The organism is Streptomyces sp. NPDC041191 (genome assembly GCF_055591945.1).
This window is the reverse complement of the sequence record NZ_JBVIZC010000004.1, coordinates 226996-450364: the sequence shown is the minus strand read 5'-3', so window position 1 is coordinate 450364 and position 223369 is coordinate 226996. Positions and strand designations below refer to the sequence as shown.

200 protein-coding genes and 2 pseudogenes (2 of these 202 running past the window's edge) are annotated in these 223369 nt (G+C 74.6%); 96 read left to right on the top strand and 106 right to left on the bottom strand.

The genetic code is table 11. From position 1 onward, the window contains the following. A protein-coding gene (locus tag ACZ6AQ_RS10795) for a glycosyltransferase (RefSeq protein ID WP_468759109.1) crosses the window boundary here: on the top strand, positions 1–390 show its end. The gene continues 654 nt to the left of window position 1, outside the view; only the last 390 of its 1044 coding nucleotides appear in the window; its start codon lies off the left edge, out of view; the stop codon is at positions 388–390. Further along, a complete protein-coding gene (locus ACZ6AQ_RS10790) occupies positions 375–1205 on the top strand; it encodes a glycosyltransferase family 2 protein (protein ID WP_468759107.1) in 831 nt (276 codons plus the stop codon). The genes ACZ6AQ_RS10795 and ACZ6AQ_RS10790 overlap by 16 nt, the downstream gene beginning before the upstream one ends. 58 nt (positions 1206–1263) lie before the next feature. Here the strand turns inward: ACZ6AQ_RS10790 and ACZ6AQ_RS10785 are convergent, their stop codons facing one another. After that, positions 1264–1455, bottom strand: coding sequence for a hypothetical protein (locus ACZ6AQ_RS10785; protein ID WP_468759105.1), 192 nt, complete (start codon positions 1453–1455; stop codon positions 1264–1266). Positions 1456–1739: 284 nt separating this feature from the next. Here ACZ6AQ_RS10785 and ACZ6AQ_RS10780 point away from each other — a divergent pair, with 284 nt between their 5' ends. Together ACZ6AQ_RS10780 and ACZ6AQ_RS10775 are read left to right on the top strand one after the other, a co-directional pair. Then, positions 1740–3329: an oleate hydratase gene (locus tag ACZ6AQ_RS10780; RefSeq protein WP_468759103.1), complete on the top strand. Its 1590-nt coding sequence runs from the start codon at positions 1740–1742 to the stop codon at positions 3327–3329. Positions 3330–3342: 13 nt separating this feature from the next. Beyond that, a complete protein-coding gene (locus tag ACZ6AQ_RS10775) occupies positions 3343–5412 on the top strand; it encodes a SpoIIE family protein phosphatase (RefSeq protein ID WP_468759101.1) in 2070 nt (689 codons plus the stop codon). Positions 5413–5497: 85 nt separating this feature from the next. Here ACZ6AQ_RS10775 and ACZ6AQ_RS10770 read toward each other — a convergent pair whose 3' ends face one another. Beyond that, positions 5498–6307, bottom strand: a complete 810-nt coding sequence (locus ACZ6AQ_RS10770; RefSeq protein WP_468759099.1) for a TIGR04222 domain-containing membrane protein — start codon at positions 6305–6307, stop codon at positions 5498–5500. Positions 6308–6430: 123 nt separating this feature from the next. Next, the gene (locus ACZ6AQ_RS10765) at positions 6431–8161 is read right to left on the bottom strand and encodes a thiamine pyrophosphate-dependent enzyme (protein ID WP_468759098.1); all 1731 of its coding nucleotides are present in this window, start codon (positions 8159–8161) and stop codon (positions 6431–6433) included. A gap of 258 nt (positions 8162–8419) precedes the next feature. On the opposite strand from ACZ6AQ_RS10765, the gene ACZ6AQ_RS10760 reads away from it, so the two are divergent. Then, a complete protein-coding gene (locus tag ACZ6AQ_RS10760; RefSeq protein WP_468759096.1) occupies positions 8420–8770 on the top strand; it encodes a hypothetical protein in 351 nt (116 codons plus the stop codon). 167 nt (positions 8771–8937) lie between these two features. Continuing rightward, positions 8938–9099: a DUF5670 family protein gene (locus ACZ6AQ_RS10755; RefSeq protein ID WP_388690000.1), complete on the top strand. Its 162-nt coding sequence runs from the start codon at positions 8938–8940 to the stop codon at positions 9097–9099. Positions 9100–9250: 151 nt separating this feature from the next. Here the strand turns inward: ACZ6AQ_RS10755 and ACZ6AQ_RS10750 are convergent, their stop codons facing one another. Next, the gene (locus tag ACZ6AQ_RS10750; RefSeq protein WP_468759094.1) at positions 9251–9478 is read right to left on the bottom strand and encodes a DUF5133 domain-containing protein; all 228 of its coding nucleotides are present in this window, start codon (positions 9476–9478) and stop codon (positions 9251–9253) included. Between the two features lie 325 nt (positions 9479–9803). Here ACZ6AQ_RS10750 and ACZ6AQ_RS10745 point away from each other — a divergent pair, with 325 nt between their 5' ends. The 4 genes from ACZ6AQ_RS10745 (at position 9804) to ACZ6AQ_RS10730 (ending at position 18166) form a co-directional block, all read left to right on the top strand. Next, the gene (locus ACZ6AQ_RS10745) at positions 9804–13826 is read left to right on the top strand and encodes a HAMP domain-containing protein (RefSeq protein ID WP_468759093.1); all 4023 of its coding nucleotides are present in this window, start codon (positions 9804–9806) and stop codon (positions 13824–13826) included. A gap of 111 nt (positions 13827–13937) precedes the next feature. After that, a complete protein-coding gene (locus ACZ6AQ_RS10740) occupies positions 13938–16457 on the top strand; it encodes a GAF domain-containing SpoIIE family protein phosphatase (RefSeq protein ID WP_468759092.1) in 2520 nt (839 codons plus the stop codon). 56 nt (positions 16458–16513) lie between these two features. Then, positions 16514–16882 (top strand): STAS domain-containing protein, encoded by a 369-nt coding sequence (locus tag ACZ6AQ_RS10735; RefSeq protein ID WP_468759090.1) that lies wholly within the window; start codon positions 16514–16516, stop codon positions 16880–16882. Positions 16883–16966: 84 nt separating this feature from the next. Beyond that, positions 16967–18166 carry a PP2C family protein-serine/threonine phosphatase gene (locus ACZ6AQ_RS10730; protein ID WP_468759089.1) on the top strand — a complete coding sequence of 400 codons (1200 nt, stop codon included), beginning with the start codon at positions 16967–16969 and terminating at the stop codon, positions 18164–18166. A gap of 179 nt (positions 18167–18345) precedes the next feature. Here the strand turns inward: ACZ6AQ_RS10730 and ACZ6AQ_RS10725 are convergent, their stop codons facing one another. Then, on the bottom strand, positions 18346–18861 hold the full coding sequence (locus ACZ6AQ_RS10725; protein WP_468759088.1) for a MarR family winged helix-turn-helix transcriptional regulator: 516 nt from the start codon (positions 18859–18861) through the stop codon (positions 18346–18348). A gap of 748 nt (positions 18862–19609) precedes the next feature. Here ACZ6AQ_RS10725 and ACZ6AQ_RS10720 point away from each other — a divergent pair. After that, the gene (locus tag ACZ6AQ_RS10720) at positions 19610–20053 is read left to right on the top strand and encodes an ATP-binding protein (protein ID WP_388689858.1); all 444 of its coding nucleotides are present in this window, start codon (positions 19610–19612) and stop codon (positions 20051–20053) included. A gap of 129 nt (positions 20054–20182) precedes the next feature. Next, the gene (locus ACZ6AQ_RS10715; RefSeq protein WP_468759086.1) at positions 20183–21046 is read left to right on the top strand and encodes an RNA polymerase sigma factor SigF; all 864 of its coding nucleotides are present in this window, start codon (positions 20183–20185) and stop codon (positions 21044–21046) included. An 83-nt stretch (positions 21047–21129) separates the two neighbouring features. Here the strand turns inward: ACZ6AQ_RS10715 and ACZ6AQ_RS10710 are convergent, their stop codons facing one another. From ACZ6AQ_RS10710 to ACZ6AQ_RS10690, 5 genes are all read right to left on the bottom strand, one after another. Next, on the bottom strand, positions 21130–23031 hold the full coding sequence (locus ACZ6AQ_RS10710) for a CAP domain-containing protein (protein WP_468759084.1): 1902 nt from the start codon (positions 23029–23031) through the stop codon (positions 21130–21132). 228 nt (positions 23032–23259) lie between these two features. Next, positions 23260–23532 carry a GlsB/YeaQ/YmgE family stress response membrane protein gene (locus ACZ6AQ_RS10705; RefSeq protein WP_468759083.1) on the bottom strand — a complete coding sequence of 91 codons (273 nt, stop codon included), beginning with the start codon at positions 23530–23532 and terminating at the stop codon, positions 23260–23262. A 159-nt stretch (positions 23533–23691) separates the two neighbouring features. Continuing rightward, complete coding sequence (locus ACZ6AQ_RS10700) at positions 23692–25209, bottom strand: MFS transporter (RefSeq protein WP_468759081.1); 1518 nt, start codon at positions 25207–25209, stop codon at positions 23692–23694. Between the two features lie 161 nt (positions 25210–25370). Continuing rightward, a complete protein-coding gene (locus ACZ6AQ_RS10695) occupies positions 25371–26033 on the bottom strand; it encodes a 4'-phosphopantetheinyl transferase family protein (RefSeq protein ID WP_468759079.1) in 663 nt (220 codons plus the stop codon). 78 nt (positions 26034–26111) lie between these two features. After that, on the bottom strand, positions 26112–26588 hold the full coding sequence (locus ACZ6AQ_RS10690; protein WP_468759077.1) for a DUF6194 family protein: 477 nt from the start codon (positions 26586–26588) through the stop codon (positions 26112–26114). Between the two features lie 97 nt (positions 26589–26685). Between ACZ6AQ_RS10690 and ACZ6AQ_RS10685 the strand changes: the two genes are divergently transcribed. Both ACZ6AQ_RS10685 and ACZ6AQ_RS10680 read left to right on the top strand, forming a co-directional pair. Next, positions 26686–27378 carry a MerR family transcriptional regulator gene (locus ACZ6AQ_RS10685; RefSeq protein WP_468759075.1) on the top strand — a complete coding sequence of 231 codons (693 nt, stop codon included), beginning with the start codon at positions 26686–26688 and terminating at the stop codon, positions 27376–27378. Positions 27379–27604: 226 nt separating this feature from the next. Beyond that, positions 27605–29014, top strand: a complete 1410-nt coding sequence (locus ACZ6AQ_RS10680; RefSeq protein WP_468759073.1) for an amidase — start codon at positions 27605–27607, stop codon at positions 29012–29014. A gap of 72 nt (positions 29015–29086) precedes the next feature. Here ACZ6AQ_RS10680 and ACZ6AQ_RS10675 read toward each other — a convergent pair whose 3' ends face one another. Further along, a complete protein-coding gene (locus ACZ6AQ_RS10675; protein WP_468759072.1) occupies positions 29087–29857 on the bottom strand; it encodes a uracil-DNA glycosylase in 771 nt (256 codons plus the stop codon). Positions 29858–30006: 149 nt separating this feature from the next. On the opposite strand from ACZ6AQ_RS10675, the gene ACZ6AQ_RS10670 reads away from it, so the two are divergent. The 6 genes from ACZ6AQ_RS10670 (at position 30007) to ACZ6AQ_RS10645 (ending at position 37300) form a co-directional block, all read left to right on the top strand. Then, positions 30007–30867, top strand: coding sequence for an ABC transporter ATP-binding protein (locus ACZ6AQ_RS10670; protein WP_468759071.1), 861 nt, complete (start codon positions 30007–30009; stop codon positions 30865–30867). After that, positions 30864–31841: an iron-siderophore ABC transporter substrate-binding protein gene (locus ACZ6AQ_RS10665; RefSeq protein WP_468759069.1), complete on the top strand. Its 978-nt coding sequence runs from the start codon at positions 30864–30866 to the stop codon at positions 31839–31841. Before ACZ6AQ_RS10670 ends, ACZ6AQ_RS10665 begins: the two co-directional genes overlap by 4 nt. Positions 31842–31845: 4 nt before the next feature. Further along, complete coding sequence (locus ACZ6AQ_RS10660) at positions 31846–33912, top strand: iron ABC transporter permease (protein ID WP_468759067.1); 2067 nt, start codon at positions 31846–31848, stop codon at positions 33910–33912. A gap of 248 nt (positions 33913–34160) precedes the next feature. Then, positions 34161–36461: a SpoIIE family protein phosphatase gene (locus ACZ6AQ_RS10655; RefSeq protein ID WP_468759065.1), complete on the top strand. Its 2301-nt coding sequence runs from the start codon at positions 34161–34163 to the stop codon at positions 36459–36461. Positions 36462–36530: 69 nt separating this feature from the next. Then, positions 36531–37028 carry a DUF2975 domain-containing protein gene (locus tag ACZ6AQ_RS10650; RefSeq protein ID WP_468759064.1) on the top strand — a complete coding sequence of 166 codons (498 nt, stop codon included), beginning with the start codon at positions 36531–36533 and terminating at the stop codon, positions 37026–37028. Continuing rightward, complete coding sequence (locus ACZ6AQ_RS10645) at positions 37028–37300, top strand: helix-turn-helix domain-containing protein (RefSeq protein ID WP_468759063.1); 273 nt, start codon at positions 37028–37030, stop codon at positions 37298–37300. Before ACZ6AQ_RS10650 ends, ACZ6AQ_RS10645 begins: the two co-directional genes overlap by 1 nt. Before the next feature lie 76 nt (positions 37301–37376). On the opposite strand, the gene ACZ6AQ_RS10640 is transcribed toward ACZ6AQ_RS10645, so the two are convergent. The 5 genes from ACZ6AQ_RS10640 to rox all read right to left on the bottom strand — a co-directional run bounded on the left by ACZ6AQ_RS10640 (position 37377) and on the right by rox (position 41514). Continuing rightward, entirely contained in the window at positions 37377–38396 is a 1020-nt protein-coding gene (locus ACZ6AQ_RS10640; protein WP_468759061.1) for an iron-containing redox enzyme family protein, read from the bottom strand. Beyond that, positions 38393–38578, bottom strand: a complete 186-nt coding sequence (locus ACZ6AQ_RS10635) for a CDGSH iron-sulfur domain-containing protein (protein WP_468759270.1) — start codon at positions 38576–38578, stop codon at positions 38393–38395. Before ACZ6AQ_RS10635 ends, ACZ6AQ_RS10640 begins: the two co-directional genes overlap by 4 nt. Before the next feature lie 230 nt (positions 38579–38808). Then, entirely contained in the window at positions 38809–39453 is a 645-nt protein-coding gene (locus ACZ6AQ_RS10630) for a HemK2/MTQ2 family protein methyltransferase (protein ID WP_468759268.1), read from the bottom strand. A 193-nt stretch (positions 39454–39646) separates the two neighbouring features. After that, the gene (locus tag ACZ6AQ_RS10625; protein ID WP_468759059.1) at positions 39647–39895 is read right to left on the bottom strand and encodes a DUF6479 family protein; all 249 of its coding nucleotides are present in this window, start codon (positions 39893–39895) and stop codon (positions 39647–39649) included. A 182-nt stretch (positions 39896–40077) separates the two neighbouring features. Continuing rightward, positions 40078–41514, bottom strand: a complete 1437-nt coding sequence (gene rox, locus ACZ6AQ_RS10620) for a rifampin monooxygenase (protein WP_468759057.1) — start codon at positions 41512–41514, stop codon at positions 40078–40080. Between the two features lie 445 nt (positions 41515–41959). Here rox and ACZ6AQ_RS10615 point away from each other — a divergent pair, with 445 nt between their 5' ends. Beyond that, complete coding sequence (locus tag ACZ6AQ_RS10615) at positions 41960–42532, top strand: dihydrofolate reductase family protein (protein WP_468759055.1); 573 nt, start codon at positions 41960–41962, stop codon at positions 42530–42532. A gap of 128 nt (positions 42533–42660) precedes the next feature. On the opposite strand, the gene ACZ6AQ_RS10610 is transcribed toward ACZ6AQ_RS10615, so the two are convergent. Next, positions 42661–45801, bottom strand: coding sequence for an AfsR/SARP family transcriptional regulator (locus ACZ6AQ_RS10610; protein ID WP_468759053.1), 3141 nt, complete (start codon positions 45799–45801; stop codon positions 42661–42663). A gap of 232 nt (positions 45802–46033) precedes the next feature. Here ACZ6AQ_RS10610 and ACZ6AQ_RS10605 point away from each other — a divergent pair, with 232 nt between their 5' ends. Beyond that, positions 46034–47575, top strand: a complete 1542-nt coding sequence (locus tag ACZ6AQ_RS10605) for an outer membrane protein assembly factor BamB family protein (protein ID WP_468759051.1) — start codon at positions 46034–46036, stop codon at positions 47573–47575. 58 nt (positions 47576–47633) lie between these two features. On the opposite strand, the gene ACZ6AQ_RS10600 is transcribed toward ACZ6AQ_RS10605, so the two are convergent. The 5 genes from ACZ6AQ_RS10600 to ACZ6AQ_RS10580 form a co-directional block, all read right to left on the bottom strand. Beyond that, complete coding sequence (locus tag ACZ6AQ_RS10600; RefSeq protein WP_468759266.1) at positions 47634–48539, bottom strand: NADPH-dependent F420 reductase; 906 nt, start codon at positions 48537–48539, stop codon at positions 47634–47636. Between the two features lie 12 nt (positions 48540–48551). Continuing rightward, the gene (locus ACZ6AQ_RS10595) at positions 48552–49982 is read right to left on the bottom strand and encodes a DEAD/DEAH box helicase (protein ID WP_468759049.1); all 1431 of its coding nucleotides are present in this window, start codon (positions 49980–49982) and stop codon (positions 48552–48554) included. A gap of 255 nt (positions 49983–50237) precedes the next feature. After that, positions 50238–50441, bottom strand: coding sequence for a cold-shock protein (locus tag ACZ6AQ_RS10590; RefSeq protein WP_033201600.1), 204 nt, complete (start codon positions 50439–50441; stop codon positions 50238–50240). 366 nt (positions 50442–50807) lie between these two features. After that, positions 50808–52262: a glyceraldehyde-3-phosphate dehydrogenase gene (locus tag ACZ6AQ_RS10585; protein WP_468759047.1), complete on the bottom strand. Its 1455-nt coding sequence runs from the start codon at positions 52260–52262 to the stop codon at positions 50808–50810. A 123-nt stretch (positions 52263–52385) separates the two neighbouring features. Next, the gene (locus ACZ6AQ_RS10580; RefSeq protein WP_468759045.1) at positions 52386–54191 is read right to left on the bottom strand and encodes a VanW family protein; all 1806 of its coding nucleotides are present in this window, start codon (positions 54189–54191) and stop codon (positions 52386–52388) included. A gap of 288 nt (positions 54192–54479) precedes the next feature. Here ACZ6AQ_RS10580 and ACZ6AQ_RS10575 point away from each other — a divergent pair, with 288 nt between their 5' ends. The 5 genes from ACZ6AQ_RS10575 to ACZ6AQ_RS10555 all read left to right on the top strand — a co-directional run bounded on the left by ACZ6AQ_RS10575 (position 54480) and on the right by ACZ6AQ_RS10555 (position 61170). Continuing rightward, positions 54480–55514: a LacI family DNA-binding transcriptional regulator gene (locus ACZ6AQ_RS10575; protein ID WP_468759043.1), complete on the top strand. Its 1035-nt coding sequence runs from the start codon at positions 54480–54482 to the stop codon at positions 55512–55514. A 157-nt stretch (positions 55515–55671) separates the two neighbouring features. After that, positions 55672–56742: a phosphatase PAP2 family protein gene (locus ACZ6AQ_RS10570; protein WP_468759041.1), complete on the top strand. Its 1071-nt coding sequence runs from the start codon at positions 55672–55674 to the stop codon at positions 56740–56742. 44 nt (positions 56743–56786) lie between these two features. Further along, on the top strand, positions 56787–59009 hold the full coding sequence (locus ACZ6AQ_RS10565) for an NADP-dependent isocitrate dehydrogenase (RefSeq protein WP_468759039.1): 2223 nt from the start codon (positions 56787–56789) through the stop codon (positions 59007–59009). Positions 59010–59104: 95 nt separating this feature from the next. Beyond that, positions 59105–59395: a hypothetical protein gene (locus ACZ6AQ_RS10560; RefSeq protein WP_468759037.1), complete on the top strand. Its 291-nt coding sequence runs from the start codon at positions 59105–59107 to the stop codon at positions 59393–59395. Between the two features lie 164 nt (positions 59396–59559). Next, complete coding sequence (locus tag ACZ6AQ_RS10555; protein ID WP_468759035.1) at positions 59560–61170, top strand: sigma-70 family RNA polymerase sigma factor; 1611 nt, start codon at positions 59560–59562, stop codon at positions 61168–61170. A gap of 3 nt (positions 61171–61173) precedes the next feature. On the opposite strand, the gene ACZ6AQ_RS10550 is transcribed toward ACZ6AQ_RS10555, so the two are convergent. From ACZ6AQ_RS10550 to ACZ6AQ_RS10535, 4 genes are all read right to left on the bottom strand, one after another. Further along, positions 61174–61833, bottom strand: coding sequence for a CAP domain-containing protein (locus tag ACZ6AQ_RS10550; protein WP_468759034.1), 660 nt, complete (start codon positions 61831–61833; stop codon positions 61174–61176). Between the two features lie 285 nt (positions 61834–62118). Further along, positions 62119–62991, bottom strand: coding sequence for a universal stress protein (locus ACZ6AQ_RS10545; protein WP_468759032.1), 873 nt, complete (start codon positions 62989–62991; stop codon positions 62119–62121). 212 nt (positions 62992–63203) lie between these two features. After that, a complete protein-coding gene (locus ACZ6AQ_RS10540) occupies positions 63204–64553 on the bottom strand; it encodes an acyl-CoA dehydrogenase family protein (protein WP_468759030.1) in 1350 nt (449 codons plus the stop codon). Positions 64554–64799: 246 nt separating this feature from the next. After that, positions 64800–65255 (bottom strand): RrF2 family transcriptional regulator, encoded by a 456-nt coding sequence (locus tag ACZ6AQ_RS10535; RefSeq protein ID WP_388689759.1) that lies wholly within the window; start codon positions 65253–65255, stop codon positions 64800–64802. Between the two features lie 207 nt (positions 65256–65462). Between ACZ6AQ_RS10535 and ACZ6AQ_RS10530 the strand changes: the two genes are divergently transcribed. Both ACZ6AQ_RS10530 and ACZ6AQ_RS10525 read left to right on the top strand, forming a co-directional pair. Continuing rightward, complete coding sequence (locus ACZ6AQ_RS10530; protein WP_388689757.1) at positions 65463–65708, top strand: DUF5133 domain-containing protein; 246 nt, start codon at positions 65463–65465, stop codon at positions 65706–65708. A 268-nt stretch (positions 65709–65976) separates the two neighbouring features. Continuing rightward, positions 65977–68364 carry an ATP-binding cassette domain-containing protein gene (locus ACZ6AQ_RS10525; RefSeq protein ID WP_468759028.1) on the top strand — a complete coding sequence of 796 codons (2388 nt, stop codon included), beginning with the start codon at positions 65977–65979 and terminating at the stop codon, positions 68362–68364. Between the two features lie 56 nt (positions 68365–68420). Here the strand turns inward: ACZ6AQ_RS10525 and ACZ6AQ_RS10520 are convergent, their stop codons facing one another. Both ACZ6AQ_RS10520 and ACZ6AQ_RS10515 read right to left on the bottom strand, forming a co-directional pair. Further along, complete coding sequence (locus tag ACZ6AQ_RS10520) at positions 68421–69047, bottom strand: DUF6058 family natural product biosynthesis protein (RefSeq protein ID WP_468759026.1); 627 nt, start codon at positions 69045–69047, stop codon at positions 68421–68423. A gap of 153 nt (positions 69048–69200) precedes the next feature. Further along, complete coding sequence (locus tag ACZ6AQ_RS10515; protein ID WP_468759024.1) at positions 69201–70547, bottom strand: D-alanyl-D-alanine carboxypeptidase family protein; 1347 nt, start codon at positions 70545–70547, stop codon at positions 69201–69203. A 420-nt stretch (positions 70548–70967) separates the two neighbouring features. Between ACZ6AQ_RS10515 and ACZ6AQ_RS10510 the strand changes: the two genes are divergently transcribed. Continuing rightward, positions 70968–72182, top strand: a complete 1215-nt coding sequence (locus tag ACZ6AQ_RS10510) for a cytochrome P450 family protein (RefSeq protein WP_468759264.1) — start codon at positions 70968–70970, stop codon at positions 72180–72182. Positions 72183–72335: 153 nt separating this feature from the next. Here ACZ6AQ_RS10510 and ACZ6AQ_RS10505 read toward each other — a convergent pair whose 3' ends face one another. The 5 genes from ACZ6AQ_RS10505 to ACZ6AQ_RS10485 all read right to left on the bottom strand — a co-directional run bounded on the left by ACZ6AQ_RS10505 (position 72336) and on the right by ACZ6AQ_RS10485 (position 77349). Further along, entirely contained in the window at positions 72336–72584 is a 249-nt protein-coding gene (locus tag ACZ6AQ_RS10505; protein ID WP_388689749.1) for a hypothetical protein, read from the bottom strand. A gap of 41 nt (positions 72585–72625) precedes the next feature. Next, a complete protein-coding gene (locus ACZ6AQ_RS10500) occupies positions 72626–73123 on the bottom strand; it encodes an NUDIX hydrolase (RefSeq protein WP_468759023.1) in 498 nt (165 codons plus the stop codon). 106 nt (positions 73124–73229) lie between these two features. Beyond that, entirely contained in the window at positions 73230–74435 is a 1206-nt protein-coding gene (locus ACZ6AQ_RS10495) for an FAD-dependent oxidoreductase (RefSeq protein ID WP_468759021.1), read from the bottom strand. Further along, a complete protein-coding gene (locus ACZ6AQ_RS10490) occupies positions 74432–75892 on the bottom strand; it encodes an FAD-dependent oxidoreductase (protein ID WP_468759019.1) in 1461 nt (486 codons plus the stop codon). The genes ACZ6AQ_RS10495 and ACZ6AQ_RS10490 overlap by 4 nt, the downstream gene beginning before the upstream one ends. After that, the gene (locus ACZ6AQ_RS10485) at positions 75889–77349 is read right to left on the bottom strand and encodes an FGGY family carbohydrate kinase (RefSeq protein WP_468759017.1); all 1461 of its coding nucleotides are present in this window, start codon (positions 77347–77349) and stop codon (positions 75889–75891) included. Before ACZ6AQ_RS10485 ends, ACZ6AQ_RS10490 begins: the two co-directional genes overlap by 4 nt. Before the next feature lie 304 nt (positions 77350–77653). Here ACZ6AQ_RS10485 and ACZ6AQ_RS10480 point away from each other — a divergent pair, with 304 nt between their 5' ends. From ACZ6AQ_RS10480 to ACZ6AQ_RS10470, 3 genes are all read left to right on the top strand, one after another. Further along, a complete protein-coding gene (locus tag ACZ6AQ_RS10480) occupies positions 77654–78628 on the top strand; it encodes a hypothetical protein (protein ID WP_468759015.1) in 975 nt (324 codons plus the stop codon). Between the two features lie 69 nt (positions 78629–78697). After that, positions 78698–80230, top strand: a complete 1533-nt coding sequence (locus ACZ6AQ_RS10475; RefSeq protein ID WP_468759013.1) for an amino acid permease — start codon at positions 78698–78700, stop codon at positions 80228–80230. Positions 80231–80381: 151 nt separating this feature from the next. Continuing rightward, positions 80382–80927 (top strand): EF-hand domain-containing protein, encoded by a 546-nt coding sequence (locus ACZ6AQ_RS10470; protein ID WP_388689736.1) that lies wholly within the window; start codon positions 80382–80384, stop codon positions 80925–80927. Positions 80928–81071: 144 nt separating this feature from the next. Here ACZ6AQ_RS10470 and ACZ6AQ_RS10465 read toward each other — a convergent pair whose 3' ends face one another. Next, a complete protein-coding gene (locus ACZ6AQ_RS10465; RefSeq protein ID WP_468759011.1) occupies positions 81072–81908 on the bottom strand; it encodes an inositol monophosphatase family protein in 837 nt (278 codons plus the stop codon). A 333-nt stretch (positions 81909–82241) separates the two neighbouring features. Here ACZ6AQ_RS10465 and ACZ6AQ_RS10460 point away from each other — a divergent pair, with 333 nt between their 5' ends. Then, positions 82242–83573, top strand: a complete 1332-nt coding sequence (locus ACZ6AQ_RS10460; protein ID WP_468759009.1) for a DUF2252 domain-containing protein — start codon at positions 82242–82244, stop codon at positions 83571–83573. 53 nt (positions 83574–83626) lie between these two features. Here ACZ6AQ_RS10460 and ACZ6AQ_RS10455 read toward each other — a convergent pair whose 3' ends face one another. From ACZ6AQ_RS10455 to ACZ6AQ_RS10445, 3 genes are all read right to left on the bottom strand, one after another. Then, positions 83627–85018, bottom strand: a complete 1392-nt coding sequence (locus ACZ6AQ_RS10455) for an NAD(P)/FAD-dependent oxidoreductase (protein ID WP_468759007.1) — start codon at positions 85016–85018, stop codon at positions 83627–83629. Positions 85019–85140: 122 nt separating this feature from the next. Next, positions 85141–85680, bottom strand: a complete 540-nt coding sequence (locus ACZ6AQ_RS10450) for a PadR family transcriptional regulator (protein WP_388689729.1) — start codon at positions 85678–85680, stop codon at positions 85141–85143. A 41-nt stretch (positions 85681–85721) separates the two neighbouring features. Next, the gene (locus ACZ6AQ_RS10445; protein ID WP_468759005.1) at positions 85722–87737 is read right to left on the bottom strand and encodes an NADPH-dependent 2,4-dienoyl-CoA reductase; all 2016 of its coding nucleotides are present in this window, start codon (positions 87735–87737) and stop codon (positions 85722–85724) included. Positions 87738–88063: 326 nt separating this feature from the next. Here ACZ6AQ_RS10445 and ACZ6AQ_RS10440 point away from each other — a divergent pair, with 326 nt between their 5' ends. Together ACZ6AQ_RS10440 and ACZ6AQ_RS10435 are read left to right on the top strand one after the other, a co-directional pair. Further along, positions 88064–88291: a DUF5133 domain-containing protein gene (locus ACZ6AQ_RS10440; protein ID WP_468759004.1), complete on the top strand. Its 228-nt coding sequence runs from the start codon at positions 88064–88066 to the stop codon at positions 88289–88291. Between the two features lie 460 nt (positions 88292–88751). Beyond that, positions 88752–89744, top strand: a complete 993-nt coding sequence (locus tag ACZ6AQ_RS10435; RefSeq protein ID WP_468759002.1) for an ABC-2 transporter permease — start codon at positions 88752–88754, stop codon at positions 89742–89744. Between the two features lie 138 nt (positions 89745–89882). Here ACZ6AQ_RS10435 and ACZ6AQ_RS10430 read toward each other — a convergent pair whose 3' ends face one another. After that, positions 89883–90611, bottom strand: coding sequence for a hypothetical protein (locus tag ACZ6AQ_RS10430; protein ID WP_468759000.1), 729 nt, complete (start codon positions 90609–90611; stop codon positions 89883–89885). A gap of 16 nt (positions 90612–90627) precedes the next feature. Next, the gene (locus tag ACZ6AQ_RS10425) at positions 90628–91185 is read right to left on the bottom strand and encodes a hypothetical protein (RefSeq protein ID WP_468758998.1); all 558 of its coding nucleotides are present in this window, start codon (positions 91183–91185) and stop codon (positions 90628–90630) included. 267 nt (positions 91186–91452) lie between these two features. On the opposite strand from ACZ6AQ_RS10425, the gene ACZ6AQ_RS10420 reads away from it, so the two are divergent. Further along, the gene (locus ACZ6AQ_RS10420) at positions 91453–91899 is read left to right on the top strand and encodes an ATP-binding protein (protein ID WP_468758997.1); all 447 of its coding nucleotides are present in this window, start codon (positions 91453–91455) and stop codon (positions 91897–91899) included. A 62-nt stretch (positions 91900–91961) separates the two neighbouring features. On the opposite strand, the gene ACZ6AQ_RS10415 is transcribed toward ACZ6AQ_RS10420, so the two are convergent. Then, complete coding sequence (locus tag ACZ6AQ_RS10415; protein WP_468758996.1) at positions 91962–92732, bottom strand: response regulator; 771 nt, start codon at positions 92730–92732, stop codon at positions 91962–91964. A gap of 105 nt (positions 92733–92837) precedes the next feature. Here ACZ6AQ_RS10415 and ACZ6AQ_RS10410 point away from each other — a divergent pair, with 105 nt between their 5' ends. Both ACZ6AQ_RS10410 and ACZ6AQ_RS10405 read left to right on the top strand, forming a co-directional pair. Next, positions 92838–94439, top strand: a complete 1602-nt coding sequence (locus ACZ6AQ_RS10410; RefSeq protein ID WP_468758995.1) for a sensor histidine kinase — start codon at positions 92838–92840, stop codon at positions 94437–94439. A gap of 8 nt (positions 94440–94447) precedes the next feature. Beyond that, positions 94448–95641: a PP2C family protein-serine/threonine phosphatase gene (locus ACZ6AQ_RS10405; RefSeq protein ID WP_468758993.1), complete on the top strand. Its 1194-nt coding sequence runs from the start codon at positions 94448–94450 to the stop codon at positions 95639–95641. A 39-nt stretch (positions 95642–95680) separates the two neighbouring features. Here ACZ6AQ_RS10405 and ACZ6AQ_RS10400 read toward each other — a convergent pair whose 3' ends face one another. Beyond that, positions 95681–95947 carry a hypothetical protein gene (locus ACZ6AQ_RS10400; protein ID WP_388689711.1) on the bottom strand — a complete coding sequence of 89 codons (267 nt, stop codon included), beginning with the start codon at positions 95945–95947 and terminating at the stop codon, positions 95681–95683. A gap of 139 nt (positions 95948–96086) precedes the next feature. Here ACZ6AQ_RS10400 and ACZ6AQ_RS10395 point away from each other — a divergent pair, with 139 nt between their 5' ends. Continuing rightward, positions 96087–96434: an STAS domain-containing protein gene (locus ACZ6AQ_RS10395; protein ID WP_468758991.1), complete on the top strand. Its 348-nt coding sequence runs from the start codon at positions 96087–96089 to the stop codon at positions 96432–96434. A gap of 95 nt (positions 96435–96529) precedes the next feature. After that, positions 96530–96979, top strand: a complete 450-nt coding sequence (locus ACZ6AQ_RS10390; protein WP_468758990.1) for an ATP-binding protein — start codon at positions 96530–96532, stop codon at positions 96977–96979. A gap of 33 nt (positions 96980–97012) precedes the next feature. Here ACZ6AQ_RS10390 and ACZ6AQ_RS10385 read toward each other — a convergent pair whose 3' ends face one another. The 9 genes from ACZ6AQ_RS10385 to ACZ6AQ_RS10345 all read right to left on the bottom strand — a co-directional run bounded on the left by ACZ6AQ_RS10385 (position 97013) and on the right by ACZ6AQ_RS10345 (position 106404). Next, complete coding sequence (locus ACZ6AQ_RS10385; protein ID WP_468758989.1) at positions 97013–97402, bottom strand: STAS domain-containing protein; 390 nt, start codon at positions 97400–97402, stop codon at positions 97013–97015. Next, complete coding sequence (locus ACZ6AQ_RS10380; protein WP_468758988.1) at positions 97399–98481, bottom strand: cobalamin B12-binding domain-containing protein; 1083 nt, start codon at positions 98479–98481, stop codon at positions 97399–97401. Before ACZ6AQ_RS10380 ends, ACZ6AQ_RS10385 begins: the two co-directional genes overlap by 4 nt. Next, a complete protein-coding gene (locus ACZ6AQ_RS10375) occupies positions 98478–100139 on the bottom strand; it encodes a PP2C family protein-serine/threonine phosphatase (protein ID WP_468758986.1) in 1662 nt (553 codons plus the stop codon). The genes ACZ6AQ_RS10380 and ACZ6AQ_RS10375 overlap by 4 nt, the downstream gene beginning before the upstream one ends. A 123-nt stretch (positions 100140–100262) precedes the next feature. After that, a complete protein-coding gene (locus tag ACZ6AQ_RS10370; protein WP_468759262.1) occupies positions 100263–101891 on the bottom strand; it encodes a SpoIIE family protein phosphatase in 1629 nt (542 codons plus the stop codon). After that, a complete protein-coding gene (locus ACZ6AQ_RS10365; protein WP_468758984.1) occupies positions 101891–103717 on the bottom strand; it encodes an ATP-binding response regulator in 1827 nt (608 codons plus the stop codon). Before ACZ6AQ_RS10365 ends, ACZ6AQ_RS10370 begins: the two co-directional genes overlap by 1 nt. Beyond that, on the bottom strand, positions 103714–104778 hold the full coding sequence (locus ACZ6AQ_RS10360) for an ATP-binding SpoIIE family protein phosphatase (RefSeq protein ID WP_468758982.1): 1065 nt from the start codon (positions 104776–104778) through the stop codon (positions 103714–103716). Before ACZ6AQ_RS10360 ends, ACZ6AQ_RS10365 begins: the two co-directional genes overlap by 4 nt. Beyond that, a complete protein-coding gene (locus ACZ6AQ_RS10355; RefSeq protein ID WP_388689698.1) occupies positions 104766–105188 on the bottom strand; it encodes an ATP-binding protein in 423 nt (140 codons plus the stop codon). Before ACZ6AQ_RS10355 ends, ACZ6AQ_RS10360 begins: the two co-directional genes overlap by 13 nt. Continuing rightward, a complete protein-coding gene (locus ACZ6AQ_RS10350; protein ID WP_388689696.1) occupies positions 105185–105562 on the bottom strand; it encodes an STAS domain-containing protein in 378 nt (125 codons plus the stop codon). Before ACZ6AQ_RS10350 ends, ACZ6AQ_RS10355 begins: the two co-directional genes overlap by 4 nt. Continuing rightward, positions 105559–106404, bottom strand: coding sequence for an STAS domain-containing protein (locus tag ACZ6AQ_RS10345; protein WP_468758980.1), 846 nt, complete (start codon positions 106402–106404; stop codon positions 105559–105561). Before ACZ6AQ_RS10345 ends, ACZ6AQ_RS10350 begins: the two co-directional genes overlap by 4 nt. Positions 106405–106642: 238 nt before the next feature. Here ACZ6AQ_RS10345 and ACZ6AQ_RS10340 point away from each other — a divergent pair, with 238 nt between their 5' ends. The 9 genes from ACZ6AQ_RS10340 (at position 106643) to dhaL (ending at position 115638) form a co-directional block, all read left to right on the top strand. Next, positions 106643–107560, top strand: coding sequence for an SDR family oxidoreductase (locus ACZ6AQ_RS10340; RefSeq protein ID WP_468758978.1), 918 nt, complete (start codon positions 106643–106645; stop codon positions 107558–107560). Between the two features lie 84 nt (positions 107561–107644). Further along, the gene (locus ACZ6AQ_RS10335; protein ID WP_388689692.1) at positions 107645–108094 is read left to right on the top strand and encodes a hypothetical protein; all 450 of its coding nucleotides are present in this window, start codon (positions 107645–107647) and stop codon (positions 108092–108094) included. A gap of 25 nt (positions 108095–108119) precedes the next feature. Continuing rightward, positions 108120–108602: an MSMEG_6728 family protein gene (locus ACZ6AQ_RS10330; protein ID WP_468758977.1), complete on the top strand. Its 483-nt coding sequence runs from the start codon at positions 108120–108122 to the stop codon at positions 108600–108602. Between the two features lie 149 nt (positions 108603–108751). Beyond that, positions 108752–109933, top strand: coding sequence for a spore photoproduct lyase family protein (locus ACZ6AQ_RS10325; protein WP_468758976.1), 1182 nt, complete (start codon positions 108752–108754; stop codon positions 109931–109933). 178 nt (positions 109934–110111) lie between these two features. Next, on the top strand, positions 110112–110294 hold the full coding sequence (locus ACZ6AQ_RS10320) for an SflA family class IV lanthipeptide (protein WP_468758974.1): 183 nt from the start codon (positions 110112–110114) through the stop codon (positions 110292–110294). 2 nt (positions 110295–110296) lie between these two features. After that, the gene (lanL, locus tag ACZ6AQ_RS10315) at positions 110297–112933 is read left to right on the top strand and encodes a class IV lanthionine synthetase LanL (RefSeq protein ID WP_468758973.1); all 2637 of its coding nucleotides are present in this window, start codon (positions 110297–110299) and stop codon (positions 112931–112933) included. 199 nt (positions 112934–113132) lie between these two features. Continuing rightward, positions 113133–113702 (top strand): hypothetical protein, encoded by a 570-nt coding sequence (locus ACZ6AQ_RS10310; RefSeq protein ID WP_468758972.1) that lies wholly within the window; start codon positions 113133–113135, stop codon positions 113700–113702. A 207-nt stretch (positions 113703–113909) separates the two neighbouring features. Next, the gene (locus tag ACZ6AQ_RS10305; RefSeq protein WP_468758970.1) at positions 113910–114908 is read left to right on the top strand and encodes a dihydroxyacetone kinase subunit DhaK; all 999 of its coding nucleotides are present in this window, start codon (positions 113910–113912) and stop codon (positions 114906–114908) included. Positions 114909–114981: 73 nt separating this feature from the next. Beyond that, on the top strand, positions 114982–115638 hold the full coding sequence (gene dhaL / locus ACZ6AQ_RS10300; protein WP_388689681.1) for a dihydroxyacetone kinase subunit DhaL: 657 nt from the start codon (positions 114982–114984) through the stop codon (positions 115636–115638). A gap of 155 nt (positions 115639–115793) precedes the next feature. Here dhaL and ACZ6AQ_RS10295 read toward each other — a convergent pair whose 3' ends face one another. Then, positions 115794–116570, bottom strand: a complete 777-nt coding sequence (locus tag ACZ6AQ_RS10295; RefSeq protein WP_468758969.1) for an HAD family hydrolase — start codon at positions 116568–116570, stop codon at positions 115794–115796. A 510-nt stretch (positions 116571–117080) separates the two neighbouring features. Here ACZ6AQ_RS10295 and ACZ6AQ_RS10290 point away from each other — a divergent pair. Then, on the top strand, positions 117081–117743 hold the full coding sequence (locus ACZ6AQ_RS10290) for a ScbR family autoregulator-binding transcription factor (protein ID WP_388689677.1): 663 nt from the start codon (positions 117081–117083) through the stop codon (positions 117741–117743). A 232-nt stretch (positions 117744–117975) separates the two neighbouring features. After that, the gene (locus ACZ6AQ_RS10285) at positions 117976–118122 is read left to right on the top strand and encodes a hypothetical protein (protein ID WP_468758967.1); all 147 of its coding nucleotides are present in this window, start codon (positions 117976–117978) and stop codon (positions 118120–118122) included. A gap of 77 nt (positions 118123–118199) precedes the next feature. Here ACZ6AQ_RS10285 and ACZ6AQ_RS10280 read toward each other — a convergent pair whose 3' ends face one another. Further along, the gene (locus ACZ6AQ_RS10280; protein ID WP_468758965.1) at positions 118200–118718 is read right to left on the bottom strand and encodes an ATP-binding protein; all 519 of its coding nucleotides are present in this window, start codon (positions 118716–118718) and stop codon (positions 118200–118202) included. A gap of 152 nt (positions 118719–118870) precedes the next feature. Beyond that, entirely contained in the window at positions 118871–121060 is a 2190-nt protein-coding gene (gene katG, locus ACZ6AQ_RS10275) for a catalase/peroxidase HPI (RefSeq protein WP_468758963.1), read from the bottom strand. Positions 121061–121387: 327 nt separating this feature from the next. Here katG and ACZ6AQ_RS10270 point away from each other — a divergent pair, with 327 nt between their 5' ends. Beyond that, positions 121388–121687 carry a DUF1876 domain-containing protein gene (locus ACZ6AQ_RS10270; protein WP_388689671.1) on the top strand — a complete coding sequence of 100 codons (300 nt, stop codon included), beginning with the start codon at positions 121388–121390 and terminating at the stop codon, positions 121685–121687. A 217-nt stretch (positions 121688–121904) separates the two neighbouring features. On the opposite strand, the gene ACZ6AQ_RS10265 is transcribed toward ACZ6AQ_RS10270, so the two are convergent. The 10 genes from ACZ6AQ_RS10265 to ACZ6AQ_RS10220 all read right to left on the bottom strand — a co-directional run bounded on the left by ACZ6AQ_RS10265 (position 121905) and on the right by ACZ6AQ_RS10220 (position 131987). Continuing rightward, the gene (locus ACZ6AQ_RS10265; RefSeq protein ID WP_468758961.1) at positions 121905–122531 is read right to left on the bottom strand and encodes a CBS domain-containing protein; all 627 of its coding nucleotides are present in this window, start codon (positions 122529–122531) and stop codon (positions 121905–121907) included. Positions 122532–122708: 177 nt separating this feature from the next. Further along, the gene (locus tag ACZ6AQ_RS10260) at positions 122709–124775 is read right to left on the bottom strand and encodes a galactose-binding domain-containing protein (protein WP_468758959.1); all 2067 of its coding nucleotides are present in this window, start codon (positions 124773–124775) and stop codon (positions 122709–122711) included. A gap of 121 nt (positions 124776–124896) precedes the next feature. After that, the gene (locus tag ACZ6AQ_RS10255) at positions 124897–125490 is read right to left on the bottom strand and encodes a TetR/AcrR family transcriptional regulator (RefSeq protein ID WP_388689666.1); all 594 of its coding nucleotides are present in this window, start codon (positions 125488–125490) and stop codon (positions 124897–124899) included. 180 nt (positions 125491–125670) lie between these two features. Continuing rightward, positions 125671–126477: an ABC transporter ATP-binding protein gene (locus tag ACZ6AQ_RS10250; protein ID WP_468758957.1), complete on the bottom strand. Its 807-nt coding sequence runs from the start codon at positions 126475–126477 to the stop codon at positions 125671–125673. After that, entirely contained in the window at positions 126464–127507 is a 1044-nt protein-coding gene (locus ACZ6AQ_RS10245; protein ID WP_468758955.1) for a taurine ABC transporter substrate-binding protein, read from the bottom strand. Before ACZ6AQ_RS10245 ends, ACZ6AQ_RS10250 begins: the two co-directional genes overlap by 14 nt. 78 nt (positions 127508–127585) lie before the next feature. Then, positions 127586–128482, bottom strand: coding sequence for an ABC transporter permease (locus ACZ6AQ_RS10240; protein WP_468758954.1), 897 nt, complete (start codon positions 128480–128482; stop codon positions 127586–127588). Then, entirely contained in the window at positions 128479–129600 is a 1122-nt protein-coding gene (locus ACZ6AQ_RS10235; RefSeq protein ID WP_468758953.1) for an LLM class flavin-dependent oxidoreductase, read from the bottom strand. The genes ACZ6AQ_RS10240 and ACZ6AQ_RS10235 overlap by 4 nt, the downstream gene beginning before the upstream one ends. A gap of 187 nt (positions 129601–129787) precedes the next feature. Further along, the gene (locus ACZ6AQ_RS10230; RefSeq protein WP_468758951.1) at positions 129788–129886 is read right to left on the bottom strand and encodes a putative leader peptide; all 99 of its coding nucleotides are present in this window, start codon (positions 129884–129886) and stop codon (positions 129788–129790) included. A gap of 69 nt (positions 129887–129955) precedes the next feature. Beyond that, the gene (locus tag ACZ6AQ_RS10225; protein WP_468758949.1) at positions 129956–130678 is read right to left on the bottom strand and encodes a GntR family transcriptional regulator; all 723 of its coding nucleotides are present in this window, start codon (positions 130676–130678) and stop codon (positions 129956–129958) included. A 97-nt stretch (positions 130679–130775) separates the two neighbouring features. Further along, positions 130776–131987: a CaiB/BaiF CoA transferase family protein gene (locus ACZ6AQ_RS10220; RefSeq protein ID WP_468758948.1), complete on the bottom strand. Its 1212-nt coding sequence runs from the start codon at positions 131985–131987 to the stop codon at positions 130776–130778. A 137-nt stretch (positions 131988–132124) separates the two neighbouring features. On the opposite strand from ACZ6AQ_RS10220, the gene ACZ6AQ_RS10215 reads away from it, so the two are divergent. Continuing rightward, a complete protein-coding gene (locus tag ACZ6AQ_RS10215; protein WP_468758946.1) occupies positions 132125–133315 on the top strand; it encodes an acyl-CoA dehydrogenase family protein in 1191 nt (396 codons plus the stop codon). A gap of 73 nt (positions 133316–133388) precedes the next feature. On the opposite strand, the gene ACZ6AQ_RS10210 is transcribed toward ACZ6AQ_RS10215, so the two are convergent. Together ACZ6AQ_RS10210 and ACZ6AQ_RS10205 are read right to left on the bottom strand one after the other, a co-directional pair. Beyond that, a complete protein-coding gene (locus tag ACZ6AQ_RS10210; RefSeq protein WP_468758944.1) occupies positions 133389–133892 on the bottom strand; it encodes an FBP domain-containing protein in 504 nt (167 codons plus the stop codon). Between the two features lie 243 nt (positions 133893–134135). Next, positions 134136–135476, bottom strand: a pseudogene (locus ACZ6AQ_RS10205) (DUF6777 domain-containing protein); the annotation flags it as partial. Between the two features lie 202 nt (positions 135477–135678). Here ACZ6AQ_RS10205 and ACZ6AQ_RS10200 point away from each other — a divergent pair. Continuing rightward, the gene (locus ACZ6AQ_RS10200; RefSeq protein ID WP_468758942.1) at positions 135679–137019 is read left to right on the top strand and encodes a streptophobe family protein; all 1341 of its coding nucleotides are present in this window, start codon (positions 135679–135681) and stop codon (positions 137017–137019) included. Positions 137020–137105: 86 nt separating this feature from the next. On the opposite strand, the gene ACZ6AQ_RS10195 is transcribed toward ACZ6AQ_RS10200, so the two are convergent. Genes ACZ6AQ_RS10195 through ACZ6AQ_RS10185 form a run of 3 tightly spaced genes read right to left on the bottom strand, consistent with a single transcriptional unit; the run spans position 137106 to position 141389 of the window. Further along, positions 137106–138098 (bottom strand): serine/threonine-protein kinase, encoded by a 993-nt coding sequence (locus ACZ6AQ_RS10195; RefSeq protein WP_468758940.1) that lies wholly within the window; start codon positions 138096–138098, stop codon positions 137106–137108. Then, a complete protein-coding gene (locus ACZ6AQ_RS10190) occupies positions 138098–138826 on the bottom strand; it encodes a hypothetical protein (RefSeq protein WP_468758938.1) in 729 nt (242 codons plus the stop codon). The genes ACZ6AQ_RS10195 and ACZ6AQ_RS10190 overlap by 1 nt, the downstream gene beginning before the upstream one ends. 4 nt (positions 138827–138830) lie before the next feature. Then, a complete protein-coding gene (locus ACZ6AQ_RS10185; RefSeq protein WP_468758937.1) occupies positions 138831–141389 on the bottom strand; it encodes an FHA domain-containing protein in 2559 nt (852 codons plus the stop codon). Positions 141390–141491: 102 nt separating this feature from the next. Here ACZ6AQ_RS10185 and ACZ6AQ_RS10180 point away from each other — a divergent pair, with 102 nt between their 5' ends. From ACZ6AQ_RS10180 to ACZ6AQ_RS10170, 3 genes are all read left to right on the top strand, one after another. Continuing rightward, a complete protein-coding gene (locus tag ACZ6AQ_RS10180) occupies positions 141492–142166 on the top strand; it encodes a TetR/AcrR family transcriptional regulator (RefSeq protein WP_468758935.1) in 675 nt (224 codons plus the stop codon). A 263-nt stretch (positions 142167–142429) separates the two neighbouring features. Beyond that, the gene (locus ACZ6AQ_RS10175; protein WP_468758933.1) at positions 142430–143098 is read left to right on the top strand and encodes a ThuA domain-containing protein; all 669 of its coding nucleotides are present in this window, start codon (positions 142430–142432) and stop codon (positions 143096–143098) included. A gap of 105 nt (positions 143099–143203) precedes the next feature. Then, positions 143204–144601 carry an NADP-dependent succinic semialdehyde dehydrogenase gene (locus ACZ6AQ_RS10170; RefSeq protein WP_388689649.1) on the top strand — a complete coding sequence of 466 codons (1398 nt, stop codon included), beginning with the start codon at positions 143204–143206 and terminating at the stop codon, positions 144599–144601. A gap of 10 nt (positions 144602–144611) precedes the next feature. Here ACZ6AQ_RS10170 and ACZ6AQ_RS10165 read toward each other — a convergent pair whose 3' ends face one another. Further along, complete coding sequence (locus ACZ6AQ_RS10165; RefSeq protein ID WP_468758931.1) at positions 144612–146696, bottom strand: SpoIIE family protein phosphatase; 2085 nt, start codon at positions 146694–146696, stop codon at positions 144612–144614. Positions 146697–146855: 159 nt separating this feature from the next. Between ACZ6AQ_RS10165 and ACZ6AQ_RS10160 the strand changes: the two genes are divergently transcribed. Further along, a complete protein-coding gene (locus ACZ6AQ_RS10160) occupies positions 146856–147056 on the top strand; it encodes a hypothetical protein (protein ID WP_388689646.1) in 201 nt (66 codons plus the stop codon). 141 nt (positions 147057–147197) lie between these two features. Here ACZ6AQ_RS10160 and ACZ6AQ_RS10155 read toward each other — a convergent pair whose 3' ends face one another. Further along, entirely contained in the window at positions 147198–149582 is a 2385-nt protein-coding gene (locus ACZ6AQ_RS10155; RefSeq protein ID WP_468758930.1) for a phosphoketolase family protein, read from the bottom strand. A 315-nt stretch (positions 149583–149897) separates the two neighbouring features. On the opposite strand from ACZ6AQ_RS10155, the gene ACZ6AQ_RS10150 reads away from it, so the two are divergent. From ACZ6AQ_RS10150 to ACZ6AQ_RS10130, 5 genes are all read left to right on the top strand, one after another. Next, on the top strand, positions 149898–150812 hold the full coding sequence (locus ACZ6AQ_RS10150; RefSeq protein WP_468758929.1) for an oxygenase MpaB family protein: 915 nt from the start codon (positions 149898–149900) through the stop codon (positions 150810–150812). After that, on the top strand, positions 150794–153037 hold the full coding sequence (locus tag ACZ6AQ_RS10145; RefSeq protein ID WP_468758928.1) for a serine/threonine-protein kinase: 2244 nt from the start codon (positions 150794–150796) through the stop codon (positions 153035–153037). Before ACZ6AQ_RS10150 ends, ACZ6AQ_RS10145 begins: the two co-directional genes overlap by 19 nt. 262 nt (positions 153038–153299) lie before the next feature. Then, on the top strand, positions 153300–154334 hold the full coding sequence (gene tdh / locus ACZ6AQ_RS10140) for an L-threonine 3-dehydrogenase (protein ID WP_468759260.1): 1035 nt from the start codon (positions 153300–153302) through the stop codon (positions 154332–154334). A gap of 3 nt (positions 154335–154337) precedes the next feature. Beyond that, positions 154338–155537, top strand: a complete 1200-nt coding sequence (locus tag ACZ6AQ_RS10135; RefSeq protein ID WP_468758926.1) for a glycine C-acetyltransferase — start codon at positions 154338–154340, stop codon at positions 155535–155537. A 58-nt stretch (positions 155538–155595) separates the two neighbouring features. After that, on the top strand, positions 155596–156498 hold the full coding sequence (locus tag ACZ6AQ_RS10130; protein ID WP_388689637.1) for a LysR family transcriptional regulator: 903 nt from the start codon (positions 155596–155598) through the stop codon (positions 156496–156498). A 22-nt stretch (positions 156499–156520) separates the two neighbouring features. On the opposite strand, the gene ACZ6AQ_RS10125 is transcribed toward ACZ6AQ_RS10130, so the two are convergent. Continuing rightward, positions 156521–158347, bottom strand: a complete 1827-nt coding sequence (locus tag ACZ6AQ_RS10125; RefSeq protein ID WP_468758924.1) for a serine hydrolase domain-containing protein — start codon at positions 158345–158347, stop codon at positions 156521–156523. A gap of 102 nt (positions 158348–158449) precedes the next feature. Between ACZ6AQ_RS10125 and ACZ6AQ_RS10120 the strand changes: the two genes are divergently transcribed. Beyond that, a complete protein-coding gene (locus ACZ6AQ_RS10120) occupies positions 158450–159547 on the top strand; it encodes a calcium:cation antiporter (protein ID WP_468758922.1) in 1098 nt (365 codons plus the stop codon). 13 nt (positions 159548–159560) lie between these two features. Here ACZ6AQ_RS10120 and ACZ6AQ_RS10115 read toward each other — a convergent pair whose 3' ends face one another. Continuing rightward, a complete protein-coding gene (locus ACZ6AQ_RS10115) occupies positions 159561–161951 on the bottom strand; it encodes a penicillin acylase family protein (RefSeq protein ID WP_468758920.1) in 2391 nt (796 codons plus the stop codon). A gap of 144 nt (positions 161952–162095) precedes the next feature. Here ACZ6AQ_RS10115 and ACZ6AQ_RS10110 point away from each other — a divergent pair, with 144 nt between their 5' ends. Then, positions 162096–163613 carry a fatty acyl-CoA synthetase gene (locus tag ACZ6AQ_RS10110; RefSeq protein ID WP_468758919.1) on the top strand — a complete coding sequence of 506 codons (1518 nt, stop codon included), beginning with the start codon at positions 162096–162098 and terminating at the stop codon, positions 163611–163613. Here the strand turns inward: ACZ6AQ_RS10110 and ACZ6AQ_RS10105 are convergent, their stop codons facing one another. Genes ACZ6AQ_RS10105 through ACZ6AQ_RS10085 form a run of 5 tightly spaced genes read right to left on the bottom strand, consistent with a single transcriptional unit; the run spans position 163614 to position 166440 of the window. After that, the gene (locus ACZ6AQ_RS10105; RefSeq protein ID WP_468758917.1) at positions 163614–163946 is read right to left on the bottom strand and encodes a hypothetical protein; all 333 of its coding nucleotides are present in this window, start codon (positions 163944–163946) and stop codon (positions 163614–163616) included. Positions 163947–164005: 59 nt separating this feature from the next. After that, entirely contained in the window at positions 164006–164512 is a 507-nt protein-coding gene (locus ACZ6AQ_RS10100; RefSeq protein ID WP_468758915.1) for a GNAT family N-acetyltransferase, read from the bottom strand. Next, complete coding sequence (locus ACZ6AQ_RS10095) at positions 164509–164925, bottom strand: arsenate reductase ArsC (RefSeq protein ID WP_468758913.1); 417 nt, start codon at positions 164923–164925, stop codon at positions 164509–164511. Before ACZ6AQ_RS10095 ends, ACZ6AQ_RS10100 begins: the two co-directional genes overlap by 4 nt. Then, positions 164918–166039 (bottom strand): ACR3 family arsenite efflux transporter, encoded by a 1122-nt coding sequence (gene arsB, locus ACZ6AQ_RS10090; RefSeq protein WP_468758911.1) that lies wholly within the window; start codon positions 166037–166039, stop codon positions 164918–164920. Before arsB ends, ACZ6AQ_RS10095 begins: the two co-directional genes overlap by 8 nt. Continuing rightward, complete coding sequence (locus tag ACZ6AQ_RS10085) at positions 166036–166440, bottom strand: ArsR/SmtB family transcription factor (RefSeq protein ID WP_468758909.1); 405 nt, start codon at positions 166438–166440, stop codon at positions 166036–166038. Before ACZ6AQ_RS10085 ends, arsB begins: the two co-directional genes overlap by 4 nt. Positions 166441–166520: 80 nt before the next feature. Here ACZ6AQ_RS10085 and ACZ6AQ_RS10080 point away from each other — a divergent pair, with 80 nt between their 5' ends. Continuing rightward, complete coding sequence (locus tag ACZ6AQ_RS10080) at positions 166521–166997, top strand: ArsI/CadI family heavy metal resistance metalloenzyme (protein ID WP_468758908.1); 477 nt, start codon at positions 166521–166523, stop codon at positions 166995–166997. 289 nt (positions 166998–167286) lie between these two features. Beyond that, positions 167287–167826, top strand: coding sequence for a nucleoside deaminase (locus ACZ6AQ_RS10075; protein ID WP_468758906.1), 540 nt, complete (start codon positions 167287–167289; stop codon positions 167824–167826). Between the two features lie 135 nt (positions 167827–167961). Here ACZ6AQ_RS10075 and ACZ6AQ_RS10070 read toward each other — a convergent pair whose 3' ends face one another. After that, positions 167962–168417 carry a MarR family winged helix-turn-helix transcriptional regulator gene (locus ACZ6AQ_RS10070; RefSeq protein ID WP_468758904.1) on the bottom strand — a complete coding sequence of 152 codons (456 nt, stop codon included), beginning with the start codon at positions 168415–168417 and terminating at the stop codon, positions 167962–167964. 63 nt (positions 168418–168480) lie between these two features. On the opposite strand from ACZ6AQ_RS10070, the gene ACZ6AQ_RS10065 reads away from it, so the two are divergent. Further along, positions 168481–169314 carry an alpha/beta fold hydrolase gene (locus tag ACZ6AQ_RS10065; RefSeq protein WP_468758902.1) on the top strand — a complete coding sequence of 278 codons (834 nt, stop codon included), beginning with the start codon at positions 168481–168483 and terminating at the stop codon, positions 169312–169314. A gap of 12 nt (positions 169315–169326) precedes the next feature. Here the strand turns inward: ACZ6AQ_RS10065 and paaK are convergent, their stop codons facing one another. Continuing rightward, complete coding sequence (paaK, locus tag ACZ6AQ_RS10060; RefSeq protein WP_468758901.1) at positions 169327–170658, bottom strand: phenylacetate--CoA ligase PaaK; 1332 nt, start codon at positions 170656–170658, stop codon at positions 169327–169329. A gap of 184 nt (positions 170659–170842) precedes the next feature. On the opposite strand from paaK, the gene ACZ6AQ_RS10055 reads away from it, so the two are divergent. Continuing rightward, the gene (locus ACZ6AQ_RS10055) at positions 170843–171619 is read left to right on the top strand and encodes a GNAT family N-acetyltransferase (protein WP_468758900.1); all 777 of its coding nucleotides are present in this window, start codon (positions 170843–170845) and stop codon (positions 171617–171619) included. 111 nt (positions 171620–171730) lie between these two features. Here ACZ6AQ_RS10055 and ACZ6AQ_RS10050 read toward each other — a convergent pair whose 3' ends face one another. Next, positions 171731–172546: a pentapeptide repeat-containing protein gene (locus ACZ6AQ_RS10050; RefSeq protein ID WP_388689615.1), complete on the bottom strand. Its 816-nt coding sequence runs from the start codon at positions 172544–172546 to the stop codon at positions 171731–171733. A 151-nt stretch (positions 172547–172697) separates the two neighbouring features. Beyond that, positions 172698–173159: an SRPBCC family protein gene (locus ACZ6AQ_RS10045; protein ID WP_468758899.1), complete on the bottom strand. Its 462-nt coding sequence runs from the start codon at positions 173157–173159 to the stop codon at positions 172698–172700. 175 nt (positions 173160–173334) lie between these two features. Here ACZ6AQ_RS10045 and ACZ6AQ_RS10040 point away from each other — a divergent pair, with 175 nt between their 5' ends. Both ACZ6AQ_RS10040 and ACZ6AQ_RS10035 read left to right on the top strand, forming a co-directional pair. After that, entirely contained in the window at positions 173335–173835 is a 501-nt protein-coding gene (locus tag ACZ6AQ_RS10040; protein ID WP_156695963.1) for a hypothetical protein, read from the top strand. Between the two features lie 17 nt (positions 173836–173852). Further along, on the top strand, positions 173853–174218 hold the full coding sequence (locus tag ACZ6AQ_RS10035; RefSeq protein ID WP_468758897.1) for an RNA-binding S4 domain-containing protein: 366 nt from the start codon (positions 173853–173855) through the stop codon (positions 174216–174218). A gap of 88 nt (positions 174219–174306) precedes the next feature. On the opposite strand, the gene ACZ6AQ_RS10030 is transcribed toward ACZ6AQ_RS10035, so the two are convergent. The 3 genes from ACZ6AQ_RS10030 to ACZ6AQ_RS10020 form a co-directional block, all read right to left on the bottom strand. Beyond that, positions 174307–176502 (bottom strand): terpene synthase family protein, encoded by a 2196-nt coding sequence (locus ACZ6AQ_RS10030; RefSeq protein ID WP_468758895.1) that lies wholly within the window; start codon positions 176500–176502, stop codon positions 174307–174309. Positions 176503–176661: 159 nt separating this feature from the next. Then, positions 176662–178629, bottom strand: a complete 1968-nt coding sequence (locus tag ACZ6AQ_RS10025; protein ID WP_468758893.1) for an N-acetylmuramoyl-L-alanine amidase — start codon at positions 178627–178629, stop codon at positions 176662–176664. A 307-nt stretch (positions 178630–178936) separates the two neighbouring features. Beyond that, positions 178937–180064, bottom strand: coding sequence for an aminoglycoside phosphotransferase family protein (locus ACZ6AQ_RS10020; RefSeq protein WP_468758891.1), 1128 nt, complete (start codon positions 180062–180064; stop codon positions 178937–178939). Positions 180065–180295: 231 nt separating this feature from the next. On the opposite strand from ACZ6AQ_RS10020, the gene ACZ6AQ_RS10015 reads away from it, so the two are divergent. Beyond that, the gene (locus ACZ6AQ_RS10015; RefSeq protein ID WP_468758890.1) at positions 180296–181789 is read left to right on the top strand and encodes a DNA-binding protein NsdB; all 1494 of its coding nucleotides are present in this window, start codon (positions 180296–180298) and stop codon (positions 181787–181789) included. 105 nt (positions 181790–181894) lie between these two features. On the opposite strand, the gene ACZ6AQ_RS10010 is transcribed toward ACZ6AQ_RS10015, so the two are convergent. Next, the gene (locus ACZ6AQ_RS10010) at positions 181895–183385 is read right to left on the bottom strand and encodes a PP2C family protein-serine/threonine phosphatase (RefSeq protein WP_468758888.1); all 1491 of its coding nucleotides are present in this window, start codon (positions 183383–183385) and stop codon (positions 181895–181897) included. A gap of 488 nt (positions 183386–183873) precedes the next feature. On the opposite strand from ACZ6AQ_RS10010, the gene ACZ6AQ_RS10005 reads away from it, so the two are divergent. Both ACZ6AQ_RS10005 and ACZ6AQ_RS10000 read left to right on the top strand, forming a co-directional pair. Beyond that, the gene (locus ACZ6AQ_RS10005) at positions 183874–184413 is read left to right on the top strand and encodes a GNAT family N-acetyltransferase (protein ID WP_468758886.1); all 540 of its coding nucleotides are present in this window, start codon (positions 183874–183876) and stop codon (positions 184411–184413) included. Between the two features lie 338 nt (positions 184414–184751). Then, positions 184752–185717, top strand: a complete 966-nt coding sequence (locus ACZ6AQ_RS10000) for a carbohydrate kinase family protein (protein WP_468758884.1) — start codon at positions 184752–184754, stop codon at positions 185715–185717. Here ACZ6AQ_RS10000 and ACZ6AQ_RS09995 read toward each other — a convergent pair. After that, a complete protein-coding gene (locus tag ACZ6AQ_RS09995; RefSeq protein ID WP_468758882.1) occupies positions 185708–186076 on the bottom strand; it encodes a hypothetical protein in 369 nt (122 codons plus the stop codon). The two genes, ACZ6AQ_RS10000 and ACZ6AQ_RS09995, sit on opposite strands and share 10 nt — an antisense overlap. Before the next feature lie 180 nt (positions 186077–186256). Here ACZ6AQ_RS09995 and ACZ6AQ_RS09990 point away from each other — a divergent pair, with 180 nt between their 5' ends. Together ACZ6AQ_RS09990 and ACZ6AQ_RS09985 are read left to right on the top strand one after the other, a co-directional pair. Then, positions 186257–187600 carry an MFS transporter gene (locus tag ACZ6AQ_RS09990; protein ID WP_468758880.1) on the top strand — a complete coding sequence of 448 codons (1344 nt, stop codon included), beginning with the start codon at positions 186257–186259 and terminating at the stop codon, positions 187598–187600. Positions 187601–187726: 126 nt separating this feature from the next. Beyond that, a complete protein-coding gene (locus tag ACZ6AQ_RS09985) occupies positions 187727–188428 on the top strand; it encodes an RraA family protein (RefSeq protein WP_468758878.1) in 702 nt (233 codons plus the stop codon). Positions 188429–188447: 19 nt separating this feature from the next. Here ACZ6AQ_RS09985 and ACZ6AQ_RS09980 read toward each other — a convergent pair whose 3' ends face one another. Next, entirely contained in the window at positions 188448–188885 is a 438-nt protein-coding gene (locus ACZ6AQ_RS09980; RefSeq protein WP_468758877.1) for an OsmC family protein, read from the bottom strand. Between the two features lie 180 nt (positions 188886–189065). Between ACZ6AQ_RS09980 and ACZ6AQ_RS09975 the strand changes: the two genes are divergently transcribed. Next, on the top strand, positions 189066–189383 hold the full coding sequence (locus ACZ6AQ_RS09975) for a hypothetical protein (protein ID WP_468758876.1): 318 nt from the start codon (positions 189066–189068) through the stop codon (positions 189381–189383). A gap of 188 nt (positions 189384–189571) precedes the next feature. Here the strand turns inward: ACZ6AQ_RS09975 and ACZ6AQ_RS09970 are convergent, their stop codons facing one another. From ACZ6AQ_RS09970 to ACZ6AQ_RS09955, 4 genes are all read right to left on the bottom strand, one after another. Then, positions 189572–190450 carry a DUF2382 domain-containing protein gene (locus tag ACZ6AQ_RS09970; RefSeq protein WP_468758874.1) on the bottom strand — a complete coding sequence of 293 codons (879 nt, stop codon included), beginning with the start codon at positions 190448–190450 and terminating at the stop codon, positions 189572–189574. Positions 190451–190639: 189 nt separating this feature from the next. Further along, the gene (locus ACZ6AQ_RS09965) at positions 190640–191467 is read right to left on the bottom strand and encodes a hypothetical protein (protein WP_468758873.1); all 828 of its coding nucleotides are present in this window, start codon (positions 191465–191467) and stop codon (positions 190640–190642) included. Further along, positions 191467–192741 carry a VWA domain-containing protein gene (locus tag ACZ6AQ_RS09960; protein ID WP_468758871.1) on the bottom strand — a complete coding sequence of 425 codons (1275 nt, stop codon included), beginning with the start codon at positions 192739–192741 and terminating at the stop codon, positions 191467–191469. The genes ACZ6AQ_RS09965 and ACZ6AQ_RS09960 overlap by 1 nt, the downstream gene beginning before the upstream one ends. Positions 192742–192819: 78 nt before the next feature. After that, the gene (locus tag ACZ6AQ_RS09955) at positions 192820–193083 is read right to left on the bottom strand and encodes a DUF6296 family protein (protein WP_468758869.1); all 264 of its coding nucleotides are present in this window, start codon (positions 193081–193083) and stop codon (positions 192820–192822) included. Positions 193084–193450: 367 nt separating this feature from the next. On the opposite strand from ACZ6AQ_RS09955, the gene ACZ6AQ_RS09950 reads away from it, so the two are divergent. Then, positions 193451–193675 (top strand): DUF6458 family protein, encoded by a 225-nt coding sequence (locus tag ACZ6AQ_RS09950; protein ID WP_388689583.1) that lies wholly within the window; start codon positions 193451–193453, stop codon positions 193673–193675. Between the two features lie 164 nt (positions 193676–193839). Here ACZ6AQ_RS09950 and ACZ6AQ_RS09945 read toward each other — a convergent pair whose 3' ends face one another. Continuing rightward, on the bottom strand, positions 193840–194271 hold the full coding sequence (locus tag ACZ6AQ_RS09945; protein ID WP_388689582.1) for an ATP-binding protein: 432 nt from the start codon (positions 194269–194271) through the stop codon (positions 193840–193842). Between the two features lie 191 nt (positions 194272–194462). Here ACZ6AQ_RS09945 and ACZ6AQ_RS09940 point away from each other — a divergent pair, with 191 nt between their 5' ends. Continuing rightward, a complete protein-coding gene (locus ACZ6AQ_RS09940) occupies positions 194463–195320 on the top strand; it encodes an RNA polymerase sigma factor SigF (protein ID WP_468759259.1) in 858 nt (285 codons plus the stop codon). A 174-nt stretch (positions 195321–195494) separates the two neighbouring features. On the opposite strand, the gene ACZ6AQ_RS09935 is transcribed toward ACZ6AQ_RS09940, so the two are convergent. Further along, complete coding sequence (locus ACZ6AQ_RS09935) at positions 195495–196298, bottom strand: endonuclease I family protein (RefSeq protein ID WP_388689580.1); 804 nt, start codon at positions 196296–196298, stop codon at positions 195495–195497. Between the two features lie 198 nt (positions 196299–196496). Beyond that, entirely contained in the window at positions 196497–196961 is a 465-nt protein-coding gene (locus tag ACZ6AQ_RS09930) for an Lrp/AsnC family transcriptional regulator (protein ID WP_468758868.1), read from the bottom strand. A gap of 183 nt (positions 196962–197144) precedes the next feature. Here ACZ6AQ_RS09930 and ACZ6AQ_RS09925 point away from each other — a divergent pair, with 183 nt between their 5' ends. Continuing rightward, the gene (locus ACZ6AQ_RS09925) at positions 197145–198263 is read left to right on the top strand and encodes an asparaginase (RefSeq protein ID WP_468758867.1); all 1119 of its coding nucleotides are present in this window, start codon (positions 197145–197147) and stop codon (positions 198261–198263) included. Positions 198264–198431: 168 nt separating this feature from the next. Next, positions 198432–198650 (top strand): transposase, encoded by a 219-nt coding sequence (locus ACZ6AQ_RS09920; protein WP_468759258.1) that lies wholly within the window; start codon positions 198432–198434, stop codon positions 198648–198650. A gap of 447 nt (positions 198651–199097) precedes the next feature. Here ACZ6AQ_RS09920 and ACZ6AQ_RS09915 read toward each other — a convergent pair whose 3' ends face one another. After that, the gene (locus ACZ6AQ_RS09915; RefSeq protein WP_468758865.1) at positions 199098–199679 is read right to left on the bottom strand and encodes a hypothetical protein; all 582 of its coding nucleotides are present in this window, start codon (positions 199677–199679) and stop codon (positions 199098–199100) included. Between the two features lie 541 nt (positions 199680–200220). Between ACZ6AQ_RS09915 and ACZ6AQ_RS09910 the strand changes: the two are divergent. After that, positions 200221–200385: pseudogene (locus tag ACZ6AQ_RS09910) on the top strand (helix-turn-helix domain-containing protein); the annotation flags it as partial. A gap of 67 nt (positions 200386–200452) precedes the next feature. On the opposite strand, the gene ACZ6AQ_RS09905 reads toward ACZ6AQ_RS09910, so the two are convergent. After that, complete coding sequence (locus ACZ6AQ_RS09905; RefSeq protein WP_468758863.1) at positions 200453–201034, bottom strand: DUF4303 domain-containing protein; 582 nt, start codon at positions 201032–201034, stop codon at positions 200453–200455. Positions 201035–201220: 186 nt separating this feature from the next. Beyond that, positions 201221–201661 (bottom strand): GNAT family N-acetyltransferase, encoded by a 441-nt coding sequence (locus tag ACZ6AQ_RS09900; protein ID WP_468758861.1) that lies wholly within the window; start codon positions 201659–201661, stop codon positions 201221–201223. Between the two features lie 165 nt (positions 201662–201826). On the opposite strand from ACZ6AQ_RS09900, the gene ACZ6AQ_RS09895 reads away from it, so the two are divergent. Then, the gene (locus ACZ6AQ_RS09895; protein WP_468758859.1) at positions 201827–202600 is read left to right on the top strand and encodes a hypothetical protein; all 774 of its coding nucleotides are present in this window, start codon (positions 201827–201829) and stop codon (positions 202598–202600) included. 151 nt (positions 202601–202751) lie between these two features. Here the strand turns inward: ACZ6AQ_RS09895 and ACZ6AQ_RS09890 are convergent, their stop codons facing one another. The 4 genes from ACZ6AQ_RS09890 to ACZ6AQ_RS09875 all read right to left on the bottom strand — a co-directional run bounded on the left by ACZ6AQ_RS09890 (position 202752) and on the right by ACZ6AQ_RS09875 (position 206774). Continuing rightward, complete coding sequence (locus ACZ6AQ_RS09890; protein WP_468758857.1) at positions 202752–204128, bottom strand: NAD(P)/FAD-dependent oxidoreductase; 1377 nt, start codon at positions 204126–204128, stop codon at positions 202752–202754. Positions 204129–204367: 239 nt separating this feature from the next. Further along, the gene (locus ACZ6AQ_RS09885) at positions 204368–205546 is read right to left on the bottom strand and encodes a YncE family protein (RefSeq protein ID WP_468758855.1); all 1179 of its coding nucleotides are present in this window, start codon (positions 205544–205546) and stop codon (positions 204368–204370) included. Between the two features lie 194 nt (positions 205547–205740). Beyond that, on the bottom strand, positions 205741–206316 hold the full coding sequence (locus ACZ6AQ_RS09880; protein WP_468758854.1) for a dienelactone hydrolase family protein: 576 nt from the start codon (positions 206314–206316) through the stop codon (positions 205741–205743). Positions 206317–206414: 98 nt separating this feature from the next. After that, positions 206415–206774 (bottom strand): hypothetical protein, encoded by a 360-nt coding sequence (locus tag ACZ6AQ_RS09875; protein WP_468758853.1) that lies wholly within the window; start codon positions 206772–206774, stop codon positions 206415–206417. A gap of 192 nt (positions 206775–206966) precedes the next feature. Between ACZ6AQ_RS09875 and ACZ6AQ_RS09870 the strand changes: the two genes are divergently transcribed. The 5 genes from ACZ6AQ_RS09870 (at position 206967) to ACZ6AQ_RS09850 (ending at position 212011) form a co-directional block, all read left to right on the top strand. Further along, positions 206967–208175: an RNA ligase gene (locus ACZ6AQ_RS09870; RefSeq protein WP_468758851.1), complete on the top strand. Its 1209-nt coding sequence runs from the start codon at positions 206967–206969 to the stop codon at positions 208173–208175. Between the two features lie 4 nt (positions 208176–208179). Beyond that, positions 208180–209097: a phosphatase domain-containing protein gene (locus ACZ6AQ_RS09865; RefSeq protein ID WP_468758849.1), complete on the top strand. Its 918-nt coding sequence runs from the start codon at positions 208180–208182 to the stop codon at positions 209095–209097. A gap of 65 nt (positions 209098–209162) precedes the next feature. Continuing rightward, the gene (locus ACZ6AQ_RS09860) at positions 209163–209867 is read left to right on the top strand and encodes a ribonuclease H family protein (protein WP_468758847.1); all 705 of its coding nucleotides are present in this window, start codon (positions 209163–209165) and stop codon (positions 209865–209867) included. Positions 209868–210152: 285 nt separating this feature from the next. Next, positions 210153–210824, top strand: a complete 672-nt coding sequence (locus ACZ6AQ_RS09855) for a GNAT family N-acetyltransferase (RefSeq protein WP_468758845.1) — start codon at positions 210153–210155, stop codon at positions 210822–210824. A 122-nt stretch (positions 210825–210946) separates the two neighbouring features. Then, complete coding sequence (locus tag ACZ6AQ_RS09850) at positions 210947–212011, top strand: enoyl-CoA hydratase/isomerase family protein (RefSeq protein WP_468758844.1); 1065 nt, start codon at positions 210947–210949, stop codon at positions 212009–212011. A 184-nt stretch (positions 212012–212195) separates the two neighbouring features. On the opposite strand, the gene ACZ6AQ_RS09845 is transcribed toward ACZ6AQ_RS09850, so the two are convergent. Continuing rightward, positions 212196–212486, bottom strand: a complete 291-nt coding sequence (locus tag ACZ6AQ_RS09845) for a hypothetical protein (RefSeq protein ID WP_468758843.1) — start codon at positions 212484–212486, stop codon at positions 212196–212198. Positions 212487–212594: 108 nt separating this feature from the next. Between ACZ6AQ_RS09845 and ACZ6AQ_RS09840 the strand changes: the two genes are divergently transcribed. Then, positions 212595–213212: a TetR/AcrR family transcriptional regulator gene (locus ACZ6AQ_RS09840; RefSeq protein WP_468758841.1), complete on the top strand. Its 618-nt coding sequence runs from the start codon at positions 212595–212597 to the stop codon at positions 213210–213212. A gap of 251 nt (positions 213213–213463) precedes the next feature. After that, a complete protein-coding gene (locus ACZ6AQ_RS09835; protein ID WP_468758839.1) occupies positions 213464–213880 on the top strand; it encodes a hypothetical protein in 417 nt (138 codons plus the stop codon). A gap of 55 nt (positions 213881–213935) precedes the next feature. Here ACZ6AQ_RS09835 and ACZ6AQ_RS09830 read toward each other — a convergent pair whose 3' ends face one another. Beyond that, on the bottom strand, positions 213936–214652 hold the full coding sequence (locus ACZ6AQ_RS09830) for a lysophospholipid acyltransferase family protein (RefSeq protein WP_468758838.1): 717 nt from the start codon (positions 214650–214652) through the stop codon (positions 213936–213938). Positions 214653–214863: 211 nt separating this feature from the next. On the opposite strand from ACZ6AQ_RS09830, the gene ACZ6AQ_RS09825 reads away from it, so the two are divergent. Further along, on the top strand, positions 214864–215295 hold the full coding sequence (locus ACZ6AQ_RS09825) for a hypothetical protein (RefSeq protein WP_468758836.1): 432 nt from the start codon (positions 214864–214866) through the stop codon (positions 215293–215295). A 142-nt stretch (positions 215296–215437) separates the two neighbouring features. Further along, complete coding sequence (secD, locus tag ACZ6AQ_RS09820; protein WP_468758834.1) at positions 215438–217723, top strand: protein translocase subunit SecD; 2286 nt, start codon at positions 215438–215440, stop codon at positions 217721–217723. 100 nt (positions 217724–217823) lie between these two features. Here secD and mgt read toward each other — a convergent pair whose 3' ends face one another. Beyond that, positions 217824–219017, bottom strand: a complete 1194-nt coding sequence (gene mgt / locus ACZ6AQ_RS09815) for a macrolide-inactivating glycosyltransferase (protein ID WP_468758832.1) — start codon at positions 219015–219017, stop codon at positions 217824–217826. 51 nt (positions 219018–219068) lie between these two features. Beyond that, the gene (locus ACZ6AQ_RS09810) at positions 219069–220253 is read right to left on the bottom strand and encodes an FAD-dependent monooxygenase (RefSeq protein ID WP_468758831.1); all 1185 of its coding nucleotides are present in this window, start codon (positions 220251–220253) and stop codon (positions 219069–219071) included. Positions 220254–220327: 74 nt separating this feature from the next. Here ACZ6AQ_RS09810 and ACZ6AQ_RS09805 point away from each other — a divergent pair, with 74 nt between their 5' ends. Together ACZ6AQ_RS09805 and ACZ6AQ_RS09800 are read left to right on the top strand one after the other, a co-directional pair. After that, on the top strand, positions 220328–220885 hold the full coding sequence (locus tag ACZ6AQ_RS09805; protein ID WP_468758830.1) for a TetR/AcrR family transcriptional regulator: 558 nt from the start codon (positions 220328–220330) through the stop codon (positions 220883–220885). Positions 220886–221034: 149 nt separating this feature from the next. After that, positions 221035–221856 (top strand): NPP1 family protein, encoded by an 822-nt coding sequence (locus ACZ6AQ_RS09800; protein WP_388689540.1) that lies wholly within the window; start codon positions 221035–221037, stop codon positions 221854–221856. Between the two features lie 78 nt (positions 221857–221934). Here the strand turns inward: ACZ6AQ_RS09800 and ACZ6AQ_RS09795 are convergent, their stop codons facing one another. Then, positions 221935–222738 carry a class I SAM-dependent methyltransferase gene (locus tag ACZ6AQ_RS09795; protein WP_468758829.1) on the bottom strand — a complete coding sequence of 268 codons (804 nt, stop codon included), beginning with the start codon at positions 222736–222738 and terminating at the stop codon, positions 221935–221937. Between the two features lie 196 nt (positions 222739–222934). Here ACZ6AQ_RS09795 and ACZ6AQ_RS09790 point away from each other — a divergent pair, with 196 nt between their 5' ends. Beyond that, on the top strand, positions 222935–223369 hold the start of the coding sequence (locus ACZ6AQ_RS09790; RefSeq protein ID WP_468758828.1) for an alpha-hydroxy-acid oxidizing protein. 816 nt of this gene lie beyond the right edge of the window; only the first 435 of its 1251 coding nucleotides appear in the window; its start codon is at positions 222935–222937; its stop codon lies beyond the right edge, outside the window.

Genomic DNA, 223369 nt, shown 5'->3' with positions numbered 1-223369 from the left:
TTCCTGGGCGGTCCGGACGGCGGCCGGTGGACCGACGACCCCTGGCCCCTGCTGTGCCGGGCCGACGTGGTCGTCACCCACGCCGGGCAGAACGCCGTCGCCGAGTGCGCCGCCGCCCGCACGCCCGCCGTCGTCGTCCCCCAGGACCGGCCCCACGACGAACAGCGGGCGACCGCCCGTGCCCTGCGGGCGGCCGGACTGGCGACCGTGTGCCCCGACTGGCCCCGGCCCGGGGAGTGGGAGGGGCTCCTCGCCCGGACGGCGGAGCTGCCCGGCGACCGCTGGTCCGCCTGGGCGCCCGGGGACGGCGCCCGGCGCGCGGCCCGGCTGCTCGACGAACTGTCCGGGGCGGTGCCGGGGGAACGGCGGGTGCCGTGCGCGTCGCGGTGATCACCCTGGTCGTCGGCCGGCACCGGCACCTCCGCCTGCAACAGGACGGACTGGCGGCCGGAACGCGGCGGCCGGACCTCTACCTGGTCGTCTCCATGGGTGACGGGGAGGCCGGGAGGGCGGTCGCGGGCAGACGGCCCGCCGCCGAGACGATCGGCGTCGTCCCGGGCGCCGGTGGACGCCTCCCCCTGGCCGCCGCCCGCAACGCCGGTGCCGCCCGCGCGCTGGCGGCCGGGGCCGACCTGCTGGTCTTCCTCGACGTGGACTGCGTACCCGGCGAGAACCTGCTGGCGCGCTACGCCGGGGCGGCCGCGGACGGCGCCCTGCTGTGCGGCACGGTCGCCCACCTGCCGCCCCCGCCGCCCGGGGGCTACCGCCTCGGCGACCTCCCCGCACTCGCGCCGCCCCACCCCGCGCGGCCGGTCCCGGAGGACACCGAGGTGCTGCGCGGCGGCGACCACCGGCTCTTCTGGTCCCTCTCGTTCGCGCTCACCGCCGCCACCTGGCGCACCGTCGGGGGCTTCTGCGAGGACTACACCGGGTACGGCGGCGAGGACACCGACTTCGCCCGCACCGCGGCCGCGCGCGGCGTCGGCCTGTGGTGGGTCGGCGGCGCCCCCGCGTACCACCAGTACCACCCCGTGAGCCGCCCGCCCGTCGAGCACCTGGACGACATCCTGCGCAACGGCGCGGTCTTCAGGGAACGCTGGGGGACGTGGCCGATGGAGGGCTGGCTGCGCGACTTCGCCGCCCTGGGTCTCGTCGTCCACGAGCCCCGCACCGACACCTGGCGGAAGGCGCCGGCCGCCGGGTAGGGCCCTTCCCGGCCCCGCGCGCGGGGCCGGTCCCGGACCCCGCGCGCGGGCGGCCGCCTCAGACGGGGTGGTCGGGCCGCTGCTCGGGAGGCGTGCCGCCGCCCTTCCCCCCGCCCTTGTTCCCCCGGTCGGTCCCGTGGGGGCGGCCGTCGTTCCCGGTGGGTTCGGCCGCCTTGCGGGCCCGGCTGTCCTGCGGGGTGCCCGCCCCCTTGTCGCCGCGTCGCAGCTCGGGCTGTTGCGGATTCGACATCGGTACCGCTCCTTCCTGCGGATGCGCGCCGAAACGCCGGTCGTACGGACGACCAACCGCGAGGGACCGGGAGAAACATCCCCGCTGTCCCGTTTCGTACCTGCTTCTTTCGTCCTCGCGCACCGTCCCCCGCCGGTCCCGCCGTCCGGGGGTCCCCGCCCACCGTACGGCGGCGGCCCCGGCCCCCCGGATCGCGCGGGGCGGGGATGTGGGGGAGGCTCGTGGGGCAGAGCGCCCGGACCCGCGCGCTCCCGCCCGTTCCACGACGTACCGGAGGTCAGCCCGTGCCGGCGACGAAGCATTCCAGGGTCCATCTGGTCGGCGGCGGCCTCGCCTCCCTCGCCGCGGCCGTCCTCCTCGTACGGGACGCGGGGCTCCCGGGGGAGAACGTGCGCGTCCTGGAGCAGCTGCCGGCCGCCGGTGGACCCCCGCCCGGCGTACCCGCCCCGGCGCGCGCGGGCGGGTACGCCACCCGGGGCGGCCGGATGCTCGACGAGGCGCACTGCGTCTGCCTGTGGAGCCTCCTGGAGACGATCCCGTCCCCGGACGACCCGGCGGTCTCGGTGCGCCGGGCCCTGCTCGCCCCCGCCGGACCTCCCGCCCGCGCCAGGATCCGGGTCGTCGACGGCGACCGCACGGTCGCCGACGCCCCGGAGTCCGGCCTGGACGCCCGCGACCGGGTCGACATGGCCCGTCTGCTCGCCCTGCCCGAACGGCTGATCGGGTCCCGGCGCATCGAGGACCTCTTCCGGCCGCACTTCTTCACCACCCCTTTCTGGTGCGTGTGGCGCGCGACCTTCGCGTTCCAGACCTGGCACTCGGCCGTCGAGCTCAAGCGGCACCTCCTCGCCTTCGCCCACCGGCTCGGCGGCCTCCACACCCTGCCCGGAATCCGGCACGGCGGGCACGACCCGTACGACTCCGTCGTCCGCCCGATCCGCCGGTGGCTCGCCGAGCGGGGAGTGCGGACCGAATGCGGGACCACCGTCACCGACGCCGACTTCTCGGGCCCCGCCGCCCGCCGCCTCTCCCGCCTGCACGTGCGGCGGGACGGGGCCGGGACGGGCACGATCGAACTGGGCGAGGACGACTACGCGTTCCTCACCCTCGGCTCGGCGACCGCCGACACCACCTACGGCGACGACACCACCGTGCCCGAACTCGTCCGCGACAGGCGGGACGGCTCCTGGCGGCTGTGGGAGTCGATCGCCGGGAACGCCCCCGACTTCGGCCGTCCCCACGCCTTCTGCGGCAGCGTCGACGAGACCTGGCGGGGGTTCTTCACCCTCACCACGACCTGCCGCGCGCTCCTCGACCACATCCAGAAGCACACCGGCGACATCCCCGACGAGGGAGCCCTGGTGACCTGGAAGGACTCCCGCTGGCTGCTCTCGCTCGAAGTGCCCGCCCGGCCCCGCCTCCACGTTCCGGGAGAGGACGCGTACACCCTGTGGGGGTACGCCCTCGCCGGGGACGTCCCCGGCGACCACGTGCCGAAGAGGATGGAGGACTGCACCGGCGCCGAGGTCCTGGACGAGCTCCTCGGCCACCTCGGCCTCGACGACATCGCCGACGAGGTCCGGTCCACCACCGGGATCACCACCGTCCGGATGCCCTACGCCGGTGCCCCCTTCCAGCGCCGCGCCGCCCCGGACCGTCCCCGCGTCGTCCCGGACGGAGCCCGGAACTTCGCCTTCCTCGGCCGGTTCGTCGAACTCCCCGAGGGGGTCGTCTCCACCGCCGAGTACGCGGTCCGCTCCGCCATGACGGCCGTCCACCACCACTTCGGCCTCGACAGGGAGATCCCGCCGGTGTACCACGGCCTCTCCGACGCCGAGGCCGCCCGGTCCGCCCTGAGCACCGTCTTCGCCTGACGGGGGGAGAAGCATGAACACGGACACCGGCGACTCCCCGGAGTCCCCCGCGTGGGAACCCTGGGACGAGGCGGTCCTCGACGCCGTCTTCACCCAGTCCGACATCGGCCTCCACGTCCTCGACACCGATCTGTGCGTCGTCCGCGTGAACACGGTCGCCGTCGACCTCCACGGCGTCCCCGCCGAACGGATCGTCGGCCTGCCGGTGACGGAGGCGTACGCCCCCCTCGGCGTGGGCGTCGACGAGGAGCCGCTGCGGGAGATCCTCGCCACGGGCCGCCCGGTGACCGACCGCCTCGTCACGGGACGGCCGCCCGCCGACCCGCGCAGCGAGTACGTCTTCTCCGTCTCCGCGCACCGCCTCCAGGACGCCGCGGGACACGTGCTGGGACTGGTCCTCACCAGCACCGACGTCACCGAGCGGGAACAGGCGCAGGCCCGCCTCCGGCTGCTGCACGAAGCGCGCGAACGGATCGGCTCCAGCCTCGACGTGGAGCGCACGGCCCGGGAACTGGTCGACGTCACCGTGCCGGGATTCGCCGACACGGTGGTGGTCGCCCTCACCGACGCCGTACTGAGGGGCAGGGAGCCCGGCCTCCGTTCCCAGGACCCGTCCCCCCTGCTGCGCTGCGCCGCGACCGGCGGGACGGACGGCGGCCCCCGCATCCCGACGGCCGGCTCCTACCTGCTCCCCGGCGTCTTCGGCAGGGAACTGCCCACGGAACCCCGGCTCCTCCCGCCGGAACGGGAGGACGGGACCGGCGGCACGCGGCTCGTGGCACCGCTGACGGTACGCGGCCAGGTCTTCGGAGCCGTGGTCTTCCAGCGCGCGGACGGCAACGAACCGTACGGGGACGAGGACCTCGACCTGGCCGAGAGCATCGCGACCCGCACGGCGACCTGTCTGGAGAACGCCCTGCGGTTCACCCGCGAGCACACCGTCATGACGGCGCTCCAGAGCTGGCCGCTGCGCCAGGAGGAGGCCACCCAGAGAGCCGTCGACGCCGCCGAGCGCAACCAGCCGGACGGCAGCGGGGCCGGCGCCTGGTACGACGTCATTCCCCTGCCGGGGGCCCGCGTCGCGCTCGTCGTCGGCCAGGTCGAGAACGCCGGGCTCAGCGCCGTCGCCACCATGAGCCGGCTGCGGACGGCCGTCCACAGCCTCACCACCCTCGACCTCGACCCCCACGAACTGCTCGCCCGCCTCCACGCCACGACCCTCCGCCTCGCCGCCGAGCCGGGCGGCCCGCCCGGCGAGGACGGAGCGACGGCGAGCTGCACGATCGCCGTGCACGACCCGACCGACGGGCAGCTCGACGTCGCGCGCGCCGGCACCTCGCTGTTCGCCGTCGTCCACCCGGACGGCTCGATCGACACGCGGCCGGTCGGGGACGGCCCGCTGCTGGGCGCCGGGGGACCCCCCTTCGCCTGCGCCTCGACGGTCCTCCCCGAGGGCAGCACCCTCTGCATGGCGTCCGGCGAGGGCGACGTGCGGACGGAGGACCTGGTGAACGCCCTCGCGCACCCGAAGCGCTCCCCGGCGGCCATGGCGGACGACGTGGCCCGGCTCCTCGCCCCCGACCGCGTCCTGCTGCTCGCCCGCACCCGGTACCTGCCGCCGGACGAACTGGCCGAGTGGCCCGTCCCCTTCGACTTCTCCGCCGTCGGCATCGCGCGGGCCCACGTCGAGGAACAGCTCCGGGAGTGGAACCATCCCGTCGAGCCGTTCACGGCGACGCTCCTCGTCAGCGAACTCGTCACCAACGCCATCCGCTACGGGGCCGAACCGGTCACCCTGCGGCTCATCAGGGACTCCACCGCGCTGGTCTGCGAGGTGAGCGACTCCGGCCAGGCCGCACCCCACCTGCGCCACGCCAAGGCGGTCGACGAGAGCGGCCGGGGACTGCTGATCTGCGCCGCCCTCGCGGAGAACTGGGGCGTGCGCCACACCGAGAACGGCAAGACGGTGTGGGCCGAGATCGAGGCGGACGAGACGGACGGGACGGCCGGGGCCGCCGGAACGGACGAGGGGGACGGGGCGGCCGGAACGGACGGGGCGGACGAGGCGGCCGGGACGGACTGAGACCGAGGAGCTGCGGGGAACCGGCCCGGACACGGTGCCTCCCGGGCGTCGCGGCCCGGGCGGGACTTTCCGGACACGGCGCCTCCTAGAGACCCGCCCCTCCCAGCCCCGGCGGGTCGTCGGACACGTGGTCCGAGGGCGCCGGGCGCCACAGCGCGCGGCGGAGGTCCTGCGGCATGGCGTCCGCGGCCGTGCCGTGGGCGGCCACCTCGTACAGGACCCGGTCGGTGGCGGAGGCCGCGGGCGGTGGAGGCCCCGCCGGGCGGCGGACCCCTCCGACGGGCCCTCCCGAGGGGGAGTGGGCACGGTGGACGAGCACCAGGGAGATCACCGCGGGGACCAGGGACAGGGACGTCCAGGCCGCGGCGGTGCCCTGGCGGGGATCGCCCAGCCACCCCAGGGCGATCATGCCCAGGGGGAAGGCCAGGAGGTCCGTCAGCACCGCGACCCCTCCCCAGCCCTCCCGCAGGGCCGTGAGACGGGGGTGCGGGATCAGCCCCTCCTCACCCAGCGAGGCGCCGACCCGGCGCACGGCCCGGCTCCCCTCGACGCGCTGCTCCGTCGCCGTCCCCCGCCGGCCGCGCCCCGGCCGGCACAGGGCCTGCGCCGCCGCCTCCACGGGATGGGCCGGAAGGTCACGGCCGGCCGCGTCCGCGCGGACGATCCGGTTCCCCACGACGGTGACCAGGCCCGCCAGACGCAGCGCCGTCAGCGCGGTCCTGGCCACCTGCCGGGGCCCGCCGACGAGGTACGCGTACGCGTAGGGGTCCGGAGCGCCCTCCTCCCGCGCGGTCCGGGGCGGGCGGTAGGTCCGGAGCCTGTGGTGGGACACCCAGAACCCGAACGACGCCACGCCCACCGCCACCCACATGCCCCCGCCCAGCCACCACCACATGAGCCCCCCTCACGACCCGGAACTCCCCGCCGTCCGGGGCCCATTGTCCGCAGGGAGGGAGCGCGTGCACAGGGCGCGCGGCGTGCCGGCGCCCCCGGGGCCGGCCCGTGGAGCGGCTTCCGGTCACCCGCCCGCGCCCGGCAGGTTCTCCTTGATCTTGGCGATGGCGAAGCCCCACCCCTGGGAGACGGTCGGCTTGCCCGGGACGGCGACCTCCTGGGGGTTGGTCAGCACGTCGAGGAGGACGGGCCCGGGGGTCTCGAAGGCCCGGCGCACGGCTTCGTCCAGGTCCCCGGGGTCGGTGACGCGGATCCCGGTCAGACCCAGGGCCTCGGCGACGGCGGCGAAGTCCGGGTTGTCGAGGACGGTGCCGAACTCCGGCAGACCGGCCTGCTCCTGCTCCAGCTTGACCATCCCGAGGCGCCGGTTGTCGAAGACGACGAGCTTGACCGGGAGCCGTTCGGACCGGAGCGTCATCAGGTCGCCGAGGAGCATGCTCAGTCCGCCGTCGCCGCAGAACGCCACGACCTGGCGGTCACGGTCCCACAGCTGGGCGCCGAGGGCCTGCGGCATGGCGTTGGCCATGGAACCCAGGTTGTACGAGCCGAGCAGGCGGCGGTCGCCCCGCATGCGGACGAAGCGCGACAGCCAGACGGTGGCCATGCCGGTGTCGGAGGTGAAGACCGCGTCCTCGGCCGCGTGCCGGTCCACGGCCCTGGCGAGCGCCTCGGGCCGGACGTCGTGGTCCCGGTTGTCGAAGACCGCCCGCACCCGTCCCACGAGCTTCTTGTCGTGGCCCGGGTCCGCGAGACCGGCCTGCTCCTCCTCCCACCGCAGGAACCGCTCACGGGCGCCGTCCAGGTGCGAGCGGTCCCCGATCGGGGCGAGCAGCGGCAGCAGGGCCCGCAGCGTGGCGCCGACGTCCCCGGCGAGGCCCACGTCCACCGGGACGCGCCGCCCCAGGTGCTCCTCCCGCAGGTCGATCTGGACCACGCGCCGGCCCTCCGGGTACCAGTCGCGGTACGGGAAGTCGGTGCCGAGCATGAGCAGGGTGTCGCACGCGTCCATGGCGTGGGCCGCGGCCGGGTTGCCGATCAGGCCGGTCTGGCCCACCTCGTAGGGGTTGTCCTCCTCGAACCCCTCCTTCGCCTTGAGGGTGAGCACCATCGGCGCCGCGAGGTGGTCGGCCAGGCGCAGCACCTCCTCGCGGGCGTCCCGGGCACCGTGCCCCACGAGCAGGGTGACCCGGGAGGCGTCGCGGAGGGCCTCGGCGGCCTCGGCCAGGGCCGGGTCGTCGGGGCGGGTCACGGCGGGGCGGGGGAGGGCGAACCGCGGCGGGCGGTCGTCCCCGACCTCCTGGTCGCCGAGGTCCCCGGGCACGGTGAGCACCGCCACCCCGCCCCGGGTCACCGCCGCCCGGACCGCCGACTCCAGGAGCCTCGGCATCTGGACGGGGGAGGTGACGGTGGCCCGGTACACGGCCACGTCCCGGAACAGCAGGTCGTTGTCCACCTCCTGGAAGTAGTCGCCGCCGACCTCGGACAGCGGGACCTGGCCGCAGATCGCGAGGACCGGGGCGCCGCTCTTGGCCGCGTCGTACAGCCCGTTGAGGAGGTGGACCGAGCCCGGCCCCACCGTGCCCATGCAGACACCGAGGCGGCCCGAGAGCTGGGCCTGCGCCCCGGCGGCGAAGGCGGCGGCCTCCTCGTGCCGGCAGCTCACCCAGTCGATGCCGTCCGTGGTGCGGATGGCGTCGGTGAGGGGGTTGAGGGCGTCGCCGACCACGCCGAAGACGTGGCCGACGCCGAGGTCCGCGAGGGCGTCGACGATCACCCGGGCGACGGTGCGTGTCACAGGAGGTCCTTTCACGAGGACACGGGCCGCACGTCGCGCGGAGCCCGTGGATCTCAGGGAGGGGCGGGCGGTGGAACGGTCGGGACCGGCCGCGTCCCGATCCCCCGCTTCCCGCCTGCCCAGGAGAACGGCGGTGATGCGGGAGCGGCGACCGGGAGGCGGCCGGTTCCGGCCACCTCCCGGCCCCGGGACGTCACCCGCGGCATTCTTCGTACCGGCTCGGGGTTTGTTCCGGCGAGGTCCGGCTAGACGGTGGGCATGAACGCATCGGAGAAGAACGACGACAGCCGCCGGCCCGCCCGGTCCGGTTCACGGACCGCGCCCGGAGGCGCCCGGCTCCGCCTCGTCGCCGATCACGATGCGGACGCGGCGGCCCCCGGAAGCCCGGACGGGCCGCCCGCGTCCCCCGCCGCGAGGAGCCGTACGGCCGTCCACACCGTGCGGGACGCGGGGGGACGGCTGTGGACCGCCGCGCGCGGCCAGGCGGCCGCCGTCGGCGGCACCGCCGTGGGCGCCGCGGCCGCGATCACCGGTGCGTACGCCCTGGGCCGCCGGTCCGTCCTGCGCTCCCGGGGCCCCCTCACCCGCCTCACCGGCGGCCGCGTCTGACGCGGAGGTTACGGGAACGGAAGCGGCGCCGTACGAACGGAGTCGTGCCCCTTCCCGGAGCCGCCCCCAGCGGGTCCGTCCTTTCTCTTTTCTTTTCCATCATTTCTTTTCGATACGCGTAAAATACCCGTTATCGCGGGTGCGTGAATGACCGGAGGTCGATGACCATGGTTCCCCTTCTCCTTGTTCTTCTGCTCGCGCTGATCCTCTTCGGTGCCGGTTTCGCGGTGAAGGCCCTCTGGTGGATCGCGGTGATCGTGTTCGTCCTGTGGCTGGTGGGCTTCGTGGCCCGCCCGAAGGGCGGATCGGGTCGCTGGTACCGCTGGTGACACGTCCCCACCGGCACGACCGTGCCCGCCACCGGAAACGGTGGCGGGCACGGTCGCGTGTTCCCCCGGCGCCGGCGCCCGGTACGGCCCCGTGAACGGCCGAACCCGGCCCCGCCCGGGGAGGGCGTGCCGGGTTCGAGGCGTCCGGGGTTCAGGCCGTCAGCACCGAGTCGTCCTCGGGGCGCGCGCCGGGCAGACGGTGGCGGGCGGCGACCAGCGCCGTGTCCACGTCGCGCGTGCCGGTGGAGACGCACAGCGTGTACGCGATGTCGTCCATGCGCTGCCGCACCTCGGCGCCTCCGTTCTCCGCGTGCAGCACCTTCAGCGTCTCGTACTGCTCGATCAGGTTGCTCAGCACCGCGGGATGGGCCATCAACACAGTGGGTCTCCCCTCACAGACAGGGCGCCGACCGCCCGGCTCGACCGGCCGCGTACCCCCGTTCCCGGGTTGCATGCGGTCCGCGTGGGCAGGAAGGGTGCGTGCCCCCTCGGGGGCGCGGCGCCGGGGAGCCCCGCGACGGTCCGATCCGGCCGTGGGATTCCCTACCACTCTCCTCGGGAGGATCACCGGGGGAGTAGGGTCGGCTTTATTGTCGTACGGCAACGGTCCAGGCCGGGTCCGTACGGGAGGGGCAGTGGTCCGACCGGGGCCGCGGCTGTGCTCAGGCCCGAGACGGCGCCTGGCGAGCGAACGAGGATGAGGCATGTCTGAGACGATCGAAGGCTCCTCGGCCGTACGGCGGCCGGGGCCGGCCGCCGTGGGGGAGGCCGAACTGCGCCAGCTCCTGGCCGGTCTCACCGCCGTGCGCGACGGAGACTTCGGCACCCGTCTGCCCGGCGAGGCGGGCGGGCTGATGGGCGAGATCTCCAGCGTTTTCAACGGCATGGTCGACCAGCTGTCCCTCTTCACCTCCGAGGTGACGCGCGTCGCACGGGAGGTCGGCACCGAGGGAACCCTGGGCGGCCAGGCCAAGGTCCCCGGTGTCTCCGGCACCTGGGCGGACCTCACCGACTCGGTGAACGCCATGGCCGGCAACCTCACCACCCAGGTCCGCGACATCGCCCAGGTCGCCACCGCCGTCGCCAAGGGCGACCTCTCCCAGAAGATCGACGTGGACGCCCGCGGCGAGATCCTGGAACTCAAGAACACCATCAACACGATGGTCGACCAGCTCTCCTCCTTCGCCGACGAGGTCACCCGCGTCGCCCGCGAGGTCGGCACCGAGGGCATCCTCGGCGGCCAGGCGGACGTGAAGGGCGTCTCCGGCACCTGGCGGGACCTCACCGACTCCGTCAACTCCATGGCCGGCAACCTCACCGCGCAGGTGCGCTCCATCGCGCACGTCGCCACCGGGGTGGCCAAGGGCGACCTCTCCCAGAAGGTCGACGTGGACGCCCGCGGCGAGATCCGGGAGCTGAAGAACACCATCAACACGATGGTCGACCAGCTCTCCGCGTTCGCCGACGAGGTCACCCGCGTCGCCCGCGAGGTCGGCACCGAGGGCAACCTCGGCGGCCAGGCCACCGTGCGCGGCGCCTCCGGCACCTGGAAGGACCTCACCGACAACGTCAACGTGATGGCGTCCAACCTCACCGGACAGGTGCGCTCCATCGCCCAGGTCGCCACCGCCGTCGCCCGGGGCGACCTCTCCCGCCGGATCACCGTCGAGGCGAAGGGCGAGGTCGCCGCGCTCGCCGACACCATCAACACCATGGTGGACACCCTGTCGGCCTTCGCCGACGAGGTGACGCGCGTCGCCCGCGAGGTCGGCACCGAGGGCCGTCTCGGCGGCCAGGCCCGGGTGCCGAACGTGGCCGGCACCTGGAAGGACCTCACCGACAACGTCAACTCGATGGCGAACAACCTGACCGGGCAGGTCCGCAACATCGCCCAGGTCACCACCGCCGTCGCCAACGGCGACCTGTCGAAGAAGATCGACGTCGACGCCCAGGGCGAGATCCTGGAACTGAAGACCACCATCAACACGATGGTCGACCAGCTCTCCTCGTTCGCCGCCGAGGTGACGCGCGTCGCCCGCGAGGTCGGCAGCGAGGGCCGTCTCGGCGGCCAGGCCGAGGTCGAGGGCGTCTCCGGCACCTGGAAGCGCCTCACCGAGAACGTCAACGAACTCGCCGGGAACCTCACCCGTCAGGTCCGCGCCATCGCCGAGGTCGCGAGCGCCGTCGCCGAGGGCGACCTCACCCGCTCGATCACCGTCGACGCCTCGGGCGAGGTGGCCGAACTCAAGGACAACATCAACGCGATGGTCGGCTCGCTCCGCGAGACCACCCGGGCCAACCAGGAACAGGACTGGCTCAAGTCCAGCCTCGCCCGGATCTCCGAGCTGATGCAGGGCCACCGCGACCTCGCCGTCGTCGCCGAACTCGTCATGGACGAGCTGACCCCGCTCGTCTCCGCCCAGTACGGCGCCTTCTACCTGGCGGAGGACGGCACGCGGGGCGTCGAGCTCAAGCTCGTCGGCTCCTACGGGCGTCCCGCCGACAGCCCCGGCCGCGACCGGTTCGGACTGGGCGAGTCCCTCGTCGGCCAGGCCGCCCGCAGCCGCCGCACCATCGCCGCCGACAACCTGCCCGGCGACTACGTGTACATCTCCTCCGGGCTCGGACAGACCGCCGGGGGCAGCCTGATCGTGCTGCCGATCGTGGTCGAGGACCAGGTCCTGGGCGTCATCGAACTGGTCTCCCTCACCCCCTTCACCTCCGTGCACCGGGACTTCCTGGAGCAGCTCATGGAGACGGTCGGCGTCAACGTCAGCACGATCGTCGCCAACGCCCGCACCGACGAACTCCTGGAGGAGTCCCAGCGGCTGGCCGACGAGCTGCGCGCCCGCTCCGAGGAGCTCCAGGTGCAGCAGGAGGAGCTCCAGCGCTCCAACGCCGAACTGGAGGAGAAGGCGGCCCTGCTCGTCTCGCAGAACCGCGACATCGAGGCCAAGAACCTCCAGATCGAGCAGGCCCGGCAGGAACTGGAGGACCGCGCCCAGCAGCTCTCGCTGGCCTCCAAGTACAAGTCCGAGTTCCTGGCCAACATGAGCCACGAACTGCGCACCCCCCTCAACAGCCTGCTGATCCTCGCCCAGCTCCTCGCCCAGAACCCCACCCGCAACCTGACGGCCAAGCAGGTCGAGTACGCCGGCATCATCCACTCGGCGGGATCCGACCTGCTCCAGCTGATCAACGACATCCTCGACCTGTCCAAGGTCGAGGCCGGGAAGATGGACCTCAACCCGGAACGGGTGGCGCTGCGCCGCCTCCTCGACTACGTCGAGGCCACGTTCCGGCCGCTCACCTCCCAGAAGAGCCTCGCCTTCACCGTCTCCACCGCCGCCGGCGTGCCCATGGACCTGGTCACCGACGACTCCCGGCTGCGGCAGGTGCTGCGCAACCTGCTCTCCAACGCCGTCAAGTTCACCGAGCGCGGCAGCGTCGAGCTGTCCATCGAACCCGCCTCGGACGACGAACTGCCCGCCACGGTCCACCGCGGCGGCCCCGTCGTCGCCTTCCGGGTCAAGGACACCGGCATCGGCATCGCCTCCCAGCACCTGGAGGCCATCTTCGGCGCCTTCCAGCAGGCGGACGGGACGACCAACCGCAAGTACGGCGGCACCGGCCTCGGCCTGTCCATCAGCCGGGAGATCGCCTATCTGCTCGGCGGCGCCCTCACGGTCGCCAGCGAACCCGGCGAGGGCAGCACCTTCACGCTCTACCTGCCCGTCGCCCGCGCCGACTTCAAGGAACAGTCCACCCACGTCCACACCTCCCGGGCCGAGGAGGAGCCGGAGACCGCGGAGCTCTCCGGCGACGCCCCCACCGCCCGCCCCGCCCTGCCCGCCGCTCCGGCGGCCCGGCAGACCAGGCGCCTCCTCGTGATCGAGGAGCGGCCCCGCGGCCTGCTCTCGCTCGTCGCCGAGAACGCCCTCGCCGAGCTGACCGACGGCCGCGACCGCGCGGACCGGGACGACATCGAGCTGGTCACGGCCGTGGGCCCCCAGGAGGCCGCGACCGCCCTCGCCACCCAGCCGTTCCACTGCGTCGTGCTCGAGGTCGACATGGCCCACGGCGAGGCCCTGGGCTTCCTGGACGCCATGGACGGGGACGAGGCCCTGCGCAACGTCCCGGTCCTCGCCCACAACAACCGCAGGCTCACCGCCGAACACGAGCGGGCCCTCCAGACGCGCGCCCGCCTGCGTCCGCTGGAACTGCTCTCCAGCCTCGACGAGCTGCGCGAGCGGATCGCCCTGCACCTCTCCGCCGACCAGCCGGGCGACGTCGTGCCCCTGGTGCGCGGCGAGCACCGGCCGCCGGCGCCCCAGACCATCGACACCGACCTCCAGGGACGCACGGTGCTCGTGGTCGACGACGACGCCCGCAACCTCTACGCCCTGAGCGGCATCCTGGAGCTGCACGGCATCAAGGTCCTGCACGCCGAGAACGGCCGGAAGGGGATCGAGGCGCTCACCGCGCACCCCGACATCGACCTGGTCCTGATGGACGTCATGATGCCCGAGATGGACGGCTACACCGCCACCGCCAGGATCAGGGAGATGCCCGCCCACGCGGGACTGCCCGTGATCGCGGTCACGGCCAAGGCCATGCCGGGGGACCGCGAGAAGAGCATCGCCTCGGGCGCCAGCGACTACGTCACCAAGCCGGTCGACGCCGACGACCTCATCGCCTGCATCCGCCGGTGGCTGAACGACGGATAGCCGTATCCTGCCCGTCGGCCCGCCCCTCCCCGCCGGGCCCCGTCCCCCTTCCCCGCCCGTCTTCCCGTCCGCCCCGCGGCCCCCGGCCGCCGTCTCCCAGGAGTCCGCGACATGAGCGCTGCCCCCCACCACGGCGGGGACCCCGCCGTCGGTCCCCGCGGGGACGGCGCTCCGCGTCCGGCCGGGACCACGCGGGACCCGGAGCCCGACCGCCCGGACCCCGCCGCGTCCCCCGCCCTCCCGGACGGGGAGCACCCCCCGGCGGAGCGCCACTCCGCCGTCGGACGGCTGGCCGCCACGGTGGAGCGGCTGCGCGAAGAGGTCCGCGCCGCGCACGCCGCGGCCGAGGGGCGCGCCCTGATCGAACTCGCCAAGGGCGTCATCGTCGAACGCCTCGGCTGCGGCCCGGCGCAGGCGGCCCGGCAACTCGCCGCCCTGGCCGACCGGGCGGGTCTCTCGCAGCTGGAGCTGGCGACGGACATCATCAACCAGGCCGCCCGCGACCGGGTCGCCGAGGTCACCGACGACTTCGTCCGCCGCGCCGTGGACGCGGCGGACGGACCGGGCGCGGAGACCGGGCCGGACGCGGAGGCCGGCGCCTCGGTCGCCGTGCGCCTGCGCACGGCCGAGAGCGCCGCGCTCAACGCGGGGGACAGCCAGGCCGTCGCGGAGTCCCTGCTCGAACACGCCCTCGCCCCCCTGGGGGCCACCGCCGTCGCCATCTGGACCACCGGCCCCGACGCCTCCCTGACCCTCTGCGGCCACGCCGGCTTCGGCGCCGACGAACCCGCCCGCTGGCGCTACGTACCGCCGGGGGTGACGACCGTGGCCCGGCAGGCGCTCACCGGCCGCCGCACCGTCTGGTTCCCCTCGCTCGAAGCCGCCGGACCCCCCTCGATCGGCCACACCCGCCACCCCGCGGGCGGCCGGGTGGCGGTGCCCGCGGGCACCGGCGGCCGCATCCACGGCGTCCTGGAGATCTGCTGGCCCCGGCCGCTGGGCCCCCAGCCCCGGGCCGTGGAGCGCCAGGTCGAGGCCCTGGCCGAACTGTGCGCCCACACGCTCGAAACCCTCCCCGTCCAGCCGGTACGGGTGCGGACCCTCCCGCCCGAGCCCGCCGGGATGTCGGAACTGCTGGAGATCGCCGACGGGCTCTACGACCCCGCCCTGGTCCTGACCCCGCACCTGGACGAGGAGGGCGGCCTGCGGGACTTCCGCATCCGCCACGCCAACGAACACTTCCAGGACCCGGCGGGCCGCCCCCGGAGCGCCGTCGACGGAGCCCTGCTCCTGGAGGCGTACCCCACGACGGCCGGCGACAACGAACTCTTCGAGCGGATCGAGCGCGTCTACGCCACCGGCGAGCCCTTCCGCGCCCGGCGGACCCGGCTGACCGCCCTCGTGGACCAGGTGCCGCTCGCGTCCGCCGCCGACATCAGCATCAGCCGGCACGGCGACAGCGTGCTGCTCATCTGGCGCATCGAGGACGAGACCGCCCGGCTCGCCAGCCTGCTGCAGCACGCCCAGCGCCTCGGCCGCATCGGAGGCTTCGAGGAGGACGTGCCGACCGGGGAGATCACCTGGAACGGGCAGCTCTTCGACCTCTTCGGGCGGGACATCACCGAGGGGCCCGTACCCCTGCGCGACCTCGCCTCCCACGCCCACCCCGACGACGCGGACGCCATCGGCCGCTTCCTCCAGGCCGTGCTGCACCAGCGGCGGGCGAACTCGACGGCCTTCCGCATGCTGCGCGGGGACGGGGTGACCCGGCACATCCGGGTGGTCGCCGAACCCTCCCTCGATCCCGTCGGACGGCTCCTCGCCGTACGGGGGGCCTACCAGGACATCTCCGCCCAGCACTGGACGGAGGTCGCGCTGGCGGCCACCCGCGACCAACTCGCCATGACCGAGCAGGAGTCGGCGGAACGCAACCGCCTCGCCCTCCAGCTGCAGCACGCCATCATGCCGCCGACCACGGCCCCGCTCGACGCGCCGGGGCTCGACGTCGCCGTGCGCTACCGGCCCGCCGAGACGGAGTCCCTGGTCGGCGGCGACTGGTACGACGCCGTCGTGCTGCCGTCCAAGAAGATCCTGCTGTGCGTCGGGGACATCGCCGGCCACGGCATCGAGGCCGCCACCGGCATGGTGGTCCTGCGCAACGCCCTGCGCGGCCTCGCCGTGACCGGGGCGGGCCCGGCCCAGCTCCTGTCCTGGCTCAACGACGTGGCGCACCACCTCACCGCGCAGGTCACGGCCACCGCCGTCTGCGGCGTCTTCGACCCCGAGACCCGCACCCTGCGCTGGGCCAGGGCGGGGCACCTGCCGCCGGTGCTCGTACGGGGCGCCGAGGCCAACACGCTGCCGCTGCTCCAGGGGCTGCTGCTCGGAGCCCTCGCCGAGGCCGAGTACGAGGAGGCGGAGATCCAGCTGGAGCCGGAGGACACCGTCCTGATGTACACCGACGGCCTCGTCGAACGCCGCGACACCTCCGTGCACGACTCCCTGACGCAACTGCTGGTCACGGCCCAGGCGCCGGCCGACAGCCTCGAACGGCGGCTCGACGTCCTGCTGACGCACAGCAAGTCCGACACCGACGACGACACGTGCCTGATCGGCGTGCGGGTCTCCTGACCACACGTCCGCCCGTCCGCACGAACCTTCCCCATCATCCGTGGAAAACAGGGAGCATGCCCGTGAGAGAAGTGAACCTGGACGTCGAGGCGGAGGTCCGCGACGCCGGCACGGCGGTCCTGTCCGTGGGGGGCGAGCTCGACATCGAGACGGCCGGCCTCCTCCGGGGACACCTGGACGACCAGCTCCGGCAGGGCCGCCGCCACCTCGTTCTGAACCTCTCCTCCCTGGACTTCATGGACTCGTCCGGCCTGAACGTCCTCATCGGCGCGGGACGGGACGCCAGGGCCGCCGGGGGCGACCTCCATCTCGCCGCCCCGACCTCGGCCGTACGGCGCATCCTGGAGATCACCGGCCTGACGATGACGACGCCCCTGCACGCCGGCGTGGCGGAGGCGCTCGTCGCGGCGGGCCGCGCGGGCTAGACCGGGAGAGGGCACGGTCCGGCGGCGGACGGGGCCGCACGGGGAAAAGGGGAAGAAGGACGGGAAAGGGAGAGAAGGGGAGACGTGGACGGGATCACCGGCGTCGAGCAGGCGCTGCGGCAGGCCGCTCCGCACCTGCTGGTCGACGTCGTGGCGGACCTGCTGCGGGAGCGCCACGGCGCCCTGCGGGTGGAGCTCCGGCTGGCCGACTACGCGCTGCGGTCGCTCCAGCTCGTCGAACGCGTCCCCGGTTCCGCCCCGCCGGTCCCGGTCCACGGCAGCCCGCAGGGGCGTGCCTTCGGAGCCCAGGAGCCGTACGTCACCGAGGAGGGCGACGGCCTCTCCGCGCACCTTCCGGTCACCGTCCGGGGAGAGCGGACGGGTGTCCTCACCGTGACGGTGCCGGCGGTCGGCGACCTGGTGCCCCTGCTCGCCGACCTGCGGCACGTCTGCGAGGCGCTCGGCCACGAGATCCTGGTGGCCGAACGGGACACCGACCTCTACGACGCGGCGCGGCGGGCCACCCGGCTGACGCTGGCGGCCGAGATGCAGTGGCAGCTCCTCCCGGGACGCTCCTGCGCCCGCCGGGAGTTCGCCCTCGGCGCGCACCTGGAACCCGCCTACGCGACCTTCGGGGACAACTACGACTGGTCGGCCTCCGCCGACCACCTGACCCTGTCCGTCACCAACGGGATGGGGGAGGGGGTCGAGGCCGCCCTCCTCACCAACCTCGCCCTCAACGCCCTCCGCAACGCCCGCCGCGCCGGACTCGGCCTCGCGGACCAGGCGGCCCTGGCGGACCAGGCGGTCTACGCGCGGTACGGCGGCGCCGCCTTCGTCTCCGTCCTCCTGCTGCGCTTCGACCTCGCCACCGGGGAGGCGGAGGTCGTGGACGCCGGCTCCCCGCGTCTGTGGCGCCTGCGGGAGCGTTCCGTCGAGCCCGTCCCGTTCGAGGCGCAGCTTCCCCTGGGGATGTTCGAGGACTCCGTCTACGTCCCGCAGCGTTTCGCGGTGCGCCCGGGGGACAGACTGCTGTTCGGCAGCGACGGCGTGTACGACGCCGCCTCCCCCGGCGGGGAGAGCTACGGCGAGCGGGCACTGTCCCGCGCGCTCCTCGCCACGATGCTGCTGCCCCCCACCCAGGTCCCGGGCGCGATCCTGCGCGAACTCGCCACGCACCACGGTGACAGCCCGCTGGAGGACGACGCGCTCGTCGTCTGCCTCGACTGGTACGGACGGCGGGGACGGCCGGACCCCGACTTCCCGGAGACCGGCGACTTCTGAGGCGTACTCACCGGTACGCCCGGACAACAGTTGCTTCGAGGCAACTGTATTCTGGGGAAGTGACACCCGGCTCGCACCCGGGGCGGACACGTCGTGGGGGAGCGGGGGCGGCGAATGGAATACGGGGCAAGCGAGACACACGAGGCGCGTGGACGGGCGCGGCGCGCGGTGCGCGGGGGTCAGGCGGACCGGACGCCCTTGAGCGACGGGCTTCCGCGTGACGGGGAGGCCGGGGGTCTCTCCTGCTCCAGCGCCTCGTGGAACCCCGCGAGCCCGCGCAGCAGCGCCCTGCGGCTCGCCGGCGTCATGGCGGAGATGACGGAGAACAGGGCTTCCTCCCGCTGGGCCCGGAGGTCCCGCAGGTACGTCTTGCCCCGCGGCGTCAGGTGGAGTTCGAGCTGTCGGCGGCTCACGGGACTGGGCAGCCGCTGCACGAACCCCAGCGCCTCCAGCCGGTCGCACATACGGCTCACCGAGGGCGGCGCGGAGCCGAGCAGTTCACCCAGCGCGCGGAGGTTGATCCCCTCCTCGCGGTCGAGGCTGTACAGCACGCGGAGCTGAGACGCCGACACCGGTGTCGACGACACCATGTCCCGTCCGCGCTCCCACAGCACTTCGAGGAGCTCGATCAGCTCCCGGGCGGCCTGCGTCGTCTCCTGCGGCTCCCGTCGGGACGGGGCGGGGTTGGTGTCCATGGCTACCGACACTCCTCAGGCGTCCGGGGCCGAGGGCGTCGGCCTCGCGACGCACCGGTCATCTCCACATCTCTCCAGAAGGCGGTACGGATTCGGTGGGTCGAGGCGTGACGGCGGAACGCGCTCCGCGCGGGGTGTCGCCACACCGCCTTCCGGACTCCCTCCGTATCACTTCGGCACAGCGCTCTCCGTCGATCTCCTGCCCGTCGGCCACGGACTCACGTCGCTCTGTGTCCCACCGGGCCTCCACGGACTCCGGCGGGGGTGCGGCGCGTGGCCGTGGGCCCGGGGCCCGGGGGATCGCGCTTCCTCCACCCCGCAACCATATCTTTTCGGTGGTGACGGGCCCACGGTGACCGCACACCTTCCTGTGACGGTTCGAGGCGAACGATGTGGTGTCCTTGTGATCGTCCTCTTGTCCGACCGGGCCGCCTCCCGGTCGGCCGGGAGGCGTGCCGCCCGCTTCCCGCACGCTCCGGGGCGACGGCCGGGCGCCGCGAGGGACCTCCCGCCGGACCACCGGACGGCGCCCCCGTACCCCGGCCCGGACCGGCGCGGACCGCACCCCGCCGACGAGGACGCGGCCCCGGGGGAGGACCATGGACGCACGGGCCCCCCTCTCCGCCGGCAAGGATTACGGTCTTGTCCGCATTTCCGGCCCCGCGCGGTGTGGAAACCGCAGAGAGGGGAAGGGGCGCAGGATGAGGTACGAAGCGCGGCACGGAGCCGTGTGAGGGGAGGCAGGCCGATGACGGAGACGATCGCCGCGGAGCGCGCGACACGGGAGCCCGTGCTGTCCGCGAGTGTCGACTACGACGGCGTGGACGCCGACGGCGGCATGGTCGCGTCCGCCCGCGACTTCACCGTCGACTTCCTCACCGCCTCCCCGTCCCCGGAGCACGGGCCGGTGACCCGCGAGCGGATCGACCTCGCGCGCCTGGTGGTCAGCGAGCTGGTGACCAACGCCGTACGGCACGCCCCCGGTCCCTGCCGGCTCCTGCTCGACCTCTTCGAGGACGCCCTGGAGATCTCGGTGTTCGACCGCCTCGAGACCTCTCCCGTTCCGAGGGGGCACGACCCGGGCCGCATCGGCCAGCACGGGGTGGAGATCGTCGTCGCCGTCTGCGAGAGCGTGAGCGTGGAGCCGCACCCCACGGGAAAGCGGGTCAGGGCCCGCCTCTCCCTCCGCTGAACGCGCGCGGGAGAGGGTCCGGCGCCCGCGGAAAAAATTTCTGAGATCAATGCGCATGCTCCGTGGGACCCGGGGTATGCGGGCCGTCCGGGGGAATACGGGTTGTCTACGATAGAGGGGGTCGTCGGAATGCCGATCACGACGCTGGCGGACACGAAGACCGGTACCGAAAAGACTGTGGGGGGCCTTCCCGTACTCGAAGCCCCTCAGAAGGTGGCGCCGAAGGACGCGCGGGAACTGTCGAAGGTGTTCTTCGACCGGCTGGCGGTACTGGAGGAGGGAACTCCCGAGTACCAGTACGCGCGCAACACGCTGATCGAGATGAACATGTCGCTCGTGCGCTACGCGGCCGGCCGCTTCCGCGCCCGGGGCGACGACATGGAGGACATCGTCCAGGTCGGCACCATAGGTCTGATCAAGGCCATCGACCGGTTCGACATCTCCCGCGAGGTGGAGTTCACCACCTTCGCCGTCCCGTGCATCGTGGGCGAGATCAAGAGGTTCTTCCGTGACACCTCCTGGGCCGTCCACGTGCCGCGCCGGCTGCAGGAGGCGCGCGTGGAGCTGGCCAAGGCGACGGAGGAGCTGAGCTCCCGCCTCGGACGCTCGCCCAGCGTGGCGGAGCTGTCCGCCCTGATGAACCTCTCCGAGGAAGAGGTCATCGAGGCGCGGATCGCCTCCAACGGATACAACTCCACCTCGCTCGACGCCACGATCGGCGGCGAGGGCGAGGAGGGCGGCGCCATGCTGTCCGACCTCATGGGCGAGGAGGACCCGGCGCTCGAACTCTTCGAGGACTTCCACTCCCTGGCCCCCCTCCTGGGTGAACTCGGCGAGCGCGACCGGCTGCTGATCCACCTGCGGTTCGTCGAGGAGCTGACCCAGTCGGAGATCGGCAAGAGGCTGGGCATCTCGCAGATGCAGGTGTCGCGACTGCTCTCGCGCAACCTGGCGCGGCTCCGCAAGGGCATGCTCGACCCGATGGACGTGTGACCCTTCTTCTTTCCTTCCCGCCCCCGGGCCGAACGGCCTCACCGATCCCCTTCCGGTGAGGCCGTTTTCCCGTGCCCCCGCGCTCAGCGCGCGCCGAAGGTCTGGGTCCAGTACCGGCCCTCGGTGTGCAGGCCGACGCCCATCTCCGTGAAGGAGCAGTTCAGGATGTTCGCGCGGTGGCCGGGGCTGTCCATCCACGCCTCCATCACCTCTTCGGCCGTCCGCTGCCCCTTCGCGATGTTCTCGCCGTAGGTGGTCCATCCGTACCCGACGGCCGTGAAGCGCTCGCCCGGTCCGGCGCCCTCGGGATTGGTGTGGTCGAAGAAGTCGCGCGCGGCCATGTCGTCGGAATGACCCCGGGCGGCCAGGGCCAGAAGGGAGTTGCCGGTCACGGGGCCGCAGCCCGCCTTGGCACGCTCCGCGTTCACCAGGTCGATCACCTGCTGTTCGGTCGAGGCGGAGCCGGGGTCCTTCTTCGGGGTCGCGGTCGTGCGCGCGGGGGCGGGGGAGGACGTGGCCGTGGGACGGGCCGTGACCTTCGGGACGGGCGCCCGCGTGGCCGCGCGGTCGGACCGGGGCGGTGCGGGCGTCGAGGTGCGCGGGGCGGCCGTCGTCGGGGTGGCCGAGGGGCCGGGGGAAACGGGCGAGGCGCTCGCGCGCGGGCCGGACGGCCCGAACGTTCCCGGAGGCGGTGTGGTGGTCGCCGCCAGGGCCGTGGCCGGCTGCGGAGGGGAGAGCGGGAGGTCTCCGGCCGTCGCGGCGCGCAGGGCGCCGGGGTCCGCCACGTCCCGGCGACCGGAACCGTCGCTCAGCGCGAAGGCCCCTCCGGTGACGGCGACCACCGCCATCCCCGCGGCCACCGCGTGCCGGCGCACAAGCCGCTGTTGCTTGCGGCGCCGCGCGCTCCGGGCGCTCCGGGCGCCCCGGACACCTCGGTCCCCCGGGACGAGGGACGGACCCGCCCCCGGCGACTCCACCGGCTCGTACCCGGAGAGGGGCGCGTCCTGCTCGTGCCCGGGGAGCGGTCCTGCCTGTCCATGCCCGGAGAACGATTCCTCCTGTCCGTAACCGGAGAACGTTTCCGCCGGCTCGTACCCGGGGAACGTTCCCGTCCGCTCGTGTCCGGGGGAGGCCCCCATCGGTTCGTAGCCGTGTGTGCCGTGTGTGCCGTGCGTGCCGTGCGGGCCCGCCGCGGCGACGGGGGCGGGGCCCGCTCCCTCGCGGACGGCCGTGAGCAGAGGCTCCGCCGGGGGGACCAGGAGCAGCCCCGCGAGCAGCGCCTCCACCGGGTGGAGGCCGTCGGCCAGCGGGAGGCAGCGGAGGCACCCGTGGACGTGCCGGGCTATGCGCCTGCGCCAGGACGCGGACGGCCGCCCGTCCCATCCGCCGAGCTCGTACCACAGGGCGGGGCACGGCGGGTTCTCCCGGAGGGCCCGCACGACGACCCGGGCCGCGTCCAGCCGCTTCCTCATGCGCCGGATGTGCGCCGCGGTGTCCTCCGGGGAGAGCCGGAGGGCCGAATCCACTTCGTGGCGGGCCAGGTCGCCCGTGCATTCCAGCCACCACAGGGAGAGCGGGAGGCCGTGTTCCGGTTCCAGCCAGCGGGTCGCCTCCGCGGTCTCCCGTTCCTGGCCGGACAGGTTCAGCCGGGCGACGGCCAGGTCCACGAAGTCGGCGTCCGGCCGGCCCGGGGAGCGGTCGGCGAGGGGCCCGGCGTGCCACCGCCCCTGACGGTCGCGGACGACGTCCGCCGCGACGGCCACGAGCCAGGACCGGAAACCGTCCGGAGCGCGCAGTCCGCCGAGCCCTTCTCGCGCCCGCAGCATGGTCTCCCGCACGGCGCCGCCGGCGTCCCGGTGCTCGTTCGTCGCCCGGCCCACGAGGTTGTGGACCAGGGGCAGGTAGTGGGTGAGGAGCCGGTCCTGCGCCCGTGGATCCCCGTCCCGCGCCGCCCTCACCAGCTCCGTGCCGTGCCGTACGTCCATGCTCGCCTCACCCTGCCTGTTCCAGCCGTTCCCGGCGCCAACACATGGGAGAGCGCCGGAGGGCGGGCCGACAACGGAAATCCGCCGGGTTTCCGGAACGGGTCCGGGCGGGTTTCCGGGACGCCGGGCGGGCGGCCCCCGGACACGCGTCGGCCCCGCTCCCGGTTCTCGCCGGGTGCGGGGCCGTGCGGGGCCGGTACGGGGCCGGGTGACCGGGGCGTCACGCCATTACGCGCGACGCGAGCGGCCACCGGTGAAGAGACGGTAGAGCAGCAGCAGGATGACCGAGCCGATGATGGCGGCTATCCAGGTGGACAGCTCGAAGAAGCCGTCGACGGAGTCGACCCCGAAGATGACCTTGCCGAGCCATCCGCCGAGGAGACCGCCCGCGATGCCCAGCAGCGTGGTGATGACGATGCCCCCCGGGTCGCGGCCCGGCGTCAGGGCCTTGGCGATGAGGCCGGCCAGCAGTCCGATGATGATCCAGGCGATGATTCCCATGGTCCCGTCTCCTCGGGGTGCGTCGTTCGGTTCCTTATCCCGCGTTTACGCGAAATCGGCCGCTTCAAACGTCGCCGGCCGCGGTCCCGGGCGGATTCCGTGCGCGACGGTCCGGCCGCGCGGCCGGGAAACCCCGGTCACGCGGCCGGAAGGGCCCGGTCAGGCGGTCGGGGTGGACTTCTGCGGGCTCTCCGCCCCCGAGGCCGCCCCCGCCGTCGACAGGGGCTCCGCGATGTCCTCCAGGGAGCGGCGTTCGGCGTTGACCGCCAGGAAGGCGGCGACGAGACCGGCGGCACACATCAGGCCGGCGCCGATCTGGAAGGCGAGGACCGTGTCTCCGACGACGCCCGACTCGGTGAGGTCCGCGAAGATCAGGGGTCCGCTGATGCCGCCCGCCGCCGTGCCGAGGGCGTAGAAGAAGGCGATGGCCATCGCACGGGTCTCCATGGGGAAGATCTCGGAGACGGTCAGATAGGCGCTGGACGCGCCCGCCGACGCGAAGAACAGCACCACGCACCAGCACGCCGTCATCGTCGTGGCCGTCAGCGAACCGCGGTCGAAGAGCCACGCGGTGCCGAACAGGAGGATACCGGAGAGCAGGTACGTCGAGGAGATCATGATCCGGCGGCCCACCGTGTCGAAGAGCTTGCCGAGCAGCAGCGGACCCAGGAAGTTGCCCGCGGCGATCACCGCGAAGTAGTAGCCGGTGTGGCCCGTGGGCACGTCGAAGAACGTGATCAGGATGGCGCCGAAGCCGAACGTGATGGCGTTGTAGAGGAACGCCTGGCCGATGAAGAGCGAGAGCCCGAGGACCGCCCGGCGCGGGTAGGAGCGGAACACCGTCCTGGCGATCAGGCCGAAGCCGATGCTCTTGCGCTGGTGGATGGTGATCTCGCGGTCCGGCGGGGGCAGCCGGACCCCCTTCTCCTGCTCGATCTCCTTCTCGACGGAGCCGACGAGCCGGTCGGCATCGTCGCCGTAGCCGTGGATGAACTGCCACCGCGGACTCTCCGGGACGTGCCGGCGTACGAGCAGGACGACCAGGCCCAGGACGACACCGAGGGCGAAGCTGAGCCGCCAGCCGAGGTCCTTCGGGAAGATGTCGGTGTCCAGCATCACCACGGACAGCAGGGAACCGCCGACCGCGCCCAGCCAGTAGCTTCCGTTGATGATGAGGTCGACCCGGCCGCGGTAGTGCGACGGGATCAGCTCGTCGATGGCGGAGTTGACGGCCGCGTACTCGCCGCCGATGCCGAAACCGGTGAGGAACCGGAAGAGGAAGAACCACCAGGACTCGAACGACAGCGCCGTCAGCGCGGTCGCGGACAGGTAGACGAGCAGCGTCACCATGAACAGGCGCTTGCGGCCGTAGCGGTCGGTCAGCCAGCCGAAGAACAGCGCTCCGGAACAGGCGCCCGCCACGTACAGGGCCGCGGCGATGCCGGTGATCTGCCCCGAGGTGATGTCCAGGCCGCTGCCGTCCTCGGCGATGCGTCCCGCGACGTTGCCGACGATCGTGACCTCGAGGCCGTCCAGGATCCAGACGGTGCCGAGGCCGATCACGATCATCCAGTGCCATCGGGACCACGGGAGGCGGTCGAGACGGGCCGGTACGGCGGTGGTGATCGTCGGTTCCCCGGGGCCCGGAACAGAGGCCCGTGACATTTCAGATGCCATGTCTCACTCTCCGTCGTGCGCCCCCCGGACATCCCCCTCCGCCGAGTTCCCACGACCGGGGAATCCATGCGGGCGGTTGACGGAACGTCGTCGGGCGACGACCCGGGGTGAAGGGGGTCCGGCGCCGGGACGCCCTGCGGGCGGCGGGGCTCCGGCGGGCGTCAGGCGGTCCCGGGCCGGGTGAGCAGGGCGAGGGCGGCGGCATGGCCCTCGAACGGAGGCAGATCGACGAGCCGGATGCCGGGGACCGGGGCGGGCCGGGCGGCCGTGCCCACGTACGGTTCGGCGGCCCCCAGCGCCAGGCCCGTGCCCGTGGCCTTCAGCGCGGCCTCCTTGCGGGACCAGCAGCGCGCCAGCGCGGCCGGGCGCGCGGCGGCCGGCAGGGCGTCCAGCTCCGCCCGCTCGCGCGGGTGGAGGACGCTCGCCACGTCCCGCACCGCGGCGCCCGCCGGAACGGCCTCGACGTCCACGCCGACCGGCACCGGGGCGATCGCCACCAGGGCGCGGTCCCCGGAGTGGGAGAGCGAGAAGTGCACGTCGTGGCCCCGGAGGTACGGCTTGCCGTGCGGCCCGCCGCAGCCGGCGCACGCCCGCCGGAGGAAGACGAGCCGTTCGGGCGGCTCGCCCACGTGGCGGCCGAGGGCGAGACGGAGCAGCACATGGGCGACCCGGTGCCGGTCCGCGTCCACCGGGGACCGGAAACGGGCGGCCCGGTCGCGTTCGTCGTCGTCGAGCACGGACGCGAGCGCGCGCGCCGGGGCCGCGACCTCCGACACGCCGGCCGTCACCACTCCCGGATGACCCGGGACTTCTTCGTACCGCACGACCGGTCAGACTACCCGGCCGGCGGGCAGGCGGGCGGGCGCGGCAGCGGTGCGGAGCCGCCCCGGGCCGGGAAACCCTCAGGGTGCCGCCGAACCGGCGCGCCGCTCGTGGCGCGAGCGCGCGAGACGGTGGGCCACGCGCAACAGCTCACGGGTCGCCTCCCCGGTGCGCTCGCCCGGGTTCACCACCGCGAGCCAGCCGGCGGTGCCGTGGACGGGGTGTGCGAACACGGTGTCGGCGGCCCCGTGGTCGACCCCGGCGGGAGCCGGTTCGCGGGGCGCGCGACCGGTCCACCGGACGAACTCCTCCCTCCCGGCGGCGATGTTCACGCGGAAGACGCCCGGCCGGTCCAGGCGCGAGGTCCCGTCGCCGGGGTAGTCCTTGGTCACGACGGTCGCGAACGGCTGGGTCGTCGCCGGAACCGAGCCGTCGGGCGCGTAGAAGAAGAATGCGTCGCCCCAGCTGATCTCCGGCGTGCCGTCGCCGGGGGCGGGCCTGAGGGTCAGGACGCCGTCGAGGCCGCCCACGAAGTCGATAATCTCGTCGATGGTCATGTGCTCCAGCGTGGCATTCACGTGCTTGTGGAGACTTCGGGGCCGAAGCGGCCGAAGGCAGGGGGGTGCGGGGGTGAAAGGTCTCCATTCCGGCGGTATGCGCACCGCCGACATCGCGCGACGCGTCGGGTACTCCGTCCAGCAGGTCCGGAACCTGGAACGCGACGGCGTGCTTCCGCCCACGACGCGCACGGACGCGGGACACCGGATCTACGGGGAGGCCCATCTGCGGGCCGCGCGGGCCTACCGGGCCCTCGCCGCGGGCGTGGGACCGGTGGAGGCCAAGAAGATCGTCCGGGCCTTCCACCGGTCGCCCGTCCCGCAGGCGCTCGCCCTCCTCGACGCGGCGCACGCCCGGCTCGACGCGGAGCGGGGGGAGCTGGCACGGGCGCGGGAGGCCGCCCGCGCGATCTCCGGGGAGCCGATCGAGGACGTGCGCGCGTCGGACTCGATGGGCGTCTCCGAACTCGCCGCCGCCCTCGGTGTGCGCCCCTCGACCCTTCGGCACTGGGACGCGGAGGCCCTCGTCGTCCCGGACCGCGACCCCGTGCGCGGAACGCGGCGCTACACCCCGGCGCAGGTGCGGGACGCCCGGATCGTCCATCAGCTGCGCCTGGCCGGCTACCGCGTCGCGCCGCTCCGGGCCCTCATGCCGGAGTTGCGCCGCGCCCGCCGGTCGGAGGAGGTCGTCGCGGCACTGACCGCCAGGGAGGCCGGTGTCACCGCCCGGTCCCGGGCCCTTCTGGAGGGGGCGGCGGCGCTCTGCGCCGTGCTCTCCGCGCGGGGATGAACGGTCCGGGGCCGCCCGTGGGCGCCCCGCGCGGCCCCGGAGGGCCCGGACGGTGCGGCGTCCGTACCGCCCGGCGCCCGCCGTCCGCGCGGCCCGTCGGTCTCGGTACGAGCTCTGCGGAGGAGCGACGGAAGAGAGACCTCATCCCTTCCGGCCCTCGCCTGTTACCCGCGGGTACGCGATGATGGCGGCCAAGCGACCACACGGCACGGGGACTGGGGCAGCGGTGACGACTTTCGAGGAACGGACCACGGTGCACGCCTTCCGGGACGACGCCCTGGGGGACCACGACGCGGTGGGCCTCGCGGCGGCGATCCGGCGGGGCGAGGTGAGCGCCGCCGAGGCGGCCCGGGACGCGGCCGAACGGGTGCGGACCGTCGAGGAGCGGCTCCACGCGGTCCAGGTGTACGCCGAACCCCCGGTCCCCGGGCCGGGAACGGGCCTCTTCGCCGGAGTGCCGTCCTTCGTCAAGGACAACACCGACTACCGGGGGCTGCCCACCGGCCACGGCAGCGCGGCCTTCACCCCCCGGCCCGCCCGCCGGCACGCGGCCTTCACCCGGCAGTTCCTCAGCAGCGGCGTCACCGTCCTCGGCAAGACCAGGCTGCCCGAGTTCGGCTTCAGCCCCTCCACGGAGTACGAGGGCGCCGAGCCCGTCCGCAACCCCTGGGACACCGGCCGCTCGGCGGGCGGTTCGTCGGGCGGCAGCGCGGCGCTCGTGGCCGCCGGGGCGGTGCCGATCGCCCACGCCAACGACGGCGGCGGTTCCATCCGCATCCCCGCCGCCTGCTGCGGACTCGTCGGGCTGAAGCCGAGCCGCGGCCGGGTCGTGCCGAGCGCCCAGAGCCGCCAACTCCCGCTCGACATCGTCTCCGACGGCATCGTCAGCCGCTCCGTGCGGGACTCCGCCGCCTTCCTCGCCGCCGCCGAGACGCACTGGCGCAACCCGGAACTGCCGCCCCTGGGACTGGTGGAGGGCCCCTCGGACCGCCGGCTGCGCGTCGGTTTCCTCCTGGACTCGCCGACCGGTGTCCCCTCCGACGGCGCGACCCGGGCCGCCGTCGCGGAGACCGCGGCGCGGCTCGAACGGCTCGGCCACGCCGTGGAACCGGTGGAGATCCCCGTGGACCCGCGTTTCACCGACGACTTCCTCACCTACTGGGGGTTCCTGTCGTTCCTCCTCGGCGCCACGGGCCGCACCCTCGGAGCCGACTTCGACCGGCGCCGCATGGACGCCCTCAGCCAGGGGCTGCGCGCCACCTACCTGGAGAACTGGCGCCGGACCCCGGGCGTCCTGCGGAGGCTGAGGCGTACGCGGGAGGCGTACGCGGCGGCGTTCCGCGGCCTCGATCTCGTGCTCTCCCCCGTGCTCGCCCACACCACGCCCCGGATCGGCCACCTCGGGCCGGACGTTCCGTACCCGGCGCTGATCGAGCGGATCCTCGCGTACGTCGCGTTCACGCCGATCGACAACGTCGTCGGTACCCCGTCGATCTCGCTGCCCCTCGGCGCGACGGAGGACGGGCTGCCCGTGGGCGTCATGTTCGCCGGGCGGCCGGGGAGCGAACGGACACTCCTGGAGGTCGCGTTCGCCCTGGAGGCGGACCGTCCCTTCCGGCGCGTCCAGGACGTCTGACCCCGTCGGCGGGGGGCACGGCCGTCCGTACGGTACCGGCGGGTGCCGTGTCCCCCCTCCGCGCGGCGCCGGTCAGCCGGGCGCGGGCGGGTCGACCGGAAGGCCGGCCGTGTGCGCCGCCTCGGCCAGCACCTCGCGCAGCATGCCCCGGGTGAGCCGGCCGGTGAAGACGTTGCGCTGGCTGACGTGGTAGCAGCCGAACACCGTGAGCGCGCTGCCCGTTCCGCCCTCCGGTGCCAGGACCGTCCGCGCGCCGTGCCCGAACTTCGGGCGCGGCACGGGCGCGATCCAGCCGGCCCGGGTGAGGGCCGGCAGCGCGGCCTGCCAGCCGAAGCCGCCCAGCACGACGACGGACCGCAGCGTCGGGCGCAGCAGTCGCGCCTCCCGGGCCAGCCACGGGCGGCAGGTGTCGCGCTCGGCGGGCGTGGGGCTGTTGCCGGGCGGCGCGCAGTGCACGGGCGCCGTGACCCTGACCCCGTACAGTTCGAGGCCGTCCTCCGGGCCCGTGACCGTCTCCCGCGAGGCCAGGCCGAGTTCGTACAGCGTCGCGTACAGCAGGTCGCCGGCCCGGTCGCCGGTGAACATCCGGCCGGTCCGGTTCCCGCCGTGCGCGGCGGGGGCGAGGCCGGTGATCAGCATCCCGGCGTCCGGCGGGCCGTACCCGGGCACCGGCCGCCCCCAGTACTCCTGCTCCCGGAACGCGGCCCGCTTCACCCGGGCGGTCTCCTCCCGCCACGCCACGAGGCGCGGGCAGGCCCGGCACCGTACGAGGCGCGCGTCGAGCCCCGCCACGGTGCGCGTCCCGGGCGCGGTGCGGGCGGGGTAGTCCTCGGCAGTGCACATGATCGATCCGCTCCGTCCGGAAGGCGGTGTCCTTTCCGGAGGCTCCCTACCCGCCGCGGCCGCGATGTCATCGGAACGGCCGATTCCCACCTTGATTGCCGAGGGGAGCCGTGGTTTGACTCATGCTTAGGTTAGGCTAACCTAAGCCCGTGCGAGCCGCTGAAGAGAGAACCGAGGCCGGGGGACCCCGCGGCCATGAACTGTCGGCCACGGGAGTCACCGTGGCGTACGGGGGCACCGACGTCGTCCACGACGCGGCCCTGACGCTGCGGCCCGGCCGGGTCACCGTCCTGGTCGGCCCCAACGGCAGCGGGAAGTCGACGCTCCTGCGCACGGTCTCGCGCCTGCAGCGGCCCCGGACCGCCACGCTCGTCATCGACGGGGACACGGACGGCCTCGCCCTGTCCCCCCGCGCGTTCTCCCGCCGCGTCGCCCTGCTCACCCAGGGACGCCCCACCCCCGGCGGCCTGACCGTACGGGACGTCGTGGAGTTCGGCCGCCACCCCCACCGGGGCCGCTGGGGGAGGACGGACCCGGGAGGCCGGGCCGCCGTGGACCGCGCGCTCGCCCTCACCGGAGTCGCCGAACTCGCCGACCGGGGCGCCGAGCACCTGTCCGGCGGGCAGCTCCAGCGGGTCTGGCTCGCCGGCTGCCTCGCCCAGGAGACCGGCGTCCTGCTCCTGGACGAGCCCACCACCTACCTCGACCTGCGCTACCAGGTCGAACTCCTGGACCTGATCCGCGATCTGGCGGACGACCACGGCATCGCCGTCGGCGCCGTCCTGCACGACCTCGACCAGGCCGCGGCCGTCGCCGACCGGATCGTCCTGCTCCGCGCGGGACGGGTCGTCGCCGACGGCGCCCCGCGGGACGTCCTCACGGGCCCGCGCCTGACCGAGACGTACGGCATCCGCGTCGAAGTCGACACCGACCCCCTGACCGGCCGGCCGCGCACCCGTGCCGTCGGCCGGCACCACACGCGAAACGAAAGGCTCACCGGCCCCTCATGAAGCGCCTCCTCCTCACCGCGACCGCCGCCGCCGCGGTCCTCGCCCTGAGCGCCTGCGGCACCACCGAACCCGCCGCCGAGAAGAAGGCGGACAAGGCGGCCGAGCGCATCACCCTCACCGACTCCAAAGGCGTCGAAGTCGTCCTCGACGGCCCCGCCAAGAAGGTCGTCGGCACCGAGTGGAACGTCGTGGAGAGCCTGGTCTCCCTCGGCGTCGACCCCGTCGGCGTCGCGGACGTCAAGGGCTACGGGACGTGGAACACCGCCGCCCCGCTGAAGAACGACCCCAAGGACATCGGCACCCGCGGCGAGCCGAGCGTGGAGGCCGTCGCCGCCCTCGCACCGGACCTCGTCGTCGCCACCGGTGACCTGCCGCCGGCCGCCGTGCGGCAGTTGCGCAAGGTCGCGCCCGTCCTGGAGCTGAAGGCCGCCGACGCCTCCGACCCGATCGGCCGGATGACCGAGAACCTGAACCTCCTCGCCCGGGCCACCGGCACCACCGAGCGGGCCGGCAAGCTCGTGAAGGACCTCGACGCCACGATCGAGGACGGCCGGAAGAAGCTCGCCGCCGCCGGCCTCGCCGGCGCGAAGTACGCCTTCGCCGACGGCTACCTCGTCTCCCAGCAGGTCTCCTTGCGGCCCTACACCGGCGGCTCCCTCATCGGCGCCGTCAACGAGAGGCTCGGCCTGAGGAACGCCTGGACCGTCGAGGGCGACCCGGCCTACGGCCTCGGCAAGACCGATGTCGAGGGCCTCACCCGGCTCGGCGACGTGCACTTCGCCTACGTCGGCAACGACCAGGACCCGAACAGCAACCCCTTCACCGGCGTCCTCGCCGAGGACAAGGTGTGGACCTCGCTGCCGTTCGTCAAGAAGGGCAACGTCCACCGCCTGCCCGACGGCATCTGGATGTTCGGCGGACCCGCGTCGATGGGCAAGTACGCCGACGCGGTGGTCGGGGAGCTGACGAAGTAACACCATGGCCGTCACCGCCACCACCCCCGCCCCCCGTCCGACGGCGGCCGCGTCCCGGACGGGCGCGGCCGCGGTGACGGCCGCACTGGTCCTCCTCGTCGCGGGCCTCGCCCTCGTCGACCTCACCCAGGGCACGGCCGACGTCGGTGCCGCCGAGGTCGTGAAGGCGCTCACCGGCCGGGCCGACCGGGCCGACGCGTCCGTCGTCATCGCCTCCCGGCTGCCGAGGGCGGTCGCCGGACTGCTCGTCGGCGCCGCCCTCGGCATGGCGGGCTCCGCCCTCCAGGCCGTCAGCCGCAACGTCATCGCCTCGCCGGACACCCTCGCGGTGAACGCGGGCTCCTACCTGGCCCTCGGCCTCACCGCCGTCACCGGCGTCTCGCTCCCGCTCTTCGCCACCTCGGGAGTCGCCTTCGCCGGCGGTCTGCTCGCGGCGGCCGTCGTCCTCGGCCTCTCCGGACTCGGCGCGGGCACCGTCCGGCTCGTCCTCGCCGGCAGCGCCCTCACCCTCGGCGTCACCGCCGTCACCCAGGGACTGCTCCTGCTGTTCCCGAAGGAGACGGAGGGCCTCTACCAGTGGAACCAGGGCGGCATCTCGCAGAGCGGCTTCGACGCCGTCCTGCGGATGGCGCCCGTCGTCCTCGCCGGGCTCGCCGGACTGCTCCTCGTCGCCCGCCGGGTCGACGCCCTCGCCCTCGGCGACGACGCGGCCCGCGGCCTCGGCGTCCCGGTCCGCACCACCCGGATCACCGCCGTCGTCCTCGCCGCCCTCCTCTCGGCGGCGGCGGTCACGCTCGCCGGACCGATCGGCTTCGTCGGCCTGTGCGCCCCCGCGCTCGTCCGCGGCCTGGCCCGCCGGGCCCGGCGGCTCCACCGCTCCCGTACGGGCCTGCCGGTCACGGGCCTCACCGGCGCCGCCCTCGTCCTCGGCTCGGACGTGCTGCTGCGTGCCGTCGTCCCCCCGGACACCGCCGTCGCCGTGCCGACCGGCGTCGTCACCAGCCTCGTCGGTGCCGTCTTCCTGATCGTGATGGCCGCCGGGGCCCGGGACACCGCCGGGGCCGCGCCGCCCGACCGGGTGCGCATCAGGAGCCGGGCCGTCTTCCTCGTCACCACGGGCGTGCTCGTCGCCGCCGTGGCCGGCGTCGCCGTGGCCGGCGTCCTGCTCGGCGACTCCGGGCTGCTCCTGGGCGACGTCGTGAACCGGGCCCTGGGCCGGGCGGGCCGGACCGTCTCCTTCGTGCTCGACACCCGGGTGCCCCGGGTCCTCGCGGCGCTCCTCGCGGGCGCGGCGCTCGCCCTGGCCGGCACGCTCGTCCAGGCCGTGACCCGCAACCCGCTCGCGGAACCCGGCACCCTCGGCGTCTCCGGCGGCGCCGCGCTCGGCGCCGTCCTCCTCGTCACCACCGTGCCGTCGGCGGGCACGTGGGGCGTGGCCGGTGCCGCGTTCGCGGGCGCCGCGCTCAGCTCCGCCCTCGTCTTCGGCCTGGCCGCGCGCGACGGGTTCCAGCAGAACCGGCTCGTCCTCGTCGGGTTCGGCGTCGCCACCGCGACCGCCGCGCTGATCAGCCTGCTCATCGTGCTCACCGACCCGTTCAACGCCACGAAGGCGCTCACCTGGCTGTCGGGTTCCACCTACGGACGGACCCTGCCCGACGCGGTGCCCCTCGCGGTGGTCCTGACGGCGGGTCTGGCCGTCGCCGTCCTGCGGCGCACGGAACTCGACCTGGTCTCGCTCGACGAGGACACCCCCCGGCTCCTCGGGCTCGACCTCGGGCGCGGGCGCCTGGGCTTCCTGGTCCTGGCCGTCCTGCTCAGCGCCACCGCCGTGGCCGCCGCCGGCACGATCGGCTTCGTCGGGCTCGTCGCCCCGCACGCCGCCCGCGCCCTGGCGGGCCGCCGTCACGTGCGCGTAGTGCCGGTGGCGGTCCTCCTCGGTGCGGCGCTCGTCTGCGCCGCGGACCTGGTGGGCCGGACGGTGATCGCGCCGGCCCAGCTCGGCGCCGGCATGATGACGGCCGTCATCGGCACGCCGTACTTCCTCCACCTGCTGGTCCGCGGCCGCCGCTGAGGGACCGCCGGACCGCCGGAGAAGGAAGACCGGACCGCCGGACAAGGAAGAAGGGGGCCGCGGGTCTCCGACCGGGGCCCGCGGCCCCCTTCGGTCCGTCCCGGCTCTTCGGCCCGCTCTCCTTCCTCGTCCCCGGGCCCCTTCCCCGGGGCCCGGTCCGCAACGGCCTTCCGCGAGGACGTCCGGACGGGTCCGCGAGGGGCCGGTCCTGCCGAGCGTCCCGGAACGGCCCGGCGTAGGGTCCGCGTATGGGAGAGCCCGCGGGCACGAACGCCGAGGACGTCTTCAGCGGCGCGGGGCTGGACGCCGTCCTCGTCGACGTGATGCGCGACACCGGGGCCTCGGTCGGCCTTGTGTACCTCCGGGCGCCGGGGGAGCGGATGCTGCGCCTGGTGCTGGGCTCGGGCATCGCCCGGGGGATCGCGGCCCCGTGGGTCCGGGTGGCGCTCGACGCGCCGTCCCCGGTGGCCGACGCCGTGCGGGACCGGGAGATCGTGTGGCTGGCGGGACCGCAGGAGATCGCCCGCCGCTATCCGCGCCTGGGGATCATGCTGCCGTACGACTTCCTGCTGGCCGCCGCCCCGATCGCCGACGACGCCGAGGTACGGGGCGGGATCGTCCTGCTATGGCCGGTCTGGCACCCGCCCCAGCTCGACGAGCAGGAGCGCGAGACGCTCGACGCCTGCGGGCGCCGGGCCGCCCGCCTGCTGCGCCGGGCGGCCGAACGGGGGCCGGTGCCCTACCCCTCGGAGCCGCGCCTCGTACACGCGGAACGGCCCGTCGAGGTCGATCCCGTCGTGGCCCGGTCCGCCTTCCGCTTCGCCGAACGGCTGCCCGTCGGATGCTGTGCCCTGGACCTCGACGGACGCCTCACCTTCGTCAACTCCGCCGCCGCCGAACTGGTCGGCGCCGACGCGGCGGCGCTGCTCGGCAGGCGTCCCTGGGAGGTGCTGCCCTGGCTGAACGACCCCGTCTTCGAGGACCGCTACCGCGCGGCGGCGGTCACCCGGCGGCCGATGGCGTTCACCGTCGCCCGGCGGCCGTCGACGTGCCTCCTGTTCGAGCTGTACCCGGACATCACCGGAATCAGCGTCCACGTCACCCGGGTGACGGGTGACGCCGGGACGGGCGACGGCAGGCCGGAAGAGGGCGGCGAGGGGGAGAGCGGTGCGGGAGGAGACGGGAGAGTCGCGCCCGGAGCGTGCGCGGCGGACTCCCCGGCCCTTCCGGACTCCCCGGTCCTTCCGGTTCTCCCGGTCCCCCCGGACTCCCCGGACCGGGGGCCCGGGAGGGCGGGGGAGCCCGGCGTGCCCGTCCCGCACCCCGGGCGCGCCGAGCCCGTCGGCGCCACGGCGGTGTACCACCTCATGCACGTGGCGGCGACCCTGGCGGAGGCGGCCGGCGTCCACGACGTCGTGGACCTCGCCGCCGACCAGATCGTGCCCGCCTTCGGCCCGCAGGGCCTGGCCGTGATGAGCGTGGACGAAGGGCGGCTGCGCATCATCGGCCACCGCGGCTACAGCCAGGAGTTCGTGGACCGCTTCGACGGCACCCCCCTGACGGCGCCGGTCGCCGACGCCCAGGTCATCGCCACCGGCGTGCCCCTCTTCTTCCCCACGTCCGAGGACCTGTACCGCGCCCATCCGCACGCCCCGCGCTACGAGGGCCGTGCCGCCTGGGCGTTCCTGCCGCTGATCGCCTCCGGCCGCCCGGTGGGCTCCCTGATCCTCTCGTACGGCCGGCCGCGCCCTTTCCCGGGTTCCGAGCGGGCGCTGCTGACCTCCCTGGCGGGGCTGATCGCCCAGGCGCTCGCGCGGGCCCGCCTCTACGACGCCCAGCACTCCCTCGCGCGCGGTCTCCAGACCGGCCTCCTCCCGCACGGTCTGACCGCGTTCCCGGGGATCGCGGCCACCGCCCGTTATCTGCCGGCCGGACACGGCATGGACATCGGGGGCGACTTCTACGACCTCATCCGTGCCGCCCCCGACACCGTGATCGCCGTCATCGGCGACGTCCAGGGCCACGACACCAACGCCGCCGTCCTCATGGGCCAGGTGCGCACCGCCGTCCACGCGCACGCGACGGCCGGCGCCTCCCCGGGCGACATCCTGGCCCGCACGAACAAGCTCCTGAACGACCTGCAACCGGACCGCTTCACCAGTTGCCTGATCGTCGCGCTCGACCTCGCCCGCCACCGGCTCCGGCTCGCCACGGCGGGCCACCCGCCGCCGCTCCTGCGCGCGCCGGACGGCCCGACCCGGCTCCTGGAGGTCCCGCCGGGTCTCCTCCTCGGGATCGCGCCGGACGTCGAGTACCCCACCGCGGAGGTGTCCTGGGAGCCGGGCGCCGTCCTCGCCCTGCACACCGACGGACTCGTGGAGGTGCCGGGCGCCGACATCGGCGTCGCCACGGCGGAGCTGGCCGACCGGCTCGCGCGGTCCCGGCCCGACGACCTGGAGGCCCTCGCGGACGGCCTGATCCGGCACGTGAAGGACCCCGCGCGCCGCACCGACGATGTCGCCCTTCTGCTCGTCCGCCGCGACCCCTGACAGGGCCCCCCTTGCCGAACCTATCGATTCTCGATAATTTGTTATCGGTAGTCGATCGAAGGGGATGTCATGGGGAGATGGACGGTGCTCGCCCTGCGAGCCGTGCTCGGGGTGCTGCTCGCCGGTTCGGTCTTCGTGGAGGCGGTGATGGTGCCGCTGCTGGCCGCCGATCTGGACGGGCTCAGGCCGGAGTACGCCCACCTCCGCACCTCGGTTCCGGTGCTCCTGGTCCTGGGCGCGCTGACGGCGCAGACCGTGCTGGTCTGCGTGTGGCGGCTCGTCACGATGGTGCGGCGCGGCACGGTGTTCTCGCACGCCGCCTTCCGGTACGTGGACGTCGTCACGGGCGCCTTCGCGTGCGGCGCCGTCCTGGTGTTCGCGTTCGCCGCCCTCCTGGCCCCCGGCGAGGCCGTCGCCCCGGGCGTCGTCCTCCTGATCTGCGGGATGAGCCTCGCGGTCCTGGGGGTGGCCCTGATCGTGCTCGTGCTGCGGACGCTGCTCGCCCAGGCCGTCGAGCGCGAGGCGGAGGCGACGCGCATGCGGGCCGAACTCGCCGAGGTGATCTGATGCCGATCGTCGTGGACATCGACGTGATGCTGGCCCGCCGCAAGATGTCCGCGGGCGAACTCGCGGAACGCGTCGGCATCACCCCGGCCAACCTCGCCGTCCTCAAGAACGGCCGCGCCAAGGCGGTGCGCTTCGCCACGCTCGGCGCCCTCTGCGACGCCCTCGACTGCCAGCCGGGCGACCTGCTGCGCTGGGAGGCGGAGGACCCGGCGGGCCCGTCGCGGACGGCCGACGCGGTGGCGACGGCCGGCCGGAACGGCCGGAACGGCTAGAACACAGCCGGAAGGGTCCGTACGGACGGCCCCCTCTCTTGCCCGAGGAGGGCGCCCGGCGCCGGGAATCCCGCCCTCAGGGCGCCAGGGGCGTCCGGAGCGCGCTCCCGCCGTCCGCCCAGGCGTCCAGCACCCGGGCGCCGAGCCGGTCCTCCAGGAACCCGGTCGCCGCGATGCCGAAGGCGACGTCGGGCGCGAGGTCCGGTTCGTCCTCCAGGAGGCCGCCCACCACCTCCCGGCGCACCAACTGCTCGTGGACCGCGTCGGCCTCCACGTGCTCGTCGTAGTACCGCTCCGCCGCCGGTCCCGCGCCCGTCCGACGCATGGCCGTGACGAGCCGGGCCGCCGCGGGCGGCGAGGTCACCTCGATAGCGGCGAAGTGCCCCACGAGGGCGCCGCGCAGCCGCCGGTGCAGACCGAACAGGGACGACAGGTTGGCGACGGCCAGCGCCTCGGCGCCGACCGCCTCGACGTACCCGCCGTACTCCGGGTCGAGGCCCAGGTCCGCCATGAGGTCCGCGTAGAGCCGCTCGTGCATGTGCTCGGCGCGCCCGCAGCCGAACTCGTCGTACTCGATCGCGACCATCGCCGCCTTGGCGCGGCCGCGCAGCCGGGGGACGACCCACAGGTACGGGTCGGCCTCCCGGAGCTGCGTCACGGAGCGGAGCGCCGCGTACTCGCGCACCTGCCACGGTTCGCCCCGCGAGGCGAGGTGGGCCGAGACGCCGGTGGCCTCGGCGGGCTCCACGAGCAGGGCGCCCAGCTCCTCGTCCACGTCCCGCCGGTCGTGGCAGTCGTGGCGCAGCGCGCTCTCGAAGCGGTGCTCCAGGAGGGCGCGGGTCCGCAGCAGGTGGGGGTCCCATTCGAGGGCGTCCGCGACCCCGGACCAGCCCCGGTGGTGCAGGCCGTAGCAGAGGTGGAGGGCCAGGTGCAGGTCCTCGCCGTACGGGTCGAGGCGCGCGACGTCCGGGCCGTCCGGCAGTCCTCCGGAGTCTCCCCGCAGGCGTCGCCGGACCGCCCGCGACACCTCGCCGCGGGCTTCGGGCATCTCGGGGGCGCCGGTGCCCGGGCGGGCGGTCCGCGGGGCGGTGGTCATGGGTGCCGGCCTTCCGTCGGTTCGTCCGCCGGGCGGGAGCGCCGTTCCCGGCGGCGGTGGCTGGTGTCGCAGAACGGCGCCCGCCGGCTCCGCCGGCACATGCACAGGGCGACCACGGGCCGCTCGCAGTGCCGCACCGTCCCGTCGGGCATGAGGACGTCCACCGGCCCCTCCACGAGCATCGGCCCGTCGTCGAGCGGCCTGAGGAGCGGCGGACCGGTCCGCGGGGAGCCGCCGCCCGTCCGCACGGCCCCGGACCGCGTGTCCGGGAGATCCCGGGAGTCCGGGAAGTCCGGAGAGTCCGGAGGGTCCGGAAGAGGGGACACCACACACCACCTGTCGGGTCTCGGATCGTTCTCGTACGCGGCTGCCCGCACGGTCCCCGTCCATGCGCGGGCGGCGGGCGGGGACGTCACGCGCGGGACGCGCGGATCACCACCAGCTCCTCGGTCCGCGTGCCGGGCGGGACGAGGCCCCGGGCGGCGAACCAGTCCTCGCGGGAGGACATGACCGGGCCGAAGGGCTGGACGCGGCGGTCGGTCACCCGGGCGCGCAGCCCGGCCCGGCGCAGCCCGTCCAGGGTGGCGGTCACCCCGGAGAGGGAGGACTGGACGACGAGCAGGGTCCCGGTGGGGGTCAGCAGCCCCGGCACCCGGGCGCAGACCCGGTCCAGGAGCAGCCGCCCGTCCGTCCCCGCGTCCCACGCGCGCCGGGGCCCGCTCGCGGGGAGCGCCGGGTCCTCGCAGGGCACGTACGGCGGGTTCACCGTGATCAGGTCGAAGCGTTCGCGTGCCACCGGGGCGTCCAGGTCTCCGCGGAACAGCCGCACCCGGCAGCGGTACCGGAGCGCGTTGAGCCGGGCCGTGGCCACGGCGGCCCGCGAGATGTCGACGGCGGTGGCCCGGGTGCCGCGCAGGGCGGAGGCGACGGCGACGGCGCCCGTTCCCGTGCACAGGTCCAGCGACCGGGCGCCGCGCGGGATTCCTTCCCGCGCCAGCCTCGCGAGCAGCAGCGCGGTGTCCCCCTGGGGCGCGTACACCCCGGGGAGCCGGTACATCCGCGGCAGTGCCGCCGGTTCGTCCCGGACGGCGGTGAGGGTGCCCTCGTCCACGGAGGGGGTCACTTGGGTCACGGGGATCACCCTCCTGCCGGGAGCGGGCCGCCGGTGGCCCGCGACCCCCGGCGCACCGGCGCGACCACCGCTCCGCCGCGCGTCGTCGGCGTCGTCGGCGTCCTCACGCTTCCGCTCCTCAACGGCCCCGCCCCTGCTCGGAGGAGTCGGCGGGCGGCTGCCAGGAGTCCCGCCTCGCCTCGGCGGCCGGCGGCTGCGCGACCCGGGAGGGCTGCCTCCGCCGGGCCACCCGCCGGGAACCCCACCAGAACGCGCCGATCAGCAGGGCGGCCACCACGATCCCGACCACGGGGAACAGCATCGAGGAAGACCCCCCGGCGGCCAGCGGAGAGGGCTGCGGGGAGGCGGAAAGAGTCCAGAGGAGCATGATCGCCCTTCCTGTCGGGGACGGGGCCGGCCGGTTCAGAACGGCGGGTACCCCCGCGGGGACGAACCATTCGCCACCGGTACCGCACCCGTCCGCCCGGTACCGCGCCCGCCCGTGCCCGTGCCCGTGCCCGCGACCTCGACCGCCCCGTGCCCGCGACCTCGACCGCCCCGTGCCCGTACTCAGCCGGTGGGGGCCCCGAACCACCGGGCCAACGCCTCGCCGGGTCCGCACCGGCCGTCGCCGACCCACACCACGTGCCCGTCCGGACGGAGCAGCACCGCCGGTACGTCCAGCTCCGCTTCGGCGTCCACGACGTGGTCGACCCGGTCCGCCCAGCCCTCGGCGGAGAACCGTCCCGTCCGGTCCAGGAGCAGCCCCCGGGCCCCGTGCGTCAGCTCGTAGAGGCGGCCCCGCCCCAGCCGTACGTCCCGCATCCGCCGGCCGAGCAGCTCGTGGCCCTCCCCGACGTCGTAACGGACCTCCACGGCCGTGATCATGCCGGTCACGTACCGGTTCACCTCCTCGAAGGCCATCAGCTCCGAGAACAGTCCCCGCAGCGCGGTCGCGCCCGGACCGGTGCCGAGGAGGGTGATCTGCGCGCGCGTGTTGTCCAGGACGGCGGCGCCCACCGGGTGCCGCTCGGTGTGGTAGCTGTCGAGGAGTCCGTCCGGAGCCCGGCCGCCGACCTCAGCGGCCAGCTTCCAGCCGAGGTTGAACGCGTCCTGCACCCCCAGGTTGAGGCCCTGCCCGCCGGTCGGCGGGTGGATGTGCGCCGCGTCGCCGGCCAGCAGCACCCGGCCGGACCGGTAGCGCTCGGCCTGCCGGGTGGCGTCGCCGAAGCGGGAGAGCCAGCGGGGCGCGCGCACGCCGAAGTCGGTGCCCGCGAAGTGCCGCAACCGCTCCCTGAACTCGTCCAGGGTGGGCGGGGCCGTGCGGTCCTCGGCCACCCCGTCGGCGGGCACGACGATGCGGTACAGCCCCTTGTGGCCGTCCACGTCGGGGACGACCCCGAACCTGAGCTGGGTCCTGCGGACCTCCTCGACGGCGGCGGCGATCACCGCCGGGTCCTCGGTCGCCTCCATGTCGCCGAGCAGCGTCTCGACCGTGGCCGGTTCGCCGGGGAAACCGATGCCGGCCAGCCCGCGCACCGTGCTGCGACCGCCGTCGCACCCCACGAGGTAGCGCGAGCGCAGCCGCGTGCCGTCGGCCAGGGCGACGTCCACCCCGTCCTCGTCCTGCGCGAGGCCGACCACCTCGCACCCGCGCCTGACCTCGGCCCCGAGCTCCAGGGCGCGTGCGTTCAGCAGCCGTTCGGTGGCCGGCTGCGAAACGGCCAGGCCGTACGGATGGGCCGTGTCGAGGCTGTCCGGCCAGGGTGCGGTGATGCCGCCGAAGAGGCCGCCCACCCGGAACTTCTCACCGGCGGCGAGGAACCGGTCCAGCAGGCCGCGCTGGTCCATCATTTCGACGCTGCGCGTGTGCAGTCCGCGCCCCCGGGACTCCCGGGTCGGCTCGGCCAGCCGCTCCAGGACGACCACGTCCACACCGCCCAGCCGCAGTTCGGCCGCCAGCATCAGGCCGGTCGGTCCGGCACCGACCACGATCACGTCATGCATGGGTACGCCCGTTCGAGAGGGGTCCGGGCCGGCCGCCCCGCGCACGTCCCCGCCCTTTCGGGGTGGTGGCGCGCACGCGTCGCGGGCCCGCTGTTTCCGCAGGTCCCGGCCTTGAGCGAGCAATTCTGCGGCCTTCCGGGGGCCTTGCCGCAAGCCCCCCGGTGCGCTATACGTTGAAGAGGGCGAGGAGACCACACACTCCTCGCCCTCCGTGTTCCGCCCTCTCCCGTTCCCGGAAGCGCTCCGGCGGCCCCGGCCCCGGACGCGGGCCCCGCTTCCCCGGACGGCCGGAAGCCCGGTGCCGCCGGGAAGAAGGGGGGCGACCGATGAGTTCCTTCGTGATCCCCGGTCATGGATCATGACCGGTACGGCCACCGCGAACGCGGGCGCGGCGCGTGCCGGCCCGACCCGAAGCCCGCCGGACACGAGACACCGAGGACCCCGGATGCGCACCCTGATCAGTACCGCCTTCATCTCGCTCGACGGCGTCGTGGAGGCGCCGGGCGGCGAGCCCGGCTACCGGAACGCCGGATGGACCTTCAAGGACGTCGAGTTCCTCCCCGAGGCGTTCGACCTCAAGGGCCGGGAACAGAAGGAGGCCACGGCGATGCTGATGGGCCGGGTCAGCTACGAGGCGTTCAGCCCCGTGTGGCCGGACATGGCGGACTTCGCCGACTACGCGGCCATGCCGAAGTACGTCGTCTCCACCACCCTCACCGAAGGCGATCTGGTGGAGAACTGGGGCGAGACCACGATCCTGCGCACGCTCGACGAGGTCGCCGCGCTGAAGGCGGCCGAGGGCGGCCCGATCATCGTGCACGGCAGCGCCTCGCTGAACCGGGCCCTGTCCGACGCCGGCCTGATCGACCGCTACCACCTCCTCGTCTTCCCGCTCCTGCTCGGCGCGGGCAAGCGTCTCTTCAGCTCCACGGACAAGGACACCCAGAAACTGAGGCTCGTCGAGCACGAGGCGTACGCCAACGGCCTGCAGAAGCAGGTCTTCGACGTCGTCCGCTGACGGGTCCCCGCGCCCGTCCCCCGGACGCGCAACACGGCGGGGGAACCCGCCCGGCGGACGCCGGTACCACCGTGCGGCCCCCGGGAGGACGATCCCGGGCCCCGGCCGCGCCGCTCCGCCCCCGCCCGTCAGCGGCCCCGCCCGGGGTCCGGTGACAGCGCGTCGGCCAGGCCGTCGCGGGCCATGCCGTACTCCGTCGGGTGGCCGTCTGCGCCGGGCAGGGCGAGGACGGACTCGAACTCCCGCCGCGCCTCGGCGAGTCGGCCCGCCGCCGTGTAGGTGGCGCCGAGCCGGACGCGGACCTGCATCTCCAGCCACGTACTGGTGTGCCGGGTGAGCGCCGACAGCGCCTCGTGGTGGGCGTCGACGGCCGGGCCGAGGCGTCCCAGGGCGTGTTCCGCCGCGGCGAGCCGGGAGAGGGCCGCCGCGCGCAGCGGCGCGTCGTCGGCCTCGCGGGCCAGGTCGGCCGCCCGCCGCAGCAGTTCCACGGCCTCCGCGGTCCGGCCGAGGGCCAGCCGGGTCTCCGCGACGAAGCACAGGGCGCTGCCGATCGTACGGGGCCGGCCGCTCTTCTCGGCGAGCGCGAGGGCGGTCGTGCAGAGGTCGTGGGCCTGCTCGTACCGGCCCCGCTGGTGCTGGATCGCCCCCAGGTTGCAGGTCACGATCCCGGTCAGCCAGTCGTCGCCGAGCCCGGCCGCCCGCTCCACCGCCTCCTCCAGGAGGGCGGTCCCCTCCTCGACGCGGCCCAGCGCCCACTCCGCGACGCCCACTCCGGCGGTGGCCCTGACGCGGTCCCGGGGATCGCCGTGGCCCGAGGCGCGCTCCAGCGCCTCGGCGAACCAGGAACGGGCCTGCCGGAACCGTCCCTGGTGGACGGCGACGAACCCCATGCAGTTGCGCAGCGAGGCGGGCATCCGGCGGTCGGAGGCCCGTTCCGCGCAGGACAGGGCGAGCTCCAGGGCGGCCCGGCACTCCTGGTGGTGCCCCTGGCGCAGCAGGTGGTCGACCAGGGCCTCGGCGATCCAGCAGGCGTGGTCGAACTCCTCCGCCGCGACCGCGTACGCCACCACGTCGACCAGCTCCCCGCCCGCCGCGTCCAGCCACGCCGAGGCGTCCCGCCAGCCGGCGAACGGCGAACCGGCCCCGTCGGGGCCGACGGCGCCGGGACCGGTGGGGAACGCGTCCGGGCCCCAGTCGGCGGCGAGCCGCCCGGCGGCCGTGTAGAGCCGCAGGACGGCGTCCCGGCCCGCCGCGGCCTCCGCGGGCGCCTCCGCGGCGAGGTGCCGCGCGTGCGCCCGTACGAGATCGTGCAGCCGGTAGCGGCCGGGGTGCGGCTGCTGCACGAGGCTGGCGTCGACCAGGTCCTCCAGGACCTCCTCGGCGTGCTCCCGGGAACAGCCCAGCACGGCGGCGAGGGCGAGGTCGTCGAAGCGGGCGGTCGGCGCCAGGCCCAGCGCGCGGAAACCGCGCCGGAGACCGGGCGCGAGCTGGTCGTACGACATCCGGAAGGCGGCCTCCACGCTGCGGTCCTCGGCCCGCAGCTCACCGAGGCCGCGCACGTCGTCGGCGAGCCGGCCGGCCAGGAACTCCAGGGTCCACGAGGGACGGTTCTGCAGCCGCGCGCCCGCGATGCGCAGTGCCAGCGGGAGGCCGCCGCAGCGCCGGGCGAGTTCACGGGCGGCCTCGGGTTCGCGGTCCGCCCGGTCCGTGCCGAGGAGGTCGCGGAGCAGACCGACCGCGCCCCCGGTGTCCAGCGGCTCCACGGTGAGCCGCACGTCGGCGTCGAGGCCGGGAAGGCGCTGCCGTCCCGCGACGAGGACCCGGCTCCCCGGTCCGGAGGGCAGCAGCGGACGCACCTGCTCGGCGCTGCGGGCGTCGTCCACGACGAGCAGCAGCCGCAGCCCGCTCGTGGCGACGCGCCAGGCGGTGACCAGCTCGGTCGGATCGTCCGGACCGTCCCCGTCGTGGGGGCCGCGCGGCTCGTCGGGGACGTCGTGGCCCCGGTCCCGGACCGCCCGCAGCAGCCGGTGCAGGGCCCGTCCCGGGGCGACCGCCTCGTGGGCGGCGCCGTGCGCGTGCAGGTCCACGAACAGGCAGCCGTCGGGGTACCGGTCGGCGAGCATCCGGGCGGCGCGCACCACCAGGGCCGTCTTGCCGACGCCCGCCGTGCCGTCCACGGTCATCACGGACACGACCCCCGGCGGCGAGGGAGCGGTGAGGAGGGCGAGCTCCGCCTCACGGCCGATCAGGCGGACGGTGTCGCCCGGGAGTTCGTTCCGGCGGCGCGGGCGGGGCACGGGCCGGTCGGGCGGCCCGTCGCGCCGGGGACGGGGGAGAGCGGGGGGAGCTGACCCCCCGGCGGGGCGGTGGCGCGCGGCGCCGCTCCCCCCGGCGGGGCCGTCCCCGGAACCGGCACCGTCCGGGTCCCGTGCCGTCAGAGGCCCCCGGGCGCCCTCCCCGCCCCGGTCGGCGGACTCCCCGGGCCGTGCCGTCCGGCCGAGCAGAACCGCGTCGTCCCGGCGCAGGACGGCCTGGTGCACGCGGCGCAGCTCCTCGCCGGGCTCCATCCCCAGCTCGTCGAGGAGCCGGCGGCGCGTCTCCCGGTAGACGCCGAGGGCCTCGGCCTGCCGGCCGCCGCCGTACAGCGCGCGCATCCGCAGGGCGGCGAGCGGTTCGTCGTGCGTCCGGGCCAGGGGCGCGGCCATGAGGCAGTCCAGGGCCTCCTGGTGACGCCCGAGCAGGAGGAGGCACTCCGCCCGGTCCTGGAGCAGCGTCCGCCGTTGCCGGACCAGGCGTTGCCGCTCGCTCTCCGCGAGCGGCCCCGGCACCCCCGGCAGCGGCTCGCCGTGGAGCAGTTCCAGGGCCCGGCCGCCGTGGTCGAGCGCCGCGTCCAGGTCTCCGGCGGCCCTCGCGGTCCGGGCCAGCCCGGTCAGGGCGGCCAGCTCGGCGAGGTCGGTCGCGGCCTCCTCGGACGCGAAGCGGTACCCGCCCTGTCCGCCGAGGATCACCGACCGGCCGGGTCCGGTCCCCGGTACGTCGAGCGCCTTGCGCAGCGAGTAGACGTAGCTCGGCAGGACCCGGTGGCCGGTGCCGGGAGGTTCGGCGCCCCAGACGTCGTCGAGCAGCCGCCCGTACGTCACGAAGGCGGGCGCGCGCAGGACCAGGGCGGCGAGGACCGCCTGACGGCGCACCGGCCCGAGGGGGATCCGGGCGTCCCCGCGACGGGCCCGGACGGGTCCCAGCAGGTCGATCCGCACACGTTCCTCCACGCCGGTCGGATTCCCGCCCGCCCCCGCTGCCCGCTCGCCCACGTCGTCGTCCCCGTCCTCGCCCGTGCGCCCCGTACCCGCGCACTCCTCCGCACTCCTTGCTTCACCAGGATTTCATCGCCGCCGCAGCGCGGTACGGCAGGGTGGGGCGGGCCGTGCCGGATGCCGGTACGGCGGCCGGTCGCGACCCGGAACGGGCCGTTCCGACCGGCGCGAAGAAGGGGAAGGACCGATGCAGGACCCGTCACAGCCCTGGTACGCGCCCCGCCCGTCACCGGAGGCGGTTCCCGGCAACCCCTACGTCGTGGAGGGCACCGCTCCGCCCCCGGCCCCGGCCCGTCGAAGACGCCCCGGCAGGGGACCGCTGCTCACCTCGGTCGTCGTCCTGCTGCTCCTGGCGGCGGGCGCCGGGGTGTACGCCGTCCGGGACGGCGCACGGGGCGGTCCGGACGTGCCCGTGGCCGCGAAGAGCACGGGCCCGTCCCGGACGCCGGGCGCCTCCCGCACCCCGGCGGCCCGCCCGCCCGTGCGGATCCCCACGACGCGGGAGATCAACGCCGGGCGCGGAGCGGGGGACGCCACGGGGTGGATCGTCGACGACCGCACCGACCTGCCCCGGCGGAGCATCGCGCTCCACGACCTGTGGGTGGTCGGCGACACCGTCGTCCAGGCGATCCACCGGAAGGTCGTCGCCCACCGCCTCTCCGACGGCGCCGAGGTGTGGAGCGTGCCGCTGCCCACCCCCGTCTGCGAGACGCCGGTCGCCCCGACGCCCGACGGCAAGGTCGTCGTGGTCCACCGGAGCAGCCAGGCCCGGAACGGGAACCGGTGCAACCAGATTCGGATGATCGACCTCCGGACCGGGAGGACCGGCTGGCAGAGGAAGCTGACCGAGACCGGCGCCGGGGACGACACGATCGTCGTGAACACCGCCGTCAGCGGTGACGTCTTCGCGGTCACCCAGAGCATGAGGGCCGCCGTCTACCGCGTCGCGGACGGCACCAAGCTGTACGACGTCCCCATGGAGGACCCGGGCAGGTGCCATCCGGACGACGTGGCGGGCGGCACCCGGCTCCTGGTGAGTTCCGAGTGCGCGATCAGCGTGGACCGGAGCAGGACGTACAGCCAGATCAGGGAGGTCGAGCCGCGCACCGGCAAGGTCCTCTGGCGCTACCGGACCGCACCGGGCTGGAAGATCGGCAAGGTGCTCTCCGTCGATCCGGTGGTCCTCACCACCCTTCACGCCGAGGAACGCACCGACAACTGGCGGGTCGTCTCCCTGGGACCGGACGGAAAGCCCCGCACCACCATCGACCCCCGGGGGAAGGGCTTCGCCTACTGCGCCGGCGCGGGGGAGTCGGGCGAGAACATCCAGAACTGCGGGGGCACCCTCGTCGGCGCGCGGACCGTCGTGCTGGGAGGGACCGACCGGGTCGGCGCCTACGACCTCGGCACCGGGAAGCTCCTCTGGGGCGTGAAGTCCGCCGACACCACCCTCCACCCCCTGTACGCGGAGGACGGCACGCGGGCGCTCGTCTACGAGACCCCCGGGCCGGACCGGCCGGGCGGGGTCCTCCGGCTCGGGCCCGGCGGCGCGGACACGAAGCAGCAGGTGCTGAGGCACCCGCTGTCGGCCCGCGCCGTGGAACTCCGCATGGACGCCGGGAAACTGGTCTACGCCGGCGGCCGGGTCGTCATCACGCCGGCGCACGTCAGCGGCGACGACGCGAACCACGAGGCCCGCATGCTCTCCTTCGCGCCGGCGGGACCGTGAGCCGGGCTCCGGCGGCCCGGGGACACGCGGTCTCCCGGGCCGGACGGGTGCCGTGCGCTCAGCCGCGGAAGGCGGCCGGGCGCTCGGGGGAGGCAGCGGCGAGGGCCTCGGCCACGGCGTCGGCGCCGGCCCGGAGGCCGTAGACGGGGGTGCCGGGCTGCTGCCGCCAGGAGTCGTCGACGCCGCCGGCGTCGACGGTGTCGAAGCCCAGTGCGTCGATGAGGGCGCGGACGGTGTTCTTGGCGGCCTCGTCGTCACCGGCGACGGGTACGGCCATGCGCTCGGGGTCCCCGGCCGGGCGCGGCCGGTCGAGGATGTCCTGCGCGTAGGTGCCGTTGAACGCCTTGACCACGGGGTGTCCCAGGTGGTTCTGCGTCCAGCGGCTCTCGGTCAGGCCCTCGTCCTCGATGGCGGCGATCCGGCCGTCGCGCTCCCTGGGGTAGTAGTTGCAGGTGTCGAGGACGGCGAAGCCCTCGGCCGCCCCGGCGAAGAGCTTCTCGGGCAGGTCGGGGACGTTCTTCAGGGGAACGGTCACGACGACCACTTCGGCGTCGCGGGCGGCCTCGGTGACGGGCACCGGGGTGGCGCCGGTCTCCTCGGCGAGCGCGGTGAGCGTCTCGGGCCCCCGGGAGTTGGCCACGGACACGGTGTGGCCGAGGGCCGTGAGACGACGGGTGAGGTTGCCGCCGATGTTGCCGGCGCCGATGATGCCGATCTTCATGAGACGTCCTTCGTGAGCGTGGTGGGGCCGGCCGGTCCCCCCACGCTCCGGGGCCGGCCGGTGCGGCGCCGGGGCGCCGCGACTCCTCGTCGGTGAGGAAGAACACCACGGCCCCGGGGTTTCTTCCGGACGCGCGGTCCCACCGGTCTGCCCGTGTCCCGTGTCCCGTGTCCCGTGTCCCGTGTCCCGTGCCTGTGCTCGCTGTCCGTGCCCGCCTGAGGGTCCTGTCGCCCCGGGGGTCAGTCGCCCCGGGGGTCAGTCGCCCCGGCGGATTCGCGCGGCGCGGCGGGCCTCGGCGGTCTTGCGGGCCTCGGCGGCGCGCCGGGACTCGTTCTTGGCGCGGCCCGGACGGCCCGGGACCGTGCCGATGCCCCGGAAGACCGCCCCGCCGCGCTTGACGCCCTCCTGGCTCGGCGCGCTGCCGGCCACCGGTACGCCCGTCGGCTTCCGGGCGCCGGTGATGCGGGTCAGCGCGGCCTCCCCGGAGCGGACCCGGGTGACGTGGGGCCGGATGCCCGCGTCCGCCATGACACGGGCCACGTCCTGGCGCTCCTCGGGCGTGACCAGGGTGACGACGACGCCGGACTCGCCCGCCCGCGCGGTGCGCCCGCCCCGGTGCAGGTAGTCCTTGCCGTCGGCCGGCGGGTCCACGTTGACGACGAGGTCGAGCGCGTCGACGTGGATGCCGCGCGCCGCCACGTTGGTGGCGACCAGGACCGTGACCTCACCGGCGCGGAAGCGGTCCAGGGTGCGGGTCCGCAGCGGCTGGGACTTGCCGCCGTGCAGGGCCGCCGCCCGTACGCCGCTGCCGAGGAGGTGCTTGGTGAAGCGGTCGACGGCGTGCTTGGTGTCGAGGAACATGATCACGCGCCCGTCGCGGGCGGCGATCTCCGTGGCGGCGGCGAACTTGTCGGCCCCGTGCACGTGGAGCACGTGGTGCTCCATGGTGGAGACGGAGGCGGTCGACGGGTCGACGGAGTGGACGACCGGGTCGGTGAGGTAGCGCTCGACGAGCAGGTCGACGTTCCGGTCGAGCGTGGCCGAGAACAGCATGCGCTGGCCGCCGGGGCGCACCTGGTCGAGCAGCTCGGTGACCTGCGGCATGAAGCCCATGTCGGCCATCTGGTCGGCCTCGTCGAGAACGGTGACGCCCACCCGGTCGAGACGGCAGTCCTTGCGCTCCACGAGGTCCATGAGGCGGCCCGGGGTGGCGACCAGGACCTCGGCCCCGTCGCGCAGTGCGGTGGCCTGCCGGCCGATCGACATGCCTCCGACCACGGTCGCCAGGCGCGCCCCCAGGGCGGACGCGTAGGGGGCGAGCGCGTCGGTGACCTGCTGGGCCAGTTCCCGGGTGGGGACCAGGACCAGGGCGAGCGGCCTGCGGGCCTCGGCCCGGCGCCCGGCGGTGCGTACGAGCAGCGGCAGTCCGAAGGCGAGCGTCTTGCCCGACCCGGTCCGTCCGCGCCCGAGGACGTCACGGCCCGCGAGGGCGTCGGGCAGGGTGGCGGCCTGGATCGGGAACGGCTCGTCGGCGCCGAGGCGCCCGAGCACCCGGAGCACCTCGGGGGGCAGGCCCAGGCCGGCGAAGCCGGTGACCGGGGCCGGGTCCCGGGGGGCGGACGGCGCGGACGCGTCCTCCGGCGCGGCGTGGTGCCGTGTGTCGTCCGTACGGGGGGTGCTGTTCATGGGGAGGAACCTTCCTCGAAACGGTGCGCCCCGAGGAACCCGAGGAATTCGCGACGGGCGACAGCCCGTGGATCACCGCGACGTACCGGACGCGTATGCCTGCGGACCCGGGTCCGCCGAAGGGGGGAGCGGCGGCCGGTCCGTGAAAGAGCCTGGAGAACACGGGGAGTCCGGGAACACGGAGCCCGGAAAACACGACGGGCCGGGGCCCTCACCACATGGGTGGGGACCCCGGCCGCGTCGGACGTGTCAACGTCAGGCGGGGAGGATGTTCTCCGCCTGCGGGCCCTTCTGGCCCTGCGTGACGTCGAAGGTCACCTTCTGGCCTTCCTGGAGCTCACGGAAGCCGGAGGTGGCGATGTTGGAGTAGTGGGCGAACACGTCCGGGCCGCCACCCTCCTGCTCGATGAAGCCGAAGCCCTTTTCCGAGTTGAACCACTTCACGGTGCCAGTAGCCATGTCATATCTCCTTCGGGGCGTAGCCCTGGGAACCGCACTGTGCGATCCCCGGCGTCGCCGTGATGATTGCCCCGTCCGGAAAACTGCACCGAAAACACGACAAGTGCCTGACGATGTCGAATCGTCGAAGGCACTTGTAAGTATTTGGGAACCACAACTGCAACTGGTGTCGACTCTAGCACGTCCAGGGGCCTCGTGCGAGAAATCCTCGAATTTCTCACCTGGGGCCGCCGGGAACGAAATCCGGGCCGCCGCCCCCGCCGTCGCTCGGACCCCCGGCCGGTCCGCCCGTCCACGACGACGGCGGCGGCGGCGGCGCTCCGGACCCCCGTCCGGGGTGCGGAGCGCCGCCGCCGGGCGCGGGGGTCAGGCCGCCGGGGACGGGAAGGTCGGGTACTCCACGCCGGAGACGTGCTGGACGACCCGGATGACCTGGCACGAGTAGCCGAACTCGTTGTCGTACCACAGGTACAGGATCGCGTTGTCGCCGTCGACCTTGGTCGCGCCGGCGTCCACGATCGACGCGTGGCGCGAGCCCACGAAGTCCATCGAGACGGCGTCGGGGGCCGTGGTGAAGTCGATCTGGCGCTTCAGCGGCGAGTGCAGCGAGACGTCGCGCAGGTACTCCAGGACCTCGTCGCGGGTGGTCTCGCGGCCCAGGCGCAGGCTCAGGATCGCGATCGAGACGTCCGGGACGGGCACGCGGATCGAGCTGCCGGTGATCGGGGCCTTCAGGTCCGGCAGCGCCTTGGCGACGGCCGAGGCGGCGCCGGTCTCGGTGATCACCATGTTGAGCGGCGCGGAACGGCCGCGGCGGTCCGCCTTGTGGTAGTTGTCCAGGAGGTTCTGGTCGTTCGTGAACGAGTGGACCGTCTCCACGTGGCCGCGCAGCACGCCGTACTCGTCGTCCATCGCCTTCAGCGGCGGGACGATCGCGTTGGTGGTGCAGGAGGCGCAGGACAGGACGCGCTCGTCCGGCTTGACCGTGTCGTGGTTGACGCCGTGCACGATGTTGGGCACGTCGCCCTTGCCGGGCGCGGTCAGGACGACCTTGTCGATGCCGGGGCGCAGGTGCTTGGACAGGCCCTCGCGGTCGCGCCACTTGCCGGTGTTGTCGATCAGGATGGCGTTCTCGATGCCGTACGCCGTGTAGTCGACCTCGGAGGGGTCGTTGGCGTAGATCACCTTGATCGTGTTGCCGTTGGCCACGATCGCGCCGTTCGCCTCGTCGACCGTGATCGTGCCCTGGAACTGGCCGTGGATGGAGTCGCGGCGCAGCAGCGAGGCGCGCTTCACGATGTCCTCGGCGGCCCGCTCGCCACCGCCGCGCACGACGATCGCGCGCAGCCGCAGACCGTTGCCGGAACCGGCCTTCTCGATGAGGAGGCGGGCGATGAGGCGGCCGATGCGGCCGAAGCCGTAGAGGACGACGTCGCGTCCGTCGCGGCGCTCGATCTTGTTCTCGCCGATGGCGCCGGCGACGGCCTCGGCGGTGAACTCCGCCACCGAGAGACCGCGGTCGTCGCTCTTGTAGTCGGCGGCCAGCATGCCGATGTCGATCTGGGACGGGCCGAGGTCGAGGGTGGTGAGCGTCTGGAGGAAGGGGAGCGTCTCGGTGACCGACAGCTCCTCGCCGGCTATCTGCCGGGCGAAGCGGTGGGTCTTGAGGATGCTGACCACCGACTTGTTCACCAGGGAGCGGCTGTGGAGGAGGACGGTGACGTCCTGCTCCCGGTGCAGCTTCCCGATGATCGGGATCATCGACTCCGCGATCTCCTCGCGGTTCTTCCAGCTGGTGAACGAGTCGTCATTGACAGTCACAAGTTTATCTTTCGAGCTAGGCGGCGCTCATATGGTAACCCCGGGCCCGTTCGATCGATCAAGGGGTCCGCAGTGTGACGAGGGCCCCTTGTGGCGCCCCCGGCACGCCGCTCCCGGGTTCCGTCAGCGCCCCTCGGGGACGTCCGCCGCGCCCCCGGCGTCCTTGGCCTTCTCCTCGGGGTCCGCCGTGCAGGTCACCTCGTCGCGCGGGGTGTAGTGGGTCTTGTAGGTCTCCCGCTTCACCTCGGCGCCGCCCTTCTTGAACACCCGGTCCACCGCGATGTCGAAGCCCTCCAGGGGTGGCTGCGGCACGCACGCCTTGCCGGTGCCCTCGCGCTTCGAGGGCTGCGTGAGGTGGGTGCGCGGACCGGCGACCGCCTCCACCGAGTCGTACTTCTTCGTCCCGAGGAAGCTCACGGTGACCGAGGAGTCCGTCGCGCTCGCCTTGATGTAGATCGGCTTGCCGGTGTCGTTGAGGAACCTCAGGTCCAGGCTGCCCCAGGCGACGGTCGCCTCGCGGCCGGCGGGGTAGCGCTCGATGTAGAAGGAGTGGGCGCCGTGCTCGACCGGCTTCACCCCCGCGAAGAACAGGGCGTTGTAGACGGTGGTGGCCATGGCCGACACGCCGCCGCCGGGCGCGGAGCGGTACTGGCCGTCGAGGATCATCGTGCCGTCCACGAAGCCGTTCTCCGGGGTGCGCTCGCCGACCGTTCTGTTGAAGCTCCACACCGCTCCGGGCCGCACCAGCGAACCGTCGATCAGCTCGGCCGCCCGGCCGATGTTCTTCGTCCGGTACGGCGCGGAGGGGAAGTTCACCGTGAACGACGACATCTGCTCGGTGATGCCGAGCCGGGCCAGCGACGCCGAGGTGAGATCGGGGTCGGTGACCTCGGTGGCCACCGCGGCGGTGCGGGCCGCCGCCCCGGTCCTGGTGAGCAGCGGGCGCACGGCGTCCCCGAGGGCCTTCGCGGTCACCTCGTGGCCCGGACGGCCCTCCGACTCCACGACGACCCTGCCGTTCCGCACGCCGAGGGTCGACTCCGTCGGCGCGTTCGTCAGGGAGGCGAGCGGCCGGGCCACGTCCGGGTCGCGCCGCAGCGCGTCCGCGTCGAGGTGCCCGCCGAGGCGTCCGCCGTCGTTCTTCACGGTGAGGTGGTGGCTCAGGGTGGTCGGGGAGATCCGCAGGCGCTCGCCCCCCGCCGTGAGCGTCACGGGGCCGGAGACGGCGGGCTTCGCGTACGCGTCGAGGAACCGGGCGATCTCGGCGGCGGGCAGCTTCGGCTCGGTCAGGGCGACGGGCAGGGTGACCGGCGCCGCGCCGGTCGCGGCCGGGTAGGCCGCGCGCAGGGCCTCGGCGGCCCGGGCCGTGTCCAGCTTCCGCCCCGTGACCGGGTGGGTGGCGACGGCCTTCCCCTCGCGGAAGGCGACGGAGCCCTCGCGGACCGCGCGGTCGTTCTTCTTCGCCAGGCCGGCCACGACGGTCCGGGCCCTGTCCCCGTCGTACGCGAACACCGGCCGGATCTCGCGCGTGCCGGAGGAGAAGAGCCGCCGGACGACGGTGACGGGGTCGCGGGAGGGGTCGGCCGCCCGCTCGACGGTCTTCGCCACGTCCACGGTCAGTCCGGCGGAGGCCGGGTCCACGGTGGTGGGGGCGGCGTCCTCGCCGACCCGCACGGGTATCGGGGCCTTCCACTCGGCCGGGGCCCGGGCGGCGAGCTCCGTCTCGGCGCGGGCGCGGCTCATGCCGCCGATGTCCACACCGGCGACCCGGGTGCCGGCGGATATGTCGTCCCCGGTGGCGAGCAGCCCCGCGCCGTACAGGCCCCCGGCGGCGACGGCGGCCACGCCCGTCGCGATCGCGGCCGTCCTCAGACGCGGACGGCGCCCCTCGCGGGGCGTCGGGGCATGGTGGGTCGTGGGGCGGGGCACGCGCTCTCCCGGGGCGTCGGGGATGGGGGGAACCCCTCGACGGTACGCCGAAAGAGTGTCTTGTGTATATAAGGCCCTTTTGACCTGCGGGAATACCGAATGCGGCGGAATGCGTGCGGAGCGTGGTGGTGGCGTGTCCGGCCGGAGGGCCGGGGCGCCGCACCGCGTCCGGGCCCGCTCCGACCTGTGGCCGGGGGTGCTTCCCGGGGCCCCCGGGGCGCCCCGCCCCGCCTGGTAGGTTCGCGTGAGACGCAGGCGGGGCGGCGGGCCCGGGGGGAGGAGCGGCACATGACGGCGAGCGGGCGACGGACCGGCAGGCCCACCCTGGAGGAGGTCGCCGCGAGGGCCGGGGTGGGCCGGGGCACGGTCTCCCGGGTCGTCAACGGCTCCCCCAAGGTGAGCGAACAGGCCAGGGCCGCCGTCCAGCGGGCCGTGGCCGAACTCGGCTACGTCCCCAACCGGGCCGCCCGCGCCCTCGCCGGCAGCCGCACCGACGCCGTCGCCCTGGTGATCCCCGAGACCGAGGCGCGGCTCTTCGCCGAACCGTACTTCCTCGACCTCATCCGCGGCGTCAGCGCCGAACTCGCCGAAGCGGACAAGCAGTTGCTGCTCACCCTCATCCGCAGCGAGCAGGAGCGGCAGCGGTTCGAGCAGTACCTCGCCGCCCAGCGCGTCGACGGCGTCCTCCTCGCCTCCGTCCACGGCGACGACCCGCTGCCCGACCGGGTCCGCGCCCTCGGACTGCCCGCCGTCCTCAACGGCCGCCGGTCCCGGGACGAGCGCGTCGCCTTCGTCGACTCCGACAACACCGGCGCCGGCCGGGCCGCCGTCGCCCACCTCGCCGCGCGTGGCCGGCGGACCATCGCCACCCTCACCGGACCGCTCGACATGTACGCCGCCTGCTGCCGTCTCGACGGCTACCGCGAAGGCGTCGCCGAAGCGGGTCTCGCGCCCGACGGGGCCCTCGTCGCGAACGGCGACTTCACCGAGGAGGGCGGCCGCCGCGCCATGCGCGAACTCCTGGACCGCCGGCCCGGCCTGGACGCCGTCTTCGCCGCCTCCGACGTGATGGCGGCGGGCGCGCGGGCCGTCCTGCGCGAGGCGGGCCGCCGGGTCCCCGAGGACGTCGCCCTCGTCGGCGTCGACGACTCGGCCGTCGCCCGGCACATGGACCCGCCGCTCACCAGCGTGCGCCAGCCCACCGAGGAGATGGGCCGCACCATGGCCCGTCTCCTCCTCCAGGAGATCGCCTCGCCCGGCGGGCCCGACGACCAGCCCCGCCGGCTGCTCCCCACCGAACTGGTGGTCCGGGCCTCCTCCTGACCGGCCCCGCACCCGCCCCGCCGGGCCCCGGCCCCGCCGTGCGTGCTCCGGTGGGCCGTCCGGCGGGGCGGGCCCCTCTCCCCGCCGTACGCGACCCGGCGTGTCGTTCGGGTGAGTCCAGCGGGCGAGCCGGACGGCCGTGGGTTCGAATCGGGACATGGCTTCCTACGACAGGCCCCGCACCGGCGGCTCCCCGAGGCCGCCGAAGACCGGTGACACCTGGTGGTACGCCGCCGTGGCGCGCGAGGCCACCAGTTCGTTCACCTCCCGCGTCCGCACCCGGGCCCGGGGCGGCTGCCTCGGGTCCGTCCTCCTCCTCGCGGTCGTCTACGCGGGGCTCGTCCTCACCGCGACCGGCCGTCGCTGGGGCGACGCCGCCACGACCGGCCGACGCGCCGACGCCACCGCCGCCGCCCTGCTCCGCGACCACCCCTCCCTCGCCGGACTCACCACCCTCTCCCTGGTCCTCGGCTGCGTCCTCCTCCTCGCCGCGGGCCTCATACGCGGGCGGTACGTCCTCACCGCCGCCGCGGCCGGTGGAGTCGTCACCGCCCTCGCCCTCACCGGACTGCTCCAGCTGTACGCGCCGCGCCCCCGCCTCTCCGGCGCCGGCGGCGCCCTCGTGCCCAGCGGTTTCCCCAGCGCCCAGACCACCCTCGCCCTGGGAGTCGCCTTCGGGCTGGCCCTGGTCGTCCCCCACCGGCTGCGCGCCCCCGCCGTCGGCGCCGCCACCCTCTGGGCCGTCGCCGTCGGCGCGTACACCGTCGGGGACGGCCGGCACCGGCCCGGCGACGTCATCGCCGCCGCCCTCCTCGTCCTCGCGGTCTTCTGCGGCGTCCTCGCCCTGCGCGCCCGCGGGGGCGAGGTGCGCCCCGCACCCCGGGGCGGACGCGCCAGGACCGGCCTCCCGGTGCTCGTCCCGCTCGCCCTCGTCGCGGCCGGCGGCCTCGGTGCCGGTTTCTGGCTGCTCGGCGACGCCCTCGCCCTGCCCGCAGCCGCCCCCTACGACCCGGCCGGCCTCCGCCTCGCCCACCGCTGCGGACAGGCCCTCGCCGCCGGCGTGACCGCCGCCACCGGCCTCGTCCTGCTCGCGCTGCTCCGCCACGTGGACGTCGAGGGCCCTCCGCCCCCGTACCACCTCGGCCCCTTCGCCGAGGCGGCCGGGGCGCCGGAGGAGGCCGAACTCGTGGGGCCCTTTACCGAGGACCACGATCACGAGATATCTTGATGTCGAGCAATCTCGCATACGCAGACGTGGAGCGGAGCACCCTGGTGACTGACTCGACCATCATCTACACCCACACCGACGAGGCGCCTGCCCTGGCGACGTACTCGTTCCTGCCCGTGATCCAGGCGTATGCCTCGCAGGCCGGCGTCGCGGTCGAGACGCGGGACATCTCCCTCGCGGGCCGCATCATCGCCGTCTTCCCGGAGTACCTGGAGGAGGGGCAGCGCATCCCCGACGCCCTCTCCGAGCTGGGCGAGCTGGCCAAGACGCCCGAGGCCAACATCATCAAGCTGCCGAACGTCTCGGCGTCCATCCCGCAGCTCAAGGCCGCCGTCGCCGAGCTCCAGGCCCAGGGCTACGCCCTCCCGGCCTACCCGGACGACCCGAAGACCGACGAGGAGCGCGAGATCCGCGCCCGCTACGACAAGATCAAGGGCTCGGCCGTCAACCCGGTCCTGCGCGAGGGCAACTCCGACCGCCGCGCCCCCGCGTCGGTGAAGAACTACGCCAAGGCCCACCCGCACCGCATGGGCGCCTGGACCCCCGAGTCCCGGACCAACGTCGCCACCATGAGCGAGAACGACTTCGCCTCCACGGAGAAGTCCGTCGTCATCGACGCGGACGACACCCTGCGCTTCGAGTTCACCGCCGCCGACGGCACCGTCACCGAGCTGCGCGAGCCGCTGAAGGTCGTCGCGGGCGAGGTCGTGGACGCCGCCGTCATGCGCGCCGCCGCCCTGCGCACCTTCCTGAGCGAGCAGGTCGCCCGCGCCAAGGCCGAGGGCGTGCTCTTCTCCGTGCACCTCAAGGCCACCATGATGAAGGTCTCCGACCCCATCGTCTTCGGCCACGTCGTGCGCGCCTTCTTCCCGGCGACCTTCGCCAAGTACGGCGAGGCCCTCGCCGCCGCCGGCCTCTCCCCGAACGACGGCCTCGGCACCATCCTGAACGGCCTCGACTCCGTCCCGCACCTGGGCGAGGAGATCAAGGCGTCCTTCGAGGCCGAGCTGGCCGAGGGCCCCGCCCTCGCGATGGTCGACTCCGACAAGGGCATCACCAACCTGCACGTGCCGTCCGACGTCATCGTCGACGCCTCGATGCCGGCCATGATCCGCACCTCCGGCCACATGTGGGGCCCGGACGGCCAGGAGGCCGACACCCTCGCGGTCCTCCCGGACCACAGCTACTCCGGCGTCTACCAGGCCGTCATCGAGGACTGCCGCGCCCACGGCGCCTTCGACCCGTCGACCATGGGCTCCGTCCCCAACGTCGGCCTCATGGCGCAGAAGGCCGAGGAGTACGGCTCCCACGACAAGACCTTCGAGATGACGCAGGCCGGCACCGTCCGCCTGGTGAACTCCGCGGGCGACGTCGTCCTGGAGCAGGAGGTCGCCGAGGGCGACATCTTCCGCGCCTGCCAGACCAAGGACCTGCCCATCCAGGACTGGGTCAAGCTGGCCGTCACCCGCGCCCGCGCCACCGGCTCCCCGGCCGTCTTCTGGCTGGACGAGAACCGCGCCCACGACGCGCGGCTGATCGCCAAGGTGAAGCAGTACCTGCCGCAGCACGACACCGAGGGCCTGGACATCAGGATCATGTCCCCGGTCGAGGCCACCCGGTTCTCGCTGGAGCGCATCCGCCGCGGCGAGGACACCATCTCGGTCACCGGCAACGTCCTCCGCGACTACCTGACCGACCTCTTCCCCATCCTGGAGCTGGGCACCAGCGCCAAGATGCTGTCGGTCGTCCCGCTGATGGCGGGCGGCGGCCTCTTCGAGACCGGCGCCGGCGGCTCCGCCCCGAAGCACGTCCAGCAGCTCGTCAAGGAGAACTACCTCCGCTGGGACAGCCTCGGCGAGTTCTTCGCCCTGGCCGCGTCCTTCGAGCACCTGGCGACCACCACGGGCAACTCCCGCGCCCAGGTCCTCGCCGACACCCTCGACCGCGCCACCGGCACCTTCCTCAACGAGGACAAGTCGCCGACCCGTCGCCTCGGCGGCATCGACAACCGCGGCAGCCACTTCTACCTGGCCCTCTACTGGGCCCAGGAGCTGGCCGCCCAGACCGAGGACGCGGACCTGGCCAAGGCGTTCGCCCCGCTCGCCGAGACCCTCGCCGCCAACGAGGCGAAGATCGTCGACGAGCTGGTCGCCGTCCAGGGCTCCCCGGCCGAGATCGGCGGCTACTACCAGCCCGACCCGGCCAAGGCCGCGGCCGTGATGCGCCCGTCCGCCACCTTCAACGAGGCCGTCGCCTCCCTCGCCTGATCCGGCGCGCTCCGTACCGCCCCGGCCGGAACTCCCTTCCGGCCGGGGCGGTCCCGTCGGTGGCGCACACGGCGTCCGGGTGTGAACCTGGATGGATGAGCTGGGCATCTTGGACGACCACCGGTGTCTACACCGGGCGAGGTGGGGTGCTGACCGAAGAGGTCGGGACCGTCACGGGCGACCTGACCGTGCACACCACCTGGACCGAGCGCGAAGCGCGTGTGGCCGTGCAGTACAGCGGCGCGTCCGACTGGTTCACCATGTCGGGAAGTCCCGTCCCCTGCGCATCCGAGGAGGAGAGCCGCGAGCTGCACGACGTCGTCGTGGCAGCCGTCCGGGAGGGCAACGGGGCCACGGTCCCGACGCTGCCCGGACCCCTGGTGTAGGGCCCGGCGCCCGCACACCGGGACCGGCCGGGCACCTCCGTGCCCGGGTACCGTTCGCACGCGGACACCGCTCGTGTCCGGCGGCCACCAGAAGTGTTATCCCTCCCGCGCCCACGGGTCTCCGGAAGACGGGGGACACGGACCAGGGACGAGGGAGCAGACCCATGCACAGCGACGAGCGCCGCACCACCGCGTTGGTGGAGGCGGCGGCGGCCGGCGACCCCGAGGCCAGGGACGCCCTGGTCCGCGCCTACCTGCCGCTCGTCCACAACATCGTGGGCCGGGCCCTCGACGGCCACGCCGACACGGACGACATCGTCCAGGAGACGATGGTCCGCGCCCTCGGCGGCCTCGCCGGACTGCGTGATCCCGCCAGGTTCCGGTCCTGGCTCGTCGCCATCGCGATGAACGGGATACGGCGCCGCTGGCGCGAACACCGGCAGGCCCCCCGGCCCGGTCTCGACCACGCCGCCGGCCTGGCCGACCCGGCCGGCGACTTCACCGAACTCACCGTCCTCCGCCTCGGCCTCTCCGGACAGCGCCGGGACGTCGCCCGCGCCACCCGCTGGCTCGACGGGGACGACCGCGAACTCCTCGCCCTGTGGTGGCTGGAGGCCGCCGGCGAACTGACCCGCGCCGAACTCGCCGAGGGGCTCGGCGTCCCCCCGCGCCACGCCGCCGTCCGGGTCCAGCGCATGAAGGAACGCCTGGAGACCGGCCGGGCCGTGGTCCGCGCCCTGGACGCCCTCCCGCCCTGCCCGGACCTCACGGAGATCCTCGTCCCCTGGGACGGCTCCCCGTCCCCGCTCTGGCGCAAGAGGATCGCCCGTCACCTGCGCTCCTGCGCCGCCTGTACGGGCCGGGTGGAGGGCCGGGGCGGCCTCGCCCCCGTCGAGGGCCTGCTGGTCGGGATCGGTCTCGTACCGCCCCTCGGAATCGCCGCCCGCCTCGTGACCGCGCCGGACACGGAGGCGGTGGGGTACGCGTACGGGGCGGGAGGGGAGTTGGCCGGGCACGGGAGGGGCGTCCGGCACGACGGGCACGGCCCGTCCGCGCGGTCCGGCGCCTCCGAGGGCGCCGCCCGCGCGCCCGAACCGGTCCGCGCGCCCGAACCGTCCGCCGGCCGGCGGACCACGGGGCGACGGGCCGCCCTCGCCGGGGTCGCCGCCGTCGGGGTCCTCGGGGTCCTCGGGGCCTTCGCCCTCCTCGTCCCCGGAGAACCGGAGGCGCGCGTGAGGCCCGGCCGGCCCGCCGCCGCGCCCCCGGCGACGTCCGCCCCGGCCGCGACCTCCCCGGCTCCCGCGGCCACCACCACCGCCCCCGAGCCGGCGGCCACCACCGCCCCGGCGCCGCGCCGCACCGCCCGGCCCCCGGCGGCGCCCACTCCGGGGGAGCGGGTGACCGGGCTCGTCAACCGGCTCCGGGAGAAGGCGGGTTGCGCGCCGCTGCGGACCGATCGGCGGCTCGTCGCGGCGGCCCGCGCGTACGCCCGCGACATGGCCGGGCGCGGTTACTACGGACACAGCAGCCCGGAGGGCGAGTCCGCGGACGCGCGGATCACCGCCGCCGGCTACGACTGGAGCGCCTGGGCGGAGAACCTGGCCCGGGGCACGACCGATCCGGCGACCGTCGTGGAGGAATGGCGGGACGGGGCGATGCACGAGGAGAACATGCTCGACTGCCGCTACCGGGACACCGGCGTGGCGTCGGTGCCCGGTCCCCGGGGCACGATCTGGGTGCAGAAGCTGGCCGCGCCCGCCCCGGGGAGGGGGTGAGGGTCAGCGCCTGACGCCGAAGTTCTGCACCCACCAGGGGCCGTTGGCCGACATGGAGACCCCGACGCCGATGTCCTTGAGGGCGCAGTTGCGGATGTTCGCCCGGTGGCCGGGGCTCTTCATCCAGTCCTCCATGGCCCTGGCCGGCGTCTTCGGCCCCCGGTGGATGTTCTCCGCCCAGGTGGACCAGGCGTAACCGGCGGCCCTCATCCGGTCGCCCGCGTCCCGGCCCTCGGGGCTCTCGTGCTCGTAGTAGCCCCGGGCGGCCATGTCGTCGGCGTGTCCCTGGGCGGCGGCGCGCAGGCGCTTGTCGGTCCGCAGCGGTCTGCAACCCGCCTTCGCCCGTTCGACGTTGGTGAGCGAGACGATCTTCTTGGCGAGCCGTTCCCCGGTGCCGAGGAACGCCGTCCCGCCGACGGGGGCCAGGGCGGGCCACCGCTCCCACAGTCGCTCCCCCTCCCAAGCCCGCACCTGTTCCGGCCACGGAGCGGATTCCGCTTCCACCGGGGCGGACCGGGCCGGGGAGGGCGAGGGGGGAGCGGCCGTCGGACCGGCCTGCGGCGGGGCCGCCACGCACGCTCCGGTCCCCACCGCGAGCGCGGTGGCCGCGACTCCGGAGACGAGGGCCGTACGGAGGACCGGGCGGCGGGCGGCGGGGCGCACCGTCCCGCCCCCGTCCTCCCGCTGCCGTCCGCCCGCCGGCGCGGACGGATCCTCCCCGGGCGCGGGGCCCGGCCGGAAGGGGGTTTCGTGTGCCGGGAGTCCGGGACGTTCGGGACGGCCGGGGCGACGGGAAAGGTCGTGGTACCGCATGGAGCTCCGTTCTCTCGCCGGGATCGCCGGGCGTCCGGCGGCCGGGACCACCGGGGCGGCGGGAACGGGACCCGCCCGGCCCGGCCGCCCCGGCGCTCCTCGTCGACCCGCCGCGCCGGCTCGTGCCGAAGCCTTTCAGCCCTGCGGAACGACCGCCACCGGACAGGGCGCCAGATGGAGGGCCGCGTGCGCCACGGAACCGATCCGGGGCCCGACCGCCCCGCTCCGGGCCCGCCGTCCGACCACCAGGAGCTGGGCGTCCCCCGACCCGGAGAGCAGGACCTGGCCCGCGCTCCCCAGCTCGACGTGCTCGGTGACCGGTACGTCCGGGTACTTCTCGCGCCAGGGGGCCAGCGCCTCGCGCAGCGCCTTCTCCTCGTACGGGACGAGCCCGCCGGCCTCGTCGGCGAGCCGCATGGAGGCGGGGCTGTACGCGTAGAGGGCCGGCAGGCTCCACGCCCGTACGGCCCGTACGGACGCCCCCCGCGCGGCGGCGGTCCCGAAGGCGAAGCCGAGCGCGGCGGCGCTGTCCTCGGGGGTGCCGAGCTGGCCGACGAGCACGGGGCCGGTGGGCGGCTCGGCCGGTTCGCCCTCGCGGGACCGGACGGCCACCACGGGGCGGGTGGCGCCCGCGATGATCCGCTGCCCGTACGAGCCGAGCAGGAACCCGGTCACGGCGCCGTAGCCGCGCGAGCCGATGACGAGCATCTCGGCCCGTTCGCCGCTGTCGAGCAGCGCGGCGACCGGGGTGTCGGGCAGCACGGAGGCCGAGAGGGCGAGGTCCGGGTACCGGCCGCCGATCGTGGCCTCGGCCTCGCGCAGGACCACGTCCGCCACGTTCTCCTGGGCCGTGCGGTCCTGGGGGAGCGGGAGGTCGAGCTGTTCCCAGCGCCAGGCGTGCGCGAGCCGCAGCGGAAGACCCCGGTGGAGCGCTTCGCGGGCGGCCCAGTCCGCCGCCGCGAGGCTCTCCGGGGAACCGTCCACTCCTGCGACGATCTCACGACTCATCGGGTTGCCTCCCTCGGTGCGGTGGAGGGCCCGCCGGGCGGCGGACCCCTTCCCTCCGGCATGTGCCCCGGATTCTCCCCGATGGCGCGTCCGCGCGTCCCGGCGCACCGTTCCTCCCCCTCCGGTCCGTGCGCGCGGAGGTCCGGGTGACCGGAGGATCGCGGCCTCGGCGGTGGTGATCCCCGGTCCGTGCGCGGAGATCCGGGGCGGGCTCAGACCGGCAGGGTGAGCCGGGCGTGGGTGCCGTTGAGGTAGTGGTCCCCGATGTCCCGCAGCCGGTGGTCCGCCCGTGCCGGGGCGGTGAGGGCGCGGGCGTTCCGCCAGAAGCGGTCGAACCCGTGCCCGCCGCCCCGGGCGCCGTCGACGAGTTCCAGGACGCGGGTGGTGATGCGGACGGCGGCCCGGCCGGTGACGGTCTCGGCCGCCGCGACGAGGACGGAGAGGTCGGCCCGCTCCTCCGGGCCCAGGGTCCACCCGGCGCGCAGCCCGCGGGCGAGGGCGTCCGTGGCCCGCTCCACCACCGCGGCGGCGGTGTGGGCGGCGGTCGCCAGTTCGCCGTAGGCGAGGAGGAGGTACGGGTCGTTCCCGTCGTCCGCCGGCGCGGTGCCGTCCGCGCCGGCCGCGTCGCCGTTCCGGGGTGGCCCGGCCTGCCCGGCGCGGCTGATGTCCCGGGCCTCGGCCAGCGCCCCCTCGGCGATGCCGAGTCCCACCTGGGTGAGGAGCAGCCGCAGGACGAGCGGGGCGAGGGCGGTGAAGGGGGCGACGGCGTGCTCGTCGTGCGCGAGCGTGCCGAGGACGTGCGCGGCCCGTACGGGGACGCGGTCGAAGGCGACGGTGCCCGCGCCGGTCAGCCGCTGGCCGATCCGGTCGGTGTCCGCCTCGGTGGACACCCCGGGGAGGGCCGGGTCCACCAGGACGACCAGCGGGTCCCCGCCGCCGGCCGGGCGCGCTCCGACGACGAGCCGGTCGGCCACCGTGACGCCGGACGCGAAGGCGCGGCGCCCGTCGAGGACCCAGCCGTCGCCGCCCCCGGCGGGAGTGAGGGCGAGGCCGGGCCCGGTCGCGGCGCCCGGTGGTTCGACGCCGCCGGCGAGCAGCCAGCCCTCCTCGGCCGTACACGCGTCGAGGGCCGGGACGCGGTCGAGGGCGGTGCCCCCGGCGGGGGAGGAGGACGCGTCGGGCGCGGGGCCGAAGAAACGACTGCTCCAGGACAGTGCGTAGTGGTGGGCGAGCAGTTCGCCCACCGAGCCGTCGGCGGCGGAGATCTCCCGTACGACCGCGCACGCGGCTTGCCAGCCGGCGCCCCGCCGGTCCGGTCCCGGCGCCGTGAGCAGGCCGGGCAGTCCCGCCTCCCGGAGCCGGGCGGCCTCGTCGAGGGGGACCTCGCCGGCCCGGTCCCTCGCGAGGGCGTCGGCGGCGAGGTCGTCGGCCAGCTCCCGGGTCACGCGGGGCCAGATCTCGTCGTCCGCCGGGCGGGCGGCGGCCCGGCGGACCGGTGCGGAGGCGGTGCGTGCCGCTGGTCTCCTCGGTGATTTCCTCGGCGTGCTCACGTCACCTCGCATGTTCCCCAGTATCCCCATTGGAATGGTAGGGATAGTGACAGAGGGGGCCGTCCCGCCCCAAGGGGCGTCCGGGGAGTGGACAGGGGCTTCTTGGTCGGTGAGACGGGGACGGTCCGGCGCGGAGTGCGGGGGACCGGCCCGGCGGACGGTGGAGAAGGGCCGGCGCGGCCGTCGGGGCCGGCCGGACGAGGGGAGGCCGGCGCGGTCGTCACGGGCCGCTCGGACGGCGGAGGACCGGTGCCGTCGTCACGGGTTGGTCCATGCCTCCGGATCGTCCGCGAGCGCGACGATCCCGGTCGGCAGCTCCGCCGCCGCCACCTCCGCGAGCGAGACCCCGAGGACCTCCCGCACTCCCGCCCGGAGCGCGATCCACAGCGTCAGCAGCGACTCGGCGGGCCCCGTGTACGACAGCTCCGGGGGCCGCTCGCCGCGTACGGAGACCAGGGGGCCGTCCACGCAGCGGACGACCTCCGCGACCGAGATCGCCCCGGCGGGCCTGGCCAGCCAGTACCCGCCGTTGCCGCCGCGCTGGCTCTGCACCAGGCCGCCCTTGCGCATGTCCCCGAGGATGCCCTCCAGGAACTTGTGCGGAATGCCCTGCTCCTCCGCGATGGCCTCGGACTTCAGCGGGCCCGCGTCCTGGGCGGCGGCGAGCTGGAGGGCGGCACGCACCGCGTAGTCGGCCCTGGCTGAAATGCGCATGGGCGCATTATCCCGTACGGACGTGGCGGCCCCACGCGCCGACGGGACGGCCGGCCCGCCTCCGCCTCCGCGCGGCGCCCTTCGGCCCCGCCGTCCGGACACCGACCCCGCCCGCGCTCCGCCCGGCGTCACGCACGGTGTCCGCGCGGGTCGCGGGCCCGGCCGACGACCGCGAGGATGGAGCGACGCAGGAGACAGGAGGACGCCATGCTGCTGCCCGACAGGAACACGGTCGACCGGTTGCTCCGGCACTACCGCGCCCAGGAGCGGACCGTACGGGCCCGGCCGTGCGACCTGTCGGCCCGCAGGCGCTTCGAGGACACCGCGTACACGCTGTGCGTCCTGATGGGAGAGCGGACGGCCCGTGCGGCGGCCCGTGCGGCCGAACGGTACGTGACCGGAAACCGCCCCCCGACGACCCGGTCCGCCCTGGAGGGACTGCCGGGAGCCTGACCGGCCCGCGCGGGGCCGCGGGAAACCGGGGCGGTGCCGGGGAGGCATCGGCGAAAGCCCGGAAAAGCCCGGGAAGAGGCGGAAAAGACCGGGAAAAGGCGGGGGAGAGGCCGAAGGGGCCGGGGAGGGGTCGGCAGGGGCCGGAAAGAGATCAGGAAAGGAGAAGCGTCGCCACCGTGCCGCCATTAGCGTGACGACCACGGACATCGCGGCCCTGAGGGACCGACCCGATGGACCGCTTTCGGCCCCGCGCGACAACGGAGACACGATGAGCAAGGCCCCCCTGGCGGACGAACAGACGTCCGCGCCGCACGCCGCCGACCGGCACGACCTGATCCGGGTGTACGGCGCGCGCGAGAACAACCTCAAGGACGTCGGCGTCGAGATCCCCAAGCGCCGCCTCACGGTCTTCACCGGCGTCTCGGGGTCGGGCAAGAGCTCCCTCGTCTTCGACACCGTCGCCGCCGAGTCGAAGCGGTTGATCAACGAGACCTACAGCGCCTTCGTCCAGGGCTTCATGCCCACCCTCGCCCGCCCCGAGGTGGACGTCCTGGAGGGCCTGACCACCGCGATCATCGTGGACCAGCAGCGCCTCGGTGCCGACCCCCGCTCCACGGTCGGCACCGCCACCGACGCCAACGCGATGCTGCGCATCCTCTTCAGCAGGCTCGGCGATCCGCACATCGGCCCGCCCGGCGCGTACTCCTTCAACGTCCCCTCCGTCCGGGCGAGCGGCGCGATCACCGTCGAGAAGGGCGCCGGGAAGACGGTCCGGGCCACCTTCGAACGCACCGGCGGCATGTGCACCCGCTGCGAGGGCCGGGGCACGGTCTCCGACATCGACCTCACCCGGCTCTACGACGACTCCAAGTCCCTCGCCGGGGGCGCGCTCACCATCCCCGGCTACGCCCCCGGCGGCTGGAACCACCGCCTCTACGCCGAGTCCGGCCTCGTGGACCCGGCCAAGCCGATCCGCGAGTACACCGAGAAGGAGTTGGACGACTTCCTCCACCACGAGCCGACCCGGATGAAGATCGCGGGCATCAACATGACCTACGAGGGCCTGCTCCCGCGCGTCCAGAAGTCCTTCCTGGCCAAGGACAAGGAGGGAATGCAGCCCCACGTCCGGGCGTTCGTGGAGCGTGCCGTCACCTTCACCACCTGTCCCGGATGCGACGGCACCCGGCTCAGCGAGGCGGCCCGCTCCTCCAGGATCGCGGGCATCAGCATCGCCGACGCCTGCGCGATGGAGATCCGCGACCTGGCCGCATGGGTCCGCGACCTCGACGAACCCTCGGTGGCCCCGCTGCTCGCCTCCCTCCGGCCGACCCTCGACTCGTTCGTGGAGATCGGCCTCGGCTACCTCTCCCTCGACCGGCCGGCGGGCACCCTGTCCGGCGGCGAGGCGCAGCGCGTCAAGATGATCCGCCACCTCGGCTCCGCGCTCACCGACGTCACCTACGTCTTCGACGAGCCCACCGCGGGCCTGCACCCCCACGACATCCGGCGCATGAACGACCTCCTGCTGCGTCTGCGCGACAAGGGGAACACCGTCCTCGTCGTCGAGCACAAGCCGGAGGTGATCGCGATCGCCGACCACGTCGTGGACCTCGGTCCCGGCGCGGGCACGGACGGCGGCACCGTCTGCTTCGAGGGCACGGTCGGGGGACTGCGGGCCTCCGGCACCGTCACGGGGCGCCACCTGGACGACCGGGCCGCCCTCAAGCCCACCGTCCGCAGGCCCACCGGCGCCCTGGAGATCCGCGGCGCCACCGCGCACAACCTCCGTGGCGTCGACGTGGACGTCCCCCTGGGGGTGCTCACCGTCGTCACCGGCGTCGCGGGTTCCGGCAAGAGCTCCCTCGTGCACGGTTCGCTCCCCGCCGACGCGGACGTGATCACCGTCGACCAGAGCCCGATCCGCGGTTCGCGCCGCAGCAACCCCGCCACGTACACCGGCCTGCTCGACCCGATCCGCAAGGCGTTCGCCAAGGCCAACGGCGTCAAGCCCGCGCTCTTCAGCGCCAACTCCGAGGGCGCCTGCCCCACCTGCAACGGCGCGGGCGTCCTCTACACCGACCTCGGGGTGATGGCCGGAACCTCCTCCACCTGCGAGGACTGCGAGGGAAGGCGGTTCCGGGCCCCGGTGCTCTCCTACCTCCTCGGCGGCCGGAACATCAGCGAGGTCCTCGCGATGCGGGTCACCGAGGCCGGAGAGTTCTTCGGCTCCGGCGAGGCCCGGACCCCGGCCGCGCAGCGCGTCCTCGCCCGGCTCGCCGACGTCGGCCTCGGCTACCTCACCCTCGGCCAGCCGCTCACCACCCTGTCCGGCGGCGAGCGGCAGCGGCTCAAACTGGCCACCCACATGGGCGAGAAGGGCGGGATCTACGTCCTGGACGAGCCGACCACCGGCCTCCACCTCGCCGACGTGGAACAGCTCCTCGGCCTGCTCGACCGGCTCGTGGACTCCGGCACGTCCGTCATCGTCGTGGAACACCACCAGGCGGTCATGGCGCACGCCGACTGGATCATCGACCTCGGCCCCGGCGCCGGCCACGACGGCGGCCGGATCGTCTTCGAGGGCACGCCCGCCGACCTGGTCGCCGCCCGTTCCACCCTCACCGGCGAACACCTCGCGGAGTACGTCGGCGCCTGACCGGACCCGTGCGCCTCGCGGACCGGCCCCGGGTCCGTACGGGCGGGGGCCGCCGGTCAGCGAGGCGTACGGGCGGGGTCCGACGGCAGCGGGAAACGGGCCCGGGGCGCGTCCACGCAGGTGTCCCGAGAGGTGGGTCCGCCGAAGCGCAGCCGGTCGTACTCCGTGAACGCCGGCTCCAGGGCGTCGAGCGCGTCCACGCGCGCGTGGAGCGCGACGCGCCATCCGGGCCGGGGAGCCTCCCCCGCCGCGGCCAGGGCCGCCGTGATCTCCGCCGTCAGCTCCTCCTTCCTGCGGATGTTCGCGGGGGTGACGGAGTGCAGGCAGACGTACTGGCCGCTCAGGTACGCCTCCCACTCCGCCGCGCCCCGCGCCGGGTCCTCCCAGTGCCCGGTGAACCAGGCGCGCAGCCGGTCGGTCCCGCCCGCCGCGTCGGCGAGCCGGAACAGGTCGCGCGGCACCATCTCCGCGCCGTCCGACCGCAGGTAGCCCGGCAACGGCAGCAGCCCGTCCAGCATCAGCCGCCGGACTCCGTCCGCGTCCCGGCCGAGCGCGGCGCACAGTTCCTCCAGCGGGACGAACTGCGCGGTGACGTACGCGTCGTCGGCCGCGGTCATCGGATGGTCGCCGTTCACCTCGCGGAACCGCCGGGCCACTTCCCGCGCCGGCGTCGGATCCGTCATGGCGTCACTCCTTCGGAAAAGCCGCCCCGGTCCTTCCCGGGCGGCGTTCCCGAAGGTTAGGACCCGGACCGTGCGGCGCCCGCCGAAACGTCGTCGGCGCGATCCGCTCCGGTGTCCCCGGTGGTTCCGCGGGTCCGGCCCTTCCGGAGGAGGTCACGCCCGGGGGGCCGCCCTCCGCCGCCGCCCCCACAGCACGAGCGCCGCCGCGCAGGCCGAGCCGATCAGGGCCAGCGGAAGACCGGCGGACGTGCCCGGGGCGGCCGCCTCGCGCGGCGCGTCCTTGCCGGGGGCGGCCTCCCCGGGGGCCTTCCGTCCGGACGCGGCCTCCCTCCCGGGCACGGCCTTCGCGGAGGTGTCCTTCAGGGGGGCCGTCTCCGTTCCCGTCTCCGCGCCGGGAGCGGGCCCCGCCGCGCCCGGACCCGCGTCCGTACCCCGCCCGCCGCCGTCCGCGGTCACGGCGCGGGCGCCGGCCTCGGCCGTGGTCCTCGCGCGCTCCGGCGGGAACGAGCCCACCGGCCGCACGCGCCCCGACGCCGAGAAGCCCCAGTCCAGCAGGTCCCGCGCCTCCTCGTACACGGCGAGACTGCCGCCGGCCTGCGGATTCATCACCGAGACGACCAGCGTCCGGTCGCCCCGCCGGGCCGCGGAGACCAGCGTGTTGCCCGCGCCGCTCGTGTAGCCGTTCTTGATGCCGATGAGGCCCGGGTACCTCTCGACCCCGTCCTTCCCCGTCAGGAGCCGGTTGGTGTTGGCGATGCCGTACGACCACGACCCCGCCGGGAAGTCCGCGTACCGCGTCGAGCAGTACCGGGTGAACGCGGGGTCCCGGAGCCCGGCCCGTCCGAAGAGGGCCAGGTCGTACGCGGAGGACACCTGCCCCGGGGCGTCGTAGCCGTCGGGGGAGACCACATGGGTGTCCACGGCCCCCAGGGACCGGGCCTTCTCCTGCATCTTCCGGGCCATCGCCTCCCAGCCGCCGTTCATCGCGGCGAGCACGTGCACCGCGTCGTTCCCGGAGCTGAGGAAGACGCCGTTCCACAGGTCCGAGACCTTGTACGTGTACCCCTCCTTGATCCCGACCAGGCTGCTGCCCGCCCCGATCCCGGCCAGCTCGGAATCGGCCACGGTGTGCTGCGCGGAGGGGTCGTGGTGAGGGAGCGCGGTGAGGGCGAACAGGGTCTTGAGCGTGCTGGCCGGCGGCAGATTGCGGTGCGCGTCCCGCGCGGCGAGCACCTCGCCGGTGGAGGCGTCCGCGACCACCCACGACAGCGCGGAGACCGAGGGCACGGCGGGCGCCCCCGGCAGCGGCTGCACCTGGACGCCCTGCCGGTCGAGACGGGCCGGATCGACGTGCCGCCGTACGGGCGGGGTGGGCTCCCGGACCGCGGCGGGCGAGACCGCCGCCGCGGAGGGGGAGGCGAGGGCCGCCGGAACGGGCAGCACGAGCAGCAGGGCCGCGGAACCGGCGGCGGCATGACGGACGGCTGACGTGACGATCATTCAGCCACCGTAGGAAGGGGGGACGGCTCGCGCAGATCGAAGTGCGCCGACCGGGGGAGCGGGTGCGGCGTACGGCGGCGCGTCGCGGAGCCGGCGGGCCCGCGCGGGGTACCGGACGACGCGGCTTCACCGCCGCGACGGAGCGGCGCCCTTTTGGGCGGGCGCAGTCCCGGGCGGGCGCCGTTCCGGGCAGACGCCCTCCCGGGCGGGCGCCGTTCCGGGCAGGCGCCCTCCCGGGCGGGCGCCGCCCCGGCCCGGAGAAAGGGCCAGAAGGCCCGCTTCCTCGCCAACTCCCCCCGGAGCGAAAGGGGTTGTCCGTAGGATCGGACCGCCCGCGTGCCGTTCCGGTCCGCCCCGCCGTCAGGAGTCCTCCTCGTGGACACATCCCGCCCCGCCGCCTCCGGGCGCCCTCCGTACCGCATGGACCCGGCGGGCGGCTGCCCGCACGCGGACAACGCCCGGCTGCTCGCCGGGGGCGCCGTGGCCCCGGTGGTCCTGCCCGGCGGGATCGAGGGCATGGTGGTGCTGGGCCACGAAGAACTCCGTGAGTTCCTCTCCCACCCCGACGTCGCCAAGGACGCCCGCCACTTCGCGGCCCTCGCGGAGGGCCGCGTACCGGACGGCTGGCCGCTGCGGACCTTCGCCACCGTGCCCGGCATGACCACCGCGGACGGCGCCGACCACCGCCGGCTGCGCGCCCTGGTCGGCGGCGCCTTCACCGCCCGCCGGGTCGAGGAGCTCCGCCCGCGCGTCGAGGCGGTCACCGCCGGGCTCCTCGACGGACTCGCCGGAGCCGCCGCGGCCGGCGACGGCGTCGCCGACCTGCGCCGGCACTACGCGCTGCCGCTGCCGCTCGGCGTCATCTGCGAACTCCTCGGCGTCGACCCGGCCCACCAGGAACGGCTGCACCGGCTCTCCAGCCTGGTCGTCGCCACCGACACCGAGCCCGCGCGGGCCGTCACCGCCCACCAGGAGCTGGTCGAACTCCTGGCCTCCGTCGTCGCCGCCAGGGCCGCCGCCCCCGGCGACGACCTCACCAGCGCCCTCGTCGCCGCCCAGGACGAGGACGGGGACCGGCTGAGCGGACCCGAGCTGATCGGCACCCTGCTCCTGCTGATCGTCGCGGGCCACGAGACCACCCTGAACCTGGTCACCAACGCGGTCCGGGCGCTCTGCGCCCACCGCGACCAGCTCGCCCTGGTCACCGAAGGCCGCGTCGACTGGGCGGACGTGGTGGAGGAGACCCTGCGCTGGGACAGCCCGGTCAGCTACTTCCCGTTCCGCTACCCCACGCGCGACCTCGTCCTCGGGGGCGTCCTCGTCCCCCGGGGCACCCCCGTCCTGGCCGGGTACTCGGCGGCGGGCCGCGACCCGAGGGCGCACGGCGCGGACGCCGACCGCTTCGACATCACCCGGACGCCGGCGGCGAAGCACCTCTCCCTCGGCCACGGCCCCCACTACTGCCTGGGCGCCCCGCTCGCCCGCATGGAGGCCGCGATCGCCCTGGAGGCCCTCTTCACCCGCTTCCCGGACCTGGACACGGCCGTCCCCGAGGACGAGCTGGTCCGCCACGCGGGCTTCGTCGGCAACAGCGTCCGGGCGCTCCCCGTCCGTCCGGGCCGCCCGGCCGCCTGACGGCGGCCCCGGCCCACGGCACCCGGACCCGGCCCACGACACCCGGGCCCGGCCACGGCACCCGGACCCGGCCGCGACCACCGGCCCGGCCCCCGCGCACCGGCGCGGCCCGGCCCCCGGGGAGGGGACGGGCCGCGCGGGAGGCGCCCCGTCTCAGCCGGCGGTGTGCCCCCACGCGGTCGGGGGGGAGGAGCGCAGGGAGGAGACCAGGCGCAGCAGCCGGGCCTCGTTCCCGGCGAGACCGGCCGCGCGCAGCGCTTCGTCGGCCTCCGCCATCGGGTGGGTGAGCATCACCCCCGCGTAGGGGGCGAGCCGCGGATCGGAGAGCACGGCCTGGGTGGATTCGAGCAGCCGCAGGTACGCCTGGGCCGCCGCGCGCTCGTCGGCGGTGATCGTGGTCATGACGGGCTCCTTCTCGACGGTTCGGCTCTCCCCACCTTCTCCTACGGGTCTGACAATCGGGCTCGGTCCCGCTCCGCGAGACGCGCCTCCAGCCGTTCCAGGAAGACCCGCTGCCCCGCCACGAGCAGGGGGGCCGCCGCCCCGGGGGTGAACCAGCCGGCCCGGTCGATCTCCGGGAAGTCCGCCCGGCGGCCGGAGCGGGGCGGCCACTCCATGGTGAAGGTGCCGGGCACGATCCGGTCCGGGTCCGCTTCGCCCTCGACGGCCCAGACGGTGACGAGCTTCCCGTTGCGCTGCCGGTTCTCCCCGAGGGAGATCCACTCGCCCTCCGGGGCCGGCAGGCCCAGCTCCTCCCGGAACTCGCGCCCGGCCGCCGCCCCGGGCGCCTCACCGGGCCCGTACTCCCCCTTGGGGATCGACCAGGCGCCCTCCTCGCGGGACCTCCACAGAGGCCCGCCCATGTGCCCGATCAGGACCTCGACGCCCCGGTCCGCCGTGCGGCGGAAGACGAGGAGGCCCGCGCTGCGTCTGTCCGGCATGGACCCCAGTGTGGCGGGGGAGGCCCGTCCGCGCAGCCCCGTCCGGTCCCACGGGGGCGGGCGCCCCCGGCACCCCGTTCCTCCCCTCCGCCCGCGCCCCGGTGTCTCACTCCTCCGCCCCGACCGTCACCGGGCCGCCCGCCGGGTCCGTTCCGCGCGTCCATTCGGGGCCGAGCCGTACGGAACGCCACGGCACGAGCGTCCCGCGCAGCCGTTCCCGCCGCAGCCGCGCACCGTCCTGGGCGACGGACAGGAGCGGGCGGACGAGGCGGCGTTCCGGCCGGACGAGCAGCGGAGCGGGTCCCGGGCCGAGGAGGCCGGGCACCACCCACCGCAGCGGCCCCGCCGTCACGACCGGCACCGCGCCGGCGGGCGGGAGGAGACCGGCGAGGTGGTCCAGCACGGCGTCGGCCGCCGCCCGCCCCTCGGCCGCGGCCACCCGCGCGGACTCCCCGCCGCGCAGGAGGGCGCCGGCCGCGAAGACCCCGGGCGCGCGGGTGCGGAAGGCGCCGTCCGTTAGGGGGCCCCGCGTGCCCGGCGCGAGCGGCAGCCCGCGGGCGCGGACCAGTTCGTGGTCCGGAATCCAGTCGCCCGTGAAGACCACCGTGTCGCACCGCAGCACGGTCGTCCGGCCGTCCCGCCCCCGCACCGCGACCCCCGTCGCCCGGCCGCGCCCCAGGATCTCCGTCACGACCGTGCCGGTGAGCAGCGGGGCCGTCCCGGCCGCGACCGCCGGCCGGGGGTGCCCGGTGACGACGGCCACCACCTCCACCCCGGCCGAGCGCAGCGTCCGCACCGCGCCCCGGGCCACCGGATCGCCGCCGACGACCACGGCCCGCCGCCCGACGTGCTCCCGCCGCGCCCCGAACCGGGCCACCACCCGCTGGAGTTCGCCGGTCGTCAGCACTCCGGCGGGCCGGGTCCCCGGCACGAGCCGGGCGCTGCGGGGCCGTTCGCGCGCCCCGGTCGCGAGGACCACCGCGCGGGCCCCGATCCGTTCGGGCCCGGCCGGGGAGACGGTCTCCAGGGCGAGCGGTCCGGCCCAGCCCGTGACCGAGACGCCCGTACGGACGTCCGCGCCGGCCCGCGACGCCGCCCGCACAGCGCGGCGCGCGTACCCCGGCCCGTCCAGGGGGCGTCCCCGCGCGTCCGCGCCGAACCCCGGCCGGAGGCAGTGGCGCGGCACCCCGCCCGCCTCCGGCTCCCGCTCCAGGACCTCGACGCGACCGGCCCCGGCCGCGGCCAGCCGGGCGGCCGCGGCGAGCCCGGCGGGTCCCGCGCCCACCACGAGCACGTCGACCGCGCGGTTCACCGCGTCCCCTTCCCGGGGCGGGCGCGCGACTCCTCGAACAGCGCCCGTACCTCCGCGCCGCAGAAGGTGCCCTGGCAGCGGCCGCCCCGGGCGCGGGTCCTGCGCCGCAGCCCGTCGAGGCCGCCCGGCGGGACCGTGGAGGCGAGCGCGGCCCGGATCTCGCCCCGGGTGACCCGCTCGCAGTGGCAGACGACCGCCCCGAAGTCGGGTTCCCGGGCGATGAGTCCGGCGTCGCGGTACGGCCGGGGGAACGCCTCGCCGAGGTTCGGCATGCGGACCGGGGGGAGCGGCCGCTCCGGGCCCGGGTCGAGGCCGCAGTCCGCGAGGAGGCCGAGCACGTGCTCCGCGACGGCCAGGGAGGCGGTGAGCCCCGTGGAACGGATCCCGCCCACCGTCACGTACCGCAGGCCGGGGTGGGCGGCGATCCGGTAGTCCTCCCGCCCGGTGGCGGCCCGCAGCCCCGCGTAGACGGCGGTGACCTCCTCGTCGAGCAGGGCGGGCAGGACGCGGCCGCCCTGCTCGCGGAGGCCGGCGAGCCCCTCGGCCGTCGTGCCGGTGGCGGTCTTGTCGTCGAGGTCCTCCGCCGTGGGCCCGAGCACGACGTTCCCGTACACCGTCGGGGAGACGAGCACGCCCTTGCCGAGGGGACCGGGGACGGGCAGCAGGATGTGCCGGACCAGGCCGCGGGCGGACTTGTCGAAGACGATCAGCTGGCCCCGGCGCGGAGTGACGGTGAAGTCCTCGCGTCCCACCAGGGCGTCGAAGGCGTCGGCGTGGAGCCCGCAGGCGTTGACGAGGTGGCGGGCGCGGAGCACTCCGCGCCGGGTGACGAGCCGGTGGTACGGCTCGCCCGGACACACCTCCTCCACCCGGCAGTTCAGGTGCAGGTCCACCCCGGAGCGGACGGCCTGGGTGGCGTACGCGAGGGTGGTCGTCCACGGACAGACGATCGACTCGCCCGGCACGTCGAGCGCGGCGAGGGCGCCGGGGCCCAGACGGGGCTCCCGCACGGCGAGTTCGTCCGCGGTGAGCGGCCGGGTGGTGCGGTGGCCGTTGCGCTCCGCCTTCTCCCGGAGGCGGGGGAGCGCGGCGCGCTGCTCCTCGTCCCGGGCCACGAGCAGGGCGCCGAGCGGTTCCACGGGGATGCCGGTCTCCCGCGCGTACGCGGTGAGCATCCGGTGTCCCTCGCGGACCAGCCGTGCCTCCAGGGTGCCGGGCACGGCGTCGAAACCGGTGTGCAGGACGGCCGTGTTGGCCTTCGAGGTGCCGTCGCCCACGTCGTCGGCGGCCTCCACGAGGGCGACCCGCAGCGGGTGGCGGGCGAGCGCGCGGGCGACGGCGGAGCCGACGACCCCGGCGCCGACGACCACGACGTCGTACTCCGCGTCCCCGCCGGAGGGCAGGGGGCCCGCCCGGGTGACCCCCGAGGGGGCCCGGTGCTCCGCCGTCCCCCTCACGCGTCCCCGCCGCCCGTCGCCCCGGGGCGTTCCAGCAGGGCCGCGACCTCCGCGCGGAACCGCGCGAGGCGCGCCGCCGCCTCGTCGGCGGAGATCCGGGGCTCGTACACCGCCGACGGCTTCCACTCCGGTACGGCCTCCCGGAGCGCGAGCCCCGGGGTACGGCCGAGGCGGGCGACCGCGCCGGCCCCGAGGGCCGTGGCGTCGGCCAGGGCGGAGACCTCGACGGGCCGTTGCAGCAGGTCGGCCTGGGTCTGCATGAGCAGCGCGCTCCGGGTCAGACCGCCGTCGGCGCGCAGCGAGGCCGGCGGTGTCCCCCGGTCCGCCGCGACGGCCGAGACCAACTCCACGACCTGGGCGGCGATGCCCTCGCACAGGGCGCGGACCAGGTGGCCCGGCCCGGTGTCCAGGCCGAGGCCGGTGAGCGAGCCGCGCGCGTCCCCCCGCCACCAGGGCGCGGCGAGTCCCGCGAGGGCGGGGACGAAGGTGACGCCGCCGGTGTCCGGGACGGTGCCGCCGACCGCGTCGAGCTCTCCGGCCCCGGCGATCACGCCGAGGTCGGTGAGCCAGCGCACGGCCGAGGCCACCGTGTACACCTGGCCGTCCAGGCAGTGCGTCACGCGCCCGCCGAGCCGCCAGGCGACACAGCTCACCAGCCCCGAGGCGGTCCGCCGCGGCTCCGGCCCCGTCCGCGCGAGCAGGAAGGCCCCCGTGCCGTACGTGCACTTGACGGCGGCCGGGTCGTCGGCGCTCTGCGCGAGCAGCGCCGCCTGCTGGTCCACCAGGAGCCCGGTGAGGGGCAGCGGCGGGCCGAAGGCGGTGGTGGTGCCGACCGGGGCGTCGCAGTCGACGATCCGGGGCAGCGGTTCGCCGCCGAGCCCGTACAGGCCGAGAGCGGTCTCCGACCAGGAGACCGTGTCGAGGTCGAGGAGCCCGGTGCGTCCCGCGGTCGCCGCGTCGGTGACGAAGGCGCCGGTGAGCCGGTGGACGAGCCAGGCGTCGCTGGTGGTGACGGCGCCGGCGCCGGTGGCGTGGCGGCGGATCCAGGCCATCTTCGGCGCGGCGAAGTAGGGGTCCACCGGGAGGCCCGTCAGCCGGCGCAGCTCCTCGGCGTGGGCGTCGAGTCCGGCGCAGACGGAGGCGGCCCTGCGGTCCTGCCAGACGATCGCGTCGGTGAGCGGTTCCCCGGTGGCGGGGTCCCAGGCGAGCACGGTCTCGCCCTGGTTGGCGAGGCCCACCGCCACGACCGGGGTGCCCGCCTCGGCGAGCGCCGCCCGTCCGGCGGCGACCACGGACCCGTACAGCTCGCGCGGGTCGGCCTCGACCAGGCCGCCGGGCAGGTGGCGGGGCCGGACCGGCGCCGTACCGCTGCCGATGACTCCGCGCTCCGGACAGAGGACGAGGGCCTTCGTGCCCGACGTGCCCTGATCGACGGCGAGTACCGGACCGCCCGTCATGCCACCGCTCCCGTCACCGGTTCCGTTCGGTGACCGTCCGCTCACCGAAAAGGGTCAGAGTGCCGTGGCCGGGGGGTCCCGTCAAGCCGCGACGGGTGATCACGTCAGGTCCGCCACTTCGCGTGATCTCACGTCAGTTTCGGTCTCTGGCCTGATAGTTGCGGTCGAAAAAGAAGGGCAGCCGGTCGCGTCCGGAGCCCTCTATAGTGATCGCCGATCAACGGCCGGGACGCGCATCGGGGACCGGACGCCCCGCCTCCATCCACCGAGGACCCATGTCATCCACACCACCCCCCACCCCCTGATGAGCGGACAAGGCTTCCGGCCCGTCTACCACCCCGCGGGCCACGACCACGCCCTGCGCCACGCCGTCCAGGACTTACGCGCCGGCCGCTGGATGGCCATGGCGCGGCTGCTCGACGAGACCTCCGCCTGGGACTCCTGGACCCGGCGCACCCAGGTCCTCGCCGCCGTCGCCGCGGGCACCGACACCGTCCGCGCCTGGCGCGCCGAGCACCCCGACAGCCCCGCCGCCACCGTGATGCACGGCCGCGTCGCCGTCGAGCGGGCCGTACGCGCCCACCGCGCCGGCCACGCCGGCGCCGACGACCTCCGGGAGCAGGCGCGGAACGCCTGCCGCGAGGCCGCCGACCGGTCGCCCTCCGATCCGGTGCCCTGGGTGGGACTGCTCGCCCTGGCCGCCCTCGACGGACGCCAGCGCAGGGCCGAGCACCGGCTCCGCCCCCCGGCCCCCATGCTGCCGACCGGGCCCTGGGGGCTGCTGGCCGAGGCGGAGAAACGCGACCCGTACAACCGCGAGGCGCACCACCGCATGCTCCAGTTCCTCTACGCCCGGCGCTCCGGACCGCTCTCCGAAGCCGTCAACTACTCCTCCTGGGCCTCCTCCTCGGCGCCCGTGGGCTCCGCCCTGCACGCCCTCCCGCTCTACGTGCGCGTCGAGCGCTACCGCCGGGAGCGCGGCCACGAGCGCGCCCTCGACCTCCACTGGGTGGCCGAGGACGCCATACGCGACGCCCAGCGGGCCCTGGACGCCTGGTTCCTCTTCTGCGCCACCGACGAGGCGTCCCTGCTCGACCTCAACCACCTGGCGCACGCCCTCTTCGGGGCCCTCCGCTTCACCGACGCGGCCCGTGTCTTCGAGGCGCTCGGCCCGTACTACACGACGCTTCCCTGGGCCTACCGGACCGCCCGGCCGGACGACCGGGCCCTCGCCGAAGAGGTCTTCCTGCACGCCCGCGCCCGCTGTGCCGGCGGCTGACGCCCCGGCCCGTCCCGCGCCCCGTTCCCCCGCACCCTTCCGTCCGTCCCCCGCCTCCCGGAGATGCCCATGGCCCGCACCGACGCCCCGACCGGCGCGATACACACGCCACCGCCCGCCCAGGACGAGGAGGCGAGGCTGAGAGAGCTCGGCTACCAGCCCGTCCTCGCCCGCCGCATGGGCGGGTTCGGCAACTTCGCGATCAGCTTCTCGGTCATCTCGGTCCTCTCCGGCTGCATGACCCTCTACGGCTTCGGGCTGGGCACCGGCGGACCCGCCGTCATGCTGTGGGGCTGGGCCGGCGTCGGCCTCTTCGTCCTCTGCGTGGGCCTCGCCCTCGCCGAGGTCACCAGCGCCTACCCGACCTCCGGAGCCCTCTACTACATGGCCGACCGGCTCGGCGGACGCCGCTGGGGCTGGTACACCGGCTGGCTGAACCTCCTCGGCCTGCTCGGCGCCATCGCCGGCATCGACTACGGCGCCGCCCTCTTCACCGGAGCCTTCCTCAACCTCCAGTGGGGCTTCGAACCCACCGTCGGCTCCACCTTCCTCATCTTCCTCGCCATCCTGCTGCTCCACGCCGTCCTGAACCTCTTCGGCGTCCGCCTGGTCAGCGTGCTGAACTCCGTCAGCGTCTGGTGGCACCTGGCCGGCGTCGCGGTCATCGTCGGCGCCCTCGCCCTCGTCCCGGACCGGCACCAGTCCGCCGGGTTCGTCTTCACCGAGTTCGTCAACGACACCGGATGGGCCAACCCCTTCTACGTCGCCGCGATCGGCCTGCTCCTCGCCCAGTACACCTTCTGCGGCTACGACGCCTCGGCCCACCTCTCCGAGGAGACCTCCAACGCCTCCGTCGCCGCCGCCAAGGGCATCGTGCGGGCCATCTGGGTCTCCTGGCTCGCCGGATTCGCCCTGCTCGCCGGCCTGACCTTCGCGATCCAGGACTACGCCGCCACGCAGAACAGCGCCACCGGCGTCCCGCCCGCACAGATCTTCCTGGACGCGCTCGGCTCCGGCGGGGCCACCGCCCTGCTGCTCGTCGTGATCGTCGCCCAGCTCTTCTGCGGCAACGCCGAGGTGGCCGCGGCGAGCCGGATGGTCTTCGCCTTCAGCCGGGACAACGCCCTGCCCGGGTCGGCGCTCTGGCGCAAGGTCAGCGGTCGCACCCAGACCCCCGTCCCGGCGGTCTGGCTCTCGGTCGGCGTGGCCGCGCTGATCGCCGTGCCCTCGCTGTACTCGGCCACCGCCTACGGCGCCGTGACCGCCATCAACGTCATCGGCATCACGCCCGCCTACGCCATCCCGATCTACCTGCGGCTGCGCGCCGGCGACCGGTTCGTCCCCGGCCCGTGGAGCCTGGGCCGCTGGAGCAGGCCGATCGGCTGGACCGCCGTCGTCTGGGTGGCGTTCGTGACCGTCCTCTTCTGCCTGCCGCAGAAGTCACCGGTGACGGTCGACACCATGAACTACGCCGTCATCGCACTCGTCGTCGTCCTGCTCCTGGCCAGCGTCTGGTGGTACGTCGCCCGCCGTTCGTACGGCACGCCGACCGCGTACGGCACGGCCCGTGAGGAGGCGGACATCGCGGAGGGGATCGTCTAGGCGCGTGCCGGGCGCCGCCGGCCGGACGGGGCGCGCGAGGCATCGGGCGCGTGCGCGGGTGCCGGGCGCGCCTCTTCCCGCTTCCGGGCGCCGTTGGGGGGACGACCTTTCGCGGGCATGATCGCCGGGGACCCCGACGGAAGGACAGACCGTGGCCAGTGAGTTCCAGCGCGACAAGCTCGTCGCCGTGTTCCGCGCGTTCGACGCCGACGGCAACGGCTACCTCGACCGGCGCGACTTCCAGGCCCTCGCGGAACGCTGGAGGGGGCTGCCCCGCGTGAGACCGGGATCCGAACTGGCCGCGCGCGTGGAGAGGGTCATGCTGGGCTGGTGGGACCTCCTCGCGGCCCACGTGGACACGGACGGGGACGGCAGGGTCGACCTGGACGAGATCCTCGCCATGGTGGACCTGCTGCCCACGATGCGCGAGGTCGTCGCCGCGACCGCCGAGACCGTCTTCGACGCCGTCGACGAGGACGGCGACGGGCGCATCTCTCCCGCCGAGCACCGGCGGCTGGTCGACACCTGGCACGGCGGGAGCGTCGACGTCGCCGACGTCTTCGACCGCCTCGACCAGGACGGGGACGGTTACCTCGACCGTCCCGGATTCACCGAACTGTGGATCCAGTTCTGGACCAGCGACGATCCGGCCGACCCGGGCAACCAGATGTGCGGCCCCGTACCGACCCGCACCTGACCGCTCCCCGGACCCCCGTGCGGGAACCGTCCCGCAGGGCGGGCGGAGCCGGGACACCGGCGCCCCGTGCGCGTGACGGTTCCCACGGGCGGAGGAGGCTTCCGGGGCGACGGCCCGGACCTGCCCGGCGGGCCGGGTCCCGGCTCAGGACCGGCCGGGCCCCGGCCCGCCGGCCGCGTCGCGGCGCCGGCCCCGCGTCATCGACATCAGCAGCTCGTGGGTCTCGTCGTCGGCGGCGGCCACCAGGCCCCGGCCCCCCTCGCCGACCGGGGCGCCGTCGATCCCGGTGACGACGCAGCCGGCGGCCCGGCACAGAGCGATGCCGGCCGCGAAGTGCACGCTGTGGGCGAGGTCCTCGCCGTCGGTGACGTACGCGGCGCGCCGGCCGGCGGCGACCCAGGCCAGCGCCAGCGTCGTGGACACCACCCGGGGCCGGAAGCGCTCGGCGAACACGGGGTGGGCCAGCAGGTCCACGGCCCGGAACCCGGGCGCGTTCGGAAACGGCGGGTCCAGGTTGACGTCCACCAGCCGGGTGGCGGCCGAGGGCGACAGTGGTGCGTCCCCGGCCCCGTCGCGCCGCACCAGGGCGGTCTTCCCGTCGGTGAGGAAGATCTCGCCGCCGAACGGGTCGGCCACCGCCGCCGCCCCGCCGCGCAACGCCACGTTGACGGCCACCAGCATGGCGCCGGCGGCGTAGTTCAGCGTCCCGCACAGGGGGTCCACCAGCCACTGGCGCACGGCGCCCGCGGCACCCTGCCGTCCGCCTTCCTCGCCGAGCACCGCGTCGTCGGGCCGTGCGGCGCGCAGAACGCGGAGGATCGCCCGTTCGGCCTCCAGGTCGGCGGCGGTGGCGAAGTCCCCCGCGCCCTTGTCGACGCGGTCGAGCCGCCTGCCGTACATGCCGCGGACCACGTCCGCGCCGGCCCGTGCCCCGGCCGCCGCGACCGCGGCGTCGTCGGAACCGGTGGGGGAAGGGATCATGCCGCGCAGGTTACCGGAGCGGAACCGCCGCCCCGGCACCGCCCGGTCCGGGCGGGCGGCCCGCTCCCGCCCCCGTGCGGACCTTGGCCTCCCCGGTGCGGACCCCGCCCGTCCTTCGTGCGGACCTTGCCCTCCCCGGTGCGGACCCCGCCGTTCCGGCGCGGACCCCGCCCCCCCCGTGCGGACCCCGCCCCCCCGTGCGGACCCCGCTCTCCCCGGCGCGGACCCCGGCGTTCCGGCCGGAAGGAGTGGCCGGAACGGGTGCGGCGCCTTGTAATGAGGGTTCAGGCGACGGGGAGAGACCACCCCGGCGGAAGAGGCGGGTGAGGCCGGATGACGACGCCGTCGGAACGCGCCGCACGGGGCAGAGCGGCCCGCAAACGCGTCTCCCGCTCCTCCCACGGCCGCTGGATACCCAGCTCCCAGCGCCCCGACCCGCTGGACGTCCTGGAACGCCAGTGCCGGGACCGGCTGTCCGACCTCGTTCCCCTCCGGTACGCCAGGATGGCGGCCTCGCCCCTCGCCTTCCTGCGCGGCGCCGCCGCCGTCATGGCCGCCGACCTCGGCGCCCAGACCGGCACCGGACTCACCGTCCAGCTCTGCGGCGACGCCCACCTCCTCCACTTCGGCGTCCACGCGTCACCCGAACGGACGCTCCTCTTCGGCATCGACGACTTCGACGAGACCCTCCCCGGCCCCTTCGAGTGGGACGTGAAACGGCTCGCCGCGAGCGTCGCCGTCGCCGCCCTCCAGAACGGCGCCGCCGAGACCGGGGCCCGCCGTGCCGCCCTCGCCGCCGTCCAGGCGTACCGCACGGCCGTGCGCCGCCTCGCCGGCCTCGGCGAACTGGCCGTCTGGTACGAACGGGTTCCCGCCGACGGTCTCCTCCCCCTCGTCCGCCGCGGCGCCCGCGCCACGGACCGGCTCGCCCGTGCCCGCCGCACCGGCCTCCGGACGCTCGCCGTGCCCGCTGGGGCGGACGGGACCGGCCGCCGGCGCATCGTCGACGACCCGCCGTTCCTCGAACGCGTCACGGACGTCGACCGGGCCGCCCTCGGCAAGGCGTTCAGCGACCACCGCAGCTCCCTGACGGGGGAACGCCGGCTGCTCCTCGACCGCTACCGCCTCCTCGACGCCGCCCGCGAGACCACCGGGGTCGGCGGCGTCGGCACCCGCTGCTTCGTCCTCCTCCTCGAGGGCAGGGACGAGGACGACCCGCTCGTCCTGCGGGTCAAGGAGGCCGGTCGCTCCGTCCTGGAGGAGTACCTGGCCCCGACCGCCCACTCCCACCAGGGCCGCCGCGTCGTCTGCGGCCGGCGGATCGCCGAGGCCGCGAGCGACGTCCTCCTCGGCTGGATGACCGGGCCCGAACAGCGCCACTTCCACTGGCGCCGGCTGTGCGACACGAGGGGCCCGGTCGAGGTGGAGGCCCTGTCCCCGGCGGCGCTGCGGGACTACGCCCGGCTCTGCGGCCGGGCCCTGGCCGGCGCCCACGCCCGCTCCGGGGACCGGATCGCCCTCGCCGCCTACCTCGGCGGCTCGGACGTCTTCGACCGCGCCGTCGCCGACTTCGCCCTCGCCTACGCCCGTCAGAACGCCGACGACCACGCGTCGCTCGGCGCGGCCATCGCCGCGGGCGTCATCACGGCGGCCCCGGAGGCATGAGGGACCGGGGGGCCGGGCGGCCCCTCACCTCTCCGGGGCCACCCGGCAGGGCCCTACGCCTCCCGCCACAGCGGTGGTTCGGCCGGTGTCGCGGGGACCGGGCCGAAGAGCACCGCCCGGGCCACGGCCGGAGCGAACAGGGAGGACAGGGGGGCCGTCAGGCCGAGTGCCGCGCGGAACGCCGCCCCCACGACCGGGTCGCCCGGGGCCCGCTCCTGCACCCGGCCCAGGTACCGGCCCACCACACCGTCCAGCGGACCGGTGCGCGCCGCGTCCCCGGTGGCGCCGGGCATCTTCCTGTCGGCGCCCGCCGAGATGTCCCAGGCCTGCTTCGAGGCGCCCAGGAGCGCCCGCTGCACCACCCGGGTGGTCGGGGTCCGCCTCGGGTCGGTGAGCGCCCGGCGCAGCGCGACCGCGCCGAGCGCGGCGACCGCCATGCCCTGCCCGTAGATCGGGTTGAAGGCGCACAGCGCGTCACCGGTGGCCAGGAAACCGGCCGGACGGCGGCCCGGACGGTCGTACCGGCGCCGGACGTTGGCCGTCCTGCGGAAGCCGTACACCGGGGAGTCCGGCTCCGCCCGGGCCAGCCAGTCGCTGACCACCGGGTGCGGCAGCCGCTTCGCGTACTCCTCGAACGCGCCCTCGTCGACGGGCGGTTCGTCGCCGCGCAGGCCCGACAGGGTGACCAGATGGCGCCCGTCCCCGAGGGGCAGCACCACACCGCCGTACACCTGCGTCGGGTTCGGCACGATGTAGCAACCGGTCGCGTCGGAGACGGAGTCGTCGGCGGGGGAGCGGTAGACCCGCGTGGCGTACGCGAGCCCCGTGTCCAGGGTCTCCTCGTGCGGCGCCTCCGCGCCGATGGCCGCCAGCCAGTCCGCCGCCTTCGTGGACCGCCCGGAGGCGTCCACCACGAGGTCGGCCGCCAGGGTGCGGATCTTCCCGCCCGCCCCGGCTCCGCGCTCGCGCAGCCGTACGCCCCGCACCCGCGCGGAGTCGCCGGTCAGGCCCACGGCCTCGACGCCCCCGACCAGCTCGATCCGGTGGTCGGCGAGCACCCGCCGCCGCACCAGCCACTCCAGCTGCGGACGCGGACCGGTGGAGAAGTACGTGGTCGCGGCCGTGCGGCGGAGCCATCTTCCGTTCTGCCACTGGATCATGTCCCGGGGAACGCCCACCTTCGGCGCGCCGAGTTCCGTCAGCTCGTCCATGAAGCCGGGAAGCAGTTCGTCGAACGCCTGCTGTCCGCCCGCGATCAGGGCGTGGAGGTGCCGTCCCTGCGGCACGCCCGGCCTCGCCTCCGGACCTTCGGGAAAGCGGTCGCGCTCGACGACCGTCACCTTCTCCGCGTGGTCGGCGAGGACCCGCGCGGTGAGCAGTCCGGCGAGACTTCCCCCGATGACCACCGCGTGGCGTGCCGCGCGGTGCCCCAAGTCGTCGGCCATACCAGCCCTTTCGTGTCGTGGAACCGGTGCGGTCCAGTATCCACGCCGACGGGTCCCGTCGCGGGTGAACGGCCCCGCGCGTCCGGACCGTTCGGGGCCGCCGGGGTCCGCGCCCCGGCGGGCTACTCCTCCGGACCGAGTTCCGCGAGGGCGCTCGTCAGCCACTCCACCCAGAAACGCTCTAGGTCGATCCCGCCCCGCAGGACGAGGTGGCGCAGCCGGTCCGGCTCCGCGCCGCGCCGCTCGGCCGGGAAGTCCCGGTCCTCGATCGCCAGGTACTCGTCCAACTGTTCCCGATGCAGAGCGAGATGACGTTCCAGCTCGGCCCGGAGGCCCGCCGTCCCGACCATCGCGGCCGCCCTCATCCGCAGCAGCAGGGCGGACCGCATCGGCTTCGGGTCCTCGGCCCTGGCGACCCAGTCGCCCAGCTCGGCACGGCCCGCGGGCAGCACCTCGTACTCCTTGCGCCGTCCCCGGACGGGTACCGGAGCGGGCAGGGCCCGGACGTGCCCCGCCTCCTCCAGCCTGCCCAGCTCACGGTAGATCTGCTGGTGCGTGGCCGACCAGAAGTAGCCGATCGACTTGTCGAAGCGGCGCGTCAGTTCGAGACCGGAGGAAGGCTTCTCGAGCAGCGCGGTGAGGATCGCGTGCGGGAGGGACATGCTCGCATCCTAGGTTCGGCGGGCCACGGCGACCGCGTCGGTCAGAGGGCGGCGGCCAGGCGGGTGCCCTGGTCGACGGCCCGCTTGGCGTCCAGCTCGGCGGCGACGTCCGCGCCGCCGATGAGGTGCGCCGTCCGGCCCGCCGCCACCAGCTCCTCGTAGAGGTCCCGCCGGGACTCCTGCCCCGCGCAGAGGACGACCGTGTCGACCGGAAGCAGCCGCGTCTCGCCGTCGATCGTGACGTGCAGGCCCTCGTCGTCGATCCGGTCGTACGTCACGCCCGCCACCATGGTCACGCCGCGGTGCTTCAGCTCGGTGCGGTGGATCCAGCCGGTGGTCTTGCCGAGACCCGCGCCGACCTTGGTGCTCTTGCGCTGGAGCAGGTGCACCTGGCGCGGGGGAGCGGTCCGCTCGGGCGCGCGCAGTCCGCCCCGGTTCTCGTACGACGTGTCGACGCCCCACTGGCGGAAGTACGTCTCGGGGTCCCGGCTCGCGCCCTCCCCGCCGTCCGTCAGGAACTCCGCGACGTCGAAGCCGATGCCGCCGGCGCCGATGATCGCGACCCGCTCGCCGACCGGCGCGCCGTCCCGCAGCACGTCCAGGTAGCTGACGACGCTCGGGTGGTCCACGCCCTCGATGCCGGGGGTGCGGGGGGAGACGCCGGTGGCGACCACGACCTCGTCGTAGCCGTCCAGGTCGGCCGCCGCGACCGGGGTGTTCAGGCGCACGTCCACACCGCGCTCGTCGAGCTGGACGCGGTAGTAGCGCAGGGTCTCCTCGAACTCGTCCTTGCCCGGCACCCGCTTGGCGACGTTGAGCTGGCCGCCGATCTCGGCGGCGGCGTCGAAGAGGGTGACGGAGTGGCCGCGCTCGGCCGCCGACACCGCGCAGGAGAGGCCGGCCGGACCCGCGCCGACCACCGCGATCCGCTTGGCGCGGCGGGTGGGGGAGAGGACCAGCTCGGTCTCGTGGCAGGCGCGCGGGTTGACCAGACAGGAGGTGATCTTGAGGTTGAAGGTGTGGTCCAGGCACGCCTGGTTGCAGCCGATGCAGGTGTTGATGGTGTCGGCGCGGCCGGCCGCGGCCTTGGCGACGAAGTCCGGGTCCGCGAGGAACGGGCGGGCCAGGGAGACCAGGTCGGCGCGGCCGTCCGCGAGGATCTCCTCGGCGACCTCGGGCGTGTTGACGCGGTTGCCGGTGACGAGCGGCACGGACACCTCGCCCATCAGCCGCTTCGTCACCCAGGTGTAGGCGCCGCGCGGCACGGAGGTGGCGATGGTGGGGATGCGCGCCTCGTGCCAGCCGATGCCGGTGTTGATGAGGGTGGCGCCGGCGGCCTCGATCTCCTTGGCCAGCCGGACGACCTCCTCCAGGGTGGAGCCGCCGGGGACGAGGTCCAGCATCGAGAGGCGGTAGACCAGGATGAAGTCCTCGCCGACCCGCTCGCGGATCCGGCGGACGATCTCCAGCGGGAAGCGGACGCGGTTCTCGTACGAGCCGCCCCAGCGGTCGGTGCGCCGGTTGGTGGCGGCGGCGATGAACTCGTTGATCAGGTAGCCCTCGGAGCCCATCACCTCGACGCCGTCGTACCCGGCCTCCCTGGCGAGCACGGCGCAGCGGGCGTAGTCCTCGACGGTCCGCTCGACCTCCTCGTCGGTCAGCTCGTTCGGCACGAAGGGGCTGATCGGGGCCTTGAGGGCGCTGGGCGCGACCAGGGCGGGGTGGTAGGCGTAGCGGCCGAAGTGCAGGATCTGCATCGCGATCCGGCCGCCCTCCCGGTGCACGGCCCCGGTGATCAGCCGGTGCTCGGCGACCTCCTCGGCCGTGGTGAGCTTGGCCCCGCCGTCCCAGGGGCGGCCGGCCTCGTTGGGCGCGATGCCGCCGGTGACGATCAGGCCCGCGCCGCCGCGGGCGCGTTCCGCGTAGAAGGCGGCCATGCGCTCGAAACCGTGCTCGGTCTCCTCCAGGCCGACGTGCATCGACCCCATGATCACCCGGTTGGGCAGGGTGGTGAACCCGAGGTCGAGCGGGGTCAGCAGGTGCGGGTACGGGGTCATGCGGGCGCCTCCTCGCGCGGGAACGTCACCCACCGTTCTAGGGGACCCCGGAAGGGTTCTGCAACTAGTTGCAGAAGATTCGGGACGTGATGTCCGCTACTTGTTCCGGATCGTGAGGGGGTCCGGCCGGCCCGGCGGGACCGGAGGAGGCCCGTTCGGCGACCGGAGCCGGTCGCCGGGGACGGGTCCGCCCCCCCGCTTCTCCCCCGGCGGCGATCGCGCGATCCGCGACGGGTCCGCTCCGGATCGCGCGATTACCGCCGGGGATCCGGGGCAGACGGGCGGAGCGGGACGCGTGTCCCCCGTTCGGAGTAAGGAGACGGCCGATGCTGATGGCACACCCCATGGTGCTGGAGAACCTCGTCGAGCAGTACGAGACGCTGCGGGCCCTTCGGACCGGGAACGGTTCGGCCGAGGTGCGCCGTCAGATCGAGGACGTCACCTACACCCTGTGCGTGTCCACCGGCACCCGCGACATCGACGCCGCACTGGCCGCCGCCCGCCGTCAGCTGTCCCGCGCCCGCTCCGAGAGCGACTTCGCGCTGACCGGCTGACGGGACACCGCGACCGCCCCCTCCCGTCCCCTCACGCGTCCCGTGACCGTTCCTCCCCGTGACGCGTGAGGGGCGCTCGTGCGAGCAGCCCATGACGTGCCGTCGTCCGGTGCCCGGAACGGGAGAGCATCCGTGGTGATGCACCCCATTTGATCGGATTAGTGTGGAGATCATGTCCGACCCACACGACGACACGCCCCTTCCTCACGACACTCCCCCGGGGAGCGTCCCGGCGGCCGGCCCTCCGGGACCAGGACGCGGTGAGACCCGTGACGCGGGTGAAGGCACGCCCGACCGCACCGTACGCACGGGCGCCGACGCCCGGCGCACGGACGGGGGCGACGACGAGGCTGACGCGGGCGCCGGCCGTCCGGGCGAAGGCGCCGTACCGGAGGGCGGACGTCCCGCGCCACCGCACGGCGCCCACGGCAGACCGCCGAGCCGGGCCGAGCGCTGGGAGATGTTCACCCGTTCGCCCTTCCTCCCGGCGACCGTCCTGGTCCTCATCCTGGCCGCCGCGGCCGCGCTCTTCGCCGGTTCGTACACGTACACCATGGCGAATCCGACCCCCCGTCACATTCCGACGGCCGTCCTCGGGGCGGACTCGCCGACCGGCACGAAGTTCGCCGAGGGGATGGAACGGGCGCTCGACTCCTCGCTCGCGCTGCGCCCGTACGGTACGCGCGCCGAGGCGCTGGAGGCGGTGAACGAGCAGCGGGTCTTCGCCGTCATGACCCTGCGGGACGGCCGCGTGGCCTTCGACGTCGCCGGCGCCTCGGGGGCGTCCGTGGCGCAGCTCCTCGCGGAGGCGGCGGTGACGGTGGGCCGGTCCACGGGAGTGCCGGTCACCGTGACGGACGTCAAACCGCTCCAGAAGGGCGATCCGCGCGGCCTCGCGCTGTTCTACATCTCGCTCGCCGCCGTGATCATCGGCTTCGTGGGGGCCATCCAGCTCAGTGTGCACGCGAGGCCGCTCAACCCCGCCGAACGGATCACCTTCACCGTCCTCTACTCGCTCCTCGGCGGGTTCGCCATCGCCGCGACCGTGGACTGGCTGCTGGGCGCCCTCGACCTGCCGTTCGTCGAGTCGTGGCTGATCCTCGCGCTGACCATGTTCGCCTCCGGCATGGTCTTCTCCATGTTCAACACCCTGATCGGGCGGTGGGCCATGCTGCCGACCTGGGGGCTGATGGTCCTCCTGGGCAACCCCTCGTCGGGCGGCGCGGTGTCCTGGCCCCTGCTGCCGTCGGCGCTCGGGCACATCGGCCAGTGGCTGCCGCCGGGCGCCTCGGTGAACGCGCAGCACACGGCGGTGTACTTCGGCGGCCACCAGCACCTCTTCCCCTTCCTGGTACTGGCCGCCTGGGCCCTGCTCTCCTCGACGGTGTTCTGGATCTGGCGGCACCGCCACCCCGGCGGCCGGGAACGCGGCGGGGCGCACGCCGCCCTGTGAGGACGTACGGCGGCGCGCCCTCCCGGCCCGCTTCCCCGTGAGCGCGCCGGCCCCGGGCCGGACGCGCCCCGGGGCCGGCCCTCCGCACGGGAGGGGCCGGCCCCGGGGCCGCCGGTGGGGGGTCACCGGCCGGACGGCTCAGGTGGACAGGAGCCGGTGGAAGAACGAGCGGTACTCGCGCAGCGCCAGGCGGAGGCTCTCCGTGTCGGCGTCCCGCCCCTCGCTCCACTGCCCTTCGAGGGTGCGCTTGTGGTCGGCGAAGACGTCCGCCAGGGCCCGCATCACGTCGGCGACGAGCGCGTCGGCCGAATGGACCGCCTCGCGCGGGTCGTCGACGAACAGGCCCTGGACCTCGCGCCAGCGCCCGCGGTACGCGTCCTCGTCCGCGAGGCCGAACAGGGCCGGGGCGTCCTCGTCCTCCGCGGGTCCGGCGCCCTCCGGGGGGCGCCCGTCGCGGGAGCGGCGGTCCGCGTCCCCGGACGACGCGGCCTCCGCGACGGCGGGGCCGCCGGTGGTGGAGCCGTTGGAGCCGTCGGTGGCCGGGCTGCCAATGGCCGGGTTGCCGGTGGCCGGGTCGTCGGCGGCCGTGGCCGGCTCGTGGCGCGTCTCCGCCACCGCCTCTCCGGCGCCGCCCGTCGCGTCCGGCGCGGTCTCCCGGCGAACGGCCGCCGTGCCGTCGTGACGTTCCGCCGGGGACCCCTCGGCGCGGGTACCGGCTTCTGCCGGAACTCCGGCCTTCACCGGAACTCCGGCCTTCACCAGGACTCCGTCCTCCGCCGGGCCCCCGCTCCCCACCGGGGCCTCGGGATCGGTCCGGGCCTCGGAGCCGGCCGTCTTCGGCCGCTCCGGCGTGTCGTGGTCTCGCATGTGTTCCGCCTCCGCGTCAGGACCGGCCGGAGCCGGTCGGCTCGCCGTCGGCGAGCAGGTCGCCGAAGAGGGCGCGGTAGTGCACCATCGCCTCCCGGAGCTGTTCGGTGGTGGCCGACTTCGAGGAGCTGAGGGCGTGCACCTCCTGGGCCGCCCGGTAGTGTTCGAGCGTGCGGCCGTGCCGCACGGACAGGTCGCGCATCTGCTGTTCGTACCCCTCGGTGGGGTAGCCCCGCTCCTTGAGCAGGTCCGTCACCAGCCGGTCGGCGTCGTGCACCGCGCCCTCGGGCCGGTCGACGAACTCCTCCTGGAGGTCCCTCCAGCGCCGGGCGTACTCGTCCCGTACGCCACTGGGCAGCGGTTTGACGTCCAGCTCCCGGAAGCGTCGCTCCCGGGCGTCGAGGTCCCGTTCCGCGGCCCGCCTGCTCCCGGTCTCCTCGACCGCCCGCTCGTACTCGGGACCGAACCGTTCGCGCAGACGCGTCCGCCGCCGGTGGTTCGCCGCGGCGACGGCGACGAGCGCGGCCAGGGCGACGGCGGCGATCACGAGGATCAGGAGGATTCCTGTCGACATCGACTCGCACCTCTCGCTGTGTCTTGTCCGTAGCGGTCCGGCTGCCCCGCGCCCCGCGCCCCAAACGGGCGCTGCGGCGGACAAAGGCGCCGAGGAACAAGGGAGTTGGCCGTAGAGGTGCGCCGGGGGCCGGACGCCGGGAACCGCCGGTCCGCTGTTTTCCGCCATGCTCCCGCCGCGCGCACCCGCTCCACTGTGGCGCGCACCACATAGGGTGTAGGGGACTCCATGGCGGGTAGGTGCGCGGGAACGCGGGGGTAGAGGACGATGACAGTGGGGTCCGATGCTGAGGGTGATGCCTGTGCGGCGTCCGAGGACAGTCTGGCGCGGGCCGAGTACCCGCTGGACGGGGACGGCGAGTCCATCGCCGAGGCGCGGGATCTGGCCACTGCCTTCCTCGACGGGGTCCGCGCCGAATGCGGCGTGATCGTGTCCGAGCGGGTGGCGGACGTGACGCGGCTGGTCGTGAGCGAACTGGTCACGAACGCCCGCAGGTACGCCCCGGGCCCGGTCCTGCTCCGGCTGAGCCTCACCCCCGGCACCGTGGACGTCGCCGTGTGGGACAGCGACCCCACGGTTCCGGCGGCCCGTGCCGCCGATCCCGGACGGATCGGCCAGCACGGTCTGGAGATCGTCAAGGCCGTCACCCGGGACCTCCGGATCCGGCGGGAGGCGGCCGGCAAGCGCGTCACGGCCCGCATCGACCTGTCCTGACACCGCCCGTTCCGCGCTCCCCGGGAGAACTCTCCCGGGGAGCGCGGAACGGGGCGCGGACGTCAGGGGCGCGGCCGGGCGGCGGTGTCCAGGTAGAAGGCGTCGATGCTCTGGACGGCCCGCTCGAACTCGTCGAGGTTGACCGGCTTGGTCACATAGGCGTTGGCGTGGCTGCTGTAGGCGCCGGTCACGTCGTCGGGGGCCGTCGACGTGGTGAGGACCACCACGGGGATGGTCTGCAGCTCCTCGTCGGTCTTGAGGACCTTCAGCAGCTCCCTGCCGTTCATCCGGGGCATGTTCAGGTCGAGGACGATGAGGTCGGGGCGCGGGGTGTCCGGGGCGCGCAGGTGCTCCAGCGCGGCGACCCCGTCGGTGACCTGGACCAGGTTGCGGGCCCCGCGCTCGGAGAGGGCCTCCTCGATGAGCATGGCGTCGGCGACGTCGTCCTCGACGAGCAGGACGTCGAACGGGCGGGCGGGGGTGGTCATGATCGGTTGCTCCGTGGGTTTGTCGTGTGAGTGGTCGAAGAGCCCCGGCCAGCGACGGCGGGCGCCCTGTCGGGTCATGCCGCAGGCGGCGCCGAGCTGGGGGTAGCCGGCGCCCGCGCGGGCACCGGCCTCGACCGCTCCGCGCTGGAGCCGTTCGGCGGCCTTCTGGATGTGGTCGAGGACGTGGAGCAGGGCCAGGGCCTGTGCGCGGTCCTCCCGTGCCGGATGCGAAGGACCTTCCAGAAGCCTTTGGACGAGGCGCTGCGCGAGATCGCCGACCGCCGCGTCCGCGACGGCGGCCGTCTCCTGCGGAGTGGTCCGCAGTACGAAGTTCTTGCCTGGCACACCTGGCACTGTAGGTCCCCGGGCGGCTTGGCGACAACAACCGTTGTCGCCCATTAAAGTGATCGCGCCGCATCCTGGCGGCCGGCACAGCGAGGAGTCCACAGAATGACCGGCGACGAGAGGCAACCGCGCACACGGGGGCTTTCCGCGTGGACGACCCGGCGGTGGCTCCGTGTGGGGACGGCCATCTCCCTGGCCGTCCTGGCGCTGCTGGGAGCGACGGGGGCGTGGATCCTGGTGCGGACCGAGACGCTCAGCGAGGAACTGGTGGAGGTGCGCTCTCCCGCGCTGACCACGGCGATCCGCCTGGAGTCGGCCGTGCTCAACCAGGAGACCGGCATCCGCGGATACGGGCTGACCGGCTCGCCGGACTTCCTCACCCCCTACCGGGAGGGGGTCGTCGAGCAGGAGGCGCGGGCCGCCCAGCTCTCCGGACTGCTCCGCGGGGAGCGGTCCGCCCTGGCCGACCTGGCGGCCGTGCGGAAGGCCGTGGCCACGTGGCAGGAGCGGATCGCCCGGCCGATCGCCGCCGCGCCGCCCGGCGCGTCCTCGCCGCTGGCCGTGGCGCGGGCGGAGGAGGGCAGGAGGACCTTCGACGCGGTACGGGCCGCCCTGAGCGGACAGCAGGAACGGCTGAGCACGGAGCGCACCGGTACGAAGAACGACCTCATGGCCATGATGGAGGTCCGGAACTGGGTCTTCAGCGCCATCGGGGTGTTCATCGTCCTCCTGACCGTCCTGATCTTCGAAGGACTGCGCCGGGGCATCAACGAACCGCTGGACCGGCTCGGCGCGGACGCCCGCGTCATCACCGGCGGTGACTTCGAGCACCCCATCACCCCGTCCGGCCCCGCCGATCTGCGGCGCCTGGGCGAGGAGGTCGACTCCATGCGCCGGCGCCTGGTGCGGGAACTGGCCTTCACCGAGGACGCGCGCCTGCGCCTGGACGCGCAGGCCGCGGACCTCCAGCGCTCCAACGCCGAGCTGGAACAGTTCGCGTACGTGGCCTCCCACGACCTCCAGGAGCCGCTGCGCAAGGTCTCCAGCTTCACCCAGCTCCTCCAGCGGCGTTACGGGGGACAGCTCGACAGCCGGGCCGACCAGTACATCGACTTCGCCGTCGACGGGGCGAACCGCATGCAGACCCTCATCAACGACCTGCTCGACTTCTCCCGGGTCGGACGGCTGCACAACGCCCACCAGGAGGTGGACCTGGAGGAGGTGTTCGAGCGGACGGTGTCCGCGCTGAGCGTCGGCATCGAGGAGGCCGGGGCGACGATCACCCACGACCCGCTGCCGTCCCTGGTCGCCGACCCCACCCAGATGGGCATGCTCTGGCAGAACCTGATCGGCAACGCGGTCAAGTTCCGCCGCCCGGACGAGGTGCCGCGCATCCACGTGACGGCGGAGCGGGAGGGCGAGATGTGGCGGTTCACCGTCACCGACAACGGCATCGGCATCGCCCCGGAGTACGCCGACAAGGTCTTCGTGATCTTCCAGCGGCTGCACACCAAGGACGTGTACTCCGGCAGCGGCATCGGCCTCGCGATGTGCAAGAAGATCGTCGAGTTCCACGGCGGCGCCATCGCCGTCGACCCGGACTACCGCGACGGCGCGCGCATCACCTTCACCCTGGCGCCCGAGCCGCCGGAGAACTCCGTCCCCGCCCCGCAGACCGCCGGTTCCGGCGCGGAACGGGCGGAGTGACCGCCGGCATGACCACGAACCCCGTCGGACCGGCCTACGAACCGACGTACCGCATCCTCCTGATCGAGGACGACCTGGGCGACGCCCTGCTCGTCGAGGAGCTGCTCCACGACACGGGGCTGCGGTTCGAGCTGACCACCCGGACCACCCTGGCCGGGGCCCGCGCGGAGCTGGCCGGCACCCCGATCGACTGCATCCTCCTCGACCTCCACCTCCCCGACGTGTCGGGCACCGACGCGGTCACCGCGGTCCGGGACATGGCCCCGCACGCCGCCGTCATCGTCCTGACCGGACTCTCCGAGTCCCAGGCCGGCCCCGACGCCATGGCCGCCGGAGCCCAGGACTACCTCGTCAAGGGGAAGGTCGAGGCGGACCTCCTGCACCGGACGGTCCGGTACGCCGTCTACCGCAGCCTGACCGAACGCGCGAGCGCCGAGGCCCAGGCCGCCCGGCTGCGGGCGGAGGAGAACGCCCGCCTGGAGCGCGGCCTGCTGCCCCAGCCGATCCTGGACACCTCCACGGTGCGGGTGACCTCCCGCTATCTGCCGGGCGCCGCCATGGCCCTGCTCGGCGGCGACTTCCTCGACGTCGTGGAGGGGGACGACGGGCTGCTGCACGCCGTCGTCGGCGACGTCAGCGGCCACGGCCCCGACGCCGCCGCCCTCGGCGTCTGCCTGCGGATCGCCTGGCGCTCCCTCGTCCTCGGCGGACACCGCGGCGACGACCTGCTGCACCTGATGGAGCGCATCCTGATCGCCGAGCGCGGCAACCAGCACATGTTCGCGACCTGCACCCTGCTCACCCTCGACCAGAACGCCGGCACCGCCGTCGTCCACCTCGCCGGCCACCACGAGCCCCTCCTCACCACGGACGAGGGCACCCGGGAGCTGGCCGCCGAGCACGGCATCGCCCTGGGGATCGTACCCGGACCGCACCGCTGGCCCTCCACGGTCGTCCCGCTGCCCGCCGCCGGTGCCCTGACGCTCTACACCGACGGTCTCACCGAAGGGCACAGCGGCACCGCGAACGAGCGGCTGGGCGTGGAGGGGCTGCTCGACCTGGTCGCGCGCCTTCCGGCGACCGATCCGGCCGTCCACGTCGACCTCCTCATCAAGGAGACCCACGAGCTGAACGCGGGACGGCACTCCGACGACCTCGCCGTCCTGCGTCTCGACTGGGGGAGCCTGCCGGCGCACGGCTGAGGACGTACGCAGGCGGAACCCCGGCGGGCCGGCCCGCTTCTAGGCCGCGGTCCTGCGGGCGATCAGATGGGCGACCACCACGTAGACGACCGCGGGGACGCCGTAGTCGAGCAGCACCTGAAGGACGTGCGAGGAGACGGTGAAGAGCCCGACCGACCAGGCGGCGAGCCAGTCGGCGGCGGTGTGGAACCAGCCGACGACGGTGTTCGCCCGGTTGGCGTCGAGCAGGTCCAGGGCGATCCAGACGACCAGGACGCCCGCGAGGACGTGGGCCACGGTTCTGATGACGGAGTCTGTGCCTCTCATGGACTCCGCCTTGCCCGCGCCCGCCGGGACAAACGGTCCGGGGCCCCGCCGGGCGGCCGGCGGCACCTCACGGTCCGTCATGACGCGTGCTCCCCGGGGCGGCTGGCGTGGGGACGTCCAGCGGTGTGAAGATGACGCCATGTATGCGGTCCCTGAGAGAAAAGTGCACTTCACCCAGCACGGACAGGTCTTCGTGATCACGGTAACCGGCGAGATGGATCACGACGACACGGAGGCGGTCGAGGCCGCCTGGGCGGCGGCCGACGAGGCGGCCCTCCCCGTGACGGCGGTGGATCTCTCTCAGGTCACGTTCGCCGACAGCATGCTCCTCAACGCGCTGCTCGACGCCCGGCGCCGCCACGCGGCGGACGGCCGTGAACTGGTGCTGATCGGCCCCCTGCGGTCGGGGGTGCGGCTGCTCCTGGACATCAGTGGGACCCTCGACCACTTCCGGATCGTCAGCACGGGCCCTTCCCCCGCCAGTTGAGGCCGTGCTCCCACCGGGGACACGGCGGTACGCGGAACGGGCGAGCGGCCGTCGCACCGCACGGCACGGCCCAGAGAGCGGCACAGGAGAACACCATGGCCATCCCGTTCGGGGAATTGGCTTCCGGCATCCGGAGACAGGCGGCACCCATGCAGTTCATCGCCGTCTGGGAGACGACGGACGCGCCGATCGCGGACTTCCGGCACGCCACGCGCGCGCTGCTGGCCCTCGCGGGGCACCTCCCCGGCGACCGGGCGAGCCAGGACGCCCAGCTCGTCGTGACCGAACTGGTCACCAACGCCTACCGGCACGCCCCCGGTCCGGGCGTGCTCCTGCTGGAGCTGACGCCCGGAGAGTTCCTCCTGGACATCACCGTCCGTGACGGTTCTCCCCATCCGCCGCTCCTCCGGCCGTCCGACGCCACCCGTCCCGGCGGTCACGGTCTCCGCCTGGTCGCCAGGCTGTGCGAACGGCTGCACCACAACGCCCTGGGGACGGGCAAGGAGGTCGTCGCCCGCCTCCACCTCCGCCGGCCCGTCGGCTGAACGCCGCACTCCCACCGGAGAACGGCCCGCACGTCACACCCGTTCCGGCGGCGCCGCCTCCTCTCCCTCGCGCGCGCCCTCCCCGCCCACCGGGCCGGTGAGATGGTCCAGGACGTTGGTGATGCGGAGCATGCGCTCGAAGAAGTCCGGGCGGTCGTCCAGGTGCAGGGCGGCGCCGCGGGCACTGACCCGGCGGTGGATCAGCAGCAGGGCGGCCAGGCCCGAGGAGTCGATGTGCGTCAGGCCGCCGAAGCCGAGGCGTACGTCCCGGAGCGGCGCTCCGTCGACCGCCAGGTGCTCGGTGACCGCGTCGACCAGTTCGTCGCAGGTGTCGTAGTCGAACTCCCCGCCCACGCTCACGTGGAGCGAGGTGGACTTCCGGACGATGCCGAGGGTGAACTCGAGGGAAGGGAAATGGTTCATGTGCGTGTGTCGGGGCCGGGGGAAGGGGTGGTGGTCCGCCGGTCCAGGGCCGCGAGGCCCTGCTCGATCGCGTGCGTCGCGCGGGGGAAGTCGCGAAGCTGTCCGGCCAGGACGTCCAGACCGGCCGTGACGGACCCGGTGGGCACGTGGCGGGCCCGGAGGACGTCGGCGGTCCAGGTGAGGAACGTGGTGAACAGGTCGGGATCGTCGACGTAGAGGGCGGTGGACAGGAAGTTGACGATGTGCGCGAGGTCCTCTGCGGTGCGCTCGCGCTGGAGGTCGCTGTAGGCCCGCAGGGCGGGGAACCGGTTCTCCATGTCGGCCAGGGTCTGTTTGACGAGCCGGTGCCGGGACCGGACGACCATCGTGTACTCCTGGTCGGCCAGGTGCGGCAGGTCGTCCACGGCCTGGCGGCCGGCCGACACGCCCGGCCGTGCCATCCCCTCGTCCAGGACCGCGAGCGCGCCGCGCGCGTCGGGAGCCCACCGGTCGGCGCGCAGCGTGCGCGCGTACCGGCCGTCGAGCCCGAAGGCCCGCCCGCCCGCCAGCACGGGGACGCCCACGGCCCGGCAGGCCGTGATGGCGGCGTGGGCGGCCGGCAGGTGGGTGGGAATGGACCCGGACAGCAGGACCGCCTCGGGGTTGCTCTGGTGCAGATGGGCGACCAGGTGCGGCGTGGGCGTCTGGGCCCCCAGGTAGTCGACCCGCCAGCCGTGCAGGGAGAGGACCTCCGCGACGAGCCGGGCCGGGAAGGCGTGCCACTCGCCGTCCACGCAGGCGACCGTGACCCGGCCCCGGGAGGGCGCGGCGCCGCTCTCGCGCCGGTGCGCCAGGGAAGCGACGATCCGCTCGTTGATGGCGGTGGCGGCGTGCTCCTGGGCCACGGTGATGCGGTCGGCGGCCCATTCCACGCCGACCCTCGCCTGGATGGGCGCCAGCACCCCGAGGAGCAGCGTCTCCTCCGGTACGCCCGAGTCGAGCGCCCCGTGGACGGCCGCCGCCGCGGCGGCCTCGTCGCCCTCGACCACCGCCTCCCACAGCCGCTCCGCCACCGCGGCGGTGGTGAGGGGGTGACTCATGTGTTCCTCCCGCTGTTGCCCCGTCCGCCGAGGGGGGACGGCGGGACGGTCCTGGGGGCCGTGATGGCCACGACGGCCATGTCGTCGTGGCGGCCGTCGTCCAGCCACTGGGCGGCCAGCATCTGCATCCGCTCCACCACCGCCTCCGCCTGCATCCCCGCGCACTCGGCCAGGGCCCTCTTCAGACGTCCCATACCCAGGAACTCGCCTCCCAACGGACCGCCGCGCGCCTCCACGATGCCGTCGGTGTAGAGCAGGCAGGTCTCCCCGGGGGCGAGCTCCGTCCGTACCGTACGCGCCGTGACGGCCGGCAGCGCGCCGACCAGGGTGCCGCGGGTGGCGATCTCCTCCACCGTGCCGTCGGCGCGGACGACGAGCGGCGGCAGGTGGCCGGCGCTGGTCAGCCGCAGTTCCGTCCGGCCGTCCCGGCGGCGCACGGAGGCGAGGACGAGGGTGGCGAAACGGGTGTGGTGCGAGGAGAGCAGGGCGCCGTTGAGCAGTTCCAGGACCCGCTGGTGGTCCTCGGCCAGGGGCAGCAGGGCGTGCAGCGTGTTGCGGATCTTGCCGGTCAGGACCGCCGCGTCCAGGCCCTTGCCCGCCACGTCGCCCAGGACCACGAGGGTCTCCCGCGAGGGGTCGGCGCCGGGGTGGACGTCGTAGAAGTCCCCGCCGACCCGCTCGTGGTCCTTCGAGGCCCGGTAGCCGCCGGCGTACTCGATCCCGTGGACGTGGGGGAGGACCGGCGGCAGCAGTTCGCGCATCAGCGTGGTGGTGATGGCGGTCTGCTCGGTGTAGAGGCGGGCGGCGGACAGCGCGGCGCCGGCGCGGGCCGCGAACAGGCGTGCGAAGACCTCCTCGCCCTCGGTGAAGGCCCGCTCGGTGCCGGAACGCAGCAGGACGAGCGCCCCGGCCGGCACCCCGTGGCCGGGCAGGGGGGTGACGATGACGGAACCGACCGGCGCGGTGAAGCCGTCCGGGATCATCCAGTCGGGGATGTCGGCGGGGTCGATCCAGCGGGCCGGCACGGGCGGGAAGCCCTGCAGCGCCTCCGCGAGGCCCGGCACGCCGGAGACGTCGATCTGCCGGACGGTCTGCGTGACGGGACCGCCCGGACGGGCGAAGGTCAGCGGATGGCGCCGTCCCTGGGACGGCGCGACGAGGACGGCGGCTTCGGCGAGATGTTCCGCGGCCATCGACGCGGCCACCTCCATGCAGCGCTGCACGTTCAGGGTGGACAGCAGGGAGCTGGAGACCTCCGCGAGGATCTCCGAACGCGTCCGCACGTCGGTCAGGGCCGCCTCGGCCAGACGCCGGTCGGTCTCGTCGACCAGCCACCACACCACGTCGCCGTCGTCGCCCGGAGTGGGGTGCGCCTCCAGGAGGCGGTCGCGGATGCGCCCGGACGGCGGGCCGCTCCCCGGGCCGGGGCGCCCGTCGGCGATGCGCCGGTGGGCGTCCGCCAGCCAGGACGGCACCCGCTCGTGCAGCCGGTCACCGCCCGCGGCGTCGGGCAGCAGGAACCGGGCGGCCTCGTTGATCCGCACGAGACCGCCGTACCGGTCGACGACCAGCACGGGGTAGGGAGCCTCGATCCACGTCGCGCCGACCTGGAGGCCGGCGTCGGAAGAACGGGCGGAGGAACCGCGGGAAGCAGACACAAACGGAGGCACGCACAGTGCGCGCCTCACCACCTTCCTGCTATGGACGACAGTTGTCCTGGGGCAACTGTCTCGCACTCGTTCGCGCGACCGCAAGCCGCTCCCGAAATGTACATACAAGCCTCACATCGTGGCGGATCGATCGTCGCCGGTCACGCGCACCGCCATCAGCGCGATGTCGTCCTCCCCATGGGGAGGGAACGCCTCCAGGAGGGCGTCGCAGATCCTCTCCACGTCCGGCGGAAGGCTCCCGAGAACGGATTCGAGGCGGGCCAGCGAGATCCCCAGGTGTTCCCGGCGCCGCTCGACCAGGCCGTCGGTGGTCATCAGGAGGACGGACCCGGGAGGCGCCGCGACCTCGGTGCTCACCGGGTGGGGGAGCCCCACGCCGAGGAGCGGACCGTGCTCGTCGAGGGAGCGGACGTTCCCGTCGGGGGTGCGGAGCAGCGGAGGCAGGTGACCGGCGTTGGCGATGTGCAGGACGCCGGTGGCCTCGTCGATGAAGACGATGCACAGGGTGAGGGTCAGCCGCGCGCCGACGGCCGACAGGAGGTGGTCGAGACGGGCGAGGATGCCGTGCGGGGGGTGCCCCTCGATGGCGTAGGCGCGCAGGGCGTGGCGGACCTGGCCCATGAGCATGGCGGCGTCGAGGGAGTGGCCGGCGACGTCGCCGACGGCGAGGAGCAGTCCTCCCCGGGTGGGAAGGGCCTCGTAGAAGTCGCCGCCGATCTCCGCGTGGTCGCTGGCGGGCAGGTAGCGCACCGCGAGGTCGGCGAGGTGCGAGTCGGGCAGGGTCTCGGGCAGGAAGCTCCGCTGGAGGGTCAGGGCCAGGTCGTGCTCCTCGGTGTAGCTCCGCAGGGCTTCCAGGGCCAGGGCGCACGCCTGGGCCAGCTGGGTCAGGAGCTGCTCCTCGTCGGGCGTCGCCACCGCCTCGGCGGGGACCGCGAGGCACACCGGCTGCCGGCCCGGCTTGGCGCGCGCCACGGCCACGGCGAGCGTGTCGTGGGGGACGAGGTGGTGCGGGAAGCCCGGCCAGCGGCGGGCGGGGACCGTGAGCAGCCGTACCCCGGCGCGGTCCCCCGTCTCGTGGTGCGCGGGCAGGTCGCGGGCGTCGAGCGGCACGTCGGCGGTGTCGGTGGAGGACCGCCCGCCCGTGCCCGCCGCCGCGGCCGGTTCGCCGTGCGGCGAGATGATCGCTGCCACCGCGGGCGTCCCCAGGACGGCGGTCGCGCCCCTGGCGGCGGCCCGGGCGACCCCCGTGGCGCTGACCGCGCTGTAGAGGAGCAGGGTCGCCTCGTTCAGGTGCAGCAGGCGGTCCGCCAGCCGTTCGGCCCGGCGGCGCGCCCGCGCGTAGCGCAGGGTGGCGGTGACGGTGGCGAGGAGCTCGTCCGGGGCGATGGGCTCCGTGAGGTAGGCGTCGGCCCCGCGGTTGAGGCCCTGGGTCCGGTCCTTGGCCGTGATGGCGGACGCGGACACGTGGACGACGGGGAGGGCCGTCGTCGCGGGGTCGGCCTTGATGTGCTCGCAGACGTCGAAGCCGGTCATGTCCGGCAGCCGCACGTCGACGATCGCCACCTCCGGCAGGGCGTCGGCCTCCCGGAGCAGGGCGAGCGCCCGGGTGCCGTCCTCCGCCTCCACGACGGTGTGGCCCGCGCGGGACAGGGTGGTCTTCAGCACGTAGCGGTTGGTGGGGTTGTCGTCCACGACCAGCACGCGCGCGGGCGAGGTGTCGGACGGGGGTGGTCCTGCGATCACGGTGTGGATTCTCCGGGCGTCTGCCGCTCATCGGTCTCCGCCGGAGGGGGGAGGTCGGGGCCGGTCGGGTGGAGTGCCAGGGCGCGGGCGATGCGCTCCGGCGTCAGGTGCGTCTTGCCCAGCACGGCCCGCGCGTGGGTGAGCCGGGAGTGGTCCACGTCGCCGGGGTCGGTCGAGGTCAGCACCACGACCGGGATGTGCGCGGTCCCGGGGTCCCGGGCCAGGAGCTGGAGGAGGACGTACCCGTCGGGCGCCGGCATCGCCAGGTCGATCAGCACCGCTTCGGGCCGCTCCGCGCGGATGACGTCGAGGGCCCGCGAGCTGACCGACACCTCGGTCACGTTCCGCGCGACCCGCTGCAGGACCGGCCGGATCAGCTCGATGAACGTCCGGTCGTCGTCCACGACGACCAGTGACTCCGGCAGGGGGTGGGCGACCCGCGCCGGGACCTCCGCCGGGGCGAGGTCGAGGCAGGCCGGGATCTCGACCCGGACCCGGGTCCCGGCGCCCGGCTCGCTGGCCAGGGTGAGGGTGCCGCCGAGCAGGCCGGCCAGTCTGCGGGCGTAGGGGAGGCCCAGGCCGGTCCCCGGCCGGCCCCGCTGGTGGGCGCCCAGGACCTGGTAGAACTCCTCGAAGACGCGGTCCTGCTGGTCCAGCGGGATTCCGACGCCCGTGTCGGTGGTGGTGAAGACGAACCAGGTGCGTCCGGCCCGGTCCTCGGTCCCGACCGTGAGCCGGACCTCGCCGGCCGTGGTGAACTTCAGGCCGTTGGAGAGGACGTTGCGCAGGACGCGCGTGAGCATGACCTCGTCCGTGACCAGTTCCGGCGCGTCCCGCACGTCGGGGATGTCCAGGCGCACCCCCTCGTGGGCCATGCCGTGCAGCGTCCCGCGGAGCTGGTGCAGCAGGGTCCGGAGGTCGGTGTGGACCAGGTGCGGCTCCAGCCGCCCCGACTCGGCCTTGGCGACGTCCAGCAGCTCCTCGACCAGGGCGAGGAGCGTGCTGCCCGAGCCGGCGATGAGGGACATCTGCCGGCGCTGCTCCTCGGTCAGGGGATCGGCCTCGGGGGCGAGCAGCAGGCGGGCCAGCGCGATGACCGAGTTGACCGGGGCGCGCAGTTCGTGGCTCACGTTGGCCCAGAAACGGGTCTTGGCCTCGCTCGCCAGACGCAGCTGCCGGGTCTTGTCCTCCAGCTCGGCGTAGAGGGCCACCACGCCCGTGTTGGTCTCCTCCAGCTCCGCGGACAGTTCGCTGTAGAGGGCGACCACCCCCTGGTTGGTCTCCTCCAGTTCGGCGTTCAGCCGCTGCAGTTCCTCCTGCTGGGCCCTCGACTCCTCGAGCGCCCGGAGGAGCTGCCGGTTCTGGGTCCGCAGCTCCTCGCCCATGCTGAGGTCGCCGGAGTCGCGGAGCGCCGCGTGCACCCGTTCCACCAGCTCTTCGTGGAGCTCCGGGGAGACGGGCAGCCGCTGGCCCACCGTCAACGCGTGTCCGCCGGGGGACGGGGCGTGGTCGCACCGGTCCAGGAGGCGCGCCGCGGCGCCGAGCGCCCCGCGGCCGGGCCCGCGGGGCCCGGTCCAGGAGAAACGGGCGAGGAAGAGGCCGGGCTCGCCGGTCCGTTCCTCCAGCCGGAGGTCCACACGCAGCCCCGGGGTCCCCAGGAGATCACGTCCCACCTCGCTCAGTACCGTCACCACTCGCACCAGTTCATGGCCTTCGAGGCCCAGGGCCCGGCACACCACCTGTCCCCGTCTGCGGAGTTCAAACCCGTCCCGCTCGACGGCCAGGGGAAGGGTGCAGAAGTCGTGGACGCGCGAACCGCTCACCGGCGGGCCGCCCGGGCGACGACGATCCCGGCGTCGTCGCGGCGCACTCCCGCCTGACCGAGGACCTGGGCCGCGACGACGGCCGGCTGCCGGGCGAACAGACCGGGGAAGTCGGCCGGCGACCAGCGGTCGCTCAGACCGTCCGAATGGAGGACGAGGACCGCGTCGGGACCGAGGGGGACCCGGAAGGTCCGGGGAGCGGGCATCTGGTGGCCGACGATCCCCGGCAGGGAGAGGAGGGTGGCGCGCTTCCCGCCGTCGACGACGAAGGCGCTGACGTTGCCGACTCCGCAGTGCTCGGCGTTCCCCCGGGAGAAATCGGCGCGCGTGACCGCCACCGCCGCGCCCCGGGTGCCCTTCAGCCCGGTGTGCAGCGCCCGGACGATGTCCTGGGGGCTCCGGTGCGACTGGGCCCGGAAGGCGGCCCGGGCGCGCTCGCCGGCGAGCGCCGCCAGCGGACCGTGCCCCAGACCGTCGCACATCATCACCGTGGCCACCCGCGCCCCGTCCGGCCCGTGCTCGACGCGCGCGGCCCACGTGTCGCCGCAGACCTTCTCACCGCTGATGGGACGCGTCAGGCCGGTGACCTCCACCTCGTCGGTCCCGGGCGGCGCGCCCCGGTCGTCCCCCGCCCAGAACCGGGCGAGCAGCACCGTGCCGCGGCCGGGCAGCGAGTGGACGTCGAAGGTGTCGGCGGACCGCGCGATGGCCCCCATGCCCAGGCCCAGGGTGCCGCTGCTGGACGTGCCGTCCGCGAGCGCGCCGCCCACGTCCGTCATGCCCGGCCCGCTGTCCACGGAGAAGAGTTCGAGGGCCGCCCGGTCCCGGAGGGCCACCACCCGGAGGGCCAGGGCGCCGTCCCGCGCGTGCTTCTGGAGGTTGGTGGCGGCCTCGGTCACGGCGAGCTCGATCTCCGCCACGCGGTCCCGGGCCATGCCGACGCGCCGGGCCAGTACCGCCGCCTCCCGGCGGGCGGCCGCGGCGACGGCGACGTCGAGACGCAGCCACACGACCTCCTCGGCCTCGGTCTCGTAACCGGACGGGGGGTTCACCTGGCCCACTTCAGCACCGTCACCGTGGTTCCGGTGCCGGGCTCCGACCACAGCTCGAACTCGTCCACCAGGCGCCGGGCGCCGCTGAGGCCCAGCCCCATTCCGCTGCCCGACGTCCACCCGTCCGTCAGGGCCTGCTCCAGGTCGGGGATGCCGGGTCCGGTGTCCGAGAACCTCACCCAGACGCCGACGCGCGCCACGTCGCGGACGACGACCGCGTGCGCGGTGCCGCCCCCTCCGTAGATGAGGGTGTTGCGGCCCAGCTCGCTCGCCGCCGTGACCAGCTTGGTCTGGTTGACCAGGGAGAGGCCCGCCCGCTGGGCGAGGACGCGCACCGTCTGGCGCGCCTTGACGACGTCGCCGCTGGTCCGGATCGGCACTTCCTCGCGGGTCGCCTCGTCGGCCGGATAGTCCCTCACGGGCGTGCCGGGGGCAGGTCCCGCGACCGGCGCAGGTAGCCCAGGCCGAGTTCGAGGTTGAGCGCCGTGCGGACGCCGCCCAGCGACAGGCCGAGCTCCACCAGCGTCATGGCGACGGCCGGGCGCATGCCGACGACGACCGTCTCCGCGCCGAGGACGCGGGAGATCGCCGCCGTGGTGGCCAGCATGCGTCCGACGAACGAGTCGACGATCTCCAGGGCCGAGATGTCGATGACCACCCCGCGGGCGCCGGTGGCGACGATCTGCTGGGAGAGGTCGTCCTGGAGGTCCAGGACCATCTGGTCCTCCAGGTCGACCTGGATCGAGACGAGGAGGATGTCCCCGATCTTCAGGACCGGTACGCGATCGCTCACAGCAGGCCCGCCGGACGGGCCGCGGCGGCCCTGTCGATCTCCGACAGGGCGTGACGCAGGGCGTCGGCCAGGGTCGCCTTCGTGGGGATGTCGCCGAACTCGATGCCCAGGGCAACGATGGTCTGCGCGATCTGGGGCCGGATGCCCGAGATGGTGCACTCGGCACCCATCATCCGCGCCGCGACGACGGTCTTGAGGAGGTGCTGGGCGACCTGGGTGTCGACGGCCGGCACACCGGTGATGTCGATGATCGCGTGCGCGGAGTTGGAATCCACCAGGGCCTGCAGCAGCTTCTCCATGACGACCTGGGTCCGCGCGGAGTCGAGCGTCCCGACGAGCGGCACGCCCACCACGCCGTCCCACAGCTTCACCACCGGGGTGGACAGTTCGAGGAGCTGCTGGGACTGCGCGGAGATGATCTCCTCGCGGGTCCTGGCGTACTCCTCCACCGTGAACAGGCCCAGGTCGTCGAGCAGCCGGGCGAACTGGAGGTAGGCGCGCACGTCCTCGACGGACCCGTCGAGGACGGGTTCGAGGACGCCCTTGAGCGCGAAGATGCTCACGGCGGTCTCGGTCGGGGTGAATCCCTGCCGGGCCCGGGTGCGCGACAGCTCGACGAGGAGGCTGCGCACGACGGCGAAGTCGTCGCCGCGCCCCGCCGGCCCGCCCTTCGAGACGGCGTCGGTGATCGCGTCGTAGAGCTCGCCCAGTTCACGGCCGAGTTCGGCGGAGCTCAGACGGCCGCGCAAGGAGGCTCCGACGGCCTGCTCCCACTGCTCCACCAGCTCGGACCGTCGCGTGGTCAGCAGCTCCAGCAGCCGATGCGAACCTTCGTTGGCCATTGCTTTCTTTCCCCTTGCTTCGCCGTGCGCGGTCGGCCCCGACGATACGGCACGGGCCCGGGCGCCGATCATGGCCCTCCCGCCGCCTCCCGGAACGAGGGCCGCGCGGACGGTGCCGGAGCGGTGACCGGTGCGGCAATCGGCGCAGCCGGGGCGGCGGCGGGCCCGGCCCGGTGATGACATGGGGGCACCGCCGCGGCCGGAAGCCGCGGCGCCCGGCCCGACCCCCTGGAGAGCCATGGCGCACCACAACCCCCTGCGGGGACGGACGGCGGTCGTGACGGGCGCGGCGCGCGGCCTGGGGGCCGGGCTCGCCCGGGAACTGGCCGGCCGGGGCATGCGGATCGCCCTGATCGGACGGGAGGCCGAGACCCTGGAGCGGGTCTCGCGGGAGCTGCCCGTGGAGAGCCGCTGCTACGAGGCCGACGTGACCGACGACGACCTCATGGAACGGACGGCCCGCCGGGTGGCGCGCGACCTGGGGGAGCCCTCCGTGGTGATCGCCAACGCGGGCGTCGCCGAGGGCGGCCCGTTCGCCACGTCCGATCCGGGGACGTGGCGCCGGGTGATCGAGGTCAACCTCGTGGGCAGCGCGATCACGGCCAGGACGTTCCTGCCCGGACTGCTGGCCTCGCGGGGCTACTTCCTCCAGGTCGCCTCGACCGCGGCCTTCGGATCGGCCCCCATGATGAGCGCCTACTGCGCGTCGAAGGCGGGGGTCGAGTCGTTCGCCCAGTCGCTGCGCGCCGAGTGCGCCCACCAGGGGGTCGGCGTCGGCATCGCGTACCTGCACTGGACGGACACCGACATGGTGCGGGACGTGGACGCCCACGACGTCCTGCGGGAGCTGCGCGCCCACATGCCCCGCCCCGCCCGCACGGTGTACCCCGTCGAGAAGGTCGCGTCGTGGCTGGCCGAAGCGGTCCGCCGCCGCTCCGCCACCGTCTACGCGCCCCCGTGGCTGCGCCTCGTCCAGCCCGTCCGCCCCCTGCTGCCCCTGCTCGTCGCGCGCTCCTCGGCGCGGACCCTGCCGCGCCTCGCGGAGAGGGGCGCCCTGTCCGCCACGGGGCTGCTCGGCCCCGGCGGCCTCGCCGCCCGGGAGGGCCGGACGGACGGGGGAGGGCGCGAGGACGCCGGGAGCCCCGACCGCCGCTGACCCGCGACCGCGCCGCCCGGCGCGTTGCTCCGGGTGGACCACGGGCGGGTGTGCCCCCGCCGCGCGCGGGGCACTGGACCGGGCATGAACCGCGACGACGATCACCGGGACGGGCGCCGCACGCGCCCCGAGGGAGTCGACGACCTCACCGTGGAGGCCCTCGGCTCGCTCTCCAAGGCGCTGGAGACCACCGAACGGGCCCGTGGCCACCTGTACTCCTTCCACCAGCTCACCGGCACCGCCGACCTGGAGCTCGACAGGACGGTGGAACTCCTCGAAAAGGCCGGCCACGGGGAGTGGGCCGGCCTCGTCCGGCGGGAGATCCTCGGCCGCAACGTCATCCCGGGCCACTGGACGTACCAGGTGGTCGAGGCGTACGACCGGACGTACTACGAGCCCTTCAAGCGGCTCGAACGGGAGGCCGTCGACACCCTCGCCGAGGGCCGCGACCACCTCTACGAGGCCGAGATGAAGGAGGAGCGCCGCACGCACGGCCACCGCGACCACACCGCCACCCCCGAGGAGACGGGATAGGCGCGCGGAACGGCGGGGCCACCCCGTGCAGACCTTCCTCCCGTACGCCGGATTCGCCGAGTCGGCGGCCGTACTGGACCCGCGCCGGCTCGGCAAACAGCGCGTGGAGGCGCTCCAGGTCCTCCGGGGGCTCACGGTGCCCGGATACGGCTGGCGCAGGCACCCCGCGGTGCGGATGTGGGCCGGTTACGAGGAGGCCCTGGTGCGGTACGGCCTCGACGTCTGCGGCGTCTGGACGGCCGGGGGCCGCGCCGACACCTGCGCCGCCACGCTGACCCGCGACTACCTCGCCCGGTTCCCGGGGGCCGGGGTGCGGGAGCAGGACGCACTCGCGGCGGCCGGCGAGCTGCCCCCCTGGCTCGGTGACCCCGCGTTCCACCGCAGCCACCGCTCCGCGCTGCTGCGCAAGGCCCCGGACCTCTACCGCGACCGTTTCCCGGGAGTGCCCGACGACCTCCCCTACGTCTGGCCGGCCTCCGACCGGGACGGCGGCCCGGACCCGGCCTGACCCCACCCGGCGCCCGCTTCCTCCCGGTCCGCACGCTTCGGGTGGTTCACGTGGTTCGCGTGCTCCGCTCCGTACACTGGAGGACGCCGCGGCACCGGCCCGGCGGCCCGCGCCGGTCGCGGGCGACGGTCCCGTACGGCGGAGTGGACATGCGACAGCGTTCCGGAGGACCGGAGGACGGCGCCGAGGGCCTGTTCGGCATGGACGAACTCGTGGCCGCGGCCGGGACGGGGGACGAGGACGGCAGCCGCCCGTTCCGCGACGGGGAACGCGCGCGGGCGCTGCTCGACGTGGCGGAGATCCACGCCGAGCCCGCCGCCGCCGCGTCGTGGCGGGGACGGCAGATCATCGCGCGCTTCCCCCGCGCCCGCCTCGTCGCCACGGACTCCCACTGGCGCATCCCGCACCTGCACGGCAACGCGGGCAACGTCGAGCGCTGGGTGAGGACCAAGCGCGAGACCCTGGTCCTGGGTGAGCGCAAGTCCTTCGGCGTCCGGCGCAACGGCAGGTCCGCCGACTGGATCGCCCCCGGCCTCTCCAACGGCTGTGCGATGGCCTGCGCGTACTGTTACGTCCCGCGTCGCAAGGGGTTCGCCAACCCCATCACCGTCTTCACCAACGTGGACCGCGTCCTCGACGGCCTGGGGCGGCACATCGCGGCCGCCGGCCCCAAACGGGTGCCCAACCAGTGCGACGACCACGCCTGGGTCTACGACGTCGGGGAGAACGGCGACTGCGCGGTCGACGACCTGATCAGCGACAACACCGCCGACCTGGTCCGGGCCTTCCGCCGCTGGCCGACCGCCAAGGCGTCCTTCGCCACCAAGTTCGTCAACCCGGACCTGCTGCGGCTCGACCCGCGGGGCCGTACGCGCATCCGCTTCTCGGTGATGCCGCCGGAGGACTCCAAGCGCCTCGACATCCGGACGAGCCCGGTCCCGGAGCGCCTCGCGGCGGCGGCCGACTTCCTGGACGCCGGCTACGAGGTGCACTTCAACCTCTCCCCGGTGGTGATCCGTCCGGGCTGGGAGGAGGGCTGGGACGGCCTGCTCCGCGCCATGGACGACGTGCTGCCCCGGCGGGTGAAGGACCAGGCGGCGGCGGAGGTCATCATGCTCACCCACAACCAGGACCTGCACGAGGTCAACCTCGGCTGGCACCCCCGCGCCGAGGAGCTCCTGTGGCGCCCGGACCTCCAGCAGCCGAAGCGCTCCGGGACCGGCGGCCGGAACGTGCGGTACCGCACGGGGACCAAGGCGTCCGCCGTCGAGTCGCTGCGGCGGCTGATCGACGCCCGTACCCCGTGGCTGCGGGTGCGGTACGCCTTCTGAACCCCCGCCCCGCCCCGCTCTCCCCGCCAACGTCCGCCCGACGAGCGTCACCTGACCCCTTGTCAGGGAATTCGCCCCTCCCTACCTTGGTCCAGCGAGCCCTTGGTCCGGCGGGCTCACCGGCCCCGTGCCGGCCCCTGTCCGTTCCTCAGCGCACGACCAACCATGGAGGCGTCACATGCCCGTAGCCGTGCCGGATCTTCTGGAGACCGACGGATTCCGCGACGCGGGACCGCTGGAGATCGACGACGAGGCGATCGCGTTCGAGGACGACGACCGCGCCGACCGCGAGCACACGGCGTGCCTCGCCGACCCCTGGGTGACCGCCACCACCCGCTTCGCCTGCGACCTGAACGCGTAGCGGTGGCCGTTTCCATCGCCGGCCGCGGCGGCTGGTCGGACGACACGTGGTCGTACCTGAACGATCCGCGCATGCCGGCGATGGAACACGGCTGGAAACTGCACGTCTCGGCGCGCCCCGGCGGTCTCGACGCCGTGACCGCGCTCGTCCTGCCGGTGCTGGCCCGGCACGTCTGCCACGCGAAGGTCGCCCGCGACCCGGAGACCCTGCGCCGCCTCAACTCCGGGGTGACGAGCGCAGGGAGCGTCGGCAAGGCGATCACCGTCTACCCCCCGGCCGGAACCGTGGCCGAGATCGCCCGGGAACTCGTCGCCGTTCTGCGCGGCCGGGAGGGCCCGCAGGTCGTCAGCGACCGGCGGGTCGATCCGGAAGCCCCGGTCTACTACCGCTACGGCCCCTTCACGGGCGACTACCGGACCGGCCGGAGCGGGCGGCTCGAATCCGTCATGACCGGGCCGGACGGCCGGGTCTTCGACGGCCTGGCCGTCGGCCGCTACCGGTGCCCGCCCTGGGCCCAGGACCCCTTCACGACCGGCTCCGGACACGGCGGCGGACCGTCCGCGCCCGGCTTCGGCGGCGGACGCTACACGATCACGGCCGGCATCGCGCGCACCCCCCGGGGCAACGTCTACCGCGCGGTCGACCGCACGCTCGGACGGCCGGTGGTGGTCAAACAGGCGAGGGCCTTCGTGGGCGAGGACGAGTCCGGCGCGGACGCCCGCCACCGGCTGCGCAACGAGCACGCGGTCCTCACCGCGCTCGACGGCGTCACGGGCGTGCCCCGCGCGCTGGACTACTTCGCCCACCACGTGGACGAGTACCTGGTGACGACCGACTGCGGCGACCGGAACCTGCGCCGGGAGGTCCTGCGGAACGGCCCCTACGGCGACGACGGCCCCCGGGGCGCGGCGCGCTCCCTGTCCGTCCTCGCCGCCCGGCTCCTGCGCGTCCTGGACGCGGTCCACGACCGGAACGTGGTCGTCCGCGACCTCAAGCCCGACAACGTCGTGCTCGACGGTTCCGGCCCCGGCCACTGCCACGTGATCGACTTCGGGATCGGCGAACGGGACGGCACCGGGCCGGGAGGAGCGACCCCCGGATACGGCGAACCGGTCCTGCGCGCGACCGGACCGGCCACCCCCGCCGACGACCACTACGCCCTCGGCGCGACCCTCTTCTTCGCCGCCACCGGCCTCGACCCCGTGATCGTCGACACCGACCACGCGGTCAACCGGGACCGGACCCTGGACTGCCTGGAGTGGGCCCTGCCCGGACGCGCCCACCGGGAGTTCCGGTCGAGGGTCGCCGGTCTCCTGAGCTTCGACCCGGCCGTACGGACCGCCGCCGCCGACCGTCTGCGCACCGGCACGCCCGGAACCCCGCGCCGCCCCGCCCGCCGGTCCCCGCGCCCCCGGATCGACGACGACCTGCTGGCCGAGGTCGTCGAGCACACGGCCGCGTTCTGCGCCGGGGAGGCGCGCGCGATCGTGGACCCGGTGCGGGCCGCGCGGCTGAACGTCCCCACCTCGGTCGACGTCTACGGCGGCAGTGCGGGACTCGGCCTCGAACTCCTCCACCACGCGCACCGGCCCGGCGTGCGGCCGGCCGCCACCGCCTTGGCGCGGTGGACGGCCGAGCGGTCCAGGGACCTGCCGCCCGGCTTCTACACGGGACGCACCGGCGTCGAACTCTTCCTCGCGGCGGCGGGAGCGGACACGGACACGGAGACGGAGGCCCGCACGGGGGAGGGAACGGGCGCGCGGCCCGCTCCCTCCGCCCTGCCGGGCCGCGCGCCCGACGGCGGACCGCCGGAGGCGGACCTGATCGCGGGCGCCGCCGGGATCGGCCTCGGCCGGCTGCTGCTCGCCGGGAACGCCCTGCGGTCCGGCCGCCGGGACGCAGCGGACCGGCACCTCGCCGTCGCCGCCGACTGCGCCCGGATGCTGGCGTCGGGCACCGCCCGGCTGACCCCGGCCGGCCCGGACACGGCCGGCGACGCCGCGCTCCGCGAGGGCATCGCGCACGGCGAGGCGGGCGTCGTCCACTTCCTGCTCGAATACGGCGGCGCGACCGGGGACCCGGACGCGGTCGGCCGCTCCGCGAAGGCCGCCGCGCGCCTGGCCGCCGTGACACCGGACATCATCGCGGCGGCCGCCGCGCCGGGGGCGACGCGCCGCTACGGCTCGTGGTGCCGGGGTCTGGCCGGCATCGGGACCGTACTCGTGCGGGCCGCCGTGCTCCTCGACGAGCCCCGCCACCTCGACCTCGCCCGGCGGGCCGCGCGCGCCTGCGCCGCGCTGGCGCCGAGGATGCCGCTGGTCACGCAGTGCTGCGGGCTGGCCGGGGTGGGCGACCTGATGCTGGACGTCGCGGAGGCGTCCGGGGCCGAGGAGTTCCGGGACGCGGCCGAGACCGTCGCCCTGCTCGTCCTGAGCCGCAGCGGCGGCACCCGGTCCCGGCCCGTGTTCCCGGACACCGGCCTCGCCCGGCCGAGCGCCACCTGGGCCGGCGGCTCCGCGGGCGTGCTGGCCTTCTTCAGGCGGCTGCACGACCGGGGCGGCCCCCGGCTCGGCCTCCTCGCCCGACCGCCGGCGGGGCGTCCGGACGGTACGGCCGGGGCCGGCTCCCCCCGGGCGTGAGGCCCGCCGGACGCCGGGCGACCGGGTGACCGGACGGCGCGAGCGGGACCCCGGACGGCGCTCCGGCGCGTCCGGGGGCGCGGAACCCCTCGTTCGGACCCGCGCTGATGGCGGGGGCGCCGGAAGCCGGGAAGGGTGGGGGAGGGTTCGACACCCGCATCGGCCCCGCCCCGCCACCCCGTTCAGAAGGAGCACCGTCATGTCCGAACGTCACACGCTCATCCGCGGTCTGCACGACGTGGGTCTGGCCGCCTGGTTCGGAGGTTCGCTGATGGGGGCGGTCGGCCTCAACGGCGCCGCCGAGGACCAGGGCGGAACGCAGACGGAAACGGACCGGATCGCCTCCTCGGGATGGGCGAAGTGGACGCCCGTCAACGCCGCCGCCATCGGCGTGCACCTCTTCGGCAGCGGCGGACTGCTCGCGGTGAACGCCCACCGCGTCGCCACCCAGCAGGGGGTGGCCGGTTCCACCGTGGCCAAGACCGCCGTCACCGCCGCGGCCCTGGTCGCCACCGCCTACGCCCGCGTCCTGGGCAAGAAGGTCGAACTGGCGTCCTCCACCGACCCGGAGGACGCCGAGAAGGCGCGGAAGCACCCCGTCGACCTGGACAAAGCCCGTCGGCAACTGGCCTGCGCACAGTGGGCGGTACCGGCGCTCACCGGGTGCCTGGTCCTGCTCAACGCCCTGCACGGCGAGCAGCAGCGTCCCGCCGAGCAGGCGTCGGGCATGTGGGAGCGGGCCCGTTCCGTGAACCCCTTCATGTCGTGAGACCCCGCCCCGGTCCCTTCCGGCAGGCGGCACCCGAAAAGACGATCGGGTCGTCGTATGACTTGCCCCGGACGGAGCCGGAGCCCAGCATGTAGGGACCCGGGCGGGAGACGGCCGGCGAGGGTGTCGTTCTGTGCGCCACAGGCCCCTGTGGCGCACAGAACGACCCCCCGACCCGGTCGCGGCCCTCGACGACGGAGGACTCCGATGGCCTCGTACTTCGAGAACAGCGCCGACACCCTGGTGTCCGACGCGCTCGCGGGCTTCGCGCGCGCCCACGCGGACCTGCTCACCCTCGACCCCGACCACGGGTTCCTCCTCGCCCGCGCCGCGTCCCCGGACCGCCGGGTCGGCCTGCTCTCCGGCGGCGGCGCCGGACACGAACCGATGCACGCCGGGTACGTCGGCCGGGGCATGCTCGACGCCGCCTGCCCCGGCCGCGTCTTCGCCTCCCCGCACAACCGCCAGGTCTACGAGGGATCGCTCGCCGCCGCCCGCGACGAGGGCGTCCTCCACATCGTCAAGAACTACACCGGCGATCGCATCAACTTCGGCATCGCCGCCGAGCGCCTGGCCCACCGGGGAGTGCCCTGCGCGCGCGTCCTCGTCGACGACGACCTCGCCTCCGACTCCGAGGAGATCGCCGCCGGACGCCGGGGGACCGGCGGCACCGTCCTCATCGAGAAGATCCTCGGCGGCGCCGCCGACAACGGCCTCGGCCTCGGTGAACTCCAGGCTCTCGGCACCCGCCTCGCCGCCCGCTGCCGCACCCTCGCCGTCGCCTCCGCCGCCCACACCGCCCCCACCCTGGGCGAACCCGCCTTCCGGCTCGCCGTCGGCGAACTGGAGTACGGCGTCGGCATCCACGGCGAGCGGGCCAGGTCGACCACCCGCCACGTCCCGCTCGCGCCCCTGGTCGAGCGGATGGCCGGCGAACTCCTCGACGCCCTCGCCCCGGAGCCGGGTACCACCGCCCTCACCCTGGTCAACGGACTCGGTGCGGTCACCCCCCTGGAGCTGTACGCCGCCCACGGCGAGCTGGCCCGGGTGCTCGACGCCCGGGGGGTGGTCCTCGCCCGCAACCTGGTCGGCGACTACGTCACGGCCCTCGACATGCGTGGTTTCTCCCTCACCGTCCTCCTCGCCGAACCGGCCGACCTCGCCTTCTACGACGCGCCCGTGCACACCGCCGCCCTGCGCTGGTGAAGCCGGTCCCGCCCGGCGCCCCGCACCCCCACCCCCATCCGGCTCGTCCGGCCGGCAGAACGGGAGCAGACCCTTGACCACCACCGACGAGGCACTCTCCGCCGACGGCTGGATACGCCGCTTCGCGGACACCGCCCGTACCACCGAGGCCCAGCTCACCGCCCTCGACCAGCAGGTCGGCGACGGCGACTTCGGCACCAACCTGTCCGCAGGCACCGCCGCCGCCCTCGCCCGGCTCGACGCCCTCGCCGCCCCCGGCGACGCCGAGGCCCTGGAGGCGGCGGCCACCGCCTTCCTCGACGAGGTCGGCGGCACCAGCGGCCCCCTCTTCGGACTGCTGCTCCAGTCGCTCGCCGCCGCCGTCGCCGCCGGGGGCCCCACCACCCCCGCCCTCGCCCGGGGGGCCGCGGAGGGGCTGGCCGCCATCCGCCGAGTCGGCGAGGCCGCGCCCGGCGACAAGACCCTGGTCGACGCCCTCGCCCCCGCCGTCGAGGCGCTGGACGCGCTCCCCGGGGAGACTCCGCCCGTCGCCGCCCTGGACGCCGCCGCCGGGGCCGCCTGGCGAGGCGTCCGCGACACCGCCAGGCTCCGTGCCCGCATGGGCCGCTCCAGCTACGTCGGGGAACGCGCGGCCGGCGTTCCCGACCCCGGGGCCGTCGGAGTCGCCCTCCTCTTCGCCTCGGCCGCCGGGGTCGTCGAGGACCTCACCCCGTACGTGAACGCTTCGTAGGCTCCGGGGGCGGGGACGAAGCCGGGGACAGGGGCCGGGACCGGGACGAAGCCGGAGACGAAGCCGGAGACGAAGCCGGTGGCGGAGACGAAGCCGGCGGAGGCGGCCGGCCCGCCGATCCGTCTCCGCCGCCGAAGGGGCGCCCGGCGCCCGGCTCACCCCTCCCGGGCGTCCGCCTGTCGCGGGACCTGTCCCCGTACCCAGGCCAGGAGCACCGGCGAGTGCAGCGTGGTCACCCACAGGTCGGCGCGGGAGGCGTCCTCCTCACCCGGTCGCGGTCCCACCCCGAGCACCCGCAGCCCCGCCCGGCGGGCCGACTCGATCCCGGTCAGCGAGTCCTCCACCGCCAGTGCCCGCTCCGGCTCGGTGCCGCAGAGCCGGGCGGCCGTCGCGTAGACGTCGGGCCACGGCTTGGGGCGCACGACCCCCGGAACGGCGGCGTCCGGCGCGTCCGGGCCCTCCGGCGCGGTCCCCGCGGGGGACGGGCCCGGGGTCTCCGTGGGGACGACGACATGGGCGAAGTGACGCAGCAGGCCGGCGCGGCCGAGGCTGGCCTCCACGACCTCGATCGGGCAGTTGCTGGCCACCGCGAGCGGCAGCCGGCCCGAGAGGAGCCGGACGAACTCGGCCGCTCCGGGCATGGTCACGGGATCGTCGGCGACCAGGGCGAGGAAGTGCTCCAGCAGGGACCGGGCCAGCTCGTCGGCGAGTTCCGGCTTCTGCGTCTCCTCGGCCATCAGCCGTCCGCAGTCGACGTAGTGCACGCCCTTGGCACGGTCGGCGAACCCGGGCGGGGGCGTCAGCCCGAACTCGCGGAAGGCACGGTTCCGGGCGTCCTGCCAGTGGCGTTCGCTGTCCACCAGGGTGCCGTCGCAGTCGAGGACGACGGCTTCGGGGGACCAGTTGAGGAGCGGATGCGCCTGGGTGGTCATGGGGCCTCCGGGAAGGGGGCGGTCGCGCTCGTGACGCGGCCGGTCGGATGGGTCGGGGGTCTCCCGGCCGACGGAGCGGCGCGATGAGATCCGGCACCGTCTCGCGAGGCACGGACGTCACGTCCATATCGCCTCAAACGGGAAACATCATCGTCGCTACGTTATTTTCGTGACACTCCGTGGCGCAATCGCTACTTCGAGTGATCGACAGGGCGGGCGAGAGACGGTAATGGCCGCATCCCCGCACCTCTCGGTGGATTCCGCCGGTTCTCTGCCAAAACCGCTTGTATGCCGCCCGGTTGACGCATATGCGCACGGCAACCCGTGCGAGGCGACGGGGGATCGCCGCGTTCACCCGAACGGCCGGGGGCGTGCCGGAAAGGCGGGGCGACTCACTCGCGCGGGTGAGCGCTCGAACGGAACATCCATGACCTCGTGCGGGACGAGGGATTATCACCGGCGTACGCGGGCGCACTACCTTCTCGGTCGTCACGAGAACGCCGAGCGAAAGTGGGCAGCACGTTGCAGCAACGGGCCAGGGCGACCCGCAGGGCACTACTGGAGGCGGCCGCCTGCCTCTTCGCCGAACAGGGGTACGCCGGTACCAGCGTCAACGACATAAGCCTCAGGTCCGGCCGGACCAGCGGCGCCGTGTACTTCCACTACGCCAGCAAGGAGGGGCTCGCGCTCGCCGTGGTCGAGGACGCGTTCGCCACCTGGCCCCATCTGACCGCGCGGTACACCGACCGCTCCGTACCGCCCCTCGACCGGCTGGTGTCCCTCAGCTTCGAGATCGCGCACGCCCTCACGGAGGACACCGTCGCCCGCGCCGGGGCGCGCCTCTGGGCGGAACGCGACACCATCGACGCGCCCCTGCCCGATCCCTTCGCCCTGTGGACCACCGCCACCACCCGCCTCCTCGCCCAGGCCCGCGCCGCCGGCCACCTCGCCCACCAGGCCCGCCCCGCCGTCATCGCGCCCGCCCTGGTCCGCGCCTTCTTCGGGCTCTGCACCCTCACCGAGGCGCTGGAGGGCCGCCATCTGGTCGCCGGCCGTCTCGCCGACTGGTGGCACATCACCCTCCCCTTCCTCCAGCGCGACACCGATCCGGCGGGCGTCCTGGGCCGGGTACGGGCGGGCCGGGCCGTACGGAGGGCGGCCTCGGCACCGTAGGCCCCGGTGGGAGCGCCGGTCCGGCGGCGGGTGGACCCGCCCCCGCCGGGAGGGGAGCCCCGGGCGCGGTGGCCGGTTTCCGGCCCCGGGCGTACGGTTCGCTGTCCGTACGGAGGAATTCGGGGCACACGTACGGCGACGGCCGATGGGCGGCCGGTCAGGAGGCGCAGCCATGGCACAGGCATCCCGACCCGTTCCGGCGGCAGACGCGGCCCGGGCGGCCTTGGAGGACGTGTCCGATCCTTCGGCCAAGGCGGTGGCCCTGGCCCTGCTGGCGGTCCGTGACGAACTGAGGGCGGTGTCCGAGAAGGTGGGCGGCGTGGACGCGCGCCTCGAACAGGTGAATCAGTACCTCGGGGCCCTCGCCAACAAACCCTGACGGCGGGGCTCTCGGGGACGGCCCCGAGGGGCCGTCCCCGAGAGCCCCGGGCGGAGGCGCGGAGGCCGGGCCGGTCGCTACCGCCCGGTGGGGGAGGCCCCGCCGGGCGAGTCGTCGGACGGTGTACCGGCCGGGTCGCCCTCACGGGCCGGACCTCCCCCGCGGGCCGGGTCGTCCCCGTCGGACGGATCGGCGAGGGAGGATTCGGCCGGACGGAAGCACGCCGTCACGGTCTTGCCGTGCCGCTGGCAGCGCATGCTCCACTCGTCGGCGAGGGCCCGGACGATGTTCACGCCCCGGCCGGAGAGCGCGTCCTGCCCCGGATCACGGGGACGGGGCAGCGACGGGTCCTCGTCGTGGACGCTGATGTGGAGGCAGTCGCCGTCCCAGGTGAGCACGAGCTGCGCGTCGCTGTGCGCGTGGACGTGGGCGTTGGTGAGCAGCTCGGAGACGGCCAGGACGACGGCGTCCACCGTGTCGGGCTCCCGCGCGGTCCACGGCAGGGCGGCGAGGTGCCGTCTCGTCCACGCCCGGCCCGCCTGCACGCCCCCGGAAACGGGGAACGAATGCGCCCACCCCATTGCTTTGACCGTCACTCTCGTCACTCCTTCGAAGGCCGCCCGCGTCGTTCGTACGGGACCCGGCTACCCGGCAATCGCCCCGCCAGACAGGAGGGCGCCGCACCGGCGCCACGGCCCCCGCCGTCCCGGCCGGCCGCTCTCCGGCCCGCCGGGACGGGGCGCCGGACTCAGGCGAGGTCGAACCGGTCGAGGTTCATCACCTTGTCCCACGCCGCCACGAAGTCGCGCACGAACTTCTCGCCCGCGTCCTCGGCGGCGTAGACCTCCGAGATGGCGCGGAGCTGGGAGTGGGACCCGAAGACGAGGTCGACGGCGGTGGCGGTCCACCTGACCCCGCCGGTGACGCGGTCGCGTCCCTCGAAGACGTTCTCGTCCGTCTCCGACGTCCTCCACTCCGTGCCCATGTCGAGCAGGTTGACGAAGAAGTCGGTGGTCAACGCCCCCGGCCGGTCCGTGAAACGGCCGTGGGGGGACCCCGCGAAGCCGGTGTCCAGGACCCGCATGCCGCCGACCAGCACCGTCATCTCGGGGGCGGTCAGCGTCAGCATGTTGGCGCGGTCGAGGAGGAGGGTCTCCGGCGACAGCTTCTCCCCGGCCCGGAGGTAGTTGCGGAAACCGTCCGCCTGGGGTTCGAGCACGGAGAACGACTCCACGTCGGTCTGCTCCTGCGAGGCGTCGGTGCGCCCCGGCGCGAACGGGACCGTGACCGCGTGGCCGGCGTTCCTCGCGGCCCGTTCGACGGCCGCGCACCCGCCCAGGACGATCAGGTCGGCGAGGGAGACCTTCCTGCCCCCGTCCCGCGCACCGTCGAAGTCGGCCTTGATCCCTTCGAGGACCCGCACCGTCCCGGCCACCTCGGGCAGGTCGTTGACCTCCCAGTCCCGCTGCGGCGCGAGCCGCAGGCGCGCCCCGTTGGCCCCGCCGCGCTTGTCGGTGCCCCGGAAGCTCGCCGCCGCCGCCCACGCGGTGACGACCAGCTGCGCAAGGGACAGGCCCGAGTCGAGGATCCTCTCCTTGAGGGCGGCGACGTCCTCGTCCGAGACCGGCTCGTGGTCGACCGGGGGGACGGGGTCCTGCCACAGCTGCGGGGCGGGGACCCACGGGCCGAGATAGCGCGAGAGGGGGCCCATGTCACGGTGCAGCAGCTTGTACCAGGCTTTGGCGAACGCCTCCGCGAGCTCGTCCGGGTGCTCGTGGAAGCGCTTCGTGATCGGCCCGTAGACCGGGTCCAGCTTCAGCGCGAGGTCCGTGGTCAGCATCATCGGCGCGTGCCGCTTCGACGGGTCGTGGGCGTCGGGCACCGTGTCCTTCGCCGACGGGTCCGTGGGCGTCCACTGCTTCGCGCCGGCCGGGCTCGTCGTCAGCTCCCAGTCGTACCCGTACAGGTTGTCCAGGAACCCGTTGTCCCACCGCGTCGGCGCGGTGGTCCACGCACCCTCCAGGCCGCTGGTGAGCGCGTCGCCGCCGACGCCGCTGCCGTGGGTGTTCCGCCAGCCGAGACCCTGCTGCTCGACGGGGGCGGCCTCGGGTTCCGGCCCGATGTACGAGGGGTCGACCGCGCCGTGGCACTTGCCGAAGGTGTGGCCGCCGACGATGAGCGCCGCCGTCTCCTCGTCGTTCATCGCCATGCGCCCGAACGTCTCCCGGATGTCCCTGGCGGCGGCCAGTGGATCCGGATTCCCGTTGGGGCCCTCGGGGTTGACGTAGATCAGGCCCATCTGCACGGAGCCCAGGGGTCCGGAGAGCTCCCGGTCGCCGCTGTAGCGCTCGTCCCCGAGCCAGGTGTCCTCGGGGCCCCAGAAGATCTCCTCCGGCTCCCAGATGTCCTCGCGCCCGAATCCGAACCCGAACGTCCTGAACCCCATGGACTCCATGGCGCAGTTGCCGGCGAACACCAGCAGGTCGGCCCAGGAGATCTTCCGGCCGTACTTCCGCTTGACCGGCCAGAGCAGCCGGCGCGCCTTGTCGAGGCTCGCGTTGTCCGGCCAGCTGTTGAGGGGGGCGAAACGCTGGGCGCCGGAGCCGCCGCCGCCCCGGCCGTCGGCGATGCGGTACGTCCCGGCGGCGTGCCAGCTCATCCGGATGAAGAGCGGCCCGTAGTGGCCGTAGTCGGCGGGCCACCAGTCCTGCGAGGCCGTCATCACCTCGAAGAGGTCCCGCTTCAGCTCGTCGGGGTCCAGGGTCGCGAACTCCGCCGCGTAGTCGAAGTCCTCCTCCATCGGACTGGACCGGGGCGAGTGCTGGTGGAGGACCTGGAGGTCGAGCTGGTTCGGCCACCAGTCCCGGTTCGTCCGGGGCCGGGTCGGCTCCGGGGTCGGGGAGGGGATGGCCGGGTTCTCGCTTTCACTGCCGGACACGTGCGTCCTTCTTCCTGTCCCGATGACCTTGCGTCGAACACTGCGACCCGCACCCGTCCCGCGCCGTGGCGCCCGGCGGCCGGAACCACCGGGCCGGTCCCGCGGGGTGACCGGGTGCGTATCGGCCTCCGTATGCTCGCGCACCGCGGACCGGACGGCCGCGAGAACACGCAGGGCACCGGCGCACACCAGGCATTCGGAGCCCGGACGCGTTCCGGGCCGGGACCCGTACGGCGTTCCCGTGCGCCGCGGCTCCCCGCGGTGGATCCTGGAAGGGAGGGGCCGCGCCCCGGTTCCGCGCGGCCGACGGCGCGAGGAGGCAGACCGATGACCCGCACTCTGGAGTGGACGGTCGGACTGGAGCTGGTCGAGGAGGGCGACCGGACCAGGGCCGAGGCCCGGCTGGACACCGGGACCTCGACGGTCACGGGCCACGGCTCCGCCCGCCGCAACCCGGCGGACGCGGACGTCCCGGCGATCGGCGACGAGATGGCCGCGAGCCGGGCGATGAAGGACCTCGCCGGCAAGCTGATGAGGGAGGCCGGCCGCGAGATGGAGGCGGCGGGCGCCGGGACCCTGCCCCGGCGCACCGGCCCGGGATACGGCTGGCCGGAGGCGGTCTCCTGACGGACCCGGGCCCGGACGGGCGGTCCCGGGCGGACGGGCAGCCCGGGGCGGACGGGCAGCTTGGGGCGGACGGGACCCCACCGCCGGCCGTGGGCGGCCGGGCGGTCCCGGGGCGGACGGGCAGGACCCCACCGCCGGCCGTGGGCCGCCGGGCGGCCCGTCGCGGCCGTGACCGGCGCGAACCGCCGGGCCGCCCCGCCCGGCGCGCGCGGGTTCGTCAGGGCGTGTTCCGGGAGGCTCCCCGGTCCTCGCCCCCGGCGTCCTCGCACACCATCCGGTCCACGACCTCCACGACGCCGTCCACCGTCTCGCAGAGGCGGACCAGGATCGGCGCGAGTTCCGCGCGCTCCAGCGTGCCGCTCAGCGTCACCCGGCCCTCGTCGACGTCGATGTGCACGGCGGCCGGAGAGAGGCGCAGGATGCGGACGATCACGTCCTCGCGGATCTCCTCCTGGAGGGAACGGTCCCGGCGCAGGAACAGCTGGAGCAGATCGCTCCGGCTGAGCACTCCGATCAGCCGGCCCTCCGCGTCCACGACCGGCAGCCGCTTCACCCGGCGCCGTTCCATCAGGCGGGCCGCCTCGACCGCCGTCCACGAGGGCCGGGCCGTGACGACCGGGCTGGTCATCATGGCCTCGGCGGTGCTCGGGCCGTTCTTCACCGTGTGCCGCCGCAGCAGGTCCGCCTCGGAGACGACGCCCACCGGCCGGTTCTCGTCGTCGACCACCGGGACCGCGGTGATGCCGTACTCGTCGAGGAGCCGCGCGATCTCCTTGAACGACGTTCCGCGCTGCACCGCGATCGCGGTGGGCGTCATCAGGTCCGCGACGCTGCGGTGCCTCATGGTCCGTCCCGTCTCTTCTGGGTTCCGGATCCCATGATCCCGCACCGGGGGCCGTCGCGGGACGAAGGGGTGCGGGCGGGGTCGCGAGGAGGGAGGGGCGGTCCCGCTCCCTCCTCGCGCCCGCGGGGCGGCCGGACCCGTCCCCTGGCCCGGCCGTCTCCCCGCCCGTACGGGCCCTCAGGCCCTGTGGACCGTGACCTCGTGGAGCGAGTAACCCCACTTCGTCGCCCGCCGTTCCCCGTGGACGCGCACGTAACGGGCCGACTGCGGCGGGAACTCCGCCGTGTCGTACCCGCCGTCCCCGGCGGCCGTGGCCCACACCGTCCGCCAGACCGCGCCGTCGTCGGACAGCTCGATCCGGTACTGGCGGGCGTACGCGTCCTCCCAGTCGAGGACAACCCTTCCCACCGGGCGGACCGACCCGAGGTCCACCCGCAGCCACTGGTCGTCCGACCAGTCGCTGGCCCAGCGGGTGCCCGTGTCGCCGTCGAAGGCCCGGCCCGGCGCGTAGCTCGTGAACGGGTTCCACTCCGAGGAACTGGCCGACGCGGGCGCGCCCGCCGCCAGGTTCGCCCCCGGCTCGTGGTCCTCCGTCGCCTTCCACGTGGTCAGGTACGACTCGGCGCCTCCCGCCAGCTCGTTCACGACGTCCCGGCCGCCCCCGGTGAGCCGGATCTGCTCGATCCAGTCGGGGACCATGCCGTGGTGCGCGGCGCCGTCGGTGTTGAGGTCCCAGGTGCGCTGCCCGGTGACCTGCCGGTCGATCACCGATCCGCCGTCGAAGCTGCGGAAGGGGTACGTCACGGCGTTCGGCGCGCCGGTCCCGACCGGGCCCGGCCAGCCGCCGACACCGTTCATGTCGGTGCCGTAGCCGAGACCGACCCCGTACTTCGCGCGGAGCGCCGCCTTCTGCCCCGCCTCGCCGACGAAGCCCTCCGCGCCGTGCATGTACTGGGCGACGAAACCGCCCAGGCGGTAGAGCCGCTCGGTCCAGTCGAGGTCCATCCAGCTGTGGCTGGAGAGGACGCCCGGGTACTCCGCGGACTCCAGGATGTCGAGCGCCCGGCCCGCGGCCTTGACGCTCATGTGGTCCAGCTCCAGCATCATGCCCCGGTCGATCATGCCCCGCAGGGCGTACTCGCCCAGCCGCGTCAGGCCGCGGGTGTTGCACCTGGCGTCGGAGGCGTACGAGGGGACGCTCACCCCCGGCGGCAGCTTCGCCGCCATCACCGGGGCCGCCGCCAGGCCGATCGGGTTGTCGTGCTGGGGGCCCGCGCACTTCTCGGTGGCCCAGAAGGTGCCGGTCGACAGGAACTGGCCGATGTTGACCGCCGTGCCGATGGCCCCCTCGTCGAAGCGGACGCCGCACAGCGCGTTGTCGAACTTGTGGCACAGGAACATGCTGCGCACCCCGAGCGCGTACAGCTCGTCGAGACCGCGGTCGATGTCCGCCCTGCCGCACTGGGCGACGTCGAGGATCTGCTTGCAGCCGAACGGCTCCGAGGTCTCCACGCCCAGGACCACCGCGAGCTTGCCCCGCTCGACCACCGAGCGGGCCTGCGCCGCGTCGGTGACGATCCGGAACCAGCCCTTGCCGGGACCGCCGTACATCCGGTCGACGTAGTCCTGGAGCTCGTACGTCCTGCGGGCCTGGAGCCGGATCGAGTCCATCTCGTCGCAGCCCCGGTCGCGGGGCAGGATCGAGCAGATCAGGCCGTTCGTCACCAGGTCGTTGACGAGTACGCGCTGCCCGCCGCGCCAGGCGCGCTCGACCCAGGCGTAGTAGTTCTGCTGGTGGGTGAGGGAGTCGTGCGCGGGCCAGTCCTCGAAGGTGGGCCAGCCGACCGGGTCGTGGTGGCCGTCGGCGCCGCCCGTGATGTTCTCGAACAGGGCGCCGGAGCCGTCGGGGTAGTGCTCGGGACAGTCCTTGAGCGCGTCGGGGGCGCCGCCCTCGGCGAACGTCCGGCCGCAGATGAGCCGGCCGCCGAAGCCCTCGTCGGACATCAGGTGGTTGTGCGCGTCGACGAACCCGCGCACCTTTCCGCGCGCGTCCGTCCCGGTGAACGGCGCGCCCGTGACGTTGATCCGCGAGTCGGCGGCGGGACGGGACACCGGCTCCCACCACGGGGAGCCGCCGTCGGCGGCGGGGACCGGGGCGGAGCCGAGGAGGACGGCGGCCAGGGCGAGGAACAGGGCCAGGAGGGCGGGCCGGCCGCCGCTCCCGCGTGAGGGGGAACGAGTCATGAGCAGCGATGCCTCCGGTCGGTGGGGTGTACCGGGAGTGCCGAGGATCGCGGTGCCGGGGGAGTGAGTCAAGAGTCCGGGACAAATGACCTACTGGAGGGGAGGGGAAGCCCCCCGCGCCTCAACCGCCCATCAGGGACACGAGTTGATCGGCCATCAGGTCGAGCTGCTGCTCCGCCGCGTGCCGGTCGCCGAGGACGAGGAACTGAAGGGTGAGGCCGTCGATCGCCGCCGCCAGGTAACGCGCCGGCACCTCCACCGGTACCCGGGGCGCGAGTCCCCGCGCGGCGCCCACCCGCTCGATCAGACCGGCCGCCGACGCCACGTACTGCTCGTACTGCGCCCGCGCCAGGTGCTCGAACCCCGGCTCGCGCAGCGCGTACTGGGTGAGGTCGTACGTCAGCATGTGCTCACCGGGGTGGGCGGTGACGTGGTCCCAGTACGTCCGCAGGGCGCCCCGCACGGTCTCGCGGAGGGTGCTCCCCGGCTCGACCGTCGCCAGCACGCGGGTCACGTGGTTGCCGGTGATCGTCCCGATCGCGGCTTCGAGGAGCGCCTGCTTGGAGTCGAAGCAGTAGTGGAAGACGCTCAGCGACACCCCCGCCTCGGCGCAGATCGACCGGGTGGTGGTCCGGGCCACCCCGTCCCTGGCCATCGCCCTGATCGCCGCGTCGACCAACTGCCTGCGCCGTTCGGCCGACGGCATCCGCGCCATGGTTCCTCCTCGCGTCCGGCGCCAGGGTAGCCGCAGCCCCGGGCACCGTGATCGGCCCGGGCCGTTCCTTCCGGCGGACCCGGGACCGGCGGGCCCCGTCCCTTCCACCGGTCCGGGGCCGCAGGGCCGTCCCTTCCGCCGCTCCCGGGACCGGCCGGGCCCGTCCTCTCCGCCGCCCCCTCAGGCCGCCGCCGGACTCCGCGCCGCCGCCGCGAGCTCCGACCGCAGGGCGGCGAAGCCGGGATCGCCGCGCAGGGCGGCCACGTCCGTGCCCGGGGCGCGGGGGAGGGGGACGGCGACCTCGGCGACCACCCGGCCGGGGTCCGCCGCCATCACCAGGACCCGGGAGCCGAGCAGCACCGCCTCCTCCGCCGAGTGCGTGACGAAGAGGACGGTCGTGCCGCCGGCCGTCGCCAGGGCGCGCACTTCCTCCTGGAGGCGTTCGCGGGTGAGCGCGTCCAGGGCCGCGAACGGCTCGTCCATCAGCAGGATCTGCGGCTCCGCCGCCAGGGCCCGCGCGATCGCGACGCGCTGCTGCTGCCCGCCCGACAGCTCCCAGGTGCGCCGCCCGGCCATGCCGGACAGACCCACCAGGGACAACAGCTCCTCGACCCGCCCGGCCCGCGCGGACCGCGCCACCCCGTGCCGGGCCAGGGCGAAGGCGAGGTTGCCCCCGACCGTGCGCCAGGGGAAGAGCCGGGGCCGCTGGAAGACCACGCCGACCTTCCGGCGCACCTCCACGCTTCCGGTGGCGGGCCGCTCGAAGCCCGCCACCAGCCGGAGCAGCGTCGTCTTGCCGCAGCCCGAGGGACCGACCAGGACCACGAACTCGCCGGGCTCCACGGTCAGGGACACGCCGGAGACCGCGACGACGGGGGCCTTGGCCGTCCCGTAGCGGACCCCGACGCCGGACAGTTCGACGTCGGCACCGTCCGCCGCCGTTCCCGCGCCCGCCCCGGACGGCGGCACGGCCTCAGCCGGCGACACGGGCCGACTCCTCGAGCGCGAGGCCCTTCTCGAAGACCGACCGGTCCGGCACGGCGTCGAGGGCCTTCTGTCCCTTCAGGAAGACGGCGGCGTCGTACAGGTTCCCCGCGAGGGCGCCCGGAGCACCGGGCTTCCCGAGGTACGGGGCCCCCCGCTGCTCCTCCGCGGTGAGCAGGACCAGTTCGGCGAGCTGCTTCCGGGCCTCCTCGGGGCTGAGGTTCAGTTCGGCGCCGATCGCGGTGGCCGCCTTCGCTGGGTCGCTCTTGGCCAGCTTCACCGCCCGGTCCTCGGCCTTCAGCCAGGCGTCCACGATCTCGGGGTGCTTCGCCGCGAACGCGTCGGTGACCACGCCCAGGTCGGCGGTCGGTCTGCCCTTCGCCGCGATCTCCCGGCTGGAGACGAGCACCTTCCCGTCCTTCTTCAGCTCGGTCAGGCTCGGCGTCCACACGTAGGCCGCGTCGATGTCGCCCCGCTGCCAGGCCGCGAGCGCGTCCTGCGGCTGGAGGTCGACGAGAGTCACGTCGGAGGCTCCGAGACCGGCCGACTCCAGTGCCACGAGCAGCGAGTAGTGCGCGGTCGAACCGAACGGGACCGCCGTCTTCCGTCCCTTGAGCGCGGCTACGGACGCGATGTCCTTCCTCGCGACGAGCGCCTCGTTGTCCCCGATCAGGTCGTGGATCCACAGCACCTTGTACGGGATGTCCAGCGGTGCCGAGAGGCCCTTGGCGACCGGGCTCGAACCGAGGAGCCCGAAGTCCACCGACCCGGCGATCACCGCGGTGTTGACGTCGCCGCCCGAGTCGAACCTCACCCACGTCACCTCGGCGTCCGGCAGCGCCTTCTCCAGCAGCTTCTGGTTCTTCACCACCAGGTCGGCGTTGGGGATCGCCTGGTAAGCGATGCGCACCCGGACCTTCCCGTCCCCGTCCCCGCCACCGGAGCCGGCACCGCCGCAGGCGGTCGTGGAGAGGGCGAGCAGCAGGGCGGCGGCGGAGGCGGCGAGCACGGCGCCGCGACGGGAGGAGGGCATGACGGTTCCTTCGGGGAAGAGGGGAAGAGGGGCGGAGGAGAGGGAGGGGCAGGAGGGGCAGGAGGGGAAGGGGCGGTGTCAGGCGCGGCCGCGCCAGGGGACCGCCGCCCGCTCCAGGCTCCGGAACAGCGCGTCGAGGACGATTCCGGAGAGGCCGATGGCGATGATGCCGGCGACGACGACGTCGGTCCGGTTGTAGCGCTGGGCGTCGCGGATCATGCCGCCGATGCCGGGCACGCCGTTGATGGTCTCGGCGGCGACGACCGAGGTGTACGCGATGCCGACGGCGATCCGCACCCCCGTCAGGATCTCCGGCAGCGCCGACGGCAGCCGGACGGAGAACAGCAGCACCGCCGGCCCGGCCCCCAGGGCCCGCCCCGCCTCCACCAGGTCGGCGGGAACGCCCCGGACGGCCGCGGCGGTGGCCGCCGCCACGGGCGGGAGGGCGGCGACGAACAGCAGCCAGATCTTCGGGGACTCGTCGATGCCGAACCAGATGACGAGCAGCGAGAGGTACGCCAGCGGGGGCAGCGTGCGCAGGAAGGTGACGGCCGGTTCCAGGACCACGGCCAGCGGCCTCACCGTCCCGATGAGGAGCCCCAGGGGGATCCCGGCGAGCGCCGCGTAGCCGGTGCCGACGACGATCCGGCGCAGCGAGACCGCCAGGTGCTCGACGAGCAGATGGCCGCTGATGCCGCGCACCCCGTCCCGGACGGTGGACGCCTTCACGAAGGCCCCCCACACGTCTCCCGGTGACGGGACGAGCACGCGCGGCCAGACGCCCGCCGCGACCACGGCCTGCCAGGCGGCGAGGAGGACCGCGAGCGCGAGGAGCCGCTGCGCGGTCCGGCGCAGGACCGCCGCCCCGGCCGGTGTCCGGCGGGCGGGCCGCCCGGGGGCGGCGGGCGCGGGGGCCGCGCCGGTCCTCTGCTCCGCGGCGCCCGCTTCTTTTTCCGCGCTGTCGAGGAGGGTCACTCCGCCACCTCCCCGGCCGCCTCCGTGAGCGCCCGCAGTCGCGGTGCGACCTCCTCGCCGACCCGGTACGCCTCTTCGAGATGCGGGTAGCCGGACAGGACGAACTCGTCGATGCCGACCCGCCCGTACTCGAAGAGCCGCCGCGCGACCTCGTCGTGCGAGCCGACCAGGGCCGTACCCGCGCCCTCGCGGACGAGTCCGATGCCCGCCCACAGGTTGGGGGAGACGGTCAGGTTCTCGGCGGAGCCGCCGTGCAGCGCGGTCATCCGGGCCTGCCCGGTCGAGTCCATCCGGGCGAACCGCTCCTGGGAGGCGCGGACCGCCCCGGGGTCGAACCCGGCCAGGATCCGGTCGGCCTCCCGCCACGCCTCGGCGGAGGTGTCGCGGGTGATGACGTGGAGGCGGATGCCGAAGCGCGGGGTGCGTCCGGCCCGCGCGGCCTTCTCCCGCACCCGGGCGACGCGTTCGGCGACGGCGGCCGGGGGCTCGCCCCACAACAGTTGCACCTCGGCGTGGCGGGCGGCGACCTCCTCGGCCTCCGGCGACGCCCCGCCGAAGTAGAGGGGCACGGGCGAGCGCACGGCGGGGTCGTGCAACCGGGCGTTCTCCACCCGGACGTGGCGCCCGTCCAGGTCGACGGTCCCGCCGTCGAGCAACGCCCTTACCACCGCCATGAGTTCGCCGGTCCTGACGTACCGCTCGTCCTTCGGCAGATGGTCGCCGTACGCCCGCTGCTCGGCCGGGTCGCCGCCGGTGACCACGTTCAGCGCGATCCGGTCGCCGAAAAGGCGCCGGAAGGTGTCGGCCTGCTGGGCGATCAGCGTCGGCCGGGCGAGACCGGCCCGGAACGCCACCAGGAAGCCGATCCGCTCAGTCACCGCCGCGATGGCCGAGGTCAGCACCCACGGGTCTGCGCAGCCGAGTCCCACGGGCGTCAACAGCTTGGAGAAACCGGCCTGTTCGGCCGCACGGGCCACTTGGGCGAGATAGCCGTGGCCGACGCCGCGGCGGGTCGCGGCGGCGGTGCGGCCCTGGACGGCGGTGACGCCCCCGGGGTCGCGGCCGTCACCGCCGGTGGGCAGGAACCAGTGCAGGAGGGGAAGGGCGGAAGGGGGCATGCGGACGTACCTCGGAGGAAGTGCGGGGCGGAGACGGGCGTACCGCGGGAACGCCCGTCGGGCGCGGAAAGGGTGACCGGAGGCCCGGGCGGTCAGGGCCCGGGGCGCCGAACGCGGCGGGGGCGGCCGGCGGAGGAAGTCCGCCGGCGGCGCGCGGGAAAAGAGGGGAGGAGCGCCGGGAAGGGGCTCAGCAACAGGCCGCGCGGCGGCGGGAACCGACTCGACACAGCATCCCCGCGACACGCAGAAGATCCACGTGGCGGCGGGAGACGAGGGCGGGAGTCATGGGCGCATCCTTGCCGCGCGGACGCTCCGCCGACAAGCCCCGTCCGCCATGCGGACCGCCCGGTCTCGGTCAGTGGGACCCGGCTCCTCCCGGCCGCACCCGCTCCTCCACCGGGAGGGTTCGGTCCGCGTCCCGCTCCAGCACCTCGCGCAGGGCCGCCACCGCGTGCGCCCGGTGCTCGTCCAGCAGGCGGACGGCGGTCTCCCCGTCGCCGTTCCGGAGCGCGGAGATCACGGCCCGGTGCTCCCGCACGGCCAGGTTCCGGTGCGGCGCGTCCGCGTAGTACAGCGAGCGGTACGCGTCGGTGGCGTCCCACAGGGTCGTGACGAGGCGCACGAGGCGCGGCATCCCGGACGCCTCGATCAGGGTGAAGTGGAAGAGGCGGTTCGCCGCCGCCATCGCGGGCACGTCCCCGTCGGCGGCGGCCCGCTCCACCTCGCGCTGGACGTCTTCGAGCGTCCCGACCGTGCCCTCCGGCATCCGGCCCACGGCCAGCCGGACCGCCTCCGTCTCCAGGAGGTCCCGGATCCGGTAGATCTCCTCCAGGTCGTCGAGCGAGAGCTCCGCGACGAAGTAGCCCCTGTGTATGTGGTGCACCACCAGACCCTCGGCCTCCAGGGCCTTGAGGGCCTCGCGCAGGGGCACCCGGCTCACCTCGAAGCGGGCCGCGAGGGCGTCCTGACGGATCTGGTCGCCCGGCTTCAGCTCCCCGGTGGTGATGGCGCGCCGCAGCTCCTCCAGGACGAACTGCTGGGCGGTCCCCGGCCGCCGCTTCCGCACCGCGCTGCTCATCGCCCGTGCCCTTCCGTTCCTCGTGCCGCCGCCGGCGGACCGCTCCTCCGGCGGATCGTTCCCCCGGGCGACCGCTCCTCCGGGGACGACCATCTTCCTACGGATCCTCCGGGCCCTTCCCGGGCCGGGGCGTGCGCGCGGTCCGTCCCTCCGCGCCGAGCACGGCGTCCGTGTGCTCGCCGAGACGCGGGGGAGCGGACCGGTAGGAGGGCGGGGTGGTGCCGAGCCGGATCGGGTGGGCGACCTGGCCGGGGCCGGCCGCGGACTCGGGGACGCGCGGCGCGAGCCCCAGCCGGTCGGCCAGGGCGAAGGCGCCCGCCAGGTCGTTGATCGGCCCGCAGGGCACACCGGCCGCCGTCAGCTCCTCGAACCAGTCGTCGGCGGTACGGCCGCCGAGCGGCCCGGCGAGCACCGCCGCCAGCTCCTCCCGGTGGGCGACCCGGGCCGGGTTGGTGGCGAAGCGGGCGTCGTCGGCGAGCCCCGGCAGGCCGAGCCGTTCGCACAGGGCCCGGAACTGCCGGTCGTTGCCCACGGCCAGGACCAGCGGCCGGTCCCGCGCCTCGAACACCTCGTACGGGGTGATGCTCGGGTGCCGGTTGCCCATCGCGCGCGGCACGACCCCCGCTCCCAGGTGGGCCGCGGCCTGATGGGTGAGCGCGGAGAGCAGGGAGCCGAGCAGCGACACCTCGACGCGCTGGCCCTCGCCGGTGCGCTCCCGGTGCCGGAGCGCGGCGAGCACGCCCATCCCCGCGTGCAGGCCGGTGACGACGTCGACCAGGGCCACCCCCGTCTTCGTCCCCGGGCCGTCCGGCTCGCCCGTCAGGCTCATCAGGCCGCCCACGGCCTGGACGAGCAGGTCGTACCCCGGGAGCCGGGCGCCCTCCGCGGTGCCGAAACCGGTCACCGAGCAGTAGACGAGCCCCGGGTTCGTCGTCCGCACGTCCTCGTACCCGAGCCCCAGCCTCTCCATCGTGCCGGGGCGGAAGTTCTCCACCAGGACGTCCGCCCGGTCCACGATCGCGCGCGCCGCCGCCAGGTCCCCGGGATCCGCCAGATCGAGCGACACGGAGCGCTTGTTCCGGTTCACCCCGAGGAAGTACGTGGCCTGCCCGTCCGCGAACGGCGGCCCCCACGCGCGCGTGTCGTCACCGGACCCCGGCCGCTCGATCTTGATCACGTCCGCGCCCAGGTCGGCGAGGAGCATCGTCATGTACGGCCCGGCGAGCACCCGGCCGAAGTCCGCGACGACGATCCCGGAGAGGGCGCCGCCGCCCTCCGCCGCCGGTGTGTGCGGTTGATCTGCGCGCATGCCGTTTCCCCTCGCCGACGATCGGATCCGCTCGGACCGTACGGCCGGGAGCAGGAGGTTTTCCATACTGGATCCAATATCCGGTCGGGCGCTACGCTTCGGCACGCCGAGTCGCCACAGCCGCCAGGAGGCCGTCCGTGAAGCCGTCGCAGTCCAGCTCCGCTCCCGTGCACCCCTTCGACCTGCTCGCCGTCGACGGACTCCTGACCGACGAGGAGCGCGAGATCCGGCGCACCGTCCGCGTCGTCGCCGACCGCGAGCTGCGACCGCACGTCGCCGGCTGGTTCGAGAAGGGCGAAATCCCCGCCCGCGAACTCGCCCGCACCCTCGGCGGCACCGGTGTCCTCGGCATGCACCTGGAGGGGTACGGCTGCGCGGGCACCAACTCCGTCGCGTACGGCCTCGCCTGCCTGGAGCTGGAGGCAGTCGACTCCGGGCTGCGCTCCCTCGTCTCCGTACAGGGCTCCCTCGCCATGTACGCGATCTGGAAGTACGGCTCCGAGGAGCAGAAGCAGCGGTGGCTGCCGAAGATGGCGGCGGGCGAGTACATCGGCTGCTTCGGCCTCACCGAGCCGGACGCCGGTTCGGACCCCGGCGCCATGCGGACCAACGCCAAGCGGGACGGCTCCGACTGGGTGCTCAACGGCACCAAGATGTGGATCACCAACGGCTCCGTCGCCGACGTGGCCGTCGTCTGGGCCCGCACCGAGGACGGCGTCCGCGGCTTCCTCGTCCCGGCCGGCACCCCCGGCTTCGGCACGCCCGGGATCGGGAGGAAGCTGTCGCTGCGGGCGAGCGTCACCAGCGAACTGGTCCTGGAGGACGTGCGCCTCCCGGCCGACGCGATGCTCCCGGAGGCCCGTGGGCTCTCGGGCCCGCTCGGCTGCCTCAACGAGGCCCGCTTCGGCATCGTCTTCGGCGCGCTCGGTGCCGCCCGCGACTGCCTGGAGACGGCGATCTCCTACGCCCGGGACCGCACCGTCTTCGCCCGCTCCCTCGCCTCGTACCAGCTGACGCAGCAGAAGCTCGCGGACATGTCCGTCGAGCTGGGCAAGGGCATGCTCCTCGCCCTCCACCTGGGCCGCCTCAAGGACGCGGGCGCGCTCACCCCCGAGCAGGTCAGCGTGGGCAAGCTGAACAACGTGCGCGAGGCGATCGCGATCGCCCGCGAGTGCCGCACGATCCTGGGCGCCAACGGCATCACCCTGGAGTACCCGGTCCTGCGCCACGCCAACAACCTGGAGTCGGTGCTCACCTACGAAGGGACGAGCGAGGTCCACTCCCTGGTGATCGGCAAGGCGCTCACCGGCGAGCAGGCGTTCCGCTGACCGTCCCGCGCACCGCGCACCGCGCGTCCCGCCGTCCCGGGTCCGCGTCCGGGACGACGGAACGCGCGGGTCCTCAGCCCGCCGTGACCCGCTGGACGAAGGCGTCGAGGTTGGCCGTCGTGCGGGCGATCCGCTCGTCGGGGCTGAGGGACTCCTCCCGGCGCCCGGCGCGCAGCTTCGGCTGGCGCTTGCCCCGGACGTAGAGGGAGCAGGCGAGGTCGGCGCAGAGGTAGATCCCGACCGTGTTCCCCTCGCGGCCCCGGGGGCCCGCCAGCGGTGCCACCAGGAGGGACACGCCCGAGGAGGCGTGCGCGGTCAGGCAGATCTGGCACAGGCTCGACTTCACGGCGCTGGTCCGGCCCACGGCCGGGACCCGCAGGGTCACGCCGACCGGCCCGTCCTCGCGCGGGACGACCAGATGGGCGCGCAGGGGCGCGCCCGGGTCGACCCAGCCCAGGAAGTCCAGGTCCTCCCAGGGAAGCTCGGCGAAGTCGAGCGGCAGCTTGAGGCGTGCGGCCTCGCCCTTGGTGCAGTTCACGAAGGACGAGCGGATCTCTTTGTCGGTCAGCGGTTCCACTCGGTGGACCGTACACGCGTCTCCGGGGCCGGGCATCCCAATAAGCCGGGGTGAGCCGGGGCCGGGGACGGGACCGCCGCTCGTGCGCGGCGGACGCGTCCGGCCCGCGGCCCCGCCCCGCGCGCCCGCCGGTCAGACGGCCGGGAACGGGACGGAGGCGGCTCCCGGCACCGGGCGGGGAACCGCCGGACCGGCGGCCGGGGCCCGCGCCGGGCCTCCCGCCGGCCCGCTCGCGTCCGGCCCCGCCGAAGCACCGGCCGGGGCGTCCGGCGGCGTACCGGCCGGGGCGTCCGGCGCGGAGCCCGAACGCGGGGCCGACGATCCGGGCGGAGCCGAGGGCCCGGACGGGGGCGGTTCGGACGGGGACGGTCCGGACGGCGGCGGTGCGGACGGCGGCGGGGAACCCGGAGGCGGTGAGGAGTCCGGCGGGACCGGGGAGCCGGGCGGGGGCGAGGAGCCCGGGGGCGGGGACGAACCGGACGGTGTGTCGGGCGGGCCGGAGGGGGAGCCGGAAGGGCAGGAGGACGGGTCGCCCGCGCACGGCACCGGGGACGGAGGCGCGGTCGCCTCGTCCCGCGCGCCGGTGTCGCCGCGTTTCCGCGCGAACCAGCCGCCGTCCTCGGCGTCGTACACCACGAAGGTGTTCACGACCGCCCGCGAGGGCACGATCACGATCACCTGGCCGGCGTCGTACCCCGGCCAGGGAGTGCCCGTGGTCCGCGGGTTCTTCTGCGCCACCGGCTCGGTCAGCGGGTTGCCGCAGGCGCAGCGCACCCGGGGCACTCCCCGGCCGTCGACCAGGACCGCCGTACCGGCCTGCAGGACCGCCTGGTACGCGGTGGCGGAGCCGTCCCTGAAGCCGTGGTTCGTCACCCGGGTGTCGGCCCGGAGCCGGAGCGGGGTGAGGGAGCGCAGGTAGCCGGGCACCTCGTTCGCGGGGATCCGCAGGACCGAGGCGAAGGCCGCGTTCTTCGCCGGTTCGCCGGAGAGGTGGCGCACCTGCCGCTCCACGTCGCAACTCGCCACCGACCGCGTCCCGCCGTAGAGGCCGGGAGCCGAGCCCGGCACCTCGGGGGTGCCGGCGGTCGCCGAGCCGGTGCGGGGCGGCAGCGAGGCCGGCGGGACGGAGCCGCCGGGACGGGCCGTCGACCGGGTGAACGGGTCGGGGCCGGTCGAGGAGGCGCTCTGGAGGAAGACCTCCCCGCCGCCGGCCTTCGTCGCGCCGCCTCCGCCGTCGTCGCCGGAACGCTGGGTGAGGACGACGGCCAGGGCGACGGCCGCCACGAGCAGGGCGGCGACCGGAGCGACCTTCGGGACGGAACGCCACCAGGGGCCGCCGCCGTCACCTCCCGGGTAGCGGGAGGAACCGCCGCCGTCCCGGCCACCGCCGGAGCCGCCCGAGCCGCCGGATCCGCCGGAAGGCGGCCCGGACGGGGGCGGGGGGCCCGCGGCGCCCGGGTGGCCGCCCGAACCCGCGAGAGGGCCCGAGGGGGGACCCGAGGGAGGCGCCGACGGAGGGCCGGACGGAGGACCGGGCGGCGGGTGGGAAGTCACGTTGTTCCCTTTCTTCCGTTCCGGGCCCATTGTGTGCGCCGACCGGTGCCCGGCCGCAAGCGGAAACACCACGCCCCGCACCCCGCGCTCGGCCGGTCCCGGAGCGCCGCCCCCGCGCGCGGCGGGCCCCGCCTTCCCCTCCTCTCCGGGGCCTCCGCCCGCGCACGGCGGCCCCCGAACCCCGGCCCCCGTGCGCAAGCGGTCGGCCGCCCCCGGCACTAGCGTGGTCGGCGTGAGCAGCAGGCCCCCCACCTCCGCCTCCGCGCGGCCCGCCGCCAGCCCGGCGGGCCTCTCCGCCCGCGCCGTCCTCCAGGCCCTGGCGACCGTGGTCGCCGGGTACCTCGCGATGGGCGTCACCGCCGGACTCGGCCTCTGGGCCGCCGGCGCCGCCGACCTGCCCGGCGGCTTCGCCGAAGTCCTCGCCGCCGTCGTCGTCATGGCGGCGGGCGGCGAGGTCGAACTGTCCGGCGACGCCGGCTCCCTCGCGGGCGCCCGGGGCGAACTGACCGCCATGCCCCTCACCGTCACCCTGGTGGGCGCACTGGTCGTCGGCCACGGCTTCCTGCGCCCCCTGCGGCACCACGCGGCGACCGGCGCCCGCACGCTCCTGCTGCGCGCCGCGACCACCGCCGTCCTCTGGACGGCCGGCCTCGCGGCCCTCTCCGCCCTCGCCCGCCACGACTTCGGGATCACCCCGGGAGGCGGGACCGGGGACCCGCTCGCGGACCTCTTCGGCGACCTGCTCGCCGCCGTGAACCCGACGGTCGGCTTCCGCACCGACCTCGGCCCCACGCTCTTCCGCGGCCTCCTGGGGATCCTCGGCGTCCTCCTCGCCGCCCTCCTCGTCTCCCGCGGCACCCCCCTGCCGCCCCGGCTCGTCCGCCACCAGGAGTCCGTACGGCCCGCCGCCCACGCGGTGTTCCTGCTGCTCCTCGCGTACGTGCTCGTGGGCCTGGTCGCCGGGCTCGTCACCGCGGCGACCGGGGACCGGCCCGCCGACACCTTCGCGGTCCTCCTCCTCGGCCTGCCCGACATCGCCTGGCCCGCCCTCGGCGTGGGCATCGGCGGCGCCTGGGAGGGCAGGGCGGAAGGCCCCTTCGGCCTGCCCGTGCCCCGGGCCCTCGACGCCGTCCTGCGCGGCGGGGGCGGGGGCCCGGACCTCTCGACCGTCGACCTCTCCTCGCTCGCCGCGCGGGACGGACGGGCCTGGTGGCTCCTCCCCGTCGCGGCCCTCCTCCTGCTCGCCGCGGCCTTCACGGCGGCGGTCCGCTCCCCGGCCCGGACACGGCTCCGGCAGCACGCCCTCCGCTTCGGCGTCGCCCTCGCGCTCGCCGTGTCGGCCGTCGTCCCGCTCACCCGGGTCGAAGCCCGTCTCGGCCTCTCCGTCCTCGGCATCGGTGAACTCGACTCGCTCGGCGGCGAGGTGCTGCTGCGCCCGGACGTCTGGAGGACGGCCGGCCTCGCGCTCCTGTGGGGCCTGGTCCTCGGCTTCCTCGGCGGCCTCCTCGCCACCCGGGTCCCCCGCGGGGGCGAGACCGGACCCGCCGCCCCTCCGCCCCGCCCGCCGGCCTGAGCGGCCCGGCCCCCGTCGCACCGGTGATCGCCGGACGGCCTCGTCCGGCCGGCCGGTCGGCCGGACGAGGGGAGGGGCTCCGGGCCCTACAGCTCCCGGAACACCGGGCGCGCCCACGCGGGCGGGGCGGGAGGCGGACCGGGCGGTCGCGGCGCGTCGCCCCCCGCCGGGTCCGGGACGTCCGGAGCGCCGGACGCCAGGGCGGCACGGAGCCGGGCGACGAACTCCAGGCACGTTCCGTAACGCTCCTCGGGCGTCTTCGCCAGCGCCTTCGCGAAGACCGCGTCCACCTCCCGCGGAAGCCCCGGCCGCGCCTCGGAGAGCGGCGGCGGCGGGTCGTACTGCTGCGCCCAGAGCACCGCCCAGTCGGTGTCGCGGCGGAACGGCGGCGCGCCCGTCAGGGTCTCGAACACCACGCACGCCAAGCCGTACACGTCGCACCGGCCGTCGACCGGCTTCCCCGAGATCTGCTCGGGCGCCACGTAGTCCAGCGTGCCCACGAACTCGCCCACCGTCGTGAACCCCGTGAGCGACAGCGACTTCTTCGTCAGCCCGAAGTCCGTGAGGTACACGTGCTCCGGACGGTCGCGGTCGGTGCCCTCGGCCACCAGGACGTTGCCGGGCTTCACGTCCCGGTGCACGAGGTCGTGCGCGTGCGCCGCGTCCAGGGCGGAGGCCACCTGCACGGCGATCCGGCCCGCCTGCGCCGGGGACAGCGGCCCTTCCCGGTGGAGCAGGGCCGCCAGGTCCCGTCCCGCCACGTACCGCATGGCGATGTAGAGCACGCCCTCGGTCTCGCCCGCCTCGAAGACCGGCACGATGTGCGGGTGGTCGAGGGAGGCGGCGACCCGCGACTCGTGCGCGAAGCGTTTGCGGAAGGTGTCGTTGCGGGCCAGTTCGGGGGCCAGCAGCTTCAGCGCCACCGTACGGTCGAGCCGCAGGTCCCGCGCCCGGTACACCACCGCCATGCCGCCGCGCCCGATCTCGCCCTCCACGCGGTAGCCCGCGACCACCTTGCCGACGAGCCCCGAGGGCCGGCCCGCCGGGAGGTCCGGGCCGGCGCGCGTCCCGCCGCCCATCAGCCCTCACCCGTCGGCGGCCGCTCCACGACCCGGGTCGGGGGGTGGTCCGGAGCCTCCGCCGGAGGCGGCTCCGCGGCCCGGCCCGGCGGCGGTTCCACGACCTGGGTGGGCGCCGGTTCCACGGCTGGGGTACGGGGCGGTTCCACGGGGACGGCGGGCGGGGGAGAGGCAGGGGCCGCGGACGTGCCGGCGGGGGTGAGCGTGGGCGACCGGACGGTGGCCGAGGGCGCCGCCCCGGCCGCGTACGTACGGAGTTCCACGCCGTCGCAGTACACCCAGCGCTCGTGCTCGGCGTCGTACAGCCACACCGACTCGCCGTCGACGACCATGCCCACCCGCAGGCCCCGGGTGCGCAGCCGGAAGCCCTCGCCGTCGAGACGGCCCGCGCCCAGCTCCTCCGCGGCCCGCCGGTAGCGGCCGAGCGCGTCCTCGGCGCGGGCGATCAGCGGGCGGGGGTCGGCGGTCCTGGTGAGGGGGCGGCCCGCCGCCGGGGGGTCGTCGGGGACGCCGACGAGCAGCCGCGCGTCCACCCATGCCGTCCAGCCGTTGGAGCACCGGATGCGCCCCCAGTCCCCGGCCCGCTCCTCCAGGCACACGGGGAGGAAGGCGTCCAGGGGCGCCGTGGGCAGCCCGGGGTCGGGCGCCTCCCAGGCGGGGAGGCCGTCGCGCGGCACGACGTGGGTGGGCCGGAAGTCCGGCACGTACGCGGACACGGGGACGCTCACGGGTCTACCTCCGCATGACGGCCGGCTCGTGGCGGCGCAACAGCCGGGCCACGACCAGGGCGAGGACCAGACAGAGCACCACCATCATGCCCATGTCGAACAGCCATGCCTCCGCCGTGTGCCGCATCAGCGGGTCGGTGGTCCGGTCGCCCGGCGCCGCCTTCCCGATGTCGATCGTCGCGCCCATCGCCGCGAACGCCCACCGCGAGGGGACGAGCCAGGCGAGCTGCTCCAGGACGGGCGTGCCCCGCACGGTGAGGAGCGCCCCGCAGAACACCACCTGCACGATGGCCAGGAGGACCAGCAGCGGCATCGTCACCTCCTCCTTGCGGACCAGGGCCGAGACGAACAGGCCGAGCATCATCGCGGTGAAGGAGAGCAGCGCGACGGCGAGGACGATCTCCATCAGTGGGGGCATCAGGACGCCCTTGCCGCCGGGCACGTTCAGCGGCACCCCGATCAGGGCCACCAGCGTCAGGACCACCGCCTGCACGACCGTGATCAGGCCGAGGACCACCACCTTGGAGGCGAGGTAGGCCGAACGGGACAGCCCGACGGCTCTCTCGCGCCGGTAGATCGCACGCTCCTTCACCAGCTCGCGCACGGCGTTCGCCGCGCCCGTGAGGACCCCGCCCACGCAGAGGATGAGCAGGACGTTCAGCGACGACTCGGAGTCGAGGGCGCCCTCGGACAGGGCCCGGGCCATCGCCCCCATCACGAACGGCAGCGCGATCATGATGACGAGGAAGGTGCGGTCGGCGGAGAGCGCCGCCGCGTAGCGGCGCACCAGGGTCCGCAGCTGGGAGCCCCGGCTCTGCGCCTTCGGCGGCGGGGCGGGCGCCGTGCGGGGCGGGGCGCTCCCGCCGGTTCCGCCCGGGGGGAGGTCCGGGGCCGCCGTGGCACCGGTGAGGTAACGGTCCCGGAGGCGGGAGGAGCGGTACTGGCCGGCCCAGTCGCGGTCCCGGTCGTTCTCGAAGGTCTCGAACGCCTCCGGCCACTGGTCGAAACCGAAGAAGCCGAGGGCCTCGGAGGGCGGCCCGTAATAGGCGACCCTGCCACCGGGCGCGAGGACGAGCAGCCGGTCGCAGACGTCCAGGCTGAGCACGCTGTGGGTGACCACGACGACCGTGCGCCCGTCGTCGGCGAGCCCGCGCAGCATGTGCATCACGGACCGGTCCATGCCCGGGTCGAGACCGGAGGTGGGCTCGTCCAGGAAGAGGAGGGACGGCTTGGTGAGCAGTTCGAGGGCGACGCTGACCCGCTTGCGCTGACCGCCGGAGAGGCTGTGGACCGGCTGGTCCGCGCGCTCCGCCAGGCCCAGCTCCCGGATCACCTCGTCCACCCGGGCGCGCCGTTCCGCGCGGTCGGTGTCCTCGGGGAACCGCAGCTCGGCCGCGTACCCGAGGGCGCGGCGGACGGTTAGCTGGAGGTGCAGGATGTCGTCCTGGGGAACGAGCCCGATGCGCCGGCGCAGCTCGGCGTAGTCCCGGTACAGGTCGCGGCCGTCGTAGAGCACCGTGCCCCGGTCGGCGGGACGCTGGCCGGTGAGGGCGTTCAGGAGGGTGGACTTCCCGGCGCCGGACGGTCCGACGACCGCGAGCAGCGACTTCTCGCCCACCGGGAACGAGACGTCGTCGAGGAGGGTCCTGCGCCCGTGGTCGACGGTGACGGCGAGCGACCGCACGTCGAGGGAGACCTCGCCGGTGTCGGTGAACTCGACCAGCTGCCCGCCGATCAGGCAGAACGCGCACCGTCCGATGCCGACGATGTCCTCCGCCGTCACCCGGGCCTCGGTGACGGGCCGGCCGTTGAGGAAGGTCCCGTTGTGGCTGCCCAGGTCGTGGATCCGGTAGGTGCCGTCGGGGTGCGCGCGGAGTTCGGCGTGCCGCCGCGAGACGACGAGGTCGGGGACGACGATGTCGTTATCGGGGGCACGGCCGATGCGGACGCCGTGGACGGGCAGCGGCCGGACGGACGTCGGCCGCCGGAAGGCGCCGGTGGCGGCGGGGTGCGCGACGGAGGGGGGCCGGAGCGGGACGGGCTCCCGGTGCGGCGCGGCCTCCCGCCGTCGTACGGACCCGGGGTCCGGCGCGGGCCCGGACCCGGGGCCGCGCTCCCGTACGGGCTCGGGCCCGGGGCCCCGCTCCCGCAGGGGGTCCGGTCCGGAATCCCGTCCCCGCTCCGGTCCGGGTTCCCGTACGGGAGGGGGCGGGGGCTTCCGTTCCGGCGGCCGGGCCGGGGCGCCGGCCGAGAGGACCGCGCGGGGACCGTCCTCCGGGTGCCCGAACCGCACGACCGTCCCGGGGCCGACCTCCTGCGGCCGGACCACCCTCAGGCCGTCCGCGAAGGTGCCGTTCGTGCTGCCCTCGTCGGTCAGGGTCCACCGGCCCGCGACGGCCCGGAACGCCGCGTGGTGCCAGGACGCGCGGGCGTCCGGAAGGACGACGTCGCAGGTGGGGTCCCGCCCGACGCGGTAGACGCGGCCCGGATCCATGGGCGTCGCGTCCCCGTCGATCTCGAGGACCAGATCGGGCGCCGCAGGCACGGCGGGCCGCTCTGCCATGTCTGGATTTTATCCGCCGGAACCGGTCCCCGCCCGGCCGGAAGGCGCCGGTATGGTGGACGCCCGCCGCGCGACGCGGCTCGTGACGAGGAGGGACCCCCTGTGCCGAGAGGTGTCACCGGGCGGCGGTCCCGCACCCGCGCGGCGCTCCTGGAGGCCGCCCTGGAGGCGTTCGCCGAGCACGGTTTCCACGCGACGACGATCGAGGGGATCTGCGAGCGCGCCGGCTACACGCGGGGCGCGTACTACTCGAACTTCGCGAGCAAGGAAGAACTCTTCCTCGCCCTCTTCGACGAGCACAGCGACCGGACCGTGCGGCGGCTCGCCGCGGCGATCGACGCGCTGCCCGCCGACGAGTACACCCTGACCCGGCTCGCGGAACTGGCCTCCCGCGTCGAACCGGACGAGCGGGACTGGTACCTGGTCACCACCGAGTTCACCCTGCACGCCATCCGCGACCCGGGGACCGCCCGGGTGCTCGCGCGCCACGACGAGCGGCTCCGGGCGGAGATCGCCCGCGGCCTCACCCTCGTCCTGCGCCGGGCCGGGCGCGAACTGACCGTGGAGCCCGACCGGTTCGCGCGTCTCCTCGTCGCCCTGCGCGAGGGCGGTCTCGCCCAGAGCTACGTGGAACCGGACGTACTGCCGCCGGGCAGTCTGGAACGCCAGTTCCTCGCCCCGCTCCTGGAGGCGACGACCAGGGAGCTCCGGCCCGCCGGGGACGGCCCGGAGGGGCCGGCTCCGGACGCGGCGTCCGCCCCGGACACGGTGGTCTGACCGGGACACGGCGCTCCGGCCCGGACACCGCACTCCGACCCCGTGTCGGGCGCGCCCGGCGCCGGCCGTCTCCCGCGCGGCCCGGGCGGGCGGCCGTCGCCGGGGCGACGGGGTTGCGGTCCGCCGTCCGTGATGACTACGGTCGGACAAGGGCGGGAGAAAGCGCTTTCCCCCTCGTTTTTCTCCCTCCCTCTTCCTCCCCCTCTTCCTTTCCCCGTTCTCCTCTCCGCTCTCCGCCCCGCCCGCCGCCTCTGGAGCCCCGTGTGCCCACCGCCGACGTCCTGATCTACACCCGCACCGCCGGCTACCGGCACGACTCGATCCCCGACGGCGCCGCCGCGCTCGCGGAGCTGGCGGGGGAGCTGGGACGCACGGCCGAGACCGGCGAGGACCCGGGGGCCTTCACCCCCGAGCGGCTGGCCGGGTACGCCGTCGTCGTCCTGCTCTCCACGACCGGGAACGTCCTGACCCCCGAGGGCCGCACCGCCTTCGAGGCGTACCTGCGGGGCGGCGGCGCCCTCCTCGCCGTGCACGCGGCCGCCAACGCAGAGCCGGACTGGCCCTTCTACGGGGAACTGCTCGGCACCCGCTTCGACGGCCACCCCGAGATCCAGCCGGGCACCGTCCTCGTGGACGCGCGGGACCACCCGGCGACCGCCCCGCTCCCGGCCCGCTGGGAGTGGACGGACGAGTGGTACAACTTCACCTCCGACCCGCGCGGCACGGGCGGAACCGGCGTACGGGTCCTGGCCCGGGCCGACGAGTCCTCCTACCGGGGCGGCACCCACGGCGACGACCACCCGCTCGCCTGGTGCCGCGAGGTGGACCGCGGACGCGTCTTCTTCACCGCCCTCGGACACGCCCTGCAGGCGTATCGCGACCCGCTCTTCCGGGCCCACCTCTCCGGCGCGCTGGCCTGGCTGACCTCCTGATTCCCGGTGGCCCCCGGTCACCCCACCGCCCCGCCCCTGTTGCGCCGCGCCGTCCTTCGCGGAAGGTTTCTGTGAGACGGGGGCCGACGCAGGAGGAGACAGGCCATGGGCATCGCCACCGTGAACCCCGCGACCGGAGAGACGCTGCGCACCTACGAGGCCCACGGGCCCGAGGAGATCGAGCGGCGCGTCGCCGCGGCGCACGAGGCGTTCCGCCGGTACCGCACCACCCCCTTCGCCGAACGCGCCCGCCTCCTGCGCGCCGCCGCGGGCCTCCTGGAGGAGGACACCGAGGACATCGCCCGCACGATGACGGTCGAGATGGGCAAGCCCGTCGTCGCCGCCCGCGCGGAGGCCGCCAAGTGCGTCAAGGCCATGCGCTGGTACGCCCGCCACGCCGAGGAACTGCTCGCCGACGAGCACCCGGCGGAGAGCGACGTCCAGGACTCCGGAGCGGACACGGCCCGCGTCCACTACCGGCCCCTCGGCCCGGTCCTCGCCGTCATGCCGTGGAACTTCCCGCTCTGGCAGGTGATCCGCTTCGCCGCGCCCGCCCTCATGGCGGGCAACACGGGTCTCCTCAAGCACGCCTCCAACGTGCCGCAGACCGCGCTCTACCTGGGCGACCTCTTCCGCCGCGCCGGATTCCCCGAGGGCTGCTTCCAGACCCTCCTCGTCGGCTCCGGGGAGATCGAGGGCATCCTGCGGGACCCGAGGATCGTGGCCGCCACCCTCACCGGCAGCGAACCGGCCGGCCGGGCCGTCGCCTCCGTGGCGGGCGACGAGATCAAGAAGACCGTCCTGGAGCTCGGCGGCAGCGATCCGTACATCGTGATGCCCTCCGCCGACGTCGTCGCGGCCGTGAAGACCGCCGTCACCGCCCGGGTGCAGAACAACGGGCAGTCGTGCATCGCGGCCAAGCGGTTCATCGTCCACCGGGACGTCTACGACGACTTCTCCGAGCGCTTCACCGCCGCCATGAACGCCCTCACCGTCGGCGACCCCCTCGACGAGTCCACCGACGTCGGCCCCCTCGCCACCGAGCGGGGCCGCGCCGACCTGGAGGAACTGGTGGACGACGCCGTGGAACGGGGCGCCACCGTCCTCTGCGGCGGCCACCGCCCCGACGACGAGGCGCTCCGCGACGGCTGGTACTACCGGCCCACCGTCCTCACCGGCATCACCCCGGAGATGCGCGTCCACCGCGAGGAGACCTTCGGGCCGGTCGCCACCGTCTACCGGGTCGGCGACGCCGAGGAGGCCGTGGCCGTCGCCAACGACTCCCCGTTCGGCCTCAGCTCCAACGTCTGGACCCGCTCCCAGGAGGACATCGCGTTCTTCGTCCGCGACCTGGAGGCCGGCGGCGTCTTCGTCAACGGGATGACGGCCTCGCACCCGGCGCTCCCCTTCGGCGGGATCAAGCGCTCCGGCTACGGCCGCGAACTCGCGGGCCACGGCATCCGCGAGTTCTGCAACGCGACCACGGTGTGGCAGCGCGCCTGAACCCGGCCCCTCAGCCACCGCCGGGGGCGCCGCCCGCCGCCGCCTCCGCCGGGCCGATCTCGCACCACACCGCCTTGCCCTCGCCGCGCGGCTCGACCCCCCACCGGGAGGCCAGCGCGTCGAGCAGGAGCAGCCCGCGGCCCGAGGTGGCGGCCTCGCCCGGGGTGCGCCGCCGGGGCCAGGCGCTCGACCGGTCCTGCACCGACAGGCGCACCCGCCGCACCGGTTCGGGCAGCACCTCCAGGGTCAGCACCGCGCCCCCCTCGGTGTGCAGCAGCACGTTGACGAGCAGCTCCCCCGTCAGCAGCTCCGCGTCGTCGGCGAGGCCCGCCATGCCCCAGTCCCGGAGCGCCCGCCCCACGGCCGCCCGCGCGTCCGAGAGGCCCTGCGGATCGGCCTGGTGGACGTACTGGTGGATGCGCGGCGCCCGGGGCGTGCCCGGGTCCGGGCTGCGCCGCAGCACCAGGAGGGCCACGTCGTCGCCCGCGCCCCACCGCTCCCACAGGCGGTCGGAGAGGTGGTCGGCCAGCGCCTCGGCCTCCGGCGGGCCGCCCGCGATCGCCTCGGCGAGCGAGGCGAGACCGGCCGAGATGTCCGCGCCGGGCTGCTCGACCAGACCGTCCGTGCAGAGCACCAGCGTCTCCCCGGGCACCAGGTCGAGCCGCGTCTCCGGGAACTCCTCGTCCCCGAACGCCGTCGCCAGGCCCAGCGGGAGGCCGCCCCGCAGCTTGGGCCGCCCCACCCGGCCGTCGGTGTGCCGGATCAACGGGTCGAGGTGCCCGGCCCGTACGGCGCGCACCGTGCCGCTCGCCAGGTCCACCTGCGCGTACGTACAGGTCGCGAAGCGGTCGGTGTCCAGCTCGGCGAGGAACCGGGAGGCGCGGGCGAGGACCGTCGGCGGGGCGTGCCCCTCGCCCGCGTACGCCCGCAGCGCGATCCGCAGCTGGCCCATGATGGCGGCCGCGTGCGTGTCGTGGCCCTGGACGTCGCCCACGACGATCCCGACCCGGCTGCGCGGCAGCGGGATCACGTCGTACCAGTCGCCGCCGACCTGCCGCCCGCTCCACGCCGCGTGGTACCGGACGGCGATCCGGCCGCCGGTGATCTCCGGGATGCGGCGCGGCAGCATCGTCTCCTGGAGCCCGGTCGCCAGCTCCCGCTCCTCGTCGAAGAGCATCGCCCGCTGGAGCGACTGGGCGACGATCGCCGCGAGCCCGAGGGCCAGGTTGCGCTCGTCGGGGTTGAACGAGGTGCGGCCCCGGTAGAACAGGGCCATCCCGCCGAGCGAACGCGCCTGCGCCACCAGCGGCAGGTAGCAGGCGGCCCGGAAGTCCAGCCGGGGCAGGTAGGGGGCGAGTTCGGGGAAGTCCCGGCCGAGCGCGGCGAAGGAGGGGACGAACCGGGGCCGGCCGCTCAGCACCGCCTCGGCCAGCGGCAGCTTCCGGTCGAGCCGCCGGCCGCGGAAGTCGTCGAGCACGTCGAGGGAGTCCCCGCTGAGCGCGATGACGTTCAGCGAGCCGTTCTCCACGAGGCCGAGCGCGAGCCCGTCCGCGCCGAGCCGCGCGAGCCCTCCCGGGCCCGTCAGGGCGGCCGTCACGTCGTCCACGGTCACCGCGCGCGACAGCGCGTTCGTCGTCCGCTCGACGATGCTCGTCTGCACCTCGCGCCGCTTCTCCAGGTCCCGGACGAAGGTGAAGTGCGCGATCTCGGCGGTCGTGTCCCGCACGACGCCGACGATCCGCCGGGCCCATCCCCACGGCGAGCGCAGGATCCGGGCCTGCACGTGCGTCCAGTGCGGCGGTCCGTCGTCCTGGGGGACGGGGAAGTGCGCGGTGTACGAGAGGGCGCCGCTCCTGACGGCCTCGCGCACGACGCCCCGGAGCCTGGCCAGCTCCCCGGGGGCGAGCCGCGCGACGAGCGACGCCGGGCGCCCGTCGAAGGCGTCCGGGACCACGCCGAAGACCAGCAGCCCCGACTCGTCGACATCGATGCGGCCCGTGTCGAGATCCCAGTCGAAGCTGCCGGTCCGGTTCATGGCGAGCCACTGGGCGGGCCCGATCTCACCACTGTGCGTACGCGGATCGTCGTCGGTCATCCTCCCCATTGTCGAACCCGCGCACCGCGGGCGCCACGGTGACGACCCGGCGTGGCGCGAGTTCGCCGCGAGGGCCGCACCCGGGGCCGGGGCCCCGGATGCGCGCGCGCCGACCGGACACCAGAATGGCCAGTGCCGGACGAACACGTAGGAGGCGGCATGAACGCTGAGCCCGACAAGACGTCCCCGGGGGACTCCCCGACGCCCGACCGGCTGCTGCACGCCGGATCGGAAGGGGAGTTCACGGCGGAGGACCTGGTCCTCGCCTCCGGCCGTGACGTGAACCCGCAGAACCTCGCCTGGGCGGAGCGCCGCATGGCGGAGAAGGGCCGCGCCTCGATGGACGAGCTCCTGCCCTAGGCCGGACACGACCTGGGCCGGACACGACCTGGGCCGGACACGGCCCGGAACGCGCTCCGGGGACGTCTCCCCGGGTCCCGCCCTCGCGCGTCGGCCCCGGACCGGTCGCCCGGTCCGGGGCCGACGCCGTCCCGGCGGGTCTCAGCCGCTCCACTCCCAGTCGGCCACCTCGGGCATGTCGGTGCCGTGCTCCCTGATCCAGGCGTGGTGACGGGTACGGGCGTCCGCCATGGCCTGGCGCACCGTCACGGCGCGCACGCCGAGGCCGGGCACGCGGTCGATCACGTCCATCACCAGGCGGTAGCGGTCGAGGTCGTTGCGCACGACCATGTCGAAGGGGGTCGTGGTGGTCCCCCTCTCCTTGTAGCCCCGCACGTGCAGGTGCGGGTGCCCGGCGCGGCGGTAGGCCAGCCGGTGCACCAGCCAGGGATAACCGTGGTAGCCGAAGATCACCGGCCTGTCCGTCGTGAACAGGGCGTCGTACTCCCCGTCCGTCATGCCGTGCGGATGCTCCCCGTGGGACATCAGCCGCGTCACGTCCACCACGTTCACCACCCGGACCGCCAGCTCGGGCAGGTGCTCCCGCAGCAGCGAGGCCGCCGCCAGCACCTCCTGGGTGGGGACGTCACCGGCGCAGGCGAGGACCACGTCGGGCTCGCGCGTGCCGTCCTCGGTGCCCGCCCACGCCCACACCCCGGCGCCCCGGGCGCAGTGGGCACGGGCCTCCACCAGGGAGAGCCAGTCGAAGCAGGGCTGCTTCCCGGCGACGATCACGTTGACGTAGTCGCGGCTGCGCAGCACGTGGTCCGCGACCGAGAGCAGGGTGTTGGCGTCCGGCGGGAGGTAGACGCGGACGACCTCGGGGCTCTTGTTGAGCACGTGGTCCACGAAGCCCGGGTCCTGGTGCGAGAAGCCGTTGTGGTCCTGGCGCCACACGTGCGACGTCAGCAGGTAGTTGAGGGAGGCGATGGGAGCCCGCCACGGCAGCCGGCGCGAGGTCCGCACCCACTTGATGTGCTGGTTGACCATGGAGTCCACGATGTGGACGAACGCCTCGTAGCAGGAGAACAGCCCGTGGCGGCCGGTGAGCAGGTACCCCTCCAGCCAGCCCTGGCAGGTGTGCTCGGAGAGGATCTCCATGACGCGGCCGTGCCGGTCGAGGTGTTCGTCGGTGTCCAGGACCGGTTCCTGCCACGCCTTGCCGCTGGCCCCGTACACCGCTTCGAGACGGTTGGAGGCGGTCTCGTCGGGGCCGACGAGCCGGAAGTCGCGGCGGCCGGCCGTGGCGGCCATGACCGCTTCGAGGAGGTCCCCGAGGACGCGGGTCGGCTCGTGCCGGGTGGCGCCCGGTTCGTCCACCGGCACGGCGAAGCGTTCGAGCGGCGGTACGGGCAGGTCCCGCAGCAGCAGGCCGCCGTTGGCGTGCGGGGTGGCGCCGAGCCTGCGTTCGCCGTCCGGCACGCAGGCGAGCACCCGCGCGGACGGCGCGCCGTCCTCGTCGAAGAGTTCCTCGGGGCGGTAGGAGCGCAGCCACGCCTCCAGCTGCTCGCGGTGCTCCGGATTGTCCCGCACACCGGACAGGGGCACCTGGTGGGAGCGCCAGGTCCCTTCCACGGGCAGCCCGTCCACCTCCGCGGGACCGGTCCAGCCCTTCGGCGTGCGGAGGATGATCACGGGCCACTTCGGCCGTTCGGCCGGCCCGCCGGCACGGGCCTCGCGCTGGACGGCCCGGATGCGGTCGAGCGCGGTGTCCATCGCGACCGCCATGGCGCGGTGGACCCGGCGCGGGTCGTCCCCGGAGACGTACAGGGGGTCGTGGCCGTAGCCCCGCAGCAGTTCGTCCAGTTCCGCCTCGGGGAGCCGCGCGAGCACGGTGGGGTTCGCGATCTTGTACCCGTTGAGGTGGAGCACCGGCAGGACGGCACCGTCGTGCACCGGGTCGAGGAACTTGTTGGAGTGCCAGGACGTGGCGAGCGGCCCCGTCTCCGCCTCGCCGTCCCCGACGACGCACGCCACCAGGAGGTCCGGGTTGTCCAGGGCGGCGCCGTACGCGTGCGACAGGGCGTAGCCCAGCTCGCCGCCCTCGTGGATCGACCCCGGCGTCTCGGGCGCCACGTGGCTCGGCACCCCGCCGGGGAAGGAGAACTGCCGGAACAGCCGGGCCATGCCCTCCCCGTCCCGGGACACGTCCGGGTAGACCTCGCTGTAACTCCCCTCCAGCCAGGAGTTGGCGACCACGGCCGGCCCGCCGTGACCGGGCCCCCAGACGCACAGGGCGTCCACGCCGCGGTTCCTGATCAGCCGGTTGAGGTGGGTGTACACGAGGTTGAGACCGGGCGACGTGCCCCAGTGCCCGAGCAGCCGCGGCTTGATGTGCTCCGGTTCCAGCGGTGTGCGCAGCAGCGGGTTGTCCATCAGGTAGATCTGCCCGACGGCCAGGTAGTTGGCCGCCCTCCAGTGCGCGTCGAGCGCGTCGAGTTCCTCGTCGGTCGGGGACGAGCCGTCCGGGCGCCTGTCCTTGCGCATGTCTCCTCCGTCGTGTGAACGGACGCGGTCGCCCCGCCGACCGGCCCTGGTGTCTCCGGGGCGTCTGCCCCGCACGCCGCGCCGGACACGCTCCCGTCACGGCCCGGGCGCGCCCCGGCGGTTCCTCCGGAGGCGCGCGTCCCATGGTGGTGCCCGGTCCGCCGGAAGACGGCGTGACACAGGGCGGCGTGCCCGCAAGAGGGGCCGGATGGGCCAGGGGTTCCGGGCGTCCCGGGTGGCCGGGGCGCCCGGGCGGGGATTCCGGGCACGTCACGCCCGGCGCTCACGCGCCCGTTCCGGCGTAGCCTGAGCGGCATGACGCAGGACGCCGACCCCGGGCTCTTCGGACCCGGCTCCGTGACGTGGCAACTGCACAGCGACCCGGTGATGTGGATCGCCGGCGTCCGGGCCCTCTGGCTCCAGGCGCTCCACCCCGTCGCCGTCCGCGGCGTCATGATCAACAGCGGGTTCCGGGAGGACCCCTGGGGCCGGCTCACGCGGACCGCGAACTTCGTCGGGACCCTCAGCTACGGGACCACCGAAGCCGCCGAGGCGGCCGGCGCCCGCGTCCGCCGCATCCACCGGCTGCTCGGCGTGGACGACCCCGAACTGCTGCTCTGGGTCCACTGCGCCGAGACCGACTCGTACCTCTCGGTCGCCCGCCGCTCCGGAATCCCGCTCACCGACGCGCTGGCCGACCGCTACGTGGACGAGCACCGCACCTCGGCCCGGCTCGTCGGCCTCGACCCGGACGCCGTCCCGGCCACCACCGCCGGACTCGCCGCCTACTTCGCGTCGGTACGCCCCCTGCTCACCGCCGGGCCGGACGCCAGGACCGTCGAGGACTTCCTGCGCCGTCCGCCGGTCCGGCCCCTCCTGGTCCCCGCGCGCGAGGTGATCTGGCGGCGCGTCACGGCGCTCGCGTACGACGCCCTCCCCCCGTACGCCCACGCGCTCTACGGACGGCCCGCCCCGCCGCCGGAGACCGTCACCCGCCGGCTCGTCGCCACGGCCAACCTGCTGCGCGACGTCCCCTCCCGCCTGCGCTGGAGGCTGCCGCCCCGGCACGTCCTGCGGGCCGTGGAACGGCTCGGCCCGCAGGCGCGGCCCGATCCGTACGCGCGCCCCGCCCCGTACCCTCTGTCGGACCCGGCGGCCATACTGGACACACCGGGTAGGGCGCACGGAATCGACGGGGGCGACGGCACGCGATGGGGGACTCCGGACTGATCCAGGGGCGGTACCGCCTGCACGAGGTCATCGGCCGCGGGGGCATGGGCGAGGTGTGGCGCGCCACCGACGAGGCGCTCGGGCGCCGCGTCGCCGTGAAGTGCCTCAAACCGCTCGGCCCGCAGCGGGACCCGCAGGTGCTCGACGTCGTGCGCGAGCGCTTCCGGCGCGAGGCCCGGGTGGCCGCCGCGCTCCAGCACCGGGGCATCACCGTCGTGCACGACTTCGGCGAGTACGAGGGCGTCCTCTTCCTCGTCATGGAACTCCTGGAGGGGCGCAACCTCAGCCAGCTCCTCGCCGCCAACGCGCAGCACCCGCTGCCCGTCCAGGACCTCGTCGAGATCGCCGACCAGGTCGCCGACGCCCTCGCGTACACGCACGGCCAGGGGATCGTGCACCGCGACCTGAAGCCCGCGAACATCATGCGGCTGCGGGACGGCACGGTGAAGATCTGCGACTTCGGGATAGCGCGCCTCGGCGCGGACATGGGCTTCACCTCCAAGCTCACCGGGACCGGCATCGCGATGGGGACGCCCCACTACATGTCCCCGGAGCAGATCGGCGGCGGCGAGGTCGACCACCGCAGCGACCTCTACTCGCTGGGCTGTGTGCTGTACGAACTCGCCACCGGCTCCCCGCCCTTCGACCTGGGGGACTCCTGGGCGATCCTCATCGGGCACCGGGACACGGTGCCGCGCCCGCCGCGCGCGCACCGGGCCGAACTGCCCGACTACTTCGACCGCCTCGTCGTCGACCTGCTGGCCAAGGTGCCCGCGGAGCGGCCGGCCGACGCGGGCGACCTGCGCCGCCGGATCGTCTCGGGCCGCGCGGGACCGCCCCCGTTCCCGCCGCTGCCCGGAGTGCCCGCGCAGCCGTCCCTCCCCCTCACGCTGCCCGTGCCGGTGGACCCCGGGCCGGCGGCGCCCGTCCCCTCCGCCCCCGCGCCCGTCCCGGCGTGGAGCCGCGGGATGACCGGCGGGCACCGCCCGGCCGGAGCCGCCGGGCCGCGCCCGGCCGCCCACGACCCCGCCGCGGCCGTCCTCACCACCGAGTGGACCACCGCCCCCGCGCCGGCCGGTCCCGCCCCCGCGCCCCCGGCCGAGCTGGTCGCGGTCCTCGCCGGCCGCCACCGGGCGGGAATGGGCCTCGGCCGGCTCGGCCGCTGGGACGAGGCGGAGGCGGTGCACCGGTCCGTCGCCGAGGACCGGTCGCGCGTCCTCGGGGAGGACCACCCCGACACCCTCGCCAGCCACTACGAGGTCGGTTTCGCCCTCGCCCGTCTCGACCGCCCCGCCGACGCCCTGCGCGTCTTCGAGCGGGTCGCCCGGGTCCGGTCGCGCGTCCTCGGGGAGGACCACCCCGACACCCTCGCCGCACGGCAGGAGCGGGCGTACGCCCTCGACCGCCTGGGACGGCACTCCGAGGCGTACGCACTGTACGTCGCGGTGCTCGCCGCCAGGGAGCGGGCCGAGGGCCCCGACCACCCCGACACCCTGCGCTGCCGCCACAACCTGGCGTTCACGCTCGGCCGCCTCGGCCGCCTCGAGGAGTCGTACCGCACGGCGCGCGAGGTCGCCGAGGCCCGCGCCCGGCTGCTCGGCGAGGACCATCCCGACACCCTGATGACCCGCCACGAGGTCGCCCACGTCCTCGCGCGCCTGGGGCGCCGGCAGGAGGCCCTGGCCCAGTACCGCGCGGTCGCCGGGGCGCGCGCCGCCGCCCTCGGCGCCGACCATCCGGACACCCTCGCCGCCCACTACGAGACCGGGGTCCTCCTCGGCCGGCTCGGCCGGGCGGCGGACGCCCTGGACGTCTGCCGCTCCGTCGTCGCCTCCCGCACCCGCGCCCAGGGCGCCGACGGGCCGGAGACCCTGCGCGCCCGCCACGCCCTCGCCGTCAACCTCGGCCGCCTCGGGCGCTGGGAGGAGGCGCTCGCGGAGTCCGGGGACGTCCACGCCGCCCGGACGCGGGTCCTGGGCGCCGACCACCCGGACACCCTCCTCAGCCGCCGGGAGACCGGTGTCGCCCTCGGCCGGCTCGGCCGCTGGGCGGAGGCCCTGGAGGCCCACCGCGCCGTCGCCTCCGCCCGCCTCCGCCTCCTCGGCCCGGCACACCCCGACACCCTCGCCGCCCTCGACGACGAGGCCCACTGCCTGGAACGCCTCGGCCGCCGTGCCGAGGCCGCCGCCCTCCTCCTCAGGGCGGCCGCGCCGCCGCCCGCCTGACGCGGGACCCGCGCGGCTTGCCGGGCCGGCCGCGGACCGCCCCGCCCCGGCGCGGCGGCCTCCCCGGAGAGGTGAAAGCTCCCTCCGCGTGTTGACGCCGGGCCGCCCCCGCCCGGGGTGTGAAGCTGATCTGCGAGCGCGCTTAAGAAATCCTCGATGGACCGGGAGCCGTGCGTACGGAAGATTCTCCTCCGGGGATCTTGGGCGCACAGCCCTGCCTCACCCCATGCATCACAGGACACGCACGTCGGGAGCCGTTGCATTGAAGGCGCTGGTCAAGCTGAAGGCGGAGCCGGGACTCTGGCTCACGGACGTGCCCGAGCCGGAGGCCGGCCCCGGAGACGTCCTCATCAAGGTCAGCCGGACCGGGATCTGCGGCACCGACCTGCACATCCGTTCCTGGGACGGCTGGGCGCAGAGGACGATCGGGACGCCGCTGACGATCGGCCACGAGTTCGCCGGTGAGGTCGTCCACGTCGGCCGTGACGTCGCCGACATCGCCGTCGGCGACCTGGTCAGCGGCGAAGGGCACCTCGTCTGCGGCAAGTGCCGCAACTGCCTGGCCGGCCGGCGCCACCTCTGCCGCGCCACCGTCGGACTCGGCGTGGGCCGGGACGGCGCCTTCGCGGAGTACGTCGTGCTGCCCGCCTCCAACGTGTGGGTCCACCGCGTCCCCGTCGACCTCGACGTCGCCGCGATCTTCGATCCCTTCGGCAACGCCGTGCACACCGCGCTCTCCTTCCCGCTCGTCGGAGAGGACGTCCTGGTCACCGGCGCGGGCCCGATCGGCATCATGGCCGCCGCCGTCGCCCAGCACGCCGGCGCCCGCAACGTCATGATCACCGACGTCAGCGAGGAACGCCTCGAACTCGCCCGCAAGACGGGCGTCACCCTCGCCCTGAACGTGGCCGGGAGCACGATCGCGGACGGCCAGCGCACCCTCGGGCTCAAGGAGGGCTTCGACGTCGGCCTGGAGATGTCCGGCAACCCGCACGCGATGCGCGACATGGTCGCCAACATGACCCACGGCGGCAGGATCGCCATGCTGGGCCTGCCCAGCGAGGACTTCGCCGTCGACTGGGCGAAGATCGTCACCTCCATGATCACGGTCAAGGGCATCTACGGCCGCGAGATGTTCGAGACCTGGTACGCGATGTCGGTGCTCCTGGAGGGCGGTCTCGACCTCGCCCCCGTCATCACCGGCCGCTACGCGTACACCGACTTCGAGGCCGCCTTCGACGACGCGGCCTCCGGCAAGAGCGGCAAGATCATCCTCGACTGGACTGCGGGAGCCTGACCCATGTTCGATTCCGTTCGCGACGACGTCCGAGCCACCCTCGAAGAGATCGAGCAGGCCGGACTCCACAAGCCCGAGCGCGTCATCGGCACCCCCCAGTCGGCCACCGTCGCCGTCACCTCGGGCGGCCGCCCCGGCGAGGTGCTCAACTTCTGCGCCAACAACTACCTGGGCCTGGCCGACCACCCCGAGGTGGTCGCCGCCGCCCACGAGGCGCTGGACCGCTGGGGCTACGGCATGGCCTCCGTCCGCTTCATCTGCGGCACCCAGGAGGTGCACAAGGAGCTGGAGGCGCGCCTGTCCTCCTTCCTCGGCCAGGAGGACACGATCCTCTACTCCTCCTGCTTCGACGCCAACGGCGGCGTCTTCGAGACGATCCTCGGCCCCGAGGACGCCGTCATCTCCGACGCCCTCAACCACGCCTCGATCATCGACGGCATCCGCCTCTCCAAGGCCCGCCGCTTCCGCTACGCCAACCGCGACATGGCCGACCTGGAGCAGCGGCTCAAGGAGGCCACCGAGGGCGGTGCCCGGCGCAAGCTGATCGTCACCGACGGCGTCTTCTCGATGGACGGCTACGTCGCCCCGCTGGACGAGATCTGCGACCTGGCCGAGCGCCACGACGCCATGGTCATGGTGGACGACTCGCACGCCGTCGGCTTCGTCGGCCCCGGCGGGCGCGGCACCCCCGAGCTGCACGGCGTCATGGACCGCGTCGACATCATCACCGGCACCCTGGGCAAGGCCCTCGGCGGCGCCTCCGGCGGCTACGTCGCCGCCCGCGCCGAGATCGTCGCCCTGCTGCGCCAGCGCTCCCGCCCGTACCTCTTCTCCAACACCCTCGCCCCGGTCATCGCCGCCGCCTCCCTCAAGGTCCTCGACCTCCTGGAGTCCGCCGGTGACCTGCGCGACCGGCTGAACGCCAACACGGCGCTCTTCCGCTCCCGCATGACCGGGGAGGGCTTCGACGTCCTGCCCGGCGACCACGCCATCGCCCCCGTCATGATCGGCGACGCGGCCGAGGCCGGACGCATGGCCGAACTGCTCCTGGAGCGGGGCGTGTACGTGATCGGCTTCTCGTACCCGGTGGTGCCGCAGGGGCAGGCCCGCATCCGCGTCCAGCTCTCCGCCGCGCACTCCACGGAGGACGTGAACCGGGCCGTGGACGCCTTCGTCTCGGCCCGCGCCGCCCTGGCCGGCTGACACCGGAACGGCGGCGGGAACGGCGCCCGCCGCCCCCGCCGCCTGGGACACTGGGGGCATGATCGAAGCGCGGCGGTTGCACATCCTCCGTGCGGTGGCCGACCACCGCACGGTCACGGCGGCGGCCGCCGCGCTCTACCTCACCCCCTCCGCCGTCTCCCAGCAGCTCGCCGCCCTGGAGCAGGAGACCGGGCACCGCCTGGTGGAGCGGAGCGCCCGGGGCGCGCGCCTCACCCCGGCCGGCGAGATCCTGCTCGGCCACGCCAACGCCGTCCTGGCCCAGCTGGAGCGCGCCGAGGCCGAACTCGCCGCCTACGGCTCCGGCGACGCCGGCACGGTCACGGTCGCCGCCTTCGCCACCGGCATCGGCCTCGTGGTGGCCCCCGCCCTCACCGCGCTCGCCCGCACCGCCCCCGGCATCCGGGTCCGTGTGCGGGACGCCGAGGGCGACGAGAGCCTGCTCATGGTCCTGGACCGGCAGGTGGACGTGGCCGTCGCCGTCGAGTACCGGGGCGCCCCGGCCGAGGACGACGACCGGCTCACCCGCGTCCCGCTCTACGCCGAGCCCTTCGACGCGGTCCTGCCGCCCGGCCACCCCCTGGCGGCCGGCGGACGGGTCGCCCTCGCCGCCCTCGCCAAGGACGACTGGATCGGGCAGTCCACCGGCAACCCCTGCCACGACGTCACCGTCCTGGCCTGCGAGTACGCCGGGTTCGCCCCCCGTTTCGCGCACGTCTCCGACGACTTCCGCGCCGTCGTCGCCCTCGCCTCCGCCGCCGCCGGGGTCGCCCTCGTCCCGCGCTCGGCGCTGCGCGGGATGGACCTCACGGGTGTCGAGGTGCGGCCCGTGGACGGGGCCGCCCCCACCCGCCGGGTCTTCGCCGCCGTGCGGCGCGGGGCCGAGGAGCACCCCCTGATCAGCCCCCTCCTGACGGAGCTGCGCACGGCGGCGGACGACTGAGGTCCCGCCCGGGGACGGACCGTCAGTCCCCGGACACGGCCCATCCCACCGCTTCGACGCGCGAGGCGTCCGCCGGGCGGGCCCCGTCGAAGAGCGGCCGGCCGGCGGCGTCGAGGACCCGCACCCCGTCCACGTACGCCCCGCGCCCGACGTACCGCGCGTCCGTCGTGTACCGCCAGCGCAGCCGGACCGGGACGCCGCCCCGGTCCGCCGCCGGGACCCCGGCCGTCAGCCGGTGCCAGGCGCGCCCCGACCAGCCGCTCGCCGCCCCGTCCGGGTGCGCCGACGGCTCCCCGTCCGGGCGTGCGGTGACGAAGGGCACCGGTTCCCAGGCCGCCCCGCCGTCCCGGGACGCCTCCAGGCGGACGGCGTCCGCCCCCGGTTCGGTGTCCCACCACAGGGCGCACTCCAGACGCGCCGCGCCGGGGAGCGGAGGCAGCGTGAGGGTGCCGGTGGTGCCGCTCGCCATGCCGGAGAACCAGGCGGTACGGCCCCGGACGGGACGTACGGGAACGGCCCTGGCCAGCCGGTTCGCGGCGGCGACGCGCGGCGCGGACCCGGAGCGCCAGGAGCGCACCGGGTGCACGGAGTTGCCGAGGACGATCAGGAACGAGTCGGTCGTCGGGTCGAGCACGAGGCTCGTGCCGGTGAAACCGGTGTGCCCGGCCGTGCGGGGCGTGGCCATCGCGCCCATGTACCAGTGCTGGTGGAGCTCGAAGCCGAGCCCGTGCGCGTTGCCGGGAAAGGCGGTGTTGAAGTCGGTGAACATCAGCTCCACGGACGCGGGGGAGAGGATGCGGGCCCGGCCGTACGCCCCGCCGTTGAGGAGGGTGCGGGCGAGGACCGCGAGGTCCCGGGCGCGCGAGAAGACCCCGGCGTGCCCGGCGACCCCGCCGAGGGCGTGGGCGTTCTCGTCGTGGACCTCGCCCCACACCATGCCCCGGTCCAGGCCGGACCAGGGCGGCCGGGCGTCCTCGGTGGCGGCGATGTCCGGCCGCCAGGAGGGCGGTGGGTTGAAACGGGTGCGGCGCATCCCGAGCGGAGCGGTGATCTCGTCGTGGAGCAGGGTGTCCAGACCGCGACCGGTGATCTCCTCCAGGATCAGCTGGAGGAAGATCATGTTGAGGTCGGAGTAGAGGTACGCCGACCCCGGCGTGCTCACGGGCCTCTCGGCCCGGAGCAGCCGCAGCTTCCCCTCCCGCGTCGGCTCCCGGTACAGCGGCAGCCAGGACCGGAACCCGGAGGTGTGGGTGAGCAGCCGGCGCACCGTCACGTCCCGCTTCCCGCCCCCGCCGAAATCCGGGAGGTACGCCGTGATCCCCGCCTTCAGGTCCAGCGTCCCGCGCTCGATCTGCTGCACCGCCAGGATCGAGGTGAACAGCTTGGAGACCGAGGCCAGATCGAAGACGGTGTCCTCGGTCATCGGCCGCCGCAGCTCCGGCGGCAGCTCGACGCCGGTGTCGGTCTTCTCGTCGTACGCCGCGTACCGCACGGCCGAGCCGATCGCCCGGTGCAGGGCCACGGTCCCGCCGCGCCCGGCGAGCAGCACGGCCCCCGCGTACCAGGGGTGCGCGGGGGAGGGGGCGAGGAACGCCTCGGCCTCCGCGACCAGCCGGTCCAGGTGCGGCGCGAGCAGCCCGGCCCGCTCGGCCGAACCGCGCCTCAGCGTGGTCCGCCGCACCCCGGCCCCCGCTTCCGCCGCGGGGCCGGCCCCGCGCCCCGCCTCCCCTTCGGAGGCGGCGGCCGCTCCCGGCACCGAACCGACCATCACCGCTCCTCCGAGGGCCAGGAGTCCGCCGCCGAACGCGCGCCGGGTCGGAAGGCCCTCTCCTCCCGCATCTTCGCTCATGTCCGTCCACGCCTCTCGAACATCGGTTTAGGTACCATCGGAAAGGAAGATCTCTTCGTGACGAAACGGGTGAAAACCCCCTTTGCGGCAGGATGCTGATACGTGAGTTCGGGTACGGCGGCAGCGACACGTCAATGGACCACCTGGGGGCCGGTGGTGGCGGCCCTTGTCCTGGGCGCGGCCTGGGGGCGAGATCTCCCGGGCCCCGTCGTGGGGCTCATCGCCCTCTGCCTCGTCGCCGCGGTCCTCTCGGCGGTCCACCACGCCGAGGTGATCGCCCACCGCGTCGGGGAGCCCTTCGGCTCGCTCGTCCTCGCCGTGGCCGTCACCGTCATCGAAGTCGGCCTCATCGTCACCCTGATGGCGGGGGGCGGGGAGAAGACGTCGGCCTACGCCCGCGACACCGTCTTCGCCGCCGTCATGATCACCTGCAACGGCATCGTCGGACTCTCCCTCCTCGTCGGCGCGCTCCGCAACCGGGTGGCGGTCTTCAACGCCGAGGGCTCCGGCGGCGCGCTCGCCACCGTCTGCACCCTCGCCACGCTGACACTGGTCCTCCCCACCTTCACCACGAGCCACCCCGGACCCGAATTCTCCGGCGTCCAGCTCGCCTTCGCCGCCGTCGCCTCCCTCCTCCTCTACGGGGTCTTCGTCGGCGTCCAGACGGTCCGGCACCGCGACTACTTCCTCCCCGTGCCGCGCCCCGGCCAGGAGTCGGCGGACGAGCACGCCGACCCGCCGGGCAACCGCGAGACCTGGACCAGCGTCGCCCTGCTCCTCCTCGCCCTCGTCGCCGTCGTCGGCAACGCCAAGCTCATCTCGCCCACCATCGAGGACGGCGTGGAGTCGGCCGGCCTGCCCAACGCGGTCGTCGGCGTCGTCATCGCCCTGATGGTCCTGCTCCCCGAGACCCTCGCCGCCGTCCGCGCGGCCCGCCGGGACAGGATGCAGACCAGCCTCAACCTCGCCTACGGCTCCGCCATCGCCAGCATCGGCCTGACGATCCCGTCGATCGCGCTCGCCTCGATCTGGCTGTCCGGACCCCTGGTGCTCGGTCTGGGCCCCCTCCATCTGGTCCTCCTCGCCCTCACCGGTGTGGTGAGCGCCCTGACCGTGGTGCCCGGACGGGCCACCCTCCTCCAGGGCGGCGTCCACCTCGCGATCTTCGCCGCCTTCGTCTTCATGTCGTTCAGCCCCTGAGGGCCGTCGCGGCTCAGTCCCCGACGACCACGACCCGCAGCGCCGGTGAGCGCAGGATGTCCTTCTCGCAGAACCGGGAGGTCACCCAGCGCTCACCGGCGTACAGCCGCGTCTGGTCGCCGGAGTGCGGCGACGCCGGGTTCGACGACTGGGAGTACGACAGCAGGGTGTGGGCCACCGGGCAGCGGCTTCCGTCCCAGCCCACCGCCTGCACGTGGCTGGTCCCGTGCGCGACCTCCGTGTAGCCGCCGCCCGCCGCGTCCCACACGGGCTCGATCTTGTTCCAGACGCCCAGCGACTCGGTTCCGCCGCCGACCGGTATCCGCTCCCCGTTCCGCGTCACGAACTGGTGGGCCCCGAGCGGCGCGTCCAGCGGGATGCCGGCCGCCCGCAGCTCCGCCACCGCGTCCGCGAGCGCCTTCGCGAAGCCCGGCGCGGCCGTGTTCAGGGCGCGGGGGGTGCGGACCGGGTCGGCCGCAGAGAACGGCACCAGCCACTGCTGCGCCGCCGGCACCGTCCGGAGGAACTTCCGCCAGAACCGGTCGAAGAGCAGCGCGCCCCGGCTGTCGGTGTCCATCGTCCGGTCCCAGGCCGCGAGCGTCCGGCACGCCCCGGGATCGCCCGGCAGCGCCGCCGGACAGGCCCGCGCCACGTCGGCCGCCGTCAGGTCACCGGCCGGGACCCGGTTGGCGAACTGCTGCCGCCGGAGGTCGGCCACCGTGAGCCGTCCCCGGTCCGCCATCGCCGCCACGTCCTCGATCCCGCCCCGGGTGCGCAGCGAGCGCTGCGTCGCGACCGTCCCGAAGATCCGCTCGTAACCGGTCAGCGGCCGGTCGGCGTTGGTCAGCCAGGCGCTGTCGTTGGAGTTCTCCGCGTACGGCGCGTCCCGGAGCACCGGCATCCGCGACGGACCGAAGACACCGGGCTGCACCGCGTCGGGGTCGGAGCCGAGCGCGCAGTCCGACCGGGACCCGTCCAGGACCGCGACGCCCGAGGCCGGGTAGGTGGCCAGGCCGAGCGGGGTGGAGCAGCGCCGCGCCAGCTCGTCGGTGATCCGGGGGAGCACCTGGGACTGGCTGAAGAAGGAGTGCCCCTGCGCGTCCGCCGCGACCGTGTTCACCCAGGGCAGCCCCTGGGTGCGCCGCAGGGTGTCGGCGACGTCCCGGGTGGAGCGGGCCTTCCCGAAGCCCAGCGCGGTGTCGGTGCCGCGCAGGTTGGCCGCGTTGGGGTCGTTGAGCGCGTACGCCGAGGCCGTGGTCCAGGGGAGCGGGAGCTGGGCGCCGAGACCGCCGACGACGGGGCCGTACCGGGTCCACCACTGGGTACGGGTGACGGGCGCGCCGTCCTTGACCGCCACGGTCACCGGGCGCGGGACCATCCGTTCCGGCACGCCGTCCACCAGGTAGGACGTCGGGTCGCCGGGCACGAGCTCCAGCTGGTGCAGGTTGAACGGCACGCCGGTGGCGACGGTGTGGCTCCAGGCGACCCGGTCGTTGAAACCTATGCTGACGGCCGGGGTGCCGACGAGCGAGGCGCCCGAGACGTTCAGCTCGCCCGGGATGGTCTGCTGCGACTGCCAGAAGCGGCGGCCGCCCTGCCAGGGGTAGTGCGGGTTCCCCAGGAGCAGTCCGCGCCCGTTCGCCGTCGTGGCTCCCGAGAAGGCCACGGCGTTGGAGCCCATGGTGGCGTTCCCGGTGTCGAACAGCTCCCGGGCCGCCTCGGCGGCCCGGCCGGGGTCGGGGACGTCACGGGAGGCGCCCGCGGGGGAGGGGGCGGGCGGCCGGACGTCGGTGATGCCGTCGACGGCCCGGCCCTGACCGGCGAGCACGGAGACGGCGAACCCGCGCCGGGCCACGTCGAGCGGGGTCACCGGCCGGACCCAGTCGGCCCGCGCGCAGGCCGGGTCCGTGATCCGGTTCTTCCGCAGCCAGGCGTTGTAACCGGCCGCCCAGCCGCGCATGAGCTCCTCGGCGTCACGGCTCGGACCGGCCGGCTCGGGGGTCCGGAGCAGCCGCTCGACGGTCCCGGCGTCCTTCACCCCGCGGAAGTACAGGTCGCTGGAGAGGTTCGTGGTCGCGGAGGAGAGCGAACCGTCCGGGGCGGCGTCCGGGCCGAAGGACCGGGAACGCTCGCCGTTCACCGTCAGGAAGCCGTCCGCGAGCGTGCAGACCTGGTCGGCGGCCTGGGCCCAGCCCGTGCCGAAGCCGAGGTCCGCGTAGTCCTTCGCCACGATGTGCGGAATGCCGTACTCGGTGTACCGGACGACGGCCGAGAACCCCCGGTCGGACGGGTGCCGGTCCCGGCCCCCGGGACCGGCGACGGCGGCGGCGGGCAGCGAGGCGGTGACGACGGCCAGGGCCGCGCCGGCGAGCGCCAGGCGCTTCAGGCGGGTACGGAGGAGCAAGGTGCCTCCCGGCAGAGGGCGGAGCACTGCGGACCGGACCATGCACGCAGCCGGCCACCCCCTTGTCAACACCCCGCGCGCGGCCGACCGCCGCCCGCCGCGCGGTACTTGACCTCCCGTCCGGCGCGCACCGAGGATCACGCCATGGAACGACTTCCCGGCCGCACCGTCGACGGCCTCCTGCGCGCGAGCGCCCGGCGCGTCCCCGACCGGACCGCCCTCCGGTACGCCGACCGGAGCTGGACGTACGCGGAGCTGGACGCGGCCGTCTCCACCGCCGCCGCCTTCCTGCGGGAACCCCACCACGGCATCGGGCTGCCGGAACACGCCCGGGTCGCCACCTACGGCCACAACTCGGACGCCTACCTCGTCGCGTTCCTGGCGTGCGCCCGGGCCGGCCTGGTCCACGTGCCGGTCAACCACCACCTGACCGGCAACGACCTCGCGTACGTCCTGGAGCAGTCGGACAGCTCGCTCGTCCTCGCCGACCCCGCCCTCGCGGACCGGATCCCGGACGGCTTCCCCGTCAGGGCGCTGCGGGACGCGCCCGGTTCGCTGCTCGACGCGCTCGCCGAACCGGAGCCGTACGACACCGACCGGGACCCCCGCGACCTCGTCCAGCTGCTCTACACCTCGGGCACCACCGCCCTGCCCAAGGGCGCGATGATGACCCACCTCGCCCTGGCCCACGCGTACGCGAGCGCCGTCGAGGCCCTCGACCTGCACGAGGACGACCGGCCCGTGCACGCCCTGCCGCTCTACCACTCGGCGCAGACGCACGTCTTCCTGCTGCCCTACCTCGCCGTCGGCGCCGAGAACATCCTCGTGGACGGCCCCGACCCCGCCGTCCTGTTCGACCTGATCGAGACGGGCCGCGCCGACAGCCTGTTCGCCCCGCCGACGGTCTGGATCGGCCTCGCCAACCATCCGGAGTTCGCCGCCCGCGACCTCTCCGCGCTCCGCAAGGCGTACTACGGGGCCTCGATCATGCCCGTGCCCGTCCTGGAGGGGCTGCGCGCCCGGCTGCCGGGGCTGCGGTTCTACAACTGCTTCGGCCAGTCCGAGATCGGCCCGCTCGCCACCGTCCTCGGCCCCGACGAGCACGAGGGCCGGATGGACTCCTGCGGCCGCCCGGTCCGGCACGTCGAGGCACGGGTCGTGGACGAGAACGGCGACGACGTCCCCGACGGCACCCCCGGCGAGATCGTCTACCGCTCGCCGCAGTTGTGCGAGGGCTACTGGAACAAGCCCGAGGAGACCGGGGAGGCCTTCAGGAACGGCTGGTTCCACTCGGGCGACCTCGCGGTCCGCGACGCCGAGGGCTACTACACGATCGTCGACCGGGTGAAGGACGTCATCAACTCCGGCGGTGTCCTGGTCGCCTCCCGCCAGGTCGAGGACGCCCTCTACACCCACCCCGGAGTCGCCGAGGCGGCCGTGATCGGCCTCCCCGACGAACGCTGGATCGAGGCGGTCACGGCCGTGGTCGTCCCGCGCGGCGACGTCACCGAGGCCGAACTCCTCGCCCACGCGCGCGAGAAGCTCCCCTCCTTCAAGGCCCCCAAACGCGTCCGCTTCCTCCCCGAACTGCCCCGCAACGCGAGCGGCAAGATCCTCAAGCGCGAACTGAGGGACCGTTTCGCGCGGCCCGGCGCGCACTGATCACGAGCGGCGCCGACGGCCGGTCCCGGTCGCCGGCGAATCCCCCGTACGGGTCTTCCGTGTCCGTGTCCGGGGGCGAGTAGGTGAGGTACGGGAAATCCCGGTGGGATCGATCGTGCCGGGCTTCCCCCGCCGGTCGCCGTTCCGGGCCTGTGCGAGCAGCTGCGCCACCAGGTCGTCGGAGCTGCCCTCGGCCTGGAGGGCCAGGACCTCCGGCACGATGTCTCCGTCGAGGACCCGCGCGGTGAACCGTTCCATCGGCGCCGGGTCGGTGCCGCTCCCGGGCCCGGCATCGGGCAGGTGAACGAAGTCGCCGTGCGTGGCAGCGGTCACGGTGCGCCACTCGCGGAAAGGGTCATTCTCGAGAGTGGTCGCCGGTGCCGCCGTCACGCTCAGTTCACGCTCGGGCTGCGGCGCTCGACGAGGACGACGTCGCGCCATGCGCCGTGGTGGCGGCCGATGCGTTCGCGGGTACCGATGACGCGGAATCCGGCGCGCTGGTGCAGGGCGAGGCTGGCGGTGTTCTCCGGGAAGATGCCGGACTGCACCGTCCAGATGCCGGCGGCGTCGGTGGAGGCGAGCAGCGCCTCCAGCAGCGCGAGGCCGGTCCCTCGGCCGCGGGCGTCGGGGTGGACGTAGACGGAGTGCTCGACGACGCCGGCGTACGCGCACCGGTCGGAGACCGGCACCACGGCGGCCCAGCCCAGCACCCGGTCGCCGTCGAGGGCGACCAGGCGGTGGTCGGGCAGCTTGGCGGCATCGAACGCCTGCCAGGTCGGGGCGGTGGTCTCGAAGGTGGCGTTGCCCTCGTTGATGCCCAGCCGGTAGATCGCCAGGACCTGCTCGGCGTGCTCCGGCCGCAGTGGTGCGATGCGCACGCCGGTCTCGGGGGCCGTCACGCCGCGGGCTCGATGCCGAGTTCGGCGAGCAGGCCGCGGATGCGCTGCTCGATCTCGTCGCGGATCGGCCGGACGGCCGTGACGCCCTGTCCGGCCGGATCGTCGAGCTGCCAGTCCAGGTACCGCTTGCCGGGGAAATGGGGGCAGGCGTCGCCGCAGCCCATGGTGATCACGACGTCGGACGCCTGCACCGCCTCGGTGGTGAGGATTTTCGGGGCCTCGGCCGAGATGTCGATGCCCGACTCCCGCATCGCCTCGACCACGGCCGGGTTCACCGTGCTCGCGGGGGCGGACCCGGCCGATCGGACCTGCACCCGGTCTGCGCCGAGGTGGGTGAGGAAGGCGGCGGCCATCTGGGAGCGGCCTGCGTTGTGGACGCACACGAACAGTACGGACGGCTTGGTCTCAGACACGGGCGGAACCTTCCGGAGAGACGACCGGCCCGGCCGCCGGGACGGGCCGGGGGAAGAAGCGTCGGGCGGCGAGGGCGACGTAGACGAGGCCGATGAGGGCGGGGACCTCGATGAGGGGGCCGACGACTCCGGCCAGGGCCTGGCCCGAGGTGGCGCCGAAGGTGGCGATGGCGACCGCGATGGCCAGCTCGAAGTTGTTGCCCGCGGCCGTGAACGCCAGCGTGGTGGCCTTCGGGTAGTCCAGTCCGACCGCGCGTCCGACGGCCATGGAACCGGCCCACATGAGGGCGAAGTACACCAGCAACGGCAGCGCGATCCGGGCGACGTCGAGCGGCCGGGAGGTGATGGCGTCGCCCTGAAGGGCGAACAGCACCACGATCGTGAACAGCAGTCCGTACAGGGCGAACGGGCCGACGCGGGGGATCAGCTTCGTCTCGTACCAGGTGCGGCCCTTGGCCTTCTCGCCCAGGCGGCGGGTGAGGAACCCGGCCAGCAGCGGGACGCCGAGGAAGGTCAGAACGCTGCGGGCGATCTCCCAGACCGACACGGTGAGCGCGGTCTGCTCCAGGCCGAGCCGGCCCGGGAGCACGGAGAGGTAGAACCAGCCGAGTCCGGCGAACGCGAGGACCTGGAAGACGGAGTTCAACGCGACCAGGACGGCGGCGGCCTCGCGGTCGCCGCAGGCGAGGTCGTTCCAGATGACGACCATCGCGATGCAGCGGGCGAGGCCGACGATGATCAGGCCCGTGCGGTACTCGGGCAGGTCCGGCAGGAAGATCCACGCCAGGGCGAACATCAGGGCCGGGCCGAGAAGCCAGTTCAGCACCAGGGACGGGATCAGCAGGCGCCGGTCGCGGGTGACGGTCTCCAGACGGTCGTAGCGGACCTTGGCGAGTACCGGGTACATCATCACGAGCAGGCCGAGCGCGATCGGCAGCGAGACGCCGGTGACGCTGACCTTCGCGAGGGCGTTCCCGAGGCCGGGTACGAGGCGGCCCAGGCCGAGGCCGGCCGCCATCGCGATCAGAATCCACACGGCGAGGAGGCGGTCCAGGAACGACAGCCGCCCGGTGACCGGCCCTGCGGGCGCCGTGGCCGCGGCGTGCGCCCTCATGACGCCGCTCCGGCGGCCGGCGCGGTCTCGGCCGTGATCTGTCCGGCGGGCCGGGTGAGAATCGCCGCGAGATGGTCGGTCGTCTGCGGCAGCAGCCGGTAGTACACCCACGTCCCGCGCCGCTCGGAGTCGATGAGACCGGCCTGCTTCAGCAGTTTGAGGTGGTGGGAGATGGTCGGCTGGGACACTGCGAAGGCCGGGGTGAGGTCGCAGACGCAGACCTCCCCGCCCGCACGGGAGGCGATCATCGACAGCAGGCGCAGCCGGACCGGGTCGCCCAGGGCCTTGAACACCTTCGCCAGCGTCTCGGCCCGGTCCTCGTCCAGCGGGGTGGTCAGCAGGGCGGGGCAGCAGCCTCCGACGCCGTCCTGCCCGGGCGGCGCGAGCTCTTGTTTCGACATGCTTCTATGTTGACGTTTTTCGATTCACGACGCAAGGTTGTATCGACAGGCATCGATACAGTCGATCCGGGGAGACCGCCATGTCCCGCGCCCAGCTCGCGCTCAACGTTGCCGACCTCGAAGCGTCAGTGACCTTCTACTCCAAGCTCTTCGGCGTCGAACCCGCCAAGCGTCGCCCCGGCTACGCCAATTTCGCGATCGCCGCCCCGCCGCTCAAGCTCGTCCTCGTCGAGGGCGAGCCGGGCCAGGAAACCCGGCTGGACCACCTCGGCGTCGAGGTGGAGACCACCGACGAGGTCACCGCCGCCACCGACCGCCTCAAGGAGGCGGGACTCGCCACGTTCGAGGAGAACGACACCTCCTGCTGCTACGCCCTCCAGGACAAGGTCTGGGTGCACGGCCCCGGCAAGGAACCGTGGGAGGTCTACGTCGTCAAGGCCGACGCCGACCGGCTCGGCAAGAGCCCCGCACCCGCCGGCGGGGACGCCTGCTGCTCCGGCCGGGAGCCGGGCACCGGGGCCGTCCCGGTGGCTCCGGGCTGCGCCTGCGGCAGCTGAGCGCCGCCGCTCACCCTTCCTCCGGCCCGTCTTCCCGCGCGGCTTCCGGGTCGCGCAGGGGGCGCAGCCCCTGGCCGGGGCTTGAACAGGCAGCGGCCCGGGAGGCCGATGTGCCGGTCCATGATCGTTCTCATCGGGATTTCCGGTACGCCGATCACTCGCACCCGGTGTCCCCCGGGCGGGGGACCGGCGGAGGGGCCGGGGCGGGGTTTGGAAAGATCCGGCCGGTTTTGGCAGGCTGGCGCGGTGGACCGCGGCGGAGCCCGGGACCACGGACGCCGAACACCGGATGGCGAGGAGCGGGACCTTGACGACCACGGACCTGACCGACGGCGAGCCGGCCCACCTGCGCAGGGCGGTGGAGTTGGCCGAGGAAGCCCTCGGGGCCGGGGACGAGCCCTTCGGCTCGGTCCTGGTCGACGCCGACGGGCGGGTCCTGGCGGAGGACCGCAACCGCGTGCACAGCCTGGCCGACCCCACGCGCCACCCGGAGTTCGCGCTGGCGCGGTGGGCCGTCGGCAACGTGCCCCCGGAGCGGCGGGCGGCCACCACGGTGTTCACCTCGGGGGAGCACTGCCCGATGTGCTCCGCCGCGCACGGGTGGGCCGGACTCGGCCGGATCGTCTACGCGCACTCCGCCGACCAGCTCGCCGGGTGGCTCGCCGCGTGGGGGGTGCCGCCCTCCCCGGTCCGTTCGCTGGCTATCGGCGACGTGCTGCCCGGCCTGCCGGTCCACGGGCCGGTCCCCGGCCTGGCGGACGAGGTGCGCGAACTGCACCGGCGTTTCCACCGGCCTGCGACTCCGGACGACGGCCCGCACACCTCCTGATCGCCCCCGGCGGCCCCCCCCGCAGGGGGCCGCCGGGGACGGACGCGCGAGCCCGCCGCACCGCCGTCCGGGCGGTCCGCGCCGTCCCGTCCGGACCCCGGGTTCCGGGACCCGGCCCGTCAGGCGCCCGGCCCGTCAGGCGGAACGCGCCCGGCCGGTGGAGTCGAGCACCGAGGCCAGGAAGCGGCGCACGGTCTCCAGTTCCTCCGGTCCGAAGTCCGCCGCGGCCGTCACCACCTCTCCGATGACCGGCCCGAAGAAGGCCCATCCCAGCTCCACGGCCTTCTCCTCCACCCGGAGGAGGACGCGCCGCCGGTCCGTCGTGTCCCGGTCGCGCCGCACGAGTCCCAGCCGTTCCAGCCGGTCCACCAGGGCGGTGGTCCCGGCGGAGTTCAGCCGCAACCGCTCGCCGAGCCACCCGGGCGTGGCCCGGACGCCGTCCCGCGCCGCGTCCAGCAGATGGACCAGCGCCCGCACGTCGGTGGGGTGCAGCCCCTCGCGCGCGGCGAACTCGGCGCCCAGCAGGTCGAACTCCACGGTGACCGCCCGCAGCAGGTGCACCAGCCGCATCGCCGGATTCCCGTCGTCCATCCGCGCTCCTCCGTACCCCTCGCCTAATATCTCGCTGAACGAGATTATCGCCCGGCGAGAGGAATGCCCATGTCCCCGTCCGCCTTCGACCTCGCCTACGGCGACCTCCGCGCCCGCTGGCCCGGGACCACCGAGGAACGGGACGTCGCCACCCCGTACGGACCCACCCGGGTCCACAGCCACGGCCCGGCGGACGCTCCTCCGCTGGTGCTGCTGCCCGGCGGCTCCGCCACCGGACTGGTCTGGTTCGCCAACGCCCGCGCCCTGGGCGAGCGGTACCGGATACACGCGGTCGACCTCCTGGGCGACGCCGGGCGCACCGAGCGCCGGGGCCGGCCCCTGAAGGGCGCCGACGACCTGACGGCCTGGCTCGACGCGCTCCTGGACGGACTCGCCCTCTCCCGCACCTACCTGTGCGGCCACTCGTACGGCGCCTGGCTCGCCACCCGGTACGCGCTGCGCGCCCCGGAGCGGGTCGACCGCCTCGCCCTCGTCGACCCCACCCAGGTCTTCGCCGGCTTCCGCCCCGGCTACCTGCTGCGCGCGCTGCCCCACCTGGTCCGCCCGAGCGAGGCCCGCGCCCGCGCCTTCCTGACCTGGGAGACGGCGGGCACCCGTCCGGACGGGGCCTGGCAGCGCCTCTACGCGCTGGCCGCCACCGTCCCCGGCCGCAAAATCGTCGCCGGAGGCCGGCCCCGGGCCGCCGGCCTGGACATGCCGGTCCTGGTCGTGCTGGCGGAGCGCAGCCGCGCCCACGACGCCGCCGCGGTCGCCGACCGGGTCCGCCGCGCGCTCCCGCGGGCCGAGGTGGCCCTGCTCCCCGGGGCCACCCACCACTCCCTGCCGCTCACCGAACCGGAGGCGCTCGACGAACGGCTGATCGCCTTCCTGGGCTGACGGCACGGGCCGTCACGGTCGCAGGGGCTCCCCCGGCCCCCGGGGAAGCCCCCGGCCCGGTTCCCGCAGGTCCACGGTCCTCCTGATCTTGCCCACCGACCGCTCCAGCGTCCCGGGATCGACCACCTCGACCTCCACCGAGACCCCGATCCCGTCCTTGACCGCCGCCGCGACGGTCCGGGCCGCCTCCGCCCGCTCCCCGCCCGTCGCGTCCGCCCGTGCCTCCACCCGTACGGTCAGGGCGTCGAGCCTGCCCTCCCGGGTCAGTCGGAGCTGGAAGTGCGGAGCCACGGCCGGGACGCGGAGCACGATCTCCTCGATCTGGGTGGGGAAGAGGTTCACCCCGCGCAGGACGATCATGTCGTCGCTCCGCCCGGTGACCTTCTCCATCCGCCGGAACGCCCGCGCGGTCCCCGGCAGCAGCCTGGTCAGGTCCCGGGTCCGGTAACGGACCACCGGCATGGCCTCCTTGGTGAGCGAGGTGAAGACCAGTTCCCCCTCCTCCCCGTCCGGCAGCACCTCGCCCGTGAAGGGGTCCACGACCTCCGGGTAGAAGTGGTCCTCCCAGATGTGCAGGCCGTCCTTGGTCTCCACGCACTCCTGGGCCACGCCCGGACCCATGACCTCCGACAGGCCGTAGATGTCGACCGCGTCGATCGCGAACCGCTCCTCGATCTCCCCGCGCATCTCCTCCGTCCACGGCTCCGCCCCGAAGACGCCCACCTGCAGGGAGGTCGACCGGGGGTCCACGCCCTGCCGCTCGAACTCGTCGAGGAGCGTCAGCATGTACGAGGGGGTCACCATGATCACCTCGGGCCGGAGGTCCTGGATGAGCCGCACCTGCCGGGAGGTCATGCCGCCCGAGGCGGGGATCACCGTGCAGCCGAGGCGTTCCGCGCCGTAGTGGGCGCCGAGCCCGCCGGTGAACAGGCCGTACCCGTAGGCCACGTGCACCTTGTACCCGGGGCGCACCCCGGCGGCGCGCAGGGAGCGGGCCACCACGTCCGCCCAGACGTCCAGGTCGCCGTCGGTGTAACCGACGACGGTGGGCAGGCCGGTGGTGCCGCTGGAGGCGTGGATACGCCGGATCCTCGACTCCTCCACGGCGAACATGCCGAAGGGGTAGTGGTCGCGCAGGTCCGACTTGGCGGTGAAGGGGAAGCGGGCGAGGTCCGCGAGCGTACGGCAGTCGTCCGGGGTCACCCCGGCCGCGTCGAAGGAGCGGCGGTAGAACTCCACGTTCCCGTACGCGTGGCGCAGGGTCGCGCGCAGCCGCTCCAGCTGGAGGACCGCCAGCTCCTCGCGCCCGAGCCGTTCGCCGCCGTCCAGCAGTTCCTCCGCCATGCGCCGCTCCTCCGCACTCCTCGTCCGGCCTACCGATCATTCGGTAGCTCCGCTCCGGGTCAGTAAAACCGGAGGGGCGGGGGGCTTGGCAAGGGGTCGCGCCGGAGGGACCGGGACCCGCCCGCCGCCCGGCCCCGTTTCACATCCGTTGCCGCGCGCCCGCGGGAGTGCTGGAGTGGCCCCCATGGAACCTCGGCGACTCCGCGACCTGTACGACCTCCGGATGCGCCGCGAGGCCCGTCCCGACGGGCCCGGCTGCCGCGTCGAGCGCGTCGGGGGCGTCGTCCGCCAGACCGGTCCCGCCCACGCGTGGAACGGCGTCCTCTGGTCCGGTCTCGACGCCTCAGCCGCCGAGGCCGCCGTCACCGCGCAGATCGACCACTACCGGACCGCCGGTCTGTCCTTCGAGTGGAAGCTGTACGCGCACGACACCCCCGCCGACCTCGGCGGCCGGCTCCGCGCGGCGGGCTTCACCGCCGGGGCCGCCGAGACCCTGATGGTCGCCGAGGCCGCCGCCCTGCCCTGGGAGGTTCCCCTGCCCGGGGGCGTGGAACTCCGCGCCGTCACCGAGGAGACGGGGGTGCGCCAGGTGGTCGAGGTCCACGAGCGCGCCTTCGGCACCGACAGCGCCGACCTCGGCCGCCGGCTCCTGGACCGGCTCGCGGCCGATCCCGGTACCGTCCCCGCCGTCGTCGCCCTCGCGGACGGCGAACCGGTCGGCGCGGCCCGCCTCGAACTCCTCCCCGGCACCGACTTCGCCGGCCTCTGGGGCGGCGGCATCGTCGAGGAGTGGCGCGGGCGGGGCCTCTACCGCGCCCTCGTCTCCCACCGCGCCCGCGTCGCCGCCGCCCACGGCCACCGCTACGTCCAGGTCGACGCGGCGGACACCAGCCGCCCGATCCTGCGGCGCCTCGGTTTCCTGCCGCTGACCACCACGACGCCGTACACGTACGAGATCTGAGCACCGGGCGGCCGGCCCGCCCCGGGCCTCCGCACCTGGCGACCGGCCTCCGGGCCTCCGCACCGGGCGACCGGCCCCCGGGCCTCCGCGCCGAGCGGCCCGTCCCGCTCCTCAGGCGCTCCAGTGGGCGGGGCGCTCGAAGCCCTCCGGGAGGCGGGTGGCGGCGTCGCCCCGGGCCGCGTTCAGCTGGGGCTGGGTGAGGAAGAGGGCGCCCGTGAGGTCCGCGCCCGACAGGTCGGCGTCCCGCAGGTCGGCGCCGATCAGATCGGCGAGCGACAGGTCCGCCCCCGTCAGGTCGGCGGCGATGAGCAGTGCCCCGCGCAGGTCCGCGCCCCGCAGCTTCGCCCCGCGCAGCCGCTTGCCGATCAGGTCCGCCCCGCGCCGGCTCTTCGGCCGGCCGCCGGCCGTGGCGCGGACCAGCTCGCTCGTCCTGAGCAGCAGCGGATTCACCTCGGCCCGTACGGCGTTCACGTCCAGCTCCTCCAGCGCGTCCGGCGTCCCCTGCGCGAGCGCCTCCACCCGGGCGAGCGCCGCCCGCGCCTCCGCGTGGACGGGCCGGGCGGCGCGCAGCGCCAGGGCCTCGGTGAGATAGCGCAGCAGCTCGTGGAGCCCGCGCACCACCGGGAACACCCCGTACATCTGCCGGGCCGTCTCCGGGGCCTCCCGCCAGGACACGCCACCGAAGGTCACCAGGGACACCCGCTGACCCGCGCCGAAGCAGTCGTACACCGTGCAGCCCTGGAAACCGCTCGGTCGCAGCCGGGCGTGGATGCCGCAGCGGAAGTCCTCCCGCAGGTTCCGGCAGGGCTCGCCGGAGGACTTGTCCACGGCGAAGTCCGCCGATCTGGCGAAGGGCAGTGCCACGCAGCACAGTCCGAAGCAGTTCGCGCAGTCGCCGCGCAGCGCGGATTCCTGGATGTCGGGCACGGTGGAACGGTTCCTTCGCGGTTCGGAGGCGGTTCGCGGACGGGTTCCCGGGCGGTCCGGGCGCTCCGTACGCGGGCCGCCACCGTATCGCGCCCGGTTCCGTGCCCCCGGCGGAATTCTTTGCCGGGGCCACGTGCCCGGCCGGCGGCCCCTACTCGTGGGCGGACGGACCGGGCGCCTCCGTCCGCGCGGCCGCCGCCTCGTGCTCGGCCATCCTCTGGAACTCGCCCAGGTCGTAGTTGGCCAGTGTCGAGTCCAGGTTCGTCAGGGCGCCCAGGTGCTCGACGAAGCCCTTCGGCTCGTACTCGATCTGGAGCGTCACCCGGCTCTCCGTGTCGCTGAGCCGGTGGAAGGTGACCACGCCCGCGTGGTGGACCCCCTCGGTGGTCCGCCAGGCGATGCGCTCCTCCGGGACCACCTCGGTCAGCTCGGCCACGAAGTCCTTGTCGGCGCCCGGCAGGGCCACCTTCCAGGCGAACGTCGTCGCGTCGACGCGGTCGACCCGCTCGACGTGGCTGAGGAAGGAGGGCCAGCGTTCGACGTTCGCCCAGAGGGACCAGCTCACCGCCACGGGTGCCTTGATGTCGACCGCTTCGAGCAATGAGGACGCCATGGTGTCTTCTCCTTCGGTGTGCGACGGCACGGGTCCCTCCGTCCGTACCCCCGGAACCGTTTTCCACCGCCCCGGACCGGCCTCCGATCGCAGCCGCCGGCCGGTGTCCCGGACGGTCGCCGGCCGGCCCCGCCCGGCGCGTAGCGCCACGCCCGCGGGCACGTACCATGGCCGTATGTCCTTCCTCCGCCGCCGCAGCGCCGCCACACCCGCGGGCCCGGACTTCGACGTCCTGGCCATGGACCCGGGGGACTGGCCCGGCAATCTCGGCGCCGGTCTGCTGCCCGCGCCCGACGGTTCCTGCCAGGGCGTGTTCCTCCGGTACGACCTGTTCGGCGGCCGCGGCCCCGCGATGATCATCGGCAACCTGCCGGAGGGCTCCCCGGCGCGCGAGCTCGCGGAGGGCCAGATCCCCTTCGAGGTGGCGCAGCTCCTCGCCGCCCTGGAGAACGACGAGCCGGTCGAGGTGGTGGAGACCGAGGACGTCCCGGTCATGCAGGGCGACAACCTCCTCATCGTGCGCCGCCTCAAGCTCTCCGAGAGCCGCATTTCCTGCGTCCAGTTCGACCGCAGCGACAACGTCCTGGTGACGATCGCCAGTTGGGACCGGCCGATCACCGACGACCTGTACGCGCTGCTCAAGCCGCTGCCCGCCGAACTCTTCCAGCAGGGCTGACCGGGGGAGCGGGGCCGATGAGCGCGCGCGTCGACAGCTGGATCTGGGCGGTCCGCCTGACCAAGACCCGCTCCCAGGCCGCGGCGGCCTGCCGGGCCGGGCACGTCAAGGTCAACGGCGAACGGGTCAAGCCCGCCCAGCCGGTGAAGCCCGGTGACGAGGTCCGGCTCTTCCACGGCGGCCGGGAGCGGATCGTCGAGGTCAAGGTGCTGCACACCAAGCGGATCGGTCCGCCGGTCGCGGCCGAGGCGTACGTCGACAACAGCCCGCCCCCGCCGCCGCGCGAGCACGTCGCGGTCGCCGCCGTCCGCGACCGGGGCGCGGGCCGTCCCACCAAGCGCGAGCGCCGCGAACTCGACGAACTGCGCGGCCGCAGGCCCTGAGGCGCCACCGGTCCCGCCCCGCCGGGCGGGAACCGGAATGTCTTCACGGGGACGGCCCCGGGAGGGATCCCGGGGCCGTCCCCGTACGTCAGCGGGGCACGGGACCGAGCAGCTCCGCCACCCGCGCGGCCGAGGTGCCCAGCCCCTTCGGGCCGTGCCGCAGCAGCGTCGTCCCGGCGCCAGAACGCACGTCCTCGGCCCGGTAACGCCGCACTCCCCGGTGCCAGTTGAGGATGCCCGCGAGCCAGTCCTCCAGCTCCCGCAGATACGCCTCGAAGGCGGCCCTGGCCTCCGCGTCGAGTCCGAAGTCCTCGTAGAGCAGCGGAACCTCGTGTTCCTTGACGTGCTCGTACTGGCGCAACCGACCCCGCATCAGGTCGTCCACCATGGCGACCGCCGTCGGGTAGTCGCAGTCGAAGAACTTCTGGAGCACCAGGACGCCGTTGTGCACCTCCCCCTCGACCTCGATCTCCTTCTGGTACGAGAAGAGGTCGTTGAGGAGCGTCGCGTAGTCCATCACCGACCGCTCCAGGGCGCGCACCGTGCCCGTCCGGTAGAGCGCGGGCGGCAGCGTGTCGGCGTGCCGCAGCCGGCAGAGCAGGGTGGTCAGCTCCGAACCGAAGGTGGAGCGCCGCATCTCGATGTAGTCGACCGGGTCGGGCACCCGGTGCTGCGCCTGGTTGTGCAGCTCCCACAGCCAGCTGTCCAGCATGACGTCGAGCGCGTACCGCAGCTGCCCGCGCGCCTCCGGCGTCATCGGGCCGGCCGTCCGCGCCCAGAGGTCGGCCAGCGAGCGCTCCATCGGGTTGACGGCGAACGCCGCCCCCAGGGCCGGGTCCTCCAGCGGCAGGCACGCCTTGAACCGATTGGTCTGCTCCTTCGCGCCGGCCAGGTCGCGCGGCCGGCCGAAGACCATCGGGTAGTAGTCGTCCCCGTACGTCCCCCAGGTGAGCCACTCGGAGCTGAGCTCCAGCTCCTCCGGGGTGGCGTCGGGGTCGAGCCCCGCCGCGCAGAGCGCCAGGTCGAAGCCGTCCATCAGCGGGCGGTCCCAGATGTCGTCCAGGAGCCCCATCCGCTCGGCCCAGTCCTCCGAGCGCCGCTTCGCCTCCCGGTGGTGCGGGCTGAGGGCCAACGGGTACGGCAGGTCGAACTCCGGGAGCAGCGAGGGCCCCACGTACGGGGGCGGCACGTGGGTGAGGGACCGCAGCCGGGAGGCCGCAGGCCGCCCGAAGAGGTTCCGCACGTCCAGGGCGGAGGTGCCGATGATCCCGTCCAGGTGCGAAGCCCCGCCGACCATGCCGTCGTTCATGTACCGGCTGGAGCGCATGTGCCACTCGTGGCCGCCGGACTGCCAGTCCTGGAGGCCCTTCGTGTACGCGGCGACGGCCGCGCACTCCTCCGGCGAGAGGCCCTTCTCGACGGCGAGCGGCGGCACTTCGGTGAGGGCCGTGTTCTCGAACTGCTGGAGCCGCGAGGTCAGCAGGTCGTTGACGGCGTTCGCCGCCTCCTGTGTCGTGCAGCCGAGGAACCGCTCCAGGACCAGGACGCCGTTGCTGTTCTCCCCCTCCTCCTCCACCTCGCGCTGGTACGAGAAGAGGTCGTTGCGCAGGTGCACGGCGTCCGAGAAGGTGTCCCGCAGCACGCACAGCGGCCGGGAGCGCGCCACCCGGTCCGGGACCTCCGCCCCCGCCGCGTACTCGACGAGCCCCGCCGACCAGGGCGCCCCGCCCACCTTGCGGCGCATCTCGATGTACTCGACGGGGTTGGCGACGCGTCCCTCGTTGATGTTGTCGAGTTCCCACAGCGACTCGTACAGCAGGTGCTCCGTCGCCTCCGCGAACCGCGTCCGCCAGCCGCCGGACATCGAGGGCACGGTCCGCAGCCACAGGTCCGCGAGCCCGGCCTCGACCGGATTGGCCGGCTCGGGCAGGGCGGCCGGGTCCGCCGGCATGAACATCGGCAGCCGGTCCAGGTACGCCTTGCCGCCCGCCCGGTCCCGGGTGCGCTTGAAGGTCTCCAGGAAGTGGTCGTCGAAGAAGAAGACCCAGGTGTACCAGTCGGTGACGAGGTTGAGCGCGTCCTCGTCGCAGTCGGGGTGGGTGTAGGCGCAGAGCAGCGCGTAGTCGTGGGCCCGGAGGTCGCGTTCCTCCCAGATCCCCGAGCCCTCCAGCATCCCCCTCTCCCTGGCCCAGTCGCACGTGTGCGTACGGGCGGCCTCGACATGGGGGTTGAGGCGTGCCGGATACGGAACGTAGAAATCCGGCATGACGAAGGGCTGTGGCATGTGCGGGGGTGCCTTCCGGTGTGCGAGGGGTCCGACCGGCCCAGCCTGGCGCCTCGCGCGTACGGCGCGCGCGATCTCCTGAATAGTCGTACGAACGCGGGCGGGGTGGGGGCGGACCCGCTGTCCGCCCCCACCCCGCGACTTCCGGCGGCCTTCCCGCTAGATCCGGGAAACCCGCACGTCAGCCGCCTTCACGAAGGCGACTCGGTGGCCGAACTGGATCTCGTAGTACTCCTCCTGGCCCCGGACGACCCGGTGGCCGGACGTATCGAACGTCGGAGCGAAGAAGTACTCTCCCGGAACGCGGTCGCCCACCACGTACCGCTGACCGGCGAGCAGCTTGTACGGCAGCGGTGAAACCGCCTGCACCGGCACGCCCGCCGGATAGGCCGCGGCCTCCGGATAGGCCCGCCCGTACACCGGCACCTCCGTGAGGCCGGGCCGGGGGGTGAGGACGAGTCCCCGCGCGTTCACCGCCGTCGGCCGGCCGGGCGGATTGTGGAACCACGCCTTCTGCCCGAGGTACCAGACCGCCGTCCAGTCGCCCCGGCGCTCCGCCACCGCGAAGCTCTGCCCCGTCGAGGCGCGCGCCCCCGTGTCGTTGACGCCGGTCGTGGAGTCCCCGCCGCCCGGCCGCAGCCCGACGTCCTTCACCAGGGGCGCCCCGGCGTCCGGCGCGGTGTGCAGCCGCACCGCCCCGCTGCCGTGCGGCGCGCACGCCTCCCCCGCCTTCGCGCAGTCCGTGTAGACCGGCCGGTGGGCGGTGTAGTCGGGCCGGACCGTCACCACGCCCGCGTGCGGACCCGCGCTCGGGACGACCGGGCGGCCGAGCAGCCGGAAGTAGTGCGCCCAGTCCCAGTACGGGCCCGGGTCCGTGTGCATGCCCCGGATCGAGGAGGTCACCGTGCCCGGCACGTTGTCGTGGCCCAGGACGTGCTGCCGGTCCAGCGGGATGCCGTACCGGGCGGCGAGGTACCGCACGAGCCGCGCCGACGACCGGTACATGGCCTCCGTGTACCAGGAGTCCGGCGCGGTCAGGAACCCCTCGTGCTCCAGGCCCACCGACTTGGCGTTCACGAACCAGTTGCCCGCGTGCCAGCCGACGTCCTTGAGCGGCAGGTGCTGCGCGACGTGCCCGTCCGAGGAGCGCAGCGAGTACTGCCACGACACGTACGTCGGGTCCTGCACCAGCCCCAGGGTGACGTCCCACTCGGCCTCGGTGTCGTGGATCACGATGTAGTCGACCGACTGGGATACGGGCCGGTCCGCCTTGTCGTGGTTGCCGTAGTCGCCGTCGCCGAACTCCTCGTACGGCGCGGGGACCCACTCGCAGGCCACCGTCCTGGGGCACTCCACCGGCCCGTCGGCGGGCGGGCGCAGGCCCAGGGCCCCCACCTGCTCCGTGGCGGGCGCGACGGACGGGTCGGGCCGGAGCGCCACCACCTGCCCGCTGTCCGTCGTCCGCTCCTCCCCGGTCCTGATCACGTCGAACACGTCGTCGGCGTACGTCGTCGCCGTCGCCGAGTCGTCTGCGCCGGAGTACCGCGCCACCGCCCCGTACCAGTCGGCCGGGTCCGCGCTCGCGGGCAGCCCGGCCTCCCGCTGCGCCGCGGCGAGCAGGGCCGCGCCGCCCTCGATGTTGGCGGCCGTCCCGGTGCGCAGCTCCTCGGCCGGGATGCCGGACAGCGCGGATGCCCGCTCCAGGGTCCGCAGCCGCGCGGGCAACCGGGAGGGGGAGGGCACCGGCGTCTCCGTGCGCGCCGGGCGCGAGGAGTCCCCGCGCGCGTCCTCCGTGCCGTCCGAGTGGTGCGGGGCGGCCCGCGTCAGGGCCGTCGCCGCGTCCGTCAGGTGCATCGGCCCGTACCCGCCGGTCACGCTCGGCGCGCCGGCGTGGCCGTCCCACCGCGACTGGAGGTACGCGACCGCGAGCAGCACGCTCTCGGGGACGCCGTGGCGCGCCGCCGCCCGCGCGAACTGCTCCTGGAGGGTGCCGGCCCGGGGGGCGTCGGCCCCGGCGGGCGGCGCGGCGGACAGCAGGGGAAGCAGCAGGGCGGCGGACGCCAGGGCACCCGCCGCCCTCGGGGCGCGGATCGGTGACGTACGTCTGCGGAACGCGGGACGGAGCAAGACGGCCTCCAGGGGCGTGGGGTGACGCGGAGACGTGCGGGGCCGGACCCGTACAGGGGTATCGGCTCCCGGACGATCCGTCAATCACGCTCGCGCACAAGGAAGTTCGCACGTCAGGGCGAGGGTGGAGGCCGGTCGGCGGAGTTTCGCGGAGACGGGCCCCGGGCCTGGGGCCCGTCACTGGAGTGGACCATTGGAGAGGGGACGGAGGGGCGGTGACGGGCGGAGGAACCGGTGCGCCGTGTCCCGGTGTGTCGGCACCGGGACACGGCGCACCGCCCCCGAGGGGGCCGGCCGGACCCGCCCTTCAGCGCGTCCCGACCGCCGCGCGCACGGCCCGCCGTGCCATGGCGCAGTCGTCGTGCAACCGCCTGAGCAGCAGCCGCTGTTCCTCGCCGGGGGCGAGCCTGCCCGAGGGCACCGGCACGGTTCCGGCCGGCGGGGCCTCCTTGATGGTGCGCTGCACCGCCGTCTCGTAGGTACGGATCTCCCGCGTCAGCACGATCATCAGGTTCACCAGGAAGGCGTCCCGGGAGGCCGTGCCCGCCCGCTGGGCGTGCCGGCTGATCCGGCGCCGGACCAGGGGCGCGTCACCGAGCACCGCCCACAGGGTCGCCAGGTCGTACCCGGGCAGGTACCAGCCCGCGTGCTCCCAGTCGACGAGGACCGGCCCGGTCGGGGAGAGCAGGATGTTGGAGAGCAGGGCGTCGCCGTGGCAGAACTGGCCCACCTCCTGGCGCCCGCCCGTCTGCGCCAGGCCGTGCAGCAGCGCCTGCAGGTCGTCCCGGTCCCGGTCGGTGAAGAGGCCGAGTTCGTGGTAGCGGGCGATCCGGGCGCCGTAGTCCAGCGGGGCGTCGAAGGTGCCGGCCGGCGGCCGCCAGGCGTTGAGCCGGGTGACCGCGTCGAGCACGGCCCGCACGTCGGCGCGGGGAGGGGCCTCGGCGGGGTGACGCGAAAGGGCCGCCGCGCGTCCGGGCATCCGCTCGATCACCAGCGTGCAGTGCTCCGGGTCCGCGGCGATCAGCCGGGGCACGCGCACCGGCGGACGGTGCCGGACGAAGGTGCGGTAGGAAGCTATTTCGTGCCGGAACCGCTCGACCCAGGCCGGGGAGGGGTCCAGTAAACACTTGGCGACCGCCGTGGTCCGTCCGGTCGTCCCGACGATCAGCACGGAACGGCCGCTGCGCCGCAGCACCTGCACCGGCTTGAAGTCGGGGCAGATGCGGTGGACCGAGGCGATGGCCGTCTTCAGCCGTGCCCCCTGGGGGCCGGACAGGTCGATCCTCCCGCTGACCGGCTGGGTGCCGGTGCCGCCGGTCCAGCGCCTCGGCCGGACGGCCTGGGGGGCGGGGGCCAGGTACGGCCCGGCACCCGCCGGAACGACACGGGACTGCGGCCGGGGCGGAGCGGACACGGAGGACGATGCTGTGTACATGGGTGACAGATCCCTTCGTGTGCCGACGAGTTGCGTGCGTCGCCCCGCCCGCCCCCGGCCCGCACCCTGGGGAATGAGGTCCGGTCGACGGGACGGGGTGGTGCGTTCCTACCCGACACCCGGGCGCGGGTGGCGGAACATCGGGCGCACCCTGGCGAACCCTGGCGAATAGTCGCCACCCCCATGACAGGGGGTTACTGTCGATTCAGCCGAGAACCTGGGGGCTCAGACGTGACCGGAGAAACCAACACCCGCCTGGCGGACCTGTTCGGCCTGGCCGGCTGGTCCAAGGGCGAACTCGCGAGACTCGTCAACCGGCAGGCGGCGGCCATGGGCCACCCCCAGCTGGCGACCGACACCTCGCGGGTACGGCGGTGGATCGACCGGGGCGAGACCCCGCGCGATCCCGTCCCCCGGGTGCTGGCAGCACTGTTCACCGAGCGACTCGGCCGTGTCGTGACCATCGAGGACCTCGGGTTCGTACGACACGGGCGCGCCGGGAGACGGCAGGACGTCAGGAAGGCGGAGAACCCTGACCAGTTGCCCTGGCCACCCGACCGTACGGCGGCGGTCCTCACCGAATTCACGGGAATGGACCTCATGCTCAACCGACGCGGCCTGGTGGGCGCGGGTGCCGCGCTTGCCGCCGGCTCCGTACTCAGCAACGCCATGCACGACTGGCTGCAGACCGACCCCGCCCGGCCGGGTGCGGCTCCGCGTGCCACCGATCCCCTCCACGCCGATCCCGCCGGGTTCGACCGCTACGAGGCAGCTCCCGTCGGGACGGAGGAGATCGACGCCCTGGAGCACTCGGTGCAGGTCTTCCGCGCCTGGGACGCCTCCCGGGGCGGCGGCCTCCAGCGCAAGGCCGTGGTGGGCCAGCTCAACGAGGTGGGCGGCATGCTCGCCTACCGTCACGCCGACCACCTCCAGCGCCGCCTGTGGGGCGTCGCCGCCAACCTCGCCGTCCTCGCGGGCTGGATGTCCCACGACGTCGGTCTCGAACCCACGGCGCAGAAGTACTTCGTCATCGCGGCCCACGCGGCCCGGGAGAGCGGTGACCGGCCCCGGGCCGGAGAGGCGCTGTCCCGGGCCGCGCGCCAGATGGTGCACCTGGGCCGGCCCGACGAGGCCCTCGACCTGATGAAGCTCGCCAGGACGGGTTCGGGCGAAGGGCTGCTGCCCAGGACCCGGGCCATGTTCCACACCATCGAGGCGTGGGCGCAGGCGTCGATGGGCCGGGGCCAGGCCATGCGCCGCACCCTCGGCGAGGCGGAGGACCTGTTCGTGTCGGACCGGCGCGACGAGGCGACGCCGGACTGGATGCAGAACTTCGACGAGGCCGACCTGCACGGCATGGAGGCCCTCGCCTACCGCACCCTGGCCGAGCACGATCCGGCCGCCGCGATCCCCGCCCAGCGCCATGCCAAGCTGGCGCTCGAACTGCGGAGCAAGGGGCACGAGCGGTCGAAGCTCTTTGACCACATCTCCCTGGCCTCGGCCTGCTTCATCGCCGACGACCCGGAGCAGGCCGACCGGTACGCCCGGCTCGCCCTCACCTCCATGGGGGAGACCTCATCCCACCGGACCTGGGACCGGCTGCGGGAGATGTACCGGCTCACCGGCCAGTACGCCGACTACGCCAGGACCGACGCCCTGCGCGAGGAGATCGAGATGGCTCTGTCCCGGTCGCCCTCCAACCGTCCGAGGACGGGGCGGGCCTGACCGCCCCCGCCCCGGAAGGGGCGGCGGAGGACGGGGCAGGGGGAGCGGCGGACGGGAAGAAGGACCGCGGGGGGTCAGGACCGGCGCGTGCCCGCCCGCACGGCTTCAGCCGCCGACCCGGACCACCATCACGCGGGCGTCGTCCTCGCGCGGCTCCTCGCCGAACTCCTCGACCACCACACGCACGCCCTCCTGCGCGTCCCGCGCCCCGGTGAGCCGGGGGCCGAGGGCGAGGAGCCGTCGTGCGCCCGTACCGTCGTCCGCGTCGTCGCGGGCCAGTCCGCCGGTGTGCAGGACGAGGAGGTCGCCCGGGAGCAGCCGGGTCTCGGCCTCGTCGTACACGACGCCGCCCGTCGCCCCGAGGAGGACGCCCTCGGGCCGCCGGAGGACGTGCCCCGTCCCGTCGCGGAAGAGCAGCGGGGCGGGGTGGCCGGCCTGCGCCCAGGTCAGAGTCCGGGCGACGGGGTCGTACCGGCAGCACAGCGCGCTGCCGAGCGCGGGCCGCGCGGAGGTGTCGAGGAGCTGGTTGAGGTGGCCCATCAGGGCGGCGGGGCGGACGCCGGCGACGGCCATGCCGCGCAGCGCGCCGAGGAGCATCGCCATCGAGGAGGTCGCGGCGACCCCGTGGCCGGTCAGGTCTCCGACGGTCAGCAGGGCGTTCCCGTCCGGCAGTGCCAGCGCGTCGTACCAGTCGCCGCCGAGCAGTCCGGCGCGGGCGGCCGGAAGGTGGTGCGCGGCCACGTCGAGCGGGGCCGGGCCGTCGTGGGCGAAGCGGAGCGAGCCGCGCCACGGCGGGAGGACCGCCTCCTGGAGTTCGACGGCGATCCGGTGCTCGGCGCGTTCGGCGTGGCGGCTGCGCTCCAGGCCGTCCCGGCTCTCCCCGAGCGCCCGTTCGCCGCGCCGCAGTTCGCTGACGTCGCGCAGGACGGCCCACATGGAGGCGGTGCAGCCGCCGGCGTCGAGGACGGGCTCACCGGTCATGTGCACGGTGCGCACCCGTCCGTCCGTGCGCACGATCCGGAACTCCCCGTCGATCGGCCTCCCGTCGATCAGACAGTCCGTCACCAGCGTCTGGAGGGCGGCCTGGTCCTCGGGGAGGACCAGGGTGGGCATCTCGTCCAGGGACAACGGACCGTTCTCCCGGGTGCGGCCGAAGATCCGGTACAGCTCCTCGGACCAGCTGACCTCGTCGGTGAGCAGGTTCCACTCGGCGCTGCCGACCCGGGAGAGCAGGGAGCCGGTGGGCGCCGGGGCCGTCCGGCCGTACGCGGGGCCGGGAGCGGTCGTGAAGGTCGTGCCGGGGACGGTCCCGGTGCCGGGCCCGGCACCTTCCCCGGGCTCCCTCCCGGGGGGGCCCTCCCTCGGGACGCCCGCCCTTAACTGCCCCAACTGGTCGCCCAGGTGGTCCAGTTGGTGCAACGCGAGGTCGCACAGGGCGCGCTGCCAGCGCTGTCGGGGGTCGTCCTCGTCCGCCACGGCGTCCCGGCGGACGGCGTCAACCTCGCCGCGCAGGCGGCGGGTCTGCGAGATCAGCGCGTCCACCACGCCCGGCGCCGGCGGCTGGGCGGGGCGATCCGCGAACAGAGGGGACGGCATGTCGTACTCCGATACAGGCGCGGCGCGGCCGGAGGGGAAGAGGCGGCCCGCGTACGACTGTGGCACAGGCCCGGACGGCTCGTAAGGGATTTGGCAACACTCGATCCGGTGGTGCTCCTGGCATATGCCAAAGGCGCGGCGATTATCGGCCGGAGTGGGGCGGGGCCTGGCGGGGAATGGCTCTTCCGGACGGAAAAGGCCCGGTGGGCGCGGGGGCGGCGGTCGGTGCCGGGCGGGTGGGACAAGGACTCGACCCACCTGCGGACGCGTGTGCGAGAGGGGCTCCGGAGGGAACCGGCGGGCCCCGCGACCGCGTCCGTCCCCGCCCCGGGGCCACCCTCGTTCCGGCCCCGGGGCCACTCCGTTCCGGTTCCGCGACCGCGACCGCGGCCGGCGACCGCGACCGGTGACCGGCGGCCGTGACCGCGTCCGCCCCGGTCCCCGGGACCCGGCCCGGCCGCCCGGACCGGGGCTGGGAGGATGGTTCGATGCCTCCTTCCCCGAGCTCGGCCCAGGACCCGGTCCCGGCGGCACGGCGACCGTTCCGCACCGAGCGGCTGCTGCTGCGGCCCGTCCGCGGCGGTGACCTTCCGGCCGTGACGCGGCTGTGGACCGATCCGGACGTACGGCGCCACCTCGGAGGCCCCGTCACCGGGCCCGTCATCCGCATCCGGCAGCGGCGGATCGTCGGGGCGCCCGGCTTCCACGCCGTGGTCCGCCCCGAGGACGGCGTCCTGCTGGGCCTGGTCACGGTGGCGGACGGCGGCCGGGGCGGGGAGACGGAGGTCTCGTACCAGTTCCTGCCCGAGCACTGGGGGCACGGCTACGCGCGCGAGGCGGTCGGCGCGGCCGTCGCGCGGGCCCTGGAGCGCGCGCCGAGCGTGGTCGCGGTCACCCAGGAGGCGAACCACCGCTCCCGTCGCCTCCTGGAGGCCGTGGGCCTGCGGCACGCGGAGTCCTTCGTGGAGTGGGACGCCCACCAGGTGCTGTACCGGCGGCGGTCGGCGCCCGGGCCCGGCACGCCCTGAGCCGCACGCGCCGGCCCGGGGCGGAGGCGCCGGGCCCCGGACGCCGGAGCGGTGCCCCTCCGGCTTCCTCCCGGATGCCGCAAGCCCCGACCGCCGGCCCCCTCCTCCTCCGGGCCGCCGTCCGTCCGCCGTACCGGGACCCTTCCGTACGCACCCGCGCGACCGGGCGGCGACGGCGGCCGGAAACCGGTCATGATGGGCCTCCGACGCGGAACCGGCGCGCGCCCGTCCGGCTCCTCCCCGGCGGGGACCGGACGGCCGCGCGGGACGCCCCGGCCGCCGGACAACCCGTGCCCGGGACGCCCGCCCCGGGACCCCTACGCCAAGGAGCCCTGTCCATGTCCTTCCTGGTGATCGGCGAGTGCGTCGCCGACATCGTCCGGGCCCCGGCGGGTTCCGGCGCCGCCGACCGCGTCCATCCGGGCGGCAGCCCCGCCAACGTCGCGTACGGACTCGCCCGGCTCGGCCGGGACGTCACCCTGCTCACCCAGCTCGCCGACGACCCCGCCGGACGCCTGATCGGCGACCGCCTGAAGGACGCGGGCGTACGGGTGGAGATCGGCGGCGCGCCCGCGCGCACCCCGACGGCGGTCGTCGGCCTCGACGCGCACGGCCGGCCCGCGTACGCCTTCGACATCGCCTGGACGCTGGAGACCGGGACACCGCCCGGCGGGACGCCCGCCCATGTGCACATCGGTTCGGTCGCCGCCGTCGTGGCCCCCGGCGCGGACACCGTCCTCGCCGAGGCCGAGCGGTTCCGCGACCGGGCCACGATCAGCTACGACCCCAACGTGCGGCCCGCCCTGATGGGGGAGCGCGACGGGGCCGTCGCCCGCGTCGAGCGCTGCGTCGCCCTCGCCGACCTGGTCAAGGCGAGCGACGAGGACCTGGCCTGGCTGTACCCGGAGGAGGACCCGGTCGCCGTCGCGGCCCGCTGGCTGACCCTCGGCCCGGCCGTCGTCCTGGTGACCCGCGGCGCGGCCGGTTCCCTCGCCCTCACCCGGCACCGCACGGTCGCCGCCGGGGCGGCCCCGGTCGCCGTCGTCGACACCGTCGGCGCGGGCGACTCGTTCATGTCCGCCGTCCTGGACACCCTGGCCGGACGGGACCGGGCGGCCCTCGGCGCCCTCTCCGCAGGGGAACTGGAGGGGCTGCTCGCGCGGGCCGGGGCGGCGGCGGCCGTGACCGTCTCCCGGGCCGGCGCCCAACCGCCCGACCGGGCCGAACTGGACGCGGCCCGGGTGTCCGCCGCCGCGCCCTCTCCGCCCGCGCCTCCGCTTCCCGGGGCTGGCGTTCAGCCGTAGGCGTCGGTCACGCAGTCGGCGGCGCACCGCCCGTGCTCGTACCGGCGCCGCAGCGCGGCCGCCGCGTGCCGGCGCTCCACCCCGGAGTACCCGTAGTGCTCCTCGGCCGTCCGCACCACGGCCTCCACGGTGACGATCGCCGGTTCGCCCTCGCCGGCGGACCGGCGGGCCGTCGCGATCACCCGGTCCGCCGCCCGCTGCAGGTCCCGGGCGTACTCCCGCTGGGCGAAGCGACGCGCCCGCGAGGCGGCGAACGGACGCGTGACCCGGCCCTTCCACACCACCCCGGCCGCGATGAGCCCCAGACTGGGCAGCAGGAGGAGGGCCGCCCCCGCCAGGGCACCGGCGTCCCACCCCATCCCCGTCCCCTTTCCGCGTGGACCCGCCGCTCCGCACGAGCCCCACGAGTCTAACGAGCGCGCCGCGACGGAGCCCCGCTCGGCGAGTCCCGGCGGCGGTTTGACCGGCCGTGCCGGAGCCGCTTCGATGGCGGTCGCCGCCGCGCGTCCGCACGACGGACCGCGGAGAGGGGCACGGGCATGGCGAGGGCGTCCCTCGGGCGGGACTTCGGGTGGCTGTGGACGGCGTACACGGCCAGTGCCCTGGGCACCCGGCTCGCGTTCGACGCCTTCCCGCTGATCGCGATCACGGTGCTGCACCGGAGCGCCGCCGAGGTGGCGGCACTGGCGGCGCTGGGGGCCGCCGTGGGCGCGGCGGTCGCGCTGCCGCTCGGCCCGTGGGTGGAGTTCCGCCGCAAACGGCCCGTGATGGTCGCGGCGGACCTCGTCCGGTGCGCGGCCCTCCTGAGCGTCGCCGCCGCGTACGGGCTCGGCCGGCTCGGCTTCCCCCACCTCCTGGTCGTCTCCGCCGTCGTCGCCGCGGCCGACATCACCTTCGGCGCGGCCTCCGGAGCCTTCCTGAAGCGGCTCGTACGGCGGGAGGACCTGGTCGTCGCCCACGGACGCCTGGAGTCCACGAACTGGACCGCCACCGTCCTGGGCCCGCCCCTCGGCGGCGGCCTGATCGCCCTGCTCGGCCCGATGGCGACGGTGGTGGCCGACGCGGTGAGCTACGTCCTCTCGGCGCTGGGCATCCGCGCGATCCGGGCGAAGGAGCCGTGGCCGGAACGGAGCCGTACGGACGTACGGGGGCGGCCCGGCGGCGCGTCGTCCGGCATCGGGCGGCAGCGGACCGGACCGCCGTCCGGGCCCGCGCGGCGGACCGGGCCGGAGCCCGGTGCCGGGCAGCCGCCCCGGCCGGGCGTCGGCGACCTGCTCGAAGGATGGCGGTACATCCTCACCGACCCCGTGCTGCGCCCCCTCTTCTTCCACACCGTCCTCGTCAGCGGCCTGATCATGGCCACCGCCCCGCCGCTCGCCGTCCTCATGCTGGGGCCGCTGGGGTTCCCGCCCTGGCAGTACGGCCTCGCCTTCGCCGTCCCCTGTCTCGGAGGTCTCCTCGGGTCCCGCCTGGCCGGGCGGCTCGTCGCGCGGTTCGGCCGCCACCGGGTCCTGCTCGCCGCCGGCACGCTGCGCGCGTTCTGGTCCGTCGGCCTCGCCTTCGTCCACCCCGGCGTCACGGGACTCCTGCTCGTCATGGGCGTCGAGTTCGCGCTGATCGCCTGCACCGGCGTGTTCACCCCGGTGTTCGCCGCCCACCGCCTCGACCTGACGGCGCCCGACCGGGTCGTCCGCACCCTGACCGCCTGGTCGGTCACGAGCAGGGCGACCGTCGCGGCCCTGACCGCCCTGTGGGGGGTGCTCGCCGGGGTCGCCGGCCCCCGGACGGCCATCGCCCTGGCGGGCGTCCTGCTGTTCGCGACCCCGCTGCTGCTTCCGCGCCGGGCCGCACGGGAGGAACCGGCGCCCGTGGAGGCCCCCTGACGGGCTTTCCCCTCCCGGGGCCGCGCCCCCGTCCTCCACGGGCCGTCCGCGACACCGCCCGGACCGGGGCGCCGGCCGCTAGCATCGCGGACGGCCCGTCGTACCCGTCACGGAACGGAACGCCCGATGCTGAAGGACCTCGCCGGCTTCGCCGAACTCTCCACGCCCCTGGTCGCCGACGCCTGCGTACGGCTCGGCGAACCGCTGCGCGCCGCCCCCGCCGGGGTGCTGCCGGTCGTCGACGGACAGCGGATCGCCGGACGGGCGCTGCCCGCCCGGCACCACGGAAGCGTGGACGTGTTCCTGGAGGCGTTCGCGCGCGCGGAGCCGGGGGACGTCCTCGTCGTCGACAACGCCGGCCGCCGCGACGAGGCGTGCGTCGGGGACCTCGTCGTCCTGGAGGCCGCGGCGGCGGGCGTCGCCGGGATCGTCGTCTGGGGACTGCACCGCGACACCCCGGACCTGGTGGAGATCGGACTGCCCGTCTTCTCGTACGGGCGCCACGCCCCCGGCCCCGTACGCCTCGACCCCCGGGGGCCGGAGGCGCTGCGCTCCGCGCGGTTCGGGGAGCACGAGGTGACCCCGGAGGACGTGGTCTTCGGCGACGACGACGGGGTGCTGTTCGTGGCCGCCGACCGGGCCGGAGCGGTCCTGGAGGCCGCGCGGTCCCTCTTCCGCACCGAACGGGAACAGGCTCGGCGCGTCCGGGCGGGGGAGACCCTGCGCGACCAGACCCGCTTCGACGCCTACCTCGCGGGCCGGGCCGAGGACCCCTCGTACACTTTCCGGCGGCACCTGCGCCGGATCGGCGGGGCGATCGAGGAGTGACGGGCCCGGCGCGCGGGGCTCAGCCCTCGAAGCCGATCGTGCCGTCCGGCAGGACCGCCTCGACCCGGGCGCCGTGCTCCACGGTCCGGCTCACCGTGCAGAACTTCTCGTGCGTCAGGCGCACCCCGCGCGCGAACACCTCCGCGGCCTTCGGGTTGTTGTCCGGCAGGTCGAACTCGTAGCTGACCCTGATCCGGCCCACCCGGCCGTCGTCCTCGGGACCGGAGACCGACTCCACCACGATCCGCAGGTCGTCGTGGTCCACCGCCCGCGCGGTCCGGTCGATCACCAGGCCCCCGCACCCGCCCATCGCCGCGAGCAGCAGCTCGACGGGGGTGAAGGAGGGCTGCGCACCGGCGTCGTCCGCGGCGGCCATCCGCACCTCCGCTCCCCGCTCGTTGCGCGCGGTCCAGTTCCGGTATCCCGTGCGGACGGTCTCGATCCGGTAGTCGGCCATGGCGGCGGGGCTCCTTCGTGCTCGTACGGTCGCCCGCCCACGGTACGCCGGGAGGGACCGCCGGGCCCGCCGCCCGCGCCCGGCCCCGGGATTCCGCGCGGGCCCGTCTGAGTAGTGCGGCACGGGCGGCTGAGTACGCCGGCCGATACGCCGCCGTCCGCGCGCTGCTGGACTGTCACCATGACCTCCGAAGCCCGGCGCGCCCGCCCCCTCCAGCACGTCACCGCCACCGGCGCGGCCCTCGCGGTGGCCCTCGGCCCGGTGGTGGTCGGTGCCCTGCTCGCCCGCTCGGTCGGCGCGGACCCGATGGCCTCCGTCAACGCCCTGATCGCGGGCGGCGGCCAGCGCGCCCGGATCTCCCGCGCCCAGCTCAGGACCGGGGCGGGACTCCGCGGGGGCGTCGCCCTCGGCGGGGGCGCGGGGCTCCGGAGGCGGGCCGGCCGCCTCCGGAAGAACGCCGTCCTCCGGGCCCGGCCGGGGACCCGGCGGACCGGCTGACCACGGCCTTCCGGGAGACACCGGCAGCGGCCTCCCCGGGGACGGCGCGCGGAGACGGCGGTCCGCCCCCGAAGGGGCGGGCCGCCGTCGGCGTGGCACGGTGCCGCCGTCACGCCGGGGAGCGCGGGCTCCCGTGCCGACGGGCGCCGCCCCGGCGGGCGGGGAGGCGCCCGGACGTCACCGCGCGGTCAGTGCTTCCGCCCGCGGGTTCCCGGGTCGTCGGGGTCGTCGACGCCCTCGACGCCCTCGACCTCGATCTCCTCCTTGCGGACCTCGCCCGACACGGTCTGCTCCTCCGTGACCTCGTCCGCCTTCAGGCTCACCCGCTCCACCGGAACGGTGCGGGTCTCCACGACGGGACGCTCCTCGTGGAGGATCACCTCGTGCTCGTCCTCGGTGAGCTCCGGGCCGGACAGGGCCTCGTCGCGGTTGGCGTCCGTGATCGGCTCGCGCTCGATCCGCACCTCCTCGTGGCGCACGGGCACGGTCTGCTGGACCTCTTCCGTCACCACGTACTTGCGGAGCCTGACCCGGCCGGTCTCGGTGCGCTCGACGCCGACGTGCATCCGCTCCTCGGAACGGGTCATCGCGTCGTCGTCACGCCTGCCCGCGGCGCGTCCGGCGGTGCCGCCCTCGACGTATCCCTCGACATTGCCGGTGGTCCCGGTCCCCGCCGCGGTCCCGGTACCGGTGCCGGAGTGCGCCCATCCGCCTTCGCCGGGCTGGTTGGCCTGCTGCCAGGCGTCGTCCCAGGCGATGCCGTAGTGCTCGAAGAGACGGTGCTCCTCGTTCTCGGAGAGGTGGCCGCCCGCGTCCACGTCCACGTTGGGCGCGTCCTTGATGGTGGACTTGGGGTACGGGACCTCCAGGTGGTCGTCGACCAGGGAAGCGTCCTTGATCGGGACGAAGGATTCGCTGGTGCCGAACATGCCGGTCTTCACCGTGACCCATTCCGGCAGGCCGGTCGCGTCGTCGACGAAGATGTGCTTCGCCTCGCCGACCTTCTTGCCCTCGGCGTCGTAGACGGGGTGGTCCAGCACGGCGTGGATCTGCTCTCGGGCGATCATGTCGACCCTCCTGCTCTCTCTCGTCTCGGTCACCCGGCCTCTTACCACTTGAACCCGTTGGAAACGGAATAAATCAATCTAATTGCAGGGAAAGGCCGCCCCTCCGGGTGTGCGGCGCACGTGCGAAGGCCCCCACCGCGCGGCGGTGGGGGCCTTCGGGGACCCCTCGGGGACCGTGAAGAGAGCAGGTCAGGCGGCGGGCGGGACCCGGGAGGGGCGGCCCGAGCCGCGCGTCAGGACGTAGCCGCCGATGCCCGCCAGCGCGGCGAGGACACCGCCCGCCAGGGTCCACAGCCAGCGGTCGGACCACCATCCGGAGGCCCAGCCGCCCTCCGGGGCCGCCGCCTCGACGGCGGAGGGCCGGCCCGCGTCGGCGTCGGCCTCCGCCCGGTCGGCGGTCGTGGCCCCCGGCACGAGCGGCGCGGCGAGCGCCCCGTCGGTGGCGTAGGCGCCGCCCTTGTCCCGGATCTCCACGCCGACCCGGGCGCCGAACGGCTGTCCCAGGTCCTCGTCCGGCAGGTTCACGACGGTCAGGCGCACGAAGTAGCTGCCGGGCAGCGGGTCGTTCGACCAGGTGTCGGCCGAGGCGCGGACCGGGCGCAGCACGCAGGCGAGTTCCACCGCCGCGGCCTCCTTCGCCGCCGTACGGGACTGCGTGCCGTACATGCACGGCTGGCGGCGCCGCAGCCCGTCGTACACGTCGATCCGCCAGGTGGAGGGCCCGTGCCGCAGGGCGGCGTCGGGCAGGGTGACCGTGGCGTTCACCGTCGGCCGCTGTCCGGTGTCCGCCGGGAACACCCAGTACAGGTAGTCACCCGTGGCGGCCGACGCGGTCGCCCGCTGCCCCGGGAGGAACTTCGCGGCGGTGCGGAAGGTGGTGCCCGCCTCGGTGGGGCCGTCGGCGGACCGGGCATCCGCCGTGGCCGGGGGAGAGTCGGCGAGAGCGGCCGGAGCCGCGGGTCCGAGCAGTGCCGCGCCCGCGAGCGCGGCCGTGACGAGCGTGCGTGCGGTGCGCATCAGTGGGTCCTCCAGACGGCGAAGCGCCAGCGGGAAAGCCAGCCCCAGAGCAGACCGGCCAGGAAGCCGGCGAGGACCAGCGCGCCGAGCAGCCACCAGCCCCGGCCGAGCCCGAACGAGGCCGCGTCCGAGGCCGGGGAAGGACCGTCGACGACGTCCACGGCCAGCTCGATCGGCATGCCGGGCGTCGTCCTGACCGACGGGGGAGCGGAGAAGGAGTTGCTGACCTGGAGGCAGACCGTCTCCGCGACCGGCTTGCCGTCGGCCCCGGTGCCGTCCGTCTCCGGCTTCGGGTAGCGCAGTCCGGTCGACAGCACGTCCGTGCGGCCGTCGCCCGCCTCGGAACCGCGGGTGATCTCCCGGCCGTGGCGGGTGACGGCGCGCAGGAGCACCCCGTAGTCGTCGTTGACGGCGCGGTCGGCCGACACGCTGACGGAGGCGCGCAGTTCCTGGCCGGGCAGCAGGTCCACCCGGTACCAGCGGTGCTCGCCGAACGCCTCGCGGTCCGTGTACAGGCCGGGCTTCAGCTCCGGTGCGTCGGCGCACCGCGCGGCGCCCCGGGCCGCGACGGGCATGACGACCGGGTCGGCCGCGCGGTCGACCAGCTGGCGGACCCGGCGGGAGAGTTCCTCGGTGCGGTGGACCGAGGTGTAGGTGCCGCCGGTCGCCTCGGCGATGCAGGTGAGCTGCTGCCGGGTCCTGGCGTCCGGCACCAGGCCCAGGGTGTCGATGACGAGGTGGATGCCCTTCGCCGCGATCTCCCGGGCCACCTGGCAGGGATCGAGCGGGGCGCAGGTGTCCTCGCCGTCCGTGATGAGCACGATCCGGCGGGTGGCGTCCCCGCCCTTCAGGTCCTCGGCCGCGCCGAGCAGTGCCGGGCCGATGGGGGTCCAGCCGGTGGGGGCCAGGGTGGCCACCGCCGCCTTGGCCTCGGTCCGGTCGAGCGGTCCGACCGGATAGAGCTGACGGGTGTCCTTGCACCCCTGTTTGCGGTCCTGCCCCGGGTAGTCGGCCCCGAGGGTGCGGATGCCGAGCCGCACCTCCTGGGGCACCGCGTCCAGCACCTCGTTGAAAGCCTGTTTGGCGGCGGCCATGCGGGACTTGCCGTCGATGTCCTGGGCCCGCATGGAGCCGCTGACGTCGAGCACCAGCTCGACCTTGGGGGATTCCTTCGCCGTGGGCGTGTCCGCGACCGCGCCCGTCGGCAGGAGCGCGGCGCCCAGGGCCGCGAGCAGCGCGCAGGCCCCGGTCGCCAGCCGTTTTCTCGTGATCATCGCCGGATCGTATTGATGATCGTCCGACAAACCAAAACCGGAGGGGCGGCGCAGGTCCGGGCGGTCCGGGGCCCGGCGTCAGGAGGAGGCGCCGGAGTCCTCGGCGTCCTCGGCGTCGGGGAGCGGGCGGACCCGCACGGCGTGGGCGGGATCCTGGTGTCCTCCCGAGGGCATGACCCGTATCTCGCCCCGGTCGCTGATCTCCGCGCGGATGATGCCGGTCGCGTCGGTGTAGATGGGGTGGCCTCCGGAGCCCTTGTACATCGTGCGCTCCACGACCACGACGTCCCGGGTGGCCCCCGTGGCGTCCGTGAACACCAGCTCGTATCTGGATATGCTCATTTGCCCTATTTTACGCCGTTCTGGGGATGTCGTTGTCCGCCGTACGCCCGGGGGGCACCGTACGGAAGGGGCGCGGTGCGCGGAAGGAGGCGGGCGGCGGAGCTTCCGGCGGAGGGGCGGCCGCCGGGTCCGGCCGCGCCCTGGCCCCGCCCGGCCCGCCGCCGTGCCGGACGCGGGTCCGCCGGCGTGGGGCGGTCGCCGGGTCCGGGCCCCGGCCGTACGCCCTCCGGTGGCGCGGGTGCGGACGCCTCCCGGCCGCCGGGGAACCCCTGACCACCCGTCACCGGGCGCAAGCGCGGGGGGACATCGGGGATGAGGACGCGGGTCCGGGGTAGCCGATGCCCATCACACCCACTAGGGAGGAACCATGGGTCTCGGAGCTTTCATCATTCTGATCGCGGTGGGGGCCATTCTCACGTTCGCGTCGGACTGGCAGATGGACGGGGTCAACCTCGACCTGGTCGGTCTGATCCTCATGGCCGTCGGCATCATCGGCACGGCGGCCTACGTCAGCGTGCTGCGCCGCCGCCGGATGGTCGTTCCCCCGGTCGCCCCCACGGTGGCCGAGGACGACCGACGGGACCTGCTCTGAGTGGACGGGCCCGCCCTCACCCCCGGGAAGCGCGACGCGAGAGGGGCGACCACGTACAGGACGTGGTCGCCCCTCTCGCGTCGCGCTTCCCGGTCTTCTCGCTCTTCTCGCTCTCCTCGGCCTTCTCGGTCTTTCGCCGCCCCGGCCCGTCCTTCCGCCGCCGCTCACCGGTCCACCGTCACCGCCGCGTGGATGACCTTGCCGTCCGGCCGGGGGTCCACCGTGACCTCGCGGCACAGGCGCAGCACGATCGGCCATCCGAAGCCCCCGGTGCGCAGCTCCTCGTGGAGTTCGTACCGGGGGGCCCGCCTGCTGGAGTCGGCCACGGAGACGGTGACGCGGTCGTCCCCGACGGCGATCCCGAAGCCGGTGATCCCGCCGCCGTGCCGGTGCGCGTTCGTGACCAGTTCCGAGGTGACGAGGAGCAGGTCCTCGACCTGGTCCGGCGGCAGCGGCCCGAGGGCCGCGAGCGTGTGGCAGACCAGCTCCCGCGCCTGGGCGGGCGTCCTGACCGGTGACGGGTCGTGGGTTCCGGTGCCGGGGCGGGGCACCGCGGCCGCCGGCTCCGGGTGCCGGGCGTCGCTCCGGGTGTTCATCACGGGCCCCTTTCTTCCTGATTCATCAACAGGTGTTGTGATTCGCCTGCCCGATCGCACAGAAGTGATGCGCGCCACTCCCGGGGGTGAAGTCGCCGGAATCACGGGAATGGACCGGGGAAGCGGGGGTACGCGGGCCGGGACCGCTCAACGGACACGGTGAAAAAGGAGGTTGTCCCGTGCGGACCGAGATGGCCGAGGCGAAGACGACGCGCGTGACGAGCGATGCGCATGAGGACCTGCCCGTTGTCGAGGCCCCCCACGAGGTCGCCCCGCAGGACGCGCGCGCTCTGACGAAGGTGTTCCTCCGCGAACTGGCGGAGCGGGAGGAGGGCACCGAGGAGTACCAGTACGTCCGGAACACCCTCATCGAGATGAACATGTCGCTCGTGCGGTACGCGGCGGGCCGTTTCCGCGCGCGTGCCGACGAGATGGAGGACATCGTCCAGGTCGGCATGATCGGCCTCATCAAGGCGATCGACCGCTTCGACCTCGCGCGCGAGGTGGAGTTCCCCACCTTCGCGGTGCCGTACATCGTGGGGGAGATCAAGCGGTTCTTCCGTGACACCACCTGGGCGGTGCACGTCCCCCGTCGGCTCCAGGAGGCGCGGGTGGAACTGGCGAAGGCGACCGACGAGCTGAGTTCGCGGCTCGGCCGGGCGCCCCGGGTCGCGGAGCTGGCGGTGCTGATGGGGCTCTCCGAGGAGGAGGTGATCGAGGCCCAGCTCGCCTCCAACGGGTACAACTCCACCTCGCTGGACGCCGCGATCGGCGGCGACGAGGAGGACGAGACGGCCCTGGCCGACTTCATCGGCGAGGAGGACCCGGCCCTCGCGCTGTTCGAGGACTTCCACACCCTCGCTCCGCTCGTGGTGGCCCTCGGTGAGCGCGACCGGCTGCTGCTCCACCTGCGCTTCGTCGAGGAGCTGACGCAGGCGCAGATCGGCGAGCGGCTCGGCGTCTCCCAGATGCACGTCTCGCGGCTCCTGGCCCGCAGCCTGAACCGGCTGCGCGAGGGGATGCTCGCGGAGTCCGGCACCGGGAAGTGAAGGACGGCCGCACGCGCGGCGGACAGGGCTCGCGCCCCCGGGACACCGGGGGCGCGAGCCCTGTCCGCCGACGCGGGCACCCCGCCCCGTACGGGAACGGGCCCGGAACCCCTCCGGAGGCCGACGGGACGGACCGGGAGGCTCCCCGGCCGGTCCCCCCGCCCCCGGGCCGGACTACCAGATCGCCTCGACCCACTCCGGGTGGTCGATGAAGGGGTTCCGGTTGCCCTGGTAGGTGGTGAAGACGATGTCGTTGCGGCGCTCCTCGAAGGCGCTCGGCGGGTCCTGCTCGTTCCACCGCTTCAGGACGGAGAGGCGGCCGTGGAAGGGGACGCTGCCGTTGGAGGTCGACTCGTTGGGCTCCAGGTCCGGCCGGCCGTCGTCGCCCTCGTAGCGGACCGCCATGTAGAGGATCATGCGGGCCACGTCGCCCTTGTCGGCGTCGCGGGGCTCGAAGGAGTCGCTGTCCGTGTAGCTGCCGGGCGCGCCGCCGACGGGGCTGCCGCCCGTGTCGAAGTCCTTGTTGCCGCGCGCGCTGTTGACCTGGACGTCCGCCGCGCGCAGATGGTGCAGATCGGTGCCGGGGCCGGCCGTGGTGCCGAAGTTCCCGTGGGACTGGGCCCAGGTGTGCTCGCGGTTCCAGTTGCCCACGGAACCGCCGCTGAGGGACTTGGCGCGCGAGACCCCGCTGTAGAGCAGGAGCACGTTGGCGGAGTTGTTCGGGTCCTGGTCGAGGGTCTTCAGCGCGTTCCAGACCGCGTCGTACGAGATCTTGGTCTGGCTGCTGATGATCGTGTGCAGCGAGGACTTGAGGGCCGGACCGGTCTTGCCGATCGCGTTCTTGTAGTACGTGCTGTCGTAGGCGGTGGTCGTGGCGCTCGCGGGGGTCGCGGTGACGGCGGGGAGGGTGAGGGTGACGAGGGCGGCGGCTATGGATGCCGCCCATGCCTTCCGACGACGGGGCTGTGCAGCGGACATGGGGGTGCCCTTTCCCGGGGACGGCACGCGGTGGAACACGGGCCGGACGCGAGTGCGCCGTGTTCTACGCGTGTTGACTTCTTGTCAGCCGGGAGCGTGGCACGGGGGAGGGGCTCTACGTGTAACCGGGAGGAGGCGTTTCCGTGACGTTCTCGCATACGGGGGCACCGGACGCCCGCCGCGGCCGTCCGGGGCGCGTCATCCGCCCCGGACAGCCACCGGCATCCCCTTCGGCTCCTTGATCCGCTTCATGATGATCTGCGAGTTGACCTCGGTGACCCCGGCCAGCGTCGTCAGCCGCTCGATCCACAGCCGCTCGTACGCCGCGAGGTCCGCCACCGCGATCCGCAGCAGACAGCCCGGACTGCCGAACAGCCGGTACGCCTCGATCACGTCCGGCACGTCCTGGAGCGCCTCCTCGAACGCCTCCACCGTCTCCCGGTCGCGCCGCACCTCCACCGAGACGAGCACCTCGAACCCCCGCCCGACCGCCTCCGGGTCGATGACCGCCCGGTAGCCCCGGATCACCCCGTCCCGCTCCAGCTGGCGCACCCGCCGCAGGCAGGGGGAGGGGCTGAGCCCGACCCGCTGGGCCAGCTCCTGGTTGCTCAGCCGGCCGTCGTCCTGGAGCTCGCGCAAGATGTGGAGGTCAATTCGGTCCATGGCGCAATCTTCTACCACGACGAAACATTTCAGCGGCTTTCTTCGCAATCGCCTTGCGCACCTTTTGTCCTATCCTTGCGTCCTCACAGGGGCCTCCCCGGCCGGACGGAGAACCGCCGACGCCGGACGGGGCCCTCCAGCACGGGTCGGAGACCTACGGATACGGAGTCGGGGACGGCACTCATGAAGCGGACGCACGACGGGGACGCGCGCAGGATCGTCGTCATCAGCACCGGCGGCACGATCGCCAGCCGCTGGCAGGGCACCGGCTACGCGGCCGACGCCTCGGGCGACGACGTCCTGGCCACCGCCCCCCTCCCCGAGGGCGTCGCCGTCGAGGTCGTCGACCTCTTCAACGTCAACAGCTCGCGCATGACGACCGCCCACCAGCTCGCCCTCCTGCGCACCGTCCACGAGACGTTCGCCGACCCCGGCGTCGACGGCATCGTGGTCACCCACGGCACCGACACCCTGGAGGAGACGGCCTTCCTCCTGGACCTGCACCACACCGACGCCCGCCCGGTCGTCCTCACCGGGGCCCAGCGCCCCTTCGGCACCGGCGACGGCGACGGTCCCGGCAACCTGTACGACGCGCTCCAGGTCGCCTCCACCGTCCGCGGCCTCGGCGTCCTCGTCGTCTTCGACGGACGCGTCCACGCGGCGCGCGGCACCGTGAAGTACCGCACCCTCGCCGCCGACGCCTTCTCCGACCCGTCCGCCGAGCGCCTGGGCCGCGTCGGGTTCTCCCGCGTCGACATCGAGCGGCGGCCCGGGCGCTCCGCCCCGCTGCCCCTGCCCGCCGCCGCGCGCACGGCGTCGCCCGGCGCCCCCGGAGCCGTCCCGCTGCCCCGCGTCGACATCGTGACGCACCACTCCGACGGCGACCCGCTCCTCCTCGAAGCGGCCGTCGCCGCCGGCGCCCGGGGCGTCGTCCTCGTCGCCACCGGCGCGGGCAACGCCACCCCCGAGATCGCCGCCGCCGTCGCGGACGCGGTCGCCGGCGGCGTCCTCGTGGCCGTGACCACCCGCGTCCCCGCCGGACCGCTCGCCGAGATCTACACCGGCGGCGGCGCGGTCGACCTGGTCGCCGCCGGGGCGCTCCTCACCGGCACCCTCCGGGCCGGCCAGGCCCGGATCGCGGTCCTCGCCGCCCTCCTCGCGGACGAGGGCGGCGAGGACCGCGAGGGCGGACCGGCCCGCGCCACCGCCCTGCTGCGCCGTCTCCTCGACGGCCCGGGGCACGCGGAACCGGACCTCGCCGCCGACGGCTCCCACCCGGCCCCGGCCACCACCCGCGCCTGACCGGCGCCCCGGAAGACCCCGGCTCGCGGGCGGCGCCCCCCGTACCCGCCCGCGAGCCGGAACCAACCCCCTGACCGATCGTTTCAGAATGAGTTCGGTCAGGGGCCTGGCAGTGGGGCCGATGGGCGGCGGAGTTCCGCAGGTGCCGGAGGATCTTGTCCTGGTGGCCTGTGGGATCGCGTCGGCCCGTTGCTTCCGCCTCGACCGCCGCGGCGCCGGCGGTGTCCGGCCCGGCTGCCCGCAGATGATCGTGCGGCTCCGCGCGGGATCGCCTGTGTCCTGAGCACGGGCGTGACCTGGTCGGACGTGCCGGCCGAGACGAACGGCCGCAGTGGGGCGACAGGCCGGCGGCACGACCAGCCCATTTCACCCCTCGGCGAAGGATGAGAGAGGCTCACTGCACGATCGGACGGAGAGGCTCCACGAGCTCCTCGGCGGCGACGGCCACGAGACGCGCGGACGTGTCACCATCCGGCAATGCCCCCGCATATCCGATGGCCTCCGCAGGCGAGAACGTCGGCAGCCTCTGGCGCAGTGACCGCACAGCGTGCACGCGTCCGCGCGCAGCGGCGACGTCGCACACGCATCATGCAGACCGTCTACTGCGGTGCGCACCGGCAGCCCACGTGTCCGGGGCTCGGTGGCCGGCCGCCCGTCCGAAGCCGGACGATGCGCCGCCTCGTTCGACCTTTGCGCACAGATGCCACCGGCCGTGCTGCAACGACTGCTCGGTATCAGCCCTGTGGCGGCCGAGCGATGGTCTGCCGACGCGGTCGGGGTGGCCTGTGCGGCCGAGATGGCCCGTCGATCGTGAGCCGCACGTCTCGGCCGCTGTCAGGCTTCGATACGAAGCCACGTGTTGCCGGCGCGAAGCCACAGAAGACCGTCGCGGCCCTGACCGCAGCGCATGACCACCCGTCCGGGTACTCGAATCCTGCGCCGCTCGGTCACACTCCAGGTATCACCCTCCAACTCGGCCCGCACCACTTCGGTCGACCTCTGGTTGTGAACGCGTTTGGTCAGGACCGCTCGACGGTCCCGCACGGCGAACCCGTCCGGGTCACGCACCGGGCTGGGCCAACTGGTCACCTCGCCGGTCGACGGGGTGATCCGCGTCAAGAACGTGCCTCCCCGCCGACTGCCGGAATACCAGATCAGCCAGACCCGGCCCCCTTCGGTGGCGGCGGCGCACCCCTCCAAAGGCACGTCAGGAAGGCGACCTTCCGGAGCCCAGGTCGCCCGGCCATCGGCGCTCCAGCCGGCAAGGCCGGCTGCAGACTCCGGATGCCCTCCGTAGATGCCCTCGTCTCCGTAGGCCGTCCAGATCGACCCTCCGTGATCGGTCACCAGGGCAGGAATGTCGTCGCCGATGCAGAAAGAGGCTTCTTGGTCACCGTTCTCCAGAGAGAACACCATGGCGTTCGGGCTCCATGCTCCCGACTCCTCCTTGCCCGTCCGGCCGCTCGCGACGAGGAGCCGGGACTCCGGGAGGAGAGCGATGTGGCTCGGCCTGAGCGGGATGTCCCTGATCGGTCGACGTTGAAGTGCCCCGTCAGTCCGGCGGATCACGAGCACCGCATCGAAGGGTACTTGCGGGCCCCACCCCACCCACCCCTTCACGTAGCGGCTTCGGCGGAGGCGCTGCCGATGGACGAGCAGAACAGCCAGCTCCCCCGTCGGGCCAACGGTCCACCACAGAGGACGTCGTCCCGCCCACAGGTCCGTCACGGGCGGCTTCCAGACCCTCCGCACGTCGACCGTCGACACCACATCCCCCTGCTTTCGGCCGCAACACTCGAACGTAGGTGCTGACGAGAGGAGTGTATTGATGCCGGAACAGGCGGCGAAGCCCGTGCCGTCCTGCGGCTCCGGGGGAAGGGCCGACGCGGGAAGGTCCAGAACGCGGGCAAGGGCGGCTGCGGCGGCAGCGCAATGACCAGGCAGGTGTCCGCAGGCCAGGCGGCAACGGATCGGAACGCGTTGGCGGCGTCTTCCCGCCTCGCGGCAGACCCTGCTCGTCCCGGCCCGCCCGCGGTGCGGTGACACCTGCGTCCGGCTCGCCGCCGGGTTCGGCATCGGCACTGCCACCGCGTACCGCTGCATGCGCGAGGCCGTCGACGTACCGATCTCCGGCCGATGAGAAGGACGCCGCCGAGGACGAGCCTCCGTCGTCGTGCGGACGATCGGCCTCAGACGGTGTCGGTCTGCAGGAACTCCCGGAGCTCCGCCGTGCTGACCTGATCGTTCAGAGCGGCGTTCCACCGCGCGATGTCGTCACCCGAGACGTCGGCGTCGAGTGGGAGGAAGACCCGGACAGCGTTCGGCCACTGCTCGAAGAACCCACGGGCAACCGAATCCGTCAACGCCTGTGAGATGGAGTCCCACACCGTCCTCCGGAACTCACGAAGGCCCGGCACCGCGACGGGGTCGGTGCTCGGACCGGTGAAGCGTTGCTTCGCCCGTTCTGCCTCGGCGCGGATCGGCGCCAGCGGGTCGTCGATCCCCTCGGCCCCGACGATGTCCCCATCCCACTCGCCGAGGTTCCATTTCACATCAATGGCGAACTCCGGGTCCTCGGCGGTCATCTCGTCGAAATGTCGCCGCGAGTGCGCGAAGGCGACGATCGACGTGGCGTCGGCGTCGGTCGCGATGCCGACGCCGACCACGTCGTCCGCCGGCAACTGCCCCGCGACCGCCTGGACGGCCCGTTCGAGCGCCGGCCCGAGGCGATCGGACCAGTCACGTGCCCACGCGCGGAGCTGAAGATCCATGGCTCCATTATTGACCCCGTCCGATCGGACGTCCCCGACGCCGACGACCACGAACCCGGCAGGATCCCGATGAAGCCGCCGAGCGGGCCCGGTGCCCACCCAGCCGAACGAGAGGGCTTCCAAGCCGGGTAGCCGGGTGACGGCAACGTGACCCGGCTACCCGACCAAGGGCGGCCGGAAAGCCCGTCAGGCCCGCCGCAGGGTCACGAACGGGACCGTGTCGCCCGGCAGCACGTAGCGCTCGACCTCCGCGAAGCCCCGCGCCAGGGCGAATCGCAGCCCCTCCTCGTTGGAGGCCAGGACCACCGTCTCCACTCCCTCGCCGCCCAGCGTCCGCGCGTGCGCGAGCCCCCGCTCGTACAGCGCGGTCCCGACGCCCCGGCCGCGGAACCCGGGCAGCGTCCTGGCGATGACGGTCGCCGCCGGGGTCTCCCCGTCCGGCGGGCGCACCGTCGAACAGCCCACCGCCACGTCCCCGAGGTACGCGACGTCCAGCCGGTTGCGGCCCGCGCGCTCCCGCACCTCGTCGTGGGAGAGGAGCGCCGTGGGGACGACCGCGTTGTGGACGGCGCGCCAGTCCGCGAGGCCCGCCCCGCTCCGCGCCCGCTCGATACGAAGACCGTTCATCCCGGCAGACAACCGTGAAGGGGCCCGCCGGTCAACCGCTTTCGCGGCCCGCGCGGTACCCGGGAGGGCGCGTCCGTACGGGTGGGGGCGGGGTCCCGGCGGCGGCCCCGGCCTCCGAACGGGTACGGATCACCGCACTGTTCCCGGCCAGGAGGAAGCCGTCCCATGTCCGTCCGCAAGGGCGCCCCCGCGCTGCTGAGCGCCGGCACGCTGTGCGCGGCCCTGTTGCTCACCGGCTGCGCGGGTCCCGCCGTCCCGTCCGCGCCCGCCCCGACCACCGCGACCGCCGACGGCGCCCGCCCCCGCCCGGGGCCGCCGGGCGGGGGCGCCTCCGTCCCGGCTCCCGAATCCCGGCTTCCGGGGGTCGGACCCGTCACCCGCGCCTCCGTCCCCGCCGGCACCTCCCAGGTCCTCCTGGTCACCGGCGCCACCCCCGACTCCAACACCTCCACCGCGACGCTCCACGTACGGGACCGGACCGGCCGGTGGAAGGCGCAGGCCGGACCCTGGCCCGCCCACAACGCGCTCCGGGGCTGGACCGCCGACCACGACGCGGGCGACCTGCGCACCCCGATCGGGGTCTTCCGGCTCGGCGACGCGGGCGGCCGGCTGCCCGACCCCGGCACCCGCCTCCCGTACGACCAGGACGAGCAGTTCGCGGTCAGCGGCACCGGTTTCGCGGGCGAGCCCCTCGAAGGCTCCTTCGACCACGTGATCGCCATCGACTACAACCGGGTGCCCGGCCGCACCCCGCTCGACAAGGAACGCCCTCTCGGCGCCGAGAAGGGGGGCGGCATCTGGGTCCACGTCGACCACGGAGGCCCCACCCAGGCGTGCGTGTCCCTGGACCGCGCGGCCATGCGCGAACTGCTCCGCGCCCTCGACCCGGCCCGGCAGCCCGTCGTCGTCATGGGCCCCGCCACCGAACTGGCCCGCTGACGGGGCTTCCACGTCCACGGGGGGGGCCACGGGGCCGGGCCGCGCAGGCGCCGGACCCCGCGCGCCGCCGGTCCCGCCGCGAGGCGCCCGCCCACGGCGACGGCGGGACCCCCGGCCCACCGCCGGGAGTCCCGCCGCCCGTCCTTCCCGCTCAGCCGCCGGACTTGACCCCGCCCCGGAACGAGGCCGTGTGGGTGCGGACCTGCTCCGGCGTCAGGTACGCGTCGGTGTACTCGAAGTCCCGCAGCGTCCCCGCCTTGGAGGCCAGGAATCCGGTGCGCACGTAGTCGTCCCCGGCCACGGCGTTGAGCAGCCAGTTCGTCAGCACCCGGGTCTTGGCCACGTTGGTCCGCAGCGCGCCCCAGTGGTAGGCGCGGGCCACGGCCTGCGCCGGCATCCCGTGGAGCTCCACGCCGAGCGGCTTCGAGACCCCGTCCATCCCGCCCAGGTCCACCACGAGACCCAGGTCCTTGTGCCGGTACGGGTGGGTCGGCTCGCCGCGAAGGGTCGAGACCAGGTTGTCGGCGACCGCCTTGCCCTGCCGCATCGCGTGCTGGGCCGTGGGCGGGCAGATCGCGCCCTCCTCGCCCTTGGCGAGGTCGGGCACCGCCGCCGCGTCCCCGAGCGCCCACACCCCGTCGAGCCCCGGTACGGCCATCTCGGGCGTGACGGCGGCCCGGCCCTTGACGGTCTCCGTGCCGAGCGTGCCGATCAGGGGGCTCGCGGCCACCCCGGCCGTCCAGATCAGCGTCCGGCTCGGCAGCACCCGCCCGTCCGTGAGCGTCACGGTCTTCTCGTCCACCGAGGCCACCGAGACGCCGAGCGAGACCTCGATGCCGCGCCGGGTCAGGATGTCCATCGCGGCCTTGCCCAGCTTGTCGCCCAGTTCGGGCATGAGCTTCGGCGCGATGTCCACCAGGTGCCACTTGATGAGCGACGGGTCGAGCCGGGGGTACCGCTCGACCGCGTTCTGGGTGAGCAGCTGGAGGCAGGCCGCGGTCTCCGTCCCCGCGTAACCGCCGCCGACGACCACGAACTGCAGCCGCGCGGCCCGCTCCGCCTCGTCGTTGCTCGCGTCCGCCAGGTCCAGTTGGGCGATGACGTGGTCGCGGATGTACGCGGCCTCCGCGAGCGTCTTCATCCCCCGCGCGTACTCGGTGAGCCCCGGGATGTCGAAGGTCCGGGTCACGCTGCCGGGGGCGAGCACGAGGTGGTCGTACGGCTCGTTCACGTACTCGCCGGAGATCGTGCGCACCACGCAGACCTTCGCCGCCGTGTCGATCCCGACCACGCCCCCGGGGACGATCCGGGTCCGGTGCCGCTCGCTGCGCCGCAGCGACAGGGCGACCGACTGCGGGGTCAGGACCCCCGCCGCCACCTGGGGGAGCAGGGGGAGGTAGAGCTGGTACGAGAACGGCGAAAGGAGCGTGATGACCGCCTCCCGCTCCGCCAGCCGCCGTTCGAGCCTCCGTACACAGGCGACTCCGGCGAAGCCGGCGCCCACCACGAGAATCCTCGGTCGCGTCACGCTGTCCGCCTTCCGTATGAGCGTGCAGGGAGCCATGGGGTGTGGCTGAGTGTGATCATGTAATACTTTTTCGCTGAATATTCCTTGTTCACTCTTTTTATCGCCATTACGGCTGAATCGCTCTTCGGAGCGGTCCGTTCCGGTCCGGCGCCCTCCGCCACCGGCTACCCGCTCGCGGCCGTTCTCACCGGCCTTCCGCCGCCGGGACCGCCTCCGGCGGTCCGTCAGGGGGGCGGGCGTCAGAGGACCGCGATCCCCAGGGGCCGCGAACCCGCCGGGAGCCGGCGGGCGGCACCCGTGGCGAGGTCGACGACGGTCAGGACGTCCCCGTACCCGTCCCGGGTGAACCCGCCGGTCACATAGGCGGTGCGCCCGTCCCGGGACACGGCCACGTTCTCGTGCGGCCCCTCCAGCGGATACACCCGCTCGGACCCGTCCGGCGCGCGCACCGTCAGGGAGGGCCCGTCGTCCACCGCCGGGTCGATCGGCCCCGTGCCCACGGCGAGCAGCGTCCCGTCGGCGGTCACGGCGACCCCGTGCTGGTGCGTGTTCGCGGTCATCGGCTCGATCGCCGTCCGGCCCATACGGGGATCGACCACGGCGAGCCGCTCGCCCTCGAACGGCAGCAGCAACCTCCCGTCCGAGGGCCGCACCGCCGCGTAGTGCGGTTTGAGCCAGGAGCCGAGCCCGCCCTCCGTGCCGTACGGGGCGACCTCCACCCGCCGGGGCTCCAGCGTCCCCGCCGTCACGACCGTGACGTCGAAGGAGTCGTGGTTCGTCACGTACACCTCGGCGCCGTCCCCCGACACGTCCACGTCGAACGGGCGCCGTCCGACCGGCACCGCGCCGACGACCCGCAGCGACGCCGTGTCGATCACCTCCAGCACGCCGTTCCCGCCGGGCACGTTGACCCCCGCGTACACCCGCCGCCCGTCCGGGGCGAGCGCGATGCCCATGCCGCCGCCCCGGTACTCGCCCGTGGTCACCGGCCCGGTCCCCGTCCGGTACGGGACCAGCGCGAGCCGTTTCCGGGACGCGGTGTCCACCACCGCCACCCCCTCGGCGGTCGCCACCCAGGCGCGCCCGTCGGTGCCGACCGCCAGACCGTACGGCGCGACGCCCGCCTTCACGGACCCGGTGGCCCCCCGCGCGGGATCGACGAAGGTGACCGTGTCGGAACCGAAGTCGGCGACGAGCAGGGTTCCGGACGCGGCCCCGCCGGGGGAGGGGGCCGGGGTGTCGGAGGGAGCGGTGCCCGCCGGGCCCGGAGCGGACGGGCCGGCGGGCATCCCCGTCCGCGTGCCCGTCCCGGCGGCCGTGCCCCCGGTCCCCGGGGCGCACCCCGTCAGCAGGACGGCCGCCACCGCGCCGGACACGAGGGTGCGGGCGGCGCGGGACGGACGGCGGGACTTCGTCATGACGGACTCCTCGGTGCGGCGGCCGCGCGGGCGGCTCCGCGGGGGCGGGCCCGCGCCCTGTCCCGATCCTCCGCCCGTGTCCACCCCCGCCGGGTCCACCGTTCGGACGACACGGGGTCGGCCGGAAGCCCGGTCCGCCCCTTCCCGGGCGGTCGTGGGCGCGCCCTTTCCCGGCGGTCGTGGGCCGGGCCGGGTCACACCGCCGCGAGGCCGTCCAGGAAGCGCAGCGCCCGCTCGGCACAGAGCGCCGCCGCCCCGGGCACGAAGGACGGCGTGCCGCGCTCCGCGAACAGGTGGGCGCTCCCCGGGTACAGGAACAGCTCCCGGTCCGCCGCGCCCGCCACCAGCTCGCGTGCGGCCGCGAGGTCTCCGTCGTCGGTGAAGTACGGGTCCGCGTCCATCCCGTGCACCTGGACGGGCACGCCCTCCGGCCACTCCTCCGCGAAGGCGTCCACCGGCAGGCAGCCGCCGATCAGAAGGGCGCCGAGGGCTCCGGGCCGGGTCTGCGCCAGTTTCTGCGCGGGCATCACGCCGAGCGAGAACCCGGCGTGGACGAGGCGTTCCGGCAGCTCGTCGGCGATCCGGCCGGCGCGCTCCATGAAGCCGGTCCGCGAGGAGTGGGCGACCCCCTCCGCCAGATCCTCGAAGGTGCGCCCTCCGTACAGATCGGGCACGTGCACCGTGTGCCCCGCCCGCCGCAGCCCGTCGGCGAACGCCTCCACGCCCTCCGTCAGCCCGAGCGAGTGATGGAAGAGCAGTACCTCGGCCATGTCGCCGTCCCCTTGTCTCCGCGCGTGTCCCGCCCCCTCGCGGCGCGAGCCGTCCCGGTGGGCAGCATGGAGTACGGCACGGACAGCGCCCGGCCCGGCTACCGCAGCGGCCGGTGCGGGACGACGGCGCCCGCCTGGCCCACGACCCCCATGGGGCCGGTGACGCCCATCGGGCCCCCGGCGCCTCCCGGCCCGGCCTGGCCGCCCGGCCCCGCCTGGCCCCGCGGGCCCAGCGGGGCGTTCGGCCCCGCCGGGCCGCCGGGACCGGCGTGGGACGCGCCCGCGCGCGCGTGCGAGGCGGCTCCCTGCGGGGCGGGACCGCCCTGCGGGGGAGCCGGAATGACCCGGCTCAGGTCCCGCAGGACCTCCTCCGCGACCTGGCGGACGTCACCGGGAACATCCCCCCGCTCCCGTATGAGCTCGGCGTAGATCGGTGCCGTGCCGTCCGCGTGGTTCATGGGGTTCGCTTCTTTCGTCTGCGCCGGTTCCGTCACCGGCAGGGCGACGGCGAGTCTACGGGGCACGGCCGACACGCCCGGGACGGGGAGTCCGCCGCGACCTCCGCCGACGGCTTCCGGTCCGATAATCAGTGTCCTTCACGCCTCTCCTCACCAAGAATGGATCACCGAAACACCACGGGAGGGGACCCCATGAGCCAGGACACCCTGACTCTGCACGACCTGATGCCGTCCGACGAACTCGCCGCCGCCCTCGCGGACGGACACGTGACGCGGAAACCGCATCCCGGACTGCCGCTGTCGATCTACACCTACACGCGCGCGTGCCAGTACGCCCAGCACTGGAACCGGGCCACCCTCCGCTGCCGCGGCCTCGTCGCCGACGACACCACCGGGCGGGTCGTCGCGCTGCCGCTCCCCAAGTTCTTCAACCTCGCCGAGCACGCCACCGGCAGCCCCTACGCGCCCCCGCTGCCCGACGAACCCTTCGAGGTGTACGACAAGGTCGACGGCAGCCTCGCCGTGGTCTTCCACTACGCCGGCCGCTGGCACGCCGCCTCCAAGGGCTCCTTCACCAGCTCCCAGGCCGTCTGGGCCCAGCGCCGCCTCGACGCCGCCGACACCACGGGGCTGACGCCCGGCGTCACGTACCTCGCGGAGATGCTCTACCCGGGCAACCGCGTCGTCGTGAACTACGGCGGACGCCGCGACCTCGTCCTGCTCGCCGCCCTCGGCCCGGACGGCACCGAGGTGCCGCTCGCCGAGGCCGCCGCCTCCTGGGCGCCGCTCGGCAGCGTCGTCCGCACCTGGTCCGTCGCGAGCGTCGCCGAACTCGTCGCCCTCACCGAGTCCAACACCCTGCCGGACGGCCGCCCGGCCACCGGCACCGACGCCGAGGGCTTCGTCCTGCGCTTCGCCTCGGGCCTGCGCGCCAAGGCCAAGCTCGGCGAGTACGTCCGCCTCCACAAGGTGCTCACCGGGGTCACCGAGCGGGACATCTGGCGCGGCCACGGCATCCAGCGCTTCGCCGGCCTGCCCGCCACGCGGCTCGCGAACGGTCTCGGCTGCTCCGTCACCGACGTCGAGGCGTCCGGCGGCAAGCCCCTCGACGCCCTCCTGGAGCAGGTCCCCGACGAGTTCGACCACTGGGTGCGCGGGGTGATCGACCGTCTGGAGACGGCCGCCGCCGACCGGGAACGGGCCGTGGACGAGGCGTACGCCCGCCTGGCCCACCTCGCCGGCGACCGGGCCGCCTTCGCCCGCGCGGCCGCCGCCCTGCCCGACCGGGGCCTGCGCGCCGCCCTCTTCCAGCGTCTCGACGGACGCCCCACCGACCTCCTCGTCTGGCGGCAGATCCGCCCCGAGGCCACCGACCCCTTCGCCCACGACGAGGAGAACTGAGACCGTGCCCGTCGTCCACGTCATGACCGGTCTTCCCGCCTCGGGGAAGACGACGGCCGCCCGCGCCCTCCAGGCCGGCGCCGAGGGACGCGTGCGCCGCGTCAACCTCGACGACCTGCGGGCCATGCTCGACCTGCCCGACCCGGAGCGGGGCCGCTCGCACACCCACGAGCAGACCGTCCTCGCCGTCCAGGACGCCGCCGTCCGCGCGGCCGTCGAGGGCGGCTTCGACGTCGTCGTCGACAACACCCACCTCACCCCCCACATCCCCAAGCGGCTCAAGGCCGCCGTCACGGGCCTGGACGTCACCTTCGCCGTCCACGACCACACCGGCGTGCCCGTCGAGGAGTGCGTCCGCCGCGACGCCGCCCGCGAGCGGCCCGTCGGCGAGGAGATCATCCGCGTCCTCGCCGACAAGCACGCCAAGGCCGTCCGGGGCGGCTGGCGCCTCACCGCCGAATGGTTCGACGACCGCCCGGCCGTCGAGCCCTACGTCCCCGACCCGGCGCTCCCCACCGCCGTCATGTGCGACATCGACGGCACCCTCGCCCTGCGCGTCGACCGGGGCCCGTACGACTTCACCCGGTGCGACCGCGACGTGCTCAACCTCTCCGTGCGCGACGCCCTGAAGGCGTTCCGGGACGCCGAGGACGACCGGATCGTCCTGCTGTCCGGACGCAGCGAGGACCACCGCGCCCTCACCGAGGACTGGCTCGCCCACCACGACGTGCCCTACGACGAACTGTGGATGCGGGCCTCCGGCGACGGCCGGGGCGACGACCTCGTCAAGGCGGAGCTCTTCGACGCCCACGTACGCCACCGCTACGCCGTCCGCGTCTCCCTCGACGACCGCGACCGCGTCGTGGCCCTCTGGCGCCGCATCGGCCTGCCCACCTGGCAGGTCAACTACGGCGCCTTCTGAGCGGCGCGCCCCGGCCCCGCCGGGGGCGGGTCCGGCCGCCCCCGGGGCCGTGTCAGGATCGTGGGATGGTGGAGAAGATCATCGCGGCGTGCGACGGCGCGTCGAAGGGAAACCCCGGCCCCGCGGCCTGGGCATGGGTCATCGGCCGGGCCGACGGGTCGGTCGACCGCTGGGAGGCGGGCCCGCTCGGCCGGGCGACCAACAACGTGGCCGAACTCACGGCCCTGGAGAGGCTCCTGGAGGCCCTCGACCCCGGCGTGCCCGTCGAGATCCGCATGGACTCGCAGTACGCCATGAAGGCCGTCACGACCTGGCTCCCCGGCTGGCGCCGCAAGGGCTGGAAGACCGCCTCCGGCAGCCCCGTCGCCAACAAGGACCTGGTGGTCCGCATCGACGCGCTCCTCACCGGCCGCGACGTCGACTTCGTGTACACCCCCGCGCACCAGGTGGACGGCGACCCCCTCAACGACGCCGCCGACCGCGCGGCCGGCCACACCGCCCGTACCCAGGAGGCCGCGGGCTCCGCCTCCGGCGCCCTGCTCCCCCCGCCGGAGGCGCCCGCCCGCGCCTCCGCGCCCCGCTCGCGCTCCTCCGCGCCGTCCGGGCCCAGGGCGGTGTCGGCGAACGGCTCCGCCACCCGCCGGACACGCCCGTCCGGCGGCACGCTCAAGGCGAGATTCGCGGGCCGCTGCCGTTGCGGCAGGGCCTACGACAAGGGCGAGACCATCAGCAGGAACCCCGACGGCTGGGGCCATCCCACCTGCGTGTGAGCGGCCGGGCCGTCCGACTGGCGGGCGGCCCCGTCCGTTGCGTGAGACCGGCGGAACCGGGGCGGACGAGAGGCTTCACCCCCGCGTGCGCCCGGGTTCGCCAGGGGTTCTGTTCTCCGAGCGGTTGTGGCTGCATACTGTCCTCCTCGCACCGGTGACGAACCGCTCTCACCTGCTCATTCGTCGTTCTCACGACCTGGTCGGCACCGGCGAGAACCTCCCTCCAGCTCCGCCGCGGACTCTCCGTGGCGGAAGCCTCCCTGCCCGTGAAAGACCCGAGGTTCCGTGCCAGTACCTGTTCTCCTGACCGGGCGCTCCGTGCGCCTGGAGCCGCTGGCGATGCGGCACGCCGAAGCCCTCGCCCGGGCCGGCGGGGCGGACCGATCGGCCTACGCCTTCACCCCCGTGCCCGACGGCCTCGAATCGGCCCTCGACTACATCGCCCGTGCCCTGACCGATCAGGCGGCAGGCCGTTGCCTGCCCTTCGCCCTGGTCAGTACGGCCGACGAACGGGTCGTCGGTTCGACCCGGTTCCTCGAACTCGACTACTGGCGGGGCCCGCTCGTCTGGCCCCCCGTCCCGGGCATGCCCCACGGCGATCCCCTGACCGCCGTCCCCGACGCGGCCGAGATCGGCAACACGTGGATCGCGGGCGCCGCGCGGGGCACCGGCGTCAACACCGAGGCCAAGTACCTCATGCTCCGGCACGCCTTCGACGTCTGGGGCGTCCGGCGCGTCACCCTGCGCGCCGACGCCCGCAACACCCGCTCCAGAATCGCGATCGAACGTCTCGGAGCGACCTGCGAGGGCGTCCGCCGCGCCCACTCCCGGGGCCTCGACGGAGCCGTCCGCGACACGGCCTTCTACTCGGTCCTCGACGAGGAGTGGCCCGCCGTCCGCGACGTCCTCGAACTCCGCATGACCGCCCCGCGCCGGCACGACCTGCTCCCGGCCTGAGGACCCGTGACCGCCGCCCCGCTCTCCCGGGGCGGCGGTCACGGGCGCTCCGGGGCCCTCCCGGCGGGCCCGGTACGGTGGCCGGAACAGCGAGCCGCACCACCCGAAGGGACCGAGTGACCGTGCCGACCGGAACCCCCGACGTACTCCTCCGGACAGAGGGCCGCGCCGGGTTCGTCACCCTGAACCGGCCCCGCGCCATCAACGCGCTCACCCACGCCATGGTCCTCGCCGTGGACGCCGCCCTCACGGAGTGGGAACACGATCCGGCCGTCACCACCGTCGTCCTCGAAGGGGCGGGGGAGCGGGGCCTGTGCGCCGGGGGCGACATCCGGGCCATCCACGACGACGCCCGCGCCGGAGGCGCCGCGTCGGCGGCCTTCTGGCGGGACGAGTACCGGCTCAACGCCCGGATCGCCCGCTACCCCAAGCCCTACGTCGCCCTCATGGACGGCATCGTCATGGGCGGCGGCGTCGGGCTCTCCGCCCACGGCTCCCACCGCGTCGTCACCGAACGCTCGCGGGTCGCCATGCCCGAGACCGGCATCGGCTTCGTCCCCGACGTCGGCGGCACGTACCTCCTCGGGCGCGCCCCCGGCGAACTCGGCACCCACCTCGCCCTCACCGGCGACCGGGTCGGCGCCGCCGACGCGATCCTCACCGGCCTCGCCGACCGGTACGTCCCCGCCGCCGCGCTCCCCGCCCTGGCCGGGGAGCTGACACGGCTGCCCGCCGACGAGGCCCTCGCCCGGCACGCGGCCACGCCCCCGCCGGGCGTCCTCCCGGAACAGCGGGAGTGGATCGACGCCTGCTATACCGCCCCCGCCGTCGAGGAGATCGTCGAGCGGCTCTTCGGCACCGGCGTGCCCGCGGCCAAGGAGGCGGCCACCACCCTCCTCGCGAAGTCCCCGACCGCTCTCAAGACGACGCTCGCCGCCCTCCGCCGCTCCCGCGCCCTCGCCACCCTGGAGGAGGTCCTGGACCTGGAGTACCGCGTCTCCCGCGCCGCCCTGGCCACCCCCGACCTGGTGGAGGGCATCCGTGCCCAGGTGATCGACAAGGACCGCGCCCCGCGCTGGCGCCCCGCCACCCTCGCCGAGGTCACCGACGCGGACGTGGCCCGCCACTTCGCCGCACCCGCCGACGGCGACCTGGGCCTCGCCGCCGGCCTCCCGGCGGCTCCCTGAGGGAGGACGACACCGCGGGCGGATTCCGGGGCCGGCGCGATCCCGGCCCGCCATCGCGGTACTGGGCGAACGGCTCCGGCGTGTTCGGTGTTCGGTGATCGATGGCGGTCGGCGTCCAGGTCGAGCGGCCAACGCCCGCCCGGGCCCGGATCGAGCTGTGGCCCGGGCGCTGCGCGGACTGCTATCACTCGGACCGGTAGGAGCCCACTTCGTCCAGATGGGTCACGCTGGGCTGCTCCGTACAGATCTCGCTCAGGGCGGCGCGATAGCGCTGGAAGGAAGGCAGCTGGTGGTGCGGGGCCTCCGCCGGGCCGCCCTCGGACTCGATCAGGGCCAGAAAACCGCCGCTGTCGTCGAGGCGGAAGGTGTCGTAGCGCAGACCGGACGGGCGGAGGCGTTCGAGGTCCGCGTAGACGGCGCGCAGCAATGCCACGCTCTGCTCCACCCGTTCCGGTCTGACGGTGTATCGGATCATCACGCGCATGCTGCCCCCGTTCTCCGTGGCGCATCGGTCGATGCGTTTTCATCGGACAGACTGTCTTTCGTAAGACATGCTGTCAAGCGAATGCTAGGGTGCGGAACCATGCCCCCGACTCGGAAGTACGAACAGCGGCTGCGCGCCCGGGCCGCGGAAGAGACGAGGCGCCGCATTCTCGACGCCGCCTGCCAACGCCTGCGCGAGGCGCCGTCCGAGCCGGTCGGCGTGGACAAGGTCGCCAAGCTCGCGGAGGTGTCACGTTCCACCGTCTACACGGTCTTCGGTTCACGCGCGGGCCTGTTCGACGCGCTCGGCATGGACCTGCTCGAGCGCGGCGGATTCACCGAGATGGTGCGCGGGGTGCTCCACCCTGATGCCCGGGAGGGCCTGCGCCGCGGCGTCCACGGCAACGTGCTGATGTACGCGGCGCACCGGGACGTGCTGCGCGCACTGTTCTCGATGGCACAGCTCGACGCCGAAGCGGTCGCCGGCGCGGTACAGCGCCTCGAACGCGGACGCGCCGAAGGCATGAACGGCCTTGCCGGCCGACTCGCCGAGCAGGGCGTGCTCCGCGGCGGCCTCACCGCCGCCCAGGCCGCCGACGTGCTGTGGCTGCTGACCGGCTTCGACAGCTTCGACCTGCTCTACACCGGCCGCGCACTGCCCCTCGACCGCGTCAGCGCGACCCTCGTCAGCACCGCCGAGCACGCCTTGTGCTCCTGAGGGGGCGGCGCGCGTCCGGCGGACGGGCGTGACCGACCCGTCGTGCACCCCTCGTCCCACAGACCTCCGGCCACCGGAGGAAGGGCCGGGAACCCGATGCCCTCCACCGGTTCCTCCGCTTCGACCGTGCCCGCGACGCCCCCGGGGGCCTGTCCCGCCGATCACGTCGGACCGCTCGGCGCCGCGGGGCTGGAGCGCGGGCGGGCTGCCCTCGCTCTGTCGCCGATGAGCGGGGGCATAGGATCGCCGGCATGGGCATGCGACAGGACATCGAAGAACTGGTGGAGGAAGCCGAACGGCAGATCCGCGAGCACACATGGGTCCTGTCGGCCAACGACCGTACCGTCGCGGCGCGGGCCGCCGCGGATCTGCGCGCCGTCCTGGACGGCCCTCGACCCCAGCAGGAGCTGCCCGCGGTCACCCGGCTGGGACACCTGCGGGAAGCGCTTGCCGCTGTGGCCATCGCCCTCGCCCACGTACACGGAAGCATGGCCTGGTTCCTCGGCGCGGCTGCCACCGCCCTCACCCCGATCCTGCACTGGCGTGCCGTACCCGCCGGGCACGGTCCCACCTTCGGCGCCGTCTCGCCGACCCTCCAGCAGTACGCGGAAGCCGAAGAGGCGATCCGCCGGCTCCACAGCGCCCTCGCCCGCATCGCCACCGCCTGACCCCGCCGGGGCGCGTCGCGATCGCCCGGGCAGGACCCGGTCCGGTTCGTCCGGATCACTTCCGGGCGGCGCGGGGGTGCGAAGCCGGCGCCGCCGCGGGTTCCACGCCGCCGCCGAGGGCGGCCGGTTCGCCCAGGGCTCCGGCCGCCGTCCGCCACGCCTCGGTGACGGCCCCGTGCGCGAGCGCCGTCGCCTCCGCCACGTCCCCGGGCAGGATCAGCGGCGCCCCGATGTGGACGTGCAGGCCGGGCCTGCGGACGGGCGCCGTGAGCACCCCGGCGAGCTGCTTCACCCGCCCGCCGGAGGTGATCCGCCGGGCACCCGCCTGCCCGATCGGCACGACCTGCGCCCCGGTGGCCAGGGCGAGGCGGGCGAGCCCGGTCCGGAAGACCTCGGGCGGGTTCTCGGCGGCGTCCCGGCGCTGCGGGACGCGCCCCTCCGCGTACAGCATCACGTGCCGCCCCGACGCGAGCGCGACCGCCGCGTGGTCGAGGGCGGTCGCCGCGTGGGCCGTGCCCCGGTGCACGGGCACGTGACCCTCCCTGGTCAGGGCCCGTCCGAGGACCGGGACCCTCCAGAGCCCCGAGGCGGCCATCAGGACCGGCTCGACCGCCAGCCGCCGCCGGAGCGCGGCGAGTACGAGCGCCGGGTCCGCGAGCGAGGTGTGGTTCACGACCAGGATGCTGCCGGGCGCGAGACGCGCCCCGGGGTCGGCGGTGACGGTCAGCCGCCCGAAGAACGGAACGACGCGGGCGGCGATGCGGCTGAGCACGGAGGGCCCCCTGGAGCCGAGGAGGATGCGTTGACGCCGTCATCGTCGCGGGCCGCCGGGGCCCCGGCACGGGCGGACGTACTCAACTTCCGTACTCATCCCCGGCCGGGGCGGGAGCCGGTGGTCCGGCCCGTCTCCGGCCGGTCTAGGCTGACCCCGAGGCCCGGCACGAACGCCCGGCACGACGGGCGGCGCGGGGGAGGTGCGGGCGGTGGGGCGTTCCACGCGGCGGCTCGCGGCCCTCCTGCCCGTGCTGCTCTGCGCGCTCTGGTCCCTCTTCCTCGCCCCCGTCGCGGACGCGGCCGCCCCGGCGCCCGTCTCCGCCGGGACCGTCCCGGGCCCCACGATCGCCCGGGCCGTCACGGGCCCGCCGGACCGCACGGTCCCGGCCCCCGGACCCGCCCACCGCCTCGCACCGCCGGAACCGCACCTCTCGCCCGTCGCCGTCGCCGGGTTCCCGGCCGCCGTCGAGCACTCCGTGCGCTTCCCGGCGCCTCCCGCCGCCCCCACGGCCGCGCCCGTCGGCTCCTCCCCGCCCGTACGGGGGCTCCTCGCCGGTGACCCCCGCCGCGAGCGGGCGCCGCCCGGCGGCCCCCACGTCCCGAGGGACCCCCGCGGTCCTCCCCCCACCCGGCACAGCTGACGTTCCTCCGCGTCGCCGTCCGGGGCACCGGCATGTCCACGGACCGGTCGCCGACGCGCATCCGACCGTACGTCCGGCACGGGAACGGTCCGCGCGCCCTTCCGGGGCGCGCGCCGGCCCGTGCGCTGCCTGTGGAGTACCCATGTCCTCTCGTGCCGCGCTCTGGCGCGCGCTCCTCGCGCTCGCCGTCGTCGCGCTCTCCCTCTGGATCACCCTGACCACCCCGCCCCGCCTCGGGCTCGACCTGCGGGGCGGCACCCGCATCGTCCTCCAGACCGAGGACGGCCCCACCGTCCGCGCCGACGCCGCCGCCACCGACCGCGCCCTGGAGGTGCTCCGCAGGCGCGTCGACGGCCTCGGCGTCGCGGAGCCGTCGCTCGCCCGTTCCGGCGAACGGCGCATCGTCGTCGAACTGCCGGGCCTGCGCGATCCGCGCCAGGCCGCCGCGACCATCGGCCGTACGGCACAGCTCACCTTCCACGCGGTCACCGGCGAGGCCCCGGGACCGGCCGGACCGGCCGCCGCGGACGGGACGCGCGTCCTCGCCGACCCCGACGGGCCCGGCCGCTTCCTCTCCCTGGCGGCGCCCGCCCTCACCGGCGACGGCGTCAAGGGCGCGGAAGCCGTCCTGGACAGCACGACCGGCCGGGGCTGGACCGTCGACCTCTCCTTCCGGGACGGGGCCGCGGGCGACTGGGCGCGGATCACCGGCGACGCCGCCTGCGCCGCCCAGGGCGACCCGGCCCGCAGGGTCGCGATCGTCCTGGACGACAAGATCGTCTCCGCCCCCGGCATGGAGGCGGGCGTCCCCTGCGGGGCGGGCATCGGCGGCGGTTCCGCGCAGATCACCGGCGGCTTCTCCGGCCAGGAGGCGCGCGACCTCGCCGCCCTCGTCCAGGGCGGCGCGCTGCCCGTCCCCGTGACGACGGTCGAGCAGAGCACCGTGGGCCCGACGCTCGGCGCGGAGGCGATCCGGGCCAGCGCCCTCGCGGCGGTGATCGGCCTCGCCTGCACCGGACTCTTCGTCATCGTCGTCTACCGGCTCCTCGGCCTCCTCGCCACCGTCGCCCTGCTGCTGTACGGACTGATCTCGTACGCCGCCGTGGTCGCCCTGGGCGCGACCCTCACCCTGCCCGGCCTCGCCGGTTTCGTCCTGGCCATCGGCATCGCCGTCGACGCGAACGTCCTGGTCTTCGAACGGGCCAGGGAGGAGTACGCCGCCCTGGGCCGGACCGCCGGGCGGGACCTGCGACGGCCGGTGACGACGGCGTTCGGCAAGGTGTGGAGCGCGGTCGCGGACTCCCACATCACCACCCTGCTCGCGGCCGGCCTGCTGTTCGTCTTCGCCACGGGCCCGGTCAAGGGCTTCGGCGTGACGCTCGCCGTCGGCGTGGTGACCTCGATCCTCACCGCCATGGTGATCACCCGGCTCCTCGCCGACCTGACGCTCCGGCTGCCCGCGGTGCGCAGGCGCCCCGCGGTGACCGGCATGGCCGCGCTCGGCCGGCTGCGGACCCGGCTGAACCGCCGCGTCCCGCGCCTGACGGTCCACCGCCGCCGCTGGCTGACCGGCTGCGCCGCGCTCCTGCTCGTCGCCCTCGCCGGAATCGGCGTCCGGGGCATGGAGTTCGGCGTCGAGTTCACCGGCGGCCGGGTCGTCCAGTACGCGGCGGAGCGCCCGGTGGACGCCGACGCCGCCCGCGCGGCCGTCACGGCCGCCGGCTTTCCCGACGCCGTCGTGCAGACGACCGGCGACGGCGACGTGTCGGTGCGGGTGAAGGAGACCGGGGACGGCGAGCAGGAGAAGATCGAGAAGGCGCTCTCCGGGGTCGCGGGCCCGGTGACGGTGGAACGGGACGACCTGATCGGCCCGAGCCTGGGCGACGAACTGCGCACCCACGCCCTGATCGCGCTCGGCCTGGCGGTGGCGGCGCAGCTCCTCTACCTGACGGTGCGGTTCCGCTGGACGTACGCCACGGCCACCGTCGCGGCCATGACCCAGGACGTCCTGCTCGTGATCGGCCTGTTCGCCTGGCTGGGCAAGCCGGTGGACAGCGTGTTCCTGGCGGCGCTGCTGACCGTCGTCGGCTACTCCGTCAACGACTCGGTCGTGGTCCTGGACCGGCTGCGGGAACTGCGGCGGCGCGGCGGCGGCGTACCGCTGTCCGACCTGGCCGACCGGGCGGTGGCCCAGACCCTCCCGCGCACCGTCAACACGGGCATGGGCGCGCTCTTCGTCCTGGTGGCGCTCGCCGTCCTCGGCGGGGACTCGCTCACGGACTTCTCGATCGCGCTGCTCGCGGGCGTCGTCCTGGGCATGGCGTCCACCGTCTTCACCGCGATCCCGCTCGCCGTCGCCCTGGAGATCCGCCATCCGGCTCCCGCGCCCGTCGCCGCGCCGCGCCGACGCGCGGGTGCCGTCGTCTGATCCCGCGGCCCGCCGTCCCGCCCCTTTCCGCGCTTCCGCGCTTTCCGCGCTTTCCGCGCTTTCCGCGCGGGAAGGGGCGGGGCCCGTCGGCGGGCGGGGTTCAGCCCAGTTCGGCCTCGATCAGGTCGGCGGCGCGGCGCGCGCCGCCCTCGCGGGCCATGGAGTCCTGGATCTCACGGGCACGGCGGGCCACGCCGGGATCGTCCACGAGCGAGAGCACGGCCTCCCGCAGCCGTCCGGGAGTCACCTCCTCCATCGGCAGGTGCCGCGCCACGCCCAGGGAGGCGAGCACGTCGGCGTTCCCGAACTGATCGGTGGCCAGGGGCACGGCCACCATGGGGGTGGCGGTGGCCAGGCCCTCCTGGCTGCCGCCCGCGCCCGCGTGGGTGACGAAGGCGTCGGCCTGCCGCAGGATCGCCAGCTGGGGCACCCAGGAGTGCGCCTCGACGTTGCCGGGCAGGACGCCCAGCTCCTCCGGGTCGACGAACTTCCCGATCTGCAGGACGACGTGCCAGCCCGGAAGGCCGCCGAACGCCTCGACGCACGCCCGGTAGAAGCCGGGCTGCTTGGTGAGGGCGGAGCCCAGGGAGACCAGGAGCACCCTCTCCGCACCGGCCGGCCGGTGCCACTCGCCCTGGTCGGCGCGCTCGCCCTGGCAGGCGCCGACGAACGTGTACACGTTCTCGTCGACCCGGTCGGCGTGCGGCTGGAGGGCGCGCGGGACGAGGACGATCGCGCGGCGCGGGCGGGCGACGAAGCGGTCGGGGTGGGTGTCGATGCCGTGCTCGGCGAGCCATGCCCCGAACCTCGCGTAGTACGCCCTGCCGCGGGCCGACGCCATCAGTCCGGCGTACATCGGTTCGGCGACCTCCTCCTCGTAGCCCTCCCACGGCACCAGGTGGGACCAGAGGGAGACGGCGGGGACGCCCCAGGCGTGGGCGAGGACGGGCGCCGGGTACGAGGCGACGTCGTGGAGCACGAGGTCGGGCCGGTCCCCTTCGAACGCCTTCGCGAGCTGCGGGAGCGTCTGCACGGCGTCGGCCAGGAACGGTTCGAGGTGGTCGATCGGCTCCGTGCCCCAGGCGTCCGGGTCCTCGTCGGTCGGCAGGACCGAGGTGTGCACGACGGGCGTGGCGCCGGTCGCCGCGACCTTCTCGGCGAAGGACGCGGGGACGGCGTAACTGACGCGGTGGCCCCGGGCGACGAGTTCGCGGACGACCTCCAGGCTCGGGTTCACGTGGCCGTGGGCGGCGATGGAGAACATGGCGATGTGCGCGGGGGAGGCGGTGGTCATGGGGATCACCTTATGCGAGACGAAACGTCTCGTCTAGCCCCTGTGGGGCTGTCACCGCACTCCCTCCCCGCCGCCCGGCCGGACCGGGCCCGGGGGCCTCCAGTCGGCGTGCCGCAGGACGGCGCGCAGGGCGGCGCGGGACGGGGCCACCCGGAGGGCCGCGTTGCGCAGGGGAACCGCGAGGGGGTGGGAGAGCCCCTGCCCCATCCGGCCGGCCCGGCGGGCCGCGCGGGCGACGGCCTGGCTGCGCGGGCGCCGCTCGGCGTCGTACCGGAGCAGCGCGGCGTCCACGGTGGGTCCGGCGGCGAGCGCGACGGTCAGGGTCACCGCGTCCTCCAGGGCCTGGCAGGCGCCCTGCCCCAGGTTCGGAGTCATGGCGTGGGCCGCGTCGCCGAGGAGGACGACGCGCCCGGAGACGAACGACGGCAGGGGAGTGACGAGTTCGTGGATGTCGTGGTGCAGCACGGCGTCCGGACGGGTCGCGGCGAGCAGCGCCGGGACCGGCGCGTGCCAGTCCCGGAAGCGGTGGCGCAGTGCGGCCAGGGGGTCCGGATGGCGCACCCCCGGCGGGGAGTTGAGGACGGCGTGCCACTCCGCCCGCCCGTCGGCGAAGACGATGTGCCCGAACTCGGCACCCCTGCCCCACGTCAGCTCGAAGTCGGAGTCCAGGGGAAGCTCCCTGTCCGTGACGGCGCGCAGCACGGTGGCCCCGCTGTAGGCGGGGCCCGGGTGGCCGGGGAAGAGGTGGGCGCGGAGCGCGCTGTTCACGCCGTCGGCCGCCACGACCAGGTCCGCCTCCCGGGTGCCGTCCCCGGCGACCACGCCCGCCCGGCCGGGGCCCGTGCGGACGAGGGAGGTCGCCTCCGCCCCGGTGACCAGGCACCCGACGGGCAGCGCGGCGCGCAGCAGGCGGTGCAGCGCGGCGCGCGGGATGCCGACGATCGGCGTGCCGAGCGCCCGCTCCAGGGCGGCTCCGTCCATCCGGGCCAGCCATCCGCCGTCCGGCGTGCGGGTGCCCCCGGTGTACTGGGGCCGGGCGGCCCCGCGCACCGCCGCGCCGACGCCGAGGGCGTCCAGGGCGCGGATGCCGTTGGCGTGCAGGGAGATGCCCGCGCCGGCGTCGCCGAGGGCGGCGGCGCGTTCGAGGACGGTCACCTCCCACCCGGCGAGCCGCAGTCCGATCGCGGCGGCGAGCCCCCCGATCCCTCCGCCGACCACCACGGCGTTCCCGTTCACCCGGGCCCCCTCTCCAGATCCTCTACAGGTGTAGAAGATCGTACGCCCTTCTTCTGCGGGTGTAGAAAAGGGGGATGGCCGCCACCCGACGCACCCTCCTCGCCGACACCGCCATCGACGTCCTCGCCGAACACGGGGTGCGGGGGCTCACCCACCGCGCGGTGGACCGGGCCGCCGGACTGCCGGACGGCACCACCTCCGCGTACCACCGCACCCGCCAGTCCCTGCTGACCGCGCTCGTGCGACGCCTGGTCGAGCGCGACCAGGCGGAGATCCGGGAGGCGGGGGAGCGGTACGGCACCCCGCGCGACGCCGAGGAACTCGTCGCCGGACTCACCGCCTTCGCGGGCGGACGGCTCACGGGCGAGGGCCGCCGCCGCTCCCTCGCGCGCTACGCGTGCGCCCTCGAAGGCGTGCGCCATCCCGAACTGCGGGAGATCCTCGTGCCCCGCGAGAACCCGGCCCTGCGGTCGGTCCGGGACTTCCTGGCCGCGCGCGGCCTCCCGGACGCCCGCGAACGGACCATCACCCTGCTCGTCTGCGTCGACGGCCTGGTCTTCGACCGCCTGGTCAACGGCGGGACCGTGACCGCCGACGAGGTCCGCCGCCTGGTGGCGGCCGCCCTGGACTGAGGGGTTCCGGGGCGCGCGGCTCCGGGCGGGGGCGTCTTCGGTGCCGGGGTGCTCGCCGTCCGTACGGTGCTCGCCGTCCGTACGGTGCTCGCCGTCCGTACGGCGTTCGCCGTCCGGAGGCGCACACGTCTCCCCGTGGTGACATGGGCATGCCACGATGGCGCGTACCGCACGACGACGCCCGCCCGACCCAAGGGGACGCAGTGAAGACATCCGCGTACGCCGCCCGGAGCGCCCTCGCCCTCGCCGGCGCCCTCACGCTGCTCGTCGCCCTGCCGGGCAGCGCGCTCGCCGCACCGCCTCCCGCGCTGCCCTCCGCCGCCGACGCCCTCGAACGGTCGTTCCAGCCGGCCTTCGACTACGACACGGACGGCTGCTACCCCACCCCCGCCATCGGACCGGACGGCACGCTCAACGGCGGCCTCAACCCGTCGGGCGCCCTCAACGGCCAGTGCCGCGACGCCTCCGACCTCGCCTCCACCAACGCCTACGCGCGCGCGAAGTGCAACAACGGCTGGTGCGCGATCCTCTACGGCCTCTACTTCGAGAAGGACCAGGCGGTGGCCGGCAGCGGCCTCGGCGGCCACCGGCACGACTGGGAGCACGTCGTGGTGTGGGTGAGCAACGGCCGGGCGGAGTACGTCTCCACCTCCGCCCACGGCGACTTCCGCACCTACGGCCGCGACCGGATCCGCTGGGACGGCGACCACCCCAAGGTCGTCTACCACAAGGACGGCATCGGCACCCACTGCTTCCGCCCCGCCAACACCAACGACGAACCGCCCGAGAACCACCGGGGCACCTGGCAGTTCCCGGCCCTGGTCGGCTGGAACGGCTACCCCGCCGGAATCCGCGAGAAGCTCGTCTCGGCCGACTTCGGCAGCGCGCACTTCGGCCTCAAGGACGGCAGTTTCGCCGCCCACCTCGCCAAGGCCCTGCCGGCCGGGATCGCCTTCGACCCCAACGGCTGAACCGGCCCCGGTTCCCGCCGGGCGAGCGGCGACCGCCCCACCCGAGGCCCACCCGGGACGCCGCGCGCCGGCCCCCCGTCACCGGCCGTCGCGCGGCACCGGGCCGTCCGGGGACCCCGCGGCCCCGGCGGGCTTCCGGGCCTCGATCAGGGTCCGCGCGGAGTGGGCGACGAACGGCCCCTCCGCGCGGATCAGCGCGTCGAGCTCCCGCAGCCGGTCCAGGTGGGCCCCGACCGTGAACCCCGGCACGATCCAGACGACCTTGCGCAGGAACCAGACGACCGCGCCGATGTCGTGGAACTCCATCCGCAGCCGTTCGGCGCGCAGGTCCACGACGTCGAGACCGGCCGCCCGGGCCGCCGCGGCCTCGTCGTCGGGGTGGCGTTCCCGGGCCGCCTCCGGCTGCGGCCCGAGGAAGTACTCCACCACCTCCCAGACGCTGGCGGGTCCGACGTGCTGGGCGAAGTAGGTGCCGCCCGGCCGCAGGACACGGGCGATCTCCGACCACCACACGGTGGCCGGGTGCCGACTGGCCACCAGGTCGAAGGCGGCGTCGCCGAAGGGCAGCGGCGGTTCGTCGGGGTCGGCGACGAGCACCACCCCGCGCGGGTGGAGGAGTTCGGTGGCCCTGGCGACGTTCGGGGGCCACGACTCGGTGGCGGCCGTCGTCGGCGGAAGCACCGGCACACCGGCCAGGACCTCGCCGCCGCCGGTCTGGACGTCGAGCGCCGCCGTGGCCCTCGCGAGCCGGTCGGCGAGGAGCCGGTGGTAGCCCCAGGAAGGGCGCTGCTCGGTCGCCCGCCCGTCGAGCCAGGAGAAGTCCCAGCCGTCCACCGGCGCCCCGGCGGCCTCCGCGACGAGTTCTTCGAAAGTCCGTGTCATCCCTCCATCATCACGTTTCCGCGAACCGCCTCCGCGCACCGGCCCGCCGGGCCGCGGACCGCGTGGCGCGGAACCGCTTCCGCGGCCGGGAAAAGGGCCGGAGCCCGACCGCCCCGTGGTCACGCGCGCTCCCGACGGGCACAGTGGGGTCACCACCGGGGCGGTCCGAGCGCCCCGGGGACGGGAAGGGACGGACATGCCCCCGCACTTCGGCGACTACCAGAACGAGATCTACTTCGAGGGGCTCTTCGGCGTCGTCCCCCGGTTCCCCGTGTCCTCCGCCGAGCTGGAGGAGAAGGCGCGGGCCGCGCTGCCGCCCTCGCTGTGGTCCTACGTGGCGGGCGGCGCGGGCGACGAGCACACCCAGCGGGCCAACACCGATGCCTTCCGGGCATGGGGCCTCGTCCCGCGCATGATGGCCGGCGCCGACCGGCGCGACCTCTCGGTCGACCTCTTCGGCACGAAGCTGCCCTCGCCGCTGTTCATGGCGCCCGTCGGCGTCATAGGACTCTGCGCCCAGGACGGGCACGGCGACCTGGCGACCGCCCGCGCCGCCGCCCGTACCGGCGTACCGATGATCGCCTCCACGCTCACCGTCGACCCCCTGGAGGAGGTCGCCGCCGAACTGGGC

Excerpts from the sequence above, each read along its gene's own strand:
- ACZ6AQ_RS09845 (WP_468758843.1), bottom strand. The coding sequence starts at position 212,486 with ATGATCCGATACACCGTCAGACCGGAACGGGTGGAGCAGAGCGTGGCA.
- ACZ6AQ_RS10740 (WP_468759092.1), top strand. The coding sequence starts at position 13,938 with ATGAGCGCTGCCCCCCACCACGGCGGGGACCCCGCCGTCGGTCCCCGC.
- ACZ6AQ_RS10410 (WP_468758995.1), top strand. The coding sequence starts at position 92,838 with ATGACCGGCGACGAGAGGCAACCGCGCACACGGGGGCTTTCCGCGTGG.
- ACZ6AQ_RS10545 (WP_468759032.1), bottom strand. The coding sequence starts at position 62,991 with ATGAGTCGTGAGATCGTCGCAGGAGTGGACGGTTCCCCGGAGAGCCTC.
- ACZ6AQ_RS10335 (WP_388689692.1), top strand. The coding sequence starts at position 107,645 with ATGAACCGCGACGACGATCACCGGGACGGGCGCCGCACGCGCCCCGAG.
- ACZ6AQ_RS10555 (WP_468759035.1), top strand. The coding sequence starts at position 59,560 with ATGCACAGCGACGAGCGCCGCACCACCGCGTTGGTGGAGGCGGCGGCG.
- ACZ6AQ_RS10605 (WP_468759051.1), top strand. The coding sequence starts at position 46,034 with ATGCAGGACCCGTCACAGCCCTGGTACGCGCCCCGCCCGTCACCGGAG.
- ACZ6AQ_RS10145 (WP_468758928.1), top strand. The coding sequence starts at position 150,794 with ATGGGGGACTCCGGACTGATCCAGGGGCGGTACCGCCTGCACGAGGTC.
- ACZ6AQ_RS10425 (WP_468758998.1), bottom strand. The coding sequence starts at position 91,185 with ATGTCGACAGGAATCCTCCTGATCCTCGTGATCGCCGCCGTCGCCCTG.
- secD (WP_468758834.1), top strand. The coding sequence starts at position 215,438 with ATGTCCTCTCGTGCCGCGCTCTGGCGCGCGCTCCTCGCGCTCGCCGTC.
- ACZ6AQ_RS09905 (WP_468758863.1), bottom strand. The coding sequence starts at position 201,034 with ATGGATCTTCAGCTCCGCGCGTGGGCACGTGACTGGTCCGATCGCCTC.
- ACZ6AQ_RS10160 (WP_388689646.1), top strand. The coding sequence starts at position 146,856 with ATGAACGCTGAGCCCGACAAGACGTCCCCGGGGGACTCCCCGACGCCC.
- ACZ6AQ_RS10570 (WP_468759041.1), top strand. The coding sequence starts at position 55,672 with ATGGCTTCCTACGACAGGCCCCGCACCGGCGGCTCCCCGAGGCCGCCG.
- ACZ6AQ_RS09955 (WP_468758869.1), bottom strand. The coding sequence starts at position 193,083 with ATGAGCATATCCAGATACGAGCTGGTGTTCACGGACGCCACGGGGGCC.
- ACZ6AQ_RS10445 (WP_468759005.1), bottom strand. The coding sequence starts at position 87,737 with ATGACCCCGTACCCGCACCTGCTGACCCCGCTCGACCTCGGGTTCACC.
- ACZ6AQ_RS09980 (WP_468758877.1), bottom strand. The coding sequence starts at position 188,885 with ATGGCCGACTACCGGATCGAGACCGTCCGCACGGGATACCGGAACTGG.
- ACZ6AQ_RS09795 (WP_468758829.1), bottom strand. The coding sequence starts at position 222,738 with ATGACACGGACTTTCGAAGAACTCGTCGCGGAGGCCGCCGGGGCGCCG.
- ACZ6AQ_RS09950 (WP_388689583.1), top strand. The coding sequence starts at position 193,451 with ATGGGTCTCGGAGCTTTCATCATTCTGATCGCGGTGGGGGCCATTCTC.
- ACZ6AQ_RS10110 (WP_468758919.1), top strand. The coding sequence starts at position 162,096 with ATGGAACGACTTCCCGGCCGCACCGTCGACGGCCTCCTGCGCGCGAGC.
- ACZ6AQ_RS10690 (WP_468759077.1), bottom strand. The coding sequence starts at position 26,588 with ATGACCATCGACGAGATTATCGACTTCGTGGGCGGCCTCGACGGCGTC.
- ACZ6AQ_RS10340 (WP_468758978.1), top strand. The coding sequence starts at position 106,643 with ATGGCGCACCACAACCCCCTGCGGGGACGGACGGCGGTCGTGACGGGC.
- ACZ6AQ_RS10155 (WP_468758930.1), bottom strand. The coding sequence starts at position 149,582 with ATGCGCAAGGACAGGCGCCCGGACGGCTCGTCCCCGACCGACGAGGAA.
- ACZ6AQ_RS10440 (WP_468759004.1), top strand. The coding sequence starts at position 88,064 with ATGCTGATGGCACACCCCATGGTGCTGGAGAACCTCGTCGAGCAGTAC.
- ACZ6AQ_RS10170 (WP_388689649.1), top strand. The coding sequence starts at position 143,204 with ATGGGCATCGCCACCGTGAACCCCGCGACCGGAGAGACGCTGCGCACC.
- ACZ6AQ_RS10390 (WP_468758990.1), top strand. The coding sequence starts at position 96,530 with ATGGCCATCCCGTTCGGGGAATTGGCTTCCGGCATCCGGAGACAGGCG.
- ACZ6AQ_RS10325 (WP_468758976.1), top strand. The coding sequence starts at position 108,752 with ATGCGACAGCGTTCCGGAGGACCGGAGGACGGCGCCGAGGGCCTGTTC.
- ACZ6AQ_RS10430 (WP_468759000.1), bottom strand. The coding sequence starts at position 90,611 with ATGCGAGACCACGACACGCCGGAGCGGCCGAAGACGGCCGGCTCCGAG.
- ACZ6AQ_RS10755 (WP_388690000.1), top strand. The coding sequence starts at position 8,938 with ATGGTTCCCCTTCTCCTTGTTCTTCTGCTCGCGCTGATCCTCTTCGGT.
- ACZ6AQ_RS09935 (WP_388689580.1), bottom strand. The coding sequence starts at position 196,298 with ATGTCCGCTGCACAGCCCCGTCGTCGGAAGGCATGGGCGGCATCCATA.
- ACZ6AQ_RS10460 (WP_468759009.1), top strand. The coding sequence starts at position 82,242 with ATGACGACGCCGTCGGAACGCGCCGCACGGGGCAGAGCGGCCCGCAAA.
- ACZ6AQ_RS10720 (WP_388689858.1), top strand. The coding sequence starts at position 19,610 with ATGACGGAGACGATCGCCGCGGAGCGCGCGACACGGGAGCCCGTGCTG.
- ACZ6AQ_RS09875 (WP_468758853.1), bottom strand. The coding sequence starts at position 206,774 with ATGAACCACGCGGACGGCACGGCACCGATCTACGCCGAGCTCATACGG.
- ACZ6AQ_RS10710 (WP_468759084.1), bottom strand. The coding sequence starts at position 23,031 with ATGGACGTACGGCACGGCACGGAGCTGGTGAGGGCGGCGCGGGACGGG.
- ACZ6AQ_RS10230 (WP_468758951.1), bottom strand. The coding sequence starts at position 129,886 with ATGACTCCCGCCCTCGTCTCCCGCCGCCACGTGGATCTTCTGCGTGTC.
- ACZ6AQ_RS10745 (WP_468759093.1), top strand. The coding sequence starts at position 9,804 with ATGTCTGAGACGATCGAAGGCTCCTCGGCCGTACGGCGGCCGGGGCCG.
- ACZ6AQ_RS10630 (WP_468759268.1), bottom strand. The coding sequence starts at position 39,453 with ATGTACCGGCTCCCCGGGGTGTACGCGCCCCAGGGGGACACCGCGCTG.
- ACZ6AQ_RS09975 (WP_468758876.1), top strand. The coding sequence starts at position 189,066 with ATGACCTCCGAAGCCCGGCGCGCCCGCCCCCTCCAGCACGTCACCGCC.
- rox (WP_468759057.1), bottom strand. The coding sequence starts at position 41,514 with ATGCATGACGTGATCGTGGTCGGTGCCGGACCGACCGGCCTGATGCTG.
- ACZ6AQ_RS10270 (WP_388689671.1), top strand. The coding sequence starts at position 121,388 with ATGACCCGCACTCTGGAGTGGACGGTCGGACTGGAGCTGGTCGAGGAG.
- ACZ6AQ_RS10595 (WP_468759049.1), bottom strand. The coding sequence starts at position 49,982 with ATGAACAGCACCCCCCGTACGGACGACACACGGCACCACGCCGCGCCG.
- ACZ6AQ_RS10635 (WP_468759270.1), bottom strand. The coding sequence starts at position 38,578 with ATGCTCGTGGAGGGGCCGGTGGACGTCCTCATGCCCGACGGGACGGTG.
- ACZ6AQ_RS10380 (WP_468758988.1), bottom strand. The coding sequence starts at position 98,481 with ATGAGTCACCCCCTCACCACCGCCGCGGTGGCGGAGCGGCTGTGGGAG.
- ACZ6AQ_RS10770 (WP_468759099.1), bottom strand. The coding sequence starts at position 6,307 with ATGTGGTGGTGGCTGGGCGGGGGCATGTGGGTGGCGGTGGGCGTGGCG.
- ACZ6AQ_RS10420 (WP_468758997.1), top strand. The coding sequence starts at position 91,453 with ATGACAGTGGGGTCCGATGCTGAGGGTGATGCCTGTGCGGCGTCCGAG.
- ACZ6AQ_RS09885 (WP_468758855.1), bottom strand. The coding sequence starts at position 205,546 with ATGACGAAGTCCCGCCGTCCGTCCCGCGCCGCCCGCACCCTCGTGTCC.
- ACZ6AQ_RS10345 (WP_468758980.1), bottom strand. The coding sequence starts at position 106,404 with ATGGCCAACGAAGGTTCGCATCGGCTGCTGGAGCTGCTGACCACGCGA.
- ACZ6AQ_RS10525 (WP_468759028.1), top strand. The coding sequence starts at position 65,977 with ATGAGCAAGGCCCCCCTGGCGGACGAACAGACGTCCGCGCCGCACGCC.
- ACZ6AQ_RS09945 (WP_388689582.1), bottom strand. The coding sequence starts at position 194,271 with ATGAACACCCGGAGCGACGCCCGGCACCCGGAGCCGGCGGCCGCGGTG.
- ACZ6AQ_RS09940 (WP_468759259.1), top strand. The coding sequence starts at position 194,463 with ATGGCCGAGGCGAAGACGACGCGCGTGACGAGCGATGCGCATGAGGAC.
- ACZ6AQ_RS10260 (WP_468758959.1), bottom strand. The coding sequence starts at position 124,775 with ATGACTCGTTCCCCCTCACGCGGGAGCGGCGGCCGGCCCGCCCTCCTG.
- ACZ6AQ_RS10575 (WP_468759043.1), top strand. The coding sequence starts at position 54,480 with ATGACGGCGAGCGGGCGACGGACCGGCAGGCCCACCCTGGAGGAGGTC.
- ACZ6AQ_RS10400 (WP_388689711.1), bottom strand. The coding sequence starts at position 95,947 with ATGAGAGGCACAGACTCCGTCATCAGAACCGTGGCCCACGTCCTCGCG.
- ACZ6AQ_RS10665 (WP_468759069.1), top strand. The coding sequence starts at position 30,864 with ATGAAGCGCCTCCTCCTCACCGCGACCGCCGCCGCCGCGGTCCTCGCC.
- ACZ6AQ_RS10785 (WP_468759105.1), bottom strand. The coding sequence starts at position 1,455 with ATGTCGAATCCGCAACAGCCCGAGCTGCGACGCGGCGACAAGGGGGCG.
- ACZ6AQ_RS09805 (WP_468758830.1), top strand. The coding sequence starts at position 220,328 with ATGGCCGCCACCCGACGCACCCTCCTCGCCGACACCGCCATCGACGTC.
- ACZ6AQ_RS10520 (WP_468759026.1), bottom strand. The coding sequence starts at position 69,047 with ATGACGGATCCGACGCCGGCGCGGGAAGTGGCCCGGCGGTTCCGCGAG.
- ACZ6AQ_RS10135 (WP_468758926.1), top strand. The coding sequence starts at position 154,338 with ATGTTCGATTCCGTTCGCGACGACGTCCGAGCCACCCTCGAAGAGATC.
- mgt (WP_468758832.1), bottom strand. The coding sequence starts at position 219,017 with ATGACCACCGCCTCCCCCGCGCACATCGCCATGTTCTCCATCGCCGCC.
- ACZ6AQ_RS10040 (WP_156695963.1), top strand. The coding sequence starts at position 173,335 with ATGTCCTTCCTCCGCCGCCGCAGCGCCGCCACACCCGCGGGCCCGGAC.
- ACZ6AQ_RS09970 (WP_468758874.1), bottom strand. The coding sequence starts at position 190,450 with ATGATCGCCCGAGAGCAGATCCACGCCGTGCTGGACCACCCCGTCTAC.
- ACZ6AQ_RS10675 (WP_468759072.1), bottom strand. The coding sequence starts at position 29,857 with ATGTGCACTGCCGAGGACTACCCCGCCCGCACCGCGCCCGGGACGCGC.
- ACZ6AQ_RS10705 (WP_468759083.1), bottom strand. The coding sequence starts at position 23,532 with ATGGGAATCATCGCCTGGATCATCATCGGACTGCTGGCCGGCCTCATC.
- ACZ6AQ_RS09860 (WP_468758847.1), top strand. The coding sequence starts at position 209,163 with ATGGTGGAGAAGATCATCGCGGCGTGCGACGGCGCGTCGAAGGGAAAC.
- ACZ6AQ_RS10080 (WP_468758908.1), top strand. The coding sequence starts at position 166,521 with ATGTCCCGCGCCCAGCTCGCGCTCAACGTTGCCGACCTCGAAGCGTCA.
- ACZ6AQ_RS10450 (WP_388689729.1), bottom strand. The coding sequence starts at position 85,680 with ATGTCCCTCCCGCACGCGATCCTCACCGCGCTGCTCGAGAAGCCTTCC.
- ACZ6AQ_RS10435 (WP_468759002.1), top strand. The coding sequence starts at position 88,752 with ATGTTCACCCGTTCGCCCTTCCTCCCGGCGACCGTCCTGGTCCTCATC.
- ACZ6AQ_RS10030 (WP_468758895.1), bottom strand. The coding sequence starts at position 176,502 with ATGCCACAGCCCTTCGTCATGCCGGATTTCTACGTTCCGTATCCGGCA.
- ACZ6AQ_RS09870 (WP_468758851.1), top strand. The coding sequence starts at position 206,967 with ATGAGCCAGGACACCCTGACTCTGCACGACCTGATGCCGTCCGACGAA.
- ACZ6AQ_RS10640 (WP_468759061.1), bottom strand. The coding sequence starts at position 38,396 with ATGACCACCGCCCCGCGGACCGCCCGCCCGGGCACCGGCGCCCCCGAG.
- ACZ6AQ_RS10010 (WP_468758888.1), bottom strand. The coding sequence starts at position 183,385 with ATGCCGTCCCCTCTGTTCGCGGATCGCCCCGCCCAGCCGCCGGCGCCG.
- ACZ6AQ_RS10225 (WP_468758949.1), bottom strand. The coding sequence starts at position 130,678 with ATGAGCAGCGCGGTGCGGAAGCGGCGGCCGGGGACCGCCCAGCAGTTC.
- ACZ6AQ_RS09915 (WP_468758865.1), bottom strand. The coding sequence starts at position 199,679 with ATGGTGTTCTCTCTGGAGAACGGTGACCAAGAAGCCTCTTTCTGCATC.
- ACZ6AQ_RS10505 (WP_388689749.1), bottom strand. The coding sequence starts at position 72,584 with ATGACCACGATCACCGCCGACGAGCGCGCGGCGGCCCAGGCGTACCTG.
- ACZ6AQ_RS10760 (WP_468759096.1), top strand. The coding sequence starts at position 8,420 with ATGAACGCATCGGAGAAGAACGACGACAGCCGCCGGCCCGCCCGGTCC.
- ACZ6AQ_RS10650 (WP_468759064.1), top strand. The coding sequence starts at position 36,531 with ATGGGGAGATGGACGGTGCTCGCCCTGCGAGCCGTGCTCGGGGTGCTG.
- ACZ6AQ_RS10255 (WP_388689666.1), bottom strand. The coding sequence starts at position 125,490 with ATGGCGCGGATGCCGTCGGCCGAACGGCGCAGGCAGTTGGTCGACGCG.
- ACZ6AQ_RS09995 (WP_468758882.1), bottom strand. The coding sequence starts at position 186,076 with ATGGGGTGGGACGCCGGTGCCCTGGCGGGGGCGGCCCTCCTCCTGCTG.
- ACZ6AQ_RS10265 (WP_468758961.1), bottom strand. The coding sequence starts at position 122,531 with ATGAGGCACCGCAGCGTCGCGGACCTGATGACGCCCACCGCGATCGCG.
- ACZ6AQ_RS10195 (WP_468758940.1), bottom strand. The coding sequence starts at position 138,098 with ATGGGCGGCGGGACGCGCGCCGGCCCGGACCTCCCGGCGGGCCGGCCC.
- ACZ6AQ_RS10485 (WP_468759017.1), bottom strand. The coding sequence starts at position 77,349 with ATGACGGGCGGTCCGGTACTCGCCGTCGATCAGGGCACGTCGGGCACG.
- ACZ6AQ_RS09925 (WP_468758867.1), top strand. The coding sequence starts at position 197,145 with ATGAAGCGGACGCACGACGGGGACGCGCGCAGGATCGTCGTCATCAGC.
- ACZ6AQ_RS10455 (WP_468759007.1), bottom strand. The coding sequence starts at position 85,018 with ATGGCCGACGACTTGGGGCACCGCGCGGCACGCCACGCGGTGGTCATC.
- ACZ6AQ_RS10510 (WP_468759264.1), top strand. The coding sequence starts at position 70,968 with ATGGACCCGGCGGGCGGCTGCCCGCACGCGGACAACGCCCGGCTGCTC.
- ACZ6AQ_RS10500 (WP_468759023.1), bottom strand. The coding sequence starts at position 73,123 with ATGCCGGACAGACGCAGCGCGGGCCTCCTCGTCTTCCGCCGCACGGCG.
- ACZ6AQ_RS10395 (WP_468758991.1), top strand. The coding sequence starts at position 96,087 with ATGTATGCGGTCCCTGAGAGAAAAGTGCACTTCACCCAGCACGGACAG.
- ACZ6AQ_RS10305 (WP_468758970.1), top strand. The coding sequence starts at position 113,910 with ATGGCCTCGTACTTCGAGAACAGCGCCGACACCCTGGTGTCCGACGCG.
- ACZ6AQ_RS10475 (WP_468759013.1), top strand. The coding sequence starts at position 78,698 with ATGGCCCGCACCGACGCCCCGACCGGCGCGATACACACGCCACCGCCC.
- ACZ6AQ_RS09930 (WP_468758868.1), bottom strand. The coding sequence starts at position 196,961 with ATGGACCGAATTGACCTCCACATCTTGCGCGAGCTCCAGGACGACGGC.
- ACZ6AQ_RS10715 (WP_468759086.1), top strand. The coding sequence starts at position 20,183 with ATGCCGATCACGACGCTGGCGGACACGAAGACCGGTACCGAAAAGACT.
- ACZ6AQ_RS10405 (WP_468758993.1), top strand. The coding sequence starts at position 94,448 with ATGACCACGAACCCCGTCGGACCGGCCTACGAACCGACGTACCGCATC.
- ACZ6AQ_RS10310 (WP_468758972.1), top strand. The coding sequence starts at position 113,133 with ATGTCCGAACGTCACACGCTCATCCGCGGTCTGCACGACGTGGGTCTG.
- ACZ6AQ_RS10645 (WP_468759063.1), top strand. The coding sequence starts at position 37,028 with ATGCCGATCGTCGTGGACATCGACGTGATGCTGGCCCGCCGCAAGATG.
- ACZ6AQ_RS10660 (WP_468759067.1), top strand. The coding sequence starts at position 31,846 with ATGGCCGTCACCGCCACCACCCCCGCCCCCCGTCCGACGGCGGCCGCG.
- ACZ6AQ_RS10725 (WP_468759088.1), bottom strand. The coding sequence starts at position 18,861 with ATGGACACCAACCCCGCCCCGTCCCGACGGGAGCCGCAGGAGACGACG.
- ACZ6AQ_RS10515 (WP_468759024.1), bottom strand. The coding sequence starts at position 70,547 with ATGATCGTCACGTCAGCCGTCCGTCATGCCGCCGCCGGTTCCGCGGCC.
- ACZ6AQ_RS10540 (WP_468759030.1), bottom strand. The coding sequence starts at position 64,553 with ATGCGAGGTGACGTGAGCACGCCGAGGAAATCACCGAGGAGACCAGCG.
- ACZ6AQ_RS10700 (WP_468759081.1), bottom strand. The coding sequence starts at position 25,209 with ATGGCATCTGAAATGTCACGGGCCTCTGTTCCGGGCCCCGGGGAACCG.
- ACZ6AQ_RS10615 (WP_468759055.1), top strand. The coding sequence starts at position 41,960 with ATGCGCACCCTGATCAGTACCGCCTTCATCTCGCTCGACGGCGTCGTG.
- ACZ6AQ_RS10125 (WP_468758924.1), bottom strand. The coding sequence starts at position 158,347 with ATGAGCGAAGATGCGGGAGGAGAGGGCCTTCCGACCCGGCGCGCGTTC.
- ACZ6AQ_RS10020 (WP_468758891.1), bottom strand. The coding sequence starts at position 180,064 with ATGTACACAGCATCGTCCTCCGTGTCCGCTCCGCCCCGGCCGCAGTCC.
- ACZ6AQ_RS10165 (WP_468758931.1), bottom strand. The coding sequence starts at position 146,696 with ATGACCGACGACGATCCGCGTACGCACAGTGGTGAGATCGGGCCCGCC.
- ACZ6AQ_RS10055 (WP_468758900.1), top strand. The coding sequence starts at position 170,843 with ATGGAACCTCGGCGACTCCGCGACCTGTACGACCTCCGGATGCGCCGC.
- ACZ6AQ_RS10085 (WP_468758909.1), bottom strand. The coding sequence starts at position 166,440 with ATGTCGAAACAAGAGCTCGCGCCGCCCGGGCAGGACGGCGTCGGAGGC.
- ACZ6AQ_RS10065 (WP_468758902.1), top strand. The coding sequence starts at position 168,481 with ATGCCCATGTCCCCGTCCGCCTTCGACCTCGCCTACGGCGACCTCCGC.
- ACZ6AQ_RS10735 (WP_468759090.1), top strand. The coding sequence starts at position 16,514 with ATGCCCGTGAGAGAAGTGAACCTGGACGTCGAGGCGGAGGTCCGCGAC.
- ACZ6AQ_RS09835 (WP_468758839.1), top strand. The coding sequence starts at position 213,464 with ATGGGCATGCGACAGGACATCGAAGAACTGGTGGAGGAAGCCGAACGG.
- ACZ6AQ_RS09900 (WP_468758861.1), bottom strand. The coding sequence starts at position 201,661 with ATGAACGGTCTTCGTATCGAGCGGGCGCGGAGCGGGGCGGGCCTCGCG.
- ACZ6AQ_RS10235 (WP_468758953.1), bottom strand. The coding sequence starts at position 129,600 with ATGCCCCCTTCCGCCCTTCCCCTCCTGCACTGGTTCCTGCCCACCGGC.
- ACZ6AQ_RS10130 (WP_388689637.1), top strand. The coding sequence starts at position 155,596 with ATGATCGAAGCGCGGCGGTTGCACATCCTCCGTGCGGTGGCCGACCAC.
- ACZ6AQ_RS10560 (WP_468759037.1), top strand. The coding sequence starts at position 59,105 with ATGAGCTGGGCATCTTGGACGACCACCGGTGTCTACACCGGGCGAGGT.
- ACZ6AQ_RS10320 (WP_468758974.1), top strand. The coding sequence starts at position 110,112 with ATGCCCGTAGCCGTGCCGGATCTTCTGGAGACCGACGGATTCCGCGAC.
- ACZ6AQ_RS10530 (WP_388689757.1), top strand. The coding sequence starts at position 65,463 with ATGCTGCTGCCCGACAGGAACACGGTCGACCGGTTGCTCCGGCACTAC.
- ACZ6AQ_RS10385 (WP_468758989.1), bottom strand. The coding sequence starts at position 97,402 with ATGAACCATTTCCCTTCCCTCGAGTTCACCCTCGGCATCGTCCGGAAG.
- ACZ6AQ_RS10000 (WP_468758884.1), top strand. The coding sequence starts at position 184,752 with ATGTCCTTCCTGGTGATCGGCGAGTGCGTCGCCGACATCGTCCGGGCC.
- ACZ6AQ_RS10625 (WP_468759059.1), bottom strand. The coding sequence starts at position 39,895 with ATGCTCCTCTGGACTCTTTCCGCCTCCCCGCAGCCCTCTCCGCTGGCC.
- ACZ6AQ_RS09895 (WP_468758859.1), top strand. The coding sequence starts at position 201,827 with ATGTCCGTCCGCAAGGGCGCCCCCGCGCTGCTGAGCGCCGGCACGCTG.
- arsB (WP_468758911.1), bottom strand. The coding sequence starts at position 166,039 with ATGAGGGCGCACGCCGCGGCCACGGCGCCCGCAGGGCCGGTCACCGGG.
- ACZ6AQ_RS09880 (WP_468758854.1), bottom strand. The coding sequence starts at position 206,316 with ATGGCCGAGGTACTGCTCTTCCATCACTCGCTCGGGCTGACGGAGGGC.
- ACZ6AQ_RS09965 (WP_468758873.1), bottom strand. The coding sequence starts at position 191,467 with ATGCGCACCGCACGCACGCTCGTCACGGCCGCGCTCGCGGGCGCGGCA.
- ACZ6AQ_RS09840 (WP_468758841.1), top strand. The coding sequence starts at position 212,595 with ATGCCCCCGACTCGGAAGTACGAACAGCGGCTGCGCGCCCGGGCCGCG.
- ACZ6AQ_RS10480 (WP_468759015.1), top strand. The coding sequence starts at position 77,654 with ATGAGCGGACAAGGCTTCCGGCCCGTCTACCACCCCGCGGGCCACGAC.
- ACZ6AQ_RS09985 (WP_468758878.1), top strand. The coding sequence starts at position 187,727 with ATGCTGAAGGACCTCGCCGGCTTCGCCGAACTCTCCACGCCCCTGGTC.
- ACZ6AQ_RS10535 (WP_388689759.1), bottom strand. The coding sequence starts at position 65,255 with ATGCGCATTTCAGCCAGGGCCGACTACGCGGTGCGTGCCGCCCTCCAG.
- ACZ6AQ_RS10185 (WP_468758937.1), bottom strand. The coding sequence starts at position 141,389 with ATGGCAGAGCGGCCCGCCGTGCCTGCGGCGCCCGATCTGGTCCTCGAG.
- ACZ6AQ_RS10775 (WP_468759101.1), top strand. The coding sequence starts at position 3,343 with ATGAACACGGACACCGGCGACTCCCCGGAGTCCCCCGCGTGGGAACCC.
- ACZ6AQ_RS10655 (WP_468759065.1), top strand. The coding sequence starts at position 34,161 with ATGGGAGAGCCCGCGGGCACGAACGCCGAGGACGTCTTCAGCGGCGCG.
- ACZ6AQ_RS10075 (WP_468758906.1), top strand. The coding sequence starts at position 167,287 with ATGGCGAGGAGCGGGACCTTGACGACCACGGACCTGACCGACGGCGAG.
- ACZ6AQ_RS10295 (WP_468758969.1), bottom strand. The coding sequence starts at position 116,570 with ATGACCACCCAGGCGCATCCGCTCCTCAACTGGTCCCCCGAAGCCGTC.
- ACZ6AQ_RS10005 (WP_468758886.1), top strand. The coding sequence starts at position 183,874 with ATGCCTCCTTCCCCGAGCTCGGCCCAGGACCCGGTCCCGGCGGCACGG.
- ACZ6AQ_RS10045 (WP_468758899.1), bottom strand. The coding sequence starts at position 173,159 with ATGGCGTCCTCATTGCTCGAAGCGGTCGACATCAAGGCACCCGTGGCG.
- paaK (WP_468758901.1), bottom strand. The coding sequence starts at position 170,658 with ATGGCGGAGGAACTGCTGGACGGCGGCGAACGGCTCGGGCGCGAGGAG.
- ACZ6AQ_RS10070 (WP_468758904.1), bottom strand. The coding sequence starts at position 168,417 with ATGGACGACGGGAATCCGGCGATGCGGCTGGTGCACCTGCTGCGGGCG.
- ACZ6AQ_RS10465 (WP_468759011.1), bottom strand. The coding sequence starts at position 81,908 with ATGATCCCTTCCCCCACCGGTTCCGACGACGCCGCGGTCGCGGCGGCC.
- ACZ6AQ_RS09800 (WP_388689540.1), top strand. The coding sequence starts at position 221,035 with ATGCCACGATGGCGCGTACCGCACGACGACGCCCGCCCGACCCAAGGG.
- ACZ6AQ_RS10245 (WP_468758955.1), bottom strand. The coding sequence starts at position 127,507 with ATGCCCTCCTCCCGTCGCGGCGCCGTGCTCGCCGCCTCCGCCGCCGCC.
- ACZ6AQ_RS10685 (WP_468759075.1), top strand. The coding sequence starts at position 26,686 with ATGCGCACCGCCGACATCGCGCGACGCGTCGGGTACTCCGTCCAGCAG.
- ACZ6AQ_RS10035 (WP_468758897.1), top strand. The coding sequence starts at position 173,853 with ATGAGCGCGCGCGTCGACAGCTGGATCTGGGCGGTCCGCCTGACCAAG.
- ACZ6AQ_RS10590 (WP_033201600.1), bottom strand. The coding sequence starts at position 50,441 with ATGGCTACTGGCACCGTGAAGTGGTTCAACTCGGAAAAGGGCTTCGGC.
- ACZ6AQ_RS09990 (WP_468758880.1), top strand. The coding sequence starts at position 186,257 with ATGGCGAGGGCGTCCCTCGGGCGGGACTTCGGGTGGCTGTGGACGGCG.
- ACZ6AQ_RS09960 (WP_468758871.1), bottom strand. The coding sequence starts at position 192,741 with ATGATCACGAGAAAACGGCTGGCGACCGGGGCCTGCGCGCTGCTCGCG.
- ACZ6AQ_RS10150 (WP_468758929.1), top strand. The coding sequence starts at position 149,898 with ATGACGCAGGACGCCGACCCCGGGCTCTTCGGACCCGGCTCCGTGACG.
- ACZ6AQ_RS10220 (WP_468758948.1), bottom strand. The coding sequence starts at position 131,987 with ATGCGCGCAGATCAACCGCACACACCGGCGGCGGAGGGCGGCGGCGCC.